At 52.0% G+C, this 230,686-nt stretch carries 176 protein-coding genes, 2 tRNA genes and 4 pseudogenes (2 of these 182 cut by a window edge); 78 read left to right on the forward strand and 104 right to left on the reverse strand.

Annotation, left to right across the window (positions count from 1 at the left end; translation table 11 throughout):
* Together SH580_RS04205 and murJ are read right to left on the reverse strand one after the other, a co-directional pair.
* Positions 1-413 carry the beginning of a TolC family protein gene (locus SH580_RS04205; RefSeq protein WP_319833765.1) on the reverse strand. It extends 1,108 nt beyond the left edge of the window, so only the first 413 of its 1,521 coding nucleotides appear in the window; the start codon lies at positions 411-413; its stop codon lies beyond the left edge, outside the window.
* 118 nt (positions 414-531) lie between these two features.
* Positions 532-2,088: a murein biosynthesis integral membrane protein MurJ gene (gene murJ, locus SH580_RS04210; RefSeq protein ID WP_319833766.1), complete on the reverse strand. Its 1,557-nt coding sequence runs from the start codon at positions 2,086-2,088 to the stop codon at positions 532-534.
* Positions 2,089-2,245: 157 nt separating this feature from the next.
* Here murJ and SH580_RS04215 point away from each other — a divergent pair, with 157 nt between their 5' ends.
* From SH580_RS04215 to dxs, 4 genes are all read left to right on the forward strand, one after another.
* Positions 2,246-3,316, forward strand: coding sequence for a phosphate acyltransferase (locus tag SH580_RS04215; RefSeq protein WP_319833767.1), 1,071 nt, complete (start codon positions 2,246-2,248; stop codon positions 3,314-3,316).
* 78 nt (positions 3,317-3,394) lie between these two features.
* A complete protein-coding gene (locus tag SH580_RS04220; RefSeq protein WP_319833768.1) occupies positions 3,395-4,573 on the forward strand; it encodes a phosphotransacetylase family protein in 1,179 nt (392 codons plus the stop codon).
* An 8-nt stretch (positions 4,574-4,581) separates the two neighbouring features.
* Positions 4,582-4,818, forward strand: coding sequence for an exodeoxyribonuclease VII small subunit (xseB, locus tag SH580_RS04225; RefSeq protein ID WP_319833769.1), 237 nt, complete (start codon positions 4,582-4,584; stop codon positions 4,816-4,818).
* A 7-nt stretch (positions 4,819-4,825) separates the two neighbouring features.
* The gene (gene dxs, locus SH580_RS04230) at positions 4,826-6,730 is read left to right on the forward strand and encodes a 1-deoxy-D-xylulose-5-phosphate synthase (protein WP_319833770.1); all 1,905 of its coding nucleotides are present in this window, start codon (positions 4,826-4,828) and stop codon (positions 6,728-6,730) included.
* A 263-nt stretch (positions 6,731-6,993) separates the two neighbouring features.
* Here dxs and SH580_RS04235 read toward each other — a convergent pair whose 3' ends face one another.
* The gene (locus SH580_RS04235) at positions 6,994-7,560 is read right to left on the reverse strand and encodes an iron-sulfur cluster assembly protein (protein ID WP_319833771.1); all 567 of its coding nucleotides are present in this window, start codon (positions 7,558-7,560) and stop codon (positions 6,994-6,996) included.
* Positions 7,561-7,724: 164 nt separating this feature from the next.
* Between SH580_RS04235 and SH580_RS04240 the strand changes: the two genes are divergently transcribed.
* Positions 7,725-9,002 carry a hypothetical protein gene (locus SH580_RS04240; RefSeq protein ID WP_319833772.1) on the forward strand — a complete coding sequence of 426 codons (1,278 nt, stop codon included), beginning with the start codon at positions 7,725-7,727 and terminating at the stop codon, positions 9,000-9,002.
* A gap of 51 nt (positions 9,003-9,053) precedes the next feature.
* Here SH580_RS04240 and SH580_RS04245 read toward each other — a convergent pair whose 3' ends face one another.
* Together SH580_RS04245 and ppnP are read right to left on the reverse strand one after the other, a co-directional pair.
* On the reverse strand, positions 9,054-9,566 hold the full coding sequence (locus tag SH580_RS04245) for a glycine cleavage system transcriptional repressor (RefSeq protein ID WP_319833773.1): 513 nt from the start codon (positions 9,564-9,566) through the stop codon (positions 9,054-9,056).
* A gap of 113 nt (positions 9,567-9,679) precedes the next feature.
* Positions 9,680-10,000: a pyrimidine/purine nucleoside phosphorylase gene (gene ppnP / locus SH580_RS04250; protein WP_319833774.1), complete on the reverse strand. Its 321-nt coding sequence runs from the start codon at positions 9,998-10,000 to the stop codon at positions 9,680-9,682.
* A 119-nt stretch (positions 10,001-10,119) separates the two neighbouring features.
* Between ppnP and SH580_RS04255 the strand changes: the two genes are divergently transcribed.
* On the forward strand, positions 10,120-10,953 hold the full coding sequence (locus SH580_RS04255) for an NAD(P)-dependent oxidoreductase (protein WP_319833775.1): 834 nt from the start codon (positions 10,120-10,122) through the stop codon (positions 10,951-10,953).
* A 25-nt stretch (positions 10,954-10,978) separates the two neighbouring features.
* Here the strand turns inward: SH580_RS04255 and hrpB are convergent, their stop codons facing one another.
* Positions 10,979-13,534 carry an ATP-dependent helicase HrpB gene (gene hrpB, locus SH580_RS04260; protein WP_319833776.1) on the reverse strand — a complete coding sequence of 852 codons (2,556 nt, stop codon included), beginning with the start codon at positions 13,532-13,534 and terminating at the stop codon, positions 10,979-10,981.
* Positions 13,535-13,605: 71 nt separating this feature from the next.
* Here hrpB and ilvA point away from each other — a divergent pair, with 71 nt between their 5' ends.
* From ilvA to eno, 3 genes are all read left to right on the forward strand, one after another.
* Positions 13,606-15,141: a threonine ammonia-lyase, biosynthetic gene (gene ilvA / locus SH580_RS04265; RefSeq protein WP_319833777.1), complete on the forward strand. Its 1,536-nt coding sequence runs from the start codon at positions 13,606-13,608 to the stop codon at positions 15,139-15,141.
* A gap of 14 nt (positions 15,142-15,155) precedes the next feature.
* On the forward strand, positions 15,156-16,106 hold the full coding sequence (locus SH580_RS04270; protein ID WP_319833778.1) for an AEC family transporter: 951 nt from the start codon (positions 15,156-15,158) through the stop codon (positions 16,104-16,106).
* Positions 16,107-16,332: 226 nt separating this feature from the next.
* Entirely contained in the window at positions 16,333-17,616 is a 1,284-nt protein-coding gene (eno, locus tag SH580_RS04275) for a phosphopyruvate hydratase (protein WP_319833779.1), read from the forward strand.
* A gap of 217 nt (positions 17,617-17,833) precedes the next feature.
* Here the strand turns inward: eno and SH580_RS04280 are convergent, their stop codons facing one another.
* Both SH580_RS04280 and SH580_RS04285 read right to left on the reverse strand, forming a co-directional pair.
* Positions 17,834-18,526: a prepilin-type N-terminal cleavage/methylation domain-containing protein gene (locus tag SH580_RS04280; RefSeq protein WP_319833780.1), complete on the reverse strand. Its 693-nt coding sequence runs from the start codon at positions 18,524-18,526 to the stop codon at positions 17,834-17,836.
* Positions 18,527-18,549: 23 nt separating this feature from the next.
* Positions 18,550-18,801: a hypothetical protein gene (locus SH580_RS04285; RefSeq protein WP_319833781.1), complete on the reverse strand. Its 252-nt coding sequence runs from the start codon at positions 18,799-18,801 to the stop codon at positions 18,550-18,552.
* Positions 18,802-19,386: 585 nt separating this feature from the next.
* Between SH580_RS04285 and SH580_RS04290 the strand changes: the two genes are divergently transcribed.
* Positions 19,387-23,424, forward strand: a complete 4,038-nt coding sequence (locus SH580_RS04290) for a sugar-binding protein (protein WP_319833782.1) — start codon at positions 19,387-19,389, stop codon at positions 23,422-23,424.
* 490 nt (positions 23,425-23,914) lie between these two features.
* On the opposite strand, the gene SH580_RS04295 is transcribed toward SH580_RS04290, so the two are convergent.
* Together SH580_RS04295 and SH580_RS04300 are read right to left on the reverse strand one after the other, a co-directional pair.
* Positions 23,915-24,823: a PEP-CTERM sorting domain-containing protein gene (locus SH580_RS04295; RefSeq protein WP_319833783.1), complete on the reverse strand. Its 909-nt coding sequence runs from the start codon at positions 24,821-24,823 to the stop codon at positions 23,915-23,917.
* The gene (locus tag SH580_RS04300; RefSeq protein ID WP_319833784.1) at positions 24,820-25,854 is read right to left on the reverse strand and encodes a hypothetical protein; all 1,035 of its coding nucleotides are present in this window, start codon (positions 25,852-25,854) and stop codon (positions 24,820-24,822) included. The genes SH580_RS04295 and SH580_RS04300 overlap by 4 nt, the downstream gene beginning before the upstream one ends.
* Before the next feature lie 189 nt (positions 25,855-26,043).
* Here SH580_RS04300 and SH580_RS04305 point away from each other — a divergent pair, with 189 nt between their 5' ends.
* Positions 26,044-27,546 (forward strand): sialate O-acetylesterase, encoded by a 1,503-nt coding sequence (locus SH580_RS04305; RefSeq protein ID WP_319833785.1) that lies wholly within the window; start codon positions 26,044-26,046, stop codon positions 27,544-27,546.
* Between the two features lie 125 nt (positions 27,547-27,671).
* Here the strand turns inward: SH580_RS04305 and SH580_RS04310 are convergent, their stop codons facing one another.
* The 6 genes from SH580_RS04310 to SH580_RS04335 form a co-directional block, all read right to left on the reverse strand.
* Positions 27,672-31,616, reverse strand: coding sequence for a hypothetical protein (locus SH580_RS04310; RefSeq protein WP_319833786.1), 3,945 nt, complete (start codon positions 31,614-31,616; stop codon positions 27,672-27,674).
* A gap of 36 nt (positions 31,617-31,652) precedes the next feature.
* Positions 31,653-32,540, reverse strand: coding sequence for an alpha/beta hydrolase (locus SH580_RS04315; protein ID WP_319833787.1), 888 nt, complete (start codon positions 32,538-32,540; stop codon positions 31,653-31,655).
* Positions 32,541-32,551: 11 nt separating this feature from the next.
* Positions 32,552-33,844, reverse strand: coding sequence for an alpha-L-fucosidase (locus tag SH580_RS04320; RefSeq protein WP_319833788.1), 1,293 nt, complete (start codon positions 33,842-33,844; stop codon positions 32,552-32,554).
* The gene (locus SH580_RS04325) at positions 33,841-35,520 is read right to left on the reverse strand and encodes a glycoside hydrolase family 2 protein (protein ID WP_319833789.1); all 1,680 of its coding nucleotides are present in this window, start codon (positions 35,518-35,520) and stop codon (positions 33,841-33,843) included. The genes SH580_RS04320 and SH580_RS04325 overlap by 4 nt, the downstream gene beginning before the upstream one ends.
* 51 nt (positions 35,521-35,571) lie before the next feature.
* Positions 35,572-36,783, reverse strand: coding sequence for a hypothetical protein (locus SH580_RS04330; RefSeq protein WP_319833790.1), 1,212 nt, complete (start codon positions 36,781-36,783; stop codon positions 35,572-35,574).
* Positions 36,784-37,096: 313 nt separating this feature from the next.
* Complete coding sequence (locus SH580_RS04335) at positions 37,097-37,783, reverse strand: PEP-CTERM sorting domain-containing protein (RefSeq protein WP_319833791.1); 687 nt, start codon at positions 37,781-37,783, stop codon at positions 37,097-37,099.
* Between the two features lie 155 nt (positions 37,784-37,938).
* On the opposite strand from SH580_RS04335, the gene SH580_RS04340 reads away from it, so the two are divergent.
* The 4 genes from SH580_RS04340 to SH580_RS04355 all read left to right on the forward strand — a co-directional run bounded on the left by SH580_RS04340 (position 37,939) and on the right by SH580_RS04355 (position 40,772).
* Entirely contained in the window at positions 37,939-38,985 is a 1,047-nt protein-coding gene (locus SH580_RS04340) for a LacI family DNA-binding transcriptional regulator (protein ID WP_319833792.1), read from the forward strand.
* A gap of 118 nt (positions 38,986-39,103) precedes the next feature.
* Positions 39,104-39,538: a SufE family protein gene (locus tag SH580_RS04345; RefSeq protein WP_319833793.1), complete on the forward strand. Its 435-nt coding sequence runs from the start codon at positions 39,104-39,106 to the stop codon at positions 39,536-39,538.
* 78 nt (positions 39,539-39,616) lie between these two features.
* Positions 39,617-40,321, forward strand: a complete 705-nt coding sequence (locus SH580_RS04350) for a TatD family hydrolase (protein ID WP_319833794.1) — start codon at positions 39,617-39,619, stop codon at positions 40,319-40,321.
* The gene (locus SH580_RS04355; protein ID WP_319833795.1) at positions 40,314-40,772 is read left to right on the forward strand and encodes a DUF983 domain-containing protein; all 459 of its coding nucleotides are present in this window, start codon (positions 40,314-40,316) and stop codon (positions 40,770-40,772) included. Before SH580_RS04350 ends, SH580_RS04355 begins: the two co-directional genes overlap by 8 nt.
* Positions 40,773-40,869: 97 nt before the next feature.
* On the opposite strand, the gene SH580_RS04360 is transcribed toward SH580_RS04355, so the two are convergent.
* Complete coding sequence (locus SH580_RS04360) at positions 40,870-42,123, reverse strand: diaminopimelate decarboxylase (protein ID WP_345786246.1); 1,254 nt, start codon at positions 42,121-42,123, stop codon at positions 40,870-40,872.
* A 77-nt stretch (positions 42,124-42,200) separates the two neighbouring features.
* Positions 42,201-42,569: a hypothetical protein gene (locus tag SH580_RS04365; protein WP_319833797.1), complete on the reverse strand. Its 369-nt coding sequence runs from the start codon at positions 42,567-42,569 to the stop codon at positions 42,201-42,203.
* A gap of 126 nt (positions 42,570-42,695) precedes the next feature.
* On the opposite strand from SH580_RS04365, the gene SH580_RS04370 reads away from it, so the two are divergent.
* The 3 genes from SH580_RS04370 to SH580_RS04380 all read left to right on the forward strand — a co-directional run bounded on the left by SH580_RS04370 (position 42,696) and on the right by SH580_RS04380 (position 46,380).
* Positions 42,696-43,157, forward strand: coding sequence for an NUDIX domain-containing protein (locus SH580_RS04370; protein WP_319833798.1), 462 nt, complete (start codon positions 42,696-42,698; stop codon positions 43,155-43,157).
* 109 nt (positions 43,158-43,266) lie between these two features.
* Positions 43,267-44,520 (forward strand): FtsW/RodA/SpoVE family cell cycle protein, encoded by a 1,254-nt coding sequence (locus SH580_RS04375; protein ID WP_319833799.1) that lies wholly within the window; start codon positions 43,267-43,269, stop codon positions 44,518-44,520.
* Positions 44,521-44,607: 87 nt separating this feature from the next.
* Positions 44,608-46,380, forward strand: coding sequence for an Rne/Rng family ribonuclease (locus SH580_RS04380; protein ID WP_319833800.1), 1,773 nt, complete (start codon positions 44,608-44,610; stop codon positions 46,378-46,380).
* 180 nt (positions 46,381-46,560) lie between these two features.
* Here SH580_RS04380 and SH580_RS04385 read toward each other — a convergent pair whose 3' ends face one another.
* The gene (locus tag SH580_RS04385) at positions 46,561-47,628 is read right to left on the reverse strand and encodes a hypothetical protein (RefSeq protein WP_319833801.1); all 1,068 of its coding nucleotides are present in this window, start codon (positions 47,626-47,628) and stop codon (positions 46,561-46,563) included.
* Positions 47,629-47,634: 6 nt separating this feature from the next.
* On the reverse strand, positions 47,635-49,227 hold the full coding sequence (locus SH580_RS04390; RefSeq protein WP_319833802.1) for a hypothetical protein: 1,593 nt from the start codon (positions 49,225-49,227) through the stop codon (positions 47,635-47,637).
* Positions 49,228-49,371: 144 nt separating this feature from the next.
* Here SH580_RS04390 and SH580_RS04395 point away from each other — a divergent pair, with 144 nt between their 5' ends.
* From SH580_RS04395 to SH580_RS04405, 3 genes are read left to right on the forward strand one after another with little or no spacing between them, the layout of a single operon-like run.
* The gene (locus SH580_RS04395) at positions 49,372-50,547 is read left to right on the forward strand and encodes a glycerate kinase family protein (RefSeq protein WP_319833803.1); all 1,176 of its coding nucleotides are present in this window, start codon (positions 49,372-49,374) and stop codon (positions 50,545-50,547) included.
* A complete protein-coding gene (locus SH580_RS04400) occupies positions 50,531-51,199 on the forward strand; it encodes a DUF2062 domain-containing protein (RefSeq protein WP_319833804.1) in 669 nt (222 codons plus the stop codon). The genes SH580_RS04395 and SH580_RS04400 overlap by 17 nt, the downstream gene beginning before the upstream one ends.
* Positions 51,192-52,433, forward strand: coding sequence for a DUF1343 domain-containing protein (locus tag SH580_RS04405; protein ID WP_319833805.1), 1,242 nt, complete (start codon positions 51,192-51,194; stop codon positions 52,431-52,433). Before SH580_RS04400 ends, SH580_RS04405 begins: the two co-directional genes overlap by 8 nt.
* A 65-nt stretch (positions 52,434-52,498) precedes the next feature.
* On the opposite strand, the gene SH580_RS04410 is transcribed toward SH580_RS04405, so the two are convergent.
* On the reverse strand, positions 52,499-53,458 hold the full coding sequence (locus SH580_RS04410) for a LacI family DNA-binding transcriptional regulator (RefSeq protein ID WP_319833806.1): 960 nt from the start codon (positions 53,456-53,458) through the stop codon (positions 52,499-52,501).
* A 126-nt stretch (positions 53,459-53,584) separates the two neighbouring features.
* On the opposite strand from SH580_RS04410, the gene SH580_RS04415 reads away from it, so the two are divergent.
* From SH580_RS04415 to SH580_RS04425, 3 genes are all read left to right on the forward strand, one after another.
* Positions 53,585-54,319 (forward strand): SDR family oxidoreductase, encoded by a 735-nt coding sequence (locus SH580_RS04415; RefSeq protein WP_319833807.1) that lies wholly within the window; start codon positions 53,585-53,587, stop codon positions 54,317-54,319.
* A gap of 47 nt (positions 54,320-54,366) precedes the next feature.
* Positions 54,367-55,773, forward strand: a complete 1,407-nt coding sequence (locus SH580_RS04420) for an FAD-dependent oxidoreductase (RefSeq protein WP_319833808.1) — start codon at positions 54,367-54,369, stop codon at positions 55,771-55,773.
* Between the two features lie 165 nt (positions 55,774-55,938).
* Positions 55,939-58,077 carry a glycoside hydrolase family 36 protein gene (locus SH580_RS04425; RefSeq protein WP_319833809.1) on the forward strand — a complete coding sequence of 713 codons (2,139 nt, stop codon included), beginning with the start codon at positions 55,939-55,941 and terminating at the stop codon, positions 58,075-58,077.
* Here the strand turns inward: SH580_RS04425 and SH580_RS04430 are convergent.
* Both SH580_RS04430 and SH580_RS04435 read right to left on the reverse strand, forming a co-directional pair.
* Entirely contained in the window at positions 58,074-60,173 is a 2,100-nt protein-coding gene (locus SH580_RS04430; RefSeq protein WP_319833810.1) for an FAD-binding protein, read from the reverse strand. The genes SH580_RS04425 and SH580_RS04430 overlap by 4 nt on opposite strands.
* A 65-nt stretch (positions 60,174-60,238) precedes the next feature.
* Positions 60,239-61,255 carry a hydroxyacid dehydrogenase gene (locus SH580_RS04435; protein WP_319833811.1) on the reverse strand — a complete coding sequence of 339 codons (1,017 nt, stop codon included), beginning with the start codon at positions 61,253-61,255 and terminating at the stop codon, positions 60,239-60,241.
* Positions 61,256-61,381: 126 nt separating this feature from the next.
* Between SH580_RS04435 and SH580_RS04440 the strand changes: the two genes are divergently transcribed.
* From SH580_RS04440 to SH580_RS04470, 7 genes are all read left to right on the forward strand, one after another.
* Positions 61,382-61,918, forward strand: a complete 537-nt coding sequence (locus tag SH580_RS04440; protein WP_319833812.1) for a helix-turn-helix domain-containing protein — start codon at positions 61,382-61,384, stop codon at positions 61,916-61,918.
* A gap of 2 nt (positions 61,919-61,920) precedes the next feature.
* The gene (locus tag SH580_RS04445) at positions 61,921-62,682 is read left to right on the forward strand and encodes a sugar phosphate isomerase/epimerase family protein (protein ID WP_319833813.1); all 762 of its coding nucleotides are present in this window, start codon (positions 61,921-61,923) and stop codon (positions 62,680-62,682) included.
* Between the two features lie 24 nt (positions 62,683-62,706).
* Entirely contained in the window at positions 62,707-63,522 is an 816-nt protein-coding gene (locus SH580_RS04450; protein ID WP_308949814.1) for a sugar phosphate isomerase/epimerase family protein, read from the forward strand.
* 69 nt (positions 63,523-63,591) lie between these two features.
* Complete coding sequence (locus SH580_RS04455; RefSeq protein WP_308949812.1) at positions 63,592-63,960, forward strand: four helix bundle protein; 369 nt, start codon at positions 63,592-63,594, stop codon at positions 63,958-63,960.
* A gap of 99 nt (positions 63,961-64,059) precedes the next feature.
* Complete coding sequence (locus SH580_RS04460) at positions 64,060-65,211, forward strand: Gfo/Idh/MocA family protein (protein WP_308949811.1); 1,152 nt, start codon at positions 64,060-64,062, stop codon at positions 65,209-65,211.
* Between the two features lie 137 nt (positions 65,212-65,348).
* Complete coding sequence (locus tag SH580_RS04465; RefSeq protein ID WP_319833814.1) at positions 65,349-66,131, forward strand: 3-ketoacyl-ACP reductase; 783 nt, start codon at positions 65,349-65,351, stop codon at positions 66,129-66,131.
* 160 nt (positions 66,132-66,291) lie between these two features.
* Positions 66,292-66,759 (forward strand): hypothetical protein, encoded by a 468-nt coding sequence (locus tag SH580_RS04470; RefSeq protein WP_319833815.1) that lies wholly within the window; start codon positions 66,292-66,294, stop codon positions 66,757-66,759.
* Positions 66,760-66,772: 13 nt separating this feature from the next.
* On the opposite strand, the gene dusB is transcribed toward SH580_RS04470, so the two are convergent.
* Genes dusB through SH580_RS04485 form a run of 3 tightly spaced genes read right to left on the reverse strand, consistent with a single transcriptional unit; the run spans position 66,773 to position 68,573 of the window.
* A complete protein-coding gene (dusB, locus tag SH580_RS04475; protein ID WP_319833816.1) occupies positions 66,773-67,762 on the reverse strand; it encodes a tRNA dihydrouridine synthase DusB in 990 nt (329 codons plus the stop codon).
* Positions 67,763-67,768: 6 nt separating this feature from the next.
* Entirely contained in the window at positions 67,769-68,002 is a 234-nt protein-coding gene (locus SH580_RS04480) for a hypothetical protein (RefSeq protein ID WP_319833817.1), read from the reverse strand.
* Between the two features lie 16 nt (positions 68,003-68,018).
* Positions 68,019-68,573: a hypothetical protein gene (locus SH580_RS04485; RefSeq protein ID WP_319833818.1), complete on the reverse strand. Its 555-nt coding sequence runs from the start codon at positions 68,571-68,573 to the stop codon at positions 68,019-68,021.
* Between the two features lie 44 nt (positions 68,574-68,617).
* Here SH580_RS04485 and SH580_RS04490 point away from each other — a divergent pair, with 44 nt between their 5' ends.
* From SH580_RS04490 to SH580_RS04555, 14 genes are all read left to right on the forward strand, one after another.
* Entirely contained in the window at positions 68,618-69,736 is a 1,119-nt protein-coding gene (locus SH580_RS04490) for an ABC transporter substrate-binding protein (protein ID WP_319833819.1), read from the forward strand.
* Position 69,737: 1 nt separating this feature from the next.
* On the forward strand, positions 69,738-73,169 hold the full coding sequence (locus tag SH580_RS04495) for a DEAD/DEAH box helicase (RefSeq protein WP_319833820.1): 3,432 nt from the start codon (positions 69,738-69,740) through the stop codon (positions 73,167-73,169).
* 784 nt (positions 73,170-73,953) lie between these two features.
* A complete protein-coding gene (gene hsdR / locus SH580_RS04500) occupies positions 73,954-76,344 on the forward strand; it encodes an EcoAI/FtnUII family type I restriction enzme subunit R (RefSeq protein ID WP_319833821.1) in 2,391 nt (796 codons plus the stop codon).
* Between the two features lie 117 nt (positions 76,345-76,461).
* Positions 76,462-78,135 carry an RNA-binding domain-containing protein gene (locus tag SH580_RS04505; protein WP_319833822.1) on the forward strand — a complete coding sequence of 558 codons (1,674 nt, stop codon included), beginning with the start codon at positions 76,462-76,464 and terminating at the stop codon, positions 78,133-78,135.
* 227 nt (positions 78,136-78,362) lie between these two features.
* On the forward strand, positions 78,363-79,799 hold the full coding sequence (locus SH580_RS04510; RefSeq protein WP_319833823.1) for a class I SAM-dependent DNA methyltransferase: 1,437 nt from the start codon (positions 78,363-78,365) through the stop codon (positions 79,797-79,799).
* Positions 79,796-81,019, forward strand: a complete 1,224-nt coding sequence (locus SH580_RS04515) for a restriction endonuclease subunit S (protein ID WP_319833824.1) — start codon at positions 79,796-79,798, stop codon at positions 81,017-81,019. The genes SH580_RS04510 and SH580_RS04515 overlap by 4 nt, the downstream gene beginning before the upstream one ends.
* Positions 81,020-81,131: 112 nt before the next feature.
* On the forward strand, positions 81,132-81,629 hold the full coding sequence (locus SH580_RS04520; RefSeq protein WP_319833825.1) for a hypothetical protein: 498 nt from the start codon (positions 81,132-81,134) through the stop codon (positions 81,627-81,629).
* Positions 81,630-81,755: 126 nt separating this feature from the next.
* Positions 81,756-81,974: a DUF6932 family protein gene (locus SH580_RS04525; RefSeq protein WP_319833826.1), complete on the forward strand. Its 219-nt coding sequence runs from the start codon at positions 81,756-81,758 to the stop codon at positions 81,972-81,974.
* A complete protein-coding gene (locus tag SH580_RS04530; protein ID WP_319833827.1) occupies positions 81,971-82,891 on the forward strand; it encodes a hypothetical protein in 921 nt (306 codons plus the stop codon). The genes SH580_RS04525 and SH580_RS04530 overlap by 4 nt, the downstream gene beginning before the upstream one ends.
* Positions 82,892-83,465: 574 nt before the next feature.
* Positions 83,466-84,308, forward strand: a complete 843-nt coding sequence (locus SH580_RS04535; protein ID WP_319833828.1) for a hypothetical protein — start codon at positions 83,466-83,468, stop codon at positions 84,306-84,308.
* A 41-nt stretch (positions 84,309-84,349) separates the two neighbouring features.
* A complete protein-coding gene (locus tag SH580_RS04540) occupies positions 84,350-84,649 on the forward strand; it encodes a nucleotidyltransferase family protein (protein WP_319833829.1) in 300 nt (99 codons plus the stop codon).
* Positions 84,642-85,001 carry a HepT-like ribonuclease domain-containing protein gene (locus SH580_RS04545; RefSeq protein ID WP_319833830.1) on the forward strand — a complete coding sequence of 120 codons (360 nt, stop codon included), beginning with the start codon at positions 84,642-84,644 and terminating at the stop codon, positions 84,999-85,001. Before SH580_RS04540 ends, SH580_RS04545 begins: the two co-directional genes overlap by 8 nt.
* A 12-nt stretch (positions 85,002-85,013) precedes the next feature.
* Positions 85,014-86,069, forward strand: a complete 1,056-nt coding sequence (locus SH580_RS04550) for a FecCD family ABC transporter permease (RefSeq protein WP_319833831.1) — start codon at positions 85,014-85,016, stop codon at positions 86,067-86,069.
* 1 nt (position 86,070) lies between these two features.
* Positions 86,071-87,072 carry an ABC transporter ATP-binding protein gene (locus tag SH580_RS04555; RefSeq protein WP_319833832.1) on the forward strand — a complete coding sequence of 334 codons (1,002 nt, stop codon included), beginning with the start codon at positions 86,071-86,073 and terminating at the stop codon, positions 87,070-87,072.
* A 128-nt stretch (positions 87,073-87,200) separates the two neighbouring features.
* Here the strand turns inward: SH580_RS04555 and rpoC are convergent.
* The 13 genes and pseudogenes from rpoC to trhO form a co-directional block, all read right to left on the reverse strand.
* Positions 87,201-91,447 (reverse strand): annotated as a pseudogene (gene rpoC, locus SH580_RS04565) (DNA-directed RNA polymerase subunit beta').
* 48 nt (positions 91,448-91,495) lie between these two features.
* Positions 91,496-95,281: a DNA-directed RNA polymerase subunit beta gene (gene rpoB / locus SH580_RS04570; RefSeq protein WP_319833835.1), complete on the reverse strand. Its 3,786-nt coding sequence runs from the start codon at positions 95,279-95,281 to the stop codon at positions 91,496-91,498.
* A 166-nt stretch (positions 95,282-95,447) separates the two neighbouring features.
* Entirely contained in the window at positions 95,448-95,828 is a 381-nt protein-coding gene (gene rplL, locus SH580_RS04575) for a 50S ribosomal protein L7/L12 (protein WP_308949783.1), read from the reverse strand.
* Between the two features lie 146 nt (positions 95,829-95,974).
* A complete protein-coding gene (gene rplJ / locus SH580_RS04580) occupies positions 95,975-96,277 on the reverse strand; it encodes a 50S ribosomal protein L10 (RefSeq protein WP_319833836.1) in 303 nt (100 codons plus the stop codon).
* A 13-nt stretch (positions 96,278-96,290) separates the two neighbouring features.
* On the reverse strand, positions 96,291-96,491 hold the full coding sequence (rplJ, locus tag SH580_RS04585; protein WP_319833837.1) for a 50S ribosomal protein L10: 201 nt from the start codon (positions 96,489-96,491) through the stop codon (positions 96,291-96,293).
* A 15-nt stretch (positions 96,492-96,506) separates the two neighbouring features.
* Positions 96,507-97,211 carry a 50S ribosomal protein L1 gene (gene rplA / locus SH580_RS04590; RefSeq protein ID WP_319833838.1) on the reverse strand — a complete coding sequence of 235 codons (705 nt, stop codon included), beginning with the start codon at positions 97,209-97,211 and terminating at the stop codon, positions 96,507-96,509.
* Positions 97,212-97,276: 65 nt separating this feature from the next.
* Positions 97,277-97,702: a 50S ribosomal protein L11 gene (gene rplK / locus SH580_RS04595; protein WP_319833839.1), complete on the reverse strand. Its 426-nt coding sequence runs from the start codon at positions 97,700-97,702 to the stop codon at positions 97,277-97,279.
* Between the two features lie 6 nt (positions 97,703-97,708).
* On the reverse strand, positions 97,709-98,287 hold the full coding sequence (gene nusG / locus SH580_RS04600; RefSeq protein WP_319833840.1) for a transcription termination/antitermination protein NusG: 579 nt from the start codon (positions 98,285-98,287) through the stop codon (positions 97,709-97,711).
* An 85-nt stretch (positions 98,288-98,372) separates the two neighbouring features.
* On the reverse strand, positions 98,373-98,576 hold the full coding sequence (gene secE / locus SH580_RS04605) for a preprotein translocase subunit SecE (protein ID WP_319833841.1): 204 nt from the start codon (positions 98,574-98,576) through the stop codon (positions 98,373-98,375).
* An 11-nt stretch (positions 98,577-98,587) separates the two neighbouring features.
* A tRNA-Trp gene (locus SH580_RS04610) sits at positions 98,588-98,663 on the reverse strand.
* Between the two features lie 94 nt (positions 98,664-98,757).
* On the reverse strand, positions 98,758-99,948 hold the full coding sequence (gene tuf, locus SH580_RS04615; RefSeq protein ID WP_308949775.1) for an elongation factor Tu: 1,191 nt from the start codon (positions 99,946-99,948) through the stop codon (positions 98,758-98,760).
* A 58-nt stretch (positions 99,949-100,006) separates the two neighbouring features.
* Positions 100,007-100,081, reverse strand: a tRNA-Thr gene (locus SH580_RS04620).
* A gap of 234 nt (positions 100,082-100,315) precedes the next feature.
* Positions 100,316-101,152 carry an oxygen-dependent tRNA uridine(34) hydroxylase TrhO gene (gene trhO / locus SH580_RS04625; RefSeq protein ID WP_319833842.1) on the reverse strand — a complete coding sequence of 279 codons (837 nt, stop codon included), beginning with the start codon at positions 101,150-101,152 and terminating at the stop codon, positions 100,316-100,318.
* Positions 101,153-101,248: 96 nt separating this feature from the next.
* Between trhO and SH580_RS04630 the strand changes: the two genes are divergently transcribed.
* Together SH580_RS04630 and SH580_RS04635 are read left to right on the forward strand one after the other, a co-directional pair.
* The gene (locus tag SH580_RS04630; protein ID WP_319833843.1) at positions 101,249-103,426 is read left to right on the forward strand and encodes an ABC transporter substrate-binding protein; all 2,178 of its coding nucleotides are present in this window, start codon (positions 101,249-101,251) and stop codon (positions 103,424-103,426) included.
* Between the two features lie 152 nt (positions 103,427-103,578).
* Entirely contained in the window at positions 103,579-105,207 is a 1,629-nt protein-coding gene (locus tag SH580_RS04635; protein ID WP_319833844.1) for a DEAD/DEAH box helicase, read from the forward strand.
* Positions 105,208-105,239: 32 nt separating this feature from the next.
* Here the strand turns inward: SH580_RS04635 and SH580_RS04640 are convergent, their stop codons facing one another.
* Entirely contained in the window at positions 105,240-106,658 is a 1,419-nt protein-coding gene (locus SH580_RS04640) for an exopolysaccharide biosynthesis polyprenyl glycosylphosphotransferase (RefSeq protein ID WP_319833845.1), read from the reverse strand.
* Positions 106,659-106,802: 144 nt separating this feature from the next.
* On the opposite strand from SH580_RS04640, the gene nusG (SH580_RS04645) reads away from it, so the two are divergent.
* The 3 genes from nusG (SH580_RS04645) to galK all read left to right on the forward strand — a co-directional run bounded on the left by nusG (SH580_RS04645) (position 106,803) and on the right by galK (position 110,245).
* The gene (nusG, locus tag SH580_RS04645; protein WP_319833846.1) at positions 106,803-107,333 is read left to right on the forward strand and encodes a transcription termination/antitermination protein NusG; all 531 of its coding nucleotides are present in this window, start codon (positions 106,803-106,805) and stop codon (positions 107,331-107,333) included.
* 66 nt (positions 107,334-107,399) lie between these two features.
* A complete protein-coding gene (locus tag SH580_RS04650; RefSeq protein WP_319833847.1) occupies positions 107,400-109,067 on the forward strand; it encodes a glutamine--tRNA ligase/YqeY domain fusion protein in 1,668 nt (555 codons plus the stop codon).
* 14 nt (positions 109,068-109,081) lie between these two features.
* Positions 109,082-110,245 carry a galactokinase gene (gene galK, locus SH580_RS04655; protein ID WP_319833848.1) on the forward strand — a complete coding sequence of 388 codons (1,164 nt, stop codon included), beginning with the start codon at positions 109,082-109,084 and terminating at the stop codon, positions 110,243-110,245.
* A gap of 2 nt (positions 110,246-110,247) precedes the next feature.
* Here galK and SH580_RS04660 read toward each other — a convergent pair whose 3' ends face one another.
* Positions 110,248-111,312: a TolB family protein gene (locus tag SH580_RS04660; RefSeq protein ID WP_319833849.1), complete on the reverse strand. Its 1,065-nt coding sequence runs from the start codon at positions 111,310-111,312 to the stop codon at positions 110,248-110,250.
* 135 nt (positions 111,313-111,447) lie between these two features.
* Between SH580_RS04660 and SH580_RS04665 the strand changes: the two genes are divergently transcribed.
* Positions 111,448-113,031 (forward strand): sodium:solute symporter, encoded by a 1,584-nt coding sequence (locus SH580_RS04665; protein ID WP_319833850.1) that lies wholly within the window; start codon positions 111,448-111,450, stop codon positions 113,029-113,031.
* 12 nt (positions 113,032-113,043) lie between these two features.
* On the opposite strand, the gene SH580_RS04670 is transcribed toward SH580_RS04665, so the two are convergent.
* From SH580_RS04670 to SH580_RS04680, 3 genes are all read right to left on the reverse strand, one after another.
* Positions 113,044-114,324 carry an MFS transporter gene (locus tag SH580_RS04670; RefSeq protein WP_319833851.1) on the reverse strand — a complete coding sequence of 427 codons (1,281 nt, stop codon included), beginning with the start codon at positions 114,322-114,324 and terminating at the stop codon, positions 113,044-113,046.
* A 753-nt stretch (positions 114,325-115,077) separates the two neighbouring features.
* Positions 115,078-115,743, reverse strand: coding sequence for a 16S rRNA (guanine(527)-N(7))-methyltransferase RsmG (rsmG, locus tag SH580_RS04675; RefSeq protein WP_319833852.1), 666 nt, complete (start codon positions 115,741-115,743; stop codon positions 115,078-115,080).
* A 76-nt stretch (positions 115,744-115,819) separates the two neighbouring features.
* A complete protein-coding gene (locus SH580_RS04680) occupies positions 115,820-116,542 on the reverse strand; it encodes a DUF6901 family protein (RefSeq protein ID WP_319833853.1) in 723 nt (240 codons plus the stop codon).
* A 65-nt stretch (positions 116,543-116,607) separates the two neighbouring features.
* On the opposite strand from SH580_RS04680, the gene dinB reads away from it, so the two are divergent.
* The 5 genes from dinB to SH580_RS04705 all read left to right on the forward strand — a co-directional run bounded on the left by dinB (position 116,608) and on the right by SH580_RS04705 (position 120,958).
* A complete protein-coding gene (gene dinB, locus SH580_RS04685) occupies positions 116,608-117,657 on the forward strand; it encodes a DNA polymerase IV (RefSeq protein WP_319833854.1) in 1,050 nt (349 codons plus the stop codon).
* Positions 117,658-117,721: 64 nt separating this feature from the next.
* Entirely contained in the window at positions 117,722-118,630 is a 909-nt protein-coding gene (locus SH580_RS04690; protein WP_319833855.1) for a hypothetical protein, read from the forward strand.
* 475 nt (positions 118,631-119,105) lie between these two features.
* Positions 119,106-119,471 (forward strand): DciA family protein, encoded by a 366-nt coding sequence (locus SH580_RS04695; RefSeq protein ID WP_319833856.1) that lies wholly within the window; start codon positions 119,106-119,108, stop codon positions 119,469-119,471.
* 133 nt (positions 119,472-119,604) lie between these two features.
* The gene (locus SH580_RS04700; RefSeq protein ID WP_319833857.1) at positions 119,605-120,399 is read left to right on the forward strand and encodes a thymidylate synthase; all 795 of its coding nucleotides are present in this window, start codon (positions 119,605-119,607) and stop codon (positions 120,397-120,399) included.
* A gap of 97 nt (positions 120,400-120,496) precedes the next feature.
* Positions 120,497-120,958: a dihydrofolate reductase gene (locus SH580_RS04705; RefSeq protein WP_319833858.1), complete on the forward strand. Its 462-nt coding sequence runs from the start codon at positions 120,497-120,499 to the stop codon at positions 120,956-120,958.
* A gap of 118 nt (positions 120,959-121,076) precedes the next feature.
* Here the strand turns inward: SH580_RS04705 and SH580_RS04710 are convergent, their stop codons facing one another.
* Both SH580_RS04710 and SH580_RS04715 read right to left on the reverse strand, forming a co-directional pair.
* Positions 121,077-122,240 carry a right-handed parallel beta-helix repeat-containing protein gene (locus tag SH580_RS04710; RefSeq protein WP_319833859.1) on the reverse strand — a complete coding sequence of 388 codons (1,164 nt, stop codon included), beginning with the start codon at positions 122,238-122,240 and terminating at the stop codon, positions 121,077-121,079.
* Between the two features lie 32 nt (positions 122,241-122,272).
* Positions 122,273-122,464, reverse strand: a complete 192-nt coding sequence (locus SH580_RS04715) for a hypothetical protein (protein WP_319833860.1) — start codon at positions 122,462-122,464, stop codon at positions 122,273-122,275.
* Positions 122,465-122,675: 211 nt separating this feature from the next.
* On the opposite strand from SH580_RS04715, the gene SH580_RS04720 reads away from it, so the two are divergent.
* Genes SH580_RS04720 through SH580_RS04730 form a run of 3 tightly spaced genes read left to right on the forward strand, consistent with a single transcriptional unit; the run spans position 122,676 to position 126,657 of the window.
* Positions 122,676-123,281 (forward strand): hypothetical protein, encoded by a 606-nt coding sequence (locus tag SH580_RS04720; protein ID WP_319833861.1) that lies wholly within the window; start codon positions 122,676-122,678, stop codon positions 123,279-123,281.
* A gap of 56 nt (positions 123,282-123,337) precedes the next feature.
* Complete coding sequence (locus tag SH580_RS04725; RefSeq protein ID WP_319833862.1) at positions 123,338-125,941, forward strand: hypothetical protein; 2,604 nt, start codon at positions 123,338-123,340, stop codon at positions 125,939-125,941.
* A complete protein-coding gene (locus tag SH580_RS04730; protein ID WP_319833863.1) occupies positions 125,938-126,657 on the forward strand; it encodes an ankyrin repeat domain-containing protein in 720 nt (239 codons plus the stop codon). Before SH580_RS04725 ends, SH580_RS04730 begins: the two co-directional genes overlap by 4 nt.
* Before the next feature lie 630 nt (positions 126,658-127,287).
* On the opposite strand, the gene SH580_RS04735 is transcribed toward SH580_RS04730, so the two are convergent.
* The 9 genes from SH580_RS04735 to SH580_RS04775 all read right to left on the reverse strand — a co-directional run bounded on the left by SH580_RS04735 (position 127,288) and on the right by SH580_RS04775 (position 143,179).
* Entirely contained in the window at positions 127,288-128,634 is a 1,347-nt protein-coding gene (locus SH580_RS04735) for a sulfatase family protein (protein ID WP_319833864.1), read from the reverse strand.
* 24 nt (positions 128,635-128,658) lie between these two features.
* The gene (locus tag SH580_RS04740; protein ID WP_319833865.1) at positions 128,659-129,897 is read right to left on the reverse strand and encodes a putative glycoside hydrolase; all 1,239 of its coding nucleotides are present in this window, start codon (positions 129,895-129,897) and stop codon (positions 128,659-128,661) included.
* 7 nt (positions 129,898-129,904) lie between these two features.
* Positions 129,905-131,269 carry a sulfatase family protein gene (locus tag SH580_RS04745; protein ID WP_319833866.1) on the reverse strand — a complete coding sequence of 455 codons (1,365 nt, stop codon included), beginning with the start codon at positions 131,267-131,269 and terminating at the stop codon, positions 129,905-129,907.
* A gap of 30 nt (positions 131,270-131,299) precedes the next feature.
* On the reverse strand, positions 131,300-132,100 hold the full coding sequence (locus SH580_RS04750) for an SGNH/GDSL hydrolase family protein (RefSeq protein ID WP_319833867.1): 801 nt from the start codon (positions 132,098-132,100) through the stop codon (positions 131,300-131,302).
* Between the two features lies 1 nt (position 132,101).
* Positions 132,102-134,942 carry a GH116 family glycosyl-hydrolase gene (locus SH580_RS04755; protein ID WP_319833868.1) on the reverse strand — a complete coding sequence of 947 codons (2,841 nt, stop codon included), beginning with the start codon at positions 134,940-134,942 and terminating at the stop codon, positions 132,102-132,104.
* Positions 134,943-135,199: 257 nt separating this feature from the next.
* On the reverse strand, positions 135,200-137,476 hold the full coding sequence (locus SH580_RS04760; RefSeq protein WP_319833869.1) for a glycoside hydrolase family 31 protein: 2,277 nt from the start codon (positions 137,474-137,476) through the stop codon (positions 135,200-135,202).
* Between the two features lie 88 nt (positions 137,477-137,564).
* Positions 137,565-138,968, reverse strand: coding sequence for an MFS transporter (locus tag SH580_RS04765; protein WP_319833870.1), 1,404 nt, complete (start codon positions 138,966-138,968; stop codon positions 137,565-137,567).
* 272 nt (positions 138,969-139,240) lie between these two features.
* Positions 139,241-142,384 carry a hypothetical protein gene (locus SH580_RS04770; protein ID WP_319833871.1) on the reverse strand — a complete coding sequence of 1,048 codons (3,144 nt, stop codon included), beginning with the start codon at positions 142,382-142,384 and terminating at the stop codon, positions 139,241-139,243.
* Positions 142,385-142,390: 6 nt separating this feature from the next.
* Entirely contained in the window at positions 142,391-143,179 is a 789-nt protein-coding gene (locus tag SH580_RS04775) for a hypothetical protein (RefSeq protein ID WP_319833872.1), read from the reverse strand.
* Between the two features lie 299 nt (positions 143,180-143,478).
* On the opposite strand from SH580_RS04775, the gene SH580_RS04780 reads away from it, so the two are divergent.
* The gene (locus SH580_RS04780; protein WP_319833873.1) at positions 143,479-144,606 is read left to right on the forward strand and encodes a LacI family DNA-binding transcriptional regulator; all 1,128 of its coding nucleotides are present in this window, start codon (positions 143,479-143,481) and stop codon (positions 144,604-144,606) included.
* Positions 144,607-144,679: 73 nt separating this feature from the next.
* Here SH580_RS04780 and SH580_RS04785 read toward each other — a convergent pair whose 3' ends face one another.
* The 4 genes from SH580_RS04785 to SH580_RS04800 all read right to left on the reverse strand — a co-directional run bounded on the left by SH580_RS04785 (position 144,680) and on the right by SH580_RS04800 (position 149,125).
* Entirely contained in the window at positions 144,680-145,474 is a 795-nt protein-coding gene (locus tag SH580_RS04785) for a hypothetical protein (protein ID WP_319833874.1), read from the reverse strand.
* 151 nt (positions 145,475-145,625) lie between these two features.
* The gene (locus SH580_RS04790; RefSeq protein WP_319833875.1) at positions 145,626-146,990 is read right to left on the reverse strand and encodes a sulfatase family protein; all 1,365 of its coding nucleotides are present in this window, start codon (positions 146,988-146,990) and stop codon (positions 145,626-145,628) included.
* A gap of 61 nt (positions 146,991-147,051) precedes the next feature.
* Positions 147,052-147,537: a hypothetical protein gene (locus SH580_RS04795; protein WP_319833876.1), complete on the reverse strand. Its 486-nt coding sequence runs from the start codon at positions 147,535-147,537 to the stop codon at positions 147,052-147,054.
* Between the two features lie 28 nt (positions 147,538-147,565).
* Positions 147,566-149,125, reverse strand: coding sequence for a hypothetical protein (locus SH580_RS04800; RefSeq protein ID WP_319833877.1), 1,560 nt, complete (start codon positions 149,123-149,125; stop codon positions 147,566-147,568).
* Positions 149,126-149,686: 561 nt separating this feature from the next.
* Between SH580_RS04800 and SH580_RS04805 the strand changes: the two genes are divergently transcribed.
* Positions 149,687-151,051: a sulfatase-like hydrolase/transferase gene (locus SH580_RS04805; protein ID WP_319835037.1), complete on the forward strand. Its 1,365-nt coding sequence runs from the start codon at positions 149,687-149,689 to the stop codon at positions 151,049-151,051.
* Between the two features lie 216 nt (positions 151,052-151,267).
* Here SH580_RS04805 and SH580_RS04810 read toward each other — a convergent pair.
* The 20 genes and pseudogenes from SH580_RS04810 to SH580_RS04905 form a co-directional block, all read right to left on the reverse strand.
* Positions 151,268-152,356 (reverse strand): annotated as a pseudogene (locus tag SH580_RS04810) (putative Ig domain-containing protein); the annotation flags it as partial.
* Positions 152,357-152,371: 15 nt separating this feature from the next.
* Positions 152,372-154,681, reverse strand: coding sequence for a right-handed parallel beta-helix repeat-containing protein (locus SH580_RS04815; RefSeq protein WP_319833878.1), 2,310 nt, complete (start codon positions 154,679-154,681; stop codon positions 152,372-152,374).
* Positions 154,682-154,685: 4 nt separating this feature from the next.
* Entirely contained in the window at positions 154,686-156,209 is a 1,524-nt protein-coding gene (locus tag SH580_RS04820; RefSeq protein WP_319833879.1) for a sulfatase family protein, read from the reverse strand.
* 267 nt (positions 156,210-156,476) lie between these two features.
* Entirely contained in the window at positions 156,477-156,962 is a 486-nt protein-coding gene (locus tag SH580_RS04825) for a hypothetical protein (protein ID WP_319833880.1), read from the reverse strand.
* A 1-nt stretch (position 156,963) separates the two neighbouring features.
* Entirely contained in the window at positions 156,964-157,296 is a 333-nt protein-coding gene (locus tag SH580_RS04830; protein WP_319833881.1) for a hypothetical protein, read from the reverse strand.
* A gap of 44 nt (positions 157,297-157,340) precedes the next feature.
* Positions 157,341-157,598 carry an RNA polymerase sigma factor gene (locus SH580_RS04835; RefSeq protein ID WP_319833882.1) on the reverse strand — a complete coding sequence of 86 codons (258 nt, stop codon included), beginning with the start codon at positions 157,596-157,598 and terminating at the stop codon, positions 157,341-157,343.
* 166 nt (positions 157,599-157,764) lie between these two features.
* On the reverse strand, positions 157,765-159,288 hold the full coding sequence (locus SH580_RS04840; RefSeq protein WP_319833883.1) for a hypothetical protein: 1,524 nt from the start codon (positions 159,286-159,288) through the stop codon (positions 157,765-157,767).
* A 130-nt stretch (positions 159,289-159,418) separates the two neighbouring features.
* Complete coding sequence (locus tag SH580_RS04845; protein WP_319833884.1) at positions 159,419-162,835, reverse strand: GH116 family glycosyl hydrolase; 3,417 nt, start codon at positions 162,833-162,835, stop codon at positions 159,419-159,421.
* A 277-nt stretch (positions 162,836-163,112) separates the two neighbouring features.
* Complete coding sequence (locus SH580_RS04850; RefSeq protein WP_319833885.1) at positions 163,113-164,483, reverse strand: sulfatase; 1,371 nt, start codon at positions 164,481-164,483, stop codon at positions 163,113-163,115.
* A gap of 156 nt (positions 164,484-164,639) precedes the next feature.
* Entirely contained in the window at positions 164,640-166,481 is a 1,842-nt protein-coding gene (locus SH580_RS04855; RefSeq protein WP_319833886.1) for an alpha-L-fucosidase, read from the reverse strand.
* A gap of 93 nt (positions 166,482-166,574) precedes the next feature.
* A complete protein-coding gene (locus tag SH580_RS04860) occupies positions 166,575-168,038 on the reverse strand; it encodes a sulfatase family protein (RefSeq protein ID WP_319833887.1) in 1,464 nt (487 codons plus the stop codon).
* 46 nt (positions 168,039-168,084) lie between these two features.
* Positions 168,085-169,095 carry a family 43 glycosylhydrolase gene (locus SH580_RS04865; protein WP_319833888.1) on the reverse strand — a complete coding sequence of 337 codons (1,011 nt, stop codon included), beginning with the start codon at positions 169,093-169,095 and terminating at the stop codon, positions 168,085-168,087.
* A gap of 314 nt (positions 169,096-169,409) precedes the next feature.
* On the reverse strand, positions 169,410-170,213 hold the full coding sequence (locus SH580_RS04870) for a hypothetical protein (RefSeq protein ID WP_319833889.1): 804 nt from the start codon (positions 170,211-170,213) through the stop codon (positions 169,410-169,412).
* Between the two features lie 210 nt (positions 170,214-170,423).
* The gene (locus SH580_RS04875) at positions 170,424-171,419 is read right to left on the reverse strand and encodes a family 43 glycosylhydrolase (RefSeq protein ID WP_319833890.1); all 996 of its coding nucleotides are present in this window, start codon (positions 171,417-171,419) and stop codon (positions 170,424-170,426) included.
* A gap of 89 nt (positions 171,420-171,508) precedes the next feature.
* Positions 171,509-173,050: a sulfatase family protein gene (locus tag SH580_RS04880; protein WP_319833891.1), complete on the reverse strand. Its 1,542-nt coding sequence runs from the start codon at positions 173,048-173,050 to the stop codon at positions 171,509-171,511.
* 4 nt (positions 173,051-173,054) lie between these two features.
* Positions 173,055-174,440: a sulfatase gene (locus SH580_RS04885; RefSeq protein ID WP_319833892.1), complete on the reverse strand. Its 1,386-nt coding sequence runs from the start codon at positions 174,438-174,440 to the stop codon at positions 173,055-173,057.
* Positions 174,441-174,442: 2 nt separating this feature from the next.
* Positions 174,443-175,843, reverse strand: coding sequence for an arylsulfatase (locus SH580_RS04890; RefSeq protein WP_319833893.1), 1,401 nt, complete (start codon positions 175,841-175,843; stop codon positions 174,443-174,445).
* Positions 175,844-175,884: 41 nt separating this feature from the next.
* A complete protein-coding gene (locus SH580_RS04895; protein ID WP_319833894.1) occupies positions 175,885-177,957 on the reverse strand; it encodes a Sip1-related alpha-galactosidase in 2,073 nt (690 codons plus the stop codon).
* A gap of 116 nt (positions 177,958-178,073) precedes the next feature.
* Positions 178,074-180,752 carry a glycoside hydrolase family 95 protein gene (locus SH580_RS04900; RefSeq protein WP_319833895.1) on the reverse strand — a complete coding sequence of 893 codons (2,679 nt, stop codon included), beginning with the start codon at positions 180,750-180,752 and terminating at the stop codon, positions 178,074-178,076.
* Between the two features lie 24 nt (positions 180,753-180,776).
* Positions 180,777-182,147, reverse strand: coding sequence for a sulfatase-like hydrolase/transferase (locus tag SH580_RS04905; RefSeq protein WP_319833896.1), 1,371 nt, complete (start codon positions 182,145-182,147; stop codon positions 180,777-180,779).
* A gap of 624 nt (positions 182,148-182,771) precedes the next feature.
* Here SH580_RS04905 and SH580_RS04910 point away from each other — a divergent pair.
* From SH580_RS04910 to SH580_RS21980, 8 genes and pseudogenes are all read left to right on the forward strand, one after another.
* Positions 182,772-183,989, forward strand: coding sequence for an AAA family ATPase (locus SH580_RS04910; protein WP_319833897.1), 1,218 nt, complete (start codon positions 182,772-182,774; stop codon positions 183,987-183,989).
* Positions 183,990-184,000: 11 nt separating this feature from the next.
* Entirely contained in the window at positions 184,001-184,525 is a 525-nt protein-coding gene (locus SH580_RS04915) for an RloB domain-containing protein (RefSeq protein WP_319833898.1), read from the forward strand.
* A 510-nt stretch (positions 184,526-185,035) separates the two neighbouring features.
* A complete protein-coding gene (locus tag SH580_RS04920) occupies positions 185,036-185,335 on the forward strand; it encodes a hypothetical protein (RefSeq protein ID WP_425607127.1) in 300 nt (99 codons plus the stop codon).
* Between the two features lie 189 nt (positions 185,336-185,524).
* On the forward strand, positions 185,525-185,917 hold the full coding sequence (locus SH580_RS04925; RefSeq protein WP_319833899.1) for a hypothetical protein: 393 nt from the start codon (positions 185,525-185,527) through the stop codon (positions 185,915-185,917).
* Positions 185,904-186,566: a hypothetical protein gene (locus tag SH580_RS04930; protein ID WP_319833900.1), complete on the forward strand. Its 663-nt coding sequence runs from the start codon at positions 185,904-185,906 to the stop codon at positions 186,564-186,566. The genes SH580_RS04925 and SH580_RS04930 overlap by 14 nt, the downstream gene beginning before the upstream one ends.
* The gene (locus SH580_RS04935) at positions 186,560-186,991 is read left to right on the forward strand and encodes a hypothetical protein (protein WP_319833901.1); all 432 of its coding nucleotides are present in this window, start codon (positions 186,560-186,562) and stop codon (positions 186,989-186,991) included. The genes SH580_RS04930 and SH580_RS04935 overlap by 7 nt, the downstream gene beginning before the upstream one ends.
* Before the next feature lie 83 nt (positions 186,992-187,074).
* Positions 187,075-187,572: pseudogene (locus SH580_RS04940) on the forward strand (virulence RhuM family protein); the annotation flags it as partial.
* 185 nt (positions 187,573-187,757) lie between these two features.
* A pseudogene (locus tag SH580_RS21980) lies at positions 187,758-187,883 on the forward strand (type II toxin-antitoxin system HipA family toxin YjjJ); the annotation flags it as partial.
* Positions 187,884-188,327: 444 nt separating this feature from the next.
* Here the strand turns inward: SH580_RS21980 and SH580_RS04950 are convergent.
* The 4 genes from SH580_RS04950 to SH580_RS04965 form a co-directional block, all read right to left on the reverse strand.
* Positions 188,328-189,017 (reverse strand): DUF6515 family protein, encoded by a 690-nt coding sequence (locus SH580_RS04950; protein WP_319833904.1) that lies wholly within the window; start codon positions 189,015-189,017, stop codon positions 188,328-188,330.
* Positions 189,018-189,128: 111 nt separating this feature from the next.
* Positions 189,129-190,250 carry an ATP-binding protein gene (locus SH580_RS04955; RefSeq protein WP_319833905.1) on the reverse strand — a complete coding sequence of 374 codons (1,122 nt, stop codon included), beginning with the start codon at positions 190,248-190,250 and terminating at the stop codon, positions 189,129-189,131.
* On the reverse strand, positions 190,225-190,677 hold the full coding sequence (locus SH580_RS04960; protein WP_319833906.1) for a hypothetical protein: 453 nt from the start codon (positions 190,675-190,677) through the stop codon (positions 190,225-190,227). The genes SH580_RS04955 and SH580_RS04960 overlap by 26 nt, the downstream gene beginning before the upstream one ends.
* A complete protein-coding gene (locus SH580_RS04965) occupies positions 190,674-191,348 on the reverse strand; it encodes a response regulator transcription factor (RefSeq protein ID WP_319833907.1) in 675 nt (224 codons plus the stop codon). Before SH580_RS04965 ends, SH580_RS04960 begins: the two co-directional genes overlap by 4 nt.
* Before the next feature lie 155 nt (positions 191,349-191,503).
* On the opposite strand from SH580_RS04965, the gene SH580_RS04970 reads away from it, so the two are divergent.
* From SH580_RS04970 to SH580_RS04985, 4 genes are all read left to right on the forward strand, one after another.
* Positions 191,504-191,767 (forward strand): EF-hand domain-containing protein, encoded by a 264-nt coding sequence (locus SH580_RS04970; RefSeq protein WP_319833908.1) that lies wholly within the window; start codon positions 191,504-191,506, stop codon positions 191,765-191,767.
* Positions 191,768-191,849: 82 nt separating this feature from the next.
* Positions 191,850-192,062, forward strand: coding sequence for a 4Fe-4S dicluster domain-containing protein (locus tag SH580_RS04975; RefSeq protein ID WP_319833909.1), 213 nt, complete (start codon positions 191,850-191,852; stop codon positions 192,060-192,062).
* A gap of 3 nt (positions 192,063-192,065) precedes the next feature.
* A complete protein-coding gene (locus tag SH580_RS04980) occupies positions 192,066-192,671 on the forward strand; it encodes a ferric reductase-like transmembrane domain-containing protein (protein ID WP_319833910.1) in 606 nt (201 codons plus the stop codon).
* Positions 192,672-192,691: 20 nt separating this feature from the next.
* Positions 192,692-194,440: an FAD-dependent oxidoreductase gene (locus tag SH580_RS04985; RefSeq protein ID WP_319833911.1), complete on the forward strand. Its 1,749-nt coding sequence runs from the start codon at positions 192,692-192,694 to the stop codon at positions 194,438-194,440.
* On the opposite strand, the gene ahpF is transcribed toward SH580_RS04985, so the two are convergent.
* Both ahpF and ahpC read right to left on the reverse strand, forming a co-directional pair.
* Positions 194,437-196,014: an alkyl hydroperoxide reductase subunit F gene (gene ahpF, locus SH580_RS04990; protein ID WP_319833912.1), complete on the reverse strand. Its 1,578-nt coding sequence runs from the start codon at positions 196,012-196,014 to the stop codon at positions 194,437-194,439. The genes SH580_RS04985 and ahpF overlap by 4 nt on opposite strands.
* 252 nt (positions 196,015-196,266) lie before the next feature.
* A complete protein-coding gene (gene ahpC / locus SH580_RS04995; RefSeq protein WP_308948501.1) occupies positions 196,267-196,830 on the reverse strand; it encodes an alkyl hydroperoxide reductase subunit C in 564 nt (187 codons plus the stop codon).
* A 97-nt stretch (positions 196,831-196,927) separates the two neighbouring features.
* On the opposite strand from ahpC, the gene SH580_RS05000 reads away from it, so the two are divergent.
* Positions 196,928-197,818: a LysR family transcriptional regulator gene (locus tag SH580_RS05000; RefSeq protein ID WP_319833913.1), complete on the forward strand. Its 891-nt coding sequence runs from the start codon at positions 196,928-196,930 to the stop codon at positions 197,816-197,818.
* Between the two features lie 135 nt (positions 197,819-197,953).
* Here SH580_RS05000 and SH580_RS05005 read toward each other — a convergent pair whose 3' ends face one another.
* From SH580_RS05005 to SH580_RS05050, 10 genes are all read right to left on the reverse strand, one after another.
* Positions 197,954-200,047, reverse strand: coding sequence for a putative glycoside hydrolase (locus SH580_RS05005; protein ID WP_319833914.1), 2,094 nt, complete (start codon positions 200,045-200,047; stop codon positions 197,954-197,956).
* 127 nt (positions 200,048-200,174) lie between these two features.
* The gene (locus SH580_RS05010) at positions 200,175-202,952 is read right to left on the reverse strand and encodes a right-handed parallel beta-helix repeat-containing protein (protein ID WP_319833915.1); all 2,778 of its coding nucleotides are present in this window, start codon (positions 202,950-202,952) and stop codon (positions 200,175-200,177) included.
* A 47-nt stretch (positions 202,953-202,999) separates the two neighbouring features.
* A complete protein-coding gene (locus tag SH580_RS05015) occupies positions 203,000-204,487 on the reverse strand; it encodes a sulfatase family protein (protein ID WP_319833916.1) in 1,488 nt (495 codons plus the stop codon).
* 16 nt (positions 204,488-204,503) lie between these two features.
* Positions 204,504-205,952 carry an alpha-L-fucosidase gene (locus SH580_RS05020; protein WP_319833917.1) on the reverse strand — a complete coding sequence of 483 codons (1,449 nt, stop codon included), beginning with the start codon at positions 205,950-205,952 and terminating at the stop codon, positions 204,504-204,506.
* A gap of 271 nt (positions 205,953-206,223) precedes the next feature.
* A complete protein-coding gene (locus SH580_RS05025; protein WP_319833918.1) occupies positions 206,224-206,982 on the reverse strand; it encodes a PEP-CTERM sorting domain-containing protein in 759 nt (252 codons plus the stop codon).
* A gap of 387 nt (positions 206,983-207,369) precedes the next feature.
* Positions 207,370-209,436, reverse strand: a complete 2,067-nt coding sequence (locus tag SH580_RS05030) for a serine/threonine-protein kinase (protein ID WP_319833919.1) — start codon at positions 209,434-209,436, stop codon at positions 207,370-207,372.
* The gene (locus SH580_RS05035; protein ID WP_319833920.1) at positions 209,433-210,023 is read right to left on the reverse strand and encodes an RNA polymerase sigma factor; all 591 of its coding nucleotides are present in this window, start codon (positions 210,021-210,023) and stop codon (positions 209,433-209,435) included. The genes SH580_RS05030 and SH580_RS05035 overlap by 4 nt, the downstream gene beginning before the upstream one ends.
* Positions 210,024-210,104: 81 nt before the next feature.
* Positions 210,105-211,520 carry a sulfatase gene (locus SH580_RS05040; RefSeq protein ID WP_319833921.1) on the reverse strand — a complete coding sequence of 472 codons (1,416 nt, stop codon included), beginning with the start codon at positions 211,518-211,520 and terminating at the stop codon, positions 210,105-210,107.
* A 9-nt stretch (positions 211,521-211,529) separates the two neighbouring features.
* Positions 211,530-213,032 (reverse strand): sulfatase, encoded by a 1,503-nt coding sequence (locus SH580_RS05045; RefSeq protein ID WP_319833922.1) that lies wholly within the window; start codon positions 213,030-213,032, stop codon positions 211,530-211,532.
* Positions 213,033-213,056: 24 nt separating this feature from the next.
* Positions 213,057-215,048, reverse strand: a complete 1,992-nt coding sequence (locus tag SH580_RS05050) for a glycoside hydrolase family 97 protein (protein WP_319833923.1) — start codon at positions 215,046-215,048, stop codon at positions 213,057-213,059.
* Positions 215,049-215,192: 144 nt separating this feature from the next.
* On the opposite strand from SH580_RS05050, the gene SH580_RS05055 reads away from it, so the two are divergent.
* Positions 215,193-216,125, forward strand: coding sequence for a helix-turn-helix domain-containing protein (locus SH580_RS05055; protein WP_319833924.1), 933 nt, complete (start codon positions 215,193-215,195; stop codon positions 216,123-216,125).
* 234 nt (positions 216,126-216,359) lie between these two features.
* A complete protein-coding gene (locus SH580_RS05060) occupies positions 216,360-217,631 on the forward strand; it encodes an alkyl sulfatase dimerization domain-containing protein (RefSeq protein ID WP_345786248.1) in 1,272 nt (423 codons plus the stop codon).
* A gap of 111 nt (positions 217,632-217,742) precedes the next feature.
* On the opposite strand, the gene SH580_RS22130 is transcribed toward SH580_RS05060, so the two are convergent.
* Positions 217,743-217,865, reverse strand: a complete 123-nt coding sequence (locus SH580_RS22130; protein ID WP_425607172.1) for an AraC family transcriptional regulator — start codon at positions 217,863-217,865, stop codon at positions 217,743-217,745.
* A gap of 98 nt (positions 217,866-217,963) precedes the next feature.
* Here SH580_RS22130 and SH580_RS05065 point away from each other — a divergent pair, with 98 nt between their 5' ends.
* Together SH580_RS05065 and SH580_RS05070 are read left to right on the forward strand one after the other, a co-directional pair.
* Positions 217,964-218,203 (forward strand): hypothetical protein, encoded by a 240-nt coding sequence (locus tag SH580_RS05065; protein WP_319833926.1) that lies wholly within the window; start codon positions 217,964-217,966, stop codon positions 218,201-218,203.
* A gap of 179 nt (positions 218,204-218,382) precedes the next feature.
* Complete coding sequence (locus tag SH580_RS05070) at positions 218,383-218,583, forward strand: family 1 glycosylhydrolase (RefSeq protein ID WP_319833927.1); 201 nt, start codon at positions 218,383-218,385, stop codon at positions 218,581-218,583.
* A 177-nt stretch (positions 218,584-218,760) separates the two neighbouring features.
* Here SH580_RS05070 and SH580_RS05075 read toward each other — a convergent pair whose 3' ends face one another.
* The 8 genes from SH580_RS05075 to SH580_RS05110 all read right to left on the reverse strand — a co-directional run.
* The gene (locus tag SH580_RS05075; RefSeq protein ID WP_319833928.1) at positions 218,761-220,224 is read right to left on the reverse strand and encodes a sulfatase family protein; all 1,464 of its coding nucleotides are present in this window, start codon (positions 220,222-220,224) and stop codon (positions 218,761-218,763) included.
* Positions 220,225-220,707: 483 nt separating this feature from the next.
* Complete coding sequence (locus tag SH580_RS05080; protein WP_319833929.1) at positions 220,708-221,430, reverse strand: hypothetical protein; 723 nt, start codon at positions 221,428-221,430, stop codon at positions 220,708-220,710.
* Positions 221,431-221,577: 147 nt separating this feature from the next.
* On the reverse strand, positions 221,578-222,318 hold the full coding sequence (locus tag SH580_RS05085; protein ID WP_319833930.1) for a hypothetical protein: 741 nt from the start codon (positions 222,316-222,318) through the stop codon (positions 221,578-221,580).
* Between the two features lie 317 nt (positions 222,319-222,635).
* On the reverse strand, positions 222,636-226,199 hold the full coding sequence (locus SH580_RS05090; protein WP_319833931.1) for a hypothetical protein: 3,564 nt from the start codon (positions 226,197-226,199) through the stop codon (positions 222,636-222,638).
* 132 nt (positions 226,200-226,331) lie between these two features.
* The gene (locus SH580_RS05095) at positions 226,332-227,057 is read right to left on the reverse strand and encodes a hypothetical protein (RefSeq protein WP_319833932.1); all 726 of its coding nucleotides are present in this window, start codon (positions 227,055-227,057) and stop codon (positions 226,332-226,334) included.
* Positions 227,058-227,090: 33 nt separating this feature from the next.
* Complete coding sequence (locus tag SH580_RS05100; RefSeq protein ID WP_319833933.1) at positions 227,091-228,218, reverse strand: sulfatase-like hydrolase/transferase; 1,128 nt, start codon at positions 228,216-228,218, stop codon at positions 227,091-227,093.
* A complete protein-coding gene (locus SH580_RS05105; protein WP_319833934.1) occupies positions 228,122-228,625 on the reverse strand; it encodes a sulfatase-like hydrolase/transferase in 504 nt (167 codons plus the stop codon). The genes SH580_RS05100 and SH580_RS05105 overlap by 97 nt, the downstream gene beginning before the upstream one ends.
* An 88-nt stretch (positions 228,626-228,713) precedes the next feature.
* Positions 228,714-230,686 carry the 3' portion of an alpha-L-fucosidase gene (locus SH580_RS05110; protein ID WP_319833935.1) on the reverse strand. Its footprint extends 421 nt past the window's final position, so only the last 1,973 of its 2,394 coding nucleotides appear in the window; the start codon falls outside the window, past its right edge — the gene reads right to left on this strand; its stop codon occupies positions 228,714-228,716.

The following is a 230,686-nucleotide window of genomic DNA, read 5'->3' on the forward strand; positions in this document are numbered from 1 at the left end:
AACAGCGGTTGACGAATACTCAGCCCCACATCGGCTCCGTAATCGGGATTTAAACCCGTCGAATTGGAAGAACTGCGGCTGAGGTCCGAATCAAGCGTCACCGTTGCCCCGGTAGCTAAGCGTTGATCCACGCCGATGCTAGCGGCACGCGAATCCGTTTCCGAACTGGAACTCAGTGCCGACTGCCCCCGGGCGATCGAGGTATTCGCAAAAAATGAAGGATCGAACTGTGCATCTTCGATCTCGACGGAATCGCGCGCGTTCGCCGGCTCATACGCAGCAATGCGCAAACCTATATTGTGCTCCAAGGCCGAAGCGATGGCCACCTTCAGCGGTAGCTCCGGACTCTCCGCAGACAGAGCTCCCGTAAACAAAACGAGCGGTAACAAATATGAATAAAGTCGGGGTGGCATATGGCTATGTCGCCAAAAAAGGCAAAAGGTTTCAAAACCTCAAACAAATGTTTAATTATTCTGAAATTATCTAAAGCAGTCCCACCAAACACGAAGTAAATTGCAAGCAATCACGTCTCTATGAGGAACGTTTTGGCATAAAACGCTGCAGCATCGCTTTCAGCGCATCCATTTCTTCAAAGCGCAGCACATACAGCAAAGCAAAATACACCGCCACCCCGCCTGGCACGCAGACCACGACGATCAACGCAGCGCTTAATTTCGCTCCCCAATCAAAAGCGGCCAAACAGGGCCAAGCCACCGCACAGGCCACGCCCATGCCGAGCCCTGCCAACAGCACCTTAAACAATGCCGGACGCAAAGCCCTAAAGCTCAGCTCGGAACGCCCGCGGGATAAGGCTCGCCAAAGCAAGACACTCTGGGCCAAGGCCGCGAGTACATTGGCACTCGCCAGTCCAGCCGCGCCCCAAAACTGCATAAGCAGCCAACCGGCAAACAAATTGATAAAAAGGCAATACCCCGCCACCCGCACTGGAGTGCGCATGTCCTTACTCGCATGCAAGCCGCGAGTCGCAAAAGTAGCCGCAGAATAGAGCGGCAAGCCGAGCCCGTAAATCGCCAACAATGGCACCGTCGCGAGCACATCGGCCTGATCAAAAGCGCCCCACAGAAAGAGAAATTCTAGAATCGGCTGCCCCAACACCAGCAAACCGATGCCCGCAGGCAAAGAAATGCCGATCACCAGACGCATTCCTTGCAAGAAGACCGCCGAAAATTGCGCTTCCTCACCGTTGGAAAGCGCTCTTGCCAACAATGGAAAAAATACCGTCGCCACCGCAATGGTGAACACCCCCAAGGGCAACTCCATCAAACGGCTGGAGAGATAGAGCACGGAAACCGCCGATTCATCCAGCGAATAGGCCAACAGGCGCGAAACCAAAATATTTACCTGCAAAATAGCCGCTCCCAGCAGCCCGGGCACAAACAACTGCCAAAGCTCAGCCAGCTCCGCTCCGCCCTGCCGCTGCAGACGCGGACGCCAGCCCTGCCGCATCAAATCCCACGCCGGCACCATCAGCTGTAAGAAACCACCCAACAGCACACCACCACAGAGCCAATACACGATACGCGCCGCCTCCGCATCCAAGTATAAGCCCGCCCCCAGCGCCCCGATCATCGCTAGATTCAACAATATGGGGGTCGCCGCAGACACCGCAAAGCGCCCGACTAAATTTAATCCCGCGGTAATAATCGCCGCCAAACAGATAAACAACATATACGGCAGCAACCACACCGCCAGCCCGGCCCCCGTCACCCAGCGCTCCGGCAGCCAATCACTACCCGCTGCCCACGCCAGAAGCAACATGCCCACAGCGACGATCACCAACAGCGCCAACAAGAGACGAAACAACACTTGATTAAAAAATCGAAACGCACCCGCTCGCCCCTCCCGCTCCAAAACATCCGAAAAGACCGGCACAATCGCAGATGTCAGCGCACCTTCTCCCAATAGACGGCGAAATAAATTGGGAAGGGTAAATGCCAAAATAAATGCGGAGTTCCACAGGCTAGTGCCCAGTGCCGCGAAAATTAAAATATCCCGCAACAGCCCCAGCACACGCGAGCCCACAGTCGAAAGACTGACCACGGCGATATTTTTAAGATTCTTGAGCATTCGGTTTTTATAAGGGCGCGGAATTTGCTTTCTTGCGCACGGATTAGAAACTACAGCGTAAAAAACTTTGGCAATTGTATATTTAATCCTCTTAGTTCTTCGTCTAAAATTTGCTTTCCCCTGAAAGTACCCAATTCACATCCCATATTATTTAATTATGCCACTCATTTCCAAACTGACAGTACGCCTCAAACGTCACCCAAAACGCGTCGTTTTCCCAGAAGGCAGCGACCCACGTATCTTACAAGCGGCCCGCCAATTCGCATCCAATGACCTGGGCATCCCCATTCTGCTGGGCGATCGCGCACAAATTAAGGAGAATGCTGACAAACTAAACGTCAGCCTGGAGCGCATCCGTATCATTGAGCCCCGCCGCAGCGATGAGTGGGACAACTTCACTAAAATGTTTCAAGGTCTGCGCCGCTTCAAGAACCTGAAGGAGAAAGAAATCGAGCAATATCTGGAAGACACCAACTATTTTGCCACCATGATGCTGGCCACCTCTCAGGCCGATGCGATTGTGTCCGGTGCCACCAGCACAGCTTCCAGTGCCCTGCGCCCCCTGCTCCAGATCGTCCCACGCCTGCCCGATGTGTCCACCGTATCTTCACTGAACATCTTCGACCTGGAAGACTTGGAAACTGGCAAGGATCGCGAAATTTTCCTCGCCGACTGCGCGGTGGTGCCCAACCCCACCAGCCAACAACTGGCCGACATCGCCGTCACGACAGCGGCGCTCAGCTATCACCTAACCAACTCCAAGCCCTATGTCGCCCTGCTCAGTTACTCCAGTAAGAGCATCACCAGCAAGAATCCGACAGTCGCCAAAATGAAGGCGGCCACCGAGATGGCGCGTAAAAAGGCACTCGAACTCGGCATTCCCATGGAAATCGATGGCGAACTTCAGGTCGACGCCGCACTGGACCCGATCACAGCCAAGACCAAGAAAATCGAAGGGCCGGTCGCCGGCCATGCCAATGTCCTCATTTTCCCGGACCTACACTCGGCCAATATCGCATCCAAACTACTCGACACACTCACCCGTGCGCGTAATTACGGCCCCATTCTGACCGGCCTGACAAAGCCCGCGGCCGAAATCAGCCGTGGGGCCACCGCGACCGATATCTTCGGCACAGCGGTGATGGTCGCCTCTCAGGCCATCGACCACAAACTGCTCTATCCCACCGACAACAGCGACGACTTGAACGAAGACGTCACGATTCTGTAGTCGTTTCACTCATCCCTCACTGCCAGGCGGTAGACAGCTACACCTAGCATTTTCACACAACAGAATACGAACGATATTATGCCGTCTTCCCATAAACACTTCACCGAGCCTGACGACACGGAAATCTTGACTGCACCGCGCAACAAGACGACCAAGCGAATCTTTATCGCCGCGACTCGTATGAATGATGGGAAGACCACCACCAGTCTGGCACTGTTTGCCGCCTTGCGCAGCATTACCGAGCATGTCGGCTTCATCAAACCCGTCGGCCAGCGCTTCCTACAAGTCGAAGGCCACCAGATCGATGAAGATTCCATCCTGCTCAACCAGATTTTCGATGTAAAAACTCCCATCCATGCGATGAGTCCAATTGTGATTCATCACAGTTTCACTCGTGAGTATCTGGACAATCCCGACGCCAACCACACCGAATTAATCGATAAGATGTGCCGCGCCTTCGACCGTGCCGCCTTCCAGCGCGATTACATCATCATCGAAGGCACGGGCCATGCCGGAGTCGGCTCGGTTTTTAACCTATCTAATGCCGATGTAGCCAAGCGCCTGAATGCAAAGGTCATCATTGTCGCACGTGGCGGCATCGGGCGCCCCATCGACGAAATTGCACTCAACAAAGCCGTCTTCGAAGCCGCGGGCGTACAAATAATCGGAGCCATCATTAATAAGGTCGAACCACGCAAGATCGAGATGGTGGAAAAATACTGCCGTATCGCGCTCGACCGCATGAATATCCCTTTGCTCGGCTGCATTCCCCACGAGTGCATGCTCACCCAGCCCAACTTGCAGCAAGTGGTCGAAGAAACCAAAGGCCGCTGGCTCAATGGAAAATCCAAAGGGGGCAACAACCGCATCTATAAAGTCATCATCGGTGCCATGGCCGCCAAAGGCCTGGTTGAACATCTGGACAAGGGCGTGCTGATTATTACACCCGGCGACCGCGAAGATATCATCCTCTCTGCCATCGCCTCCGATAGCATTGGTGGCATGGGCAGTTCTATTGCTGGCATCATCCTCACCCGCAGTATATTACCACATCCACGCTTGATGGAAATGATCGCCCAAACCTCGATTCCCGTGGTCCTGTGCGCCGAAGACAGTTACAAAGTCGCCTCCCGGGTCAATAATATGACCGTCAAAACCCAACCGAGCGACGACGATAAAATCCCTATCATCAAAGATCTCATCACTAAAAACATCGACCTCGAAGTCATTCAGAACGCCTTTGATTCTCAGGACTAAGAACCGCTATGCCCGCTAAACAAGAAGAACCCACATTCGAGCAATCCGTCGAGCGCCTCGAAGCCTTAATCGAAGCCATGGAAAACGGCGATACACCACTGGCCGAACTGGTTGAGAAATTTGGAGAAGGTTCCAAGCTCCTCCAACAGTGCCAAGCACAGCTCAAAGAGGCCGAACTAAAGATCGAACAGCTCAATATCAAAACTGGTCAACTCGAAGCGTTCGACGACTCCAGCGAAAACTAATTTCCTCATGTCCATACTTGAACGGATACAGTCGCCCGCCGACGTCAAAAAACTCGCCCCGGAAGAACTACCGCAACTCGCCCAAGAGATTCGTGAGCGCATCATTCAAACCACTGCCAAAAACGGTGGCCACGTCGGGCCCAATCTGGGAGTCGTGGAACTCACGATCGGTTTGCACCGCGTATTTAATACGCCCACAGACCGCTTCTGCTTCGACGTCGCCCACCAAGGCTACGTCCACAAACTCTTGACTGGCCGCAACGACGAACGCTTCGACCACATACGCACCAGCGATGGCTACAGTGGCTTCCTCTCACGAGTAGAGAGTGAGCACGACGCCTTTGGTGCTGGCCACGCCGGCACCGCACTTTCCGCCGCACTGGGCATGGCGACTGCACGTGATCAACGTGACAGCGATGAGCATGTGGTCGCTCTCTGCGGTGACGCCGCCTTCACCTGCGGCATTACCATGGAGGCGCTCAATAATGTAGCGACGTCCACCAAGCGACTCATTATCATCCTCAACGATAACAAGTGGTCCATCGCTAAAAATGTAGGTGCCCTGCCCCGCTATTTCAACGAGCTCATAACCAACCCGGTATACAACCGCCTCAACGACGACTTTGAGAGCCTACTGCAAAAAATGCCAGGTGGCGACTCACTCATCAAACTGGGCTCCAAGTGGAAACAAGAGACCAAAGACTTTTTTGTCTCCTCCTCGCTATTTGAAAAATTCGGCATTCGCTACATCGGCCCGATCGATGGACACGACCAAAAACAAGTCGAACACTATCTGGATTTCGCTAAAAATGCGGAGCAACCCGTGCTACTGCACGTACTCACGGAGAAAGGCCGCGGTTACGATGTCGCGATTCAAAACCCGGAGCGTTTTCACGGCGCCAGCCCCTTCGATGTCAAAACGGGCAAAGGCACCCCCTCGGCCCCTGGCACACCACCGAAATATCAAGACGTCATGGGCCACACATTGGTCAAACTGGCCAAAGAAGACGCCAATGTCATCGGTATCACAGCTGCCATGCCAGCGGGCACAGGGCTCAACATCCTTGAGAATGCCCTGCCGAAGCAATTTTTCGATGTCGGTATCGCAGAAGAGCACGCCGTACTCTTCGCAGCAGGCATGGCCACCTCCGGCTTTCACCCGGTCTGTGCGATTTACTCCACCTTCCTACAACGCGCTTACGACCAGATCATCCACGATGTCGCTCTGCAAAACTTACCCGTGCTCTTCTGCATGGACCGTGCAGGACTCTCGCCGAACGACGGAGCCACTCACCACGGCCTCTTTGATCTCTCCTACCTGCGCTGTGTGCCCGAAGTCGTCATCATGGCTCCGGCAAATGAAGACGAACTCGCCGATATGATGGCCACTGGCCTCGCCCATCAAGGAGCCGCTTTTATCCGCTATCCTCGCGGCAATGCAATCGGCACCCCGATCAAAGAGACGCCCGTCCCGCTGGAAATCGGCAAAGCGCAACGCCTGCAAAAAGGCAGCGACATCGACATTTGGGCCATCGGTGCAATGGTGGCCGACGCACAGCAACTCGCAGCTCAATTAAGCGAGCACGGCATCCAAGCGGGCGTCGTCAACACGCGCTTCGTCAAACCACTCGACACCGAGCTACTGGCTGAATCCGCACAGAACACGCGCCTGATTGTAACCATGGAAGATCATGTCATTACCGGTGGTCTGGGCACCGCCGTCATGGAAGCACTCCAGGAAGCTTGCTTGCATAACTGCCCCGTCGAACGCATTGCGTGGCCAGACGCCTTTATCGAGCACGGTAGCTCTGTCGCGCAACTACGCGAAGAAAACGGCCTCAGTCCCAACGCAATACTAGAACGCGTCATGGCCAAATACGCCAAACTACACGCGATACAGGAAGTGCCATAACTTATCCTAAATAAATGAGCTGAACCGTTAATTACGTAAATTTTCGTTAATTACAAAGGCACAAACCACTGCTAGTTATGCGCTTAAGAAACAAGAGGTATTTTAATTAATTCCAATTTTAATTCGCCATTTTGGCGACTGACCATATTAACGTAAATTAATGTAAATTAACGGTTTAAGAAGCCGAGCCTTAGCCGACTGCCGAATTTAGGCTTATTGAAAGTCCGCGCAAGCAACTGGTAACCAACCAGCTGCCGCCCCGCTTACTCGAGTCCCAACTTCTGACGACCGGCTTCAGAGATCATATGTGGCGTCCAGGGCGGATCCCATACGATATCGACCTGTGCACTGGACACAGCCGCCAGCGCTTCGATGTTCTTCTTGGCATCTTCAGCAATCACCGGGCCCATGCCACAGCCCTGCGCGGTCAAAGTCATCTTAACATTAACCTCATGCAGCCCCTCCGTGTCAGGATCGCTAATCTGCAAGTCGTAGATCAATCCCAGATCGACGATGTTGACAGGAATCTCTGGATCAAAACAGCCGCGCATCGCATCCCAGACCAACTCTTCACTAAAAGGCTGATCCTCCGAACTCGACTCGCTCGACTGAACCGTCGCATCGAGTTGTGCCTGCGCTTCCGCCCCCAAAGCGTCCCAGTCGCGGCTCGAAAGACGAAAGAGTCCCGAATCCGTACGTATTGTAACGGTGCCGCCAAGTGCCTGAGAAATCACCGCACGCGTTCCCGCAGCGAGCACTTGAGTCTCTCCCGCAGGAATGATGGTGGCTTCGGTATCGCGAACAAGAGTTAATTCTTCGTTAAACTGCATTTACCCAGAGAACACTACAACCACCGCTCATGTCAATCCACAGCGCAGATTAAAGCCGATATCATTTACAAAGCTAACACCCCGAAAAGTGGAATGTACTTGGCAACACACGATTGGTTTTGAAATACTCCGCGTTTTCATCCCTTTCACACCCCCATATCACAATGCTTCGATCCAAAATAAGATCCTGCGCAACGTTATTACTCATTATTGTTGTTACTATTATCCCGGCATTTTCCAATGCTGCAGGCTCGAACAACAATGAGCCCATTGATTTGGGTATCCTGAAACAGAAAGATACTCTGTTACCATTCATGACTGGGCCGCAGAAAATTCAGTATCTGCAACTAGAACGTATAATCGAATCGGCCCATTCTGATTTAAAAAGTGGGCAGTATCTCGCCAACAGCAAACCCTCCAGCTTAGATCCAAATCGCGATCTCAAACCGCTCATAGAACGGGGTGAACGTATGATTGAGAGCGCGCAGCTAAAAATAGAGGACTCACAAAAGAAATTGGTCGCGCTCCTACAAGTCGTTCAAGATCAGCAATCGCAACAAATGAAAGCGGACCTCACGCGCTTCGACTACGACCTCGAATCGGCCAACTACGACGATGCCATCACCGTATTAAGCAAACGGCTCTTAACCACTTGCTGGGAACTGGGCTATGAAACCCTATTCTTCGATGGTGTCTTCATTCAAGACGGCGAAAGCACCCTCCCCTCCAGCGCCGAACTACGCAATAGCACCTATGATCGACTCATCAAAATCGATGGCACCACATTTAGCGTCACGATTCCCATTGATTTAAAGCTAAAAGCAGATTCCACAGGCAAGGCCGCTCACATTTTTGAATTTGAGAACGCTCCCGTCTTTAAAGACGACCAAAAGGCGCTCTTAGTCATCGAAATGATACACCCCAAGGGCTCCAGTTCCGGTCTTCTGTCACTGCGCGCGATCGATCTCGAAACACAACTGATCGTCACGCATCAACTAATTAAAATTAAGGATTCAGCGGAGAAACTCGGCCTGGTCGCCGAAGGTCTGGAGGATACGATCCCCGATCAACTTAAATTACGTGATCCAGCAAACACCTTAGAAACTCTTTCTAACCTCGGTGATCTTTATACATTTATGATCACATCCGAGTTTGAGACTACGGTTACGCACGAATTACTCACCCACACCCTGTTGAAAAATAAAACTCTGCAGATCACCGATAGTAACTTCATCCTGCGCGCCTATGGAAAATCACTCTCTGCGCCAGAAACTTGGAAGGGTCAAAGCAACGCACAATTAACAATTACAGCCGACGAGCAAACCGGCAATTATCAACTCCGCGCTCAAGCAGATAATAGTGACCGCGTCCTCCCCTGTGGCACTCTGCAACTCAACAACAGTAACGCAACCACGCCCACAGAAGAGATCCCATCGATCTGAAGCATCCCCCTTCCTCGGCTCCCAAAGAAAAAAGTTCAGTCCTGCAGAGGCTCAGTCCAAAATCTGAATATCCACCATTACGTCCTGTGCGATCTGCTCCAGACGCGAACGAATGTCGTCGCGATCGATCTCTGCATGACACGCAAGTCGCGCCTTCGCTTCGAACAGCATACCACCGGAACTGGGCGCACTATACGCACGCGTGCTGAGTTCCTCGACATTCACGCCCGCAAGTGCCAACGCCTTAAAGACATCACGCACAATTCCCGGCTGGTCGCTGCCCACGACTTCAAGATCAAACTGCCGCAAGGGCTCCACTGCCGAGCATGTCGTGCCCGCAGCAATCATCACATCGAGATCGCTGATGGTGCGCAAAGCCACTTCGAGCTCTTGCTGATTCTCGCCCGCGACCGTCACTTCCAAGAGGCCCACAAAGCGGCCAGCCAAATGCGCCATCCGGCAGTGCTCCCAGTTGCCACCATGCGCCGCAATCACATCGGCTAATTTCTCAACAAGACCTGCGCGATCCTGACCACTGATCGTTAGAACTAATACGCCATCCATTACTCAGGCATAGCAGTTCTCCTATAAAGCGCAAGCGTGCAAAATAGTGTATACCGAACACAAAAAAATACGACCACGACAGATGCCCGCAGGCATTCCGATGTGAAGGCACTCTACGAAAGGTAGCTGCAGCAATAGTCAGCACCGCCCTCAGCCACCTTCAGGCTAAACTTCGAATTCCCCGGCACATTGAAAGACTGGCCTTCGCTATAAGTATTCCACTCTTCACTGTCCGCCAGCTTCACATCCATAGAGCCCCCCAGCATTTCCATCAGCTCAGGCGCTTCCGTGCCAAACTCATAGTCGCCCGCTTGCATAAAACCAAGGGTCTTCTTAGAGCCATCGGCAAACTGCACAGTGCGACTGGTAACTTGGCCGCCAAAGTAGACATTGGCCTTCTTAATGATAGTGACGTTTTCGAATGTTTCAGACATGCGCCTACTTCTCCGAATAGGAACGAAGCTGTCGATCAAAATTATTCGTTCATGCCAACTAAACGACACGAAATCCGGAGCTAGTTTGACATCTCTCCGAGAGCGGGAATCCTCGACGCATGAAAGAAACAAAAGTTGCCGTCATCGGTCTGGGTATCATTGGTTCAACTTGGGCGAAGCACTACGCCTCCGATCAAGTTCTAACAGCAAGCTGGAACCGCAGCCCCAAGCCCGAACTAAGCCTCAAGCAAACAGACTTAGCGGGCTGCGCCGCAGCGGCAAAATACCTTCAAATTTGCCTCTACGATGCCGACTCTGTGCGTGGCGTATTACAAGAACTACTGCCCCACCTAAATGCAGAACATGTCGTGCTTCAATCGTCCACGATCGACGGCGAGAGCGCAAGTGAGTTCGCTCAAATGGTGCAAGCCACAGGGGCCCGCTACCTGGAGGCGCCCTTTACTGGTAGCAAGCCAGCTGCCGAGCAACGCAAGACAGTCTTCTTTCTAGGTGGTGACGCAGCCTTAGTCGCCGAAGTGGAGCCACTCTTATCAAAACTCTCCAGTCAACGCTTCCACATTGGCACTCCAGCTCAAGCCACAGCCATCAAACTGGCCATGAACCTGCAGATCGCCAGCATCAGCCAAGCTCTTTGCGAAGCGATCACCCTCACCCGCAGCGCAGATGTCAGCGACGACTGTTTCTTCGAAGTCTTGCGAGCCAACGTATCCTGGTCCGGCCTGGCAGAATTAAAAGAACCCAAGCTGCGCCAAGCCGATTACAGCCCTCAATTCTCGATCAAAAACCTCTTCAAAGACATGCGTCTGGCTCAAAAAACAGCCAAACGTAAGCTACCGCAACTGGAGCGCACCTTGCAAACTCTCGCCGCGGCCGAAGCTTCCGGCTTAGGCGAGGAAGACTTTATTTCTATGATCCGATTGCTTGAAGATTAATCGCTAAGCCCCCAGGCGTGATCCCCTAGCGCCATTCGTGCTTCGGGTAGCGCCCCGCTAACTCCTTACGCACATGCGCATAAGCGCCGGTCCAAAAACCATCGAGATCATCCGTTAAATGTGCAGGCCGCTGGTTGGGTGCCAAAAGTTCGACTAATAACGGCACCTGCCCATTTGCCACGCGTAGCTGACTACCGGGCACGTCATAAAAATCCTGCAGCTTGGACGCAATAAACGCACGCCCATCCGCTTCGTAGCGTATACGCGCAGGCCGTTTCCGACGGGGCAAATCCATCTCAGCGGGCGCATAGGTGTCGATATAATACATCTGCTCCGGGCGAATCCACTCCTGAACAGTCTGGAGCACTGGACGATCTTTTATCTCTTTGTAGCTCAGCGCACCGTGACAGATCTGCTCAATCAAGAGTTGACGCGCTTCCTCATCGATCGGTGCGACCTCCGTCTCCGGACAGTGCCGCGCCACAAAATTCACCCGCTGTATCCAGTTCTCCACCACAGCGTCCCAATTCTTTAAATTCAATTTCCCGGCGACAACCTGCGCCGCCAATAGAGCCGCCGCTTGATCATAGTCCGGCTCACCTTGATCTTTCGACTGAAGCACTAAATCTCGAAAACGACGCTCGCGACGACAGACCACCCGACGCGCCGACTCATCATAACTGGTACTGCTGCCTTCGCCAAAATCTTCCGGAAAAAACTCCTCGAGCCAAGCCGACTCCACAGCCGTGGCCAAGCCTAAGAGAACAGTGACATCGCCACGCAATTCGCGCTCCTCAATTTCGGCCGCCACGAAGAGCTCACTCTCCACCACACTTTCACGGCGCAATTCGCCCGCGCGGCCATGCACCATGCGGCAACGCCGCGTGCCGCGGTCATTTCGTAAAGCTAAATGATCTGAAAAAGCCACCAGCAAGCACTTACAAATTCTCTCTTCAAAATCAGGTAACGCACCCGAGCGCGTATCCAAACCCGCCTTCTCAGCCAGTTTCAAAATTTGCTGCGCCACGGCTCCAGCCTGCCGCGCAGCGCCCCCGTGTATGCCCAATGCACCACATGCATGGACGCTAAACTTAGCAGCTTGCGCCAGTTCCCAAGCTCTCAAATGCACAAAGTAGTCTGACCGCGCATCCGCATGATCCTCGATCTGTCGCAATTGCTCACGCCGCACACGGTCTTCCCGTGATACCCGATAGAAGGGCCGTCCTTGGCTCAGGGCCGCAATTAAAGCCACCTCAGGCAATACCCCCAAACGATCCGCCTCAATCAGCAAACGCGCATAACGAGGATGCAAGGGAAAGCCCGACATCTTCCCTCCCAAGCGGGTAATTGAATTCTCAGAATCCAAGGCCCCTAAATCCTTGAGTAAAATATACGCGCGCTGCAAAGCCTTTGCCTCGGGCGCTTCAAACCACGGAAAACCATCTAAATTCTGAATACCCGCCGCAGCCAACATCAACACCGTTTCGGACAAATCGACCCGCTTCACTTCAGCCTCATCGCGCTCCGCGCGCGCCAAATGCTCCGCCTCGCTCCAAAGCCGCAAACAAACGCCCGGCCCCGTGCGACCCGCACGCCCGGCGCGTTGCTCCGCCGAGGCCCGACTGATCGGCTCGACTAAGATCGAATTGATCCCGCGCCGCGCATCGTAACGCGCGATCCGAGCCAAGCCGCCATCGATCACCACTCGCACACCTTCAATTGTGATCGAAGTTTCCGCCACATTAGTCGAAACAATGATCTTAGGGCGGCCACCACTCGCGACCGCACGATCCTGCGCAGCAGGCGGCAACTCACCATGCAAAGGCAACACTTCGTAGGCACGCGACTCTGGCAAGGCTTCAATCGCCTCGATCGTTTTGCGAATTTCAAAAGAGCCAGGCATAAAGACCAGCACATCGCCGCTCACTTGCCCTGCGATCGATTTTTTAAAGGCCACCGCGGCCCGCTCCCAAACTGGAGGCGCCTGCCGTCCCAGCGCCGCGCCCGTATAGCTCACTTCCACCGGATACATGCGCCCCGTCGCCTCGACGCGCGTGCAGGGTGTCAAAAAGTGCTCTAAAGCATCGATGTCCAAGGTTGCCGACATCACCACCAGCTTCAAATCCGGACGCTGCTCCGCCACCGATCGCAAAGCACAGGCCAGACTTAAATCACTGGTTAAATGACGCTCGTGAAACTCATCAAACACCACGGCTCCCACGCCCTTCAGCGTCGGGTCTTCTAAAATCTGTCGCAATAAAATCGCCTCCGTCACGAAGCGTATGCGTGTGCGCGCGCTCACGACGTTTTCAAACCGAATTTGATAGCCCACCTCTTCACCCAGCTTCACAGCTCGCTCGGAAGCGACACGTTTGGCCAACAAGCGTGCCGCCAAACGGCGTGGTTGCAGCACCACGATCTCCCCCTCGATCCCAGAGCGGTCCAACAGAATCTGCGGCACTTGTGTCGATTTACCTGAGCCCGTCGGCGCGGCCAACACGACGCGCCCCGTCCCCGCGATCCCCGCAAGCAGGTCATCGGCGACATCATAGATAGGAAGATTTGAAGGAGATGATTTCATAAATTTGAACAGCCGAACCAAAACCGCTTTCACAGTTGAGCCTGCAGCTAAAACACTGTCAACTCTAGCTCATGAACAGTGAATCACTACAGCGCAGTCTCCGTCAGGAGATACTTTTTGCACGTCGCCGGATCTATGAGGTCGGCGAAGCAACGCCGCTGCATTCGATTATTTTGGAAGATCCGGAGTTAAAAATCTTCGTCAAACGCGAAGACCTCTCCCCCATTCATGCCTACAAATGGCGCGGAGCCTACAATCGCATGGCACAACTGAGCCCCGATGAACTCGCGGGCGGCGTGGTGACCGCATCTGCTGGCAACCACGCCCAAGGCGTGGCTCTAGCCGCACGCAAGCTAGGCAGCCACGCCATCATCTACATGCCACTCTCCACCCCACGCATGAAGCAAGTCGCGGTGCAACGCCACGGCGGCGACTGCGTGACCATCCGCCTACATGGAGACAGCTACGATAGCGCCAGTGCCGCCGCTCACGAATGCGCCGCCAAGGATGGACTCACTTACATCCACGCCTACGACGATTTAGCTGTCATGGCCGGGCAAGGCACGCTGGCCGACGAAATCGTAATGTCCGGCAAGGGCCCCTTCGATGTCGCCTACCTACAAGTGGGCGGCGGAGGCATGGCTGCCGCCACCGCGACTTGGTTGAAAATGAATTTCCCCGAGATTCGTATCATCGGGGTCGAAGGCGTGCACCAAGCCTCGATGGCGGCCGCCGTGCAAGCCGGTAAGCCTATCGCACTGGATCAAGTCGATGTCTTTTGCGATGGCACCGCCGTGCGTAAAGTCGGCACCCTCACGCACCAAATTTGCTCCGATCTCGTCGACGAGTGGATGACGGTGAGCAACGACGAAGTCTCTGCCGCGATCCAATTTCTCTGGGAACAATTGCGCTGCATTCCCGAACCATCGGGCGCAATGGGAGTCGCCGCCATTCTCAAACACCGCCACCAACTGGCTGGAAAACGCGTGCTCAGCGTGCTCTGCGGAGCAAATATGGACTTCGAACAACTGGCCACCATCGCTCGCCGCGCAGCAGTCGGCGCCGCGCGACGGCGCTACCTGAAAATACAGATCCCCGAAAAGGCAGGAGCCATGTATGGCTTACTTAAATCGCTGCCAGAGACCGTAAATATCGTCGACTTTCAATACGGCAAAACAGACGCTGAAATGGCGGGCCCGGTCATCGGCTTCGATCTATCTCCGATGCAATTTACCGTGCTCACCCAAGCACTCAGCGACGGTGGCTATCTCTACAATGAAGTCACCTCCGAGACCGACGTCGATGTCGCCTTCCGCCTCATTCACTACGAGTCAAAACTACTGCGGCACCCGATCTTTATTACACTCGAGTTCCACGAACGCTCAGGAGCACTCGCCGATTTCCTACGAGCCGTAAGCCCCCACTCGAACCTCGCCTACTTCAACTACGTCTATTCCGGCGAACGAGTCGGCCGCGCACTACTTGGATTTGAATTTGAAACACCTGCAGGCTACGACAACTTCGAGCAAGTACTCCAATCCGCCAAGCACGCCTACCGCGCTTATCAACGCGTATCCGAGAGTTCACTCAAACGAATCCTCGGATAGTGGATACCTAGCTCATGTACGACTCTGGTCTCATCTTTACGGCAATCATGCCGATCTTTTTCATTATTACAGCGGGCTACCTCGCCCGGCGACTCGGTTGGCTCAATGAAGCTGCCGATCGCAGTTTAATGACTGTGGTGGTCAACTTACTCTACCCAGCCTTTATCTTCTCCTTGGTGCTGGGCAACGATGCTCTACGCGATCCCGCTAATATCGTACTGCCCCCACTCATCGGCCTCACCTCCATTGTCGCCGCCTTTGGTAGTATCATGCTGCTGGCTCGCAAACTCAAAATCGGCGACCAACGCGAATGCCGCACCTTCGCATTCAGCACAGGCATCTACAACTACGGCTACTTTCCAATACCAATCGTAGCCCTACTGTTTAACCGTGAAACCACGGGCGTGCTACTCGTCTATAACGTAGGAATCGAAATCGCGATGTGGTCCCTGGGCGTCGGTTACATACTATCCGCCAACGATCCGAAGCCTATTTGGCGACGCCTCCTCAGCGGCCCGGTCATCGCGATCCTCATTGCCGTCCCCTTAAACTGGCTACGCATCGATGAGCAACTACCCAATTTCGCATTCGAATCGATCGATCTACTGGGCAAATGCGCGATCCCGCTGGCATTGTTAATCATCGGAGCCACCTTCGCCGATCTGGCCAAAGGCGTACGCATCTTCGAGCGATTACGCATCCCAGTGATCGCAGTCATCATCCGCCTCGGCATCTTTCCAGTAATTCTAATTTTCTTCGCCTTTCTCTTCCCATTCCCGACGGAACTCAAGGCCGTCATGGTCGTACAAGCCGCCATGCCCTGCGGTGTCTTTCCCATCGTACTCGCACGTCAGTTCGACGGCTCGCCCGAAGTCGCGCTCAAAGTCGTACTCGCCACCACCATCGTCAGCTTCGTCACCATTCCATTGTGGATCACATTCGGCATGCGCTTACTCGACTTGTAAAACTCGGCAACTGTGACAGCACTCCAAATACTAATTCACCAGCAACTCTAGATAAGGACAGCTTATCAATAAGTTTGCTTCTCCTAAATCATAAAGATTACTTATCCACGAATCATTGACAGTTTAAGTAGGAGATGCAAAACAACAGGCTTGTTGTCCAATTATTCGGCTGCGCACGCAGGTGGAGGCAACAATAACATCTCACTTAAAAAGAACCGCTTTTACTATGAGCACTATCATCACAGATATCCGCGCCCGCGAAATCATCGATTCACGTGGCAACCCAACAGTCGAAGTCGACGTCGAACTCGAGTCTGGCATCATCGGCCGCGCTGCCGTTCCCTCTGGAGCCAGCACTGGTGAGCATGAAGCAGTTGAGCTTCGTGACGGCGATAAGAGCCGCTACCTCGGTAAGGGCGTTCTTAAAGCTGTCGACAATGTCGACAATGTCATCGCTCCAGAACTCGTCGGCCTCGACGCTTGTGACCAACTCACAATCGACAAAGCCATGCTGGAGCTCGACGGCACAGCCAACAAGAGCAAGCTCGGCGCCAACGCCATGCTCGGTGTCTCACTCGCAGTCGCTCACGCCGCGGCGGATGCACTCGGTCTGCCTCTTTACAAATACATCGGCGGTCCTAACGCCAAGGTACTTCCCGTGCCTATGATGAACGTCATCAACGGTGGCTCTCACTCCGACGCACCGATCGCGTTCCAAGAGTTCATGATTCGCCCCATCGGCGCGAAGACATTCAGCGAAGCCATCCGCATGGGTGCTGAATGTTTCCACAGCCTCAAGAAGGTGCTCCACGATCGCGGCCTCAGCACAGCTGTGGGTGACGAAGGTGGATTCGCACCAACATTCGAAGGCACTGAAGACGCACTCGACACATTGACTAAGGCAGTCGAAGCCGCTGGTTACAAGGTCGGCAGCGACATCACCTTCGCACTGGACTGTGCATCTTCCGAATTCTTCAGCGATGGCGTCTACGACTACACCAAGTTCGAAGGTGAAGGCGGTGCCAAGCGCAACTCCGAAGAGCAAGCCGCTTACCTCAAGGAGCTCACTGAAAAATACCCCATCGATTCCATCGAAGACGGTTGCGACGAAAACGACTGGGACGGCTGGAAAGCCCTCACAGACGCAATCGGCGACAAGGTGCAGCTTGTTGGTGACGACCTTTTCGTCACCAACGTGAAGTTCCTGCAAAAGGGCATCGATCTTGGCGTCGCCAACTCGATCCTCGTGAAGGTCAACCAAATCGGCACACTCACCGAAACCCTCGAAGCCATCGAGCTCGGCAAGGTCCACGGTTACAACTCCGTGATCTCTCACCGTTCCGGCGAGACCGAAGACACTACAATCGCCGACATCGCCGTCGCAACCAACGCAGGTCAAATCAAGACTGGTTCCATGAGCCGCTCCGACCGTATCGCGAAATACAACCAACTGCTTCGCATCGAAGAAGAACTGGGCGACAACGCGATCTACGCCGGCACACTCAAGTAGTCATTGCGAAAAGATTTAATCAAAAGCCCGACGGTCGAAACCGTCGGGCTTTTTTCTGGGTTCATCCTCGATTCGCGGTAACGAGCGGGGCCAATCTTCTCTCAATCAATGACGCCACCAAGTTAACCTAAATTCGGCAGCCGGCTAAGGCTCGACTTCTTAAACCGTTAACTTACATTAACTTACGTAATTAACGGTTCAGCTCATTTATTTAGGGTTAAGGCTGCGCAGCCCATGGCGAAAGCGTATATGCATTTCCTCCTGTTGGAAAATCCTCAGGAGCCCAGGTCTCGACATGTCCATCCATGAATACCAGGTTGGCCTTCCCATTATGTCGAAAACCGGTCCACCTCGCCCCTTCTGAATTCGGCTGGATCAAGAGCACACACTCAGTCGGCTTCTCTGGATGATAAGAATCTGCCAAAAGAACTGTCTTTGCGGGCTCTGTCAGCATCGCAAAAGTGTAGAGTGGCTTCCCTGCTGTTTCATATCCACTGCGAGAACTATTGATTTGAGCATTCATTCCATAGTGCGTGTTCGCACCAGCTTGAACGACTAGATCCGACTCTGGACAACGGAATACTCCTTGAGGTAACTCGCCGTAGGCCGCAGCACCTCCGGCTTTTGATTCAAGATAAGGCATAATCGCTGTGGGCCACAAATAATATTCGTCAGCGTTCCAGTTCTCAGTATCCGAATCCTGACCAAACGCGGGTGCAATGATGCCATGGTGATCCATCGCATACAGATGAAAGCCCAAATGAATTTGCCGTAAGTTCGAGGCGCATTTGGCTTGTCGCCCCGAACTCAAAGTCGAATGTAGCACCGGAATCAGAATATACATCATAAGAGCGCTGACTGCCATAACAGTCAGCAACTCAACTAATGTAAATCCGCGGCATCGTCTCATATCTTCGTCGAAGCTAATTTCGACTACAAGGCGAAGGAAAACCTACTTATCGCAGCGCCAATGCTGAAGGTAGACACACCGTCTAAGCGAAGATTCAGCGTGCCGCTGGCACCGCCATTATCATTGATCGTGATACTGTTCACGGAGCCATGATCCACCCCGATCCATGTGACCGTATCGGCCGATGAGGCGGAAGCCCAAAGGCTCACGACTGCGAGCAAGCTCGCACGCGTAAAAGTTTTATAGATTGAAGCAGGTATAGTTTTTGTGGTCATGGGGTAGATGACGAATGGAGTGGGTTCGGATCAGCGTGTAAACAAGGTGGGGCATGAATGCGCAGCATCAACTCAAACGCTTTCAAGAAAAGTAATTATTTACACTATAACCTAAGAAAATAATAAATATCGAACACTTGCCACCCATTTTTTACTTTTACAGATAAGCAGCTTCTTTCATAGATAATAGCTACCGTAAAAAGGATCTTCCGGTCGAAAAAAAATGAGAAGATAGAAGAAACTTCAGCAAGCAACAGCTAGACGATTGCACGCAGCGACACATATTACTAATCTAAAACCATACAGCATTATCACCGTAAAGATAAGTCAAAATTTACATCTTGACAGCTACAGGAAAGTTACGTTGTGAGTCCCTATCGCTAAGGTCTAAATCGATAATCAATCTGTCTGTGTGTTGATAAAAAAAACGGACATACGCAGGCCCTGATCTCCCAGAACACTGTATCCATAAATACAGACACTTCAAATACATACAAGTCTGTGAATAGTTATTTGTAGCCCACGTAATTGAGTTTCATTTCCAACATTGCTGTTGGATACACAAGATCAACTAAAGTAATTTTTATGTACATAATCAATCGAAGTATCCTATCGGTATCCATCCTCATAGTTAACTATGCATTCATGCCCCTCGGATATGGCATAGGAACAGGCCACAACGACAATCCTCCCCTGCCTGTCATTGAACCTTATCTCGACAACAACAAAGTAGTTGCGGCCGAGCCAACGCTGAGCACTTATGTGCTGCACAATTATCACGAAGACAACACCAATTCAACCTTCGGTGTTTATCGCGCAGGCAATAAAGAGGTGCGAGTGATGACTCTGAAAAAGCGTCCTTCAGATCTGGGTATTTACATTTTCATTAATGATACCGATGTCGGTTTAATTAAACTTTGGGGAAGTAACGAAAACGGCTCTGGCTACCCCTACCAAAGCATTCCAGGAAAACCTGCGCAGCTTGAGTTCGATGTAGAACAGGGGCTTTCAACATTATCGAAATATTATCTCGATTCAAATGGTGTTGAAAAAGAGTTCACCTGCACACTCTCAATACTCGATGATGGTCGCATTGCGATTGACTATGACGACGCAGCTCCATGGCTACTTCTGGTCGATGAATATCGAGACACAAGCATCGCCTTTGAAGAAGAGACACTCTCCCTAGTTCCTCGATCCGATTTGATCGAAAAGACTCAGGTGGATCATAAGGACAGTCATTCAGGTCAATTTACGTACAATGTCGATGAGCCGACAAAGAGCTACTCGATTGATTTTCAAAACCTATCAGGACGGATTTCTGAACGGGTTGTAGTGAACGCCAAAAGCAAAGCGGAGAGCTACTTCCTCGCCTACCATGCTCAACCCAGTGGAACGAAGAAGCGCATCTATATCGATTTTGGGGAAGTTTCAGCCGATCGCGAAAACGCCCCACCTGCGATAGGCGGCATCGATTTCTGGAAACTGGACGCCATGCACGTGCCGGTATCCCCGACCCGTAACATTATGCCGAACCCAAGTTTCGAACAGGGCTTACGCTATTGGAGCTGGGCCACTTACCGGGGCGCATCCTATAATCCTGCGGACAAAAATCAGACTGAAGTCGTGGACGGCGGTTTATTTGGCTCCAAGGCACTGCTCTTTCGTCAGCCTAAAGGCACCGCCAATAGCACAAGCTTTCCCATGGCTCTGGATCAGGGAGCGATGTATACCTTGAGCTTTTATGCTAAAGCCCAAAAGAATGCAGGGTCCTTCAGCATCTTTCCTATCAATGCGGCCAAAGGTGGCACGATGCCCAATTGGTATCCTAAAGATGCTAGCTACTCCGTAACAAATGAGTGGCAACGTTTTTCAAAAACGTTCATTGCCGATGACAAAGGAATATTTCTCGTGCTTCGTGGTGGCTCTGGAGATGCGATTCTACTAGACGGCTTGCAGCTGGAAAAAGGTGAAGAGCCCAGCGAGTTTGTTAGCGCACCGATCGAGGGGTATTTAACTACATCGAATCCAGACAATGACCTCGTCAAAGGCAGTCCGATTGAGGCGCAGATGCGTCTCACAGGAACGCCTGGCACCAGCGGACAGGTCGTGATCACTGCCAAGAATGCATTCCGCGAGACGGTACACAAAGGCACATACACGATGCATATCGGTGAAGACGGCATTCAAAATATCCCTCTCATTTTTGACGCAAAACGTTTCGGCGAAGGTATCTTTGTTGTCCAAGCAGAATATCAGGTCGGGGAACATCCGCCCTACTATGATTACTATCGTCTCTCCATTATGACGCCGCTGGAGAATACCCATGCAACTAAGAATCTCTTTTCAGCCACGGCCGCAGGGCCAGACTTTTTCCGAATTTGGCGCGCAGAAGACGGTGCACGTAAATACCGGGAATGGGGATTTGGATCTGTCGTAAAGCAAATTCCGATCAAAACAGACAGCAGTGACCCAGCTGAAATAGCTGAGCTTGAAATGATGCAGAAGAACCGAATCCAAAACCTGTTCACTGGTATCTATAAACTAAAGAAGCAATACGGCATGGGCGCCTACTACAAGGACTGGAAGGCAATTACACCGGAAGTCGAAAAGCAGATCGAAGAAGATGCCTATAATATGGTCAAGGGTGCACAGCTGGACACCTATCAATACTTCGGATTCGGTAACGAAGAGGAGCTCGGCTACCTCATCAGTAACAAGCTATTTGATGAATACGTCAAAGCCCAACATGCCACTTACCGTGGCGTGAAACGCGCCAATCCGAATGCCCTGGTCGCTCCCACTTCGGGCCCCTCAGGCTATAACATTTTACGTGGATACGATGAAATGGAAGGCTACCTAAAGGCAGCCGAGAAAGCTGGATTCCGATATGATGCGATCGCCATTCATCCCTACTTAAATGGCAACAAAGGCTGGTTGACCAATAACGACCGTGATACAGAAACGGCACGACTGATCGAGCAGATGAAAAGACATGGCTATGGCAAGGATGTGCCCATTCTCTACAATGAAGGGGGCAACATATGCCACATGAACGTGCCACAATGGGCCACGGAAACTAACGACGGCTATCACAGCGGAAAGCTGTCCTATGACTTCAGTAATAAAGAAATCATGCAGGCAGCGACCTACGCCAGACAGTTCATCATTGATCTAAAATACTGGCCGCAGGTGCAACAGTCCAACATTTGGACCTCCCCCGTTTACTTTGACCAATATCTCACGCCACTATTGCTGGCCAAAGCGGTCAATACTCTGGGCCATCACATGGGCTATGTTGAGTTTCAAGAGGACATCAAGCCGTATGCAGGCATCCGTGGCTATGCCTTCAAGCTCGAAGACGGAAGCGGACTCGCACCGATTTGGTGCGTCGATGCCGCTATAGAACAAGGCTATAAGAAAGGACCGGAAATACGGGTCAAGTTCACTCAGGAGGTCAGCTTTATCGACATGATGGGGAACCAACGAGCCGCCCAGCCAGATCCAGATGGCTATACCACTCTCCCGCTCACTCCAATGCCTCTATTGATCAAAGCCCAAGATGTGGATGCACTCGCCGACTCCCTCTTGCACTGTCAGTTGGCTGATGCCCAAAGTATGATTGCCACCGTGATTGCCCCGGATAATGACGGGAGTCACACGATCACGGTCGAGAACCAGACCAGCCTGCCGCAAGCGGGCAAGATCAAGATCGACGGCCACGAAATCCCCTACGAACTCGCTGGCAATGCAAAGCAAAGCTATCGCGTCGACAACAGTTCTATGGGCAACCAGTCTGGAACGCTCTATGAGTATGCAACGCAGTACTCGATTGTCCCAGAAAAGGGTGATGTGTTTACCAAGGATTGGGAGATGGATTATTTTTATGTCCCCTACTCAGCAACCACACCCGACTGGGACGCCATTCCAGCCATCCCGCTACCATCCAAATATAATCCAATTCGCCTCAAAAGAGTGATCGACGAAGAAACGGGGCGGCAAAGAGACATCAAAGTAAAAACCGATGACAAGGGTGCGCTTGATGTATCAGCAAAATTCAAGATGGCCTGGGATGAAAACCAGCTCTATATCCGGGTCGAAGTCACGGATGATCACTATGTTCGCTACCCTGAAGTCTGGGAGATCGCCACTGCAGCTAAAGCACTATATAAACATGATGGTAGCCTTGAGGTGTATTTTGACTGTGGTGCCAATGGCCGCATCAACTTAAACAATAGTTATGATACTGACGACTACCGCTTTGATTTTTCAGTCAACCCGGATTACCAAAATGGTCGCGGCATGGTCTATCGTTTGCAGCAAGTCGATCATCAACTAGCAGGCGGCGTGGACATGCCCAGCAAAGACGAAGCGGCCGACAATGTAGGCTGTGAGTTTCAATTCACCGAGACCGGCTATACTTACACCCTGACCTTCCAACAGCGCTATATCGAGCCTTTGTGGCTACAAGAAGGCGTGATCGCTGGCTTCAGTCTCTTCGTGCATGATCGTGATAATCCAGACGATCGTCTGGATAGCAAGGGCCTCAGCCTCTCGACGAAAGATGGGGAACACCCACAAGGTCAAGCCAAGCTGTGGCCATTGATGATCCTCAAAAAATAAGCCAGCCCAGCGAAAGTGATCTCAATCTTTTGATAGGTTCTGCAATTCAGAGTATCCGTCCCCCGATAGTTATGACTGAGTCGCTGGCTTAACGACATGCCAGCGATGATTCATCCGCTGCGACTCCAGCACTGGTAGCAACTGACATAAACTAAAGCCCGTCCCAGATCAGTGGCTTTTCTGCCAGTTTCGGGAGAAGGTTTCTGCAAACAACTGAGCTGTCCGATTTTGTTCGCGGCTGTCCTTTAAGCTACAGGAAGTAACACTCCCGAGTGAAATTGAATATCCTTGGAGTGTTTGTTCTGTCGGCGCTCCGAGGGCTTACTCGCGACGACACAGGAGTGCTTTGGGTGGAAGCAGAGCTAAATTCTGCACACACACGTAAAGCTAGCCAGTATGGCCACTTGGCGAAATCAATTAAAGAAAAACAGGGGCATCGCTGTAGACTGGGTAATTGAGTCACGAATGAACATGCCCACGCCCAGAAGAACTAGCGACGGCGACGCATCAATAAAGTCGCAGAAAAGACACCGCAGACCAAGGCAAACATGCTTGGTTCGGGGACGATCGTGTAAGTTAAATCAATCGAGCCTGTGCCGCTGTTAAAGTCCAGCAACCCAGAGTCGATGCCCTCTCCCAGATTTAACACTAAGCCACTGGTCAAACCGCTGCCGACCATCGTGCTCCCCGAATCACTAAAGAACTTGAAAAGACTGACCGTGTATTCACCTGCGCTCTCTGAACCACTCAAGCTCACGTTAATTGTGTTATCAGCCAACACGAGATCGCCGAACTCATAGTTCAAAAAGTGAATCTGGTCGGGCGTGCCACCCGAGGCATCCAACTCGAAGTTGAAAACTGATCCCGAATCCGCAGCCAATACGGTTCCCGTGGTCGCGCCGCCGTCAAATACCAGTGTTCCAATACTGGCTCCGGGCGCGATGACAGAACCGCTCTCGGCAGTCACCGCATTGGCCCCCACCGTGGCAATGGTTCCGAAACCGCCCAGAGTGCTCCCCGACTCAACTGTAAGGGCCCCGAAGCCAGTCCCTGAGCCGCTAGTATTATTCACCAATAAGGTGCTACTGTTCGAGACCGTGGTGCCACCGGCATAAGTATTATCACCTGTGAGGACAACTTTACCGCCACCATCAATCACCACGGTGGCATACTTATCCGTCGGGCCATATTGCTCTTGAATCACGCCACTAAAGGTACTGACACCTCCAGCTTCTGCAGACAAATGCACCGCAGCGACATGAATATTCACGTTACTGCTATTCTCTAAAATAATATCTCCAGAGAACTCAACAGCACCCGTTCCGCTTAGACCAATATAGGATTTTTGACTGATACCAGCTGAGTTAGAATTCGCAGTAACCTTAATATCAGCACTCACATCGTGCGTATCAGTTGCCAATAGGTGACTGCTACGTTCATTAGCAGAGTTTGAATTATTCTCCCCCAGTTTGACATACAGGCCGTTATTCTCTCCGAAGGCATGATCGTTTTCCAGAATGACTTTTGCGCCACGAATGTTAAACGCCCCGTCATTGGCCGATGTCGCGCAAAAGTCTTCGCAGAGGTCAGCCCAGAATTATCCCCCGTAAATCGCAACGGATGCGGCTCACTACCGCCATTATACAAGTCAATTGACTCGCCCAAGTCGCTCGTCGAAGAAATGTTTCCACCAAAAACGATCTCAGCGTTAATATTCGCAGGAAAAGTATAGCGCCCCGTACCAACGTCCTCGAGTATGATATCATTGGCAAGTGTGCCATAACCAGCGTGCGTAAAATAGAATCCCACAGTGGTCGAATTTCGGAGGGTGATCGTCTGACTGCCGAGTGGATTGTTGCCGAGTAAGCCTTGAAAATTAACACTGCCTCCATCTTTAGTGAAAGAGCCACTCCAGCCAGATGTATCCGTCGTTCCAGCCACGATTAAAGTACTATTTCCAGTCATGGTCACATTACCGGTTCCAGTCAAATCACTGGTGAGATAGATACGCCCATTGTTACCAGATCCTGCAGTCGACCATGTCTGATCCGCATCGAGGTCCAGCGTCAGATTGCTACCAAAGGTAGTGGTGCCTGCAGTTTTGTTACTTACTAGCCCAGCCGATCCCAAGGTCAGAATCGAACCGCCTGAAGCGTCAATCGTAATCGTTCCCGCCCCATCGTCCATCGTCAGACCTGAAATCGACCAATTGGCATCCACGGTACTGGTGCCCGTCATCGATCCGTTAAACGTGATATTTTGCGTGCCATCATTGCTAGGCAAGACTGGATCCGTGCTCCAATTGGCGGTATCACTCCAAACACCGCCATCGGTGTCGGTCCATGTGGCATCTGCCAATAAAGATAAGGGTACACCAGCAACTGAAAGTGCTAGCATTGCAGGTAAGGTAATAGGGGGTAAGGATTTCATACGGATAAGTGAATGAATAAGGAAAAGAAGAGAAACTGAGCTTAGCATATTTTTCACAATAACATTGAAATGCAAACATTTAATTCGACTTTGAATTAGGAAGACCAGAATACTTTAGCTAATCACTGAATCATCCCAATAACCCCATTTCAAATGATTGCACTTAGGCATATCTGTTACCTCCTATTCATGCTGGCATTGGCAACTCACGCACTAAGGGCTGAAGTCTCGCTCCCATCGATTTTTACCGACCATATGGTCTTGCAACGCAATTTGGCCAACCCCGTCTGGGGCAAAGCAACTCCTGGTGAGAACGTCAGTGTCCGCATCGATGGGCAGATACATCAAACGCAAGCAGATGCCAATGGAAAATGGACAGTCAAACTAGACCCGATGAACGCGGGAGGACCTTTTACCTTAAACATCGAAGGTAACAATACTGTCACCATTCAAGACGTTTTGATTGGTGAAGTTTGGGTCTGTTCCGGCCAGTCCAATATGGAATGGCCTCTGGGGCGCAGTAACGACAGCCAGCTAGAAGCTAAATCGGCCAACTACCCGAAGATTCGATTTATCACGATTCCACGCAATGGCACGCAGGAACCACAAGATGACTTTGAAGGCGCTTGGGAGATCTGTTCGCCAAAGACAGTCAAAGAGTTCTCCGCGATCGGCTACTATTTCGGATGGCGCCTACTACAAGTTCTGGATGTTCCAATCGGCTTGATTGATAACTCATGGGGCGGCTCCATGATTGAGTCATGGGTTCCACGTGAAGACCTACAAGGTGACCCAGAGCTTGAAGCGGTGCTCACCAAATGGGACAAGCGGATGGAAGGCTATACGGACGAAACCTATCAGCAGGCACTAGCCGACTATGAAGTCGCCAAAGCCGCATTCATCGCTGGCGGAAAAATCGGCAATTGGCCGCACCGCCCCAGCAACCTCGCGCGCGGACAGATGCGCCCTGCCAATATTTACAATGGTGGCGTATATCCAATCATCGGATACGGCATAAAGGGCATGCTCTGGTATCAGGGGGAATCCAACGCGGGCGAGCCTGATCGCTATCTCAAGATCTTCCCTCGCATGCTCAAGACCTACCGAGAACAATGGGATCAAGGTGACTTCCCTTGTTACTGGGTACAACTAGCCGACTATAAAGCGGAACACGACGATCCGAACAAACGGAGCTATTGGGCCGAAATGCGCGAAGTGCAAACAGCCTTCATGGATCGTGTGCCCAATGGTGGGCAAGCCGTCATTATCGACGTGGGCGAAGGCCGCGACATCCACCCTCGCAATAAGCGTGTGCCTGCCGACCGACTCGCCCGCTGGGCACTCGCCAAGCAATATGGCGTCGACCTCGAATATCGCAGCCCGGAATATGAATCGATGGAGATCGTGGACAATAAAGCCATCCTCAGCTTCAAACATGTGAGACAACTCTATACCTTTGATATCAAAGAGCCCATTGGTTTCACAATTGCAGGCGAGGATGGGCAGTTCGTTTGGGCGAAAGCCAAGCTAGTGGGCGCAAAGCAAATTGAAGTGTGGAGCGATGCGGTGCCCCACCCGACCCAAGTGCGCTACGGATGGGCAACGAATCCAAAGGTCAATGTGTACAGCTACAATGGCCTACCGCTGACCCCATTCCGCACGGACACTCCAGCATACCTGCAGGATCAATAAAAGACACTTCCCAGAAACACCGAAGCTTGAAATGGCACCTCTATTGATAGTGGTGAAGCTCGTTCGTATCGATATATAATTTTCTTTGTTCTACTAAAATGACGAGTAGTCGTGTGCGTGAACAGCTATTTAAGAATCATGATCGGCCATAAGTCCGGTCGCTCGTTGCAGGACGTATTATCTTCAATACTAAGTGACAGCCCGCCTTTGAATTGATTCCCCTCCGCCCGATCCTGAAGGAACAGGGCAAAACCGGATCGGGCGCCCGACTCGAGCGAGAGTGGTAAAACATACGTTTGCGGAAAGATAATCACATAGCCGAACTCATTGCCGTTACGATAAAACTGACTAGGGATACCGCCGTTGCGGACATCTTCAGCCTTCGGCATTTCCGTGCCATTCGCAAACTCGGTAAAGACTTCCTGCATGCGGTAAACCGATGCCGTCCCTGATAGAGCCTGGCCGTCCGCCGCATAGAAGTCGTAACGGTAGTCATTATTATCGTAGCCCTCAGACTTCCAAGGTAAACCCGCATCGGCGAAGGTATCGAAATAGACCTCTAAAGCTCCATCATTTCGATACAGCTGACGCTCCCGAGCTGGATTGGCCAACCAGCCCGCTTCATTCACGACGAACTCTGCATCATGACAAGAAACACGCAGATAGATATTGTCCTCGTCCCAAGCCATTTGGTACTGAGCCTTTGGCAGTGATTCGGAATCATCCATTAAGTGCGGCGCATGCACGAAGTAGTTATCCAAGTCGATGTGAGGAATGGTCTCCCACTGTTTATCGCGGTAATCGAGTGGGAGTGGCGCATCCACTTTTGGAATATAAAAATACTCCAAATTCGTTTCTTTCTCTTCGGTATAACCACTCGACAAATCAATCTGAACCGAATGATTCCAACGATGCATTGCGCCGGTGGCATGGTTCAAATCGCCATCAACTAAAATGCTTTTGCTGGCATAAGGACTTAAAGAAAAATCAATCGATTGGTTCGAGCGAGTAATCTGCCCGGCAACAGCTTGATTCGTATTATTCACCAAATCAGCTCCCACACCAGCAAGGTTCGGCAGTATTTTGACTTCGATTAAAGTGCTCGAACCAAGCACGACAGCATCATTCAACAACGTGACCAAGGCGTCCACGGCCCCGTGCTCAGTCTGCAGGTAGAGCGGCGCAGGACTCAGTGGAATTTCAAGCATCTCTCCTTCGCCCACATCCAAAACATTGCCCATCAGGTCGATCACTTTTAGATCCAAGCCCTTCACCTTCAGTTGCAATGATGGACCGTGCTTAAAGCCATTTTCGACTTTATATGAAGGACTCCAAATCGCAGCCGTCCCCTGCCCATTTGCATCCTTAAACACCATCCCCTTGATATCGGAAGTGGGCGCAAAATCTTCGACAAACTCAGGCTCTGGAAACAAGTGCCCGAGGGTGTTGACTGCGCCACAAAACATGAGCGGAGAAAAATAATAATCAATGAACTGACGTGTATTCCAAATGTGCATATTCTCCACTCGTGGCCAATATTTCAAAGCGATCAGATAGAGTCTGGCCGCACGGGCCGCACTTAGGAACTCGTTCCAACTGGAATCATATGTCGGACGCCCACTCAGCGAATACCATTGGTCATATTTCTCCCATTCTGGGACGTAGATGGGGCTACTGGTTGACGTTTCATTGACAAGCAATCGTGTCTTGCCACCCGGTTGATATGTATCGTCCAAATGAATCAGGTCCTGAATCGCCTCGTCGGTTTTATCAAATAGTCCATAAGGGTGAATTGCCAGCCCCTCCCAGGTAACGCCCAGTTTTTGACTGGCCTGCAACAAGCCCTCCATCTGCGGATATCCACGGGTTCGCGAAAATCCAGAGGTACCTCCAAAGGGTATAAAACTAGCCGCGGGGTTCGCCTTTTTCACGCCCCGACGCGCCGCTAGCATCATCTGGGCAAACGTCTCATAATCTCCCTTTTTAACCGTTTTAAATTTAATTTCAGCTTCTTTCGTGTAGGCCCAGATATCGCCGTAGCGGACGGGGTCCACCACCGACTCGTATGAGATATCTTCAATCAACTGGGCTTGTTCCGCACTCATGCGGTCCCACTCATAGGGCTCTTTAGATTGCTTGTAACGATCTCTGCCCAATCGACTGGTGCTACTGATATTAGTCATCCGCCCGAGTTTATATTTCTCGTGAAACTCCGGCCCCATCACATAGGCGAGCGAGTAGATCGAACCGATGCCCCACTTTTGGAAATAGGCCCCTAATTCATTGGCTCGTGTCGTTTTAGCGCCGTCGTATTGAGCGCCAAACAAATCCTTGGTAGGATGTGTATTATCCAAAGCATCGATAATCGAGAAACGATAGTAATCAGAATAATACAATTCGCCCTGCAAAAAGTAATCGGCCTTCAGCACAAAAACACCCTTACCGATCTGGGAAGCTTCAAGAGATAAGGGAAACACTGTGCGCGCGTCAGCCGCCTCCAGATCAAAAGCATGCTGTTGCTCAAAAACGGTGTCGCCATAGTAATCAAGCACCGTTAACGCGACCTCACCGGATGTATGCGCTTCACCTAGAAGCTCAAATTTCAAGTCATAGTCTGTTCCATACTCGAGGGAATTATCAAAATCCGAACTGAGCAATCGGCCCTCTACATCAGGACTCACAAAATCGTGAACCGTCTCCCCTGCTTCCAACTGAAGACCATCTAAATAGAAGCCAGGCGCATTGGCCTGAAGCAGTATTCGAATCGCGGGCAACTCTGCTTTAAAATGAATGACTGAACGCTGCCAAGTATCACTAGCTGGAACCCTTTCCGAAATCACAAAATCACTCCAGCCCTTACCTGGTAAGTTATTAATACTGAAGACGGGCGTCACACTCACCTCAGCTGAACTCCCCTTGTGATAGAAGCTAAGTGTGTATTCCTGCCCTGGAACAGTCGTCACAGGGAAAGTCTCGATGGGCACTGCGCCAAAGGTATTGTTCACCTTTAAACTATGCTGACCGAACAAAGCATCTGGCACGATTTCGTAGCAGCGCGGTGCCTCTGGGTCTTCCTCAAAAAACGGGCCGCCCCCGCGTGCGCGCCAATTCCAATAGCGCAGCCCCTGTTCAAAACTGGGATTGGGCAACAGATTATAAGTCGGCTGCACAGGGACACGCATGCGATCGGACTGCCAGTACATGGCATGTGTCATCGGTGGCACTGCTTCGCTGGTCGGCACTGCAGGAATCTCACCAATATCCAACTCTAGTTCCAAGCTGTTGCCTGTGGATGTTCCCGCAGCAGAGAGCGACATCGTCGAGTTGAGCGGTGCATTCCAAATCGTCTGGAAGGTTCGCACCGAAACCTCAGGAGCAAACGTCACCGTGGCCTCGGCTGTTTCTCCCTCTGGATAGAAGGCAATCTCACCTCCGATGCTATGCTCCAGCTCATTTCGACACCAGGTCAACGCGGCCTGTCCCGCCTTCATCTCCTTCGGAGACTTCAAGGGAATCCAATCGCCATTGATGCTAACATGACTCGTCTCGGTATAATCGAATGACTTTCTGCAAGAGACCGACAGTTGAGCTTCCTGGTCATCAGTTAAATGTGTCCATATAAAACGCACGGTCCCATCAGCCGTATTTTGCAGTACACATTCGACAGTAGGCGCTGCATCTTCCGTTCGTCGCGTCCTCACGACCATAGAATCTCCGTCCTCATCAGCCTCGATAAATCCCGCATCCGCATGGATCTGACTCAAAACCAGCATCGGATGTTCTTTGTCATACTCGTCGTTGTATACGTTAAACTCACAACGTCCTGAGCGCAGCACAACCGTGATTCGCTTGGTCGCGGCAGAGAGCAATAGCACTTCTTCATCACTCAAAGTTTGTCGCTCCGTGGATACCAACGACAGCGTAGCGTCTCCCGCTTGCATCACTTTAAAAGGCGGTGCCACCTGAGGAATGCCACGAGCATCACGTGGCGCAGCGTTTAGCTCTTGTTCCTGACAAGCCAACACAAGCAGGTTAGTTAGCAGGAGTAGAAATATGGAAACTGGCTTCATGACGGGTAGTCTATTAGGCTGGCGAGGGCTATACATTTAGTCCAGTTGTGAGCTAGGGAGAATTGACTCGGCGCACAACCAATCTTGCAGCAAGTCGGGCCAATGATGGACCGGGAGCGTTCGTTGTTTTCTGAAACCGAAACCATGTCCGCCTTCTTTGTATAGATGTAATTCGGCAGGAACATTCGCCTGACGTAAGGCCAAATAAAACCGCACACTGTTCTCGGCTTTGACTGCGGTATCATTGTCGGCCGCAACGATAAATGTAGGCGGTGTTTCAGAATCCACCTGAAGCTCGTTCGACAATAGATCGACAAACTCAGAAGAAGGATTTTTGCCGATCAAATTTTGGCGCGACAAAGAATGGGTAATAGCGCGCTGCATACTAATAACTGGATACAGCAACACCAAGAAATCGGGGCGACTGGAAACACGCGCCACTGGATCTGCGGTGGTCGGATCCGCATCAATAAAATGGGTGGCCGCCGTCGAGGCGAGATGGCCACCCGCCGAACAACCGAGCACTCCTACTTTTGACGGATCCAAATCCCAATTCTCGCTGTTTGAGCGCATGATCTGAAGGGCACGCTGCACATCCTCCATCGGTGCAGGATGCGGATGCCCTTCTGCCGGGATTCTATATTTCAATACAGCCGCGGTGACTCCAATCGAGTTAAACCATTGTGCAATCGATCGCCCCTCATGCCCCATCACCAAATGACGATAACTGCCCCCGGGGCAAATAACGACGGCCGCACCATTGGCCGTTCCCTCTGCGGGAAAAGTCAGCTCCAATGTCGGGACATCGTCCTCAGCCATCCCCTCTGTATTCAGAGCGCCCTCGGGCCACAGTTCAATCGTTTGGGCAGTGAGTGAAAGGCTCATCATCAAACAGCTGGCAATCAATCTTAGTCGGTAATACATGTCGTTTAAGCTTATGCGTTTCGCTTCAACCATGCGGACGTGTCGTCCTCCAACAGCGTCGAGGGAATGTCTTCAAACTCGATCTGTATCACCGAAACATCGGGATGTGGGGGTTGCTCTGGGAGTCCAGTCAACACGAGACGATGATTGCATTCATAGCGTATACCAAGCTGAAGATCGGTTCCCAGTACAGTTGCCGACTTCGCCTTCGTGCCGACGAGAGGCACGACCAATTCCTGGCCGGGCCAACGCGAAGTAAAGAGGTAAGCAGTATTCCCTTGGCGGGTCCAATGCCCGGCCCCGCCTCCCGGCAAGGAGTCATTGGGCAAATCACAACGCTGCGAGCCATAGATGCCCTCGCCATAGCGCTGCAACCAATCTCCCATCGCTTGCAGGCGAGTGGTCTCTTCGGAGCGCAAGGAACCGTCAGGCTGCGGTCCTACATTCAGCAAAAAATTACCTTCTCCCGCGGCAGCTTTAACCAAATTTTGCAGCAATTCTGAAACGCTCTTAAAATCAGTCGTATGCCGAACATAACCCCAGCCAGCGGGATGACAAATTGTCATGCAGGACTCCCAACCACGTCCTGCCTCGGAGGCAGTGACATGTTGCTCGGGCGTATCGAGATCCTCCTGAGTGCCCGCACGATTGTTAATTATAATCTCTGGCTGTAACTCGCGTGCCATGGCATTGAGTTCCACCGAACGCCAAAACTCAGCCTCAGGTATCTCCTTCCTCCGCCCGTGCGAGATCCATCCTCCATCATACCAGAGCATGTCTATTTTCCCATAATTGCTCAGCAACTCCCGGACTTGATCGTGTGTTTGTTGCACCAATGCGGCGGCTGACTCTGGATACTTCTGAGGTTCAAAATAACCAGGAAATCTCCAATCCAGTAATGAGTAATAAATCCCGACTTTAAGACCGGCTTTACGAAAGGCTGTCACAAACTCGGCCACGAAATCGCGCTGCGCCGCGGTCTTGGTGGAGGTAAAATCGGTCACAGCACTGTCGTATAGACAGTAGCCATCATGATGCCGTGCCGTAAAAACGGCATAACGCATGCCCGCATCCACTGCGGTTTGTGCCAGTTTTTCAGCATCCCAGTTAGCCGGATTAAATTGATCGGCCAAGGGTGCGTAGTCCTCAGGCGGAATGCGCTCACGAAACATGACCCACTCGCCACGCTCCAGCAGCGAGTAGAGTCCGAAGTGAATAAACATTCCAAAGCGGGCTTGGTGGAACCAACGCAGCCTTTGTGCGTATTCCGTTTGGGGTTCAGTTTCTAATGGTGCAGATGTCATGAGGTGTATGCGTTGAAAACGTCTCTTACCGCTTGATACGCCAACTTCGGACGGCGGTATTCGTCGAGAGTGCCTTTGTTATTAAATGTGCGCGGACGCTTGATCGATCGTCCCGTGCCATAGGTGCGTGCGTCGCTGAAGTGCCAGAGTGCAATCCCGCTGGAGCGCGGGTGTTCGAGCGCTTCCTGACAAGCGATGCGTAAGTAATTCGCCTGATACGCTTCAGTGTAAAAATCGTGATGCGGTTCGTGCCAGCCGTAGAGGCCTTCAGCCCCGATCTCAGATATGATTACAGGCTTGTCGGCATAGGCATCACTACTGAAGTGATCAAAGCACTTTTGCATATAAGGTGCAATCAAAGCGAGCGGGTCTTCGACATCGTCACAATCATACCAGCCAGGATAAATGTTGATAGCAATCAGGTCGACCAAATCGAAACAAATATCTGTCAGCGCATACATACTAGCGAAAGATACCAAACGCGTGGCATCCAACTGACGGAGCTCGACCGCACTTTCCTCGATGATCGGTCGAGCATAGGGCTGATCACTGCCAGCCTCGTTTAAAAAGCCCCAAATAATCACACAGGGATGATTATAGCTGGCATGCACCATTGCGCGCAGCGACTCCAGATGCTGGGCACGAAAGGTCTCATTAGTCAGCGTGCGCTCGCGTTGGCCCCAGCCCAAGTTCTCTTCCCAGACAAGGAAGCCCAGTTCATCGCATAGATCGAGAAAGCGTTGATCTTGTGGATAATGACTCCCCCGAATAAAATTGCAGCCAAGATCCCGCAGATGCTGGAGATCATTGAGCATTTGTAAGGGCGGCGTGCAGGGGCCAAAATTTGGATGCCACTCGTGGCGATTGTATCCACGCAGTTGTAACTGCTCACCATTCAACCAAAGCGCCCCCTCGCGGGCCTCAATCCAGCGCAAGCCAAAGCGAGCTTGCTGACTTCCCGAAGCATGCGATTCGTCTTTAATCCGCACATGGACGGCGTGTAGTAACGGGCTCTCCGGGGACCAAAGTGAGGGGTTTGGCACGCGCGCGGTCAGCGTGATTTCACCATCAATGATCGTTCCCGTGTAAGACTGTTCGTTGCCATGATCCCATGCAATTAAGAGCGTCATCGAGTCAGAGACAGCGCCTCGCAGCCCGATGTGTAAACTGACTTCGCCATCTCGGTAGCGCTCAGTCGGTGCCACTTTCACCCAATCAATCGAAGGCTTCGTATCAGGAAAAACCTGGAGCATGACAGAACGTAAAATACCACCGTATTGATAAAAATCAAAGTATGGCTCGTGCATAGGCGTGTGTTCGAAATCGAAACGATTGTCTACTAATAGGACTAGTTCGCGTTCGCTGTCATCGCTCGCCTCAAGCTCAAGTCCAAAGGGAGCATAGCCACAGGCATGTTCACGCAAGCAAACTCCGTCCACAAACACGCGGCATCGCATGGAAACAGCGCCAAAGCTCAACTTGGCCGAATGCCCTGCCGGGATCGATAGCCTTCGCCGATAGGCAGCCACTCCTCTTTTACCCGCGAGATCGGGCGTCGCGTCGAAGGCACTCGGCACTCCAGTCTTCGTCCAGTCGCGAAGACTCTCGGGCGCACATGCATCCAGATCCACATCGCCGAGAAAGAGAAAATCCCAGATGCCGTCGAGACAAGACATGGCAGGGGCAGAAAATGTTGGCAGGGGTACCGTTGTGGGCATAAGAATAGTTTAGCAGTTTGCCAACGAGGCAGCCTGATGTAGAGTCGAAGTAGAGGAAACGATTTCGGACACATCGAGAAGATACATTTGGCGACTACCTTCATGAATAGAGTCGATACAAATGTGGCGCCCGTCTCGACTCCAACGTGGGTGAAGATCGCAGCGTATTTGCCAGTCCATCGGAGGCGAATGAAAACGACCAATGTCAATACGTTCGCCACTGGCCCAGTGATAAAGCAGTAAGGTGCGCATATCCTGTTCGTCCGGATAGGTGTCGGTTAAGACCCACTCTTGGTCGGGTGAAAAGGAGCAATGCCCATCACAATCAAACACATCGGTCCCGATAGGCATGACCTCTCCCCCCTCAATGTCGTCGTATAAATAATACCCTAGCCCCGTGCCATGATGGCTGGCCCAAGCGAGAATCTCGTCGCTTCCCTTCCAATCGTAATGCGAGAAATGACGATGATCGCTGATCAGCCGTACATCACTACCATCGATGCCCATAGTCAACAAGCGTGTGATGCCCACTTCTTCACTCAATGCCTGAAAACCTTTATAACGATGGAGCAAAGCGACCCGGTCCCCGGCACGGTTAAACTGCAGGTGATTAAAGCGGTGCATGGTATTGCTAAAATCCGGAGTCCTTCCTAACGCCGCCGCCTGAGCCAGGCTAAAGATCAACTTAGACTCCCCACTTGCGATATCAATTGAGTAAATGCCATCGTCTTCAGGTTCGCCCACACCCTTAGTCGGATCCTTCACGCCTGGATAGCCATAGCCAGGACGCTGATGCTGCAAGCGGGCAAAATTCAAGGAGACCGCATGCGTGCCCTGCGCATTCAAGCCGTAAATCGGCCGATCAATGGCACGCTCCGCACCACTTTGAACATCGAGAATACGCGCCACCCATTGTCCATCGACACGATCATTAAAAATAATAGACGACGCATCTCCTAGCCACTGCAGCATGCAACCTTGCTGCCAATTCCAAGCCCGCGTCTCCGCAATCGGCTTCCAGGCATTGCCCTCATGTAGATCAATTAGGCCAATAGTCGCCACATCATCCGCCCGCGGAGGACGATCCATAAAGTCCGTTTCCATGCCGACGATCCAACGGCTGCTAGCATCCCAGCAACTCTTGTCGTAGTAACCGAAAAAGTGATGCTTTCCTCCTCCGGTTAAGGCAGTCGGCTGAACTATTTCCTGAGTATGTTTCATTATAAATATCGTATCAATTTCCTCGTCGCGTGACTTGATATAGAAAGATAAGCTCTATCGTAAACAAGGTCATCGGAAGCGACGCTCCAGTATTTTGTAAGTACACTTCAGAACACATATGTTTGCTAATTCATTTTCACTTTTACGGATAAGTAATTCCACAATCTATCAGATTGATCGCTCTATAAACAAAGAATCACTCAGGCACCTTGCCAAACGTACACAAAAAGCCGCCGAAATAATTCGGCGGCTGTGCTCTAATCGTTCAAAAAATAACTAACAAAGAATGAGCGCTAATAAGAAGATATAGCGATTAGCACCGACGGCGTCTTTGCATTAGCATACCAGCAACGAGTCCCCCCATCAGGAGCCCATAGTTCGATGGCTCTGGAACGGCGGACAGTTGAACATTATCAATACGAAAAGAAGTGCCACTAACAACCTCTGGAATTAGCCAGGTTAAGGTGACGTCACTTTGATTTTCGATCGCCGCGATACTGGACAAGTCGAACGTCAATTCTTGGAATTGACCGTTTGCCGGGAAGAATCCTCCCGTGAGTCCAGTGCTCACGGCACCTGCGCCAATATCGTAGGTCAGATCGGATAATTGAGTGACGGCACCTGAGCCAGCAGTGCGCACGGCGAAGCGGACAGTCATATCCTCCAGGTTGGTGGCATCGAAATTCAGACTTAATGAAAAGCCAGAACCTACGCCATAAACCAAGCTGTGACCAGGTGTGGCAAAGTTGCCGTTGCCCAGCCAAACCGAATCGTCATAGGCGGTGAAAGACGCTTCGCCTCCGTCACCTGCGGCACCTCCGGTTGGAGAAATGGTCGGAGTTCCGCTAGCGATACCGTCAAATGCAGTGACATCTAACGTAGCAGTACCGTTGCCATCTTCTTGCGATTGAAAGGAGAAAAAAATACTAGATGCCGAGCTTGGAAGTGCGGCAAATAGGGATATTCCAGCGAGGATGGTAGTAATATGTTGTATTTTCATTTAGTAAGGAATCAGTTCAGTGAGAATCGGCAATGGTTAGAGGAATTTTCAAAGCCTATGACAGGCTACACTTTTATACTCGCTTTTTACTAGCAATTATTCACTTATACAGATAAGCGACTTCGCATACATGATGGATAGCCCCCCTCCAAAACATGCCACAGCATAAAATCACTCAGAAAAGCATCGCTCAAAAGCTGGGACTCACGCAGGCAGCGGTATCCCTAGCCCTAAGGGGCGATGCCAGCATACCGGAAGCGACCCGCAAGAAAGTCAGTAAGATGGCAAAAAAGCTGGGCTATGTGCCGGACCCTTATCTCACCGGACTGTCTGCCTATCGTCATCGTAACAAGCCCACTCCGGTCAAAGCCGCCTTGGCCTGGCTATCCAATGACGCGGCGGGTGAGTCTTGGAAACGATCCCCTGCCTTTGTCCAATACCATACGGGGGCACTTCGCCGCGCGCAGGAGCTCGGGTATCACTTGGAAGACCACGCACTTCAAGCCCAGGGAGTGAATATGAAAAACATCGAGCGCGTGCTACTGGCACGTGGTGTGAACGGCATTCTATTGGCCCCGCAGCCTGCGCCCAACATGTCGATCGACTTCACATTCACTAAATTTTCAGCAGTTACCTTTGGCTATACTTTGTGTTCACCACAGTTGCATGTGGTCACGCTCCATCAGTTTCGTGCGATGGAAAAACTATTACGAAAACTCACAGGATTCGGCTACCAGCGGATCGGCCTCGCTCTCTCTTCTGAAAGTGATGGACGGGCGGATTACCACTGGTCAGCGGCCTTCTGGAGGAAGCAACAACATTTCCCCGCTAAACAACAAGTGCCCCTGCACCTACCTCAGCAAATGGAGAAAGAAGGCTTTCTAAAATGGTATGCGCAGCACCGCCCCGAAGTCGTGGTGACCATTCATCCCGAGGTATACGATTGGCTACATCAAGACGGGATCGCCATCCCCGAGGATCTGGGGTTTACCCTCTTAACGGTTCCGGATGATCAACGACAATTCTCCGGAATCTGGGAAAACCCCGCACTCATCGGAGCTAAAGCCGTCGATATTCTGGTCGAGATGATACATCGCGGTGAAACTGGTATTCCTGAGGTGCCGATCTACCACCTGATCGATGGGAATTGGCTCGATGGAGAGACGGTAAAAAACAAAACCAGACGGGTGAAACCTTGCTAAAGATCTGACAAGTCGGTCTGAAAAATTTCGACTCTGATTAAGCCAAGCTAATGTTGACGGCGAACTTAGCTTAAAAGAAACCCATGCATTTTTTTGACTTCTTAATTCATCACTCATAATGCTTAATTCTCCTATGACTTTAGAAGAAAAGAAGAACGCACTGGTCGAAGAGATCACACTTATTCCTGATGCCTATGAGCGCCTCGGCTACATCGTCGATCGCGGCAAAAAGGCTGAGGGGCTGCCCGAGGATCTACGGATCGACAGCTTTAAGATCGAAGGCTGCATGTCACAGCTTTGGGTCGTGCCGGCCTACCAGGATGGCCTTTGCAATTTCCAGTCCGAGTCCGACTCGGCCATCGTGAAAGGAATCGCCAGCCTACTGTGCGACTTTTATAGCGACGCCAAACCAGAGGAAATCGTTCAAACAGATGCCGACTTTTTGGGCGACGTCGGTATCACACAACACCTCTCCCCCAACCGCCGCAACGGTCTCAGCCGAATCGTGGAGTCCATTCAACGATTCGCGCAGTCCTGCCTGGCTGAATCGTAATTCGTCGGGTCTTCACTTGTGAGGCCCCGACGGAGGAGCACCGTAAAAAGCGTCACTGGCTAAGAAGCGATCACTCCCATGCAACTCTACGACGCACATTGCCATCCACAGGCATCCCTCCACAATCCGGTCGTCCTCAATGGAACCTGTCCTGAAGATTGGGCACAAATACTGAAGCTCGCGAATCAAAAGTCACAAATTATTCCCGCAATTGGCCTACATCCGTGGCAAGTGAATGACGCCCCCGACGATTGGCAGGCAAGCTTTCTACAACAGATCGCCGAAGCCAAAGCGGTGGGCGAAATCGGCCTCGATCAATGGATCGACGGCCACCAGCTCGAACGGCAGCAAGCGGCCTTTTGCTGGCAATTGCAGCAAGCCGCACAACGTAATATGCCCGTTTCGATCCACTGTCTCAAAGCAAGCGATCCATTACTCCGCATATTGAAAACACAGTCAGCGCCGAAGCGCGGCATCCACCTTCATGCTTACAGTGGCTCGGCCGAGCAGGTGCGCTCATTTACTGCACTCGGCGCCTATTTCTCATTTCACGCAGGTCAACTTCATCCAAAAGCAAAGAAAGCGCCCGCAGCCGTTCGAGCGGTGCCCTCCGATCGACTCTTGATTGAAAGCGATGCACCCGACACAATCCAAAACACTGTCAGCTATGGCGAGTTTTTGCAACATGGCTATCAACGCGTCGCCGAGCTGCGCGGACTGACCGTGGAAACGCTCGCCGAGCAAGTCGCCGCGAATTTTGCCCGCTATTTTCTAGATGATTGATCACACACTCGCCCCTCTTCCCAAAGTCAGCCACAGCGACATCGTACGCCGCGGCCTGCGATGCCAGTGTCCCAACTGCGGACAATCCAAGCTCTTTCGCTCGTTTCTGAAAATCCATCACCGTTGCCCCTATTGCGGAATGACTTTAGAACGCGGTGATGGCTATTACCTAGGCCCGCTTTGTATCAATTACGGGATCGCAGTCTTCGGCGCAGTAGCGCCACTTTTACTTGCAGGCTTTGCAGGCTGGATACCTTTTATGCCAGCAATGATAGCAGCTGGCATCGCAGCACTACTGCTGCCGCTGCTACTCTACCGGATATCCTGGAGCCTGTGGCTAATGAGCTACTACTTCTGCTTACCGGACGAACTACACGCCAATCGCCCCGAAGACAGCGATGAACTACTATTCGAAGAAGAACATAGGAACGGAATGAACGTCGAACGTTGAACTCCCAACTTCGAATGTTGAATGCACGCACATTGAGTCCAACTCCTTAACCTCGCTTTATTCAACATTGGACGTTCAAAGTTGGACGTTCGACGTTCTACACTTCGTTGGCCCAAATATCTTCTAACTTCTGCCGGCGACGGATTAACTTTGCCGTGCCCTCCTGATCGAGCATCACTTCCGCAGCTTCGGGATACGAATTGTAGTGCTTGGGTGTCATTGCCGAGGCATAGGCTCCCGAGCCATCGATCACACAGTAGTCACCGATCTGAGCCACGGGTAAATTGCGGGTGGCCAGAAGCTCCGGGTCGCCCGGCGCAGGTGTCAAAATATCTCCGGATTCACAGCAGTGCCCCACCACCACGTATTCTTTAGAGCTGGCGGCTTCTTCACTCTGCAAGAGACTGATCGGGTGTTGCGCTCCGTAAATAGACGGACGCAGCAATTCCGTCATGCCAGTGTTGAGCTTGATAAAATCATAGCCCTGCTCGCCGGTAGAGACGACATCTTGCACCTTGGACAGTAAGGCACAGGCATTCCCGACCAAGAAGGTGCCAGGCTCGACTTCGAGGCGAATCTGACGCCCGGTCTCGGCGGCGAACTCCTCAAACTTTTCCTTGATCGGCTGCCCCACCACTTGCAAGTCCGTCGACTTCTCATCCGGCATGCGCCCCACTTTGAAGCCACCTCCGAGATTGAGCGTCACCACATCGGGAAATTGACGCACCATCTCAAAATTCATCTTCGACACCTTGAGCCAAACCTCGGGATCGCTGCCCGAGCCAATATGGGTGTGGATGCGCACCGCGGTGAGCGAATATTTAGCCAATAGCTCTTTGATCTGAGGAATCCACTCGTACCAAATACCAAAGCTAGAAGACGGCCCCCCCACATTGGTGCGATTATTACCGCCCGAGCCAGCGCCGGGGTTGATGCGAATACCGACTTCACCACCGGGCTTGAGTTGACCGAAACGTTCCAATTGAGCGAGCGAGCACGCGTTCAGCTTTATTCCTGCGTCTAAGAGCTCGCCCAAATCCTCTGGCAACTCTTGCGCACTCAGACTGATTTTCTCTGCGGCAATGCCCGCCGCCATCGCACGGAGTACCTCATGCCCCGACGACGCATCAATATGCAGCCCCGCTTGGGCAAAAATCTTCAAGATCGCCGCATTCGGCGAAGCCTTCATCGCGTAACGAGCCGTCAAACCGAAGGCATTGGGAAAAGCAAGCACAGCGGCTGCATTGGCCTCCAATGTCTTTTGATCGTAGACATATACGGGCGTGCCGAAGTTTTGGGCGACTGCATGAGCGCTCGTGTAATCTAGAAAGCGTGGCTGTATTTTCTGCACCATGCGAGAGAGCAAATGCGCTTCATACGCTCAGGCAAGCGCGAAACCGCACGGCTGCAAAACTTCCCCCTGCCCCTTTAAACTTTCGTCCGCGGCTCTGCGCGTTCACAGCCGTAGCTCTCTAACATCTCCGCCACCAATGCCGGTAAGTGCGTCAAATTCGAGCCAGCACCAGCAGCCTCTCCCGCGCAGCACACATAGCCCAGCTCATCTTCAATCGGCATCTCCAGCCCGCGCGTATCTAACCATGCGCGCACGGTGCGCAAGGATTCGACCCATTGTCGCAAGGAAAAGGCGCTGTCATCGCTAGATTCCAGTAACTGTCGCCTCGCTGCAGCATTCTCTGTTCCTGAGAAATTAGCCTCCAAAAAGGAAAGCAACTGCGGAGAATCTCCAAACTGTGCTTTGAAAGCATCACTGCCCATGCTGTCAATAATCTCAACCATAGTCCCGCAGTAGTGGCACATTCCGCAGAAATCGCAAGTAGCACCAGCTATCGCTACACAAATTTCACAGAAACCGTGTTGAGTCTTGCTCCTGTGAGAATCTGCTTTTGGCTGTAAAAGTTTACTATGCGCCATATTCGAACAGCGGCACGAGCCCTCATCATTTTGGATCAAAAAGTCCTCGCCATCAAAATGCGCGACCGGACGGGTGTATTTTACATCCTACCGGGCGGAGGACAGCGCCATGGAGAGACCCTACGCCAAGGACTCGAGCGCGAGTGTCTGGAGGAGATTGGGACCGAAGTCGAAGTCGGCGAATTACTCTACATACGTGAGTATATCGGCAAAAATCACGAATTTCGCAAATCACACCACGCCTTTCACCAAGTTGAACACGTCTTTAGCTGTTCACTGCCCAACCCCGCCGGCATCGGGCCGGGCACCGAACATGATAAAAAGCAGATCGGCGTAGAATGGATCCCGCTCGCAGACTTGCCCCAGCGGCGTTTTCTGCCGGAAGCCATCAAACCATTTTTCAAAGACGGTGGCTTCAAGCCGAACAGCAACTACCTGGGAGATGTGAACTAAAAGCAGTGAGAATTGGCTAGCAGCCACTAGCCCAGACTGCCAGAACAGTCTTATAGTCTCCCAATTCTGAACTCCTAATCCACTATTCTTTTTTTTTGCGCCGCAAAAAATGTCCGTCTATCGCCGTATATTTAGTAAAAAGTATCAGAACCTGATGAATCCGGGGGAACGGTTGCGCTTCGACCTGATCAATCCTCTCTGCATACTGCTACTCTGTGCAATCGGGCTGCTTTTCATCTATTCCGCGCAGATTTCCTACGATGGGGGCCACTGGAAACGGCAGCTATTCTGGATCATTATAGGGCTGGGCACCTATACCGCGATCTCCGCGATTAACTATAAATTGATCCTGCAATACGCCCATTTTATCTACATTGCAGGCATCTTCGGCCTCTTGCTGACCACCAAATTTAGCCCCATCAGCTTTGAAGACATGGGGGCGCGGCGCTGGATCGATCTCGGGGTCACTCGTGTACAACCGACCGAAGGAGCCAAGATCGGCACCCTGATTATGGCAGCCAGTATTTTGGCCCGATCCGAGATCGGCACAGTCAAAGATTCGCTGCTGGTACTAACCAAAATGGCCGGTGTCTTTTTGCTTCCAATGTTGTTGATTTTCCTGCAACCCGATCTAGGTTCCTCGCTTGTCTTTCCACCTATGATTTTCGCTCTGCTATATGTTTCCCGGTTATCCGAGAAATTTTTCCTTAGTGCGTTCGCAGCATTCGCGATCGCACTGGCAGTGTTGGGAGTCGATCTTTACGGTTACAGTCAGCATCTGGAAGCTCAGCGCGAAGCGAAAAATTCTGACGGTACAGAGGTGATTGGCGACTATCAATCGCTACTCCCTATTCGCAATTATCAAAGAAATCGGATCCTCACCTTCGTCGCTCCCGACGTGGTGGACCCGAGTGGCACCGGCGCAAGCTGGAATGCCAATCAAGCAAAAATTTCTGCCGCAACCGGTGGATTGTCGGGCAAAGGCTACCTTAAAGGTACCCAAGCGCAGCTCGGCTATCTCCCTCAAGCGGTGGCACACAACGACTTTATTTTCTCCGTAATCGCGGAGGAAACAGGCTTTCTTGGAAGCGCGTTCGTCGTCGGGCTATTTTGCCTGATGGTCGCCAACGGCATACGTATTGCCGGACTCGCAAGAGATCGATTTGGAATGCAACTGGCCATCGGTGTCAGTATTCTATTCCTCGTCCACTTCTTCATCAACATTGGCATGACTATCGGCATCACCCCGATTACCGGACTCCCGCTTCCGTTTTTAAGTTACGGAGGCTCCTTTGTTTTGAGCTGTTTTATTCTACAAGGTCTTGTGCAAAGTGTATATCGGTATCGAAAGGATTTTTCATGATGCTGATCCACCCACGCACACACAGATTTGAGAGTCAGAACAGTCAAAACTTGGGATCCCCACCTCACCCACGGGAAACCAAGACCAATGAACGACGAATCAACCACTCAAAACACTTCTAATCACGATGCTAAGGGCAACGCCAATAGCGACGATCAATACACCAAAGAGCTCATTTCTGCTCCCAAGGAAAAAAAAGCTGAACGCATCGATACCCGTGCGCTCAAAGACGACGCAGCCAAACGTGAAAAGACCCAACCGCTGATCACTCGCATCGTCAAAGCGATCAAGGCGGAAAAAAAGTCCTACACCGAGCTCATCATCAACTCCGAGCCACTCGAAAAACGTGTCGCCCTACTTCAGGACGGCGTGCTCGAGAAGTTCGAAGTCGAACGTACTGGTGAAGCGCGCGAAGTCGGCGCCATTTTCAAGGGACGCATTCAAAACCTTGAGCCGGGGCTCAAGGCGGCTTTCGTCGATATCGGCGAAGAGAAAAATGCCTTCCTGCACTACTGGGACATCCTGCCAGCCGCCAAGGACAATACCATCGAAGTCGTCCGCGACAATAAATCTGAAAAGCAACGCAAGCGCGAAGCGGAAAAGATCACCGTCAAAGACATCCCACGCCTCTACCCGATCGGCAGCGAGATCGTGCTACAGATCACCAAAGGCCAAATCGGCACTAAAGGACCACGCACCACCACCAATATCGCGCTGCCCGGCCGTTTCCTCGTGCTCATGCCTTACACCGGCACCCTGGGAATCTCCCGTAAGATTGAAGACAAAAAGGAGCGCTCCCGCCTGAAGGGCATCTTGCGCGACCTCACCTTGCCCGAAGGCATGGGCATCATCGTGCGCACCGCTGGCGAAGGTAAAAAGGCCCGCTACTTCATCCGCGACCTCCACATTTTGCTCAAGCGCTGGGAGGTGATCAACCAGCGTATGGAGTCCACCAAGAAGCCAGCCTGCCTCTACGTCGAGCCCGACATCGTCGGCCGCACCGTGCGTGACTTCCTCACCGAAGAAATCGACCGCGTGATGGTCGATAAAAAAGAAGACTACGACACAGTGATGGAAGAAGTCATGAAGATTTCCCCACGCTCCAAGTCGAAGATTCATATCTTCAAGGACGACATTCCCGTCTTTGAGCGCTTCAACATCGAGCGCCAAATCGAGCAAACTTACATGCGTTGCGTCCCGCTACCAGGCGGTGGCGAAATCGTGATCGAAGAGACCGAAGCGCTGATCTCGATCGACGTGAACACCGGCTCACACAAGAATAAGAACAAGGACGGCAAAGACTTCATCCTGCAGGTCAATTTGGAAGCGGCGACCGAGATCTGTCGCCAAGTACGTCTGCGTAACATCGGCGGCCTCATCATCCTCGACTTCATCGACATGAAGGCGAAAAAGGATCGCAACGCGGTGCTCGCACGCATGCGCCGCGAAATGGCCAACGACAAGGCGAAGAACCACATTCTGCCGATCTCCACACTCGGCATCATGCAAATGACGCGTCAGCGCCACTCGGAAAGTCACTCCAGCGGCATCTACACCGACTGCCCGTATTGCCACGGACGCGGCTCGGTCAAGAGCTCCCGCACCATGAGTGTTGAAGTGCAACGCCGCCTAATCAGCGTGATTCGCCACATCCGCGCCCGCGACGGCCACGATAAGGAAATCGCCCTGCGCGTGTTGCTACACCCGACCAACCTTGAGCGCCTACGCCAGGAAGACGAAGACCTGCTGTTGGAGATCGAACAATCCTACGGCGCACGCCTGTCCTTCCGTGCCGACCCAATCTACCATGTCGAGAATTTCAAGATTATCGACATCGAAAGCGGTCAAGAGCAGCGCTAGCGCCTTATTCAGAAAAAAGCTGACATAAGCAAACTTCAGAAGCTCTAACTTATAGACAGAATGGCTGGTAGGGACACCTACCAGCCATTGTTTTTTGGCAAGCCTCCTAAAAAAATGAGTTAAGAAGTTCTCAGAGGGCGAGCCGCCTGCCAAGGGAGTCAATGAATACGCCTTCCAGGATCAAAGCTCAGCCGTGCCCGAGCCATAGGCATGGGCCAGCGCATATCCCTCGCCATCTTCAGACTTACCGGGCCAATTAACTAGATCATGTCCAGCCAAGTTGGCGGCTCTCAACACAACTGCATTGAGAAAACGCTCATAGTAAAATATAGCGAATGGCTCTGCGAGCGGAGAGCGAATAATCGTCGGCGGGTTGATTCGCTCGAGCAAAGGCTGTAAACGAGTCAGCAAATCGACCTCAGCCGGAGTTTCACTGGTAAAAATCCAGCGATTGAGTGGTCGCACTCGATCCGCCTGAAAGGGACCATGCGCATAATCAAAAACATCCCGAATACGTGGGGCCGCACAAAAAACAGTCTCCAGCACTTTGGCGGGTAGATTCTGCGCATAGAGCGAGCTGCTGTTAGTAAAATAAAAGTCGGTCCCAGCCAGCAATTCCGCCGCGCAGCGCTCCAGGCTTGCCACATCTGGCAACTCTGCCGCCCACACTTGGCGCAGCAGCGACTGCATCGGAACCACCGGGCCATGGTGCGAAAGCGACTGTTGGATCTGCCAAGCCGCAAGCAACGCACAAATCGGACCAATCACCCGCGGCAAAATCTCAAATTCATCCTCCATCGGATGCGTCAGGATCATGGCACCTTCCCTCTCCAAGCGCTCTAAGAGAGCCGCGCGATCGACCTTCCCCGCCTGCCTCTGCCCCTCCACTGTGGATGAAGTGACAAGTGTCAAACCTGCAAAATGTTCGCGACCTGCAATAGCAATCTGCGCATTTGGCGAGAGCCCCTGAGTGAAAACGACAAGCTGCTTGGCCGCACAGCCAGCAGGCAGTTCAGCATAGAAAGCTGCGGTGGGTAAAAACTCCGCCTGCACCACTCCAGTGCGATTCAACAGCGACACGAGATACTTCGCAGCAGCCTCCGAACTGCCAATCCCGGTAACGGCGACCTGCTCAATCCCCCCCAAGAGACAATGACCAGGCAATGAGGCATCCCAAGTAAGCTGCAAATACTGCGGCACCTGCTCGATACGCGCTGCGAGAATGTCTAATCCACTAGGTGGCACCATGTTATTCTAAATCTCCGATTCCAAAAAGATCCAATCCACAACATTTAATCCGCTACGATGCAAGGCTTGTGCATATTCGTTCTTTTGAATCAAGCTATTGGGAGAGTTCATCACCATCTGGATGTTAAGACTGGGCAAATGACTCTTCAAAATCTGAAAGACACACTCGTAATCACGCTGATCAAAGGGAACTCCTAATTTACGATACGACTCACGTGTATCGTAACTCGTGTTTTGCTCTAAAAACATTCGGTCGAGTGAAAACGCACCGAAGCCCGCCCCACGTCCGTCTTGGTATACCAGTACCACCGCGCCACTCCCATAGCGCACGATGTGTTGAATCGCACGGTTGTACTTTGCCTTATTATCATCCACCTTCACCGGAAAACGATTTAGAATAGACTCACTTTGAATTCGTACGATCGGCCGGTCATAGGACTTCGGATTCCCGTAAGTGAGCACCACAAAATCATCACCACTCACCACGTCGTAATAAACATGCACTCGAAACCAATAGGGTTCATATAATAAGCGCGCAAAAGGATTCACCTTGGGGTCTTTCCCCATTGCTTCGATGGCTTTGGAATCAATTTTCAAGATCAATCGGTTCCCCCGAATCGATTCAAACTCACGAATCATCGGGCTGCGTCCCATCGTATGCGGCTCCAGATCGGAATCGCCCAACATCTCCCTCACGGCATCATAAGAAATCACCACCTCATCATCCAAAGGGCGAATCGGCAGAAAGTAACTAGCCATATAAATAAAGCGTTCCGCTTGCTTCAAGCGCACCGGCTTAAACGGAATGACTGGCTCCGGTAATTGTATGTCAGCGAGAGGAAGCTCATTCGGGCGGGAAAGCTCATGTCCCGACTCCTGTTTCGATTTCAAATAAAACAAGTTAAAGGGCCCCGGTTCATATTCAATAGCTTCTGTCCGTTCAACCGTTAGACCATTTCTTTGCATGGCTGCAACCTTGTCTGGGTTATTTGTTAGCACCACCCACTTGGCATCGATATTAAGAATGTGTACGATATCTGAAATGTTCAGATATTGACGATAGTCCTTTTTCAATCCGAGCGTCTTGTAGGCATCAAAGGTAGACAGAGTATCCCCACTGGCTTGCACCAGCATCCGGTCGCGCGCTTTTGCAGAATAGCCAACGCCACGTCCCTCCTGTAGTAAATAAAAGAGCACTCCATGCCCATAGCTTGCGATCTTCTCCATCGCACCTTCCAGCTGTTGCACACAGTCACAGTCACAGCCCCCCAGAGTCTCACTGGTCACACAACTGGAGTGCATGCGTGTATAAAGCACTTCGGCGTTGATGATATCACCATAAGTCAGCGCTATGATATAGCCTTTATGAATAATATCTTGAAAAATACAGGCGCAAAAGTCGCCGAAACGTGTCGGCACTTGAGTCTTAGCCAGAAACACCGTGGTGCCGTAGACGGGATGCTTATCCGGTTCATTCTCGCCGATGACAGAAGCATCTACCGAGTAGGCACGCAGCCACTCGGGGAGGTTGTTAATATCAATATGATCCCGCTTGGGAGAAGCCCCAAGCTCGGTGGTAGTCGAAGTAGTTGAACACATAATTTTTTATTGTGTAAATTCATTAGCATGCTTCATGCCAGCTATCATTGGCACGCAGGCTGCACTGTTGAGGCTTAAAATTTCAAATTAATACACGATCAATGTTGGACCTTCAGCCTTCGACGTTCATATTCGACATTATATATGCATATTCTAGCCGCCTTCGATAAGTTCAAAGATTCCATGCCCGCCGATCGAGCTTGTGAAGCCGCCCTGAGCGGAGCACTTACAGCCCTGGGGGATACACACAGCTTCACAGCGGCACCGCTCACTGATGGCGGTGAAGGCTTCTGCCCAATACTGAGCCAATCAGTCGGAGGCTATATGGAATTTCACAAGGTCTGCGGACCGCTGGGCGAAGAAGTGGAAGCTCCGCTAGGCTGGGTCGAGGTGGAAAACATTCCAGAGAGCGCTCGCCAGTTTCTCGGCATTCAAAGTGGCAAGCTAGCCATTATTGAAATGGCTTCGGTCGCCGGACTGGAACAAGTGCCCGCAGCGCAGCGTCACCCGGGGCACTGCACCACACGCGGCGTGGGCGAGCTCATACGTATCGCCGTAGCCGAAGAGGCCAACGCTATTTTACTGGGCATAGGCGGAAGTGCCACCAGCGACCTCGGGCTGGGTGCACTCGAAGCGCTGGGGCTGAACTTCTGTCCCAGCGGGCAAATCACCCCCGCACAATGGGACGCCATCGATACCATTACAGGCAGCATCGAGCTCGATGTGCCCCCCATCTACATTGCCTGCGACGTGGAAAACCCACTGCTCGGCGCACAAGGTGCCGCCGCGGTTTACGGCCCACAGAAAGGTCTCGCGCCCGATGAAATTGATGCCTTTGACGATGCCTCTGCACGTGTCGCCAAGCAATTATGCCATTTTTTTAAACAAGCAGAATCGCGGCTCAAGGTACCTGGCAGCGGTGCTGCGGGCGGGCTGGGCTTCGGACTCAATGTCGCCTTTGAAGCCAGCTATGTGCCAGGCTTTGAACTCGTCACCGCTTGGCTGGATCTCGCGAGTAAGATCAAAAACGCAGACCTGGTGCTCACTGGCGAAGGTAAATTCGACACCAGCTCGCTGGCAGGCAAGGGGCCCTACGCCCTACTCGCCGCTGCCTACTCCAGCGACACTGATGCCATCTTGTTTGCCGGTTGCGCCGAAGACACAGCGGCACAAACAGTACGCGAACGCTTTCCCGGCACTGCCGTATACAGTATCACTCCGGACCACATCCCGCTGGCCCAAGCACTCAAGGCCGCACCACAGCTGTTAATGCAAAAAGTATCCGAAGTATTGCAGAGCCGAAATGTATATGACCGCTGAGGAGTCAGAGCTCAACAAAACACGATGGCGACGCATCCGAAGAGTCAAAAAATGGCTGCGTCCCCTCCCCCGGCGTACCAACATACACCGTTATCCCATTCTAAAATTCTTCTCTGAGTCAGCTCGTAAACGTATTTATATATGGAGCTTTCGAGTCGAGAATGCCGTGCCCGCGATCTACGCCGGCAGCATTCTGACTCTCATGCCACTGTATGGCATACAAGTGCCACTGGCATTCCTGCTTGCGCTTTTACTACGTGCCAATCTGCCAATCCTCGCTGGATTACAAATAGTCTCCAACCCGATTACCGTACTCCCAATCTGGTATGCGGCCTACCAGACAGGTCGCATATTCCTCAGCCTGATCGGGGTAAAAGTGGCCCCACTCAATCACGAAGAGGTGCGGCTCTTACTGGATAACTTCATCCACGGCGCATGGGGCAATAAATTCGATAACATCGCCACCGTATTCGGCGTTACAAACCTCGGTGCTATCATCATTGGCACCTTCTTCGGCTTGATCGGCAGCGTCATTTACCGGATCATCGCCAATCGCACTGCCGCCAGCTACGCATTACTGCGCGCAAAAATTAACGACCGTAAATTGAAGTCAGATTCTCAGACGCCTGCTAAAGATTCTACCAATGATTAAAAAGCTCTGCCTCTTATTACTCCCCTTACTACTCTGGACAGGGCTCGCCCAGGCCGCGCCAATTTACCTGGGCATCGATGTACTCGAACAAAGTGGTTTCCGAGCCATCGCCGGTAAACGCGTGGGACTACTCACCCACCCGGCAGGACTCAACCGCCGCGGCGAGAGCAGTATCGATGTCCTGCGCCGCGCTCCCAATGCCCGACTGGTCGCACTTTTCGGCCCCGAACACGGCATCTATGGCGACGAAAAAGCCAACGTTCCAGTCGACGACAAGATCGACCCGCGCACGGGGCTCCCCGTTTACTCGCTCTACGGCCAATACCGCAAACCCACCGCCAAAATGCTGGCGGGGCTGGATGCCCTGGTCATCGACTTACAGGACGTCGGCGTGCGCTCCTACACCTACGTCAGCTGCATGCGCTACGCCATGGAAGCCTGCTTTGAAAACGGCGTCGAAGTCATTATCCTCGATCGCCCCAACCCTCTCGGTGGCCTCAAAGTCGACGGCCCCCCACTCGACCGTGAATGGCGCAGCTACGTTGGCGCATTTCATGTGCCCTACGTGCACGGCCTCACCATTGCCGAACTCGCACGCATCGCCAAACACTCCCCAGGTTGGATGGAAACACCCAATGCCACACGCGAAAAAGGCAAGCTCAGCATTGTGCCGATGCAAGGCTGGACTCGTGATATGCTGTGGACCCAAACCGGCCTCCGCTGGGTGCCCACCTCGCCCTACATCCCCGACCTCTCCGCAGTGCTGGGCTACGCGATGACTGGTCTGGGAGCACAAGAAGGCGGCTTTAGCCATGGCATAGGGACGCCCTATCCTTTTAGGCTCCTGCGCTTCTCAGGCAAATCACCTGCCGAGCTGAAAGCTGCACTGGAAGCCAAACACATACCAGGCCTGAGCTACCGCATCGTCGACACCCAAAGTGCTGCCGGCGCGCCCCTCACCGGCGTCTATGTCAGTGTCGTCAATTGGAGTCGTGTCCGGCCCACCGAGCTCAGTTTCCACATGATGCAACTCGCGGCCGCATGGTCGGTCAGTAATCCCTTTGCCGCCTCCAAGAACCCCGCACTCTTTAATAAACACGTCGGTAGCACCGCTTGGTGGGACGAAATCAAACAACGTGGCGCCCAAGCCCGCGTCAACGCCTTCGTCAACCAATGGGAAAAGCAAGCTCAGGACTTCCAAGATGAAGCCAAGCGCTTCTGGCTCTACCGCTAGTATCTCAACTGCTCTGCGCAAAAAACAGGTATCATGCTCGTGCCTATCAAAGTAGACTGGCACCACTAGACTGCATCCACCCAGAGGGGCTTAACGATTTGCTCATAAGTATGGCGAGCAATCATCAGGCTGGGCGAGATGACTGCTGTCGCCACTAAGTCGACCGCAATTTCACCCATATGAGATCGACGTTGATCCAAGCCCGCGCTCCGACCGGGCCGCGCATCCAAACTCACAAACGGGACATTGAGATGATCGCCATCACAGTTGCCAATCACTCCATCAATCCCCCGAAATTTCTTCAAGATCTGCGTCCAGTTGGGACTTTCATTCGCTGCTAAGAAACACACAGGAGCCTCCTCGGGCAGCCCCAGTGACTGATATTTCAATCTGAATGCCGCCTCATAACGAATTAAGTTTCGCCGAGTCGGGCGCTCTCGCAATACAAGCAGCGGACGTTCACAGCCCCTCTCCTGAATCGCATCCATAGCCATCATCATTCCACCAAAAGCTTCTGTGCGAACCGTGGACAGGCCATTCATTTCCCCTCCAAAACTAACCATCGCACATGCATCAAACACTTCCGGAAGAGGCTCTGGATGCGTGACGCCAGCCCACACGATTCCTTGAATTCCTCGTGCCCGTATGACGCCGCCCAGTGCCGCCAACGAAGCGTAATCGTCCACATAGAGTTCATTGGCCGAGAACCCGTGATGGCCAGCTCTTGTAGCCAACACTTTCCCCAACTCGCGATCAAATCGATTGCTGGCTCGCTCGCTCTGCCCTCCGAAAATAATAGCCACGTTTACATGCGTCTTCGCAGGTCGCACAGCCCGTCGCTGAGCCATCCATGCAGATACCAAAGGATTCGGCCGGTAACCACCTGCAGCAGCCACTTGCAACACCCGCTCACGTGTTTCTTTCGAAGCCCGGGATTGGCCACGTAAGATCTTTGATACAGTCGTAAAATGCACCCCCGACTCGCAGGCTATCTGCCGGAGGGTCAGACATTTTTTAATACTCATATTGGGCTACTTGTATCCCAACAGCTCGCTTGTTCAATCTCATATAACAAGTAACAATTTCAAACTCACTCGGCATCGAAAAACCGAGCTCACTGCCTCAAACAGAAAACCATACAAACGATTATAATGGATATCCAATTACCCACAGCCATCGTCACTGGAGCCTCTAGCGGCTACGGTGTCGGCATCGCAAAAGTTCTCATTCAACGCGGTCACAATGTTTTTATCACCGCACGCAATGCCGAAAAACTCGAAGCCGTAGCTTCGCAAATTGGTGCCACTGCCATCGTCGCAGACGCCACCAGTGGCAGCGATTGGGACCGTGTGATCGAAACCGTAATGAAAGCGACCGGGCACATCGATGTGCTCATCAACAACGCCGGTGCAGGCGGTAAAATTGCGCCCATCGAAGAACAGACTGATGAGGAGATCACGCAGACTTTAATGCTGAATTTAAACTCGGTGTTCTTCGGTTGCCGACGGGTTGCCCCCATCATGCGTCAAAGCAAGCGCGGCACGATCATCAACATTTCCAGCATCTGTGCTAAATATTCTTGGCCTGGATGGTCCGTCTATTCAGCGGCCAAGGCTGGTATCGAACGCCTCAGCAAAGGACTCTATCTGGAACTGCGCGAAGCGGGCGTGCGTGTCACCTGCCTCACGCCCTCTTGGGGAGACACTGAGTTTAGCCAAAATTCCAATATTGCAGGGCATCCATCACTGAGCCCCGAAATCCGAGCTGCGTGTACCAAGCCAGAGGAATTGGGAGAAATCGTCGCCAACATTGTGACCACCCCACCCAACCTTGAAATCATTGAAATGACAGTCGTACCAAATGTGCAGGAGATCTCCCCGCTCTGAGGGCTCCTCACGCTCCTGCGACGAACTCTCACCGATCTCCACGAATTGTGAAATTTGACCTTATCATCGCAGGCGCGGGCAGTGGTGGGCTGGGCGCCGCCATTACTGCTGGCCGCTTAGGACTACGAGTCGCATTAATCGAAGCAGCCAAGACCTTAGGAGGCAACGCCGCCCGCGGTGGGGTCAATTGCTGGGAGCCCGGCGTCGGCGGCACGGGCCTGCCTTTCGAAATCTATCGCCGACTTAAACAAATCCCCAAAGCCGTAGGCATTTATCGTCATGGTCGCCACCTTTGGCGAGACCCTAGCTTCCCTGGAGGTGAATGCATACTCGATCCCTCTTTGCGCTATACCGATTCTCTGCGTCGTTTTCTCTTAGACGGCGAAGATAAACTGGATATCTGGCATGGCGTCCCCTTTGAGCCGAACGACTACGTAAAGGTGGTGAGTGAACTACTCAATGAAACTCAAAATATAACACTGTTTAGTGGCAGCGCCGTGACGTCGATCACTCAAAACGGACACCGCATCAAAAGTGTCAGTCTGGACGATGGAACCACTCTGACCGCCGACACATTCATAGATGCGACTGCCAGCATTATTCTAGCTCGACTGGCTGGATGCCGAACCAGCCTAGGCCGTGAAAGTAGTCAAACCTATGGAGAGTCCGCGGCGCCTAAACAGGCTGACGACAGCCTGAACGCAGTCACTCAGCTTTACCGGGTCGATCCCCACTCCGGCCAGCCATCGATCGAGCCTTTGCCAGAGGGCATCCCCTCAGAATGTTGGTGGGCACCAAAATTTCCGAGCGCCGTGTTCAACCAATATCCGCGAGGCGGCTGGAACGTAAATATGCTACCGACCATGGAGGCACGTGAATTTTCCAGTCTACGATATGACACCGCTCATAAAGAATGCGCTCGTCGCGTCCACGCGCACTGGCATCACATACAAACAGTTCTACCAGAGATGCAGTCATTTCGGTTGAGTTGGCTCGCCCCAGCCCTCGGTGTTCGCGAAGAACAACGCCTCGTAGGCCGTTACGTGCTCACACAACAAGACCTCGATGACACACTAAAAAAGCAGCCCCACGACAACATCATCTGCATCGCAGATCACTCCAAAGACGTACACGGCGAAGTCCATGTCCACAAAGAACTAAGCTTCCCCTATGGCGTGCCCTATCGCTGCCTACTGCCAAGGGAGTTTGACAACTTACTAGTGGCCTGTCGCGGCGCGAGCTTCTCTGCAATCGCAGCCTCCAGCTGTCGACTCTCTCGAACAATGATGCAACTGGGCCAAGCAGCTGGAACCGCAGCCGCACTCGCAAAAGATCAACAGCTGGATGTTGCGGATGTGGATACCGGTGCACTTCGCACCAGCCTACGCAAACAACACATACAACTGGAGTGGCCCGCCTCGGACAAACTACAACGCTATTTGCAGCGTGAATAGTCATAACTGAACATAGAATCGTTGGCAACAGCCCTTAGCAGATGTAAATAGAGATCAAGGCTACAGCCTAACATTTGACAAATAGCAAATTAATCATCAGCACTGGTCATCTGCCCAATGCGTGCCAGCATACGGACGCTTATAATCTCAATCTCGCTGCTTCAAATGATTAGCTCTCAAATTCTGAACGGTCTGCAAGTCGACCGTGTGACCACTCAATCCGGCAAAACCGAATTGCACCTCTGCCCCACGGCTCTCGCCAACAAACGTATCACACAACGCACGGCAATTACAGCTCGACCAGAATGTAAGAAAGTGACTCCGACCACATCTGTGCCCGATAGCATGGTTCAATTGAAACTAGAGGACGACACTGGATCCGGCGGCTTCATCGCGGGCATGACGATGCAAAACAGCAGCAGTATCAATCACCTCAAGCTAGCTGAAGCACCCGCAGGTGAGGAGTCTAAGATGATCACTATTTTCCAAGACGAGCGCCATCAATTGCAGATAGAGCAACACTTGGAGGCCACCGCCGTCGACGGCACCCTGCGCACTTGGACTACGATCACTAACAATGGCGATCAAGCGGTCTCCTTGGAGTTTATAACTAGTTTCGTACTCTCAGGCATCACACCTTTCTCGCACGATGATGCCCCCGGACGCTTAAAGGTTCACCGTTTCCGATCATGGTGGAGCAACGAAGGACGCCTGTATAGTGAGTCCCTGGAAGACTTGCACCTCGAACGCAGTTGGGGCGGCTTTAACATTGTCTCCGAACGCTTCGGGCAAGTCGGCACCATGCCCGTGCGTAAGTTTTTCCCCTTCATCGCGATTGAAGACAGCGCAACAGGTGTATTCTGGGGAGCTCAGTTGGCACATGCCGGCTCCTGGCAAATGGAAGTGACTCGGCGTGGCGACAATGTCTCCATCTCCGGTGGCCTCGCAGATTACGAATTCGGCCATTGGAAAAAAGCGCTGGCTCCGGGCGAAACATTAACCACCCCCGTGGCTCACCTCGCCTGTGTGCAGGGTGAACTGAGCGATCTGACTGGAAAACTCGTCAAACTGCAAGAGTCGCAACTTCAAAACTTACCGGAGTCCGAAGAATCCTTGCCTGTCATGTTTAATGAATGGTGCACCAACTGGGGCTCTCCTAGTCACGAAAAGACGATGGCACTGGCCAAACGTCTGCTGGGCACTGGCATCCGCTACCTTGTCATCGACGACGGTTGGGCAAAGCGCCCCCCCGAAGCCACCATGCAATCAAATGGCGACTGGCAGGTCGACACAGAGAAATTCCCGCAAGGAATCGGTGCGGTTTGTAAAGAGCTACGTGAGCTAGGCTACATTCCAGGCATCTGGTTTGAATTTGAAGTCTGTAATCCTGGCTCCGAAGCATGGAAGCAATCAGAGCATCACCTTCACCGCAATGGTAAGCCACTGCAAGTCGGCAGTCGTCGCTTCTGGAATTTAAACGATCCTTGGGTGCAGGACTATCTAGGCGAAAAGCTGATCCATTTCCTCAATGACAATCAGCTCGGCTACCTAAAGGTTGACTATAACGATACCATCGGCCTCGGTTGTGACCACCCGGATTCTCTGGGCGAAGGGCTGCGCCAACAAGTCAACGGCATCCACTCCACCTTCAAACGTATCCGCGAATCGGTTACAGACCTTGTCATCGAAAACTGCTCCTCCGGCGGACACCGACTCGAACCTTCAATGATCGGGCTCACCTCAATGAGCTCGTTCTCCGACGCGCACGAGTCTTGGAACATTCCCATTATCGCCCGCCAGTTGCATTACCTGATGCCGCCACGTCAATCACAGATCTGGGCGGTGCTCTATCCCGACGATAGCGAAGAGCGCTTTTACTATTCACTCACTTCAACACTCTATGGCCGCATGTGCCTATCCGGACCGGTTCACGATCTAAGTGACCAGCAAATGGCCATCGTTAAAGATGCGGTTAGCTTCTACCAGCAAGCCGCTTCCATTATCAAGAACGGGCATAGTCGTTTCTTCGGGCCTGGTGCCCACAACTGGAATCATCCCACTGCCTGGCAAGGCCTCTGGCGTGAAAGCGACGACGGCAGCGAAGCTCTGCTACTAATTCATACCTTCGCAGGCCTAGCGAGTGAAGAGCTAGTCATTGAACTGCCAAATAGCGACTGTCGTCATCTCAGCCGCAGTCTAATCGACAGTACCACCCCAGCACCGCAATTGAACGGCCACACCTTGACGCTCCCCAAGGGAGCCGACTTCCGAGGCTACGCTTTTCTACTCAAAAAAACGCGTTAACCTTCCTTGATCAAGTATGGGCCCCAACCTTTCTCGAAGAACTCACGCTTCACTTCAGGCTTGAGATCGACAGGCAGAGCGTGCACCGAAATACCATCGCCCTCACGGCTGACAATCAACTTCTCCTCACGATCTTTGGCCTGTTCCTCCACGAAGCGGAAGCGAGTCAAATCTTCGTGACTGGCATCAGGGCAGCGTGTTCCGTCGCTGGCGCAGATCGCACGCGCACCACGGCTACCACCGCCATTTTGGATATAGTAATCCAGCGCAGTCAACACCGCTTCGGAAACCCAGACCATATGACGCCAGCGAAAAGCTTGCCCCACCAAACTCGCTGAACTGACTTTAAGGCCATTGGCCTCCGCGTCCCTCCGTAGCTGCTGTGCCTCGGACAGCGCGGCTGCTACCTCTTCCTGCGTGCAGATAATACCCGCCGAATCACTCATCCGGGCTTGGACCTCTGTCTTCACGTCTTTAGGCGTACGGCCACCATCATTCGTCACAAAGGCGCTCGCATCCTGGAGTGTCTGTTGAATCTGCTGCGTGATACAATCCTGATCCGGAGCAAACGCTCCCTTATGTAAACGTGAACGTTTGATCGCCACAGCCACACGCTTACCAAAGACCTGGCCGGAGTTGAGCGCCGCCCCGCCGGGGCGTGTCACACCATGGCTGCCAGCGGCTTCACCGATGGCATAGCAGCCTTGCAAGCTGGTTTGTCCCCAGTCATTGATCAAGATGCCTCCATTCATGTGCTGGTTATTCATCGCGAATTCCAAAGGCTCCTGACACAGATCAGTTCCGTGCATTCGATAGAGCTCAATCGCAAGCGGATTCATACGACGAAGACGATCGATCGGCAGATCATAAAGCGCTTCGTTATTTTCGAGATAAGCCCGCACGTCTGGATCGAGATCGTCTAAACTGAAGCACTCCCCCTCATTTACTGGCTCCGGGTTTCGTAGAAAATCAAGGTACACCTTACGTCCAGCCTGACATTCCAAGAATACAGCCAAGTCGAACAAGCTAGAACCATAATCCAGCATCCGAGTGGAGTGGAAAGGCCATTGATAGCCCTTGCGGAAAGTATTCGAAACCATCTCACGCGTGCTCCGATAATAACGCTTCAAAAAGTTGATTTCATTTCCATCCGCATCAACCGAGTATACCCGGGGCATCACTTGCACATAAGTGCCCGATAAATTCCATGGAAAAGTCGTACGTGGAGTTCCAATACCGAACTGACTTTCCGTGACATTACACAACTCAATCCCCGCCTCCAAAGCGAGGCCCAAGCCGCCATGACAATGATGCGGATATACACTATCACGATACAGCTCTCCGGGTCCCCCTGTTGCGATAATCAAATCCTCACATTGAATAAAAATCAGTCCGTAGGCATTACGTGATTCTTCACGGTGTAAGGCCACTACACCACATACGCGTTCCTCACCATCAACGCTCTCTTTGACAATGCGGATGCCGCTGGTGCTAGGCAAAATGCGCACACCGAGTGTCAAAGCTTCTTCAAAGAGCACCTTAACCATCAGCTTCGAAGTGCGCGGCCCACAGCTAGTGGCACGTCCTGCTTCATCATGATCGGTTTGATAACGCAAGATCGCACCTTGATCATCGTGCGGCAATGGTAAGCCCATAAACTGCAAACCGCCCACAGCATCATTCGAACCCACAGCCTCCACATAAGCGGTGGAAAAATCCATTGCCCCTCCTGCACAGAGACTTTGTGCATACTTAATAAAGTTATCGCCCTTATAATCCGTGCTGGCCGTATACAAAGTTTGCTTATCAGACCCCGAGCAAGCCGAGGTGCCCGCAAAGAGCCCGGTCCTGGCCACCAGCACATCCACGCTGCGGCGGTGCAGCTCTACCGTCGCTCGCATGCCCGCAGCACCGCTACCAAGCACCAAAGCTTCACAGCGATACACCGGTATAGATAGCCCGTCGATATCCAAGCATGTATCCGAAGCATCAATACCGCGCACGGCTGGCATATCCACCCGTGTCAAGCGGTCTAAAATTTCTTGTGGAATAGAGGCAATCCCATTAGAGGCAGGAGTTTCAATATCAGTAGTCATTATAGATTTTTTAAGGCAACCGCCTTTGTCTTTTTTAAAACGAAACGTACGACACAGCGAAGCCCTTAGGCCAAACGCTCTGCACTTTCGCGAGTGAGTTGAGTCACCTGCGCTTCACCATTCAAATAGCGACGGCACTCTTCCACCGCCAAAGCCCCCATACGATGACATTCATGCCCTTGAGAGCCAGCAACGTGTGGCGTGATAAATACATTCGGAAGCGCCGTAAGCGGATTAGTATGATAGGTCTTCTCATCTTGTAATAAGTCCAATACGGCAAAGATATCAGGACGTGCTTGCAACACCTCCAGCATGCCAGCCTCATCCACGATGGCTCCACGCGAGGTATTGATAAATGTGCCGCGATCTGGCAACGAACCTAACATCGCTCCAGTAACCAAATTTTCGGTTTGAGGTAACCAGGGCGCATGCAAACTCACAACATCACACATCGGAAACAAATCTTCCAAACGATCAACACGCGTCACTTGTAAAGATTCAAACAAACTCTCGTCCGCGTAGGGATCATAAGCAAACACATCTAGATCAAGGTTAGTTAGACGTTCGCAAACCAACTGCCCAATCGCCCCCAACGAAATTACACCGACCTTTGACCCATGATAAACACCATGTACTTGACGCGTATAATCAGGCGCCAATCCCTCCTTTAGGCGTTGGCAACGCGTCCATGCCCGTTTCAACGCAAAGATAACGGAAGCCATCGTATAATCAGCGACAGGCACCGCATTCGCTTTATACGCACTCGTGAGGGTGATATCACGCTCCCAAAAAGCATCTGTCACAAAGCTGCGCACACTGCCCGCGCCATAAAAAAACGCTTTCAATTTGGGGAGCGCACTGAGGAATACTTCGTCCAAAATCGGTGCGCCCCAACCAGAAAAGATAATCTCAACATCAGAAAACCGCTCCGGATCAGATACAATATCCTCAGCGCTATATATCTGACCGTCATTATCAGTCAACTCTGCAACCTTAGCCAATGCATCTGCATTATAAATAGCCCTAAAGCTACTCTCCGGAATCAAGAAAAGAGAACGGGGTTTATTCGATGTAAGTGCCATAATAATCAGAAATAACTTAAAGTAACAAAATAAAGCAATAGTAGTCGCAATACATAAAGCGCAATATTTAATTCATAAGATAAAAAAGTTGACATATTTTATCACTAAAGCAATAAAAAATCACAAATGAACCCCAACGAACTCACTTTAGATTTCTCAGTGGTACGCGATTTACGCAAACGCGCGGGCATGACATTAGACGATGTCTCCCAAAAATCAGGCGTTTCAATCGCTGGACTCTCCAAGCTGGAAAGAAACCAAAACATGATCGAGTTAGACACGCTCTATCGTCTCGCTCGAGTATTTGGACTCTCCGCCACCGATTTACTCAATCTCGCCGAATCTTGCTCCGCACACTGCAAAACAGCCGAACAATACACATCAGGCCCCTTCAATTTTGAAAAAGTAAGCTTCAAGGGGATCGACTGCTTTCAAGCCACTGCGAAACGCGGCGGCAATCTCTCCAAGCCTGAAGCGCATGGCGATGAATTTGAAATCTGCTGGCTACGCAGTGGTCGCATACGCATCACCTTACCACGCGAGACACATGAACTCTCCCCGGGACAAGCGCTCAAGTTCGACGCAGCCCTAGCTCACAGCTATGAGATCCTCGAAGACAGCGAGGTCACCATCATACACTTGGAAAAGACACACCGTTTTTAATCATGCTCTATTCTGGACTTTGCTCTATCAGCTTCCGCCAACTATCCATCGATGCATTGATCGACCTCTGCGTCAAAGCCAAGATCGACGGGATCGAATGGGGCGGCGACGTACATGTGCCACCGGGCGACATCGAACTCGCTCAATCCGTTAGAACCAAAACCGAAGCGGCGGGGCTCAAACTATGCTCCTATGGCTCCTACTATCGCTGCGATACTGAATCTGGTTCGTTTAGTGATGTCTTAGATACCGCCGACGCACTGGGCACACCAGTCATCCGAGTGTGGGCAGGGCCTAAGGCTTCCGCCGATGCCAGCCCCGATGACCGCGAAGAAGTGGCCGAACATTTGCGTCGCGCCGTGATCGCGGCACGCGAGATGAATATAACCATCGCGCTGGAATACCACGGAGGCACACTCACGGACACACAGGCCTCCGCACACCAGCTCTTAGACGAGGTCAACTTGCCGGATCTAAAACTCTACTGGCAACCACGCGCGGGCGGCAAATTTGCCGAGGACTTACTGGAACTTCAAGCGGCCCTCCCTCATCTCTCACACGTTCACTGCTTCCACTGGGGCCCCGCGGGTTGGCAAGATCGACGTGCCCTACTCGACGGCACCAAAGAATGGCAAGCCTACTTAGCGCCCATTCGACAGCTCGAAGAGGATCGCTACGTCATTCTGGAATTCGCCAAAGACGACTCCACCGAACAATTCTTAGAAGATGCCCAAGTGCTTCGTAGCCTATTAAATAATAACTAAAACACCTCATATTCTGTATCCCATATGAACGATTTATCACGTCTCGCCATTCATACCATGACCACCAAGCCTTGGGACCTACCCACGGCTTGTGCTAAATATGCCGCTGCCGGCGTGCCGGGCGTGGGCCTCTGGCGTCAATGGCTGGATGGTCGCCCGCTGACAGAATCCAAAAAAATGCTGGACGACCATGGCCTTAAAGCAGTGTCGCTGGTACGTAGCGGATTCTATCCGTACTTAAACGCAAGCGAGAAGCAGGCCGCATTCGACGACAACATTAAAGCACTCGACGAGGCCGCCGCCGTCGGCGCCCCACAAGTCGTGCTCGTTTGCGGCGCGAAACCAGAGCTGAGCCTACCCGAAAACCGTCGCCACATCACCGAAGGCATCGCCTCACTAGTCGAGCACGCGAGCAAGGTCGGCGTCAAACTTTCGATCGAACCACTCCACCCCATGTATGCCGACTGTCGCAGCGCGGTGAATACAATCGGCCAGTGCAACGACATGCTCGACCAAATCGGTGATGAGTGGGTCGGCATCGCCGCCGATGTGTATCACATTTGGTGGGACCCCACGCTGGAACAAGAAGTCAAGCGCGCCGGCAAGCGTATCATCGGCTTTCATGTATGCGATTGGATGACACCCACTGCTGACATGCTCAACGATCGCGGCCTCATGGGCGAGGGTTGTATCGACAACCGCGGCATCCGCCAACTGGTCGAAAGCGCCGCCGGCTTTGCCGACTGGATCGAAGTCGAAGTCTTCTCCACCCGCCACTGGGCCACCGATCAGGACGCATATTTAGCTAAAATCATCGAGGCTTACAAGCAACACGTGTAAGGCAAGAATGCCAGTTTTCCCGTTACCAGTTAACTAGTTTTCAGTTCAAAGAAACAATCGCCTAAATCAATGGCTACAATTGAACGATTCGAAGATATACAAGCTTGGCAGAAGGCTCGCGAAGTTGCTGCTGCGATCTACCAACTGTGCAAGACAGGCGAACTAGCCAAAGACTTTGGGTTACGTGATCAAATTCGACGATCTGCCGTTTCCGTGCAGTCCAACATCGCTGAAGGGTTCGGACGCGAAGGCAATAAAGAGTTCATCCGATTCCTAAGAATCGCCAAGGGCTCAAGCACCGAATTTAGATCACAACTCTACAACCTCCTAGACGCGGATTACATCACTCAAATAAAATTCGAAGAACTTTATCAACAGTCAGTCGAGACCGAGAAACTGATTGGTGGATTCATCAATTACCTAGAAAAACACATTTAACTCAAAACTAACTATCCAACTCACGACAACAACCGGTAAACCGACAACTGGAAAACCGACAACCGGTAAACTGGTAAACTGGTAAACTAAAAAAAACCTATGAAAACACATAAAATCGGCATCATCATGAACGGCGTCACAGGACGCATGGGCACTAACCAGCACTTGCTTCGCTCCATCGACGCAATCATTAAACAAGGCGGCGTTAAGATCAGCCCCACTGAGTGCATCATGCCCGATCCTATTTTGGTCGGCCGCAACGAAACAAAGCTGAAGGCTCTGATCGAGCAAACCAGTGTTGAAAAATACACCACAGACCTCGACAGCGTCATGACGGACCCTGCGTATCCGATCTACTTCGACGCGCAAACCACACTGCGCCGTTTCGCAGCCGTCAAAGCGGCCGCCGCTGCGGGTAAGCATGTGTATTGCGAAAAGCCCACCGCGATTAAGACCGAAGATGCGTACGAACTCTATAAGATCTGCCGCGATGCCGGTGTGAAAAATGGCGTGGTGCAAGACAAGCTCTGGTTGCCAGGCATGCAAAAGTTCCAACGCTTGGTGGAGAACGACTTCTTTGGCGAAATCCTTTCTGTGCGCGGTGAGTTTGGCTACTGGGTATTTGAAGGCCACACCATCCCAGCTCAGCGTCCTTCATGGAACTACCGTAAGGAAGATGGCGGCGGTATGATCGTCGACATGCTTTGCCACTGGCGCTACGTGATCGATAACCTCTTCGGCAAAGTGAAAAGCGTGTCCTGCCTCGCAGCCACCCACATCCCTGAGCGTATCGACGAAGAAGGCAAACCTTACAAGTGCACCGCCGATGACTCTGCCTACTCCACTTTCGAATTGGAAAACGGCGTTGTTTGCCACTTCAACTCCTCTTGGAACGTGCGCGTGCGCCGCGACGATTTGCTCACCATGCAAGTCGACGGCACCAAGGGCTCAGCCATCGTCGGCCTGCGCGATGTATGGACTCAGCACTACGGTAACACACCGCGCCCAATCTGGAATCCGGATGTGCCTCAACCAATCGACTTCATGGAAGGCTGGCAGAAGGTGCCGGAGCAAGAAAACTACGATAACGCGTTCAAGATCCAATGGGAACTCTTCCTACGCCACGTCGTGCTGGACGAGCCTTTCCGCTGGGACCTACTCGAAGGTGCCAAGGGCGTGCAACTGGCTGAGCTCGGCATCGAAAGCTCTGAGCAACGTAAGTGGATCGACCTGCCGGAACTAAAGGCCTAATCGCTTCGCTCGAACATCGAACATTGAACGTCCAACTTTGAACATTGAACAATCAGTGAGGTCGTGCGGCGGCCAAACTGATTATTCAAGATGAGGCGTTCGATGCTCAACGTTCCTCTATTGAATTTACACAGACTATGACTACTTCAAACAAACCTGTCGCATTCGTCACGGGGGGCTCGCGTGGCATCGGCTTCGGCTGCGCTTCGCAACTCGCTAAGCTTGGTTTCGACATCGCTATCAATGGCATGCGCGACGAATCGGCACTGGCCGAGCCCATCGCTGCACTGAAAGCACTGGGCGCAGATGTTGTCTATTGCCAAGGCGACATCGGCTCAGCCGATGCCCGCAGCGCCATGCTGGATAAGATCAAAGCACACTTCGGCAAGCTTAACGTGTTGGTCAACAATGCAGGCGTGGCCCCTAAGGAACGCAAGGACATCTTGGAAGCCACCGAAGAGAGCTTCGACTATGTCGTCGGCACCAATGTTAAAGGCCCCTACTTCCTGAGCCAAGCCGCCGCCAATTGGATGATTGAACAAAAAGCCGCCGACACGGAGGGCTTTTACGCCATCATCAATGTCGGCTCCATCTCGGCCACTGTCGTTTCAGTCAACCGCGGTGAATACTGCGTCTCTAAGGCCGGGATCGCAATGATGTCGCAACTCTTTGCGGCACGTCTCGGTGAGTTCGGTATTCCGGTGTATGAGATCCGCCCAGGCGTGATCAAGACCGACATGACCAGCGGCGTCACAGACAAGTATGACGCACTCATCGAAGACGGGCTCTGCGTAACCAAACGCTGGGGCTTCCCGGACGACATCGGTAAAGCAGTGGGCTCCCTGGCATCGGGTGACTTCCCCTATTCGACAGGACAAGTCATCATGGTCGACGGCGGCCTCACCATGCCACGTCTATAAAAACTAGGGCAAGGCCTCAGACACCAGTCAAACAATTCACAAGCCGCCTTCCCTAGCATCGGAAGGCGGCTTTTATTTTTAACAGAAACAACATTCTGCCCGTTTGACATCGATTGTTGGCGTGCCTTTTCCCATCTCCGCCCTTAGAACATCCCCTATCATGCATATCACCCCTGAGATAAAAGCCGAAGCCACCACGATCCTAGAGCTTTGTAAGGGCGACTTAATGGCTGCCCTCAAAGTGGCGGAATCTCAACTCAACATTGTGTACACGCGCGCTCAGGTATTGATGAGCCTCGCAGGTATGGTCGTCACCGTCACAGGATTCTCCGGACGCCTAATCGCCGGCAGCAGCCCAGCCGCACAGCTGTTCATCGTGGCCGGACTTCTAGTATCCCTCAGTAGCGCAGCGTGGGTCTTTCGACGTGTCATGCGCGTGCAATGGATTACCACTCTTGCCAGTCAGGATAAAGAACACGCTCTCGAACAAGCACTGTACCGCCGTAATCGCAAAACGCGCGCTTATACCATCGGCGGCACACTGCTCTTCGTGGGCCTCCTGCTTTACGCCATTTCAATCGCCCTAATGTTAACCGATCCCGTTGCAATTGTGGGCCCCGTGCGATAGGCCCAACAACCCGCTACTCAGACTGCTCGATACGCGCTATGTGCATCTGCGCCACCCGTTCCAGATCTTCGATCTGGTTCACTTGACCGAGGGCACCACGAATCCTGCGCGAGCCCTCCATGCCTTTAGTGAGAGCGATAAACTTAGGACGCATCCAGCGCAAGTCGCTGTGTCGCTGCTCGCGAAAAGGTCGCGCCATAATTTTACGTGTGTAATCAATAATCGTATCCCAACGCTCAGCGATGCTTGGGGGCTCGGGTACCACGCCATGTTTCAAATAGTGCTTAATATCACGAAAGATCCAAGGGTAGCCCAGCGCCGCACGCCCGATCATTAAGCCCGCACAGCGGGTCTGCTCGCGAATGCGGATCACATCTTCAGCACTGCTGATGTTGCCATTGCCAATCACCGGGATCGTCAACTCTTCAGCCACCTCCGCGATCACTGGCCAATTGGCATCGCCACGGTAGCCTTGCACCTTGGTACGCCCGTGGATTGCGAGCGCTTGCGCGCCCTCGCCTTCCACGATGTGCCCGACTTCTTTGGCCACGATCGTATCATCATCCCAGCCGGTACGTATTTTTACCGTTACAGGTGTATCCGGCACGGCTTTCACCACAGCACCCGTCACCTGCCCCAATTTCTTTGGATTGCGCAACATCGATGAGCCCGCATCCATGCAGATCACACGATCCGCCGGACAACCAAAATTTATGTCAATAAAATCGGGCTGCAAGCGCTCTGTTAGCATGCGTGCTGCGGCAGCCATCGACTCCGGATTTGAGCCAAAGATCTGCACGCCCATAGGACGTTGCGCCTCCGTAAAGTCCACCGTCTCCCACAATTTCGGGTCCTCCCGAGTCAAGGCATCTGCCTGCACAAACTCAGTCACCATCACATCCGCGCCCTGCTGCTTGCAGAACTCACGAAAAATGATGTCGGTAAATCGGGCCATCGGCGCGAGATACAACGGAAATTGCCCATTTTGAAACCAAGGAAGCATAATCGTTTAAATTTTGTAGGCCTTCACCAAGGACTTCGCTTTTCGCTTCAAACTCGCGGGGGCCGACTTAGTCGTGGCTAGTTTTTCCAGCGCCTGAATCACGGCCTTGTCTGGCAAGAGATCTAGAATAAATGTTTCCTCTAGTATTTCGCCGAGCCGTTGCAGAGCTTTTTCACGGCTCTTCAGCTCCGCGTCATCTTGGCGAATTTGACTGATTAATATTTTTTCTTCGGCTGTCATACTTAAATCGCAGGCACTATTTTTTGGGAGAACTACGCACACGGTAGCTTCCACTTTCAAATGGAATTTCTTTTTCCCCGCGTGAGCGATTAATGACAAGCGTTAAGGTAAAATAGTAATTACAGAGCACATTACAGAATCGATGCAACACATCGGGAATGTCTACCCCCTCGGTCTCATACAAGCGCACCATCAACCGAATCGCAACCTTCGCCGAAGAACTGGCGGCATTCAACTCGGGCACAGGCGAATGCCCACGCGGCAATATAAATCCCGACAAACAGTCGGCCACTGAATCGCGATGCGCGCCATAACGCTCACGAAGCCAAATTAAATCTTCCTCGCGCAAAGCACACTTACCACGAATCGAACCATTTAGATGGTAAATCATTGGCTGTAATTTTGCCAGCTCTGCAATCAGTTCTGGCAGGTTCTCGGGCATCAGCGAAAGAATACCACCAAGTTGCCGACACATCGCATCCGTATGTATTTCATAATCACACTTAAGTGAACTTTCATAGATAAAGGGATAGCAAACTTCATCGATGTTCTTGCTCAGTTTCGGTTTCATGTCATACAAAATATTTTCAAATTTACTAAAAGACGACCTTGTATATGCAACAGCTTTTGACCACTAGCCTAATATTGCTCTGGAGCATCGCATTCTGTCAGGCAGCGACGCCCACAGCCAGTTCGCTGGCATATGCACAGAATTTCGAACTCGTGGAGCACAGCGGCTATCAACTATTGACGGTCAAAAACCTCTTTCGCAATTCCAGTCGCAGCCATCGCTACGCGCTCGTGCCGCGAGAGGCAGCACTGCCGAAGCAATTACCTCAAGATGCGCTCGTCATTCGCACGCCCGTGCGACGAGTCGTCGTCATGGAGACCGTTTACATCGGCTACTTAGACGCCCTCGACCAACTCGATCGCATCGTGGGTGCCGCCACCGTCGATTTCATCAGTGAGCCTAGCATCCGCGAGCGCACACGTAACGGCTCAATTAAAACCATCCAAATCGGCCAAAGTTTAAACATCGAAAGTCTACTGCTACTACAGCCGGACTTAATCCTGACAAGTATCTCAGGCGATCCAAGCTTTGACGTGCCACCGAAACTCATCCGTTCCGGCCTGCCAGTCGTCATCACAGCCAGCTACATGGAACGCCACCCACTCGCACGCGCGGAATGGATCAAATTCTTGGCACCTTTTTTCGAAGTGTCCGAAAAGGCAAACGAAGTCTTTAAAGCATCCGCCCAGCGCTATGAAGCGCTGCGTGCATCCACTCAAAGCATACAAGAGCGCCCAAGCGTATTTTGCAGCGCCCCCTACTCTGGCACTTGGCACGTAGCGGGCGGCGATAGCTTCACCGCCCGAGCTATTAAAGACGCAGGTGGCCACTACCTCTGGTCCGACAACGACAGCCAAGGAGGCATTCCACTGGACACCGAACGTGTCTTTCTCAAAGCCGCCGAAGCGGACTACTGGATCGACCCCAGCGCGTATCGCAGCTTGGCGGAGCTCTTCGCCGCGGACCCTCGCTTTACCAAATTTCGCGCCACACAGATTGGGCAGGTTTACAACAACACCCGCCAAGTCGGCCCGCACGGCGGCAACAATATTTGGGAGCGCGGGATCGTGCATCCAGAAGAAATACTTGCCGATCTCATCAAGATCTTCCACCCAGAGCGACTGCCCGAACACGAACTGATCTATTACGAAAATTTAAAATAACATGGAGTCTTACCGACCGAACCAAGCTTTCGAATTGCAGTATCCAGAATGGAACGATTGGCATGCGACGACTTTAAAAGAAATTTCCGCCCCCAAAACACTCGAACAGGGATGCATGCTTTTCGTGGATGGTCAGGTGAGCGGTCTAAAACCCCAGCCAGATCAAAAGGGCTTTGAGGCCAGGGTGCGTGCCGACAAAGAATACACACTTACCCTGCAGAGATTGCCCAATAAAAACCCGACTTGGCAGTGTGAATGTAATCGGGGCAATAAAGCGGCACCCTGCGAGCACACAGTCGCGACATTAGCCGCGCTGGCCTACATCTTTCATCAATATAATTTTATAAATCTAAGCCCCATCCAGGCCAATATAGACCTACTCGCTCGAAGCATTGACCTCAGCTCGAAAACCAGCCGGAAGCAACTGACTCGACTTCGCCTCGAGCCCCATAACCAAAAGACCGCCATCGTTCGAGGAAACGCGGCCCTCCCCCAAGAATTATGCTATCAAGTGAACCCTTACTGTCACTTGAACTCAAAAGCGAAAACTTGTCTTCAACTCCCCCCCTACGATGAATGGGGTGCAGTAATCGATCTGCACCGCTATGCCACAGAAAAGCAGATCCAGTTCGAAGCGGAAACGAGCCCCAAGCAGTACATTGAGATTCGACCGCAGATCGGAATTATCCATCCTGAAATCTCCTTCGACTATGCGTCCAAAAAACAATTGGTGATAGTAGACTCTACATTCAAAGAAGAGAAGGCTGATTCAGTCGTCGAATATTTCTCCGATGAAGGCGTGCTCTTGTCCGACGGCACACTCGCGGAAGTCGCCATCGAGGACATTGAATACCTCCTCGACACCTTCGAGCCCGCCACAGACCATTATGAATCCGGGGAAACAGCCGCCATCGGCATTTCCCCAGAAAACTTCAACAGACTCGCCCTCGCACTCGACAGCCAGCAGCGCACAAAGCTAAGAAAGGCTAATTTCGCACGAAATGGAGTTCCCGTTATTCTTGAACCCGGCAATGCTGATAGCACGCCACTCAAACTATCGCTGCGAATTAAGTCCCCCAGTAAGTCCAGGAAGAGTGACTACGCTTACTCTTTGGACGCCACTGTGGATCAGCATTTAGTGGATACCTCCAGCTTCATCTCTGGCTGGTGGGATCTAGCCAATAAAGCCGCAAAGGACGTCCCCCTAATGGGCAGCAATTTACGCATTCGCAAGTTGCTCGAAATTTCAAACAAACTACCGCTGCTCCCGAACACCAAGGAACGCTATGCTTTAATCGATGCGATGCTGGAATGTCCCAGCTTTAAGAAGCCCGAATTCCGCAAGGCTGCCAAACGTTTTTTAAAGTCGATCGAATCCAACTACTGTCGCGGAAATGAGACAATTCCGATGATTTTCAAGAATGGCAGTAAGCGAGGCTCCACCCAATCTCCTTGGCGACAAGTGCAGCTCCCCATGGCTGCCATCCTACAAATCATTACAGAGTTAAATCTGGTTAGCAGCACATACGCTAGCAAGCGAAAGCGTTCGGACAGTAAGCAAGATGAGCTCGCTATCTTACAGCGGCTCGCCTTGGTCTGCGATGCCAACGAGATCGAGCTCTCCGTGGACGGGCAGCCGCTGGAGTCTGTCGCGATCGACATCGACATCGCAGTCATGTCCGATGCCAAACTCGACTGGTTTGAGCTCAAGGCAGAAATTCGTTGCGGCGAAGCGACCATACCACGCGCTCAATGGGAACTGCTGCTGCAAGGGCAACTCTTAATTAAGATCAATGGCCGCACCGTCATTCCGCGGCTCGACAAGGAAGCCGCCGTGCGACAGCTCATCGCCCTGGTCCCCGATCTCGCTAAGGGTTCCAAGCACAAGCATGACGAAGCCATCGGCAGGGCCTCGCGCTTGGACATGCTGCAATGGATCGCCCTCCGGCGCGAAGGTGCCCATGTGCAGCTGCCTCCGGCAGCCGAAACAATCTTCAATGCCTTGCTCACATTCGAAGGCATCCCCAAGCGCCCACTTCCACGCAGCATTCAGGCAAAGCTGCGTGACTACCAAAAGCACGGCTACGATTGGCTGGTATTTCTATACGAGCACCGCTTTGGAGCCTGCTTGGCAGATGACATGGGGCTAGGTAAAACCCTTCAAGCGATCACATTCCTCACTTATGTTAAAAATCACACCAAGACTCGCACACGCTTCCTGGTGGTAGTGCCCCCCAGCCTACTCTTTAACTGGCGCAACGAGTTTGATCAATTTTCCCCGAAAATAAAGATTGCGGAATACGCAGGCACAAAGCGCGACTTCACCAGCTGCAAAAAGGCCGACCTCATTCTAACGACCTACGACATCCTCCGCCGCGACATAAAAATAATTGCAGCGGAGCACTTCGAAGCAGTCGTCTTTGACGAAGCACAAACGCTCAAAAATCACACTTCACGCCGCACTAAAGCCGCCCACCGCTTAAATCGACGCTTCACACTTTGCCTCACAGGCACGCCCATGGAAAATCATCCCGGCGAATTTCACACCATTATGGAACTGGCGCTTCCAGGGCTGATGGGCAGCTACGATGCTTTTCAAAAAGATCTACGCGAAGGCAACCGGACGCCCCTGCGCCGCGCACAGCCCTTCTTGCTGCGACGGACCAAGAGCGCCATCCTCAAAGAGCTACCGCCCAAGCAAGAGACGGATCTCTATCTCGACATGAGCAAAGAGCAAAAAGAGATCTACACCCGCACCGTTGGCGAGGTGCGTGAAGAAGTGCTCTCCGCCTACCAAGAAAAGACCAAATCGCAAGCAGGCATCGTCGCGCTCGCCGCGCTGACTCGCCTACGGCAGACTTGTGTCTCCCCCGAACTGCTGGGTAAGCCCATGAAAAAGCCAGCACCAAAGATCGACTATCTAAACAACAAGTTAGCCGAACTTGTAGACGAAGGACACTCCGCCCTAGTCTTTTCGCAGTTTATCGGCAGCCTCGACTGCATCGAAAACGCCCTCATAGCACAAGGTCTGGCCCCGCTCCGACTCGACGGCTCAACCCCCACCACCAAGCGTACACAGTTGGTCGAAACGTTTCAAAAATCAAAGACGCCACAGGTATTTTTAATCAGCCTCAGAGCTGGAGGCGTCGGACTCAACCTAACGAACGCCAGTTATGTAATACACGTAGATCCTTGGTGGAACCCCGCCGTCGAAAACCAGGCCAGCGATCGTGCCCATCGCATCGGACAAAAGCAGACCGTCTTTATACAACGCCTACTCATGCGCCACACCGTCGAAGAAAAAATCATGGTACTCAAGAAGCGTAAACAAGCACTGTTTGAATCGATCGTAAACGAGGGCAGTTCCGGTAAAAAAGGTCAGGCGCTCATCAGCAAAGAAGACTTCCAGTTTCTACTGTCTGAAGAAACTTAGAGCCATTTGGTAGGCGAACGTGCGAAGATTGAACATCGAACAATCCTAGAAAGTAGTTGAACCGTGATTCAACCTTCATCCGGCAGTCGGCTTAGGATCGATCATTTTAAACCGTTGATTTACATTAATTTGCGCTAATATGACTTGTCGCCAAATTGGCGAATTAAAATTGGAATTAATAAAAGACACCTCTAATTCTTAAGCGCACAACCAGCAGCGGTTGATGTCGTTCTAATTAACGAAAATTAACGTAATTAACGGTTCGACTCATTTTTTTAGGTTTAAGCGCAAATTCAATGTTCGACGTCCCCCGTACCTCCGCTCCAACACAGACTCATTCAAAATTCGATGTTGAACGTTGGACGTTCGACATTCCCCATCCCCCCGTTCCCCCTGTAAATGTCCTAGCTTCCGTAGTGTGCCAGACAGAGCAGTCAGAAGACAGAGGCCAGCTGTGAATATCAATAATTTATCGCACTTCCCGTCTCGTCAAAATGGCGCATGCCGTGATCTTCATAACGAACGGATTCACAGTGCCTGGCCTCTGATTTCTGAATTAAGGATCATGTATCCTTAGAATTGGCATAAATCACTAACGCCGAATATCACTCCTTGGCTCTGCTTTGCTCTTGATGACCTGTTGATATAACGCAACGTAATACGGAATTACGCTTCAGCTAGAAAACAGACGTATCCAAGATAAGACGAAACTGAATGCCTCATCACAATTACAAAGATAACGCCCCAGTCAACTTGCCCTCGACAGACTCACCAAGCTAGCAGCATGAATAAAAAAGACCTAAGTGAACGCGACATCTGCACGAAGTTCATTAATCCCAGTATCAAGAGCGCTGGATGGGACATCGACACACAGGTTCGCGAAGAAGTCGGCTTTACCGATGGTCGCATCTACGTCAGGGGAAAACTTCACACCCGCGGCGCACAGAAACGCGCGGACTACATTCTCTACTACAAGCCCAACATCCCTATCGCCGTCATCGAGGCGAAGGACAATAAACACACCGTCGGCGCGGGCATCCAACAAGCGCTCGACTATGCTGAAACGCTGGAGATTCCCTTCGTCTTCAGTAGCAACGGCGACGGCTTCATCTTTCACGACCGCACCATCACTTCCGGCCAGATCGAATCAGAGCTAGACCTCGATTCATTCCCATCCCCCGAAACCCTTTGGGAGAAATACAAAGCCTACAAAGGCATCTCCGAGGAAGCGGCCTCGATTGTCTCACAAGACTATTTCTCTGACGGCTCAGGCCGCTCCCCCCGCTACTACCAGCAGATCGCCATCAACCGCACCGTCGAAGCCGTTGCGAAGAACGAAGGCGACAACCGCCACATCCTCGTCATGGCGACCGGAACGGGCAAAACCTACGTCGCCTTCCAACTGATCTACCGCCTCTGGAAAAGCGGGATAAAAAAGCGCATTCTTTTCCTGGCCGACCGCACCTCCCTCATTGACCAAACCGTCCGGGGCGACTTCCGCCACTTCAAGGACGCGATGACTGTGATCAAGCACAAGCAGATCGATACCGCCTACAATATCTACCTCGCGCTCTATCAGGGCCTCTCCGACAACAAAAACCCGGACAACGACGCTTACAAACAATTCAGCTCCGACTTCTTCGACCTAGTCATCGTCGACGAGTGCCATCGCGGTAGCGCCCGCGAAGACAGCAAGTGGCGGGAGATTCTCGAATACTTCAAAGGTGCCACTCACATTGGCCTGACCGCTACGCCCAAAGAAACCAAGGTCGTTTCCAGCTCCGAATATTTCGGTGATCCACTCTACACCTACTCGCTCAAGCAAGGCATCGACGACGGATTCCTCGCACCCTACAAAGTGATCAAGGTCACTCTCGACATCGACGCCGAGGGTTGGCGTCCGCCAAAAGGCTTCAAGGATAAGGACGGCCAAGAGGTCGAAGACCGCATTTATAACCGCACCGATTTCGACAAACACATCATCGTCGAAGAACGCCGCCAACTGGTCGCCCAAAAGATCACCGAATTCCTCAAGGGCAGCGATCGCTTCTCCAAAACCATCGTCTTCTGTGTCGATATCGAGCACGCCGAAGGCATGCGCAAGGCACTGGCCAACGCCAACCCCGACCTCGTCTCAGCAAACAGCAAATACGTGATGCAAATCACGGGCGACAACAAGGAAGGGAAGGATCAGCTCGACGCCTTCATCCACCCTGCCGAGACTTACCCTGTCATCGCGACGACCTCCAAGCTCATGACCACGGGTGTCGACGCTCAGACCTGTAAGCTCATCGTGCTCGACTCGAACATCGGCTCCATGACCGAGTTCAAGCAAATCATCGGACGCGGCACCCGCATTAACGAAGACTACGGCAAACACTACTTCACCATCATGGATTTCCGTAGTGTCACCGCGCTCTTCGCCGACAAAGATTTCGACGGCGATCCCGTCCGCGTGAAGGAAGCCGGCGAAAACGACGACATCTCCAGCACCGACGAAGAAAGCGACGATTCCCCGATCACCGACAAACTCACCGGCGACGACATCGAATTCCTAGAACCAGAGACTCCCGATATCACCTTGGACGAAGAAGGAGCCGAATACGGCAAGAAGCGTAAGGTCACGGTCAATGGCGTCGAAGTCACCGTGATCAAAGAGCGCGTTCAATACATGGGGGGCGACGGCAAGATCATCACCGAGAGCTTGCGCGACTACACCCGCAAGAACGTCCGCACCAGCTACAGCTCTCTAGATGCCTTCCTGATGTCCTGGCGCGAAGCCGACAAAAAACGCGCCATCGTCGAGGAGCTCGAACAACATGGCGTCCTCTTCGCCGCCTTGCAGGATGAAGTCGGCTCCGCCTTCGATCCCTTCGACCTCATTTGCCACGTCGCCTTCGAGCAAAAACCACTCACCCGCAAGGAACGCGCCGACAACGTCAAGAAGCGCAACTACTTCACCAAGTATGGCGACCTCGCCCGCACCGTCCTCGATAGCCTGCTCGATAAATACGCCGACGACGGCCTACTCGACCTCGAGAACCCCGCCATCATCACACTCGATCCCATCAAACGCCTCGGCACCGCCCCCGAGATCGTTCGCGCCTTCGGCGGCAAGCCCGCTTACGACGCCGCCATCCGCGAACTCACCAACGAACTCTATCACAGCGCGTAAGCAGAAGTCACTTGACGCACCCTTTAGCCAGATTATGACTTTTCTCATCAACACCTCCCACACCTCTCCACGATGTGCACCCCGGGAGGTTTCTTTTTGCCCGAATTCCAAGAAACAATGAAATCTAAAATGGAACTCACAGAACGACTACACAGGCTCATCTCCGCTTGGGAAAGCGAAGTAGTTGAGTTCAAACAGGCAGATAACAATTTCAAAACATCAGAGTTAGGCCACTACTTCTCGGCCTTAGCCAATGAGGCAAATCTCAGAGGTATTGAATCAGCCTGGCTGGTCTTTGGAGTAAACAATAAAACCAGAACCATCTGCGGAACCAATTACAAACCCAAGCCAGAACATTTGATGGCCCTCAAAAACGATGTTAGAGCAGGCCTCGAGCCTTCGATGACATTTCGCGAGATCCACGAGATTGAACTCCCGGAAGGACGGGTCTTGCTATTTGAGATACCACCCGCACCCGCGGGCATGCCAATCGGATGGAACGGCTTTCGTTATGCCCGCTCAGGTGAAAGTTTGTGCGCCCTCGACATCGAGAAGGAGGATCGCATCCGAGCTCAATCTTCGAAGGAAGAATGGGCCGCTGGCATCGCTTCCAACGCCACGATGAGCGACCTATCGCCCGAAGCATTACAACGTGCACGCCAAATTTTCAGCAAAAATAATACGTCTCGGTTTAGTGAAGAGGAAATCGAGCAATGGCAGGACATTGACTTCCTCCAAAGACTCGGACTGCTTCGTGACAATCAAATCACAAATGCCGCACTACTCTTGTTAGGACGCCCGGAATCCGCAGTCCTGCTCAATCCTCATCCAGCACAAATCACATGGAAACTGGAAAGCACGGAATCAGCCTATCAGCACTACGGACCTCCTTTTTTGCTCAACACGAGCATCATCTATCAGCGCATTCGTAATATAAAGATACGCCTATTACCCGCCAACGAATTGATTGGAGAAGATGTCAGTAAATACGATCAAAAGGTCGTATTGGAAGGTCTCCACAACGCAATCGCTCATCAAGACTACCGCCAAAATGCTCGTGTTATTCTGACCGAATTCACCGATACCCTAAGTATTGAAAACGAAGGAACATTCTACGAAGGCGATCCCAGCCTTTACATCGAAGGGCGCAAGACTCCGCGCCGTTACAGAAATACTTTTCTAGTCAAAGCCATGGCTCAACTGGGAATGATCGATACTATGGGCTACGGAATCCATCGGATGTATCGCAAACAAGCAGCGCGTTCGTTCCCACTGCCGGATTATAATCTTTCCGATAATAATGCCGTGCAACTCACCCTCTACGGCAAGATAGTCGACCCTGCGTATACACGTCTACTCCTACAACACACTGAGATCCCTCTTAATGATGTGATGGCTCTCGACCGCATCCAAAAAGGACTGCCTGCCGATGACCGCATCGTTGCGCGCCTTCGTAAAGCCAAGTGGATCGAAGGCCGTAAACCGAACCTACACATCTCTGCCGAAGTTGCGGCGGCGACCGAAAGCAAAGCGGCTTACATTCGCACCCGTGCACAAGACGACACTTTCTATGAAAAACTGATTATCGATTATTTAAATCAATACAACAGAGCCAGCCGGACTGAAATCGATCAACTACTTCTCAGTAAACTGAGCGACGGACTGACAGAAGCGCAAAAGACAAACAAAGTCCGTAATCTCTTAACTCGCCTACGTATTGAGAAGAAAATACATAATATCGGCTCTCGTGGTAAACCAAGCTGGGCTTTACTAAAAAGTAATGACATTTAGCAAAGAAAACTCGAATTCTAGTAAAGAAAGAGGCGAATACTTATTCACATCTTATTCACTATAAGCCGCTTAAGCTTTACTAACTCATAAAAAAATCGAGTGCGCTATATTCCACATTGGGCCGCTTAAATCTTATTTGCCGTCATTTGCACCGACACCGAAAAAGAGCCAATCTGACACACTTTTCGCGTTAAATTTTCAAACTTCCCACTTCCCACTTCAAAAAAATGCCCAACATCTCATCGATCGTCAAAAACGTCCGCAACATCATGCGGAACGAAGACCAGGGAATCTCTGGCGACGCCCAGCGCCTCGAACAGCTCGGCTGGATGCTCTTCCTCAAAATCCTCGATGAGAAGGATCAGGAGCTCGAACTCATCCGCGAGGACTACAGCTCCGTCATTCCAGAACCATTCCAATGGCGCACCTGGGCCACTGATCCCGAGGGCATCACCGGCGATGAACTGCTGACCTTCATCGACCATCCCACCGACGGCCTGTTTGCCCACTTGAAACAATTGCAGTCGAGTAAAGCACCCAAGCGCGCCGCCATCGTGCGGGAAGTCTTTGATGGTTTGAACAACTACATGAAGTCCGGCTTCGCCATGCGCAAAGTCATCAACCAGCTCAACGGCTTCGACTTCAACAACTCCGAGGACCGCCACATCTTCGGCACCATTTACGAATCCATCCTGATCGAACTGCGCGATGCGGGCAACAAGGGCGAATACTACACGCCCCGCGCCATCACTCAACTGATGACTCAGATGACCGCGCCCAAGCTCGGCGAAAAAGTCCTCGACCCCGCTGCGGGCACGGGCGGCTTCCTCAGCGCCGCCATCGACTATGTCCGCGAGCACGAAGTCCACACCCTCGACGACGAGGCCATTCTTCAAAACACCATCACCGGCTGGGAATACAAGCCCGTCGCCTACGTGCTCGGCCTCACCAACCTCATCCTCCACGGCATCGACGTGCCCGACTACCATTATCAGGACAGCCTCAAGGTAGAATACAACGGCATCGGCCCCAAGCAGCAGGTGAACTGCATCCTCGCCAATCCGCCCTTCGGCGCGGGCATCGCCGACGGCGTCGAGACCAACTTTCCCGCCTCCTTCCGTTGCCGGGAATCCGCCGACCTCTTCGTGATCCTCATGATCCAGCTGCTCAAAACCAATGGTCGCTGCGCCATCGTCCTGCCCGACGGCTGTATCACCGGCGACGGCTACAAAGAGCGCATCCGCGAAAAACTCCTCACCGACTGCAACCTCCACACCATCGTCCGCCTCCCGCAGTCCACCTTCCACCCCGCCACCGTTTCCACCAACCTGCTCTTCTTTACCAAAGGCACCCGAACCAAAGAAATCTGGTATTACGAGCACCGCCTGCCTGCAGGCCAAAAGAGCTACTCAAAAACCAAGGTCATCCAGTTCGACGAATTCGCCCCCATGATCGAATGGTGGGACCAGCGCGTGGAAAACGATGTCGCTTGGAAGGTGAAGGTCGAGGACTTGAAAGACGGCTTTGATCTGGATGTGAAGAATCCAACCAGTGTCGAAGCCGAGCAGCAACTAACGAGCAACGAAGCGATTTCCGCTCTTAGTGAATCATTTGATAAGGCAAAAGAACTGCTTACTAAAATCGAAAAGGCTCTCCAATCGTGAAAACCGTTAAACTATCGACTGTTCTAAAGCACAGATCCGAAAAAATAAAAATTGACGATGCTACAAATTATAAACTCGTCAGAATTCGGCTTCATCGAAAAGGGGTTATGCTTAGGCACAAAAAAAGAGGTGCTGAAATCAGAACTAAGACACAACAGCTTTGCAAAGCAGGTGATTTTATCGTCGCTGAAATGGATGCAAAAGTGGGCGGTTATGGCTTCATTCCGACGTCACTAGAAGGTGCAATCGTAAGTAGCCACTATTACCTCTACGAAGTAAACAAGCAGAAGCTTTTACCATCATTTTTGAACGTCATCTGCCAGGCAGGAATTCTTCAAGAACAGATCGTTGCGAAAGGCTCAACAAACTACGCGTCAGTTCGCGCTCATACAGTATTAGATTGGACGATCCCGCTCCCCAGCCTAGAGGATCAAAAACGCATCGCTCGTCAATTTGATGAAGCCGAAGACGCCAACAAAGACTTAGAGAAAGAAATCGCCCACCAGCAATCCCTGCTCGGCAAGCTCAAGCAAGCCATCCTGCAGGAAGCGATTCAGGGCAAGCTAACGGCGGACTGGCGCGCCGCGAATCAAGACGTCGAACCCGCCAGCGAACTCCTCCAACGCATCCAAGCCGAAAAAGCCCGCCTCATCGCCGACAAGAAAATCCGAAAAGAAAAACCCCTTCCAAAAATCACCCCAAAAGAAATCCCCTTCGAGATTCCGGAGGGATGGGAGTGGTGCAGGTTGGGTGACCTTACCAAGTTTGTAACGAGTGGATCGCGAGGCTGGAAGGCCTACTACGCGAATCAAGGCTCCCTCTTTATCCGAGCTCAGAATATCAAAACCGATCTCTTGGATCTATCGCAGACGGCATTCGTTAAACTCCCCGATAAAATGGAGGGCCAGAGAACTCGCGTTCAACCTGACGACATTTTAGTCACAATCACGGGAGGGAACTGTGGAAAAACCGCGCGAGTCGATCAGCAACTCGATGAAGCATATGTCAGTCAACACATCGCTCTAACTCGACTAATGGAGACAGAACTTTCTGTATGGATACATCGTTGTTTGACCACAGATAGCGGCCCCCGCGGAGTTCTGCTCAGCTATTCAAAGGGGGACAAGCCAGGACTCAACTTACCAAATGTTCGCACCGTCCCTATCCCCCTCCCCCCCTCGCCGAGCAAGCCGCCATCGTCGAACGGGTTGAGGCACTGATGACGAACTGCAAAGCACTGGAAGCTGAGATCGAGCACTCCCGCACCCACGCCGCCGATCTCCTGCAAGCCGTGCTCAAAGAAGCGTTTTCGACTGAAGGATAACACACTCCATGCGCTCAGAAACCCTCACTGCTCAACTCAGAGCAATGCCGGACATCCCGCTCAACGAGCGGACCGCTATACTGAATTACTACGCTCAAACGAAATCAGAGATCTTCAAGTATATACTCACATTTCAAGAGCATATGGAAGCAAGCGACAGCGAAGCGCTCCTAGAATTCACCTTACTGCTAGTTCTCGGATACGAACGTGAAGGCCACGGCCGCCTACTCCCGGCCCGTGCGACAATCCTCACTGTCCACAAAAGCACTTCGATTTTCATGGCACATTTAATCGAGACACCCCCTGGCGAGAAGAACCAAGCAATCGAACGTAAGTTCAAGGAGTCAAAAGAGAAACCACTGCTCAACTATGCGTTCAACGAAATTCTAAACAAAGGCGGGCTAACCACGCTATCTGCAATCAAGCTGCAAACTGCAGTGCTTTCCCTCATTGAAATATTTAGCAAGACAGCTGAGATCATAGAACTTAAACCACTCGACGATTAAAACCAAAGCGACGAGAGCCACCAAAAAAGAGAACATACTCAGAAAGCTGACTCGTAGGATCCTGCCGAACCTAAGCTCCGTGCCTTTGTGCCTCCGTGTGAGATTCCCATTATACTCACGATTTACTTGGGCGATAATACTGCAGTAAAAGCTCGCTTCAAACTGGACCACTACGCCATCGATGCGGGTCACTCGCCTCAGCTCACAGTCGAACAGATTCGCTACTGGCTACAACTCTTCACGCACAACCGAGACGGCGTCTGGAAGGGCATGCTCAAGATTGACTTAAATACTCCTGCAGAGGATAGTGAAGCGAAAGCCCATTTAGAGAACATTGTGCTATGACGACACGACGAACCAGAGATTTCATTAAGACTCAGCTACTTGAGACAGAGCGTCTGATTGAACTCACAGGCGAGCACCCCGTCATGGCCCTAGGACTCTCTCAGCGCAAAGAGGAATTGAATGAAATGCTGCAACAGCTCCCCGTCGGCAACAAAGAGCCGCGCACCGTTCTCTTTTTCTCAGGCGAGCCAGTGGTTGGTTCGACTGGCATCGATGCAAGCTTCGCAGGTCGTATTCTAGCTCCATTCCAAAATATGGTCATGAGCGAACATGCACAACGTTGGCATGGCGCATTGGGCAGTCGTGGACGACGCACGGGGGAAGAAGAATCGCGCCTCATCCTGACAGGATTACCGCGCGGCTCTTTTGGACTAGAACTTTCCAAAGCAAACAACGAGGAACTCTTTGAAGAAGACCAGCTCGCTGACACACTCGCGCACGTCACTCGCTTAGTCGAATCCGCCGGCCGTAGCGATGAAGACTTTGCAGCAGAGCTTGATGACACCGCGCCAAGAGTCATTCAAAGCCTACGAGAATTCCTCAAAGTAGTATCAGAAGGACATGCGGGCTTACGCATGGAGTCTGGCGACTACCGCTGCACCTTAAATCCAGTCGAAGCCTCCGACGCCTATGACCGCGTTAATTCCACCCAGACAAGTGAAACTGTGATTCAAGAACGAGGCGTATTTAAGGGGCTATTACTTGAGTCATGGCGCTTTGATTTTGTAAACGACGCAGGCCACAAAATTTCCGGAAAGCTGGATGACAACCTGTCTAAAGAACAAGCAGTTGAGTTGTTGAAGAATTACACAGAGGAGCATTGTATTGCTGATTTAGTAAAAACGACTGTGTTGTTCAAAAATGGTAAAGTGCGAACATCCTATACGCTTAATGGCTTGAGAACTGCAAACGACTAAATCCCAAAGAGAAGTTTCAAACGCGACAAACTCACAACAATAGATTCGAATTGGATCAAGCGCTTCACCCCACTGCGAACCACAGTCAATGATTCAGCGACAGATACGCATCAATGAATCATCGCTAAATCAGTGCGCATGACAGATCTCAACAAGACCTTAAGCGACTACATTTAAACGAAAAATCATTCGTTGATATCTCAGCTAACTTCTGAAGATTGCTCTAGCCATGTGACGCCAGTCACGTCAACAGTCCACAAGCCCCAAGCGCAGCTGGACCTTGCTAGCGCAAGTTCGCTACGAACCGATTCTCGTGAGTCGCACCCTACAACAGTAGGCCATTCAACATTCGATGTTGGACGTTGAACGTTCGACGTTCCCAAGACCTTGCTAGCGCAAGTTCGCTGGTTCATAGTCTCCAGTAGCGATGTGACGCCAGTCACGTCAGCAGTCGCCGGGTCCTAATCACGGCTGGACCTTGAACGTTCAATCTGTCTCGATTCCATCTGTCGAAACACACGATCATCTGCAACTAATCGCTTCCTTTCTTTTCCGGCACTACATTCAGCAAACAATGCACCCATCCGAAAGATTCCTCGCGCCCCACACCATTCTGACGGGGGTGCCGCTCAAGCAGTTAATCGACGCCAAACTGGTCGACTTAATCGCCGAGTCCTTTGCTGCCGTGGATGCCAGTTTCGACGTCAAAGCTTTTACTCAGACTGCCAGCCACGGACTTGCAGCCCTGGAACTCAAAGACCGCGCGCGCCACATCGCGACGGCGCTGAATCAACAGTTGCCCAAGGACGTTGGCCAAGCCTGTGAAATCGTCATCCAATCCTTCGGCCCGAAATTGGAAGTCACCCAAGACTACGGCTTGGCCCCCTTCTTCTACATGCCGCACTCCGAGTGGATCGGCCGCTACGCAGTTGCCGACTTCGAAAGCGGGATGCGCGCCAACTACGAGCTCACCCAACGCTACACGGCGGAGTTTAGCATTCGCCCTTTCATCATTGAGCATGAGACGGACTGTCTCCAAGCATTGGAGACATGGTGCCAAGATCCAAACCCACATGTGCGACGCCTCGTCAGCGAAGGCACTCGCTCACGTCTACCTTGGGCAATGCGACTGAAGAATATACAAGTCGAACCAACACTCAGTTTGCCACTGCTGGAACAGCTGAAAGATGACCCTGAGCTCTATGTGCGGCGCTCCGTGGCGAACCACTTGGGCGATATTGCAAAAGACCACCTGGAACTGGTATTAGAAACCTGCAGACGCTGGCTCGCAGAGAGCGCTGCCATGAGCGATCGGGCACGCGCAAAGAACCGCCGTTGGGTCATTCGCCATGCTTTGCGCTACCCCGCAAAGAAGGAAAATCAAGATGCTCTAAATATACGGCTAGCCGCTAAATAGTTTGATTGCAGCACCGGGGCTTCTCTGTAAGCTAAAGCATTATGTTGATTGACGACCGCTTTAGAGCCAACGCCCACGACCTGTGCAAGCAGTTTGGAATTAGTCGTTTATGTGTGTTCGGATCGATTGCACGCGGGGAAGAAACGAGTCGCAGTGATATAGATTTCTTAGCGGAATTTGCTGCCCCCTCGCCTGCCACCATGCCCGACAGATACCTAGGTTTTATCGAGGAAGCACAAAAACGATTTAAGCGCCCCGTTCAATTAATGACACCTCGCATGATACGTAACCCGCATCTGAAACGTTCAATTGAGCGAGATCTGACCGTAATTCATGAATGAGACATCACTGACCTATTTCTACGATGCACTCATCGCATCACGGGCGATTCAAACTTTTTGCTCCAAACACAGCTTTGACGATTATTGTTCGAATGATTTGCTCTCTTCAGCGGAAGAAAGAAAATTTGAAATAATTGGTGAGGCACTGAACCAAGTCAAAAGAACAGCTCCGGAAGATCTTTCAGCCATTTCAGATTGGCCTGCAATTATTGGTTTCAGAAATATTTTAGCTCATAACTTACGATCATGTCGAAGAGGCAGTCATTTGGGGTATTGTGCCGCAGCAGATTCCCAAATTCATACTGGAGTTAGAAGGCATCCCAGATATCGAAGGTTAATGCTCACAGCATAGTTTGATTATTTTGTGACAACTGCAAGCAACAGAACCTCTAAACGTGGCGTCTGGCTCTTTCTTATCATCGGGCTAGGCTTATTGATTGTGTCGGCTCTCAGCATTTGCTTGGGCAGTGCGAACTTCTCTTTGGGCGAGGTATTACAGGCCTTGCTCGGCAACGAGAGCGTCAACGCGATACATCGGCAGATCATAGTGGACTTTCGACTGCCGCAAGTGATGACCGCGCTACTCGCAGGTGCGGCCTTGGGCACAGCTGGACTGCTGATGCAGACGGTCTTTCGCAATCCGCTGGCAGATCCCTTTGTGTTGGGTGTCAACTCTGGCGCGAGTCTAGGCGTCGCCGTCGTGCTGCTAATCATAGGTCCCGTTGGCTTAACTTTGACGGATGGCTTAGAGAGCTCGGGGCAGGTGCTTTTGATCCTCGCCTCCAGTGGAGGCGCTGCGGCGACACTCTTTGTCGTGCTGCTGTTGTCGCGACGCGTGGACATTATGTCGGTGCTGATCATTGGACTCATGATTAGCTACACCATTGGCGCACTGGTGAGCATCTTGATGTTCTTCAGCATGGCCGAACGCTTACAGTCTTTTATCAACTGGTCTTTTGGCGACTACGGCAATGTGAGTTGGCCACAAATGAAGTTTTTCGCGCCAGCGATTTTAGCCGGCATTGGCTTAAGCGCGCTCTTCATGAAACCGCTGGATGCGCTACTACTGGGCGAACACTATGCGGAAAGTGTGGGCACGCGCGCGAAACAAGTGCGCTTCTTCGTGCTACTGGGCGCGTCGCTACTCGCAGGCACGGTGACGGGATTTTGCGGACCAATTGGCTTTCTCGGCATCGCAGCGCCTCATTTAAGCCGTTACCTTTTTCAAACGAGTCAGCACCGTGTGCTCATTCCGGCTTCAATCTTAGTGGGCGCCCTACTTTCTGTCTCTGCGGACTTTGTGTCTCGTGGCCCCGGCTTAGACTTAGTGCTGCCGCTGAATGCCATTACTGCGCTGGTGGGCGCCCCCGTCATTATTGCAGCACTGGTCAAACAACGTAAATTGAAGCGACTGTTTTAAGATGGCAAGCGACGCACAACTCACCGCGAATAAATTATGCATCGGCTACCATCATGGCAGCGAAAGCACGATGATCGCTCCAGCACTCGAATGCGCTTTAAATGGGGGCGAATTCGTCTGCCTGCTCGGCCCCAACGGTGCGGGCAAATCAACATTGATACGTACGCTGGCAGGCATGCAGCCTCCTTTGGCGGGCGAACTGAAACTGTCGGGGCAGCCGATAAATAGCATCGCGCCTCGCGAGCGTGCGCGTGCCGTCAGTGTGGTACTCACAGAGACGATGCACACTGGCATGATGGATGTTTACTCGTTGGTCTCATTGGGGCGACACCCCTACTCCGGTTGGTTTGGTGGACTCACAGCACAGGATCACGAACGGATCGAATGGGCCCTTGAGGCCGTGGGTGCCATGGCCTTACGCCATCGACAAGTCGCCGAATTGAGCGACGGTGAGCGGCAAAAAGTATCCATCGCACGTGCCTTGGCGCAAGAAGCCAAGCTGATGCTACTGGACGAGCCGACTGCATTTCTAGACTTGCCACGTCGTGTGGAGCTAATGTCGATACTGCGCAATCTAGCCCAGCGAGAAAACCTGGCCCTACTGCTCTCGACCCACGACTTGGATTTAGCGCTCCGCTTTGCCGATCGCCTGTGGCTGATGACGCCAACGGGGCAATTGATTCAGGGAGCCCCAGAGGCGCTCGCGCTGAATGGGCAATTTGCAGAAGTCTTTGCCAATGACAAGCTCGACTGGGACGCCGCCGCGGGTAGCTTTCGCACACACCCGGTCGCCTGCCTCAAAGTGAAGCTCGACGGCGAAGGACTGGAACGGATATGGACACAGCGCGCATTGGAACGACTCGGCTTCGGCATCGCAAGCGAACACGACACTGCCAGTTTTGCGATCACAGTGGGCTCAGGGCGCTGGAGCGTTGAACACGCCGCAAAACGTGAAGCGTTCGATGGCATCGAAGACTTGATCACATGGATTCGTTCATTCTAGAAAGAGTACGCACCGATACAACGCGGCCGTCTAAAGACGGAACTCCAACCTTTGCTGCGTGGGGCTAAACGCAAAAGAGCCGCCCCTTACAGGGCGGCTCTTTGTAAATGATTTATCGTTGCGTAAGCTTAGCTGGCTTCAGCGTCCGGTGTCTCCGTGGTTTCGACGTCGGATTCAATCGCATCCGCTTCGGGAACGACTGACTCGGCGACCTCAGGAGTGCCTTCTGCATTGAACTCAGGTGTTGGCAAGGCCACACCTTCGATACGTTCAGCGGCCTCTTCGGGGCTGAGTTGCTCCATTCCAGCGCCAAGCGTGTCGATCTTCAAGTTGCGGTAGGCTGGCAGACCTGTGCCGGCAGGAATCAAGTGACCCATGATGACGTTTTCCTTGAAGCCCTTAAGCATGTCGACCTTACCCAATGTAGAGGCGTCGGTGAGCACACGTGTGGTTTCCTGGAAGGATGCCGCAGAGATGAAGGATTCGGTTTCAAGCGATGCCTTGGTAATACCAAGCAGCACTGGCTCACCTTCAGCAGGCATACCACCGGCTTCTTCGATGTGGTCATTGGCAGACATGAACGTAAAGCGGTCCACTTGCTCGCCCCAGAAGAAGTGGAGTCACCTGGATCGGTGATACGGACCTTCTTAAGCATTTGCGAGATGATGACCTCAATGTGCTTGTCGTTAATTTCCACACCTTGCAGACGGTAGACCTTTTGAATCTCGGAGATGAGATAGTCCTGCACCGCGGATGGCCCGAGAATTTCGAGGATCTCGTGCGGATCCGCACCACCTTCAGTCAGGTTCTGGCCCTTTTGGACCAAGTCACCGACTTGAACGACGAGGTGCTTACCATGCGGAATGAGGTGTGCTTCTTCGTCACCAGTCTCTGGATCGGTAACAAGCAGCTTCTTCTTGCCACGAACAGTGCCGTCGAGTGAAACAATACCATCGATCTTCGCCATCTCCGCTGCGTCCTTAGGACGACGTGCTTCGAAGAGCTCAGCAACACGTGGCAGACCACCGGTAATGTCTTGTGTCTTGGACGCTTGACGTGGTGTCTTGGCAAGCATGGTGCCGGGAGCGATTTCGTCGTCGTCATTCACAGCAACCTGTGCTCCCGTAGGAATTGCATAAGTAGCAATGGTCTTACCGGAGTCGTCGACGATGTTGACCGCAGGGTTCAAGTCTTCCTTGTGCTCGATCACCACAGTGGCGATACGACCAGTGGACTCATCGAGCTCGCGCTTAATTGTCACACCGGGGATCATATCAGTAAAGCTGATACGACCTGCCTTCTCGGAGAGAATTGGAATGTTGTGCGGATCCCACATGGAGAGGATTTCGCCCTTCTCAATAGTATCGCCGTCGCCCTTAGTCAGAACGGAGCCCACCACGATCTTGTAGGTTTCGATTTCGCGATCGTCTTCGTCGAGGATTTGCACGGAACCGGTCTTATTAAGAACGATGTTCGCACCATCTGCAGTCTGAACGATACGGAGGCCCTTATAGACGACCTTACCACCTGTGCGGATCTTGATCTCTGGATTCTTAAGCACACCCGACGCAATACCACCGATGTGGAAAGTACGCATGGTCAGCTGAGTGCCAGGCTCACCAATCGACTGGGCAGCGATGATACCAACGGATGAACCACGCTCGACCATAGCCGAGTAAGCGGGATTTATACCGTATTCAAGAGCAGTGATGCCGACCTTCTTACGTGTGGTGAGTGCAGAAAGAACCTTCACGCGCTCCACACCGACGTCTTCGATCTTACGCGCTGCTTCCTCTGTAATCAATTCACCATTCTTAACGAGGAACTCGTCTGGATTGAGTGGATTCTTGATATCGTTGGAAGAGCAACGACCGACGATACGGTCGTAGAGAGATACGATTTCGTCGTCACCTTCGTAGATCGCATATTTCCAGACACCGTCACGGTTGCCATCGTCGAAGTCTTCGATGATGCAGTCCATAGCCACGTCACAGAGCTTACGGGTAAGGTAACCAGCATCCGCAGTCTTCAGCGCGGTATCGGCAAGACCCTTACGAGCACCGTGCGTCGAGATGAAATACTCGAGAACGGAAAGACCTTCACGGAATGAGGAAAGAATCGGACGTTCGATAATTTCACCGGAAGGCTTGGCCATCAAACCACGAGTTCCGCAAAGCTGACGAACCTGTTGCTTATTACCACGAGCACCGGAATCCATCATCAAGTAAACGGGATTCACAGACTCCTTGCCACCATTGGACTTGAGCTCTTCGAATACCGCCTTGGCGATGTCGTCGGTGCAACCAGTCCAGATGTCGATGATCTTGTTGTAACGCTCCCCTTCGGTGATGATACCCTTCTTATACTGACCTTCAACTTCGTCGATCTTCTTACGCGAAGCCTTCACGATGGCAGGCTTGGCTGGTGGAATGATCATGTCGTCGATACCGATGGAAACACCAGCACGCGTCGCGATTTTGAAGCCTGTATCCTTGAGACGGTCAAGTGTGATGACGGTGCGCTCACGGCCAACAGTCTTGTAGGTCTGAAGAATGATATCACCCAATTTGCCTTTGGGCACTGGGAAGTTTACGAAACCAAGCTCGTCGGGCCAGATGGTATTGAAAATCACACGGCCCACAGTGGTGCGGATGATCTTCTTATCTGCGCGTCCGAAGACAGTGCCTTCTTTTTCGAAGTCAGGATTGATATAGTTGATCCAATCGTGAACGTCGAGCGCACCATCTGCAACGGCTGTGTCTAACTCGTCGGCATTGACGACCATAGGTAGACGCACGCCTTCCTTGGGCTTGACCGGTGGGTCCAAGGTAAGGAAGTAAGAGCCCAGAACGATGTCCTGCGACGGAGTCAAAATCGGCTTACCAGAAGATGGTGAGAAGATATTGTGAGTCGCCATCATGAGGGTCTTGGCTTCCAACACTGATTCCAGTGAGAGAGGCACGTGAACCGCCATTTGGTCACCATCGAAGTCAGCATTGTAAGCGGTGCAGACGAGTGGGTGCACACGGATCGCATCACCTTCAATCAACACAGGCTCGAAGGCCTGAATGGAGAGGCGGTGCAATGTAGGCGCACGATTCAAGAGAACCGGGTGACCTGCAGTGACTTCTTCAAGAATGTCCCAAACTTCGGGCGACTGCTTTTCAATCATCTTACGTGCGCCACGAACGGTGTGCACGAAGCCGAGCTCTTTGAGGCGGCGGATAATGAATGGCTCAAAAAGAACGAGTGCCATTTTCTTAGGCAGACCACACTGATTCAGCTTCAGTGATGGACCCGAAACAATCACGGAACGACCGGAGTAGTCGACGCGCTTACCCAGCAAATTCTGACGGAAGCGGCCCTGCTTGCCCTTGAGCATATCAGAGAGTGACTTGAGTGGACGGTTACCAGCACCCGTGACAGCGCGCCCGTGACGACCATTATCGAAGAGCGCATCCACAGCTTCTTGCAGCATGCGCTTCTCATTGTGGATGATCACGTCTGGAGTCTTGAGAGACAACAGGTTCTTGAGACGGTTGTTACGGTTAATGACACGACGATAGAGGTCGTTCAAATCGGAGGTCGCGAAGCGGCCACCTTCAAGCGGCACCAATGGGCGAAGGTCCGGTGGAATGACTGGAAGCACTTCAAGGACCATCCACTCTGGACGTGTGCCCGATTCCATGAAGCCTTGGATCGTCTTGAGACGCTTGGAGATCTTCTTCTTAATTTGCTTCGAGCGAGTGGCGTGCATTTGCTCGTGCAACTCTGTCACTGTAGACTCAAGGTCAACTAGTGCGAGTGCGTCGCGCACTGCTTCCGCCCCCATGCGGGCGACGAAAGAATCTTCGCCATACTCTTCTTGGGCTTGGAGATACTCGCGGTCCGTCAGAAGTTGACGCTCCTCAAGTGGTGTCTTACCTGGATCGATCACGAGATAGTTCTCGTAGTAGATGACACGCTCAAGATTACGTGCAGTGATATCGAGCAGTAAGCCAAGACGGCTCGGCATGCTCTTCAAGAACCAGATGTGAGAGACTGGAACGGCGAGTTCGATGTGTCCCATGCGGTCACGGCGGACGCGGGAGACAGTCACTTCAACACCGCAGCGGTCGCAGATCACACCCTTGTATTTGATACGCTTGTATTTACCACAGGCGCACTCGTAGTCGCGCACAGGACCGAAGATACGTTGGCAGAAAAGACCGCCTGGCTCCGGTTTGAATGTGCGATAGTTAATCGTTTCGGGATTTTTCACCTCACCACGGGACCATTCGCGAATGGCCTCGGGGGCGGCGACTGTAATGCCGACACGGTCGAATGATTTGGTGGCTTCATAGCCTAGGACGTCGCGTGCTACTTCGTTGCTCATTTAGTAAACCTTTTTTGAAATGTTGCGGAAAAAACGATGATGGCGCCCTTAGACGTCGATCGCGGTGTCGAGCTCGAACTTCCCTTCGGTGCCGAGTCGAACATCGAGACAGAGACTTTGGATTTCCTTCATCAAAACGTTGAACGACTGAGGCGTTCCCGCTTGTAGACTGTTGTCACCCTTAACGAGCGATTCGTAGATGCGTGTGCGGCCTGCAACATCGTCGGACTTGACGGTGAGCAGCTCCTGCAGCGTATAAGCAGCGCCATACGCTTCAAGTGCCCAAACTTCCATCTCCCCGAAACGTTGTCCACCATACTGCGCCTTACCACCGAGCGGTTGCTGAGTGATGAGCGAGTAAGGACCAACGGCACGAGCGTGAATCTTAGAAGCCACCAAGTGATTGAGCTTCAACATATACATGTAGCCCACAACGACCTCTTGGTGAAGTGCTTCACCTGTCTGACCGTCGTAAAGAATGCTCTTACCTGTGGAGGGCAGCCCAGCTTCTTCAAGATACTGACGTACCTTAGCTTCAGAGATACCGTCGAACACAGGAGTCGCCACCTTGATGCCGAGCTTCTTACATGCCCAACCGAGGTGTGTCTCCAAGACCTGTCCCACGTTCATACGAGAAGGAACCCCCAGTGGATTCAAGCAGATCTCGATCGGAGTGCCATCGGGAAGGTGTGGCATATCCTCTTCAGGCACCACTTTGGCGACCACACCCTTATTACCGTGACGACCGGCCATCTTATCGCCGACTTGCATCTTACGCTTTTTAGCGATGTAGACTTTCACGCTCTTGACGACACCTTGATCCGCATCTTCGCCGGACTCCACGCCCTCGATTTTGCGCTCACGATCGTAATCGAGCTCGTCGAACTTACCTTGGTAGTTGCTGACGATCTCCATGATCTTGATCTTAACCGGTGAAGGATCGATCTCGATATCTTTGGAGACGGCAGCCAAGCGACGAAGCAAGGTCTTAGTGATCTTGCGATTCGCAGGAATAATGATTTCGCCGGATTCACCGTTCTTCACATCGAGGGGAATCTTTTCACCCAGCAAAATGTTAGAAAGTGCTTCGGTCAGATCTTCGCGCAGCTTATCGCTTTGTGAGCGGTATTCTTCGTTGATCTTCTTCACCTGGCGGCGACGATCGGAAGCAGACATTTGCTCGGGCTCCCCATCGACGCGGGCCGAGACTTTGACGTCCATGATGATACCGCGCACGCCCGAAGGAACGACCAAAGAGGTGTCCTTAACGTCGGCAGCCTTTTCACCGAAAATCGCACGTAGCAATTTTTCTTCCGGAGCGAGCTCTGTTTCAGACTTAGGAGTGATCTTACCGACGAGGATGTCGCCAGGCTTGACCTCTGCCCCGACGCGGATGACACCGTCGTGGTTCAGATCCTTAAGTGCTTCTTCACCGACGTTTGGAATATCGCGAGTGATTTCTTCCGGTCCAAGCTTGGTGTCACGTGCAGTGACTTCGAACTCATCCACGTGGATCGAAGTGAAAATATCATCTTTAACGATCTTCTCAGAGATCAGGATCGCATCCTCGAAGTTGTAACCGTTCCAAGGCATGAAAGCCACCAGGATGTTACGACCAATCGCGAGTTCACCATCTTGAGTCGACGCGCCATCTGCAAGGATGTCGCCTTTCTTCACTGGCTGACCGCGCGAGACGATTGGCTTTTGATTGAAGCATGTGCCCGCATTGGAACGCATGAACTTACGCAAATCGTAGATGTAAATCCCCTTCTTCGGATCTGTTTTAAAATCCTTCGGCTTCGTGGGCAATTCGCCATCAGCAGTCAGTACGATGCGGTTGGCATCGACTTGTGCAATGATGCCATCGATATCGGCGACTTCAACTGTCTTCGAGTCGATCGCAACACGTTCTTCAATGCCCGTGCCCACAAATGGAGACTCGGACTGAAGTAGAGGCACACCTTGACGTTGCATATTCGAGCCCATGAGCGCGCGATTGGCATCATCGTGCTCAAGGAATGGAATCAAGCCAGCAGCAACAGAGATCAGCTGCTTGGGCGAGACGTCCATGTAATGCACTTCTTCTGGAGTGAGTTCCAGCACCTCGTCTTGGTTACGGCAAGTCACGCGACCGACAAGATTGCCCTCTTCATCCAACTCGGAGTTGGCCTGAGCAATCATGTAAGGTTCTTCTTGGTCAGCGTTCAGGTACTCAACATCGTCGAGCACTTTGCCATTCACCACCTTACGATAGGGTGTCTCGATGAAACCAAACTCGTTGATACGCGAGTAGAGTGACAAGGAGTTAATCAGACCGATGTTGGGACCTTCAGGAGTCTCAATCGGGCAGATACGACCGTAGTGTGATGGGTGAACGTCGCGAACTTCGAAACCAGCACGCTCACGATTCAGACCACCGGGTCCGAGTGCAGAGAGACGACGTTTGTGAGTCAGTTCGGCCAATGGATTAATTTGGTCCATGAACTGAGATAGCTGACTGCGGGCGAAGAAATCGCGGATCACAGTGCTCAGCGCCTTCGGGTTGATCAGCTTTTGCGGGCTGATCGAATCGACGCTTTGATCGTAAAGGGTCATGCGCTCTTTAACCAGACGCTCTGTGCGGGCAAGACCGACACGGCATTGATTTGCCAGCAACTCACCTACGGTGCGTACACGACGGCTACCCAAGTGGTCGATATCGTCCAGTGTGCCATCTCCACGCTTGAGGCGGGTCAGGTATTTAGTCGCTTCAACCACATCTTCAGCTCCGATGATACGGAACTCAAGATCGGTATCCATCTTCAACTTTTGGTTGAGCTTGTAGCGACCGACTCGACCGAGGTCATAGCGACGTGGATCTTGGAAAAGACGCTTCAGCAATGCCTTGGCATTGGCCGTTGTGGGTGGCTCACCAGGGCGTAGGCGCTTGTAGATATCCTTGAGCGCTTCTTCTTCATTTTGAGTCGGATCCTTCTTAAGGCAGCGGATGATCGCACCGTCGTCGACCGTAGTATCGATCGCGACGACTTTTTGCAGACCAGCCTTCTCGAAAGAGCGAACGATAGTCTTAGTCAGAGGCTCAAAGGCACGTGCCAACACGATGCCCTTGTCTGCGTCGACGATATCTTCTGTAAGAACCAGGTTGGACACGGAGTCGAGCTTCAAGGCATCGGCGACCGCGATCTCATCCATCTCGTAAAAGAGGTTCAGGATGTCCGCATCGGAACCGTAGCCCATGGCACGGAGCAATGTGGTGAGGAGGAATTTACGACGACGGCGACGGCGGTCGAGGTAAACGTAAAGGAGGTCGTTCTGGTCGAACTGGACTTCAAGCCATGTGCCGCGGTCAGGAATGATACGGAAGGCGTGAAGGATCTTGCCGGAAGTGTGTACGCTTTCTTCAAAAGCGATACCAGGCGAACGGTGAAGTTGGCTAACAATCACGCGCTCGGCGCCATTAATGATGAACGAGCCGCGCTCGGACACCAGGGGTAGCTCCCCCATGTAAATTTCTTCGTCTTTGATGTGGTCTTCTTCCCGCAGGCGAAGCTTCACATAAAGCGATACAGAATAAGTGACGCCTTCGCGGATGGCCTCGATCTCTGTTTCACGAGGCGGTGTGACGCTGTAGCTGACATATTCAAGATGGCAGCGGCTGTCGTAACTTTCGATCGGGAAGACTTCTGAGAAAACAGCTTCGAGGCCGACGGTCTTCCGTTGGCTGGGAGCCGAGTCCATTTGTAAGAATTCCTTGTAGGAATCGACCTGATTTTCAATCAGATTGGGTGGCTGGATAACTTCCTTGAGTTGACCGAAATTTAAGCGCTTTGACATAATGGATGTCCCGAGTGACGGTGTATAATGAGTGTGTTCTGAGAGGTTGCTGAGTGAGACTCAGCGGAAAAGCAAAAAACAGCTAGGCGCGACTCACCCGATTTGGGTGAGCCCACCTAACTGTGAAATTTTTGTAACTATTGAATATAATTCGGAATTCCCGTGATTACTTCAATTCGACTTCAGCGCCGGCAGCTTCGAGCTTCTTCTTGATCTCTTCAGCTTCGTCCTTTGTGCAACCTTCCTTGATTGGCTTAGGTGCACCTTCGACGAGGTCCTTAGCTTCCTTCAGGCCAAGACCTGTGATAGCGCGAACTTCCTTAATCGAAGCGATCTTGTTAGAGCCAGCAGCCTTGAAGATGACGTCAAATTCGTCTTTTTCTTCTACAGCTTCCGCAGCAGCAGCAGGTCCAGCTGCAGCAACAGCTACAGGAGCTGCAGCGCTTACGCCCCACTTCTCTTCGAGTTCTTTAACGAGATCAGCAACTTCGAGCACTGTTTGTGCGGAGAGCCATTCGACGACTTGTTCTTTAGTGATATCTGCCATGATGTTTTACCTTTCAATGGTTAGCACCCCGAGAGTCGGAGTATTTAAAGGGAGAATCCCTCTAACCTTATTTTTATATGGTTGTTTTTGTGAATTAGGCCGCCACTCCAAAATAGAGTGACGGCCTAAAAATTTGTTGATTACGATTACTCGCCGTTTTCTTTGCGAACCTTGGCTTGCAAGACGTTGACGAGGCCCTGTGGCACAGCGTTGATGACGCGGACGAATCCAGTCGCAGGCTGAGTGAGCAGGCCGAGAAGCTGCGCACGAAGCACTTCCAAACCTGGTAGTTTTGCGAGGGCTTCGATCTCTTCCTTCGTGAGCGCACGCTCATTCAGGATACCAGCCTTCATTTCGACTTTGTCCTTCTTCTTGAAGAACTCACCGATAATTTTCGCAACACCGGATGGATTATCACCACCAACGACGATCGCGGTCTGTCCATTCAAGTATTCACCTAGATCAGGAAGATCCTGTGCCTGCAGCAACACCGAAAATACTGTTCTTGATGACGTGAAACTCTGCATCGAACTCAGAAAGCTGAGCGCGAAGTTCAGCGATTTCATCAACAGTGATGCGTTCGTAGTTCGTAAGATATACGTAATCGGACTTGTTGAGGTGATTACTCACCTCTTCAACGAGATATTGTTTTTCTGGTCTCATGTTATGTGTCCCTCCTTAAGCTTTGTTGTATTCAGCAACGTCGACAGCAAGTCCGGGGCTCATTGTAGAGCTCAAAGCAAGGCTCTTAATGTATTTGCCTGAAGTTGCTTTCGGACGAGCTTCGATCAGTGCCTTGACTGCGGCATCCGCATTTTCAGCGATTTGCTCAGGAGTGAAGGAACGCTTGCCAACGACGACGGCGACATTCGCAGTCTTGTCCATCTTAAATTCGACACGACCCGCTTTGACTTGCTTAATACCTTCAGCAATATCATCGGTCACTGTGCCAGACTTAGGATTGGGCATGAGGCCGCGGGGACCCAGCACGCGAGCAACCTTACGGACGCTTTTCATCGCACTGGTAGTAGAAATTGCGACATCGAAATCGATCCAACCACCGGTAACTTTCTCGATCAATTCATCGAGACCTGCTTCGTCAGCGCCAGCCGCGAGAGCTTCTTCGGGGTTTTCGGTGAAGACGATCACACGCACAGTCTTACCGCTACCGTGAGGAAGCTGGAGAGTGCCGCGAACCATCTGATCACTCTTGCGAGGATCGACCGCGAGGTGGGCGTAAATTTCGACAGTTTCGTCGAACTTCGCCTTAGGTAGTTTGTTTAGTAACGCAGACGCTTCTTCGACCGAGTAAGTCTTCGTAAGGTCAGCCATTTCGACTGCACTACGATAGCGTTTGCTTCCCTTAATTTGCTGGGTTGCCATTGTTATATCTCTTTTGTGGTTAAACCGATCACCAGCGCGGTGATCGCGTAAATTGTTTCCCGGACTTATCCGACGACTTCAAGCCCCATGGAGCGAGCTGTGCCAGCGATGATGCTGAAAGCAGCTTCTTCGTCCTTAGCGTTCAGGTCAGCCTTCTTGATTTCGCAGATTTCGAGCACTTGTGCACGAGTGACTTGGCCGACCTTATCTTTATTAGGCACACCAGATCCTTTTGCGATGCCCGCAGCCTTCTTTAAAAGAACTGCAGCAGGGGGCGATTTGAGGATGAAGCTGAAAGAACGGTCTGCGTAGACAGTAATCACGCAAGGCAAAATCATGCCCGCTTGATCCTTAGTCTTGGCATTGAATTCCTTACAGAACCCCATGATGTTAACACCTTGAGCACCAAGAGCGGGTCCAACGGGAGGGGCTGGATTTGCGGCGCCTGCTGGCAGTTGGAGACGGATTTGTCCTGTGATTTTCTTAGACATGTCGGATTAGCTTTCTTCTGTTCTCTGGACTTGCCAGTATTCAAGTTCAACAGGCGTGAAACGCCCGAAAATAGATACGGAAACCTTAAGTTTGCCCCGGTCTGGGTCGATTTCCTCAATTTTGCCAACGAGGTTCGCAAACGGACCGTCGTTAACTTTGACCATTTCACCGATATCGTATTCGATCTTCGGCTTTTCTTTACCTTCGGCATCTTCCACCTGGCTGAGGATGCGATCAATTTCGCTCTTCTTCAACGGCGTCGGATGGTCGCCTCCGACAAAATTAATGACACCGTGCCCCTCGCGCACAAAATACCAAGGCTTTTGCAACAATTTGCCATCGTCATCGTAGAGGCGCATGTTGACGAAAATGTAACCAGGATAAAACTTACGAGTCTTGGTGGTTTTCTTACCGCTTTTAACCTCTGTTACAGTTTCGGTAGGCATCAGCACGTCAAACACGTACTCCTCCATCTCTTCAACAGCGATGAACTTATCGAGATATTTCTTAGCCTTGCCCTCTTGATTAGAAAGCGTCTGAACGGCATACCAGCGAGGGCCTGTGATAGAAGAGGAATCTGACATTATAGAGTCTAAGACGGGAAGATGAAGCCGCGGACGGCAGAGTAACTTAAAGTGTGAGTCGAAGCGAGCGCTCGTGGGCTCCAGCTTAGCGCACCCAAGAGGTGAGCAATTCGACACCATTCATGAGCGAGAAGTCGATCAGTGCGACGTAAGATCCAAGAATGACAGTGGCAATCAACACGACAAAGGTCGAATCGCGCAGCTCGATTTTGGAAGGCCACGAGGCCTTCTTCAGCTCTGTCAAAGTCTCCTTATAGAAGAGACGGATGCTTGTGAATGGATTTTTCATGAAATTAAAAATGGCAGGAGAGGAGGGACTCGAACCCACAACTTACGGTTTTGGAGACCGTTGCTCTACCAATTGAACTACTCTCCTGTAATATGTCTGTCTGTATTCTACAAAATAACAGTGAAGCCGAGGGCCCATGCAGAGCCCTCGGCAAAAACTGGAACTTTAAAAGCGAAGCGATCTACTTGATCACTTCAGCGATACGGCCAGCACCAATGGTGCGACCACCTTCGCGGATAGCGAAACGCTGTCCGGCTTCCATAGCGATCTTCTTGCCGAGTTCGATTTCGACAGTAAGGTTATCGCCAGGCATAACCATCTCAACACCCTCTGGGCATTTGATGATACCAGTGACGTCAGCTGTGCCGAAGAAGAACTGCGGACGATAGCCATCGAAGAAAGGAGTGTGACGACCACCTTCATCCTTAGAAAGGACGTAAAGCTCAGCCTTCGCAGTCGTGTGAGGAGTGATCGAACCAGGCTTAGCGATCACTTGGCCACGCTCGATAGCGTCCTTGTCGATACCACGAAGAAGGATACCAACATTGTCGCCGGCCATACCTTGATCGAGTTGCTTACGGAACATTTCAACACCAGTAACAGTTGTCTTCTGAGTGTCGCCCATACCGACGATTTCGATTTCTTCGCCAACCTTCACAACACCACGCTCGATACGGCCAGTTGCTACTGTGCCACGACCTGTGATGGAGAAAACGTCTTCAACAGACATAAGGAGAGGCTTGTCGATTTCGCGAGCAGGCTCAGCGATGTCGTTGTCGATCGCATCCATAAGCGCTGTGATTGCATCTGCACCGCCTGGCTTGTCTTCAAGAGCAGCTGTTGCAGAACCACGAACGATTGTGATGTCATCGCCAGGATACTCATACTTGGAAAGAAGATCACGAACTTCCATCTCAACAAGCTCAAGAAGCTCCTCGTCGTCAAGAAGGTCAACTTTGTTGAGCCATACAACGATTGTTGGAACACCAACCTGACGAGCCAAAAGGATGTGCTCGCGAGTTTGTGGCATAGGGCCATCCGCAGCGGAAACAACAAGGATCGCACCGTCCATCTGAGCGGCACCAGTAATCATGTTCTTAACGAAGTCAGCGTGACCTGGGCAGTCAACGTGTGCATAGTGGCGAGTAGGAGTTTCATACTCAACGTGTGCCACAGCGATAGTCACTGTCTTAGTAGCGTCACGAACAGTACCACCCTTAGCAATATCAGCATAAGACTTGAATTGAGCCAAGCCCTTGTCTGCTTGAACCTTCAGGATCGCAGTAGTTGTAGTTGTCTTGCCATGGTCAATGTGACCGATAGTGCCGACATTGACGTGTGGTTTTGTTCTTTCGAATGTTTCCTTAGCCATGATTGATGTTATTTAGTGTTGAGAGATTGTTTAGTTGAATTGTTTGTTAATTCCGAAATGGAGCCCTCGAGCGGGATTGAACCGCCGACCTCATCCTTACCAAGGATGCGCTCTACCACTGAGCTACAAGGGCACATCGCAAATGATGATTTAGATTGTAAAGAGCCGGTGATCCAACACGCAGATGGGTTGAATTTTGGAAAGCCCGCGAAAGTGCCCCTCGCTCCCTACTCAGTCAACACTTATTTCAAAAAAATAAACTTGGTAAAAAAGACACTGTTAAAGCGGGCTAGAGACGAAAAACAGCGAATAAATCCACTCGGTGCCCGCAGTAAATTACGACGCTTCTTCAAAACTGCAATCCAAGTCAGACAGTATACGGCTTCTTAAAGATTGCACCACTGCGACGACGCTCGGCGATTTTCTCAATTTCGTCCTCAGTCATGCGCTTGGGGTGACTGGTTTCAGGATCGATCTTCCATTTCGCCGGCTTCAAATCATGGTCCACCGCGACCCGGTAATCGAACACAAAACAATCCCCCTCCCACAAGCTCTGATCCTTGGGCATTTCCTCCAAATAGCGCAAAATCCCTCCCTTGAGGTGATACACCTCATCAAAGCCCTTCTTCTTCAAATAGGCAGTGGAGCGCTCACAGCGGATCCCCCCGGTGCAATACATCGCAATCTTCTTCCCCTTCTGCGAGGCGAGATGTTCATCCACGAATTTTGCAAATTCCGTAAAATCTCCTGTCTTGGGGTTGATCGCCCCCTTAAACTGCCCCACTTCGACCTCATAATCATTGCGCGTATCAATAGTGATGACGTCCGGATCTGCAATTAACTCGTTCCACTCCTCAGGCTCCAAATAGGTTCCCACAACTTCACGTGGATCCGCCCCCTCCTGCCGAAAGGTTACAATCTCTGGCTTCTTCTTAACCTTAAACTTAGGAAATGGATTAAAATCCGCATACGAATACTTCACATCCATGGTTTCAAAACGTGGATCTGACTTCAAAAGCTCAATCGTCGCATCAATCGCATCGTGCGAGCCTGCACAGGTAGAATTCACCCCTTCAGGCGCAAAGATCAGCGTGCCCCGCAAGCCAACTCGCAAGCCATGCTCAACCATACGCTCAGCCCACGCATCGCGATCTGGCAAATCAGTGAAATGATAGAAGGCTGCTATTTTCCATGAATCAGACATTTGAGTGGCATAGTATCCCATGGGCGAAGAAATCAAGGGCAAATCGCATCGATTCTTTACATAGATATAACACGTAGCAGACTGAAAGCAGATCTAATGAAAGCAATTAGCAGCATCTCTGTCATCATTTCGCTCGTTCTCTGTACGGCAAGCCTGAGCCATGCGCAAGAAACAGTCAGACTCCAATTGAAATGGCTGCACCAGTTTCAGTTTGCCGGCTACTACGCTGCGATCGAACAAGGCTACTACGCGGCCGAAGGCCTGAAAGTCGAACTACTCGAAGCCAGCACCTCGAAGCCCCCCACCCAAGTCGTCCTAGATGGTGAAGCTGACTTTGGCATTTCAGGCGCAGACCTACTCTTACTCCACGCCGCGGGTGAGCAGATCAAAGCACTGGCCGCCATCTACCAACACTCGCCCAGTATTTTTGCGTCGATTAAACACGACGACATTCAAAACATCCACGACTTAGCCAACAAACGTATCGTGTTGGAACCAGGATCTGCCGACCTGCTGGCGATGCTCAAAGCAGAGCAGCTCGAACTCAGTTCAATCCAATTCCTAGAACACCAATTCACCCCGGAGCCCCTATATCGAGGCGAAGCCGATGCTATCTCGGCTTACATCACCGACGAACCTTTCACCATTCGACAACGCGGCCAACAACCAGTCACCTTCAGCCCTCGCAGCACTGGCATCGATTTCTACAGCGACATTCTCTTCACGACCCAAGACTACCTGGACAAGCATCCAAAGACCGTCGCGGCCTTCAAGCGAGCCAGTCTGCAAGGCTGGCGCTACGCGCTCGACCACCCACAGGAAACCATCGACCTGATCCTGGAAAAATATCCGACCATCAAAAGCCGCGCAGCGCTGGAATACGAAGCGAAGCGATCCGTAGAACTGATACGCCCGGGCATCATAGAAATTGGTTATATGCATTTAGGCCGCTGGAAACACATCGCAGAGACCTTCCAAAGCGTAGGAATGCTCGACACGATACCCGACCTGGAAGCGATGCTTTACAAAGACTCACTCCGCTTCAGCGAGCGTTACCCCTTAAAACTCATTGCGATTTACCTCATTAGCATCCTCACACTCAGCTTGATCGCTTGGAAGGAGTGGAACGGCCGGCGTCGACTGGAAAACGAAATCAATCGCCGCAAACTCAGCGACAAGCTACTCACAGAAAGAGAAAATGCCTACCAAGCTCTCTACGAAGGCGCCCCACTCGCCTTCATCGTTTGGGACAACCAGCTCGTCATCAGCCACTGGAACCAAGCAGCCGAGCAACTGTTCGGCTGGAGTGCTGAAGAAGCAATTGGTCAATCCGCCATGGATCTCATCGTCCCCCAAAGCGCCCTGCCTGCCATCAACCAAGGCGTCGAAAAACTGGAGTCCAACAGCCCCCATACCCAAATCAACGAGAATGTAACCAAAGACGGACAACCACTCTGGTGCCGTTGGCACAATGTGCCACGTAAAAACCGCGATGGTGTCATAACCGAATTCCACTCGATCGCCTCCGATGTCACCCATGAGATCGAACGAGTGACGCAACTGGAGATGGACTGCCAAAACGCCCACAGCGAAAACCAGGCCAAAGACCTACTACTCGCACGCACCAGCCACGAAATTCGCAACCCGCTGAATGCGATCATGGGCTTCACCCAATTAATCTTAAGCGATTCCAAAGACGACGACACCAAAGACATGGCCCAAACAATCCTCGAAGGTGCCGAGGGCATGCTGCGCATACTCAACGACCTGCTGGATACTGCAAAAATAGACGCCGGCAAAATGAACGTCAATTGGGCCATGATCGACCTGGAAGCCATCATTCGAAGAGAAACAAAACTTTTCAGCCAACTAATCGAGAACCAAGGCCTCAGCTGTCAGGTAATCATCGACTGCGCCGTCACTAAAATCCAATCCGACCAACGCTGCATCCAACAAATACTTAGCAATTTAATCAACAACGCCCGCAAATTCACGCAAGAAGGAGGCATTGAGATACGACTGAGCGAAAAAAATGCCAGACAGCTGAGCATACAAGTGAAGGATACCGGAGTAGGCATGAACCCGCAAACACTGGAACGTGTCTTTGAGCCATTTACTCAAGCCTCCGATGCCACTAACCAGCACTTCGGCGGCACCGGGCTGGGCTTGTCACTCACCAAAAAACTCACCGAGTTGATCGGAGGGCACATATACGCAGAAAGCGAACTAGGCGTCGGCAGCACCTTTACATTATTACTGCCCAAGCAGCGATAAGTCCATTCAGCATTTTTTAATCCTTGTCATATCTGATTGAACTGTCAAAGCCCTGCGCCTCACTAAAAGGAAAGCCTGAATCAACAGGACATTTCCAAAAACGAGCTCAAGTATCGGTATCTTCCCGGTCAACGGGCATTTATACAGATATTATGGACATAAAATTTACTGATCTCGGCCTGCGCGCTGAACTTATCGAAGGTATTCAACGCCTCGGCTTTGAATCTCCCTCACCGATTCAAGCACAAACCATCCCAGTCGCTCTGGAAGGCCACGACATCGTCGGTCTCTCACAAACAGGCTCGGGTAAAACTGCGGCCTTCGGACTCCCCGCCCTCAACTTAATCGATATCAACCGCGACGAAACTCAGGTGCTCGTGCTCTGCCCGACTCGCGAGCTCGCCGTTCAGGTCTGTGAAGAAATCCACCGCTTGGCTGCGGCCCTCAAGGGCCTGGTCGCCGTGCCCGTCTACGGAGGGGCTCCACTCGACCGTCAAATGCGCGCACTACGTAAAGGGGCTCATATCGTCGTCGGCACCCCCGGCCGCGTGATGGACCACCTTCGCCGCAAGACTTTGCGCACTGATGCCATCCGCCTTTGTATTCTCGACGAGGCCGACCGCATGCTCGACATGGGCTTCCGCGAAGACATGGAGATCATCCTCGGCGACATGCCAGAAGATCGCCAGACTCTGTTCTTCTCTGCCACAATGAATCGCGCCGTCGAAGGTCTGATCAAAACATTCAGCCACAAGGCCAAGCAAATTTCGATCGAACGCAAATCGCTGACAGTTGATACCATTGAGCAAACCTACTACGAAGTTCGTAATCGCTCAAAGATTGAAGTGCTTTGCCGCCTGCTGGACTTGGAAACAAACCCACGCGGCATCGTGTTTTGCAATACCAAGCAAATGGTAGAAGACGCCACAGAGGCACTGACTGCACGCGGCTACGTAGCCGACCGTATCCACGGCGACATCACACAAGCGAATCGCGAACGCGTCATCAAGCGCTTTAAGGATGGTTCCGTCGAGCTACTCGTCGCCACCGATGTGGCCGCACGTGGTCTCGACATCGACGACGTCGATATCGTATTCAACTACGACCTGCCCCACGACCCCGAAGACTATGTCCACCGCATCGGCCGTACCGGTCGCGCCGGACGCTCGGGTAAATCCGTCACTTTCGTTTACGGCCGCGACATCTACCGCCTCGAAACCATCGAACGCTACACACGCCAAGTCGTGCGTCGCATGCCGATCCCAAGTCTCGAAGACGTCGAAGGCCGCAAAGCCGACAAAGTATTCAACCAAGTCCGTGAGACACTCGAAGGCGGCAAGTTTAAGCGCCACGATGATCTCGTCGACCGCCTACTGGACGCCGGCCACACTCCGACCGATATTGCCAGCGCTCTCTTCGACCTACTCGGCAACGATGAAGGACGCGAGGGAGAAAAGATCGCCGAAGATAACGAAGCCTTCGATCCCAACCCACAGCGCAAAGGCGGTGGCGGTAAAAAAGGCGGCTACAAAGGTGGTGCAGGCGGCGGCTATAAGGGCGGCTACAAAAAGAAACACGGCGGTGGCAGCTACCAAAAGCGCAGCAACGACGGCGCAGGCGATGGCAAATGGAACGACGGCGGCAAACACAAACGCCCGTTCAAAACCAAAAGTAAAATAGCCGGAGGTAAATTCAAGAAAAGCGAAGGCAGCGCCCGCCCCAACAGCCCAAGTGGGGGCGGAGATAAAACGCCAGCCCGTCGCTTCAAGCGCCCAGACTAGTCGTAATACGTCGTAATACCATCGGAACAGGTCTAGTAGGCAGACTTTGGTGGCTTGATCATATGCACCACCGTCTTGATCACAATCCAGAGATCTAGCCAAAAGGACCAATTCCGAATGTATTGCAGATCGTAGCGCACCCGCTCCTCGATCAGCGAGAGCTCGGTCACCTCCCCGCGAAAGCCCTTACATTGCGCGAGGCCGGTAATACCCGGCTTCACGAAATGTCGGGTACGATAAATGTTTACCTGCTGGCTAAACTCATCGTCATGCTGGATCAAATGCGGGCGAGGTCCGATTGCGCTCATAGTGCCCATCAGCACGTTTAAAAACTGTGGAAACTCGTCGAGACTACTCTTACGCAGGAACTCCCCAAAAGCATAGATGCGATCATCGCCCTTCTTTGCCTGCTCTCCCTCACGCGAGCGGTCACTTCCTAAGTCATGCATGGTTCGAAACTTTAAGATCTGAAACCTACGGCCACCTTGTCCCGAGCGCTCTTGCTTAAAAAACAACGCCCCGGGCGACTGCTTCAACTGCATCAGCTTCACCATCAAGCAAAGCCAGGGTATGACAAAAACCACTACAGGCAAAGAGATACAAATATCTAAGACGCGCTTAATCACGCGATTCAGTGGATTCTCCAACGGCTCCTCTTGTAAACTAAAAAAGGTGTGCCCACCTTGGCTGACAGGAATTAACTCCTTATCAAAGTATTCTTCCCAAGGATTATAGATTAAAATCCGACAGCCCGTCTGCTCACAAATCTCAACGACCGAGTCCACCCACCAGTCCGAGTCACGCGTCTCAAGCAGCACCACCTGGTTGACCTTATAGGCCTCAATAATGAGCGACATGTCCATAAACTCCCCTAGAATCGGCATTCTCAACTTTAAGTCCGTCGACATTTCGTAAGTAATCAAACCGATGATATCGATGCCATAAAAGGGCTGATACTTCGCCCAGGCCTCAAGGTGGCGCGCCGACTTCTCACTACCGAGAAAAACCGTGCGCACTGAATGATTACCACGAAAAGCAAAACTAGCAATCCAGTCTGGAATATAACGATTCAGCGGCACAGCAGTCAGCCAATACATCATCAAAAACGAAGCAATGAGCGTGCGGCTAATCGCTTTATCCCGCGTAGTAAACACCACAGCAAAAAGCATCAAAGCCAAGATCATGGTTTGATAATTCGTCTTCCGAATCGCCCCGACCCAACGGAAAGAGTTCAAATCATTATCCTCAATACGATCTTCCTTGAAGCGGGCGGAAAACACACCCGCGATGAATACAGCCAATATATAAAGCGGTAAATTCACCTCAGATGAATCGATCAGCTCCAATACATAAACGGCAAACATCAAGGCGACACTAAACAGCAACAACATGAACAGCGCGACAAACCCATGACTTAAGAGCCTTAATCCCTGTGTTCGATTAGTAATCATTATGCAGCATAGTGAATCAATAGAAAGCACTCATGAAAAGAGAATCAACTCAAGCAAACAAATAAGCTTCCTATTACCAGAATCTCCCGCTTTTTACCGTTGAAACTCATGATCGTCCACCTAGTTTCCTGCCACCGATCAACTATGTCAGACAATCCCTCACAAGCCCCCAAAGAATGGTTCTGCCTGCGTACGCAGACCAAACGTGAACATATCGCCGCGGCCATCTTGGATCGATTGGATGCCGTCGAGGTTTTTTGCCCTAGAGTCAGCCAAGTAAAAAAGACACGCAACGGCAAGAAACGCTTCGTCGAAGCGATGTTTCCCGGCTACATATTTGCCAAGTTCAACTACCACGCACACTCACGCCAAGTCGTACACAGCCAGGGCATCACCCAAATGGTGGAGCTGGGAGAGCGCCGAGTCATCCCGGAGCATATCATTCGGGACCTCAAAGCGAGTGTACCAGAAGGCATTATCGAAGCGCCCGACCTAAGTATCGAACCCGGCGCAGAGATCGAGGTCGTCACGGGCTCGTTAAAAGGCATCAACGGTAAGGTGCTGGCACAACTCCCCGCAAAAAACCGCATCCAAGTCTTACTCGAATTTCTGGGCCGGGAAATTACCGTAGAAGTCAATCCCGACGACATTCTGCTCGCTCGGGACAATGATTAAAACATATGCCTCTGCGTCACTTTTTGACTGGCAGAGTCGACTACGCTGCGTTTGTCTTAGCCGCTTATGTCCGACGACACTACAGAGACTCCAACTGATTTTATCCGCCAAATGGTGGCCGCTGATGTGGCTGCTGGTAAACATGATGGACGCGTGCAGACGCGCTTCCCTCCCGAACCGAATGGCTACCTTCAAATCGGCCACGCCAAAGCCATCTGCCTGAACTTCGAAATCGCCAAGGAATTCGGAGGACTCTGCAACCTTCGCTTCGACGACACAAACCCGGAGAAGGAAAGTGATGAATTTGTGCAAGCCATCCAAGAGGACATCAAGTGGCTAGGCTACGACTGGGCAAAGATCTGCTTTGCCAGCGATTATTTCGAGCAACTGTTTCAATGGGCATGCCAACTGATCGAATCCGGCGACGCCTATGTCGATGAGCTCAGCTTCGAGCAAATGCGCGAGTTGCGAGGCTCGATCACCGAACCCGGCAAACCCAGCCCCTACCGCGAACGCCCGGTAGAAGAAAGCCTCGACTTATTCCAGCGCATGCGCGCAGGCGAGTTCGATGACGGAGCCAAAGTGCTGCGCGCGAAGATCGACATGGCCCATCCCAACATGAACATGCGTGACCCAGTAATGTATCGCATCAAGCGCATGCACCACCACCGCGTAGGCAACGCTTGGCCCATCTACCCAAGCTATGATTTCACGCATGGGCAAAGCGATTCACTCGAAAAGGTCACCCACTCGCTCTGCTCCCTGGAATTCGAAGACCACCGCCCACTCTACGATTGGTTTATCCAAAAACTCGGGATCTTCCCCTCTAAACAAACCGAATTCGCCCGCCTGAACCTGACCTACACCGTCGTGAGTAAGCGCAAACTCCGCACTCTCGTCGAAGAAGGCCACGTCGACAGCTGGAACGACCCTCGCATGCCCACCCTCTCCGGGATGCGGCGCCGCGGCTATCCACCCGCGGCCATCCGAAATTTCTGCCAGACCGTCGGCATAACCAAGACGCCTTCCACCAGCGACGTCGCCCTACTTGAGCACGCCGTGCGCCAAGAGCTCAATCGAACCGCGTGTCGCCGGATGGCCGTGATCGATCCACTGGAAATTGAGCTAAGCAACTGGCCGGAAGACCAAGTCGTCGAAGTCGATGGGATCAACAATCCTGAAGATCCAAGCGCCGGCACCCGTAAGATCCCCTTTAGCAAGCGCCTCTACATTGAGCAGGACGACTTCAAAGAGGTGGCCAATAAAAAATTCTTCCGCTTAAAGAAAGGCGGCGAAGTTCGCCTGCGCGGCGCCTATATCATTAAATGTGATGATTGTGAGAAAGACGCCGAGGGCAACATCACCAAGCTGCTCTGTTCCGTCGATCTCGACACCCTGAACAAAAACCCTGAAGACCGTAAGGTGAAGGGCGTGATTCATTGGGTCAGCGCCGAGCACGCAGTTAAAGCTAAAGTGCGTCTCTTTGATCGCCTCTTCTCAGTAGAAAAGCCTGAAGCCGATAAAGAGCGTGACTTCACGGAATTCGTCAACCCCGACTCGCTGACAGAAACCACAGCGCTCTGTGAACCTAGTCTGGCGGAGTTACCGCTTGGCGAGACCTGCCAATTCGAGCGCATCGGCTACTTCTGCCTCGATCATCAACTCAGCCAAGCGGACGCACTAGTCTTCAACCGCACCGTTGCCCTGCGCGACTCTTGGGCGAATAAATCCTAAACCCTAGCATCGATATGAAGCTCATCGACAATCTGTCCACGCAACTCTTCCAGCGACACTTCTCTGGCCAACCCAGCCACTCCGCATTCGCCCCCGGACGAATCGAGTTTATCGGTAACCACACGGATTATAATGGAGGCCTGGTCATGGGGGCCGCTGTCACCGAGGGGATTACAATCGCAGTCAGCCTGCGTGAGGATGCTCAAATACACATTGTTAGCGACGCGGGTGACTTAGTGGAACTGCCACTGGGCAACTATCAGCCACTCACTGGAGTGGACTCATGGACGAACTACCCCATCGGCGTGACCAAGGTCATGACCGAACTCGGTATGCGCACGCCAACAGGCTACAACATGGCAGTCACCAGCACCTTGCCGGCTGGCGCCGGCATGAGCAGCAGTGCCGCCTTCGAGCTCGCCACAGCCAAGGCACTCGCCGCGCTCTACGGCTTCGAAACCGACACTGCCGGCTTTGCACGAATCGGCCGCAAAGCCGAAAACGAATTCGTCGGCATGCCCTGCGGCATACTCGACCAGGGTGTCTCCGCCTTTGGTCAAGCGGACCACTTGGTCAAGATCGACTGCGCCACAGAAAGCTTTGCCACCGAGCCCATGCCACAAGGCGCACACTTCTGGATATTTAATTCCAACAAGAAGCACGCACTCGTGGATTCCGCCTACGCCGACCGCCATCGCGAATGCCACGAGGCACTGGCACAGCTGCAAGCCGATTATCCCGAAGCACAGAATCTATCTCAGATCACAGAAGCCCAACTCGAAAGCTCCAAAGATAAACTCGATGAGCTACTGTATCGACGCGCCGCCCACATCGTGGGAGAGAACGCACGCGTACAAGCGGTCGAGGCAGCGCTTTCACAAAACGACTTAGCCGCAGTGGGTGCCGCACTCAACGCATCTCACGAAAGCTCACGAGTAAACTTCGAAAATAGCATTGAAGAGTTGGACACACTAGTCGAACTGCTAAAGCAGCAACCCACTGTTTTTGGGGCTCGCCTCACCGGTGGTGGATTCGGAGGCGCCGTCATGGCTCTCACCAATGCCGACTTCGGTCAAACACACGCCGACCAGATCGCGACTGCCTTCGAAGCAAAGCACCAGCTAGAGCCCTCCATTTTCCACACCCGTGCGGGCGATGGAGCAAAACTGCTCGACTAGCATCACTCAGCCCAACACAGCTGGCTCGCATAGCCTGAACGGCTCCAATAGACCTTGCGCTCTAAATCGAGCACGAGCAACTGGTGCTGGTGCGCATACACACGCTCACGAGCACCAGTGGCACTCCCCTTTTGGCTGACACCGCGCAGCACCTTTTCCGTCAACGAAGTGGCCAGATAACGACCATCCCGCGATAAGCAAACAGGGCGCGCATGCCAAAACTCAGGATGCCTCTGATTCGGGAGAGCTAGAATTTCTCGCGTCGCATCCTTGGCGTAATCGTAATAGTGCACATCGGCACTGCTCTCACGGTACCAGATGCCCTGACCGTCTGGCGACCACACGGGATAGCGACCATTACGTGTGAGCCGTCGGCACAGGTTACGCTCTAAATCCCAAAGGTGTAAACCGTCCCCACCGATCACGACTTGCGCCGCTCCCAATGGATGGAAGGCAGCGCCCTCTCCGCCCACGTCCACACCATGCGGTAAGCTCAATCTGCGCTCCCCCTTCAATCCTACCAGGTATATCCCCTCAGCCCCTGAAAAAATAAACTCTCCCCGCCGACGACTAAATGCCAGCGGTTTATACGCATCACGGCAGATCGGCCGCAGCCGTAATTGATCGGCCCCGAGTTCCAAACTGAACAAGCGATGTTCGATCACCACGCGATCCTCCGCCGGTCGATCCGCCGCATGCAAGCCCAGCAACTGCCCAGAGTGCCCCTGTGCCGAAGCAATCCACTCCAACATCCACAGCGCCCATTGATTCAACGGTAAATCGATTAAAGGATAAGATTCCTCACGCGCGACAGAGAACGCACGCAGCTGACTAAAATCACGCCCGCGAAAGCCCGCAGCACAGACGTAGCGAAAAGCCAAGCGTCGCACAGGATCATACGCGATCGGGCATTCGACAGGGCCCACGGCCCCGTAGTCGTGCTTCATTCCTAAGTCTGCAGTCAATAGACGCAGCCGCCCATTTTCCTCCGCAAGCAAATCGGGCACATGTGCGCTGGGAGCGCTCTCGCGCCAAGCTGCTGTGATATCTATTTTAAGGGCACTCATTCGAATACGTGCCAGCCTAAAAACGAACGACGCGCATGCAAGCAGTAGTCTGAATACAACCTCCACCATCTCTAATTATAACAACGCTAGATAAGCTCACTGCGCTAGATTTGCACCGTATGTTACACTCGAAGAATGCCCATAGAATACAGCTTAGCACCGCTCGATCTCGCCCTGATCGGTCTCTATGCGATCGTCGTATTATGGATCGGCTGGCGCCTCGCAGGAAAACACCACTCCGCTGAAGACTATTTCCTAGCCGGGCGCGGCATGGTCTGGCCATTGATCGGCATCTCGCTCTTTGCTTCTAATATTTCGTCCACCACACTGATCGGACTCGCAGGCGATGCCTATCACACAGGCATCTCTGTCTTTAACTACGAGTGGATGGCTTCCGCAGTCTTGGTCTTCTTCGCCATCTTCATCCTCCCATTTGTGCTGCGCGCTCAGGTATTTACCCTGCCGGAATTCTTAGAACGCCGCTACGATGGACGCATTCGCAGCTACTTTTCTGCACTCACCTTGTTTCTAAATATCATCGTAGATACCGCAGGCAGCCTCTTCGCAGGCGGCCTGCTACTGCAACTGGTCTTTCCCCAGTTGGACATGGGCCTAACGATTGCGATCCTCGCCATCGCGGCGGGCCTCTACACCATCGCCGGTGGCCTGGCAGCCGTCATCTACACCGACGTCATTCAAACTGTCTTACTACTGATCGGCGCCTTGGTGATTACGGTGGTGGCCTTCGACAAGGTCGGCGGCTGGAGCGGCATGACCGCCGACCTCGACCCCTCGCGGCTCAGTCTGATCCGCCCGCTTGACGATCCTGGCGTGCCATGGCTGGGATTGATAACAGGCGTGCCGCTACTCGGATTCTACTTTTGGTGCGCCAACCAATTTATGTTACAGCGGGTCTTAAGCGCAAAAAGCGTCCATCACGGCCGCTGGGGCGTGCTACTCGCCGCAGCGCTCAAATTGCCCGTGCTCTTTATCATGGTGCTGCCTGGCACCATGGCCATCCACCTCTATCCCGACCTCGCACGTCCAGACCTGGTCTACCCCACCCTGATGTTTGATCTATTGCCGACAGGATTGCTGGGCTTAGTCATGGCTGGCTTTATTGCTGCACTGATGTCGCAGATCGATTCCACACTCAATGCAGCATCCACCCTAGTCACGATGGACTTTGTGCACAAACGCCGCCCTGAATTAAGTAGTGCCACACTCATGAAAGTGGGCCGTTGGGTCACAGGTATCTTTATGATTCTGGCCGCACTCTGGGCACCACAAATCGAAAATTTCGCCTCTCTCTTCAAATACTTGCAGATGGTGCTGTCCTACACCGTGCCGCCAATCTGCGCGATTTATTTAGTCGGCGCATTCTGGAAAGGGGCCAATGCACAAGGAGCATGGTGGGCTGTCATTTGTGGCACCGCCACAGGCGCACTACTTTTCGTGGCCAACGAGATCGTAGGCCTGACGGATCTACACTTTCTCTACGTAGGTCCGCTCTTGTTTGCCGTTTCTGTGATCACTCTCTGCCTCACCAGCCGCAAAGAACAAGCACCACGCGACGAGCAAATTGCACTCGTTTGGACGCCCGCCTTCTATCAGCAAGAGACCCTCGAGTTAAAGGAGCTCCCGATCTGGCAAAACTACCGCCTATGGTCCCTGCTCCTACTCATTGCAACCGGCGTGCTGGTCGCCTGCTTCGCCTAATCGTGGATCGGCTCAGCTTCCTTCTTTTTCGCTACGTGGAAATGGCGCAAACCAAGCCGCAAAGAAGGATGGAATCGTGGCAAACATGACGATGACGAAGAACGTCAAATAGCCGTATTTATCGGATAAATACCCACTCACCGCAATCGTGGGCCAAAGCACCAGATTCATCAACGCCGTGCAGAAAGCATAATGCGTCATGTGGTATTTCCCAGGACTGATCTGCTGCATCATGTAGAGCATATTGGCCACAAAGCCGAAGCTATAGAAAAACTTCTCAATCACCACCATCATAGTCACCGTCATCAGTGAAATCTGCACATCCGGCGAGGCCACGTAGGCCAAATACACATAGGTCAAATTGGGCACATTTAAACAGATCGCCATCGTGAAGAGCGTCTTCTTCAAGCCATAGCGAGAAATAAAGAGGCCACCCAGCAGACCACCACTCAGCGCCATGATAATACTCAAGCCCCCGTCGATAATACTCTTCTCCACCAAGGTCAGTCCGACGCCGCCCTCCGCCAGCGGCGCTTGTAGAAATAGATGTCCCACCCCCAGCAGCAAGCCCTCGCCGCTGCGAAACAAAAAGACAAAGGCCAACATCCCCCAGATCTGCGGCTTCCTAAAGAAATCAGCCCAGGCATCAAAAAATGTCGAGTAGATCTGTTTGAAATTCTCCGGCCGCTGCGCCACCTCGCCTTGCGGCAAAAAGAACATGTGATAGCCCGCCAGCGCGGCCATCACCGCCGCGGCAACCATCCACGCAATCGTCCACGAAGATGACTCCGATTGCCCGAAATAGGCAGCCACCAATAGGATCACCGTCGAAGAAAAAAAGCGCCCCACATTCCAAAACATCCCCTGAATACCGACAAACTTAGCCTGCGAACTCTTATCCAAAGTCGTGATATACGTGCCATCCATGCAGATGTCATGCGTGGCCGAGGCGAAGGCCATCAGCCACAGGATACCGATCGAAACGGTAAAGTAGCTCGGCAATTGCAGACAGAAAGCCAAGGCGGCCAACAATCCCACCATGCTGAACTCCATCACCACCACGATCCACTTTTTGGTCTTAAACATCTCCAGGAAAGCGGCCCACAGCGGCTTTAAGGACCACACCAACGTGATATTTCCCACCCACAAGGTGATGTCCGTATTATCGTGGCCGAGATATTTAAACATCGTAGCTGCCACCCAAGTAATCATTACGTAAGGCAGCCCCTCGGCAAAATATCCGGTTGGCACCCACGACCAAGGATTACGTTTGGAAGCAGTAGTTTGACTCATAGGCAATCAGTAGTAAGAAGAACACACAGCTTGATGGAGCCGCCAAGCGACGAGCAAGCATTTTAATAAAACACCTCCGCCCCTCCAACAAACAAGACGCCGCTAGCGCGACATCGCTACAACATTCATGGCCTATTGCTGATCGGCCCCGTAGCGACGCGATGCCAATCGCGTCTCCGCCCCACAAACAAGACGCCGCTCGCGCGGCATCGCTACAACATTCGTGGCCTATTGCTGATCGGCCCCGTAGCGACGCGATGCCAATCGCGTCTCCGCCAACAAACAAGACGCCGCTAGCGCGGCATCACTACAACATTCATGGCCTATTGCTGATCGGCCCCGTAGCGACGCGATGCCAATCGCGTCTCCGCCCCACAAACAAGACGACGCTCGCGCGACATCGCTACAACATTCATGGCCTATTGCTGATCGGCCCTGTAGCGACGCGATGCCAATCGCGTCTCCGCCCCGCAAACAAGACGACGCTAGCGCGACATCGCTACAACATTCATGGCCTATTGCTTATCGGCCCCGTAGCGACGCGATGCCAATCGCGTCTCCGCCCCGCAAACAAGACGCCGCTAGCGCGATGCGCTATGGCGATAGCGGAAAGCCGCAGCGCATAAGTATCGTTTTCGCCAAGCAGGGAGACTTCAAGTTCAGCGATACCTAGGGCCCCAGTCACGCCCTCCGCGGGGTGCCCATCGCGCAGGCCGAGCAAGTCTCACAAGGCTCCATCGATCTGATCGAGTTTTAGCTCTCTGCCTTTTTCGGCTTCTTCGCACGAGGCACGTCGCGGGCATCGAAGTGCAAGATGTATTTTTGCTCGAAGTAAGGATCACTGAATGTCTCTTCCAAATTGATTGTTTTACGCGGACGTATGCCCAGCGCTGACAACTCATCGTCCAACTCCCCGCCCTTCCAGTAAAGCACTCCATTCGGAATCGAGTTACGCTCACCGCGGCGAACATTCCCTTTAATCCAACTAAAATATTCCGGCAGATTTTTCACAGCGCGACCGGTCACGAAATCGAACTGCTTCTTGACCTCTTCGGCTCGACATTGACGTGCTTCCACATTTTTTAAGCCGAGCTTGTCGATCAGGTCTTGAACTACGGTAATCTTTTTACCGATCGAATCGATCAATGTGAAATGCGCCTGCGGATAGCAGATCGCCATAATAATACCTGGAAACCCACCACCAGTGCCCACGTCCATGATACGAGTGCCTGACATCAGCTTCAGGTGATTGGTAATCGCGAGACAATGCGAAAGGTGATGTGGCTCCAACTGATCGATGTCTTTTCGCGAGATGAGATTAATCTTCCCGTTCCACTCACGCAAGAGCACGGCCCACGCTTCCAGCACCGGCCAGGTCTCTTCACTTACATTGGGAAATTGTTGTTTGATCGCTTCCATATTCTATTTCTTTAATTCGGAACTGCTAACTTTCGCGGCTTCGCTTTTTCTGCAGCTAAATGACTCTCCAATGCCATCAACTTTGGTCATTATTTAAGTAGTCATCAAAGAGCCCTTCAATTTCTTCAAGCATGCTTTCTGAAATCGAGAAATCAATTTCTTGCGCAAAGCAGTCCAGGCTCGTGATCGCATTAGTGGTGGCTTCACTGATACTCTCGTTGTGCAAGCGCTTAGCAAAATCGATATTCAGTCGATTAATATTACGATAGATTTCTTTTAACCCCTCAAAATCCCAATCCGCTTCGCCTCCCTTTTTATGACGGAAATACTGGGCCAGTGCATACATCGAAAGTGCCCGATAAACAGTTTCCTCCGTATCGGCAAATGGCAGGTGAAAGCGCGCCATCGGACGTAACTTATCCAGAACAGGACATCCACTGGTCACCATGTAGATGCCGATCAGCGAACTAATCGCCGGAAACAAGGCCGTCTTTCCTCCTTTCGTCACCCTCTGCGGCGTCTCGACTTCGACGATTGCCGTTTCGACCGACTTAAAGTCCTGAAAAAATTCAACAATCTCGACAATATTAACCGCAACCGGACAGCGGGGATGCTCTACAGAATTCAATGGGCACTGCCGACACTGCTTATACTTCAGTCGCGTCCACTCAGGGTACACATCCCGCTCAGGCGTCAAAATTGAGCAATTTTTCCGATCCAATTGCACCAAAAACTCCTTTTCCAATCCATCTGGGAACTGAAAGCGATAGGTTAAGGAAAAGGCACCGGATTGAATCATAGCGAAACTTCGTCATATGCACATTGAAAAGTCAAAGCCGCGCTCAAATAATCGTCATATTCATAATGAAAACCAATCGCCGCATCATACACATCGACATGGACTGCTTCTACGCAGCTGTCGAAATGCGCGAACACCCGCAATTCGCCCACCGACCGCTGGCAGTTGGCGGCGCATCAGGTCGTGGTGTATTGACCACCTGCAACTATCCCGCCCGTGCTTACGGCGTGCGCTCGGCCATGCCAGTCTTCAAAGCACGTGAGCTCTGCCCACAACTCATCATCCTCCCCGTGCGCTTTGAGCTCTACCGCGCCGCCTCTAAGAAGGTACGCGAAATCTTTACACGCTACACCGACTTAATCGAACCACTCTCACTCGACGAGGCCTATCTGGATGTCAGCCACCTACGTCGCCCTGGCGCCGAAATCGCCGCAGAAATCCGGGCGACCATACTAGCGGAAACCGGGCTGACCGCTTCTGCAGGAATTGGTCCTAATAAACTCATCGCCAAAGTCGCCAGCGATTGGAACAAGCCTAACGGACAGTGCATCGTCGCCCCCTCGAAAGTCGACTTATTCATGCGCGAACTCCCCGTGCGGCGAATCTGGGGCGTGGGCCCCAAAAGTGCCACACGACTCAGCGAGAATGGCATCGAAACCTGCGCGCAACTACAACTCAAAGACAAAACCTGGCTCGCTCAAGAATTTGGCAGCTTCGGTCTAGAGCTCTACAAACTTTGCAGAGGTATCGACGAACGCCCGGTGCAAGCCAACCGCATCCGTAAAAGTCTGAGTAACGAACGCACCTTTTCAAAAAATTTGGAAAGCTTGGAGGCCTGCCAGCAGGCACTCATCCGACAACACGACGAAATGATCGAAGATCTCAGGCAAAGTGCACCCGACCGAAAGATTGCAAAACTACTGGTCAAACTAAAGTTCAGCGATTTTCGACGCACCACCGCAGAGATGCCCGGACAAAAGCCCGACCTCAAACACTACCAGCAACTACTGCGCGAAGCATGGGGCCGCAGCGGAGAACCTGTACGCCTACTCGGCATTGGTGTGCGCTTTGCTGAAAGTGAAGGCAGCAGCGAACAACTGGAACTCGCACTGTAAACTAGCGTAGACCATACGCTTAAACATTGAAACCAGCCGCGTTCATCACCTAACATTCAGCTCAATGAGCAGCGAACCTCCCCCGTTACCCAAATACAAACTAGCCAAACGAAGCATCGAAAGTGAAAAAACGCCTGCTCCCAGCTCCACAGCGAATGCGAGCTCTCCAGAGATAGAGCCCAAACGGCCACTGCAATTGCGCCCACCCACTCAGCCAGGAATCAAAAAAGATTCAATGCTCAGCACTGCCGACATGCTGGAAGACGCCTACGGCGCAGAAAAACGCACCCGCAAGCGTAAAAATACCATCGAAAAGATCAAAGCCTGCGGCTTAACACTCTGCGTCATCGTCCTATTCTTCGTTGGTACCCTCGCGCACGCACACATCTACATGAAATTACCCCGCCTAGAACCTCTCAACTGGTATCTAGCTTTTTTACTGGGCTCCAGCTTCGCAGCCTGGCTCTGCCTGAAATCAATTCATTTTATAGAAAAAAGAGAACGCTCCCTCGCGATCACCGGGCTCCTACTCACTTGCACCGTCACCTACTGGAACAGCTATGTTCTGGACTATGCCATTCGTGGCGAAAGCGTCAGCCCCAGTAATGCCCTATGGGTCCCTAAGGATGTCAACGACCTGGCAATTATCACCGAACTCAATGCACTACGCGGCGTCAGCAAAACAGCGTCTGCCTACACCGAACTGCCCAGTCAGGCCTACTACAATGCCTTCAACGCCCTAGACCGTAAACATTGGCGCCCTCTATTTCACCAATTCCTGAGCCCCGATGAATTAGAACAGGTCAATCATGTTAATGTGAACGATTATATTCGAGTCGTCGTCGAACGCATGCGCGCACACCGCGCCACAGTGTGGACCCAATACAAAGAGCAGCAACAACAGGCCAGCATCGGATGGCAGCTACAACAAGCACGCTTAAAGCCCTACACTTGGGTCCTGCGTCACCTGTAACAGCACACAAAAAAACCGACAAAAGATAATGTCGGTTATGAAAAGCTATAAACAAAATGGCGCAGTCCCTACCCCTAAGGACTGCGCCAACCATTGTCTACTTTATGTCCTCCGGAGAGGACTTATTCTGTTACCCCAAACTCCCTTGCGGGAGAAAAGTTGATGGACGGAATAGATCACACAGATTCCGCCGCTGCAAGTTTTATTTGAATCATTTTTGATTTTTCTTATTTTGCTTATAATAAGAATTAGACTCGCTTATTGGATTAATAAAGATTGCATCGCAGAAAGTGGCGCGAGGGATACCCCTAAACCCCGCGCCACACTATTTTCTGCTTTGTCTTATTACCCCAACTCCCATACACGGGAGAAATAGAAATATTGGAAAGAACTGATATAGACATTACCATCTATCGTGCCAACTTACCGTAGAGCTTAAAAATTGCTCTTTTTTCTACTAAAATAGCCAAGCATCGTGAAATTTTCCAAAAACATCGAAGACATCATCGCCGACTTCCGAGGTCTCCCTCACACGGTGACTACGTCCGCGCGGCGCGAGCCTAAGCCTCTAGACAGCATTATGGTGCTCCTGCAGGAAAAGTATAAACTGGAAAAACCCAGCCCCGAACGCACTTTAGTCGAAAACTGGGAAAAAATCTTTGGGCCCAGCCTATGCGAACGCTGCCACCCCGTGCGCATCAAAGACGAGCGCACCCTCATCATTTCAGTCACAAATCAGACACTGCGCTCCGAACTTCAATTTATGAAACGCTCCTTCTTGAAAAAAATTCAAGCACTCGAACACTGCAGCGACATTAAAGATCTGGTGATACGAAGCTGAAGCGCTCCCAGCCCACAGCCCACAGGCCGCCCCCTATATGCGAGGACGGCGGCGTTTTTGCGAGGACGCGGCGTTTTTGAAAACTTTGAGGTTTGAAACGCGGGGATCATGCCGCAAAGCTGCCTCCACAATTATGAAAAGCTACCTTGATCTTCTTCGCACTGTCCTAGAGACGGGCACTTACCGCGACGACCGCACTGGCACAGGCACCTACTCGATCTTCGGGGCCCAAGCACGCTTTTCGCTCGATGCCGGGTTTCCACTGCTCACCACAAAAAAGCTACACCTACGCTCCATCATCCATGAGCTACTGTGGTTTCTTCAAGGCAACACCAACATCAGCTACTTAAAAGAAAACAAAGTGCGCATTTGGGATGAATGGGCCGACGCAGACGGCAATCTCGGCCGCGTCTATGGCGCACAATGGCGCGACTGGGCCGGCCCCGATGGCGAACGCGTCGATCAACTGGCCGAAGTCATCGACTCACTCAGAAACAATCCCGACAGTCGACGCCACATGGTCTGCGCTTGGAATCCAGGCGAGATCAAGCACATGGCCCTGCCCCCCTGCCACGCGCTGTTCCAATTCTACGTCGCCAACGGCGAGCTCAGCTGCCAGCTCTACCAACGCAGCGCCGACATCTTCCTAGGCGTGCCCTTCAACATCGCCTCCTACGCACTACTCACCCAAATGGTGGCACAAGTTTGCGGACTCAAAGCTAAAGAGTTTGTCCACACCTTTGGCGACTTGCACCTCTACTCGAATCACCTGGAGCAAGCGAAAGAACAACTCTCCCGCGAACCACGTGCATTGCCACAAATGAAAATCAACCCGGCGATCAAGGAAATCGATGACTTCAAATTCGAAGACTTTGAATTGGTGAACTACAATCCACATCCCACAATCAAAGCGCCGATTGCGGTCTAGCGACCGCAAGCGGTAGTTCCCCAGTTTTCAATTCTCTAGTTCCTAGTTCAGAGACACTAAAAAACTGGTAAACTGAAAACTGGTAAACTGAAAACAGATGAATACTTACAAAGCAATCGCCGCCATGTCTGAGAATCGCGTCATCGGGCACGCGGGTAAGATCCCCTGGCATTTGCCGGCAGATTTCAAATGGTTCAAGCAAACAACCATCGGCGGCATCTTGATCATGGGACGCAAGACCTACGAGTCGATCGGACGCCCCCTACCGGGCCGCGACACCTACGTCCTCAGTCGCAGCCCTCAGCACATTCCGGGCGTACAACTCTTCCACGACCTCACAGAACTTGAAGAGCTTCAAACCGATAAGACCATCTGGATCGCCGGTGGTGGCGAAATATACACACAGATGCTCGCTAAATGCAGCGAGCTTTACCTGACACGCGTGCACCGCACAGTGGAAGGCGATGCCTTTTTCCCTGAGTTCGAAGATCAATTCACCTTCGAGTCCACGATCGATCAGAATAAAGATTTCAGCATCGAACGCTGGGTTAAGAAATAGTCGAGTGTTTCAACTGCATGGACTAATCTGGTCCCTCCCATAAAGAAAATCGACAATATCACCCAACGCACAAATCAATGATAGCATAAGGTCTTCAAAATAAATTGTCGCGGAAGGATCAATCCACGGTCGCATTCAACGCACGGGCTTTCTGTTTTTCCGCTCGCTCGCGCTCGGTTTCTTCAATCTTTCGGGCTTTCTCCCGTTCCCATGCCTCCCGTGAAATCACATCAATCCCGCCACGTCGGCGAAACTTCAGCTCGCTGACATTGCCATGGGCAATGAGTCTCTGCGTGCCGTTGTCCGAATAAACCAAGCCGGCCGCGTGCACACCGAAACCATAGCCCTGAAACCCCGTGAAGGTGTTGTAAGCGATGACCTGCTTGAGCGGTTCCGGAAGCCCCTGGGTATTGACATAATAACCGCCGACATCGTGTGAGGCCAAATAGGCGAGATCCATGACCAGATTAAAACGCACATCCGATTCCCAACCAAAACGACCGACACCAAAGCCCCGCTGCCCACCATCGATTCCCGAGTTGCCAACCCGGCGAATCACATTGCGCAACACATGATTCCGTAGCCCCCAGACCTGGACGCCTGCGGTCCGGCGCCCCAGCCAACCGATGTCTTCAATCAAACACTGCTCGAGAATGTTGTCCGAACCTTCCATTCGAACTCCACCACCCCAGCTGTGCGCGATCCGATTGCGCCAGAGGCGATTCCCCTGCCCCGAAACATAGACCCCGCAGGAGGCATCCACCCGACCACCGTAATCGGTTGCCATAAAAGCCGTCCAGGGCGAGGGATAAAGCACTTCGCAGTCGCGCACTTCGCAGCCGACCGCATCATCCATCCGGATGGAGGCCGCCTTGAAATGCAGCCCTTCGACCACGACATTTTTACGTTCCCGCAGATCCAGACCCCACAAGCGATGCCGCAGTTCGATGGCAGACGCGCCCACGGCACCGGGCACATACAGATACAGCCGCTTTTGTTCCGGGTCCCAGAACCACTCTTCAGGCGCATCGAGCGCCGCCAGGCAATTGATAATGTAGCCCTTTCCCGCCCCCATCCGCGTGGTATTCTGCTTGTTCCAGGGACGATGACCAAAGGCAAAAACTTTCACGACCTCACCTTCGGTCGATAGGATGCGACCGGTGCATGCGGTAAAAGGATTCCGACCGTGCATGCCCGAATAAACAGCGCCGGCGAAGTAATTGTCCGGATAGTCCTCCAAGGCCGCGATTTTAACAATGCTCTGATCCGGCTCGGGCGGCATGATAATCTCCGTCGGCAGGTAGTTTTCCTTGTCTAAGACAGCAGCGTTGCCTCTTCGCCCATATCGGGGAAGCGGGCCAGCTTCATGCGCTTGCCGTCGACGAAGACTTGCCAAACTTTTTGCGGCGCAGGAATCGTTTGAATGTTCTCCTTGAAATCATCCCACGGCTCGGCAACCAGATCGCAGCCATTCATCGCAGCAAGCGAATGAAGGCCCCACAACATACCTGCATTTTCGAAAACGCGCTATCACTGAAACACGTGATAAGATTCAATTATTGAAACTAGGTATCAAGCTGAAGCCGCCCGAAAAGCCGAACGCATCGCCGAACTCGAAAAAGCCACCGTCAAATCCGAAGGCCGCACCACGCTCGCAAACGGGCAAGAAGTCATCATCCGCGAAGTCGAACCACCGCCAAACGTAGGGGCGTCACTCGTGACGCCCGCCGCAGCAAAGCCCGAACCTTCAGGCAATCCACAAGCACTCGACCTTTCGCAACTCAGCCCCGAGCAACTCGCTCACTACGAAGCATGGCAAGCTCGCTCTCACAAAGAGCAACAAGTCATCATGCTCTCGGCCACTGTTTACGAGCACGCAGTCACCCGCCTAAGCTGGCGCTTTGCCGACGGAAGCGAACCCTCAGAATACATCGCATTTACGAACGCAGATTTCAATCTATTACGCGGCACCCACGCGCTCAGCACCGACTCGCACGATTTCACCTTTTTCATGGGGATTGGCGACGCTTCCAGCGAGGACAACCCTTACAGCAACAAAACCGTACCCGACCTATCTAATTTTTCCAACCAGCGCAGCGAGTATCTCGTGATTCAAGGCGCCCCCGAACACGAAGCCGCGTTCGCTGGCATCGAAGCGCTGCTGGCGCACTATGACACCAATTTAGCCGAGCTAAAAATCAAACAGCAACGACGCGAAGCACTCACGGCGGCCAAGCAACGCTATGATGCCAAGCATCCACAGACAGAGCCCGAGCCCTTCATCATGGAGTTCTGGGTACCCGAGAAATCGGCTAAACCGTAGCGGGGTTGATTTATCGCCCCATCCGATCGCAGTAACCGATTCCGATTAAAAATAAGATGCATACCACGCCCAAGTCTTGCGCACAGCAAAGCGTCGCTATCTTCGCTTACATCGCTGCGGCCGGTATGCTCTCCGCGACAGTCGCCCCAGAAAGCGAACTTGAGGCGACCAAGCCCACAGTGCAAATAACAAAAGTGGACGGTACTCACCTGCGCATCGACTGGTCAGCGCACCCGCATGTCTACTACTTCGTCGAAGGTTCCAACGACTTGATCAACTGGATTCCTGTAAAACTGTTCAAAGACAACGTGGGGATCGGCAGTTTAACGCATGGGATAACCGTGAGAAATCCGAAGGAGTTTCAACGCCTCAGCCTCGACCACGACGTCAGTTACACCGCGACTACAGGCGGACTCAACTTAGCCGAAGCCTACGCCGCCGGCACCGACCCAAACCAGATCGATAGCGATGGCGACGGCGAATCCGACTCGGTCGAAATCGCCAACGGCACCGACCCAAACTACGATGAGACCCGCGACGATCCTAATGGTGACTACGATGAAGATGGTTTGACCAACGCCGAGGAACATACCATTGAAACTTTTCCCAAGGACGCGGATAGCGACGACGACAATGTCATCGACGGCGAAGATGGCTGGCCGCATTGCAAAGATCTAGCACCGGCGCGACTGGCAAAACCTAGTTACGTTGTAATTCCGATCCATGAAGGTTCATCATCGACGCGTCTCTATTTCGGAGAGATTAACAACAACACGCATGCCTTGTTCGCAACCAGTGAAGACGGAGCAAGTGCACATTATTATTTCAATTGGAGCGAAAGTGAATCGCAGCTGTTGCCAGAAATAACAAATTCCGCAGAATATTCTTACTATGGCGACTACTTCGGCTTAACCGATCAAAATTACTTTTTGCGAGATGGCGTAGTGAACTCCCCTCCAGATGGCGACTATCCCTTGCCAGCACTCTTCCTTGATGGAGATCTTCAATTTGAAATCAGTAGCTTGGTAGAATTCCCGCCGTTGGACGATCGAGATCCTCAAGAAGCATATGCCTATGTAAATTTAGTTCTGCCGAATGGTAGAATCCGAGGAATACAAGATGATTGGTATGATGGCCCCGCTGAAGCGGCAATCGAGTGGGATACCACCGGGGAGCCGTTCGCCATGCCTAATAGTTTCGATTTTGCGACTGAGTATGCTGTTTATGCGTACGCAGTGAACTCTCAGGGAGTCGGACTAGCCCATGCAGAAGGTCAGAATGCGATCACACTCGAAGTATGGGATAATTATTTCGGAGTATGGAAGGCCACAGACGACAGTTTTATCACCTTAAAGACCGTCCCCGCAAATGAGTGGTGGAATTACGAAGATTTTCCGGAAGATTCACGCATTAACAACAAGAATACGATCACGACCCAAGGTAGTTATGGCACTCGTCTATGGGTAGATAAGCGAGCGGGGATTCGCAATGATCAATCCGTCAATGCCAACCTGACGATTTCTGACTTGGAAGTGATTGACTGGGAGGCGAATTGGGGCGATGCTCCACCCATTAACCTCAACATCGACATGCGTGGTTTTGATACAACAAGGATATGGCAAAACGCCCAGTGGCTGGAGGTAGAGGAACTTATACCATCAGCAATGGAGCCGAATCCTCAATGGTCAAACATACAGATATACGACATGAACGACCACGGAAACTGTATAGCCCAAGCAACCAATACGGACGGCAAGCAATGTGTCGTGCTGCTACTCAAGATGGACGTGGAGTATAAGTTTGGAGACGAAACTGAATGGCAACCTCTTGATCAAGAAGACATCCAGAGAATACCCCTTGATAAGATTTCAAAGTTCAGAATTAGCGGCTTAGACTCACTTCCACAGAGTGTGCAGGATTCGATAACTTGGGAGGGGACGTTTGGGGAAGAGAAGTCTGGCCTTGAGGTAGAGTTTGATCAGACACCTGTTGTTGCTGGCAGCGATGGAGATACTAAAGAACTCGAAGTGACACTGAATGAATTTAGATTATTCCTTAAAGAGTTTTTAGTCTATGATTACGTCTTAGGAATACATTCAAACACTGCTCCTGGTCATCCTGATTATGATTCTGGTCATGCTTGGATATCGCTATCGAAAATTAGTTTTGAAAACGGTGCTCTTAACATTTGGGACATGAACACTTACGGATTGTATCCTGATTTTCATTCATCGACACCTGAGGATCCTGGTAATTTAAACTCCGATGTTCGTCTCAATATAGAGGGATCTTCATCTGGCGGGTATGATCGCTATTATCTACTGTCGCCATCGGAAAAGGACAGGTTGTTAGAATTTGTTGAGCAAACGAAAACATGGAGTCCCTTATATAACTGCACAGATTTTGCCACAGAAGCAGTAGACTATGCTGTAGGAGAGAGCATTGATCCTCACGAACCCATTGAGATACTTGGATACAATCTGTCGTTTGCTACACCAAGGACGCTATCAGCAGAATTAGGGAGCTTTGACACGACTACGCTCGAGGATCCGGATAAAGGGGGAGAGGAAGCAAACTCGATTCCTGGAGCAGGTAGTTTTGGAGGCTCTAGCTTCACTGATAACTATGAAGATTACATCATCGACAGCTTGAATCTATGAAACGGCTACACTTCTTAACTATCCATCTCTTTTTCTGTTTTGTCGCATCGTTTGCGTTTGGCCAAACTGACTCAATTTTTGATTCAATTAAGGAGGGAAGGCTCAGTGAGGTAGTTTCGTTTTTAAGCGAAGGCGGAGATGTTAACGCTCGATCTTCAAGTGGAACTCTGTTAATGCAAGCGGCTCGTTACCAACAAGTCGAAATAGTGAACCTTTTGCTGAGTGAAGGAGCAGATGTAAGTCTTCGTGGTAGCTCTGGTTTTAATGTGATGGAACAACTCAATAGTTACATCAATCGTTCTGGGGTTAATCGCGAGCGAATGATTAAGAGTTTGCGAAGAATGGGACATAGTGAAGATTTTATAAAAAAGCAGTCTGAACAATACGTGATCGCTGAATTTTCTGGTAGTGATCGCGACTTAGAGCGTTGGACAGAAATACGTGATCTAATTCAGAATTTGAAGGTTGATCCTACCCTCTCAGAGACTTCCTCCAAACCTCCAATTGCTGAAACTTCCGCACGCGCACCCGTCGCCACAGTCGAGGCAATAGAGGAACTTCCAACGGTGGAATCCGAAGTTAAAGAACTCACCGAGATTATACCTGTTGAAGTGTCTGAAGAAACTTCCGAGCAATCCTCAAACTGGTGGCTGTGGTTGGTCGGTTTACTGGTTGTCGTTGGTGGTATTGGCCTGGTGGTTCGTCTCAAGAGCTAGTCATCCGTCTTCGCTAAAGCTACGCCGTGACAAAAGATGCCGTTCGCTCCGTCCTCCGAGATCGAATCTCGATCCTTCGTCCTACGCTTCGGCAACTCGCTGCCGCGTAATATGAGCTGCCTTCGATATCTTAACCGTTTCTCCGATCAACTTGGCAACGCCGCCCCGGGCAATCCACGATCTACGGTTGCAATCAACCGTCCCACCGCAGCCCCGCCTGAGGAGCCCCCGTTTTGCAGGTGAGGCCGTCCCCCGATTCACTTCGTTCATTCCCCTACGGCGGGGCTTCCAGCTTACCGCCCTAGCGACCTTATGCCTAGTTTCCACTACTTTTGTGCGTCTAGCGCCCAGCGGGCACCCTCGATCCTCTCACCCTCCGCTTCGCTTCGGGCACAATTACATCGCTAACCCACAACTAATCATAGAAAAATACAGGCATCTTTAACTGATGGATGTATCTTGGCTTCAAGGTGACTGGCGTTGAATTAAGTCCCCAGTAAAGAAGAATCCGAGGCTCTGCTCAGGCACACCTGATCAATTGAATCAAATTGAGATACTGTCGTCGAGAGAAGAACAAGCGAACAACACGGCAGAACCATGGACAGGAGTGTCCATGCTCCTTTTCCGACTCTAAGAACGTGGTGGCAGCAGACTTTGTGGATTCATATCGCTGCCTTCGACATCGACATCGCCGAGCTCGGCACGGACTTCGTCTGCTTTTTTGAGTAAGGCGTCCAACACTTCGGGATAGTCGGCCGCCACATTGTGCGTCTCACCGATGTCCGCATCGAGATTGAACAACTTCGGTTCCTTGAGCACTTGCTTGGCCATCAAGCGGCCTCCCCAGAAGGGCATATCGGATCGTTCGCGGGGCAAATGCAGCTTCCACTTGCCCTGACGAATGCATTGTAAGTTGCGGCCGTTATAATAATAAAAATAGGCATGCGGGCTTTCCGTGCTGTGCCCGGTCAGAATGTCGGCGATGTTCCGGCCGTCGATCACACGATCCGTGGGCAGCGCCACTCCCGCAAGCTCACAGAACAGCGGAAAGAAATCCATACTGCCAACCATTGTATCGGACACCGTGCCGGCGGGTATCCGCCCCGGCCAGCGAAAGATGCCCGGCACACGATGCCCGCCCTCCATGGTAATGTATTTACTGCCCGCCAATGGGCCGGTCGATCCACGGGCGGCCGCGCCATTGTCCGAAGTAAAGACCACCAGGGTATTGTCATCGATCCCGTTGTCTTTGAGCGCCTGCAGAATACGTCCGGTGCTATCGTCCAGTTCCAGGATACAATCCGCATAAACGCCCAGCTTGGATTGCTTCTTAAAACGTGGATGCGGCGCCAAGGGCAAATGTGGAATGTGGTGCGCGAGGTAGAGCATGAAAGGCCCGTCTTTTTCACGCTCGATGAACTTGATCGCCTCCTTGGTGTAGATTTGAGTGAGCTGACTGAAATCGGTCGGATCCATGATCACTTCGTCGCGGCCACGTGTCAGAACTTTCTTCTCCATCATCAGAGACTCATCGAAGCCTGCGTCCAGTGGATGCGCACCGTCGAGATGCGCCCCCAGGTGCCACTTCCCGATCAAACTGGTGGTATAGCCAGCCTCTTTCAAAAGTTCGGGAAAGGTGATCTCCTTGGGGTCGAGTCCTTGAAACACCGGGTTGCCGTTACGCATCGGATAGCGCCCGGTCAGCAAGGACGCCCGTGAGGGTCCGCAGACATTGGCGGGAATCAGAAAATCGGTAAAGCGCATGCCCTCCTCTGCCAGACGGTCGATGTTGGGCGACTTCACTTTCTTACCGCCATAGCAAGTAAGGTCACCGTAGCCCAGATCATCCGCAAACAGGACGATGATGTTGGGCTTCGATCCGCTGACAAGGGGTGACGGACTCTGTGCCGTCGCCAGTGAAGTCAGCAAGCCCCCAAGTAGGATAAGGGCGAGCCTCTGTAGTTTAGATAGCTTCATAATCATTGTGAACAGTCCGAAAGGCTAGCGTTTGAGAAACTCACAGCTTCCATTCCCCAGATCGAGTATCACTTCGACGTGTTCAAACTTCCTGCGCCAGACGTCGCCCCTTCGCTTTCCATCTTCCAGAGGCGCTCCCAGGGGCATCGTCCACTCTGGAAAGGGCTGCACATTTTTAAACAAATCCGTGCCGGCATGATTGGCCAAAGGCTCGACAGCATATTTAAAATACGAGTGCTCCCCCGCTGCGATGAGAAAGATCGCGAGTTTGAAGTCAAAATAAGCATAAATCTCCGCCAATTCGTTCTGTTCTTTAGGCTTCAGCTTGTTCCAAAATTCGGGCATCGCCGCACGCGCTTTCTCCTGCTTTTGCGCGAGCGAAAGCTCTGGCACCGGCGTGGGCTTGCGATCACTCATGGTTAAGCGAATCATCTTCCCGGCTTTTACCGCTTCTTGTATATACGCAATACCCTTGTGTGCATTCTTCACGTAGCCGCCCCCCATACGCTCAAAAGATTCGATATAAGCGCAATGGATATAGTCATTCACATACTGCATGTTGCCGCCCGGCCGATTCACTCGCAGGAAATTTCCGGTCAAAACCACTTCATCCGCAAACTCGTCCCGACAGGCAGCCAGCAAGGGCTTCAGACCTTGATCCCGATAATCCTTAGCGACCAACTCTCCTTTAAAATTAACACGCTTCCCCCCTCGCCGACCGCAATCGAGTGCCTTGACCAGTGCATCTATAAAGAAGCTTTGCCCTTCTCCATTCTGGATCTGCTTCCGCGCCTGACTCATCCACCAATCGCGCATCCCGGGTTCCAATAGATTATAATAAGGGCAATCGCCCCCCACGACCGGCGTTCCATCCGCATGATACAGATAGTGCTCCGGATGGGTCGCAAAATGCCCTTTTTTTAGATTCATGCTGCCGTAATCCTTTTCCAGATTCATGTAGCCCACACCATATAAACGGTCGGGGTATCTGGCCGTAAACTTCTCCAATGAGCCTGAAACACCAATCACCTTTGAAGCCTGACAGATGATATCGATTTCGCGGTCGGTAAATTCGCCACGCTTTCGAAGATATAGCCAACGCTGTGGGGTCTCCCAGGAATAAGGTGAGATCTTCTCCAAATGCTTTGGCAAATAACTCATCATCTCTTCCGGCGTCATCGCGAACGCATTGGAGCTCAGTAGGAACGATGCAAGGAAGCAGAGCGCACCTGCCATCATGAATCTAAGATCGCTGGTTTTCATAGCGCATCTATCTTCGTGAGTTTTCACCGATCACATCGTGGGTGCCGATATCCCGTTTGGCGAAGTCGAGCTGCTGGAGTAAGCGATCCACGACTTCGGGGTGCTGTTTGGCCACGTTGGTGGTCTCGCCAATGTCGTCCTTGAGGTTATAGAGCGTGAGCTCTGTGATATAAGTGCGGTCCTGGGGCGGCACGTGACTTTGCCATTCTTCGCCTTCCCGGGTCTTGTCCAATTCCGTATGCGGCAGATGCAGCTTCCAATCCCCCACCCGCACCGCACGCAAGGCTCGGTGTTGGTAGTAGAAGAACGGGCGATTCAGTTCCTGCTGTTGACCATGAAAGATGCCGGAGATGTCGATGCCATCAATCACACGGTCGGTCGGCACTTTCGCCCCGGCGAGCTGGGCGATGCTGGGAAAGAGATCGATCATCGCCGTCACCAGGTCGCTGCTCGTGCCGGCCGGCACCTTCCCTGGCGCACGAATGATAAAGGGCACGCGCAGGCCGCCTTCGTAAGTGCTGGTCTTGGCACTACGCAGCGGTTCGGCATGGCCGCTATCCTTGCCCCGAATCCACCAGGGGCCGTTGTCGCTGGTGAAGATGACATAGGTGTTTTCATCGAGGCCGAGCTCCTTAACTTTATCCAGCAATCGGCCGGTGTGAAAATCGATCTCTTCGATCACATCGCCGTAGAGGCCCGCGTTCGATTTACCCTTAAACGCTTTCGTAGTCACCAGAGGCGTGTGCGGCATCGGATGCGCGAGGTAGAAGAAGAAAGGCTCGTCTTTGTTCGTTTCAATAAACTCGATGGCTTTGTTGGTAAAAAGCTCTGTCGGCGAAGGTCGGTTGGCATGTTTCATCGCAACTTTCTGCCCGGAATAGAGTGGCTTGCATTTACTGTTCTGCCCCCAGAGAGTGACCTCAAAGCCCTGATTGTGTGGCCCGAACTCGGGTCTGAAAGTCAACTGACCACGCCCGGAGAGATCCCATTTCCCGGCCATGCCGGTTTTGTAACCGGCATCTTTTAAAATTTCTGCCAGCGTGACTTCATTGAGCGACATAGCCGGGTGCACCATCAGGCCGTCGTCATGCGCGCCTCTTTCGACTCGCATGGGATAAGATCCCGTCATCAGCGAAGCTCTGGCAGGGCCGCACACGGTTTGCGCGTAAAAACTGGTCAACTTCATCCCCTCATCCGCCATGCGATCAATGCGTGGCGTGCGAATATTGGGAGAGCCGTAGCAACCGAGGTCTTGATAGCCCTGATCATCAGTCAGAATGATGATGAAGTTGGGCCGCTGCGCAGCAGACGCGGTAAAGCCGATGCTGCTGGCAGCACAGAAGAGTAATGCAATCCATTTGTTCATTTTCATAAGGGCTTGTATTCTTTGGGCGTGGAAAATTCAGGGGAGGACCGCCTCGATCTTTTCTGCCACCGCATCCGCCAATAGCGCCTGTCCCGTTGGGTTAAAATGCACGTTATGCGGAAGTTGTATCGTATCCAGCTTTCCCAAACAAAGCGTGTAGAGCTCGTTCACTGAAACCGCCTGTTCCTGCATAATTTCGAGTGCAATGGAATTATAGAGCTCCACATCTTCAGGCAGGCGCGCGGGTCCATCCGGCCCTTCAGGATAAGGCGTGGTGGTCGCAAAAATCAACTGAGCCCCGGTGGCTTTCAGCTTGGTGACAAGCTCGACCAGTTGCTTCTCGTATTGGTCCGGTTCAGCTTGGCGAGGGTCGTCAAACGACTCGGAGTTCTTACCGGTCTTTGGGTCAACGTGTTTTAAATCATGTAAACCCCAGTTGAAGTGTATCACATCCCACTTCCGTCCCTGTAACCAGCGGTCGATATGTCTCACTCCATTGGTGGTGCCCTGACAGTTCTCGGGCTTCCTGCCTCGCGCCGCATAGGGACGGAAGACATTGGCCTTCCCCTCTAATTGTGAACGCACCTGGAGCGTATAACTGATCGAAATTGAATCTCCAAGAATAAGCACATTAGGCAGCTCCGGATTGGGCGTCGTTTTCCAGCTCGCCTTCGTAGTTTTCTTTTCCAAATCCGAACCTGCTTCCGGATGATAAGTGGGCACATCCAAACGGCTGCGCGTGTCGCCATTCGAGAGTGGCGCTGCAACTGTTTTTGCGCTCAAGACAGCACCGAAGAGCATCAATGCCCCAATTTTTAGATAGTTTGTTATTTTCATCTTATACGAATTGAATCTTTAATTTCTGCCCCGCCTTCAGGCTCAGCCCATTTTCAAAGTTAAGCATATAGCGTTCAGCCTCTTGTTGGAACTCCGCAGCGATCGACTTGCCGTCGAGCTCGACCTTAGCTCCGCTGGCTATTGAACCTGCGATCGGCGCGAAGGCCAATGTGTTTAAGCGCAATTGACCATGACGCAGTTCCAGTATTTCCAACTGCTGATCCTGCACGAGCTTTTGCGAGAACGTCCCCCAGCCTTCGGCTGTGGTGAAGGGCGCTTTGAAATCCTTAGGCTGAATGCGTGGGGCAAAGGCCAAGTAGCCCTGGGGCCCGTGATACTCGAAACCGCAGGCCGCAAGGAAGACACCATAGCTGGCCATCGAGCGCGCGTAGTGGTCGCCGCATTCGATTTCGTTGTATGGATTCCGCTTGGCCGCGCCGTAGCGCTCGTGCACGGCTTTGATGATGGCGAGTCCTTTTTCGACCAGCTCGGAATCCGGCTCGCCTTCGTAAAGCATGTGCGCGGCGACCTGATATTCGAAGCCGTTCATACACTCATTGAAGTAGCCGCCCACGCTGGTGAAGCGGTCGGGGTTTTCTTTGGAACGCAGTTTATTACCGGGGATCGCTTCCTTGGCGCCGCCCTTGGGCCAAGTCGTCATGAGCAAGCCCGCTTCGCCGGGCATGGCATACCAACGGAAAGCGGCTTCGATTTCGCGGTGGTCGAGCGCATACTGCCCGGCGTCCGGCGCGAAGTTGTATTTCCAAATGCTGTTCAGCGCGGAGACGGTTTCTTGCTTTGGAATGATGCGCCCCAGCCCTACTTGATGCGCCCAAGCCTGCCCGATCACTTGATCGATATGACAGCCCTTGTTACTATTGAGTGCTTTCTTCCCTGTCGGCTTGTGGATAAAATATTCACCGTCGAAAACTTCCGCCACAATGTTCTTATAGCCGCGGTCCAGCAGTGTGCGGCAACGTTTGGCGAAGTCAGCATCCCCCACTTCGAGTGCCATCGCCTCCGCCGCCGCCAAGGCACCGAGGTAGAGACTACTCAACCAACCCATCGGTCCATACCAGGCGGCATCGAGCGTGTGTGGCTGTGCACCTTCCCACAGGCCGTTGTCATCCGCGTCTTTACTGATGAGGAACTCAGTGGCTTGCTTCACGTTCGGCCACATGCGACGCAGGAAGGCATCGTCCGCCGACATCTGATGCTCCCGATAGACGCGCATGATACTGCCCGCCTGCCCATCGAGCGCTTCTTTGCCGCCCTTCTGATGATACTCGCCACGGTCCTTGATCATGCCGCTATCCGCGTCCATGCCGATCTCGTTGTCAAAATCGACCTTTTCACGGAAGGCGCGCTCCACCTCAGGAAAGATGCGTCCCAAGGCCTGCGAATAATACCAGACGTGCGTGCAGGTGCCTGGACAGCACTCGACGCCCTCCCAGCCGTAAGGACGGCCATTTTCAAAATAATGAAAGGTCTGCGTGGCGATACAGTCGAGTCCGATAAAGCTGCGGTCGAGCAGCCAGTATGGCAGCGTGCTGTCATACCAAGTTTGATTCCAGGCAAGCGTGCTTTCGAGGATGCGTTTATTATCGCTAGCCAAATATTCAGCAACCGCTTCAGCCGAGTCGAAATAATTGCTATATAAGCGCTTTCTGCCACGGAAGATATGACGCGAATCCTGACGGCTCCCCTTCAACGGTTCGGCATCCATCTCGGCATAGTTGGGGAAGAACCAAGTGATGGCAAAATCAACCGTCCTGGACTCGCCAGGCGCGAGTTCAAAATGGGCAAACAGTCCACCTGCCAGAGGATCATTGAGCGCTTTGCTGGCTGACGCACCCGCCTGCATTCCGGATGCCTGATCGACAAATGCCGCAGGCTCTACGCTGCCGTCGAGCGAAGTGACTGCTTTAACGCTCAGGCCAGCTTCCTGCGGATTCTGCAACAACGACAAGCTCATCGAGCCGTAGCCGTGCTTCGCCTCTAGCCCGGCACCTTCGATGCTGCTCAGGATGCTGGCGCGATTCTGCGACTGCACATAGGTGTTACGACGCTCCCCCTGCGCGTCTTTCGGCAGGTAGGGGCAAACCGTATTCTGCAGCCATCCACCTAGATCTACCTCGACAGATTGATCGGAGGGATTCGTCACCGTGTAGCGCATCACCGTCGCTGGAATGGCTGAGTCCTTCGCATTGAGCGGAATGAAAGGGCTGAAAGCTTCGAGCTGCACTGTGACCGGGCAGTCCGCATCCGCATAGCTGACCTTGCCGACCGGATACTCGCCACGAAATTGCACATCCGGAAAGCCCTGACGATCCAGCGTCTTCGTGCCCGCCTGGGTGCGGATCAAAAATCCCTGCGTCAGCTCGACGCCATTTTGCACACTATAAGGGTCACCCTGTGCGACCGGCTCGGCATAGTGCCCGCCCATGGGAAAGGCTAGAATCTTATTGCCCGGATTCGGCACGCGGTAGTAGTTACTCTTGAAAATATCCCAGAGCCACAGCTTGCCGTCACCACCGAGGTAAAGCTGACCACAGCCCATGCCACCAATCGGCATACCGACATACTTGAGCTCGCCCCCTTTGAAGACCTCAGCCACGCCGCGCTGAGTCAAGGAGGCCAACCACTGCGCGGATAACTTCTTATCGAATGGTATCAGATGCTTGGATAGATCCGATTTCGAAAAGGGGCCTGCCATGACAGGAAAACCGGAAAAAGACAGCCCCGCAGCGGAGAGCGCACCCGCCTTGAGGAAGCGACGTCGCGACACATCAGCCCGGAGGACTGAATCCTTGTTCGTGGCGATAGGTTTATCCTTTACCATGCTTTATTATAACATGATAGAGCCTCTAGCATACCACGTAGAAACATGATACGCTTCACCAAAACCTACGATACAGCTTGCTTAGTCCATTCTCCATTCGGGTCGGAATCTACACAGCACCTGTCTGGGCGCACTCAATTCAAATATACACACTCCAATGGATTCACGTGGTGATCAAACTCAATCCTATCGTAAGATAGTCATTTTCTCTAGATTCAAACAAGAATAGAACGTCAGTTATCAAGTATACTAAATCATTATTCTATCCCACTGATGGCTAAAAGACTCTCGACGAATCCTGAGTAAGTCTCATCAAAACAAAGATGTTTAACTTTCTTTAAATCCATTTCCGCAGTGGATTGCACGATCTCAGGATAGACCGCGATTTTCGCGGATTTTTTAACATATACTGGGATACGGGAAACTGGCATCCGAATTTGTTTTAACCAAATCTCGCCCGTGAGTGTTTCACCTGTCCAAAAATCAACCCATTCACCCTTCGGCAAATAAACGTCGCGAATACCTTCGTCATTAGCAATTGGAGCGATCAATAGGTCGTCACCAAAGTAATATTGATCGTTTATATGCCAGCACATGGGGTCCTCTTCATGGTGCAGAATTAAGCTGCGCATCAAAGGCAGGCCAGTTTCGCTGGCGACTTTCGATTGCTCAAGAATATATGGAATAAGCATATAGCGTAGATTCAACCAACTGCGGACATCATCTTCTACCGTTGGGTAGTGCCATGGCTCTCGTGGCCATTGACCATGGTAACGCATATGAGACTCAAAGACACCAAACTGCGTCCAGCGTAGATACATCAGGTCAGAAGGCTTGGATTTGAAAGCAACTGGATAACCATAAAATCCTGGAAGGTCGCAACTCCAATAAGCAAATCCGCTGAGCCCCACGTTGAGCGCTCCTTTCAGTGTTGAAAGCATACCATTCCAGCTGCATTGTGTATCCCCCCCCCAGTGTACGGGATTGCGTTGCGACCCAGCCCAGCCAGCACGTGCCCAAATCAACCCTGTACCGGTTTTCTCTTTGGTCACATCCGCTGCTGCCTGCTGGTAAAGCATTCCGTAAATATTATGAAGCCGATCATAATCCATCTGATAGTCGGCCAAAGTAATATCTTCACCGAAGTCCGTCTTGATAGCCGCCACTCCCATATCAAACAAATCAGACAACATATCCTGATACCATTTGACTGCAGCCGGATTGGAAAAATCAATGTGCCCAGCGTTCATACCAGTGCCCCAATCACTGCCAGTAAAATCCCCATCAGCCTTACTTTCACCTAAGTATCCCAGCTCAACAGCTTCTGCCGCCCGACTGCTCGTGCGTCGGATATAGGGCGTTTGCCAAAGCGTTAGTTTATAATTCTGTTCCCCCAGTTCTTCTATGAATTTTCTAGGGTCTGGAAAACGCGAGCCAAATTTCCAGTCACAGATCCAATCCTCTTCAAACCACGCGGTATCAACATGCAGCACATCAGCTGGATGTTTACGTTCCCTCAATTTACGAGCGACTTCACGCACTTCTTCAGCTGAGTAGTAAGTAACCCGAGCCATCCACATGCCATAGGACCACAGCGGTAGCTCCGGCACAAACCCCGTCAGACGGCAATAGTTCTTTAAAATTTCAGCAATCGAACTGCCACCGACGACAAATAAATCGATCACAGGCTCCTCAATCATTGCACTAACAGAGTTGGAGGACACAGCAGCCATCGAGAGGCGGGTATTGTATGAAGTATGGATGAAAATCGCATAGCCCCGACTAGATATATACATCGGAACATTCTTATAGGTGCGGCGAGAATTAGTGCCAATACCATCTGTATTCTCAACTTGAATGACTTGCCCTCGCAAATCCAGATTGCAAAAGCGCTCCCCCGTGCCGACAAATTTTTCCAACTGATCACAATAAACTGAGAAGAAGGATCGCTTTGCTTGACCGCCTCCTTCGATGTATCCCATGCCAAGCGACTCGATCACCGAGGAATTAAATGCATCCATATTGACAAACTGCACTTTTGTATCGGGATTAGGATATACAGATAGCTGGGGTTGATCTGGAAACACAAAATTCTTATCATCACGCCAAGCTTCGACCACCGCGGGTGTATGATCGACCTCAACATAACAACGTTCCTTCGCTCCCAGAACTTTCCATCCATTCGCTTGCTTCTCCACATTCAGAGGCACAGGTGTCAACTCCGGATCGATCGATAAGATCGGCCCGGAGTCGCTCATCAAACTGCCATCAAAGGCACACCTCATACGAATGATCTGATCGCTGTAGGCTTTAACCTCAAACAAATGCTCCGCCTTCTGGGCAGTCTTGGCAGCAGGCTGGTATTCTGAAAATTTTGGCATCTCAACCAATGATTCAAAGGCAAAGTTCAACTGCACTTTGCCCTCGCACTGTTTGGCCTCGTTTAAGTGCCCACCGACATATACGACGTTGTTCTTGGATTCTGGAGTATCCAGATCCAGCATATCACCTGGATAGTAATTAGTTTGTTTCATATCTCTGAGTATTAAAGATTAGCGGCAATTAAATTGCCGTGTTATATCCTATTCTATAAATCCAGCGCTTAGATCACGCGGTTATAAATCAGACGGCATTTCTACGCTCTTCGAGAGTATCGCGGATTTCCTGCATCTTTTCTTTGGTCAATGCGAATTTCACTAGGCAATAGAAACTCAAAGAATAGAAAAGAAACGGCAGCAGAATCATCAGTATTCGCATCAACAGGAAGGTGTTCTCTGGCTGGTCGCCGCGCAGTTCTTGATCAAACCCGGTAATATTAAGAATGACACCCGAGCATACCATTGCAATAGCGACAGTGACTTTAACTAACCAACCGCCCAAAGCGCTATAGGTTCCCTCACGGCGAAGCCCATTCTTATATTCATCGTAATCCGGATAATCTGATTGCAAAGAGCTATATAGCATCCAGAACCCAGCTGTGATTGGCCCCATGTAGAATCCACTAACAAAGATCAGATAAGGATAATTGGGATTGTATAGAAACCACTTGGCCAAGACACCGACGATAGTGATGCCGAGCAAAACCATAATGACCTTACGCTTATCGTAATTCATAAAATAGCGAACGAGCAGAAATATGGTTAAAAGCTCCATCAACTTCAGCAAAGTCATGTTGAGCGCCGAAAACATCGCCCCCTTCACGAGGTTGCCTTCGAAAACATAGAAAATTTCAACGTACTGAGCGAGAAAACCAACAATGTTATTGCCGAAAACGATCCCCAGACCGATGCCTTTCATCAGGAGGAAGTTTCGGTCGCACAAAAATTCTTTGAAAGATTTGAAAATTGAGACTTTCTCCTGCTTCACCGCTAATTTACGATAGCGTTCTTGCGGCACGACTCCGGAAAATACTCCGAAAATAATCATGAACAAGGCAATCACCACAGCAAGCACTCGCATAGATGCCTCTGGCGACTCAAACCAACCCATTTGAGTCAGCGAAAAGGTCCATCCATAAACTATAAAAATAAACACGTTGGCAACCGAGCAGGCTGCTCGAACACGCGAACGTTCAGAGTAATCGGGTGTCAATTCTACAGATAATGTATTATAAGGCACCGAGACTACAGTGAAACAGGCATAGAAAAGCAAACACGCGCCAAAAAAGTAACCAGACTTCTGAAAATCGCTCCAATTTGGATCCATCCACCAGATAAGTGGAAAAACTAAGCCAGTTAGAACAGAACCTATGATGATATAAGGTTTTCGCCGACCATAGTTCAATCGACTATTATCCGAAACCCGGCCCATAATCGGATCCAACAAGCCGTCCCATATCCGCATTACGGCCAAAATCAGCCCAATGACAGCGGGGTCCATCCCATAGATGATGTTAAGCACCGGCTTACCAATAATCTGTAGACCATTGGCGCCCATCGCCACGCATACAATGCCACCACCAAATGCTGCTTTTGCCGCCAGACTTACTTTATCAACATCTTTGGTTAAATTCTGATTTTTGCTCATGGATAAGGAGTTTCGACTCCTCGGCGTTCAAACAGATTGAATGCGAAGGAAGTGCTTAGGGATAATCGAGGGATATTTTTTTTATTCTACTTCAGTTTATTCACCTGTTTGGGGCGTATATTCTTTTTCATTACATTTAAATAAATACCCCACATTCGACTAAACTAACTGCGAAAAATAGGAGCTCAAGCTAGGCATCAGCGAATGTTAGTTTACGTAAAATAATCAACATAGCCGATGATAACGACTATTGGAAACCGGCAGCACTCCGCCTAATGACTAGAAGCAATCCAACGAAAATCGACGACCTTAAAGCGGCGACCAAAGCCTAATGAAGATGGATTCGCGACAGCATCCTCAACATTGAGTGTCTCTGGAAGTCGTACAAGAGTCGCTTCACATTGAACGCTCAAACGCTCGCCACCGATCGTTGTTTCTCCATAAGAGCGAACTTTGAATGTGTCCGACCGAACATTAACATAAGGTGCTAAACTAGTCATAATATCAGCCTGCGTAAGATATGCACTAGCATTCACATCTATCGGGCTAATTTCCACTCCAGTCTCTGACCACGATTCATTCAAAGCCTCTCCAGAAACGACTGTATTGGCAATCGCCTGCTCGATCAAACTCTTCGTCCCTGGCTCAATTTTGTCGGTGAGAAAGCTTTCAAGTGAAAGGTAGGGCTTCGCCCTCTGCCGGATTAAGGCAACAATTTCATTTGCAAGAGCATCAACCTGCTCATCACTTAAACTACGAATTCCACGTTGATACACTTTAGAATTTTCCCGAATAGGAAGGTCGGAATCCACAACTTCATAACTTCGCTGTGCATTCTGACCAAAACGAGCAAATGTGTTTCTTAAATCGATTGTTGCTGGCTCGATTGCTTCATCATTGCGGTTCCTGTTATAATAAGACCAGTTTTGAACCTTATTACGACTGAGTATCGCTTTCCATGCTTCAACAGATGTTGAATTAATGTTAAAGCCACCTTGAAGCATAAAGTGCTGGGCGAAATCATCCGGAGCAGCGTCATATAACTCCCGCAAGGATCGACCGTCCAATGCAGAACCGGTTAAGCGTAGATAGGGATTTGGGAAACGTGTCTCACTGCCTAAAGTCACTTCAGTATCCAAATCACTCGAACTTAAACCGGACAAATAATGGCGATCAAACCAGGCATTGTAGCTGTCCAGACTAGCACTCCCATCAACGCCGATGCTCGTATCAGGCACCCAACTATTTCCGATGGAAAATGGAGGTGAGTCTTTAATATAAAGGTGCTGAAAACTACCTAACGACACGAGGGGGTCCACTGGAACTTCAAAAAGAGGAACATCGTTACTGATGTCCATATCGGGTAAAACTTCCAGCCCATCGCTGGAAGGGTTCAACGCATAAAGGAAAGTTTCATTGCCAGATGCTGTGGCTTCTGAAACTCGACCTCCGCGACGCTCAAGTAGATTTCCATCCTGGGTCAGTGTTATCGTGGCATAGTTGTAATCAGAAGGCGTATCGCCCAATACACCAAATTCAAATATTTCCGGTAAGGCGGAAGAACGAATATCTGAACCAAGCAACCAATCTGCATGGCCGTTGCCCGGCTCCTTTAAGATAAAATGGTAACCGAAATTAGGCTTAAGTTGAAACGGATTGTGCTCCCTGACGTTAACAGCTTGGAATTCTGGTGAAATATAAGTCGCCAAAAAGAATTCCTGCCCATCGGAATCTTTAAAATATAAATCAACTTCGATGGGCGAACTTGAACTGGCCTGCATTGTTAGCAGCTCTCCTTGCCTAGTCTCACTAAAGGTCTCCTTCCGGGGAATTTGATAAGTAGTAAGATGCCTCAGCATTAAACTTCCATCTAAAAACGATTGAGCACCGTCTGAAAGAATTTCATCTTTGTGATGCAGTGTGCTCGTAAAGGTCTCCTTTAGCGCAGTATTTGAGTTCAACACGACACCGTTTGTCCCATTATCACAGACTAGTCCCGCCCAATTCACGATTTGCCCCGAACGCCAACTAGACTCTGCTTCAAGCGTATTACTATACGGGAGCGAAACAACGAATGCTCCATCTGCATCCGAGGGAGCAGCCAATAAATCCTGCAGTGAAACAACCGCATCAGAATAAGTAGAATACTCGATACCCGTATCTGGATCTAAATACTTGATGCTTAACTCTGGCAGATTTCTAATTTTTAAAGTAAATCCTCCAGAACTTCCAGGTTCTTCGACCTCCATATCTAAATTATACGGGTTCCAGAGCTCACAAGCAAACGCAACGCGCATCTGCAAATCGTCCGCGAATCCAGTCGGACTCATTGGATCGACACGTCCACTCTCAGTACTACTGTTATTATTCAACCTGAAATTAAACAACAACATGAACTCGGACAAAACCGGCGCGAACATAAAGTTCGGCGTCTTCGAATTAGGCTCCCGCACCACGGGTGGTATAATACGAGACCGTGGCCTGAGAGCTGACAAGACATTCGAACTCAGCGCTTCATTGGCATTCAAATAAGCACTTATAGGGACAGTCAGATTTTGATCCAGCGTCAGATCCGTTCGGAGCGTGCGCCCATCGCTGTCAGGATGAGTCGTAGTCAATGTCTGCAAATTAAGTGTCGTAACATCATGAAAACGCTCACTCAATTGAACCGAATCTAGCTCAAAAATGTTAGAAAAATCTTCGATTGAGCTGAATTTTGAAAAAACGGAATAAGCCGAACTTTCGTCTCCTAAATCAAAAAAGTCCTGATTAAAAATACGATCTGCACCCGTTTGAGCATTCAGATATTGTTGAGTGCGGCGGGCTTGGTCAGCGACCACATAATGACTTCCCAAATTAATGTCGGGCGACAATACCTCGTAAAGAGCCAGACTTTCTTTAATTCCTTCGTCAGCAATATAATAAGCATACGCACTCTGAGTAGCTTCAGTAGCCAGAGATGCAATTGTAACTTTGTTAACTACAACCTCCTCCAAAGGATTAGAAACAGATTCTGGACCAACCAGAGTGACGGCATTATTAAGCGCCACATCGGGACTCATGTTTTCACCAGAGACCAGCCACTCTTGAATCGTGCCATCGGGAGCCCAAACTCCCGTCCAGTATTGATTGTTCTCAGCACCAGTTATATCAGCCCGAGCGGTAATCACCCGATCGCCACCCACTGTCCTTTGTAAATCTCCTATTGCCAGGTATAGTCCGAGCAATGCGTTTTGCTCGGTATGCATGCGCTGCAAAGAGGCCTGCGACACCGAAGATTCAACACGAAGCAAAGTGGAAACACTTAGTAAAAGCAACAATACAAAGGCCATCAAAGCCAAGGCAAGAATCAAAGCAAATCCATCGCATGAATTCTTAACGGGCATAAATGTCGGATTATTGACGTGCTGATTCATATATAGCTATTGCTGGGACGATGCTTCTTGCCTCGCTGAAGCTTTTTTCACCACGTCCACCAGCATTTTAGGCTGAATTCTAAAATCATTCGGCTCTGAAGAGGGAAATAAAAGCATTAGGTAGCGAGAATCATCCTCTATACGAATATTTAGATTAAACAGTATTTCATAACTCTGTTCTACCTTTCTAAAGAATTTCACTTGTATACTTGAAGTCTCCGAATCGCCATAAAGCTGTGACAAACCTGGGGCCACTTTAACCCGCTTCCCAGACATCCAAACATCATATTCGAAACGTGTAAAATTAAGAAAACGTAGATGCCCCGCTGGCAAATCCTTGTTCGCATCACTCAGTACGTGAGTGTAATATTTAAGCTCTCGGTTGCTCCCTTCATCATAGCTTGGATTGCGAGACAAGAAAACTAAAACACGCTTGCTATGATTTGCTTCAATACGAAATGCAGCCACAAGCTGCAAGCCGGCATCCGTTTGCTCAAAAACAGGTATTAATGCTGGCCCTTTGTATTTTACATACCTAGAGCGCGAACTCGGGTACAAACGTATATTTAAAGGATTACCAGTGCTTGCAAGCGATTGTAAACTGACACCCACTTCAACTAAAGACGCCTGTTGAAATATAATAAAATTCGGGTCCGCATTATGCCCAAAAAAGCTGATCTGACTTTCAACCGGCTGAATGTCATCCGCACTTAAGACCTCATCCGGACCCCGCGCAGACAGATGCAAAGTGCGCAGCGACAGAATCACTATACACATGCGTAGAATGATGTGCATGGGGGCAAACTTAAAACAAACACTCATAATGCTAATGACCAATCGTCTCAGACGCTGAAAAGAGAAAATGCCATATTGGACATTAAAAAAGGGGATTCTTTAGTATCGGCCACTCTAAAGTTTGAGCAAGCAGGATAGTTGTCAGCGTTACTTTACGTATAATTTTGCTTTTGTTTTTCGCAACAACTCGGTAAAGATACTCTATTGTGTTTCAGTAATATTTTATATTGCTCCAGCAATTCAATAAGCTCTGTTAAAGACTTTAAACAACAGCCCCCCCTAATACTTGCATCACTACGATGTCACAAAAACGCATTACACTGAGAGATATAGCCGAACGCACGAACGTTTCCCGCATGACGGTTTCTTTGGCCCTTCGTGACGATCCACATGTGTCGAAAGCCACTCGTGACCACATACAAAACGTCGCAAAGGAACTGGGCTACGTGCCCGACGCAAAACTGTCTCAATTAATGTCGAAAGTAGCCACTTCCTATACATCTGAAGTAAAGCTCGGAGAGTTAGCATTCATCACAAGTTTTGATACTGAGAACGACTGGAAAAGCGAAACACGCCTCATTTATAAGGCATACAAAGGAGCACTTAGGCAAGCATCTCAAATGGGTTATACCGTCACCCCCTACTGGGCACTCAGTCGAAAGCACCGCGGAGAAGGTTTGAACCAGATTCTTTTAGCCCGTGGTATCGAAGGCATCATCATCCCCCCGCTCGGGCTAGATCTGATCAAATCAGGAAAAATAGAAATCAAATTGGATTGGAGCAAGTATTGTATCGTCCAAGTAGGTTCCACCATGGTCGACATGCCCGTCCACACCATTCGACACAATCATTTTGAAGGAATGTGCCTGTGCCTCGAAAACCTGGAAGCACTAGGATACGGGCGTATCGGCTTGGTGTTGTCGAATACATCAAATTTACGCTCCTATCAACGCTGGTCGGCTGCCTACTTACAGTGGCGCGCATTGCGTGGACATAACAGAAGCACACTGCCCTGTTTTAATTTTGATAACTCGATTAATCCGACTGCTTTATCTATTTGGATCACGCAACATAAAATAGATGCCATCATCGGAACGAGTCACCATCCACTCCAAGCACTGAAACAACTCGAAATCAAAGTGCCCGAAGAACTTGGACTCGCGTTACTTGATGTCGCCTATGAGAACGATCCTATCAGTGGGATCGATCAGCTCCCGGAAGCTATTGGCGCCGCTGCCGTCGACAACTTGGTACTCGCGATAAAAAAAGGATCTAAAGGCATCCCAGAAATCGCAAAACAAATTTCAATAGCGGGCCGATGGGTAAAAGGTGAAACGACGAAATCGGTTCGAAAAAAGAGGACTGCGGCGAATCGGTCTATTCTGGAAGCCGACTTATTCAAGGAATTTGACTGCAAGAACGATTGAATCGAACCAACATAATAAAAAAAACCGCTGCAAAACAGATGCAGCGGTTTTCGTCGTCAAACAATTAGCTAAATTATACGCGTCGCTTCAAAACGAAGCAAAATGATAACAAGCCAAAGAGAAGTCCAAAGCTTGAAGCCTCGGGAACGACAGTATACTTAAAATCATTAACATCTAACCTAAAGTTTCCTTCTCCAGCTGTCGTCGAAAGATCGAAGTAATACCCAACGCCTTGAATATCAGTCATCGCCACAGAAGAAAATGAACCAAAGCTATAAGTATCATCCGTGCTCATCGTAGCCCAAGTTTCAGTGCTCAGGTCACTGATGGTAAAACTGCCTGAAGTATTGGTCGTTGATGTATTTGAAACATAATAGGTTCCCCCATTGTTGACGACAAACCGTATTTCACTGCTAGCGCCTGCGGTGGTTACTGTAGTAATATCCAAACTCATGGAGTCACCTGCACTCATTGACAAGGTCCCAGTATCATAGCCATTCAAGAAGTCCGCTTGGTTCCAAATGAATGCGCCTTCAGCTGTAGCAGCGCCTGTATGTCTGATCTGGACTCTGAGTTCCTCACTGGCAACTCGTATTTGAAAGTCATTACTAAGTGCACCCGCCCATGTCATCTGGACACCACCCGATACAGCTTTATTACTTTCACCAGGCACCAGCGATGGATCTTCGATCAAATAATCCGTGGTAAAATTCCAGGTGGAACCAGAGGCGGTTGTCGAATCAGCGGCTTCGCCACTAGACGAATCAATAGAAGTAAAGTCAACAACCGTCGTTTGGGCGGTCGCTGATAACGCTAAACCTGCGAGCAAATGGGCCACAATTAAGTTTTTGAAATGATGGGTATTCATGTAATTTATTGGGTTATTGGTGTAGGAAAAATACAACACTGCAAATTATCTGCAGGCTATCGCCTATTGCAAATAGAACTTCGCAGAACTAATTTTTACGTAAAAACAACATTAGATTAGGCACGATAAGGATTGAAAAGCTCGAATGCTTTTAACGCGCATTCTGCAAAAAATTATCTGGAAGGATCTCGTTGCCATTTTTGTCAAACATCGGCCCCTTGGGTGACACATTGGTGATAGGCCAGGTTTTGAAATGCTCGGACGGTGGGACGGGGCCATTGAGCAAAGGGTCATTCGTCCGCTCCATCCAGCGATCCAGACGAGCACGCATCTGATCGAGCACTTCCGCATAAGCCGTTTTGTCTGCGAGGTTGTTGTATTCCTGCGGATCCAACAATAAGTCGTAAAGCTGCTCGACATCGGGTTCCAACTCTCCCCACCCGCCATCGAGCATTAGGAACTTGCCGGGGCCGTCGTCGCAGTTCGGACGCACCTCCTTAGTATATTCCTGATCGAAACGACGTATATATTTCCAGCGTTTCGTCCGTACGGACCGTTTGGGCTCATAGGCGGCGTGGTAGGTGACTTCCGCAAAAAGTTCTTCGTTCACTTCCACTGCCTCGCCCTGAATCAACGGCATAATCGAAGTGCCCTGCAACCAATCCGGCTTTTCGATCTCAAGCAGTTCACAGATCGTAGGGAAGAGGTCAATGTGCGAGATCATACCGTCGATCACACGACCACCTTCGAAACCGCCAGGACCGCGCATAATCAATAGCACGCCAGTCCCATGGTCAGTCAACTTACACTTCATTTTTGGCATCGCCAGCCCATGGTCAGTGGTACAGATCACCAGCGTGTTCTCGGCCTGCCCATTGGCCTCCAGAGCGTCTAGCACGCGGCCGACACTGGTATCCCACGTGCGAGCTGAGGTTTTGTAAGCAGCCATATCTTCACGATTTTCCGGAGAATCAATCAGTGTGGGCGGCACCAAGGTATACTTAGGATCGTCGCGCTCATCGATCTCAGTTGGAAATGGCCGATGCGTGTCGAAGTAACCAACGGAAAGAAAGAATGGCTGCTCATGTTCGCGGCCCAGGTACTCCAAAGCTGCATTGGTAATATCGTCTGCCTTTTTAGAGTCGGTTGCTAAAACTTCGGAGTAGCCGATCTCTTCAACTGAGGATGCGGGTCGAGCGGCAATATGCTGGATACCACTCAAGGCAGATACATAGCCAGCCTTGTGAAGGGTGTGAATAATATGCTGCTTGTAATCATTCAAGCGCCAACCGAAGTGAGCCAAGCCCATCATACCATTAGAATGCGGACACATACCAGTCAGTAGCGCCGCACGACTGGCAGAACACACAGGAGCCGCATCAAACGCCTTACGGAACATAATCCCCTCCTCTGCCAATTGCTGTAAGCGCGGCGTATCCACTGCATAACCGTATGGTTGAATATGCCGACCGGTATCATGTGAGTGAATGTAAACAATGTTGAATTTATTTTTCATATTATATTTCGTTACGTTTTATAGGTTATTGATTGTAAATGTTCCGTCTGTCGCAAGTGCCTCAGGGGTTGATGATCAACTTTGCGCTATCTGAGTCATTTTGTACATCCCCGAGCATACAGCTACTAAACTGAGTGTTGTTGACTTCCACATGTCCGGGCGTATCGGGTCCAATATGCAAGCCTGACAAGGCAGCCCCCGTCACCGTGCAATCAGTGATCACGCAACTCATTTCCAGACCGCCCTGTCCCCTTTCATCGATCTTATTATAAATCTGTATCGCCGCATACGGCGAAGCGAAGATATTACAATCCGCAATTTCAATCGATTCAACTGGATGGCCATGCGCCTCCACCTGAATCGCTCCATTATATGCACCGTGTTTGTCCGACCCACAACGCAGGAGGCTGACCCCGTCCAGACGGTTAACTCCGCTAAACGGCATCGTATGTGCGATGTAAATCTGAGTGGTAATTCTGACACCGGAATGACGGATTGCATCTACACCGACACAATCTTTCAGCAAATTGTTTTCGCCGCCTGCCATCAGGTAACAATTCCCATTCCACGGTACTTCAACAGGTACAATTTCGAATCACACTGTCACGGGTAGGCCGCTCACTTTTTTCACTTTTTGTAGACCAGAATATAAGCGCATCATCACCTGTTCCACGGGTATGCACATTCTCAATCAAGGCATTGCGATGCCCGCCACGCAGATTGATTCCTCCAGCAAATGTGCTGCGAATACGACTGTTGCGAACGGTGAAATTACGGCTGTCAGGATCATAAATACTAAGCACCAAACCACACCGTGTGATATAGAGATTTGAAAAACCTGAATCTTGTCCCGTGCGGCCGAAAAACAACATGGCCGAGCGACGTGATTCCCCCTGCCAGTCAATGGCCAGATCCGACACCTGCCAGCGCGTACCACATTGAAACGCGATGCCATTGCCGCGCAGTTCGCTATGCCACGCACCAGCCCCCTTAAGATGAATATCTGAGAGCGGGAAGCGCTGATATAAAGTCTGATCCGGATTCCCTGGAACATCTTCCGGAATGGGTTCTTTCGGAAAGAAATCAAAGATCCCAGCAGGCACCCAAACTCCAGCAGCTCCCATATCTGCGGCTTGACTCAAACTTTGAGACAGAGCTTCACTGTCATCCTTGCCGTCATTAGCAACAGCACCAAAATCAGTGATCGAAAGAAAACCCTCTGGCCGCTCACCAATCGCTGGAATTTTTTCCAATTCAATCATATCAATCATATAGAAGGCAGCATCATCCGTATTTTCACGACGTAGCTCGACGATGTCACCCGCTAGGATTGGCTGCTTCAATCTGAAGCGCTGGGTATCGAAATGCTTTCGTGGCGTTCCATTATTCGGATCATCCGTCCAGAAACGTGAGGCTGAATGCCCCTCGCCATAGATCCAGGCATGCCTTGAAGTCAGCGCAAGACACTCACTTTTTTCATCGTTTATATAAAGGCTAAGTGTCGCATCCATGCCCCCCCCTTTAGGCGCATCTGGAATGCTGTAGCGCAGTTCCAACCCGTCGGCGTCCGCCTCCGCAATCCAACTCACCCTGTCCCCGGTTTGCTCCAATTTAACACCCATACGCCCGACTGCTTCGCTCGCAGGATCCTGTAACTCAGTCGATGGCCCAATCAACACGCCCTGAAAGTCACCGTGCTCCGCCTGATACTCCGTCCAAGTAATTTTAGCACCACGGCCCTTCAAATCAACAGGAGCAGCGACAGGCTCAATTCGCCACAAGTCAGTCCCATACGCTTTAAGCGTGCCCTCTTTTCCCTTCAATGTCCGATACAATTGATCTGCAGTTGAAGTCACAGTCCAATCTTCTGCAACAGACGACATTGAGCCGTTCCCTGTCGAAGCGAGATACTTTGCACAATCTCCACTCTGAATACGTAAGCTTCCGTCTGCTTGCGGCTCAAGTAACCATGAGAAAGAAGGATCGGTCAGGCAGAACTCAGCTGCCAGAGCCAGCTGACCTTCTTTTGAATAAAGGTACTCACCAGAGCTAACATGTCGTAAAGCCCAATGCCCCGCAAATGCGGGGAAAGAAAACAGAGCAAACAAAAACAGTAATATCAGATTCTTTCTCAAATTATATCCTACTAAAGTTAAGGGGTAAATCTACTGCAGATCTCAAAATAAAAGGGCCGCAATGACTGCTAATCATGGAACTTCCCCTGACTAGCATTGATACTGAGTCCACTACACTACGCAGCCCTATGATCAAAACAAGGGGCTTTAGTTAGAAAGGAACTTTACGTATAAATCAACACATCCCTCAGCGCAGTCCCCCTCCCTCTTCAACAATCATCCATCCGCACGCACAGTAAGCAAGCTTTGCCAATTCGACGAGTGATCTTAATCTAGTTACTGATCCCCTGATACCAAGTCTCTGGTTATACGTAAAATCATATCTCAAGCATGCTGACTTGTTTTTATAAAGATATGAGCTTTTGTATGAGTGCAGCCTCTTACTGCTTTTGAAACAAAGTATGATTGTTACCTTATTGTCCACTCCTGCACGTTCCGAAAAAGGCCAGGAATATAGAATCATGCACTTACCGTTTATATATAATCCCATAGGAACTGAACCTTATGCTAAAGAATAAAAAATTGTTTGTCATACTGATCTGCTTTATCTGCTGCCTATCCATGCAGGCAAAATCGACTGCGCCCAACTTTCTCGTAATCTTGACAGATGATCAAAGTTGGGTCGGCACATCGACTCTAATGGACCCATCGAATTCCGATTCGAAAAGTGATTACTATCAGACACCCCATATGGATCGCCTACTAAATAATGGCATGCGTTTTTCACGCGGCTACACTTCAACCTATTGCGTACCATCACGACGTGCACTCCAAAGTGGGCAAACAAGTGCCCGCCATTGGTATAACAATGCGCCGCAAAAAAAATGGACAGTCGATTATCTAAAACAGATGAGCATCCCAAAGCTGCTAAAATCAATCGATCCTAATTACAAAACAGCCCACTTAGGTAAATGGCACCTTCACGCCGACAAACCAGAGCCAGAGTTAATGGGCTATGATCTCAGCGACGGCTACACCACAAATGATGAAGGACACGCGCCTTCTACATTAAAAACCCCCATAGGCATCCCAGGCATTGTAGATGATCCGAAAATGATTTTCGACCTCAGCCGCCGCGGTTGCAAATTCATGCAACAGCAGGTTGCCGAAGGCAATCCCTTCTACTTACAGATCTCCGAGTATGCGGTTCATTTGAAAATCGAATATCGCCAATCCGTTAACGATGCGATCAAGAATTCAAAACTCGGTGCTAAACATACTATACCTGAGTTTCGCTCCATGATCGAAGATATGGACCGGGGTATTGGAATCGTTCTAGACGAAATAGAACGCCTAGGCATTGAAGATAACACCTATATCATTTTCCTTAGCGATAACGGTGGACGTAAATCAATACCAATCAACGGACAAAATGCATTATTCAGTCCGGCAGGCCTGAGCAGAAATGCTCCCCTTGCCCAGGCCAAGCACGAGGTTTACGAAGGTGGTATCCGTGTGCCTTTTTGTATCACGGGTCCTGGCATCGAAGCAGGAGCCGTGAGCAATGTGCCCGTTTCAATCGTCGACATCCTACCAACTATCGCCGACTTGGCTGGCTTTCAAGGGGACTTGGGCCCCAACATTGATGGTGGTTCTTTTGCACCATTAGCAAAACAAATGTCTGAGCGAGTAGATCGCCCAAATCCCTTCATTGTCGTCCACGCCAAACGTGGCACCCCTCGAAATACAACCGTAAAGAATAGCAAAAGATACGTAATGCAAAGTTGCCTAATCCAAGGAGACGATAAGTTGATCAAATTCTGGGATAAGAATGGAACTGAAGATATTATAGAACTCTATGATCTTTCGACAGATATCGGGGAGGAGCAGAATTTGGCTGTAGCTCATCCTGAAAAAGCAGCTCAACTCGAGCAGTTACTCGACAACTACCTCACTCAAGCAGATGCAAAAACCAGAAGCATGTAGGACTAAGCTGTGCAACTCAAACAGTTCGCTAGGCAAGTCACTCTATCACGAACTCATTCACCCTGATTCACGACGACACGGAAAAAAGTCCGGTCAAGTGGTTCACTGGAGCTAATACTCACTCGAGTTTCCTGCTCAGTCGACGTCACCACTTTCGAAACAACGGGGCCGCCGAGTGGACCATCGAGGCCATCACAGAGATACCAATCAAGCAGATTAGGCGACCACTGATGTGCCCAAAAAATCACTCGGACGGTATTCATTCTTTGGATGCACTAAACTTAGATTGGACGAATCGACTAGAATCTCCAAGCCTTGGTTAAACTCAGTAGGACTCGTGCCGAACCATGCTTCGAGCGCATTTGACAAGCCGTCATTATCGAGCGAATCGGCCTCTGGCATCGCAGGCTCCCCCATCAAACCATACCCGGATGCCCACATTGCAAAACTCGAAGCCGTCGTATGATCCGGCAGCTGCAATAAGCGAACCTGCTGGATTGATTTTCCGACTGAACTATCGCGCGCATGGACCACAAACTGATAGGCGAAGCTTTGCAAATCTATCGAAGCAATCGAGCCCGACACAACTGGACCGCCATCATAAGAATACGTCCAGCGGGCACCTCCGCTTTCGTTGGGCTTCATCGTCATCACCCATGTGTGCTCTCCAGGCTCTGTCGCGAAATTGCTTTCCAAATTGAGCGCCGATGGACTGTCGCCAAGAGCATCATAGATCAAGAGTCCGGTTGGCGCAGACGACGTCCCGGACGCCAGGTTCATACCAATCCCGTAGGTATTTGAGCCTTCAGATAGAAGCGCGTTGTTTTGGCTGGGCGTGTAATTGGCAATCAATCCAAATGAAAACTGATTGTTCGCACTGACAGCTAGGCTTGTGAGATTGTATGTGACTTCCAACCTGAAACCTTCGGACAAATCAAAACTGTTCAGACTGTATGCACTCGCACGGTTGCCGCCACTGCCGTCACTGCCATACACAAGCCCGCCGCTATTCTCTCGCCAGTAATCGCCGGAATCCGTACCCGAATTCCCCATGCCCCCACCTGTATCCGGATTTGTGGAGAGCGCTCCGTCGGCAAAGTAATCTTCGTAGAGTAAAGATGCCGCCGACCATACCTGTATCTGATAAGTTGCGGAATCGGACGCACCCATCGCATCTTCAACGAATACTGAGAACGCATGTGCGCCCAGATCATCGGAGCCCGGATGGCCGCTAAGTGTTCCATCGGCAGCTACCGTCAGCCACTCTGGCCCGGATCGTTTTGAAAAGGTCAAAGTATCGCCGAAGTCCGGATCCGTCGCCTAAACGCTTCCGGCAAAAACGTGGTCTTCAACCGCGACCAGTTCGCCCAAAGAACTCGACTCTAAAACGGGTGCATCGTTCACGTGATACTCAATAACAATGCGCCATTCATCACTCAAAAGAGTCGTCGAACGCTGAATCTCAAATAGGTAGTCCCGAGTGCCATCTCCATTGTCAGTACTTGTATAAGCATAATCATATGCTCCCATATCTGAGCCTTCAATGCCCCCCAATGGCGTGACCTCACCTTGGAAATATCTATAAATAGCAAGTGACACATCACCCGGCACGCGATTCAAGCGAACTGGAATCACTCCCATGCCTCCACCAACGACGGAGAAGTCGGCAAAGACTTCACCCGCGGCGGCGTTGATCTCTATCGGATCGGTCGGCTTTTCTGAGAGCAACTCCCCCACTGCAGCCGTGATCTCAGCATTTACCCAGGAGCCTGCATTCCAAATCGGTTGCCCGCTTTCATAACAACCGCGATCCGGCGCAGTCCCCGCAAAGCCGTCCGTATAGGGAGACAATTCGATGCCTCCATCCACTGCGGTCGTATAGCTGGGCTTGATCCGGTAATCGCCCTTTGCCTGATCCATAAACTGCGAATTCGGCACATTGGTGGTATTGTGCGACACCACGCCGAACTCGCCGTCGTTTATAATCTTTTTGTTGCCCAGATTATTATGGACTCGCTGCCCCTCCAGCCCACTGCGTTGGTGGACGATCGCATTGTCGGGATACAATACGGTGTTATTAAAAACGATATTCCGCGATCCATTAAAACGAATGCCCATCCACGCATCTGGAACCACCATGAGGTTGTGGTGAACAAACATATCGTCGGTTCCATTATCCCCATAGAAGCCATAAGGCATATTGGTGGTGTTGTCTTTGACCACATTATAGGCGAACTCTGTGCCGTTAGAACTCCGCCCCTGATGATTCACGTAAAAGGCACCCGTATCATGCAGTAAAAGAGCAGCCTTCTCGATGATATTGTGCCGCACCGTTAACTGGCTGGAAATGTAGCCGCCAAGCGTGCGATTGCCCCCGTCAATCCCCGACTGCGCACAGCGTCGCACGGTGTTGTGCAAAACTTTCGCACGCGTGCCAAATGCCTGAATCGGTTGCTGGCGGCGCATCATCCAGTCACAATCCTCCACCAGTGAGCCTTGGATCGTATTGTCCGTACCACGAAGACGAATGCCGCTGCCCCAGCTCTTTTCAATCCAGCAGTTCTCCACCAGATTGTTGCTGCCCGACACATACACTCCAGTCGAGCCATCTTCCTTGGCTCCATAATCCTGCCCCCAATATAGGTCGTCGATCCCCTTGTGGTAGTAATCCGACCACGGTGCCGGATACTCGACGTGGCACTCGCGCAGGACGCAATTTTGCGAAGCATCCATGATCACTGAGGAAGCAAAAAAGTGCAGCCCTTCGAGGGTGATACCGCTGCGCTGACTTAAGTCCGCCCCCCAAATTCGCGTGCGCACATCCACCGCGGTGCTAGCAAGATCCACCCCCGCGGGTGGATACAAGTAGAAGGTGCCGTCATCCGCGCTATACCACTCAGAGGGTACATCCAAAGCGCGCAGGTGGTTAATGATGTATCCCTTGCCATCCCCGACCTGCGTCACGGCTTCAGGATTATAGCGCCAATAGTAGCTGAGGTCATTGCAGGTAAGCGTCCGACCGGAGGATGCGGTGATTTTGCCAACTGCCGCAGTGAACACATTCGTGCCATTCAGTCCTGTATAATAACCGCCCACCCATGTATCCGCACCATCGTCCGGAAGGTTGGCGCTTGTATCAAATCTTACCTGTGCAATGCCCGTGCCCTCATCGACGCCGCCTAAGGTAAATGTGCCCGCCATATCGCCCTTGTTGAGCATGTTTCCATCCTCGTTCGGGAAGCGCGCCAGGTGCATGCGATCCTCACCGATGAATACCTGCAGCACGCGGCCACTGGTCGTAGTGGTCTTGATATTCGCATCGTGCACGGCATCCGACCAGGCCCCCTGCAAGACATCACAGCCTGAAATCACGACCTCCTCACCTGCATAGGCCTGAATGGTCAGATGGTCGACCAAGGGGACAATCACCTCTCGATACACACCTTCGCGAATGTAAACCGTCTCACCGGGAGCACAGTGCTCCATGGCCTTCGCGATTGTTTTAAACGGCTGGTCGATTGCTCCGCTACCGCTCGTATCGTCACCTGCTGAATCAGAAACATAAACCTGCGCGGTGGCTGAAAGTGACAGCCACAGACCGATGCTACAAACGCTGTATAATCTTTTCACCCTGCTATTTCTGATGGGATTGATAGGCCTTCAATTCGGCAGCCAACTGTTGCACCACTTCGGGATACTGGCTGTAAACATTGGTGGTCTGATTGACGTCCGCTTCCAGATCGTAGAGCTGAGCCCGTGGCGCGCTCTTCTTGAGCTTTCCATTCTTAATGTCGCTATTGGGCGTGCCGGCCAGTCGAGTTGCAGCGATGTTGGTCGCGAAGCCCCCATCGCCGCGCGCGGGAATATACATCCACTTGCCCTTGCGCAGCGCCATGTGGCTGGGCTGGTTCGGTGTGACGACCATTTCCGTGCGCAGCGGCTGCTCTGGTTCACCGACTAGCGCCGGTAATAGATTGATGCTGTCCTGTTGCTCTTCAGCACTGAGCTCACGGCCAGCAATCGCCGCAAAGGTGGCCAACAGATCGACATTGCTCAGCAATTGATCCGACTCGCTGCCCGCCGCGATTTTGCCCGGCCACCAGGCGATAAAAGGCACGCGATGCCCGCCCTCCCAGACGCCGAACTTGGAACCAAGCAAATCGCCATTGATCTGATGTCCCAACTTAGCGGCAGCCTTGCCACCGGTGTTGAACATACCACCGTTGTCGCTGGTAAAAATGATTAATGTATTGTCCGCCTCCCCGATAGCTTCGAGGCTTTGACGCAGTTCCCCCACGATCCAGTCGAGCTCATGGGCGAAATCGCCATACAGGCCCGCTTGGCTGGTGCCTTGAAAACGCTCGGCTGGCGTGAAGGGGTGATGCACCTGCGTGGCGGCGAAGTAGACGAAAAATGGTTTTTCGTCCCGGGTCTCGATCCAGTCGGTGGCTTTCTCGGCCAGCTTGGTGCCGACTTCGTAATCATCAAACAACTCGTAGGCTTTGGTCTGTCCTTTATAAAAATTCGGTGTGCGATGCCCCGCTGCTTTGGGCAGTTTCGACAGAGGGTGCGCCCCCGGCCCTTGGCGACCGACATTGATCAGCGGATCCTCCGGATCGCTGCCATAGAAATGGTCATTTTCCACATAGGCATAGGGCGGCGCACTATTCACCACTGGCATGCCGAAATAATAATCAAAGCCGAGATCCTGCGGCCCCGGCCGCAGCGGCTCCTGCCAATCGTTCTCCCCCTCCTTGAAGCCGAGGTGCCATTTACCGAAGGCAGCCGTGTCATAGCCCTGACGTTTGAACACATCCGCGATGGTCAGCATATCGGTATCAATCAGCAGCGGCGTCTCCAAGCCCGTGGGCTTCCAGATCCCCTTGCCGTCATTCGCACGGAAGGGATACTGCCCCGTCAGCAAGCCATAGCGCGAAGGCGTGCAGACCGCCGAAGACGAATGCGCATCGCTGAACTTCCTGCCCTCCTCTGCCAGTTGATCGATATGAGGGGTCTGGATCTTGGTCGCACCATAACAACTCAGGTCACCATAGCCGAGGTCATCGGCAAAAATCAGGACGACATTGGGCTGTTTGGCAGTGGCCGTGCCAACAATCAGCAGAACCAGTAAAAATGGAAATCGCGTGAGCTTCATCATTTCTTATACGAATTCAAAGTAGTCGTTCTTTAAGCATCCGGGGCAGCAGGTCCTGATGAACGAAAGGTATGATAAAAGGGTTAAAAATCGGGGGCATAGTCAAGCGAGGTGGCCAGCGTACAGCTTGTGACAGACTGTTTCAGCTTAGCCTTTCAGAATTTGGCAGTATAACCGAATAGCAGTGCGAGCGCTATCACTTATATAGGTGATTCTCGGAGTGCCTAAAAATTGAGATGAGTGTAATTCATTCAGAGCAATCGCTGCCGATCACTCCACATCCACTGTGCTAATTCTCCAAAACGCTTGTTCCTCATCTGACTCAAGGTAGACATCATATAGAGAGGCAGGCAAAAAAGGAATCGTGTCGACTACGGTCCAGCCATCGCTGTCAGCTAAATCCGAGCTCTTTTCAATTTGATAGCTCAAGCCGGGAACGCCGCTGAATTGCAGCCTGGCAATGCCTTCCGCCCAGGCTGCATCCGATTGAATACCTAAGGCCAGATCACCGCTTTCGACACTGCTTTCACGCTCAAATTGTATCGACACATTGAGCGCCACTTCATCGCCCACACTTCCGCCGTGACTACCAACCACAAAACTGAGCGTATCTCCGGCGGCGACTTTGAGAGCAGTGAGAGCGAAGCTGCCGTCGGTCTCTGTCAGACGACCGGCCGAACCTGTCGCGCTAAAGAGTTCGCTTGCATTATGGAAGACCTGCACCGTCACGGAATCATCGCTGGTGCCGCCCACCAAGTCACGGAAGCTCCCGAGATCGTTGCACGGGGCTGACCGAAAATGACGTCGTGGTCTTCGATCGTATAAAAAAAACTGAGGTGGTTTGCACCTCACGGATGAAATCGATCGCGTGCTTCGGACTAAAGACACCGTCCCGGATCTTAGCGTAAGCCACCTCCCGTGCACAATGCGTGTCCGTCACTTTATAGACTTCCTTGATCGCCCCGGCATCAATCAACTCATGCCCGACATAACGTTCCTCGGAAAGCAAGTCAGAGAGATTCAGCTCCGCATCGTAGAACTGAACCAAGCGCGCTCGCTTAGACTGCGAGTGATCGGTGGATTCATCCATTGTGGTTTACTCCAAATCCTCTCGAATGCGCTTTATCTCTACGATTAAGCGGTATTCCGAATAATTTGATATAGCCAGCTGCGAAACTTGCCCCGATTCGGCTGATAATCAAAGCTTGGCAATTGCTTCCACAGTTTGAGTAAAATCTCCTGGCCAAGATCCTTGGCTTCGTCCCGGCCAATCCCCACTCGTAACAAAACCGCATCAATATACCCCTCGTAAGCCTCAACGAAAGATGTCCAAGCATGCCCATTTTTCGGGTCTTTGACTCGTTGTATCAGGGTGTAGCGTGTCGATTCCATCTAAAGCTAGGGGCATTTATAGGGTTCAACGAAAGCATCGGCGAGGGCACAGTAAATCTCAAGTTCTTTCAGATATAGAATGCTTCTTAAAATGCTGCAAGGATGCCCCCTTTCCTCAGATAAAAAAACGCCGACGCACCATCATTGATAAAAAAAGAACGACATATTACTCCGCCACCGACAACACTCGGTAGAACTGAGAATTACCAGTGGGTTCAACAAACATTTTATAGCTGTCACGCTCGTCATCAAAAAACGAACTGGAGGTATTCACATCTAACCACGAATTCGGGTCGGACAAATCAGTGGTGCTTTGAAGCGTCTGAGAAAGCACATTCTCGGCAGGCGCCGCCCACTCTAATACATATGCGGATCGAATCTCAATCGCAGCCACCTCCGTGACAAACACACTCGGCAAAGCGCTCTTCGAATATCCCGTTAAAAACATAGACGCTGCCTTTTCGGATGCCAGCACCACAGGCTGCCCATCCGCACCGAAGCCTAAATCCGTCGCTCGAAAATAGTCGCCAGAAGTGTTCTCAGCAACCAAAGACTCCGTCCAGACTCCAGCAGAAGATTCACTGACGAATAATTGGCTACCGTCGCCCGAAATATAGGACACGGCATAGTCGATGCCGCTGGTACTGGATGCATCGTTCTGCGCCAGAGCCACCGAGGCGAAATTACTGACCTGAGACAACACGATCTGGAACTGCCATGGAGCCGCGTCGGAACTAGCCTTGCTCGCAATGCAAACCAAGTTCCGAACAGGATCGGCGTAGGCAAGGCACAGACCGGAACTGTTCGCATTATGTAAATCCAAATGACAGATTTTGATTAGAGTATCACTGATGATCACGTCACTAAAATCCAAGCTCCCCGCATCCATACGTTGATAGATCAATTGGGCCGAAGTCTCATCTAATAGCGTGTTGTTGTTCAAATCTTCGCCATCATCCAACTGCTGATTAAAATTAACATCTTCCGAAAAAGTTGAGTAGACTAGATGACTGGTATCATTCGTCCCTGCTGCAATTGAAACGGAACAAACCGGCCCATCTGAAACCTTGATGGATGTCAGTGACGTTTGATCATAGTAATACAACCACAATTCATAGTTCGCGCGAATCACAGCCACATGCACCCCGCCGTTGTCATCGATCGCGACAGCTCCAGACATTTTCTGAATCGGTAAAGTCAGCCGCGTGTTCGCCGCTTGTTCCAATGTATCCACATAGAGCAAATTTTCGCGCCAGTATGCAAGCGACAATACCCCATCCAAGCGGTCCGCAAAATGTGGCTGATCGGTGTTCTCCGCAAGATCAGTCACAGCTTCGACCGACCAAGCCCCTGAGTTTGTAGCGACTCCCAGACGATGGTCCTGCCCGAGTATCGGAAGTCCAGTAGTCGTATCTATTTCTGGAGGTTCAGCCATAGCGGACATTTCCAACCAAACGTAATGAAAGCCATCGTCATTGATACGCACGCTAGGAGCAAAATTCAAAGGAATGCTAGGCACTAGATCGCCGAATTCATCGAGAACAGGTGTCCCGTTTGCATCAAAAATAGGGGAAGTAGCCGCCAAGTAAGTCTTTGACCAAGTCGTGGCATGCAGATGACTGCCCGTTGCACAGGCAAGGACCAGCATTGCGAGACGACGAAGGGTAAATAAGCCAGCAGGTAATATCATAGATCTAACAAGATCTGATCGCTCATCGAAGACTTGGCAAGCTAACGTGCTAAATGGGTAAATAAACTCACTCTACCTCCTCTAATCCCCCTCTGACTAGGACTGAGCCGAGAGGGTGAGTAAAGAACGCTTATACTAAACTCACTTGAATATCGAGCACTTCACCGGCCTTGAGCACGATGGCACTTTGGAAGGCCAAGCGTAAATCGCTGCCGTTGCTCTCAAGCTTGGCAGGCAGGGTACGAGCGCCCAGCTTCACTTGCGCGGACTTGGCTTGCTGGCCCTCGCCAGCATTCAGAATCACATTCCTCAGGCTGACTTCGCCCTCGGAGACATTGAGCGTGGCTTTCAGTTCGCTGGTGCTGCGCTGCTGCGAGTAGAGGCCGTAAGCTTCGGCTGCGGTGAAGAAGCTCTTGTGATCCTCCGGAGTGAGCACGGGGCGGAAGGCGATTTCCCCCTTCGGCCCATCGTAATGGAAGCCCTGCAGTGCGAGCAGCGCGGACCAGACACTGAGTGAACGTCCGTAGAACTTACCACACTCATCGTCGCCAAATGGATTGCCAGAGTAGCCCCAGGGGCCGTTGCGGACATTGGACACACCCTTGGTGCGCAGGCGTCCATTGTAGCGGTCGTAGATGACCTTCATCACCATGAGGCCTTCCTTAAGTAAACCGTTTTGAATCATAGCGACAGCGGCGCTGTATTCGAAACCGGTCATCACCTCGTCGCCATATTTCATACCGGGAATCGGCTGTGGATTCTTCGGCCAGGTGATCATCTTCATGCCACCATCGGTGACTTCACAGTATTGACGCGGCTTGAGCGAGTGCCCGTGAAAATCGGTCAGGAAGTTGTATTTGAGCAAGGATTCCATCGCCTGACGCGAACGCTCCTTGGGATAGCAACGGTCGATCTCGACTTGATCGGCCCACCATTCACCGAGGATCTGGTCGATATGGCAACCGTCGAGATAGTCCTGGCTACGCTTCTTGCCGGGTTCCTGGATGTAATATTCGCCATTCCAGAGACGCTTGTTTTGCAGCTGCTTGCCGGATTCACGGATCTTACGGTATTCAGCTGCGACTGCGCGATCGCCGACGATGTCGGCCATGCGCGCTGCGGCTTCGAGCGCTGCCAGATACATGCTGCCGATCCAGGAGGAGCAACCGGAGAAGTCACCATCCAGCGTGTTGTGCTGCGTGGTCTCCATAAAGCCGTCGCGACTCGGATTCCAGTAGTCGATACTCCAGTCCATGCCCTTCTTGACCTTGGGCCATACCGATTGAAGCCAGCTGTCGTCCTTGGAGCAAAGATGCTCGCGATAGGTATTTAAAATCGTGCCGTAAAAACCATCAGCCGCCCCCACCTTGTTGGTATGGCGATAGGGAGTGACGCCTTTCTCGGTTTGACGCTCATAGTCCTGATCACGCATGAGACGCCCCATCTCCGGCAACAGGCGCGCGTGTGCTTGCGCATAGTGATAGACGTGGGTGCAATTACCCGCACAGCAACCATCGTCCTCATTACAACCTTCCCACATGCCCAAATAGCCGTTCTTGGCCCACCAGAAAGTTTGGCTGCGTAAGACGGCCAACTGTGAACTCATGCGGTCCAGCAACCAGACTGGCAGCGTGGACGCATACAAGGTTTTGTGAAACAGACGCGTGCGCGCAGTGAGGTCTTCAATGTTGTCCTGCATGTAAGCCGCGACACCCATGGCATCGGACCACCAGTTGGTATAGTTGTGACCTTGCCCGCTCCAGCCAACACTGTTTGAACGCCCCTCGCCCTCCAGAGCGATCATCTTGCCGGAGCCATGCTTATTGTTTTGAAAATACCAGGTCAGCACAAAGGTGACTGACATCGTCTCACCGGGCGCCAGTTCGATCGGCGCGGAGAGCGCGCCGTTAACGGATTGTCCGTCGGGCGACACCTTCGACTTCGCAGCACCATCAAGCGAGCCGGAAGTGACCAAATCACGCTGCAGGGATTGTGAAACGTCCCACTCCGCCGTGCCCGAAGCACCCGCAGCTAGAGTCATCAGCACCATGTCCGCGCTATCGTTGCCCGAACGTGTCATGTGCAGCAAGGTAGTCTCGCCCTGCTTCAGGACTTCGTTCTGATTGCTGCCATATTTGTAATCTCCCTTGCCCTTGCCTTCATTATAACCGAGGGCATTCTTCTGCGCCGCCAGAACGTCGGCCTTCACCTTCGAATTCGAGGTGTTCTTCGCCGTGACCGTGTAAATGGCACAAGGGATGGCACAGCCCTTCAGATTCATGGGAATGAAGGGATTGAAAACTTCCAACTCGACCTCCACCGGAAGTGCCGGCTCTTCAAACTTGTATTGTCCAAATGGATACTCACCAATGAACTTCAAAGACTTCATCGGCGCAAAAGCACCGGCGGCTTTGGTCTGCAAAGCACGCACGAGCGGCTGACCGCCCGCGGCTTGGGCACGCACCGCAAGAAAGCTATCTTCCACCCGATGTTCTTCGTAGTTGCAGCCGATTTGCCAAATGGCGGGCTCGGCATTGCCATTAAATTGAATCGCGCCGGCACCAATGCCACCGACCATAAAGTTAATCGCTTCGAGGCGCTCGCCCTCGTAGAGAGTCGACTCACCGTGCTGCACTAAGCCGGGATCATTCAAAATCGCCTGAGCCTTGGCGTCGCGCAGCGCATCACGCTTGGCCTCGACCGCAGACACGATCGCTCCCGTCTCTTTTAAATGCTTCTGCCACTTCGGACCTGCGACTGCGAGGTGCGCCTGAATTTCCGGAGCGGTCAGGCCACGGGCATAACACGCCACTTCGTCGATCGAAATATGCGTCGAGCCCCAACCATTGTTCACCGGCGTGCTGCCCAGCGTCATGGTGGTTTTCTTGGGCCCCTTACGCGTATATTCATACGCACCGCCGACGAGGCTGCATTCGTAGCCATCAATGTAGGCACGCACATCCAGGTCAAAACTGGTCAGGGCAAAGTGATACCAGCGCCCCACTTCGATCGGCTGATCCGTCGGCAGGTTGATCTCCGTCACGACCATGCCATTATTATTCTGATAAAGCAGCCCCGAGAGGTCATGCTTCACCCCGATCACGAAAAGCGCGGCCTTGCCATTGCTCTGCGCAATGATGACGGGATTACCCTCGCCACTGGGCTTCGCATCGACTCGAAAGAAGAGCTCCAGGGTAGTGGCGCGGCCTTTCAATTTGTCGGCACCCGGCACCAAAATCGGAGCATTCGGCTCCAGGCTGATCGCCTTGCCATCCATCGCACCACTAGTAAACGCAGTGGCTCCGCTCGCCTTTGCTTGCGACTTCCCCAACACATCGACCAGATCGCCATCGAAACGCCAGTAACCACGCAGGGCGCGATCTTGTCGCAGCATCTGCGCATAGGACTCACGACTACCTGCGGCCATAAGCGGCCCCGCCATCATACCAGCGGCAAAGGTACCTGCGGCCACTAAGAACCGGCGACGTGAAATATCTAGTGAAAAGTTGGACGAGGACGAAAAAGACTTAAGCTTTGATTGGGTCATAGGGATATTCAATTTAGGGCGTTAAAAATAGGCTCTACGTCAAATACTACTTAGAAGGCGGCTAGCTGTATATCACGTATACTAACTATTTGGCAGTCTGAAACAGAAGTTGGTCAATGTATGCTGAATTTGGAGAGCAATGCTCCATCAATGCCGCAGGAACGTCTAAACACTTCGAGCTATCGGCGGTTGCGACGGAGCGAAGCCTCCAGCTTTTTACCGTATATCTTCTTAAGCCCGCGCCATTCCGCTTCGACTCGTTCTTAAGATAATTATCTTAAATGCCATCCGATTGAGGCATTTTAGCATCTACTTGAGTCAGCCAACCGTTGAGGCGTTTACGCAGACGCTCAGCCAGTTCGGGTTGATCCGACAGCACATTATTCGTCTCCATCGGATCGTCTTTGACATTAAAAAGCGCATCAGGAATGGTGCCGAGGCCCGCATACAGTTTCCACTTACCTTCAACTAAGATGGAACTGCCCATGTAATATTTCACATCTGGACGATTGTGTGGATAGTGCCAATAGAGCGCATCACGCTCCAATTCGCCCCCTTCAAATAGAGGCTTCAAATCGAGGCCTTCTAGCTGAGTGATCGCTTGTGTAGAGCCGCCTGCTGCGTGCACAAAGGTTGGAAAAAAGTCCATCGTGGTCACTGGGGTGTCCGTTGTGCTGCCCCCGGCAATGACACCAGGCCAACTGACCGCCATCGGCACCCGAATACCACCTTCCAACAAAGATCCCTTCTTGTCATTCAACCAGGAGGTAGGCTTCCAACCTCCATTATCCGAGTAGAAAACAATCATCGTATTATCCCGGGTTCCGGTCGCCTCCAGCGCATCGAGCACCTTACCGATCGCATGATCCATACTCTCCAGCATTGCCAGATACGCATTGCCCCCATTCCTTTTGACTAAATCCCTCGGTGCCTTGATCGGGGTATGTAAGGAATAGAACCAGAGCGATAAATGAAAAGGCTGATCCTGGTTGGCTTCAATGAATGAGACAGCCTCATCACCCAAGCGATCCGTTAGATACTCCCCCTTTTTACGATTTTCGATCGTGCCATTTTTGTAGGGGTCGAACCACGACTTCGGTTGCCCATAGGCACATCCACCGATGTTTGTATCGAAGCCATAATGTTCAGGGTGATAGCGACTATCGACGATGCCATCCTTGGTGCCATGTGAGCCCTCCCCAGCCAGGTGCCACTTACCAATAAAACTGGTTGCATAGCCAAGCTTCTTCAACTCACGCGCATAGCTCGGCAAATCCAAAGGGAGATGCTTCACGAATTCTGCATCCCGCGGGCCGCCATCAGGTGCGGGACGCTCGTTACCTGCTCTACCTGGTATATGCGTCGTCAGTCCAATCTGAGCGGGCGACATCCCAGTGATGCAGGCCGCACGAGTCGGTGAGCAAACCGTGGCTGCTGCATAAGCCTGATTAAATACCATCCCGGTATCCGCAAGACGCTCCAAATTAGGCGTATGCATTTCCGGGTGGCTACCATCAAAGTCCACCCATCCCGGCCCTAAATCATCGGCCATGATGAATACGATGTTCGGCTGCTTGGCCGCACTAAGAAATGAACTACAGCCGACTCCCAGCCATGCAATCACTTGAATAAGATTCTTCGCTTTCAAAATGTAAGTAGAGGTTAAATGGTATCACAGAGTCGAACATGCCGACTCAATCATGCACCACTATACAGCAAATCGAGCATGCTCGTCTATCACTTGAATAAGCCATACAAAGCCACCCCGCAAAGCTGGATATACGGGATATTACAATCAGAAAGATCAACGATACGGCTCAATGCGAATTCCTTTTAAGCCGATCCCTTCTCCTTTAAGAAGACGCGGGGTGACCTGCAATTGATTGAGACCAGCATTCGGTATATTGAGCACTCCCAAGGTCACGCTCAAATTACGGTAACGCGGCGGGCCTGGCTGAAATGATTTCGTTGAATCGAAACCTGACTCAAAGGTCACGAATGTAATACTCTCGTCACCACAGGACAATACCCACTCGGAGCCAGCCGCGTCATTCTCGCTGGAATATTCGATACTCACCAAATAGTCGCCTGCTTCGAGGACATTGATATCCCAGGTCGCTACGGCATCTTCAGAGCCCCATCGACCGATGAAATAATCATGTTTCCACTCACCGAATTTCTCCATCCAACGATAATCACTGTGCTTGCACCCCTCGGTCGTCGCCATCTCAGCCAAAAGCGTCACAGGAGTGAGCCCATCGATTTGAGTCGCCGGATTGGTGACTTGCGCGGGCTGATCCAGAATCAGTTTTACGACTGAAATCAATGGCAGATCGCGACCGACCTTAGAGCCAAGGTTCAACTCCAAGATTGAGCCATCTTGTGTAAAATCGACTGCGGAAGCATCCCGTAGCAGCGAAGCTTGCACCACCTTTGCGCCGAGGTCCGCGATGCGCAGGACGCCCGCTTGAGGCCATTCGAAAACGTGCAAATAAAGTTCCTGCCCTTTGGTGGTGATATCTCCCCAGCTAAAACCCTGGTCGAATGGAGAAGCATCCGCCCCGTAGATCGCTTCACCATGTGCACGTATCCATTCGCCTGATTTCGTCAAACTTTCCACTGCTTGCTCGGGAAGTGAACCATCTCCCTTGGGCCCAACATTCAGCATATAAGAACCGCCGCGCGCAACGACTCGCACCAGTCGCTCGCAGATCGCCTTGGGCGATTTCCAATTCTGATCGTACCAGGCATATGACCAGGAATCGTTGGTAGTGTCCACCGTCTCCCAAGCGTCCACTTTCGGACGCACAATCGGGATTTGCATATCCCCCAGCGAAACATAATCACCATAACCACCGCCAATACGACTGTTGATTAAACAGTCCGGCTGTAAGCCCTGAACCAAATCCACCAAGCGGGCGCTATACTCCTTTGGCATGTTCCCCGGGGTATCAAACCATATCAGCGCAATGGGACCATAATTAGTGAGCAGTTCAGCCACCTGCGGCATCACCTTCTGCTCGAAGTAAATATTAAAATCATCCGGCGTATAACCTTTCGGACGCTCTCCTTTGTAATTACCACCATAAGGCTCGGTCCAATCCTGGTTCTGTGAATAATAAAAGCCAAGACGCATCCCTTCCGCCTGACAGGCGTCAGCGAGCTCTTTCATTAAATCACGATCGTAAGGGGTGGCCTTAGTGATTGTGAAATCGCTGACCTGCGAGTCAAACATCGCAAAGCCTTCATGATGCTTAGCGGTGATCACAATCGTTTTCATCCCCGCGGCTTTGGCCAGTTTGACTAGGCCCACGGCATCAAATTGGTCCGGGTTAAAATTCTTGGCGTAGTCCTTATATTCCTGCACGGGAATCTCTGCCATGTGCATAATCCACTCTCCGATGCCATAATAAGTCTTACCATTCCAAACTCCCGCCATTTGCGAATACAGGCCCCAATGGATAAACATGGCATATTTATCTTCTGTGAACCATTTTAGGCTGGGGTGAGTGGCTTGAATTGAGAGTTTTTCTTCGCCCCACATTTCGTCCATACCCTGCTCTTTTTCAACAGCCGAGAGCGTGGATGCATTCAATAGCAGAGCCATCAGCAGTGCGCTCAAGCGAAGGTAAAACGTATCTTTCATTATAGGTATCATTAGCAGATTAACAAGAATCCGCTAAGCATACATCAATTCCCGCAAGGCACCTATAGCGCATTTAGGGGATAAAAGGCGTTTTTAGCGACCGCTTTTCCAAAGCTGGATCTGCTTCACATCATTCTTCGCAGTAGAACCTTCGGTGCTGCGTCCATGACTCACATCCGCTTCTAACTGTGCGAGCAAACGCTGAACCACTTCGGGCTGCGACTCATAGAGATTGGTGGTTTCACCGGGATCGTTCGCCAGGTCATAGAGTTGTGCGACGGGCGCACGGGAGCGCTTGGCCTGATCTTCCTTGGGACTGGTCCAACCACCCGATCCTCTCGCCAGCAAGAGCTTCCACTTCCCCATGCGATATCCAAAGTGCCCACTGATCGAATGATGAATCACGCCCTCGCGTGTGGATACAATCGGCTCCCCCTTTAGAGCGGGCAAAAAGCTGACGCTGTCCTCCGCGCCATCTGATGGAAGTTTTGTATCCAAAATGTCCGCACAGCTCGCAAAGAAGTCGGTCAGGCAGAGCAATTGATCCGAACGGCTCCCCGCTTGAACGACCTCCGGCCAACGCACAATGAACGGCACGCGATGCCCGCCCTCCCAGAGGTCAGCCTTCGAGCCGCGAAACTCCGCGCTCACCTGGTGCCCCTGTTGGGCCAGTGCAGGAATATTCGCCGCTTTGGAGCAGCCATTATCACTACTAAAAACCACCAAGGTATTGTCGGTCAGACCGTTGCGGTCGAGCGCGGCCAGGATTTCACCGAATCCGGCATCGGTCTGCATGACAAAATCCGCGTAGTCACCGAGCCCGCTTTTCCCTTTCCAGGCCTCGGTCGGCACAATCGGCGTGTGAGGGGAACCGTAGGGCACATAGAGAAAGAAGGGTTGCCCGTCATCGTCCTGAGCGCGTGCATCGATGTATTCGACAGCTTTTTGGGTGAGACGCGGCAACATGTGAATTTCATCTTCATGTGCAATGACAGTGTCGTTCTCAATCACTCCCTTCATATCGCCGGCATGATGGAAACCATGATAGTAATCAAAACCGCGATCCACCGGGCCATCCGGAATGGTACTGCCGACCGGTGCCAGGGTATGGCGCCCCTTGCGCTGGATGGGCTTCTGCGTTTCGGGGTCCAGATAGAGGAAGTTCAAGTGCCATTTGCCAACCATGGCCGTATGATAGCCCTGCGCTTTCAAGAAGCTGGCCACGGTCGGGCGCTCTGGAGCAATCAAGCAGGGCTCAAAGCCTTGAACCACTCCTCGCTGTAAGCTGGTGCGCCAACTGTAGCGTCCGGTCAACAAACCGTAGCGCGTGGGCGTGCAGACGGAAGAGCCAGAGTGTGCATCGGTGAAAATCATCCCCTCACGTCCGAGACGGTCAATTGAAGGCGTCGGAATTTTCCCGTGTTCAGGGTTGAGGATCTGCACGTCTCCATAGCCCAAGTCGTCGCAAAGCACAAAGACGATATTTGGTTGAGCCGCCCCCGATAAGTTCGCAACAACCGTTAAGCATAGAATAGAAATGAGGCACTTGAATCGCATGATTTATTTGAAATGCAGACTGACTTGATCGAGGATGGGCTTAGTTTTACTGGGAGCTTTGCACAACCTGCTTCATGGTGCCATCCGCATTAAATGTGACCGGATCAAAACAGATGGAGCGGTTCGTAACCTTTCCTCCGGACAGATCCGCGTTGTGATAAAACAAATACCACTGACCTTTATAGGCCACAACGGATCCGTGCGTGGTGAGAGAACTGGTCTTGTCCAAGAGGATGCCTTTGTGCTCCCACGGGCCCATCGGATGCTCGCTCATGGCATAGCGCATCTGATGCCCACGCGGCGTATTATCGGGATAAATCATGTAGTAGATCCCCTCGCGCTTAAACACAAATGCACCTTCGCGGAAATCCTCGAGCCCATGCATGCGCATGGAGGGCCCTTCGACTTCCACCATGTTCGCTTTCAACTTGGCAACCAGTGGCTCTCCAAATCCCCCGTAGTAAAGGTAGGCCTGACCATCCTCGTCAATGAAGACGCAAGGATCAATATGGGGTTCCAGCCCCTCGATGTATCCTTGCACCTTAAAACCGGAAGCTGGGCTTTGACTGGTGGCGATGCCAATTTTCCAGCTGTCCCGCGCATTCGGCCCGGTCGGGTGTGGGAAATAAAAATAATAGGTCCCCTCTTTATACGCACAATCAGGTGCCCACATATAGCCTCCGCCCTTTCGGCCCCAGTCCACATCACGGGAATGCAGAATCTCTCCATGATCCGTCCAGTGGACCATGTCATCGGTCGAAAAGACATGATAGCCATCCATCTTTTGATAGCCCCGACCACCCGCCACATCGGTGGAAGGATACACATACAATCGCCCATCCTCCCAAACATGTGCCGAAGGATCAGCCGTATACATGTGCCGAATGAATGGATTTGCGGCCCGCGGCGCACTGAGTCCGCTAGCCGCACTAGCCGCGCTAGCCGCAGTAGCCGCGCTAGCCGCAGTAGCCGCACTGGTGACCGCCAATTGCCCGAACGTGGACAGCGCCAGTAATCCACTGACAGAAAGCAGAGCGAGGGTATTGAGTCGAGACATAGTCGTGCGGTCGAGGGATATTGCAAGTAACAGAACTGCCGAAGCGACGGGAACTGAAAGATACAGAATACCAGATAATCACGGTTTCAACATCACGTGAATACGCCACCTCTCAGCGACAGCAGTCGACGTCACAACGTGCAGATACGCTCTTGAGGCGGCTGATCCTAAACAACACAAAAAATCCGGCGCTCACAATGGAACGCCGGATTCAATTAAAAATGAAAGCATGAGCTGTATTGACCGCAACATGCCCACTGATGTTGCCAATTAACGACGACGCATAATGACCGCAGTCAATGCAAGCATACCTCCTAGAAGTGCGTAGGTGCCAGGCTCGGGATCAAAACCAGATCAATGCCAGTCGCAGTATAAACCACATCAGCAGTCAAGCTGCCGAAGCCGGAAATACTCTCAGCAAATTCCGTCGCATCTGCGAGGTCGCTATACGAAAATAAACTAATGGTTCCCGCACCGCCGGTATAGGACGAGCCATCAATGACAAGGCCCGCTCCGGAAACAATCGTCATGGTAGTAATACTATCAATCGTATCGACCCCCGTCATGCCCAACGTGAAACCGAAAGTAGAAAAGGCATTGGCATTCAGTGCTCCAGCCACCTCGACGGATGCCGTATCTCCTTCAATCGCAAAAGTAGACGCGGCCAACGTGCCCACGGAGATGCCATCGGTAGTCAAACTCCCTCCGGAAATGGTATAAGAAGCTGAATCACTACCCACCATAAACAGGCTATCGTCGACGTCGACACTGCCTCCAATCTGATACACAGTGCCTGAACCCGCAGCACCCATATTTATATTTCCTGACACATTCAAACTAGCGCCTGAAAGGATATTCAAAATGTGCCCGCCTCGAATTTGAAGTCCTGCCTTAACGGCTCCATTCAATGAGCCCGCATCACCGGACAGGTTTGTAGTGCTGTCACCATTATCCCCTTGCAAAATTGTATTCGTTCCGCCTCCGGCGTTCCAATTGCTCGCATTCAACCAATCGTTATCCACAGGATTCGCTTTCCAATCATCGGAAGCGTGCGAGTTAGACAAGGAAGCCAGCAAGCCAAAGGCTGCCAGCGAAGAGAGCATACTAATAGTATTCATAAATTTATATAGAGTGATTAAAGGGCGAGCGAATTATCAATTCTAACTATACAAAAATGATAGCAGGATGAACATCCGAAGGTCATTACGTATACGCATGATTTCCCGGATCCTTCACTCGTGGGATGTGTCACCCCGGACTCAGCAGTGATCACTGCGCTCACAATGCATGTGCCCAAGTTCAGTGGCATGCCCCTGCGAAGCTCTATGCTATTTCGCTCGTCTTTTCTTCGGAGCGCCCACTGCCACGCCTTCGTCTAAGGTATAAACTACTGGCTCGATCGTTCCGTCCGAACGAAATGTGATAGGCTCGAAACAAACAGAACGTCGGCAATGACTCCCCTCGTTCACATCCCCCCGATGGTAAAAGAGATACCACTGCCTCTCAAACTCAATCACAGAGGTATGGTTCGGTGAATAAGGCGAGTTGGGCGCAAGCTCACCGATCAATTCAGCATATTGCGGCAAGGGGGAATCCGACATCCAATATTTCGTCACCCGCCCCACGCGTGCACTGAAGTAATATTTCCCATCGCGCTTAAACACGTGAACGGCTTCATTGACTTCTTCTTTGCTCAAGCGCACCCAGGGGCCGTCGAGCTCTACCATGTTGTCCTTCAGCTTGGCACCCATGATGTGTCTGCCGGGCTCACCGATATCGTGCCAGTGATCATTGCCGTAGATGTAGGCTTGGCCGTCGTCATCGACAAAGACCGTGGGGTCAAAAATCCGGGTGATTGGCTGACTGGTCGCCGCTTCCCAGGGGCCGATCGGCGAACGGCTTTTCGCAACCCCAATCTCATTCACGTTTCCGGGAAAATACCAATAGAACCAGCCATCTTTATAGGCCGCATCCGGGGCATTCATATTCGACCGAAAGTGCTCAAAGCCCGGATCGAGTTGCGGGTCCAAGACCACGCCGTGATTGACCCAGTGCTTCATGTCGGAACTCTCCAGAATCACATAATCCTTCATCGACTCGTAATTCTTCGCGTCAGGCTGGTCATGCGAGCAATAGACATACACCTTGCCATCAAACACTTCGGCTGCGGGGTCCGCCGCATAGGCGAAACCGGGATCCGTCTTTCTTAAAATGGGATTTCCCGCCCACAAGCCAGCGGTGCATACACTAAACAGGCTGAGTGCCAACAGTCGGCTGAATCGACGTTTGCGCATCATTTTTTCAATATAGATTAAGCCGTTCATTTATGTTTATGGAGAATCAAAATATGGATCCTTTCCTGCCGTCAGAGCTCAGCCTAAATATAAAGTCAGATCGATCAATTCGACTGCGTCTACTGCCGAAGCCCATCGGCCGCCATCAGCTCCTGCAGTTGCAGGGCCATGGCCCGCGCCTTCTCCGGATGAGTGCTCACCAGGTTATTTTGCTCTGAAGGATCGTCTGCCAAGTTATATAAGCGCTCCGGTTCCGCCGGGCCGACCCAGGATTTCGCCGTTGCTGTAATATACTTCCATTGTCCGACACGCAAAGCACGCGCATCGTTCGGAGCCTCCTCCAGCATGAAGGGCAAGCCCTGCGTATCCTTGCCCAGAAATGCATCCAGTGTATTACGGCTGTCAGGCGCGGCATCTTCCGCAAGATCCAGTCCGAGCAGCGCAGCGAAGGAGGCGATTAAGTCGATTTGGTTGACTAAGGCATCGGAGCTGCCGGGCTGAATCCGGGCGGGCCAGCGCACGATGAATGGCACGCGCGTGCCACCTTCATAGATCTGATACTTACCACCACGATAGACCCCGGATCCATCATGCCCACGGTCCAACTCGCCCAGCGATTTATTAATTCGAGTCCCGTCGGCATAGCCGTCATCGTAGACGGGACCGTTATCGCTGGAGAAAATTACAATCGTGTTTTCGCTCAGGCCATGCGCTTCCAAGGCTTTCATGATCTCCCCAGTGGTCCAATCAAACTGCACCATCGCATCACCACGATAGCCAAGCTCCGTCTTGCCCTGAAAACGGGGATGCGGCGCACGGGGCACATGAACATCCTGCGATGCAAAATAGAGAAAGAAGGGCTGATCCTTGTGCGCGGCTATGTATTGTTTGGCCTGATCCACAAAGACATCAGCCATGGTTTCATCATCCCAGAGTGCTGCTTTTCCGCCCGCCATAAAGCCGATGCGCCCGATACCGTTGATCACGGAGTTGTTATGGCCATGTGTGCTGCGGTAATAAGTCATCGCGGCCTTGTCCTTTCTTCCGTCCGGATAGCGAGTGCTCCCCGGACGGTTCACTTCTCGTGGCGATTTGCCCACATAGAGTGGATTCTCGGGATCCAGATTGAGCACGTAATGCCCGTCCAAATACACACAGGGCACACGGTCATTGGTCGACGGCAGTAGGAAGGAATGATCGAATCCGAGCTCTAAAGGGCCCGGCTTGACTGCTCCATTCCAATCCACGGGTGTCCCCTCCGCACCAATCCCCAGGTGCCACTTTCCGATGACCGCCGTCTCATAGCCGGCTTGCTTAAATAGCTTCGGCAGCGTCAAAATATCCGTAGGAATACTGAGTGGCGCATTGGGCGGAAGAATCGCGACACCATGACGAAAGCCATGAACTCCCGTGAGCAAGGAGTAGCGTGAGGGCGTGCAAGTGGCCGCCGCGCAGTGACCATCGGTAAAGCGTAAGCCCTCCTGCGCGAGCTGATCGATGTTGGGCGTAGGAATCATGGTGGAACCATAGGCGCCCACATCGCCATAACCGACATCGTCGCCATAAATGATCACGACATTGGGCGGCTGATTCGACGCGGCTGTAAGCCAAACAGATGAGCCGAAGAGGCAAGTGATCAAAATGCACACGTATTTATTCATAGGACTATTCGGCTTTGTATTTAGGATTCATTTCAGTCGGCACGGGGGCTCCGGTTTGCGCACGCCACTCTTTGAGCAGTGCATGCAGCCGAGCCGCCTGCTCCGGATACTTTGTTGCCAGATTGGAACGCTCGCCGACATCCGCTTCCAAATCATAGAGCTCCAAGCGGCCATCTTCAAAATACTCATGCAGCTTCCACTTCCCCATACGCACAACGGATCCCGGTCGTGTGCGAAAGAGCGGATCGTGGGCATCGTCATTGTTGGAATATTTTTGCAAATAAATCGGAAAATGCCAAAACAGCGCACGCTTCGGAAAGCCTTCTTTTTGATCGAGCAAGGGCCATAGACTCTGGCCGTCCAATTGCTTGCCTGACGGAACGGGTAAGCCGGCGGCTTCCAGGAAGGTGGGATAAAAATCGATGCCGCTCACCGGCACCTCGCAGATCGAATTTGCTTCGATTCGGCCCTTCCAACTCACAACGACTGGCACCCGTATGCCGCCTTCAAAATACGAGCCTTTGCCCGAGCGATAGGGTTCTTGGCTGGAGAATTTATAGACACCGCCGTTATCCGAACTAAAGACGATCAAGGTGTGTTCGCGCAATCCGAGTGCATCCAGCGCATCCAGAATTCGGCCGATGCCCGCGTCCATCTTTTCCACCATCGATGCATAGGTTGCGTTGAGGCCGGTGTCCGCATACGAGTCGGTCAGTTCCTTCACGGGCTGAAGCGGTGTGTGCACCGAGTAAAAAGCCATGTGCATGAAGAAGGGCGCATTCCCCTGTTCGCGCATAAATCGGATGGCTTGATCCGCATAGATATCCACGCGATGGGTTCCTTTGGGATACGCTTGATCGTAGCGCTTCATGGAGCCCTGCTTAAAAGGCACAAAATATCCGCCTGCTGGGGTGCCGGTATCATCGCCTCCGATATTGATGTCGATCCCCTGTTCGAGCGGATCTTTGCCAACATGCCACTTGCCTAAGTGGATCGTCTTATAACCAGCCGCCTTCAAGGCCGCTGGTAGCGTCAAGTTGTCCGAGGCCAAGTGCAGTGTATTGGGTATCGGGATGAGTTTGCGATCTTTCGCATTCCCACGCTCCGAACTATTGACCGTATACACTCCATGGCGCGGTCCGGTCTGACCACTCAACACACAGGCGCGACTCGGCGCACAATTTGCCGCCGGCGCATAGCCCTCGGTAAAAAGCATCCCTTCCGAACGCAGCCGATCGATATTCGGTGTTTTGTATTTGGAATTATTAAAACCGACATCCATCACGCCGAGATCATCGGCATTGATATAGAGTATATTCGGCAAGCCCTCCGCCTGTGAAAACGATGCCAGTGCCAACAGAAATACGATATAAGCGCACAGAATCTTCATACTTATGTATCCAGCCCTTTACTACGGAACTGCTCACTGGGCACTCGGGCATCTTCGATCAACTTCAGCATTTCAGACAGCTTCTCAGGATGCGATTTGGACAAATCATTGCGCTCAGCCATATCCTCGGCGAGGTTGTAGAGTTCGGTTTTGAGGGTCTTCGGTGTATTCAGATTGTATTGGACGAGTTTCCAATCGCCCTGCTGGAGTGCACGACGACCGCCCTTCTCATGAAACTCCCAGTAGAGATAATCATGCTTCGGCTGCTCTTTTCCAAGCAATGTGGCGGCATAGGACACACCTTGAATGTCCTCGGGTGCTGCTTGGCCCGTGAGCTCACAGACTGTGGGTAAGAAATCCCAGAACGCCGATGCGTGATCGCTTTGCTCTCCCCCCTCCATCACAGCTGGCCAGGAAGCCACAAAGGGCACACGGATGCCGCCCTCATACATGTCACGTTTGCCGCCACGCAGTGGCCCCGCAGAATTCAGCATCTTAGGCAACTTGCCTCCCTCGAAGGCGGGACCATTGTCACTGGTGAAGACGATGAGCGTATTGTCCAGCAACTGCTGTTCTTCAAGCTGCGACACAATCGAACCGACCGCAGTATCCATAATCGTGATCATCGCGATGTAATTGGCCAGGACTTCGTCGGTATGACTGTAGTGCCTGGCTTTGTTATAGACCACTTCCTCTTTCACAAAAGGCCGCGCGGCCGCACGTTCGGCTTCGGGCGCGATAATCGAAGCATGTGGCATGGGATAGGACAGGATCATAAAAAACGGTGTTTCTGCAGATTGATTCGCGAGATAGCCAAGCGCCTCCTCCGTATACAGATGGCCGTCGTAATGGGTGCCGCTATGCAACTGGTTCTCCGGAAAATCAATCCGCTCGGTGTTGCGATAGACAAATTTAGGATAACGGTAGTGCCCATCACGGTGATCTGTGGTGCCATAGAAATAATCGAAGCCACTCTGCAGCACGACTTCGGGCGTTTGCGTATTTCCCGTCACGCAGGACTTGCCGATCATCGCGGTGTGATAGCCTGCGGCCTTCGCCACTTCGGCGACCGTCACTTCCTCCTCACGAATCGTATGCGGTCCATTGCCCCGCACCGTTGCATGGCCCCCATCCTTTCCAGTCATCAAGGAGCAACGCGAGGGTGAACAGACTGTGGCGCCGGAGTAATGCCGTGTGAATTGCAGCCCGGACTCCGCCAATTTATCAATATTTGGCGTGGTGAAGTGTTCCTGCCCATAACAGGACAAATCACCATAGCCCAAGTCGTCGGCGATGATGAAGATGATGTTCGGCTTCGGCGCGACCTCTGGCTGCGAAGCCAGGGATTGGCTCAACACACAGCCGGCACCGATGAGGGTGGAGATGATTTGTTTGAGTCTCATACTTACTTATCTTTGAAGCGCCCTGTTCACACAACGCATATTCATCGACGCACGGTGATCTCACGCGCGCCGCTAGCGACGGGAAGCTTCGCGAGGTAAAGGCCGTTCCCGAGTGGCTCAAAGGAGGCGCCCGCCAGTGTGGGTGCGCCCTGCTCGCTCCAAATTAAGAGCGGACCGGACTCCTGAAGCGTGAAGCGAATCTCTGTATCCGATACAGACTGCACATCCACCGCAGCCGCTGGCAGATACTTGTCGGCCCGGCCGATGACGGCCCAGCCCCGGGTCTTTGGATAGAGCAAAAACAACTTGGCATCGAAGTTCGGAACCTCCGTCGAATAAGCATCGCCCAGCTCGGACACGGTCTGCGTTTCACGGTCATAGACCAGCAAGCCTTCCGCCGGGGCGGCCCATGGTGAAGCGTTGGCAAGCAGTTCGCCCGCATGGCTGTAGTCTTTGGCAGTGAAACCACTGCTAAGTGTCTTGCCGCTCTCGGTGAAGTTGAACAAGGCGATCGCGGCGACACCGTTTTCCATCGGAGCCACCACACGGAAGACATTGTCGTCGCGGAAGGGATGGATGAAAAAGCTTTCCGACAGCAGTGTCGCCGGCGCAGCGGTGCGCAGCAGCTTGCCGTCTTCGTAGGCAAAGGGGATCAAGACCTCTGGCTGAATTTTAGAAGGCTCGTCGGAGATGTAAACCGGCCCCCCGGAAATCGCGCGGGCGATCGCCATCGGCTTCACATCGCGCTCATCGTGGGTGTGGAACATATCGAGGTCGCCCCAAACGGTCTGCGACATCCATAGATGATTGGCAAAGCTCTGGTAAGTGTTGCTCTTGTTCTTGTCCTTATCCTTCTGGTTGTAATCCGGACTGGAGCGTGTCAGCGCGCTGTATTTAGTCTGCAGCGAATTGATGTTTGGCTGCGCAATACAGTTCAGCAGCGGAATGCCCATGGCATGCGTGGCATTTTCCAAGGCTTCGTTGTTTTGACGCATGGCTTGCACCGGATCAGCAGTCCCGATGTAGTGCTCAAAAGTGCGGAAGTGAAAATCGACCTTAATGAAATCGAAGCCATTGTCCTTGGTGTCGCCCACCATCTTATCGTAAAACGCTTGCGACGCCTCCGCGGTATTGTCGGGCAATACCATGCGCGGATTCTTCATCTTTGTAAGGTGTGGCTTCAAATCGTCCATCGTATGGTTGGCCGCGACGCCATTCATATAGCCACCGAAGTTCCGCCAAATGCCCATCCACTTGATTTTGTTCGCATCCTTCAAGGCAGCAATCGGCCCCCAGCCATTCGGGAACTTCTTGGGATCGACGCCGAAGCTTTTCAGCATTCGCTTCTGCTCATCCAAATACCCGTCGTCCACCATCACCCAGCGAATCGGCGCACCGCTCGCCTCGATGGTGTGAAAGGCATCCGTGATGATTGCCTCCGAGATCTTCGTCTTGTAGTGCTCCCAGGAACACCAGCCCAAATAGCCGTAAGGCTCCATGGGATAATCCTTCGAGGCACGTGGCTGAGCGGCCACATAGCCGGATGCAAAGACCTGCTCCCAAACCGCTTGCGTGGCCGCATAGGGTGAACTGCCATAGGCCCAGCAGAGCAACGGGATCTCACCATCGATCGCCCGACTGCCAAAGTTGCCGGACTTCAACAACAGTTTCTCGTCTTCGACAAAGAACTGCCCGTAGCTTTTCACGGAGCTCATCGGCAACAGAGCCAGATAGCGCTGTCCGGAAAGCTGCAAGAGTATGAACTGCCCTTCCTGCAGATGATTGTGCGCCTTGCGAGTCTTGGAGGGCTGGTAATTTTGCAGGCTCGCCATTGAGTCAAAGGCCACCGCTTCCACGCGATTGCCACGCGCGATGCTTCCGCCCGGGCCACCGCGTCGGGTGAAGGGACGATAGTAGGCGCCCTGTTCAAACGGGGGCAGCACCACTTCCCGACTCAACACAAAGCCGGCATCATCGGGCTTTGCGGCATCGAGTGTCTCCGTAATCATTCCAGTCGAGTCACCGGACAAGAGGATGGGTTCGGCATGCAAGCAAGTCGCCAGCAAGGCAAGCGCCAGTAGGCGACTAGAACGAAGTAATTGTTTGGGGTGCATCAGTCGGGTTCAGCTGGGGTTCATATTCAGACAGTTCGATGGCACAAGGAAGACCGCCAGGTGAACCGTCCACATCATCTGCTGTTTCAATCGCATCGTTTCGATCGGCCTTGAAATCAGGGCATAAGACAAACTGCCGTCGCGCCCTTTCGGCTTTCACGTCCGTCCGCGCGCACCGCAGTGACTTTAAAGGTCATCTGTTCGATTTCTTTTAAGTCTGCAGCCCGATAGACGAAATCCGTGCCCGTAAGCTCCGAGGCGACCAATACATAGTCCGGCGCATTGCCGACCGCACGATAGAGCTGATACGAAGTGGCATCCGGGCTGGCGGACCAGCTGAGCTCGACCTGATCCACCGAGTTACGGACCAGGTTCAAGTCGGCAGGCGCCGCCACTGCCTGGTATTCCGGGATCTCGGTCAGCACATAGCGTGTCCCCTTGCGGGTCTCGATCCGGATTTGGTCCCGACCGCTTGCGACAAAGTTCACAGACTGGCCCGCCGCGGTTTGAATCACCGCACGGGCGACATTAGGATATCTTAGATCCAGCGTGCCGCCGGACTTGGAGAGCACTTCGATCTGAGTGGCCTGAGCATTCGTCCACTGCGCAGAGACTTCAAAATTACCGCGAGCCAGCAGTCCACTGAAGCTGCCGTTTGGCCAGACTTTAGGCAGAGCAGGCAAAGGCGAGACCACGTAGTCCTGACTTTGCAAGAGCAGCTCCGTCACCCCGGCCGTGGCACCGTAGTTGCCATCGGCCTGAAAGAGCGGCCCGCCGCGGTGGTCGTTAAATAGGTTATGCAAAAAGTTGCCTGCCAACAAATCACGATAGAAAAGATAGGCTTCATCACCATCGTGCACGCGGGCCCAGAAAGCGATCCGCTCGGCACGGGCCCATCCGATATGGGATTTGCGGGTGCGCAGGGTGAGCGTCTTTTCAACGGCATCCTGCCAGGCGGGGGTGGTGTCATTGATTAATTGCCCCGGATAGGAGCCCAAAAGCATGGAGGTGTGACGGTGATGAGGATCGATGCTCGCTTTGCCATTGTTCCCCTTAAAGTCACAGTAGAACTCCTCCTGACGGAACTCTTTGATTTGCCCCGATTTTCCGACCTGAATCGGATCCAACTGCGGCAGCTGCTGCGCATACAGTTCCAGTCGACTATCCGAGCGTCCCAAGACCTCCGCCGCTTTCAAGGTGTTGTGATGATTCTCGTAGAACATCTGCTGGTCGAAGGTCGTGCCGATGGTATCCCGGATCTTTTGCTCCGGCGAGGACGACGGTTTTGCCAGCAAAGCTCCGTCAATTTCCTGAACAAAGCGAGAAACAAAATTGGCCTGCTCATACATGACCGGATAGACGGTTTCCGCCAGCAGGGATTCATCGCGTGTGAAATCATAATAGTCCCAGAACATTTGAGCGATCCATGATCCAGTGCCAAATCCGGCGATGGATGATTTGCCCGGGACGTTGTAAGGGTTCGCCCAGAACGGACCGGACCAACCGTTGTCGCCATCCGGATCCAGCTGCGATGGATTGTATTTCTTGATATACTGTGTGGCATAGGCTTCCTGCTGCGGCTGGAAGGCCTTGAAAAAGTCGGCGTAAGATTTAAAGAGCTCTGGCAAATTGGCCGAAAAAACCGGCGCATAGGCCATCTGCACATTGGTATCATGCAAATACTGAGAGGCCCAAGGTGGCTTCTCGTAAACGTTCCAGATCCCTTGCAGATTGGGTGGCAGCGTGCCGGGTCTGGAAGAACAGATCAGCATGTAACGTCCAAACTGAAAGGCCAACTCCTCCAGATAAAGACTGTAGCGACCGTCTGGATACGCATCGACCAATTTGTCGGTAGTGATCGACGGCACGGCGGCACCGAAGTCGAGATCGGCACGGTTAAAAAGCGCTTCATAATCCGCCTGATGCTTGGCCAGTAATTCGTCGTAAGACTTCGCAGAGGCGGCGGCCATGTAGCCCGTCACCTTGGCATGCGGGCTGGGAAAGCCTTCGAGTTTCTTGGCAGGCTCCGCAGTGAGGAAGACCTTGGGATCCAGCTCATAATTGGTGCCCACCGCGATCAAAATGACCGCACTGTCGGCATCCGTGACCTGCAATGTGCCCTCGCCGGCTTGCATGCGGCCGCCTTCGGGAATCACTTTGAACTGACCTTCAAACTGTATCTGGTAGTGCGTCATCACACCGGAGAGCGTGATCGTATCGCCCTTGGCCTGAACTGTGCCGCGCTTGGCCTCGCCAAGAAAAGGAATGGTCGGGCGCAAGGTAAAAGACAAGCTGCCCGCCTTCGATGCGCGCAGACGGATCGCCATCACTTTGTCCGGATAGCTGGTAAAATACTCGCGGCTATACTCGACACCGTCCTGCGCATAGCGCACGCGAGCCACCGCTTCGTTCAGGTCCAGCTCCCGCTGATAGTGACTGACTTCCTTGTGATCGAAATCAATGTAAACCTCGGCAAAATTGTTCAGGCCTCTGCGCCGAAAGCCCCCCGGGCCTCCGCCGTCGTACAAACTGTTTTCCGTGATCTGGATACGCTCCTTCTCAATACCGCCGAAGAGGTTAATCCCCATGTAGCCATTGCCCATCGGCATCGAAGCGTTGGCCCAACCGAGTTCGCTGTCCGGTGCGGGCGCATCATACCAAAGCCGCAACGGCTTCGCCGAGCGGTCTTCGATTCGATCCGGCTGTGGTGTCGCAGCGGCCGCTGCATCGGTCATAGGCAGAACCGTAAGCGCGGATACGGCCCAAAGAGTCGTCGTTAGTTTTCTGATATTCATCCTATTTCTATATTCCCTACTGCTTTAGTAGCTCAGTTTGCCCCCGTCCTTCGGGCGCTGTTTTTCACTTTCCCACCACTCGCGGGGGCCTTCGGCTTCGATTCCGGCCCAGAGCTGGAGCAATGCCTGCTTCATCGCCTCAGTCTTCTCCGGCATCTTGGCTGCGAGGTCATTCGCCTCCTGGCGGTCTGCGACGATGTTATAAAGCTGGAACTTGGTCAGAGTCTCATCCCCGATCAACTTCCAATCACCGATACGCATAGCCACGCGATCTTCCGGACCGGAGACGTGTGTGCGCCAGAACATCGGCACTTCCCGCTCGACTGACTTCCCCGCAAAGGCCGGCACCATGCTGACGCCATCGATCACACGATCCTCCGGCAGCGGAATCCCGCAAATATCCAAGACCGTCGCAAAAATGTCCGAACCGATCACCGGCGTATCACTCACGCTGCCCGCTTCGATATGTCCCGGCCAGCGTGCCACACCGGGCACGCGGATGCCGCCCTCATAGTTGTTGCGCTTGCGCCCACGCAGCTCACCGGTCGAGCCCCCCTTAATGCCTCCCTTGCCCTCAGGACCGTTGTCAGAGGAAAAAATCAACAAGGTGTTCTCAGCCACCCCCTGCGCTTCCAGCGCATCCATCACCATGCCCAAGGCATAATCGAGCTGAGTAATATTGCCCATGTATTCGCTATTCCGATGCCCCTCGTAGAGCGACTCAAAACGGTCGTCCGTCCCGATCGGATGGTGCGGCTCATGCACCCACACTGAAAGCGCAAATGGCTTACTGGGGTCACGCAACTCGGCCAACCAATGCGCTGCTTCCGCTGCCACGAAAGGCGCGGAAAAACCTTCGACCTGGCCGATCTCCTCACCATTGCGCACGAAATTCACCGGATTTTTGTGGCTCGGGGCGGCGTTGTTATGCGTGGACATCCAATAGTCATAGCCGTGGTCATTCGGCTGCGGGTAGTCAGGATTGTTAAACATCTGACGCGAGTTCAGGTGCCACTTGCCTACGTGACAGGTCTCATAACCCGCCGCTTGCAGCAGTTCCGGATAGGTGATCTCACTTTCGCGCAACTGTGTCGGCCCATTGCCCGACACATGACGCCACACCCCATTGCGATACGGCGTGCGCCCCGTCAAAATCGCCGAACGCGAAGGCGAGCACACCCCGGCCGCCGAATAGGCCTGGGTAAACTTGACGCCCTGCGCCGCCAGCTTTTCCATATTGGGCGTCTGAATCAGCTCGTTGCCATTGATAGAAGTGTCTCCCCAGCCCATATCATCGGCCAAGAAGACCACGACATTCGGGCGATCTTCGATCGCTTGAGTCGTGAGCAAAAAACTACTCGAAAGTAGAACAAGAAAAAGCAGGGATATTTTCATAGGATATAGCAGAGCTCTAACATACTAAATCTCATCAAGACCGTCTATCACCTATATAAGTGATAATTACCACTTAAGCTCCCACGCGCGAGCGATAACCAAGAAAAACAGAGAACTTGCGGGCAATAAATGAAGATCAAGATCAAGCCAATCAAAGCGAAGGCTGAGCAACCCAGCGGCTCATCCTAGGGGCGTCACTTGCTGCGGCCTGCATAGCTGAAAGCGACGCATGGGTGACGACCGCCGAGCCATAGCCCATAACCATCAAACTGCGGTCTTCACAAGTGAAGCCCCTACAATCCAAAAACAGACCTTCCCTCTGAAAACTCATGAATCAAACCGGTTAGAGCAATCCTCGGAAGTTTGCTGAGATATTAACGCATGATTTTTCGTTTAAATGTAGCGGACTCGCGAAGCGATTTCGAGTTGCGGCAGCGCTACAACCGTCGGTCGAAACGGCTTCGCCGATCCGCTACATCAGCAGAGTTTTTATCAGCTTTTTTCTGAATATGGCTCTAAACAGGCACTCTCATCAAGACTAAAACGCTTGTTCAAATTAGTTCCCGCCCTCTAAAACGCCCATTAAAACTTGAAATCGTCAAAAATATGTCGATCATGCGACTTATGATCCATTCACTGGCCATACAGAACTTCTCTTCTTTCCACGAGCCGACCCTAGTGGAGTTCACTGCGGGTATAAAAGCAGGTGATCGCGATATCTTTTTGGAATCCACTCAACCGGGTGTATCGGTCAATTCAGTTACTGGGATCTTTGGCCCCAATGCCTCCGGCAAAACCAATCTGCTCAAAGCCATCGCCTTTCTGCGCTATTTCATAGTAGACTCCGCGTCGGAGAAGCCCGATGCGAAAATAGCAGTTGAAGCCTTCCACTTTGTCGAGGGTGCTGCAGAGCGTCACGAGCCAATTCTCTTCCGGCTTGAATTTGAGTATGAAACGAAGCTTTACCGCTATGAAGTCGAGTTTGACCATCAACGTGTTCAATTTGAAGCTCTTTACCGCAAGGATCAACGCTTCCGCTATCTCTTCGAGCGGTCATGGAATATGGTTGAATGTGATTACGATCTGAAAGCTCAGGACATCGGCCCCACCAAACAAATCGCTCAGCGGGAAAATGCATCCTTTATCGCATCGGCCGTCCTCCAAGAGCATGCCTTTGCCAAATATATCTCTGGATATTTCAAGACCTGCTACGTCAATGTTCACATTCTCGGACGGATGACGACCCATGATCCTGAATTCATGAATGTCTTGGGCGCATCAGATTATTTTTCGGAACATCAAGATTACCTAGCCGATGCAATTAAGCATATCGCGCATGCAGACACAGGGATCTCTAGCATCGACCTCGACCCGATCAAGCGGATGGACCCACAAGGCAAGGAACAGGAAGTATTGTTCCCAATGGCTCGGCACACTGTAGCAGGCGTTGATTATAAACGTCCCCTCTTGGCTGAATCCCGCGGCACTCAAGCGCTCTTCGTCCTCCTGCGCTATATTCTCCCCGTGCTCGAAACAGGCGGGGTCGCCGTGATCGACGAGTTTGAAACGGGCCTGCACTCACACGTGGTCAAATACGTCGTCGAACTCTTTTACTCCAAGACGACCAATCCCAAGGCTGCGCAGCTGATTGCCAACTTCCACACGGATTACCTACTACAGTCCACCTTGGAGAAATACCAGATCGTCTTCACCGAGAAGAACCCCGCGACTCAATCCACCGAAGCTTGGCGTCTAGACAAGGTAAAAGGAGCCGCCCGTAATACCAACAATCACTATGCTAAATACCACGCGGGTGCGTATGGTGGCATTCCTAACCTCTAAGATCAGGAACGATGGCACGCAGCAACCCTTGGAAGCAGAAGCCCCGCCACACTCGGCACACCACATTGATCGTTGTTGAGGGCGATACCGAGTATGCTTTTATCCAATATCTAAAGGGACTCTGTGGACGAAACTGCGGCACCCGCGTAACAATTGAAAACGCTCACGGAGGCGGCGGAGACTCCGTCTTAAAAAAAGCAATCCAGCTATGCCCGCCTTATGATGTTTGTCTCTGCCTGTATGACACCGACCGTATGCCGACCGTCAAAGGTCACATCAATAAGGCGAAACGCTTGGCTATCATTGAAATTCAATCCGTCCCTTGCATCGAAGCACTGTTGCTTAAAATCCTAGAAAAACACGTGCCAGAAGAGACCGCCCAATGTAAACGTACCATGCAGCGTATTGTAGGCGAGAATAAGCTCACCACTAGCGTCACCTTCCAGCAATACTTCCCCCTCGATCTGTTGGAACAACAGCGCAGCAGCATCCAAGCGCTCGATCAATTGTTTCAATACATCAACCCCAAGGGCTAACGACACACGATGATAACAGTAGTCTCAGACAACACAGTACAACAATGCTTGTAGTTTCCAGCGCACCGCTCAGAGTCGACGTCAACACACGCGCCGTGCCACTTGTCCGTCAGGGGAATGCACATCAAGGGCGCGTCTTTTTTTACTCGGATTGTCGCGGATGTTCCGCATACGACTTTTGCTTTACGTCCAAACAAAAGCCCCCGCCTCTGAGAAGTCAGCGGATCACGGCCACATCCCTCTGACTTGTCTTTAATTTTCACATATTTTATGTATTTTCATTCTTCATAACTAAAAATGCATAAATTAATCCCACGCTTGCTATGCGCTGACCTCTGACCTCTGACCTCTGACCTCTGACCTCTGAATCATAGATAATCGTTTCAGTATCGTTTCAAAATAAGCTTAAAATTCTCACTAAGTTACTGATTAAGAAACGCATAAGATTAAATAAGATCGTTTCACGTCTAGCAAAAAAAAGTTTTAGGCGAACTCATCGCCAATACTGATATGCACTGGGGCAACCTCAGCTTTTTCCTTCCGGAACAAAGCCCCTACCCGCTCGCGCCCGTTTACGACATGCTCCCCATGCGCTTCCGCCCCAGCAGCACCGGCGAAGTCATCGAACGCACTTTCGAGCCCACTCTCCCGAACCCTGAAGACCAAGCCGCCTGGCTCGAAATGCACCCACACGCAGTCAAGTTCTGGCAACGCATCACCGAGCACGATAACGCCTCCAGCGAATTCCAAAAAATCGCCCAGCAAGCCATCCAATCGCTGCAGAATATTTACAAAATCGCCACCTCCTAATATTCAAAGTTCGATGTTCGACGTTCGATTGAGCTAAAAGATGAGTTGAACCGTGTATTACGGTAATTATATAGAACACAAAGCACTGAACATACCCTCACCGAAGAAAATCAAACCTTGACTTGAAATACGCAAACTGAAATGGCATCATATGATACCAAAATCAACCAAGGCGTATTATGAAGCAAAATGCACACACGACAGAAACCCAGCCGGAAAGAACTCCACCAGCGTCTCAGCGAAGCCGCTGCGGCGATGGAATCGGGGCGGCGTGCCATTGCCGATAGTCGCCATGATCGACGTAAAACTGCCATCGCACTCCAAGCTTTCGACCTCGACGAGGCAGGCTTCTGGCAATTGATCTACGAGTGCATACAGATCGCTCTAGAAGATCCCAAGGGTTGCTACCGACAGCCCTTTCCCGCAAAATCCACCAAGTCCAAAGAGGCTAAAAATCTCTACATGTGGGCTTTTTCCGTATTTCACGATGAACGCGAATTACAGATCTATTTTAAGTTTTGCTTAAAGAAACAAGCCGACGGCTTGCATTATTTACATATCAGCTGCCATGAAAGCAACTAAGACACGTTTCAAACAACTCCCTCGCGTCAAGCAAGTGCTACCTTCGCAATGCTTGAGCTGCGACAGCGAAATTGGCTATACACCACGTGAAACTACACAAGACATCGAGTTTCGCGGCGAACTGTTTCCGATCACCTACACACACTTGGCCTGCCCAGAATGCGGCGAAGCGATCTTGAGTGACGAGCAAATCGTCGCTCAACTCAAAAGCTTAGTGGCCGCGTATCAACAGAAACACGGCCTATTGACTGCCGAGGAAATGATCCAGCGCCGTCAAGCGCTCGGCTTCAAAAGCCAGCGCCAGCTGCTGGATGCCGCGCCTGAAATTAAGCCAGCCACCTTGAAGCGTCTCGAAGCAGGCCAGCGGGTGCAAGACGCCAGCACCGATCTCGCGTTCCGTTCCGTGCTCCAGCACCTGGAGATCGTAAAGCGCAAACAACGCATGCAGGCATTGAAACTATCTGAGCCCACAGTGATGCGCACGGAAACTAGCAATATCATACACCATTCGCATTGGGATGCTGGCCATCTCCTAAAAGTAGCCAGCCTCACTGTAGCCTGCGTGCTGCCCCTCGCCGCTCAAAACAAACACACGCGTAAACAAACCACCTCTAAATCACCGACTGTGGTGAACTACTCATCATGCTAAGCCCAATCCAACTCAAGAAGCACGATTTCGCTGAAATTAGTATCGTAGCGAACCCGGAGGTTGATGACAGCAAAGCATCCGATGTCACTTGCGCATGCCGCCATCAATTTGGAGCCGGCCCTAACGACGACAAGCAGTTGACCTGGATGGCTCGCTTACGCTTAGAGCTTCTCAAGCCCGAGGAGTCCGATACAGTATGTCTCTACACTGGCGCCATTGAAGTTTTCGGCGAATTCGAGATCCACCCCGACCTCCCCGAGAACGAACGTGCCAAGCACATACATATTAGTGGCGGAGCAATGCTCTATAGTGCGATACGCGAAATGGCCACCCTACTCACCGCCCGCAGCATCCACGGCGTCATTGAGCTACCTAGCATTGATCCTAGAGTCTTTCTGCCCAAACAGCCTGAATCTAGCACATGACTTGGTCGTAAGGGATCGTAAAACTATCAAGCCCTAGTCATACTAATCCCGCCAAATGAAGCCACCAGGCGCTCCTGAGACCGATGCCTAAGATAAAGTCGAAATCTCTTAAAGAAGCCTCCATCACCCGCTCTTCAGCGGTGGAATACCTGACGTTTGTAACCGCAACGGGTCAGGGCGGCGTAGAAGCTATCTATGCGGACGAGGATGTTTGGCTGAGCCAGAAAATGATGGGCGTGCTCTACGACGTGAACGTGAGGACCATCAACGAGCACCTGAAGAAGATCTTCGCCGACAACGAGCTAACAGAAGGTTCAGTTATCCGGAAATTCCGGATAACTGCCACCGATGGCAAAACCTACAATACCCAACACTATAACCTCAGCGCGATCATCGCCGTCGGCTACAAGGTCAACTCAGAGCGCGCCGTGCAATTCCGTAAGTGGGCGACGACTGTTGTTAAAGAATACACGGTCAAAGGCTACGCGATGGACGACGAACGTCTCAAGGAGGGCGGCACGGTTCTCACTAAAAAATATTTTGAAGAGCAACTCCAGCGCGTCCGTGAAGTCCGCCTGAGCATTCAACAGTAGCGGGAGCATCTTGCTCCCGACTCGAGCAAATCGATGAGCTATCAGCCCTCGCCCGCCTCAAACTATCGTTTCAGTATCGTTTCAAAATAAACTTTAAATTCTCACTAAGTTACTAATTAAGAGAGGCATAAGGTTTAATAAGATCGTTTCACGTCTGGCAAAAAAAAGTTCCAGGCGAGCTCATCGCCAATACTGATATGCACTGGGGCAACCTCAGCTTTTTCCTTCCGGAACAAAGCCCCTACCCGCTCGCGCCTGTTAACGACATGCTGCCCATGCGTTTCCGCCCCAGCAGCACCGAACCCCCAGACATCAGTTCCGACTTCAAGACCATCGCCAACGAAGCCATCCAATCGCTGCAGAATATTTACAAAATCGCACCCTCCTAATATTCAAAGTTCGACGTTCGACGTTCGACGTTCTCCCACCATGTCCAGAACCTTCGATATCGTCGCTGAGCTGGCCGGCCTCAAAGGGCTACGCTAGCCCCCAAGGGCATATTAAAGCACCCTATAGGCGAGAAAAGAGAGCCAAGACCGACTAGGACTTCACAAACTACAAAATTCTAATTTTCCCCAGCCTCCCCAGCTCTAGCGCAGCGGTTGTAAAAAAATCCATTCGTTACGGCATGGTGCTAAAGCGGCACGCGAGTAACTTTCCTTTTTCAAGCTTCTCCCATGACCGACAACAGCATCGTCCAGATCATCCTTCAAATTTATCTCAGACCAGGAGAGACACGCTGCTTATTTCGCGCTCTCCCAAGGCGCCTCGACCACTTTGTAGCCGTCTGGCGTTTTTCGAAACAGGATGCCATCGACATCCAAGTATTCAATATCCTGATACCAGATGGAGGTCGCATCTTCCGGCAATGATTTCGTCAAAGCTCCGATCGGCTGTTCCACCCAGACCAAGCCCTCGGGCGTATTCTTAAAAAATGCGCCTTCACGTATCAAAAGCTCCTGCTCGCCCTGCCAGACAGACAACTCTACAGTGCCAGGCACCGGCACGGCTGAATTGACTACCACAGGCCCATTTTGCACCACAACGGGTGCTTCGACCACGATATACCCATTCGGTGCCTTCCGGTAATATACATCGCCATGGCAGTAATACGTATAGCCGTTAATGACCCGACGTGAATGCCCCGGTGGCAATGAGTGGACCACGGCGCCGCGCGGTGCTTTAGTCACCACATAACCGTGCTTCGTGTGCTTGTAAAAGACACCACTACGGTAACGGAAACTAAACCCACCCACCTTCACTTCGACCGCTCCCGCAGGTGGCTGAATGCCAATAAAAGCTCCAATGCTAGGGCCATGCGAAGCATGCTTGGCTGGCGCGGGAGACGGCGGCTTTGCGGCAAGAATCGTCGTTGAGATGGGGGCAAGGATTAAGCTGAGTAAGAGGGCTTTCTGAACGTTTTTATGTTTCATCTTTTGTATCGTTTAAACAGTCCGGAATTGGACCGTTCACTATGAGATAGCTTCAGCATTAGATTTGTTGCATTACGATTTTGCCATAAAACACCCCATCTGCTCTAAAGATCAGCTCTGCGGGAGACTTAGTGTAAACGAAATCATCCCCTCGCGATAAGGGTTCAGCACTAAATCGCCTCCGTGCGCACGGGCGATCTCCCGAGCCATACTTAGCCCGAGCCCTGAACCCGCAGTCGTGCGCGATTGATCGACTCGATGAAAACGCTCAAAAACCTGCTCTCGATCCACATCGGGAATATCACTCGCACTGTTCTCAATCGTAAACCGCACAACAGCAGCATCCGACTTGAGTGAGAGCCGGACAAGCCCATCTGCCTGCGTGTACTTGGCCGCATTCGATGTCATATTGCGCAAAGCTTGATGCAACAGCGCCTGATCTGCTGCAATCACCACCTCATCTACAGCCCGTAACTCGACCGTCAACTGTGGTGCCATAATCTCCAGGTCTTCCACCGAAGCATGGATCAATTCTGTAAAATTGACAGTTTCCCGATTCAGTTTCAAGCGCCCTTCGTCGGCATGCGCCAAAAGTAAAAGTTTCTGTACCACCGCTTTAAGGTTACTCAACTCCCCCAGCAACATGCTGTAGCGCTGCTGCTCAAGCGACCCGGTCTCAGATGCTTGAATCGCATTATCCAACTCCCCTTGTAAGATCGTGAGCGGAGTTTGTAGTTCATGCGCCGCGTCGGCGCTGAAGCGCACCGCTTGGCGATAACTCTTCTCCAAACGGTCCAGCATGTCGTTGCAGACCCGCACCAGTCGCTCCAGCTCCGCATCATGCCCCACCATCGGAATACGCCGATCCAAGCCCTTTGCGGTAATGCCTTCGGCCGTGTCGGCAATCACAGCCACCGGACGCATCGCGCGCCCAGCCAAAAACCAACCAGCTAGCGCGAGTAAAATCAATCCAACCGGCACCGCGATAAAGAAGGCTGCTTGAAAGCCCTTGATGTCGTGGTAAAAAACCTCCATGTCCATCGCCATCACAAGGAGCATCGACTTGTATTGGTAAATCCCCACTCGCCAACTACCATCAGCGGCCTCTAAGGTCTGAAAAACAACCTCCCCCATTATGGGTGGCCCCTTCGGCCGGCGTGGCGGCACGGCGCCTTGCTTCACCGCTTCCGCCATAGTGATGACACTGTCACCATTCAGGTCCAATAGGTACAAAGTCCCCCGCGGCCCCATCAAATTCATCTAGAGTCACATGACCATCTTTGTTGCGATCCAGGCGATTAATCAGCGGCACCTCAAAATCCTCACGCCTGGCTTCGGGCTTTAAACTAACAGCAAGCCCCTTCAACTCAGTTGGAGCATTTTCGGAAAAAAAACGAGCCTCCCCCACCACACAAAATGCGATCCGTGACCTCGCCTGGTCCCCGTAAATAAAGTCCAGCGACTTCTGAAAATTCTCCCAATAATCGTGTGGTCGTGGTCCGCGCAAGGACGATTCTGCTAAGGTACGGATTTCCTGATCCATTCGGTCGATCCCGGCCCTATAATTAAAGGCGAAGAATAATGTCCCGAATGCGGTCAACAAAGTGCCGGAGATCGCCAATGACAACAGCGCGATCTTTAGTTTGAATGAAAGTTTCATGTGAGCATACGAAAACGGTACCCCACTCCACGCACGCTTTCGATAAATGATTCACTGTCGGGTGGGTCGATCTTACTGCGCACACGGCGCACATACACATCCACCACATTCGTCTGCGGATCGAAGTCATAGCCCCAAACATTTTCGAGCAACTGAGTCCGCGAATAAACACGCCCCGGTGAGCGCATCAACAATTCAAGCAAATTAAACTCACGACTGGTCAACTCCAACTTCTCCTCGCCCCGCCGCACTTCACGCGTGATCAAATTCAGCATTAGCTCGCCCTGATGCATCACGCTCAATGGCTCCCCGCTGATACGACGACTCACAGCTATGATCCGCGCGATCAACTCCTCCATGTAAAATGGCTTGGGCAAATAATCATCAGCCCCGAGATTCAAACCTTCCACCCGCTCATTCAATCCGCTTCGGGCCGTCAACAAGATCACTGGCACAGTGTTTTTGGCTTCGCGCAAACCACGCAGAATACTCAATCCATCTCGCCCCGGCAACATAATGTCCAAAAGTATAATATCGTAAGCCTCCGATGAAGCCAAATCGTAGCCCGCATCGCCATCGTGACGTACGTCCACGACATAGCACTGCTCCTTGAGCCCCTTCTGAATGAAAGAGGCGATCTTACGATCATCTTCAACTACCAAGATTTTCATTCGCCCAGTTTGCACTGAATAAAGAAGCCATGCGATTCATTAATCATTACAATAGCTTCATTTTTCTACATCTCTAACTGTCATTTTTCTATGCTCTAATACGAACATCAGCCAGTGCACAACGCACTGAGCCGAAAATCACCTAAAGGAAGCAAATGAATCACAAATACCTTGTAATACTTCTTCTCACAGCAGGTATCTCCGTAACAGCTTGCGCCAAAAACCCAGGCCCAGACGGCAAGCGCCCCAAACCACCGACTCCTGAAGAGTTCATCCAAAAGCTCGATAAAGATGGCGACGGAAAAGTCTCCCAGGAAGAATTCGACGGACCCGACGAACATTTCACGCAAAGTGATACAAACAACGACGGCTACATAAGCTTGGATGAAGTGCCCTCAGGCCCTCCTCCTCGCAAGTAAAACAAAAAAGTCCGCTCGGGAGACGGTAGAGGGAATATCTCCCGGGCGGACCCATTTTTAATATATAAGAGGAACTCGTATTATGGGAATCGAACGAATCGACGGCTGCATCGGCTGTGAATCTTGCGTCCTCGCCTGTCCGACCGATGTCTTACGTATAAACGAGAAAACGAAAAAGGCCGAAATACGCTACCAGCAAGACTGCCAAGTCTGCTACCTGTGCCAGCAATACTGCCCGGTCGATGCGATCACAATCACGGCTGGAAGAGTCATTCCTGCCATAACCGCTTGGTAAATCATGAACCGTTGGCTTTTCATCGTCTGCTATAGCCTGCTCTTCGTCGGCGCTCCGATCTTTCTCGCGCTCACCCAGGGCATCCCCAGCCAATCAAATTTTCAGCTCGCGGTGCTGCTCGTGAGCGTGGGCGCCTTCGGACTCACGCTCGGCCTCTTCTGGCTAACGCGCCTCCTGCCCAAAGACAGCGTCAAAATGCGTTTGGGCAAAATGATGTCCTGGCACAAGTATCTGGGCTATGCCGTTTGTATCATTTTTATGATACATCCCATACTGATCATCGCACGACGCTTCTGGGTGGTAGAATCCAACCCGATCCATAATTTAAAGCTGATGCTGACCGCGCCGCTGGTTTGGCCGGGCATGGCGGCCTGGCTCTTGCTCATGCTGATTATGGGATTTGCCTTAGCTAGAAAGCGTTTCTCGGCAAAGACCTTCCGCAATCTTCACGGCTGGCTGTCCATCGCCTTCCTGATCTTCGCGGCATGGCATGTCATATCCATCGGTCGCCATAGCGATCTGATTCTGGCCGCCTTTTGGGGCCTCTTGGCGGCTGCCGCGATCGTCGGCTACTTCAACCGAGCACTTCTAAAAAAACGAACCTCATGAGCACACCTCCAAAATTCAAAATGAACCGTCGACACTTTCTAGGTGCAGCGGGAGGCACCTGTGCGGTGCTCGGAGCCGCGTACTTTTGGGGTAAGGACTCCGCCGAACAGAGCCCTTCCCATCCGCCGCACATGCAAACCAGCAAGAAGCCCAAGAACGCCAGCGAAGGCAGCATCCGGGAGTGCTTCACCGAGGTGCTGGTCGTGGGCGGCGGCATGGCGGGCGTCTTTGCCGCCGTCAAAGCGCACGACCACGGTGCCAAAGTAATTCTAGTCGACAAGGGCGCCGTCGGTCGATCCGGGCAGACGCCTTTCGCCCGCGGCATCTTTCGCTACGATGAGCAGAAAACCGGCCTATCGAAGGAGGCCTACCTGCAAAAGACCGCCGAAGCAGCCGAATACATCAACAACCCGGCTTACACACGACTCATGCTCGACCGCGGACCGGATTGTATCGACGAATTGACGACATGGGGCTTCTTCGACGAAGCCTGCTACGCCAAAGCCATGACCAAGCCGCTGGCAGACCGCGGCATTCAGGTCATACAACGGGTCACCTTAACTAACCTATTGGAAGATCAGGGCCGCGTGGTCGGTGCCATGGGCATGTTCATCGACAATAACGAATCTCTGGTCGTCCACGCACGCAGTGTGATCCTCTGCACGGGTGCGGGTGGTTTCAAACCGGCTGGCTGGCAAATCTCTTCACTCACACACGACGGCGATGCCATGGCCTACCGCATCGGCGCGGAAATCACCGGCAAGGAATGGGTCGACGGACACGGCATGCGCAACAACGGCCTGGAAGGCCTCAGTAGCGTGCTCTCGTTTTCGTCAATTTCCCCCATGCTCGGCGTCGAGGAAAACATCGAAGTCAGCAAAAACGGCCCGATGACCGAGATGCGCATGGGGCCACCGCCCGGAGCCAAGCACGCCGACGGCGCCGGTCCTGGCGGGCCTCCGAGTGGCGGCAAGGAGGGCCCTCAATTAGCCGGTGGCCCCAACGACTCCAAAGGTCCCGGCGGGGGCCCTCCAGGTGGAGGTCCTCCCGGGGGCATAGGCGGCCCACCTCCGGGCATGCAAATGTGCGGGGGCGCATCGGCGGGCATGTCGCAACACAAGGGCGAAGGTCTCTTCCCCGCCGACGATCGCTGCGCATCCAATATTCCCGGACTCTATGCCGCCGGCGATTCGTTGGGCTCGATGCAGAGCGGGGGCATCTACACCCAAGTCGGCTCCTCCTTGGTCGGCTCGGCCGCGCAAGGCTGTGTGGCCGGACAGGCCGCAGCCGAATACGTGAAACAGGTGCAAGATTACACCACCCCGATGAGCACGCTCAAGCAGATCAACACCCGGATCTACGCGCCCTATTTGCGCGAGCGGGGCTTCTCACCCGACTGGGTCACCCACACCTTGCAGGGAATCATGATCCCCAATTTCATACTCTACGTCAAAAGCGAAGAACGCCTCCAGGCCGCCCTCACCTATGTGGAATACCTGCGCGATCACCAGCTGCCGCTCCTCATGGCTGACGATCTGCACGAGCTGCGTAAATGCCATGAAACCGCCAACATGGTGCTCAACGCCGAGATGAAACTACGCACCTCACTCATGCGCAAAGAATCACGTGGCAGTCACTACCGCGAAGACTATCCCGAGCGTAACGACCGGGACTGGCTCTGCTGGATCAAGATCCGTCAGTCACAAGACGGCGCCATGGAACTGCTCAAGCATCCAATCCCGCCTATACACTCAGTAAAAAGCGCTTAGGCGCTGGTTTGCTTATGTGTTAACAGGTATTCAAAAGCAGCGAGGCCGGCTTTAGCGCCTTCTCCCATAGAGATGATGATTTGCTTATAAGGCGTATCCGTCACATCCCCACAGGCAAAGATCCCTTCGACACTGGTCTGACACTTGGGAGACACTACAATCTCACCGCGAGGGTTCACATCGACCAGATCGCCTACAAATTGACTATTGGGAGCGAGGCCGATCTGCACAAAGACACCATCGGTGGCTTGAGTGACTTTCTCGCCGCTCTCGCGCATCTCAAGCTCAAGCGCCGTCACACCAGCCTCATTGGCGATCACTTCTTGCACCGCCGCCGAGAGAATGACCTTTGCATTTTTAGTGCTCTGTAGCTTATCGACCAAAACCTTGTCGGCTTTGAGCGAGTCCATAAATTCCACCACTGTCACCGACTTGGTGATGGCCGCCAGATCCAGCGCGGCTTCCACCCCGGAGTTGCCCCCACCGACCACGACGACATCTTTGCCCTTAAAGTAAGGTCCGTCACAGTGCGGGCAATAGGCCACGCCCTTACCCACGTTTTCGACCTCGCCAGGCACGCCGAGTTTACGCCACTGAGCACCGGTCGCGATGACCACGGTGCGCGCCTGCAACACCTCGCCTGTGCTCAAGGTCAACAGTTTCAAATCTGAATCCGGCTTGGCCTCGATCGACTTCACGCGAATACTGTCGCGCAATGCGATTGGATAATCGCCCAAGTGCTTGCGAATGTTATGCGTCAACTGGGTGCCGGTAATCTCGCTGATCGAGGTTACGTTTTCAATGCCGACCGTATCACTCACCTGCCCGCCAAACTTCTCAGCGATCGTCGCGACTTCGAGTCCTTTGCGTGCCAGGTAGATGGATGCGGTCGCCGCTGCCGGGCCACCGCCCACGACGACGCTGTCGTAAACCTTGTCGTCCTGCACGGCCGCACTGCTGCTGACATTAAATTGCTGCGTGATCTTCTCGATGATCTGCGCCGCACTAATCTGCCCACTGGAAAATGGTTTTTTGTTCACGAAGACCGTGGGCACCCCCTGAACCTTGCGTTCATTCGCCAGATTCTGGTGCAGCGCACCATCGATCATTTCGTTGGTAATGCGTGGGTTCAACAGCGCCAACTGATTGAGCGTTTGCACCACATCGGGACATACGTGACAGTCCAACGAGATGAAGGTCTCAAACATTAAGTCTTCGTTGATCGCTTTGATCTGTGCTTGTAAGCCCGCATCCAGCTTGATTTCAGAGCCGCCCGCTTGCAGCAGAGCCAATACGAAGCTGTTAAACTCATGCCCTCCCGGCACACCGGAAAAAAGCACGCCGGTGGACTGATCATCGACCACCAGCTCAAAAGTCAGCCCCTCACGCACGGCGACAGTCGTGTCTTCGACTTCGCTGAAGCTAATCATGGATGAAACCGATGCCACTCCTTGCAACATGGCAATGAGCTCCGCACGCTTGGCATGAGCGCCCGCATGCAGGCGTAGTTCAACGCGACGCGTCATATTCTTAGTGTATTCGGTGAGAGCCTGAAGAAGATTCTTGTCTAACATTTTAAAAAGTCGTTAGCCGAGGCAGATCAAACTCTCCACGGCATGATAATTGTATCGAAAAATAAACGCTATGAGCAGTCTCGATCGACTCGCAACTATAGCTTAAATCGTCGCGCGGGCCTCGAATCATTTACGAGGCGGCGGACACGGCTTCAGTGCACCGGGTGCACTGATAAAAATTGAAGTAATAAAAAAAACGGGGCCCGGCCCTCCGGGCCCCGGAAAATATGCATCTGCGATGTAAAAGATCGCTTAGATCTTGCCGACGAGGTCGAGCGAAGGCTTGAGTGTTTCTTCACCCGGCTGCCACTTAGCAGGGCATACTTGGCCATCATTGTTGGCCACGTATTGAGCCGCTTGCACCTTGCGTACAAGGTCTGCAGCCGAACGGCCGATACCGAGATCGTGCACTTCGACGATCTTGATCTTACCTTCGGGATCTGCCACGAAAGTGCCGCGCAGCGCGAGGCCTTCTTCTTCAATCATCACGTCAAAACCACGTGTGATTTGACCTGTGGGGTCACCGATCATTGGGAAGTTGATCTTCTTGATTGTGTCCGAAGCATCGTGCCATGCCTTGTGTGTGAAGTGTGTGTCAGTGGAGACCGAGTAAACTTCGACACCCAGCTCTTGCAGCTGTGCATAGTGATCCGCCAAGTCGCCTAGCTCTGTAGGGCAGACAAATGTAAAGTCCGCAGGATAGAAGAAGAAAACAGACCACTTGCCCTTCACGTCTTCAGTAGAGACGGGCTTGAACTCACCATTGTGGTAAGCCTGTGCGTTAAATTCTGGAATAAGTTCGTTTATTTTAGACATAATTTAATTAGATTGAGGTTTAACTCGATGCGCAGAATAACAGATAAAGTTTGATAGTTGAAAGATATCTAATCTATACCTTTGATAGTTTTTAACTATGGAAATCCAACAGATTCGTTACTTTCTCGCAGTGGCCGAGTTACGCAATTTTACCCGTGCAGCGGAGCGCTGTCATGTGGCACAACCTTCGCTCAGTCAGCAAATCAAAAAGCTGGAGCAGGAATTGGGCGGCGCTCTCTTTCACCGCATGGGCCGGCGCATTTTGCTCACCGAGCAAGGCGAACTCCTAGAATCCAAAGCTAAAACCATCCTTTTAGAGCACGAAAATGCGATTCAACAGGTGAGCGACTCCTTTCAATGCAGTCGCACCGTTACCTTAGGGGCGATTATGACAATTGCCCCCTATCTAGTTCCCGCGCTGCTACACAAGTTGACTGAGAGCGAATGCAGTTCACTACGGATTGAGGAAAATTTCACAGAAACCTTGATCGAAAAAGTGCGTCGCGGTCGGCTGGACTTCGCCATCATGTCTTCTCCGCTCAAGGAGCCCGACCTGCTGGTGCAAGTGCTGGGGCACGAACGCTTTCTCGCGGTGATGCCCAAGGAGCACCCGCTCAATTTGAGGCCCGGCAAAGTCACACTGGACGAACTCGTTCGCGAGCCCTTTCTTGAACTCAATAACATCCACTGCGCTGGCAAACAAATCCATGAAATCTGCCGTCTCAGTTCCGGTAAGCGCAACACCGTGTTTCTAAGTTCCCAGATCGAAACCATCCGTCGTCTCGTGCTGGAAGGCAAAGGTGTCACCATTCTACCCCAAATGTCGCTCCACGGACACGACGATATGGGTATCAAAGAAATCGAGGGGATGACGCTCGAACGCGAGATCACCCTAGTGCAACACCCCGACCGCTACCTCTCCAAGTCCGCGCAAGAGCTCAAAGATAAGCTCAAGGCCTTCACACAGCAGTATTTGCAAGCCGTGTAATCCGACAAGTTGCATTCCAAGGGATAACAAGAAATGAACCTCTTCAACGGCATCGGCGCCCCCTAGGGGCGTCACTTATGACTGTCCCATTAACGCAAATTCACGTAATTAACGGTTCCACTCGTTTCTTGAGGACTATTCTTCGTCCGAATCATCCAAGTCGTGTTTGCGGGTATTGGAGGTTTCGATCTGAGCGAACCCACTGATGCGCACTTCGGCTAAGGCATCGTCCTGAGAGGCGATGGCCATGCCCATCTCAATCTTCTCATCCATGGGCAAGTCCACTTCACCGATGGGGGTCCAATTGCTTTCGTCGGATGAACAGTAGCCGAGAAAGCGGTCGCCTTGTCGCACTAGCATGGCGAAGCGTTTCTGCGGGGCATCGACCGAGCCGAGGCCGACGACGTTCGCGCCTTTGCCGGGGCGATAGACCATGTGCATGCGGCCCGCGGGATCGCGCAGGACAGCGACCATGGTGTCGTCCGCGGCTAATGAGGCGCGATACATGACACCGGCCTTGGCATTGGCACCCGAGTTAACAAAAGTATCGACGGAAGCCTTCACGCCACCGTCGCCATAATGAGCGTCGGATAGATAAAAGAATTGGTCCGCTGCACCGCCGATGAATCCGCTGCCTTCCAGTTTATAGATATCCACCGTGCTAGAGAGGCCGCTGCCAGCAAGTGGCGGCGCGCCGATGTTGTTTTTCCAAAGTATGCGCGTGTCCGCTCCGGGGTTCAGGTTCAGGTAAACATCACAGTGCTCAAAACTGCGGACATAGACGTAATTGTCCCGCATGTAGGGACCGAGCGGTTTGCCCAAGGGACGTTGTAATTGGTCGGCATAGCTGGCCTCCCACTTCCACATGGGCTCGGTGGCATCGACGGTGGCCTGAACGTAAAAGTAGGCATACGCCTCGGCGTAAATCAGATAGATCGCAAGACGGCTATCCAAGGAGTCTTCCAACTGGCGCGGATTGGACACACGTTTTGCCGGCATGCGGAGAATCTGCATTTTCTGATTCAGCCCGGTCTCGCGGGCGATCGCGATGGTCTCGGCAATCACATCCGGGTTCCCGCCACCGGTCCAGCCCTCCCGGTAGGTGCCGTCGACATAGCCGATGCGTTGCCGCGCATCGGAGTTGTTATTCATGACCAGCTTATCGACCGGGGTCGCTTGATACAGGGCATCGAGCATATAGATCGGCACGCCTGCCTTATCGACAAAGGTGCCATCGATCGCGGGGTCGCTGATCATTTTCTCGGCGCAGCCCACCCACCACTTGAGGAAGTCGGGATTGTCCCGCACATAGGTGGGCAGCCGTCCGCGGATGACAAAGTCGGGGTCGATCCACTCATCCCGGTGCCGGGTGATCGTGTCGTCGATGCCGTAGTGCCCGAAAAAGATGCGTGAGTTCCAATAGAAGAGCACCTTGATGTCCGGATTGATGGCTTTAAGGCGGGCCGCCGTATCCTTCATGCCTACGCTCGTATTACCAAAGCCTGCGCCGTTGGCCTTTTCCAAAACCACCAGATCATAATTCTCCGCGATGGCCCGGATCTCCTGATCCGTGTAAGGCTTGCTCTTCCGGATGAGCATGCCGCGTGGCACTTTGTCCCAACTAAACTTTGGAAAGTGTTTCAACTTCGCATCCGAACTGGGCTCGTAGGGCGTCGGCCCCATGTTATGCCCATTGCGCAGGTCGGAAAAAGGATGTTCGGGGTCCTCGATGCGCAGGGTCGGATCGCGCAAGACGAGCGATCCTTGAATCTCAAAATAGCCCTTGGGTGGCCGCCGGTCGTTCAATTTTCTCGGCGTCACTTTGGAGAAGGCACTTTCCAGCACCAGGCCGGCTCGCTCCGGCGTGAGTCCATTGACGGTAATCGACTGCAGTCTCGGCTCGGAAGATGCAGGATCCATCGCCAGCGTGAATTGCAACTGGTCCGCCTCCGGCCCATCGATCAGCTGATTCCCGGTCCAAGTGATCCGATAGACACGGGTCGAGCCCTCATCGCCCCGCTGACAGGAAAGCCGAGGTGAGCCCAGATTTTCGCTGCGATAACCATTCGCGAGAATCAGCTCTGTTTCGCTGCCGGAATCGCTCCCTGCGCCCGGACGCACGGTAATCCAGAAATGACTGTTACGCCCCGACGAATCGACCGCAGCCAGCACCTGAATGCTACAACAAAGCAAGAACCAAACGGTTACAAGGCGATAAAAGTCATACATACGGCGTGTGCGATCACATAAATTCTGATGAACTCACAGTATACTTAAAAGCAACCAACAGCACTATAGCTGAAATACATGATATTAAACTGCAAGTCTCGCGGCGAAAGATTGCACTTGCTCCCGCTCACTCGACGAAAATGCGATAAAACAGCGAACCACCCTCTGTATCCGCAGAAAACTGCTCAAGTCCCCCACTGCCAGGCATGTCGACGAATGCAGGATTCGCCACCTCGGTCCAACTCTCAGGCAGCAAGTTTGCCGAAGATTGGATGGAATAATTCCGATCGCGCTGAGTTTTCCAAGAGAACGAGAAGCGATTTCCTGTTGCGGCGCATGCGAGCACTTTCAGCGCACTGTTGCTGTCGCGAGGATTGGTGCTGGCTTGATATTCCTCCCACGCCATCGCTCCATCATGATCGTCATCGCTGAGATCCTGCGTTTCGTAATCCGACGCAATCCAGTCAGTCGTATCGTATTGTTGATCCAACCATGCATATGGCGTGCCATGAGCAGTCACAAGACTCGATGCGACACTGTCACTTTCGACGCTAAGATAATCGAGGTCGAAGAATCCGGTTTTAAATGTGTTCGCAAATTCCAAGGTCGTGAGAGGATCGGTCGGCTCAAAAAACAGGCTCTCGCCCAGAACCAACTCATCATCGATCCACACACTGAAAGCTTGTTTTCTGACATCGGCTTCGATGCGGAATGTATACCATGTGCCGCTGGTATAACTAGCAATGTCGGTGAAGCTGCCGTTCTGGTAAAAATACCGCAGCTTGCCGTTGCCTGAAAATCCGACATAGCAGGCTTTATGCCCCGCGGCATCAGTCAGTTTAAAGAACATGCTATTACTCGTTTGCCCCGCCTTCATACGAAAGCTGCAAGCGACCACCCCAGCCTGTGCCTCAATGGATCGACTCATCGAGGCACCCAAACTATTACTAGAATCACTGTCTCTGAGCCGCACACTGTAACTCCCGTTTCCTGGAACGGCGACCACCCCAATCGATGACGCAGCACTGACGCTGTAAGTATAACCAACAGCTTGCTCGCCCACGTCGAGTGAGTCGAATGTGTCATCAAACAAGACTCCTAGATCGGGGACTGCGCCCGTATATGCCTCAGCGGGCTCTAGGTCGCGACCGATGGCACCGCCGCGCCAAAACTTTTTGATATCAATGTATTCGGCGCGAATGCCTGACTCATCTTTGATGCTTTGATCCTGAGAAGTATTATCAATCAAAGTGTGGTTGTATCCTTTCACTTTAATATCCCCGTCCACGACAGTACCGCTCTCATTCGTGGCATGGATGTTCATAAACACATTTGAACTGACCGTCGTATTTTCCGAATTATCATCAAGATAGATGCCATGACTATAGCGCTCCGGCCCCGTATCCCACCAACTCCGTGGAGTGATGTTATAAATCCAATTTTGACTATACAGCGCACCGCTCTGATCGCTCTTCGTATGTATAGCACCACTGTCACGCGCGAGAAGCGAGTTGTCATGCATTCGATTGTGCGTCACCACAGCTTGCTTGGTGGCTACGGTGTCATAGGTGGCTCCCCAGCCGATATTCATGCCGAGTCCATTGATGTGTGAAAACTCGTTATGAGTGATCGTGATCTGATCCGGCCAAAAGGCAAACAGTCCGGTCCCCCCAAAGTAGAGAGTGCCGATACGGAAGAAATAGTTGGAGTCGAAAGTATCCTGTGTAGAAAGGTCATCGCCAGTGGCCCAACGATAGTTGTCCATATCATAAATGATCGCGGATTCAGCAATTTCTGAAAACACATTGCCGACCACCGTATTGTTGGATGTGCCCGTATCAAAGCCCATTGCGGCAGCTCCCATCTTGGTGAATGCACAGCGTTCGATACGGACATTATTGATCCGCTTAAAATACGTCGCGACCGGCACGACATTAAACTGCTTCGTCGACCACTGCTCAGTCTCGTCATCGTAGGTGGCCAGCACTTGCATACTGCCTTGGCGTTGCACCATGCCTTGGCTCATCGGCTCCAACCACGCGGCATGTTCAAAGGTCAGACCAAAGAAGGTGATATTTTCAGCGTCTTCGACATGCAGCAGTTGTTCCAATTGGGGCGCATACACATGCGCAGTCGCCATGTCCTGATCGGCCATCGGCATGTAGTAAACGGTGTCCGTATCCAGGTCCAGAAACCACTCCCCCGGTGTATCCAAAAATTCGATATGGTTTTCAAAATAATAGGAAGGCGTGCCATCCAACGGCCCCTCCAGCCAGCCCCAATAAGCGGCACGCTCGGGATACATAGGAGTGACCACAGCTTTATCATTGACGATTTCGAAGCTCTCAATCCTCAAACGGCATGAGGTAAAAGAGCTGGCGATCACCATTTGCACTCGGTTGAGATGGCTCCAGTCTTCGATCTCACTCGCATTAATCCGGATCTGCTGATTCGCGTCGTAATTACTAAGGATCTTGTAAGGCGAACCGTCATTCGGATGCCGCGCGCGCTGTGCCGGCTGGCTGTTCACCGACAACTGATTAAAAGCCATGGAATCGGCACTTGCCGCATAGATCCCGCCACCGACATCCGTCCATCCACTGATCGGTTGACCGCCGGTGATGATGGGTTCTTCTTGCGGGTAATTCCTATAGACCACTCGATACCCGTTCGTCCCCGAATCCCGCTCATCCAGCATCAGGGTGTCACGCAACGAATACACACCGCCGCGTAAATAAACGACGATGTCCCCCGTCATGTTGCTGTTAATCGAGCGAACCGTGTCTCGTGCCTGTTCTATCGTTTGAAAAGGAGAACCGAGGGTCCCCGCACCGAGATCTGAGCCTAAGTCAGGATCGACATAGTAGACTGCTTGGTTACCCGCCTGCGCTAGGCTGGTGACCACAATCGCTATAGCGAGACATACACTACGAACAGAGCAGCGATGCCGGATCATTTCACTCCTCTTCGAAGATTGATCTTATCAACATCGTTTGCCTGCTTCGGCCCCGCTGTGCTACGACCGCGCTGCACATCGGACTGCAACTGAGCGACCAAGCGCTCGAACAGCTCCGGCTGACTGTGATAGAGATTGTTCTGCTCCTCTGGGTCGGCCTCCATATCGTAAAGCTGCGCGGGCGCATTGACGGCCATTTGTTCCTTGGTCCATCCACCGGATGCTTGAGTTAAGAGGATCTTCCACTTGCCCGAACGATAGGCGAACTGACCACTCACAGAGTGATGCACGATCCCTTTACGCTCAGAGACGATTGGCTCCCCTTTCAGTGCGGGCGCGAAGCTGACACTGTCCTCGCCTGCATTGTCGGGCAATTGGGCACCAGTCAAATCGGCAGCGGTCGCCATCAGGTCGGTCAGGCAAATGATCTCGTCGCTGGTCGAGCCAGCTTCCACAGCTGCGGGCCAGCGCACGATGAAGGGCACACGATGCCCGCCGTCCCAAATGTCGGATTTTGAACCACGGAAGTTTGCGTTTGGATAGTGGCCCTGTGCTTTTAAGGCATCGATGTCGGCCACCTTGGAACAGCCGTTATCGCTGGTCACAATAATGATGGTGTTCTCAGCCAGCCCTGCCGCATCGACAGCGTTGGTGATTTGCGCAACAATCGCGTCGGTCTGTATCACAAAATCGCCATAGCTCCCGAGCTCACTCTTTCCCTGCCACTTTTTGGAGGGAATGATCGGTGCATGCGGTGAGGTGAGCGGGATATACACGAAGAAGGGCTGATCCTTACTTTGCTCAGCGATGAACTCGGCGGACTTATTGCCAATCGTATCCAGCACGTCCACAGCCTCGAAATCGGCATGTGCCGGTCCTTTACGGTGGAAGGCTTTGACCGTGGTGCACTCACCGACGAAACGGTCGTTTTCAATCCAGATGTAAGGTGGCATATCGAGCGAAGCAGCGATGCCATACCAAGAATCAAAGCCAAGATCGAATGGTCCCCCCTCAATGCGAGCGCTCCAATCGACCCCATCCACCGGAGCGGCCTTGCCTCTCGTGGGCGTGCCGTCCGGCTTGCGAATCCCTAGGCCCAGGTGCCATTTACCAATCATGGCCGTCTTGTAGCCTTGTGCTTTCAGCAGAGCAGGCACCGTTAAACGATCCGGTGCAATAAGCGGCTGATCGAATCCAAACAATACCCCACTTTGTAAACGGGAGCGCCAGTTGTAGCGCCCCGTCATCACGCCGTAGCGCGTGGGCGTGCAGACCGACGAACTGGTATGCGCATCGGTAAACACCATGCCCTCTGCTGCGAGGCGATCCATCCCCGGCGTAGGAATTTTGCCATGCTCGGGATTCAAGGCCTGCACATCGCCATAGCCGAGATCATCGGCCAGGATGTAAATGATATTGGGCTTGTCTGCAGCATGGGCCGCCACAGTCGCCAACATGGAAAAGGCTAGGAGTAGGCATTTCATAGTATCTTTCTATGGATTAGTGGCGTGCGCCTTTGACCGCTTGCAGTAATTTAGTTTTTCCAGCGTGGGCATTGTTTTTGATCTCCGTATGACGCTTACTGCGTGTGGTATACCAATGATACTTCCCTTCCGAATCTGCGTCCGCAACAATCGGGGCCTCATATTCCACGGCAATGACCGTGTTTCTGAAATCTGGCGCTTCAGCCGGCACTTCAATTTTTGTCAGGTGCCCATTGGCATCGTAAGTCACTGGAAGCGCTTTGCGCTCCGCATCTGCGAGGAAGTAAGCCTTCGCGGGCTTGCCCACGATACCGTTGAACTCAATGCCTTCCGGCTTCCACTCCAAAACGTGCAGGTAGAGCGTCTGCCCCTTCTGCGTCATCGCGCCCCACCAGAAGTCGTAGTCGACGGGTGACGCAGTGGTGCCGTAGATCGATTCACCGTTCACTTCCATCCACTTGCCCGCAGCCAACAAGCGCTCGGTTTCTTCCGGGAGAATGTTACCCTTGGGATCCGGCCCCACGTTTAAGAGCAAATTCACTCCACGGGCGGCACAGAGTGCGAGGAACTCGACAATGTCCTTCTCACTTTTCCAGGCGTCGTCGGTGCGATCGTAGCCCCAGTTGTGACGCATAGTCATGCAAGTTTCGGAATCAACCGTCATGCGCTCGGCGGGAAGCAAACGATCTGGCAGCGAATTGAAGTCAGCGTATTTTTGTTGGTCCACTGGCACCTTGCGACTGTAGAGGCGACTGCAGATGACAGAGTCCGGCTGAAGCTCACGCACCCGCGCGCCTTGTGCATCGGCTTCGACGACATTGTTGCCACCAACGTCGAACCACAACACGGCCATGTCGCCGTAGTTCGAGAGCAGTTCGTCCAAATTCTTTTCAACCAGAGCGAGATACTCATCGTTGGTCAGCGTCCCGGGATTTCCCTTGCCCCGTGAGCGATGATACCAGTCTTTGAACTGGGAATAATAGACCCCAAATTTGATGCCCTGCTTCGCGCACTCCTCGGAAAGTTCCTTAATGATGTCGCGCTTAAACGGCGTGGCATCCATCACGTTGTAATCCGTCGCATCGGTATCGAACAGACAGAAACCATCATGGTGCTTGGAAGTGATGACCATGTATTTCATGCCCGCTTCCTTGGCCAGAGAGACCCACTCTTTCGCATCGAAATCGGTCGGGTTGAATTGCGGCGCCAAGGTCTCACGGTATTCCTTGCCCGGAATTTTCGCGCTATTCATCAGCCATTCCGCACTGGCACCGCCCTGTTCTTTGCCGTAATCCTTGCCCTTCCATTCACCACCGGCGATGGAATACAGCCCCCAGTGGATAAACATACCGTAGCGCGCTTCGCGCCACCACTCCATGTGAGAATCGTCAGTTTGGTCTGCAGGCGAGGAGATAGTTGAGAGCGCTAGAAACGCGAGTAATAATAGTGAGGTTCCTTTTTTCATATCAATAAATAATGATTATAAATGGATGGGAGGATTGGGTAGTCAGCGCGAATTGGGCTGAAGAACAGAGAGGGGATTTTTAACCGTTCGTTCGGCTGAAAACACTCGAATCCGAGCCGCGATAAGTTTCTATATTAATAATAACACAAGGGGCTCAGAACCCGATATCACGTAAACAAACTAAAATTCGACTCTAAGAAGAAATATTCGCTAAAAAGCCTCCAAGTCTCGTAGCGACTTGGAGGCTTGAGAAAAAACAAACAGCGACGAATTAAGCTTCTCGACGACGAAGCATAACATAGCTCAAGCCAAGCATGCCAGCGAGCAGGGCATAGCTGCTAGGCTCGGGAATCACAGTGAAGCTGTAATCCAGATACCGGACGCCCCAGCTATTTGACCCAGGGTTGGCAGAAGAAACGATGAGTGTGGTTTCAGAAAGACCAGCGTAGTTAGTGGAAGTACCGGTATAGTTCTCAACCAATCCTGTGCCAGTTCCCACGACACTCAAAGCTTCACTAGCGCCGGACGACTGCGCCGTAAAATCACTGAAACCATCAAAGGTCCCAGTATAACCAGCGACATCGACTGAAATATTTTCGACAGTGAAGATTAACGTTTCACCGCTAGCCATATTGTTTCCTACACCGAACAGATCCCAAGTTCCACTAACAGCTTCACCCACATCGGCATCGCTACCGTCAAGTGCGACTTCGCCACTGGTGCCAGTCCCATATGAAATTAGTGATGAGCTGACGGTGTTTCCAGACATGCCCGATACCCGGACGGTATAAGACAGCGTGTCGTTGGAGAAATCCCCGTCATAATCCGCACCAGTGTAGCTGATATTTATTAGGTAATCGCCACCTGTGAGCGATCTCACCACAGTCAAGTCGGCCTTAGATCCGCCAACGTTTAAGTTGTTGGCGCCAGTCCCACTTGAATTATCCAGGTCAGCAAACGAAATGGTCGCCGCCTGTGCAGCACCTGCCAGCAGCATGCCTGCGCTTAGAGTCAGTAGTGTTCTTTTCATATTATGTGTATGTATTGTAATTATGGGTTAGTTGGATATTGCATAGGATCGTTCGAACATCGCATTCATCACGCTCTATTCATTTCCATTCACTTATTCGCACGAAAGCAGCGGGTTGGGACAGCGGATCGCTTTTTTTTCAAAAAAAGAAAAAAAAGCTAGAGTTTACAGCGGCATGGCCACATCTCTGAGCAGACGTGGCGTCGGCGCTTGCCCCTGGCCTCAGTAATGGAGGCGGCGCGCTGCCCCCCAGCACGATTGGCAGCACAAGTCCGAGGCCTCCATCAGCGAATGGACGCGCGCGTAAGACCCCGCACCGGCATCCGGCGAGCGGATAAGATGCCCTTTGGGTACACGCCACGTTCCTGCCAGTAATTACCGCCTCCCCTACTTTTGATAGACCACTTTGAATGCCTCGTTGGCTTGGATCAGTCGACGCAACTGAGTTTCGGGAAACTGCTCGGGGCGACAGACAATAGTCTTCAGTGCCGGTAAAGAGACTGCCTTATTTAGAACCGCCTCTTGGCACTGGCTCAGATCCAGTGACTCGATCAATAGACCATTTAAATCAGACAATGGAAACCGCCCGTCAAAATCCAGCGTCAAAGAACTAAAGGTTAAAAAGCGCAAGAGACCGCCCCCATACTGACCATTGAGCCGCAGTAGCTGATCGGACCAAAGCGAGAGCGACGAAGATTCGGTATCCAGCGAGAGCGTCAAATGATCTGGTCCACCGTATCGATATTGCAAATACGCTTCAACGACAGCCTCATACCCTTCCCGTCTCTTTCGAGTGACCACATCATAAGCCAATACCCGCTCAAAATATGCACCCAAGCGATTATCGATCTGTCTAGCCTGTTCAAAAAAGTCTACCAATTGTGAGATGGAGGGACGTTTTTTATCTGAAAAGTTAAAGTCCGGAAATGCTTGGGCAAAGAGTATATATTTACCATAGGGGGCGACCGTGCGCACCTCGTTACGACGCTTTAACGCCGCGGTATAATTCAGCTCAACACAATCTGTGGCATAATGTTGGGCATGCGCTTCAATACAGTCAGGATCCTGCTGAAGCGCAGTATTCACCATGAATCGAGTTCGGCGTACTGTGGCGACGGGACGGTCAAAGATGGCTAAGTTTCTCAATTCACGCGCCGAAAGCGCAAGCTGTTTGGCCAGTTCCTGCTTCGCTAGCTGAGCTTGCTCCACGAAAGAGCCATACTCCGAGTCGAGCGTTTCCACTTCAGAAGAAAGCTGCTCAGCACGCCCTCGTTCCGCCGCAATGGCCAACTTATGCCGCGCAATACCTTGAACAAAAAGCACACTCGTCACCCCGATCACTAACAATGCGACCACAACAATAGCGACAGGCACTCGGTTACGAGCGACAAACAATCGAGCTTCACGGAAAAAACCAGGCTGTTCGGCAAGAGTGGCAAAACCAGCCAGGTAGTTCTGAATGTCCTGCTGCAATTCACTGACCGACTGATAGCGCTGAGCAGGGTCCTTCGCAGTCGCCTTCAACACAACGGCTTCCAAGCCTGCTGGAATGCTGCGCTCAGGAAACTCCAAGCGAAGCGAGGGCACTTGAGTTTCGACGGTTTTAGCTAGAACGATTTCGCGCTCCCCGATAAAGGGCGGCTGCCCTGTGAGCATACAATGCAGCAAGCAGCCCAAGGCATATACATCCGTGCGATGGTCTTTAGGCAAGCCAGCAACCACCTGCTCCGGTGCCATGTAGCCGGGGCTCCCTTTGATCTGCCCGGTCAACGTCATGTCGCCCCAAATGTGAACCGGTGGTTCAGCTCCATCCTCCTCAAATTCCGCCTCTTCCAGGAGTTTCCCCAGCCCCCAGTCACATACCAACACTTCACCGAAATCATCGACCTGAATATTATCGGGCTTTAAATCCAGATGTAAAACGCCTCGGGAATGCGCATAGGCGATAGCATCGCAGACCTTCCCCAAAATCTGTAGCTGCGTATGTAAATGACTGCTCCCCGTGCCCTGAATCGTATCCGCAAACGTCGTCTTGCCCTTCAAGTCCATAGTGAAGAACGGCCGCCCGTCATCCCAAACGCCCATATTTTGCACCTTAATAATATTAGGATGCGTGAGCGTCGCGACTAACCGAGCCTCGCGGATGAACAAATCATAAAAGTCCGGTCCGCGATCGGGACGTAGGCGCGCCATGGCCACCCAACGACGTAGATGTTCATCATAAATACGATAGACTTCTTTAACGGAGCCCTCTCCAATCAGTGACTCATCGCGGTAACGAACCTCGACTGCGGCTAATTCCGAATAGGCCGGACACAAGCCCTCCAGTCCGTGCAGCTCTAAATCGTGCGCCTCACTGAAAATGGCACTCAAGCGCTGATCCGGAACATAGTTGTCCGAAAAATCCGTCTCCCCGCCCGAAGCTGGCTTGCGCTTTTTATCTTCCGAACTCACGGCTCCAATTCCTCCGTCAGCGATCGAACTTCTAAGAGCAAACGTTGTTTCACACGTTTACGCAGCGTATAGACCGAAGACACAGTCAATCCTGTCGCCTCGGAAATCTCTGCCGCAGTAAAGCCATCCAGCCCCATTTCGAAAGCCTGAATCGCCTGACCTTTAAATACCTTACGCACACGAGCCATTGCCTGATTCGCCAGATAGGTCGTCCATTCACGCTCGATCCACTGCCCCACCTCGGCAGGCTGCTCTAGTTCTTTGAGCGAATCATCCTCCAGCGTGCAATCGCTGGTCGGTCGTGACTGCTGCTTACGAAAATAAGAAACTGCGGTGTTACGAATCACAGTGCTCAACCAGTGACGAAAACTGGACTTCGCCCGGTCGTAGCTTTTCAAACTTCGGGTCAAGCCAATAAGAACCTGCTGCGTGACATCCGGCAAGTCATTGTCAGAAACGCCGATTTCACGTAGGATATAACGTATAAAACGCTCATAATTCGCAAACAACCGCTCCCATGCCGCGTCATCGCTCGTATCACACGCACGATGAATGAGGGTATAGCTGGTCTTAGGATAATCGGACATGAATCAATGCGAGGTTCAGAAAACAAGCCACAACTATCAAACATGCCTCTCGACCACTCAATAGGCAAGACGCTTCCCCCGTTACCTCGTGGTCTCCAGCCATCGATCCAAGGCTTTCTCCAGCGCCTTCACTTTCTCGGGATACTGTTTGGCCAAATTCGTCTGCTCGCCTAGATCATTCGCGAGATTGTAGAGCTCCGTGGGCTCGTCGCTCTGAAAGCGGATCAGCTTCCAGTCCCCGCTCAGGATTGCGTCGGAAGGCTGATGCCCGCTGCCATGCACATGCGGATAAGTCCACATGAGTGCTCGATCTTCTGTCGCCTCGCCCAGCTCCCCATGCAAGAGCGGCAGCAAAGACTGCCCATCCAAATGTTGCTCGGGCTGGAGCGGTAGTCCGGCCAATTCCAACAGGGTCGGATACATATCCATAGTGATGATTTTGGCTTCACTGGTGGCAGGCTGAATGTGGCCCTGCCAGCTGATAATTGTCGGAATACGAATGCCTCCCTCATAAGTCCAGGCCTTGCCAGAACGCAGGGGCGCGTTACTGGTCGGGCTCACCATACGCTTACGATGCGCAAGCCCGCCATTGTCCGAAGTAAAGAGAATGATCGTATTTTCCAGAAGCCCTTTGGCCTCCAAATGCTCGATCACACGGCCAATATTCCAGTCCAAATTCTCCATCATGGCAGCATAAGCCGGATCCCCCTGCTGCCCTCTAGCAAGCGTATTGTATTTCTCCTCTATCATCTGAGGCGCCCCCTCGCCCAGCATCACGCGCTGCTTAGCTTCATATTTTTTGACGAGAGGCTCCGGCGCTTGTATGGGCGTGTGCACGGCATAATGCGACAGGCATAAGAAGAACGGCTGGTCCTGCGACCCCGCGCCGACGGCTGTGCTGCTTTGATCGATAAACTCGATTGCTTTGTCAGTCAGTGCATCGGTCAAGTAGTCTCCCGGCTTGTAGCCCTTCAGGTCCGGCACATTTGAGGGACGCCGCCCTTTTCCGAATGGATAGAAAAACGAGGCGGGCTGCCCGGCTCGATTCACTGCCGCAGTGTATGCAAATCCCTGATACTTCGGCTGCACCGCATCTGTCTTCCCCAAGTGCCACTTCCCAATATAGCCGGTGCGGTAGCCTGCTTCTTGAAAGGCTTCTCCAATGGTGAACTCCGACAGGTCCAAACTCGGGCTATCCCCGCTAATCCACTGAGTAATCCCGACTCGCTGCGGGGCCTTGCCCGTCATCAATGCTGCCCGCGTCGGCGAACACACCGGATTGGCGGCATAGGATCGTTTAAAATTCACGCCCTCCGCCGCCAAGGCGTCAATATGCGGCGTCTCATGAAAGCTCGATCCATTCACCCCGATGTCGGTCCAGCCGAGGTCATCAATAAAAAAGATCAAGACATTGGGCGCGGTCGCCTGCGCAGAAAGCGCACTGCCGAGCAGCAGCAAAATTGAAAGAATGCGAGTTTGAAAGGAACGAGGGATCATCTTTTTATTCTAATTTTCGAGCACCGAGCTGGGCGGTAGCGGCACATCGTTTTGTATTCTCCAGGCCACCAGTTCACCGAGTAGTTGCTGTGCTTTCTCGGGATGACTCTTGGCCAAGTCCCGGCTCTCTTTGAGGTCCGCCTCGGTGTCATACAACTCGATGCGGCCATCCTTGAGATACTGGATCAGCTTCCACTTGCCCTTGCGAATGATCGAACACGGGGGATCTTTATAAGTGCTGGCGATGTGCCAAAAGAGCGGACGTTCCGCGAGCGCTTGCCCGCGCATCAAAGGCAGCCAGCTGTCCCCATCCAAGGTGCCAGTGTAATCATCGACCCCGGCCAACTCGATGAAGGTGGGAAACAGGTCGAGGCCTTGCACCGGCGTCGCATCACGCCGGGCCTGAACGACTCCGGGCCAATTCACCAGCGCGGGCACCCGTAAGCCGCCGTCGTAAATATTGCCCTTGGCCCCACGTAAATTCTGGTTGCTGCTTTGCATGCCGTTGAAGCCGTTGTCGGAGGTAAAAACAATCACCGTGTTTTCCCGCAGCCCGGCCTGATCGAGATAGTCCAGGATGCGTTGCACATTGTCGTCGATCGACTTAATCATGGTTGCATAGGCGGCCACTTCGCGTTTCTTTTTCTTTGGTCCCATCCCCTGCCCCGTGTCGGGATCGCCGGCTTTTTCCATAAAGTGAGCCATGAGCGCTTCGCTGCGTGGCACCGAAGGGCGGTGCGGGGCATAGAAGTGCAGATTCACAAAGAATGGCTCGTCTTGATGACGCTGCATAAAGTCAATCGCGTCGTCGGTCAGGCGGTCGGTCAGCCAGGCATCGTCTGCTTTGTCTGCAATAAATGGATTCTTAAACGGTGCCACATAGCCACCGCCGGGCGCGTTGTAGCCTTTAGCATAGCCCCGGGCCGGATCGCCCCACCAAGTGCCGCCGACATTCTCGTGGAAGCCGCGGCCAATGGGATAATATTTCTGAATTTCGGGGGTCTGGTGTTTCGCCAACCAGCTCAAGTCACCGTTCCCCGGCTGGCCTAACTTCTTATCAAAAGGATAGCCGGTTTCGCCTTCCGGGTTCGGACCGACGATGTGCCACTTACCAAGATGAATCAGTTTATAACCGGCCTCGCGTAGTGGCTGAGAAAATACCGGGTGTTCTTCCCCCACCGTCCATTTGGAAAAGATATTATCACGACTATTGCCCTTCTCCAAAACCGGCACCGTGTAACAATCCGTGCGAAAGGACTGCTGCCCGGTTAAAATCGCCGCCCGTGAGGGCGAGCAGGTCGGATACATAAATGCATTTTCCAGCACCAGACTGTCCGCCGCCAATGTGTCCAAGCTCGGGGTCTCCATATACTGACTCCCCATAAAGCCCACATCCTGCCAGCCGAGGTCATCGGCTAAAATGAAGATAATGTTCGGCTGCTTGGCAGCAAAGGCTGAAGCAGCAACTAGCAGGCTCGCAAGAAGCGAGAGCGCGTTTCGAATGGGGTTCATGGTCGAAGCAAAGAGTGGCAGTGATTATTGGGGGCGAATCCACATGCAGTGGCCACCGCCGGGTGCGATGTGAGCAGCAATGGTGTCGCCCTGCTTCACCGTCATCTTACGAATTTGATACAGCTCGCGCTTGGTCTCAACGGGGTCAAAAGCGATCTTCTTCTTTCTGGCATCCGCTTGATTCCAGCCTCCGGGAAAAGCGTAATGGCTCTCAGCCGTGTCTTCATACAAAGTAATATCGTAGCTCACTCCCGGGCTGAGGAAATCGAGGCTCAAGTCCATCTCACGGCCGGACTCATCCGCCACCGCAGCCACCATCCAAGTATCACCGGAGCGACGGGCCATGGTCAGGTGCTTTCCGATCTCCATTTCAAGCACCTGGGTCTCGTCCCAAGTCATCGGGAGTTGCTTGATAAACTCAAAGAGGTCCATCTTGCGATTATAGGCGTCCGGCATATCGGGCAGCGTCAAAATACCGCTGTAGAAGATCAGACACTGAGCCACTTGCGACACCACGGTGCTGGGGATCTGCTTATGCACCTTGTCGCGTGCAATGGACTGATCCATATCGAAGAGTCCACAACTGCGGTCCACTGGGCCGCCAAGATTGTGCACCACGGGAAAAACAGAAAGCTCGGAAGGCGTCGCCGGCACACGATTGGCCGCATCCAGCATGCTGTTGACATACTCGTTGGACATGTAATGCGGGTAAGTGCGCGTCAGGCCGGTGGGCTTGTTCGGCTCGTGCAGATTATACATGATTTCGTATTCCGCACACTTCTCCAGCACCTTTACGCTGAAGGCATTTTTGGTCTGATTGCCACCACCGAGGAAGCCGTGCTTGATCCCAACAATCCCCCACTGCTGGTATTGAGCAAAGGTGCGGTCCATATCGAAATTCTTGAGCGCTTTGTCATTAATATAGAGCCAAATACCCACGCCCTTCTCTTTGGCATAACTGGCAACTTTCGGCATATCGACTTCGTGTTCATAGGTAGCGGGGTCCGACTTTGGGTCGCGCTCGGGGCCATACCATTCCGCATCGATGATCAGGAAGGGCAAACCGTTTTCATGGGCAAAATCAATGTAGCGGATGTAGCTCTCGGTGTTGATTCCATACACGAAACCATCGTCCGCCACGCCGCCATGATTGCGCCAATCCCAGAGACTCACACCGGTTTTTATCCAACTGGTATCCGCCAGTTTGTTTGGCTCATTTAAATTTAAAATCATCGAAGACACCACCAAGTCCCCGGGCTTTGCAGCAATCAATACCGTGCGCCAGGGGCTGACCGACGCAGCAGCGTCACGCATCGAACCGTTGTAGCGCAGTGTACGATCATCCTTGGCAATCGAAAGGTTAGCGTCGGAAGAATTCACGACTGCTGCCTCATGTAGCGAGATATAAACGTCCTCAGCCAGTCGCGCGGTGAACGGCGTGCGGCAAAACTTACCCAGCTTCCCGAAAGGCACCGCATTAAAGAGCGTAGTCGAGGTTTTGGCATACCAAGCGACTGGCGCTTGAGCCAGCACAGAGACCTCGGACAGTTCCCGTTGCCAGTTTACATTGCTCAGCCCCAACTGTTCCGGAAACACATAGCGAAAAGCGATCCCGTCGTCATAGGCACGCAAGATCACCTGCATCGTGCGCTTCGGCGCGTCGACTTCGCGCAGGTGCAGCGTCAACTCATTGTAATGGTCGCGATACTCATTGAATTGCCCCCAGACCGGCTGCCAAGTGCTATCGTGCGTGCGGGTTTCAGTATCGGTCAGCTCCAGGCTTCCGGAAAAGGCGCCTCCCGCCAGCTCCACACCTAAGCGCGATTTAGCAATGACCGGCTGCCCCTTGAAAGCGACCGAATAAGCCACTTGCCCATCGGCCGAGTGCGTCCTTAGCTGGATACTCTCATCCGGCGAAGAAATAGACGCCGCAGTCGCAGCAAGGAGAGGGCAAAGAAAAGCAGCGCTTAAGATTTGGATAAAACGATTATAATTCATAGGGATATATGCTTTCATAATATAGTTAACTGAACCGTTTGCGTCTATCACTTGTATAAGTGATAAATATACGAACCAACGCCTACGCGAAACATTTGATCGCGCCTCCACCGACACAAAGCAGACTTTCAGAGACATTCCTACACGAATATCCCGCCCAAGATGAAAACCGGCAAAGACATACCCGCTCACATCTACTCTCAAACATCTGAAAGTATCCGGCAGGCTTTTGGAAAGCCGTTTCAGTCGCTCGGTCCGCAATTCCCCTTTCTGCTGCTTCGTTTCGAACAGACGGATTCCGATTCGCAGGCGGAGTATGCGCACCGCCATGATTATTACGAATTGCTTTACATCGAGGAGGGCCAAGGCCAGCACTTCATCGACTTCGAAAGCTATCCGGTTCAAGCCAACACTTTTTATTTCCTATCGAAAGATCAGGTCCACTTCTGGGAGCTGACGCGCCCGCTGAGAGGCTACGCCCTACTCTTTCCAGAAGACTTTCTATCCTTCCCACTCTCCGATGTGGTCCGCAGCCATGACTCCGGCTTCTTTCACAAGGTCGCCCAAGCGCCCTATTTAAATCTCGATGACACGTCCGCCCGAGACATCACCGCGTTACTCAAAGGAATGGAGGAGGAGTTCTATGATGAGCATGCCCAAAGCCTGACGGCCCTGCGGGCATATTTTCATATCCTGCTGACCAAACTCGGCCGTTTGCATGCGGCCATCCACACGGATTCCGACAACTCGCACCACTCCTCCATCGTGAAGCAGTTCGAGCAACTGGTCGCCCAACATTATCGGACCGAGCATTCGGTCAAGGACTACGCCAAGCGGCTCGGAGTCAGTAGCAGCCATTTGCGCGACACAGTCAAAGCCGTCACCGGACAGGCCCCTGGTCACATCATCCGCCAAAGACTGGCCCTTGAAGCCAAACGCAGGCTCGCCCATGAAGATGCCACCATTGCGGAGATCGGCTATCGCCTGAACTTCGAGGATGCCTCCTACTTTGCCAGATTCTTCAAGCGCGAAACCGGCCTCAGCCCTCAGGCATTTCGTCAACAATTTCTCGAAAAATACCACGTTTCCGACTAAATTAGTCGAATTCCCAAGAGTCACCCGCGAAAAATACCAGACTATCCACGTCGAGTCTCTTCACAAGTTTCCCCTTTTGGGTTAAGGTATGGGCTCACAACGACCCACACCAAGCCAAACCAGGAAACCATCATGAAGACTGTAAAACTCACCCACGCACTACTCGCCGCGACCTGCCTCAGCGCCGGAGCGATCTACGCGGACACACAAGTCGAGCCGGAACACGCCTTGCACATGCTCCACACGCAGGACGCTCAGTTCGAGAAGCAGATCATACAAGTCGCCGACAACGTCTACACCGCAGTCGGCTATCACGGGGCCAATACCTCCATGATCGTCGGCAACGACGGCGTGATCATCGTCGACACCCTGATGTCACCCACCAGCGCGGCGGAAGCCATGCAAGCCTTTCGCAAATACAGCGACAAGCCGGTCAAAGCCATTCTCTACACGCACAGTCACAGCGACCACATCGGCGGGGCCAACGGCTTCGTCGGCGACACCATGCCAGCCATCTATGCCACCGAAAGCTTCGGTTCGGCTGAAGGGGTCAATCAAGTCGTCGACCCCGTGAAGATGAAGCGAAACATTCGCCAATTCGGTCGGGATCTCACCGGGGAGGAAGTGACCAACCGCGGCGTCGCTCCGGCCAACACCACCGACCACGATCGCATGCAAGGCTTTTTGCCACCCACCATCCGTATCGAACAGGATGGCTACCAGGCGACCATTGCAGGCATCGAGCTGGAGTTCTACTTCGCCCCCGGCGAGACCGACGACGCCATGTTCATCTGGCTCCCCAAAGAGAAGGTGCTGTTCACCGGCGATAATTTCTACAGCTCCTTTCCCAACTTGTATGCCATCCGTGGCACCGCCTACCGCGACGTGCTCAAATGGTCCGAAAGCGTCGCCAAAATGGCCGCCTTCGAGCCAGACTACGTTGTGCCGGGACACACCATGCCCATCCTCGACAAGGCCATCGCCACGACCGCGCTCAGCCACTACAGCGAAGCAATCCGTAGCATCTACGATCAAACCGTCGATGGAATCAATGCCGGCAAGAGCCCCGAGCTGATCGCCCACGAAGTCCACCTGCCCGACCACTTGCAGGACAAGCCTTACCTAATCGAATTCTACGGCACCGTGCCACATGCGGTCCGCGCCATCTATGTCGGACTCTTGGGATGGTTCGACGGCAATCCCACCACTTTGAATCCACTAGAGCCCAAGGTCCAAGCAGAGAAGATCGCTCAACTCGCAGGCGGCACCGAAGCGCTCATCAAACAAATGAACGCAGCCTTGGAAGCCGAAGACTACCAATGGGCCCTCGAGCTCGCCGATCATGTTAAATGGCTCCCAGACGCCGACCGCTCACAGGCTCGCCAAGTCAAGATCCAAGCCCTCCGCGCCCTCGCCGCCAGAGAATACAACGCGCCGAATCGTAACTACTACCTAAGCTACGCCAACGAACTTGAATCCGGCAAACTCAGCACAATATGGTTCTAAGCGATGAGATAAAATGAGCAAGACGCCCTAAAATCCGAGCGACCAAAGGACTACAACAAACCTGTGCTTGCTCCAGCAAGAGGGCAGTTCCGTCTCGAATGAATAATTGCTTCAGGCATTCAATCCTTTGGGCGCCATGTGCTGACTGCGCCACTGACCGGGTGGCACGCCGGTCGCCGTAGTAAACACTCGGTAAAAGTAACGCACATCCTCGTAGCCAACATGCGCGGCGATGCTCTATCAAAACGAAAACAAATACGAACAAGAGATGCTCGAGCGTTTGCGGCATCCCCCCCTGACATCTCCTGGCTCGCCGCCGTCATCTGTGCCATGTGGAACGAGCCGCAGGCCGAAACGCGCTGCTACAGGCGATCCATACCAAGGAAACGGGCATCGAAGCACCTGCGCTGTCACGCGGCTCCTTCAATCAACACATCGACGTGCCCAACTACTTTCCCGAGATGAATCAAGCCATCGTCGACGCCTACGATGCAGGAAAGCTCTTTTCAGAAAACGCCACCCCCTGGGCCATGCCCGCGCAGTCAATTGATCTGACAAGCCTTCAAACATGAAAGAAGGCACTCGACCACAATAGAATCTGAAAAAAGTAGTCAAAGCAGGCTTGAAGGAATCACAGTCCACCACACCCAGATCCTCCGGGATACGCATACCGATGCGATGCGCATATTGATAGATGGCAGCCGCGTTCCAGGGCGGCGTCGATGTGCAAGGCTATTTCCTCTGATCCTTCATGGACAACTTCGAATGGGGCGAAGGCTACGGTATCCGTTTTGGCATTACCCACATGGACTACCAGACACTGAAACGAACTCCGAAATTAAGTGCCTATTGGTATTTTAAAGTCATCAGTCAAAATGCACTCTATCCAAGCCCGGCAGATGATCTAAAATCCAATTACCAGCAGAACGCTCTGCAAGCGTCCGTTTCTTAGGCTCGAACCGGATTCAGGCGTAAGTTGAGTTCAGAGCTTGAAAGCAACAGGAGGGCGAACGTCTCCGTGAGCCGCGAGACGGCGTGACACGCATCCTTCTCGCTAATCCAAGAAAATTGCATAAAAATACTCTCCAGTACCCAAGCCTAACTGAGTCCAAACTTTTGTTCCGAAGAATTATCCCCTTTGAATTTCTTCCAACAACTGAGTCAAACGTTCCACGACTTCAGGGTATTGATCATAAACATTGTTCGATTCAGAAATGTCCTGCTCAAGATCGTATAATTGAATTTTGGGTAGCTTCTCGATGCCGGGCTTGGGCGGCCCCATACTCCCGGCCCCTGCGCCTAAAATCAACTTCCACTTTCCTTGTCGGATGGCAAAGAGACCATCAAATGAATGATGCACCGTAGACTCACGCAGAGCCTGATTCGTGGTCTGCCCCAGCATGGCGGGTAAAACATTGACACTATCTTCACCGGCTCCGACTGGCAACGGTTGACCTATAATCGCCGCGCAAGTGGCGAGCAGATCGGTCAGACAGGTGGTCTCGTCAGATTGGCTACCGGCCGCCACGACGCCAGGCCAACGCAACAAATAAGGCACCCGGTGGCCTCCTTCATGAATGTCTCCTTTTTTCCCACGATAGATATAACTGGATTGGTGCCCTTTGACCTGATGCGGTTTATAGTTCACAGGAAGCAGCGAACCATTATCCGAGGTAAAAATGACAATGGTATCATCCGATAAACCGCTTGCTTCCAAAGCCTCAAAAATGGCACCGACGGCGGCGTCCGTTTGTAGACAAAAGTCTGCATACGGACTTAAATCGCTCTGCCCCTGAAACGCTTCGGAAGGAACGATTGGTTGGTGCGGCGAAGTCAGCGGTAAATATAGAAAAAACGGCTGATCCTTCGTCTGCTGGTGAATGTACTCGACTGATTTATCGACGATCATTGGCAGCGCATCCACCGCTTCAAAGTCCTCGTGCGCAATCCCTGCCTTACTCTTTCGTCCTCGGGTATCGAAATTCTTAGTTGTGGTGCATTCTCCCACAAAGCGATCATCTTCAATATAGATGTAAGGGTCCATATTGAGGGAAGCGGATATACCGAAGAAATGATCAAAGCCATTATCAACAGGACCATTCTCGATCACTCCATTCCAATCTGTATTCTTCGCTGAAGCTGGTTTTCCATCTGTGCTGGGGAAATCCATCCCGATGTGCCACTTACCGATGCAGGCCGTGCGGTAGCCGTTCGACCTCAAATAGGAGGCCACGGTCACACGGTCATTTTCGATAAGGTGTGGGTCATAACCATACAAGACCCCAGACTTCAGTCGCGTGCGCCAAGAGTAGCGCCCTGTTAGAATGCCATACCGGGTCGGCGTACAGACAGCGGATCCACTATGCGCATCGGTGAAATGCATGCCCTCCGCAGCCAAACGATCAATATTCGGAGTCTGAATTTTCGAATCGGGATTGAGCGCACTCACATCTCCATAGCCCATATCATCCGCCAGAATGTAGACGATATTCGGGCTCGTTTTCGCATGTAAGGAAACTGCCATGCAGCACAGCATAGCTGCGAGCCCTCGTGAGCGCCATGGCTTCATCCAGTCACATAGTGTATTTTTCATGATCATTGCTTCCAAATTAATTTTCATTGATTGACCGTCGCGAATTCGCCCAATGGACGCTCCATTTTAGCGAATGATGGTTCCAGCAATTCGGCACAGGCCATGGCCTGTGCCGAATTGCAAGGCTGGGATCAGTAGTGAAAAGTAGCGGGGCATATTCAATGGTATTTCCATACATATTAACTCCAACCCAAGACTATATCTTACGCTATTTCTTCAAAAAAGAACTGCGATTTTCATCCATCACTAGAGCAATCTTCAGAAGTTTGCTGAGATATGAACGGATGATTATTCGTTTAAGTGTAGCGGACTCGCAACGTGTCCGGGCGTAGCTTTAGCGAAGACTGAAGCGATTTCGAGTTGCGGCAGTGCTACACCCGTCAGTCTAAACGACTTCGCCGATCCGCTACACTCGCAAAAACAAACTTGGGCAGCACACCACGAACCACACCGATGTCGACTGCCTTACCATCCAGGTATCACCTACGAGTGCTTCCTACGATTGCACATCACGAAAAGCAGTGCACACGATGCTGCCAGCAAACTGAAAGTCTGAGGCTCAGGAATCGAGCGCACTTGCACCGCGTTGACGTGCCAATTCGAATCTACGTCAAAAGTAAATGATTGAGTGGCGGCATCGGCCGTAAAGGTGCCAATCACATATTGACCAAGCCCCCCAGCCGTATCGCGGTCAGTATAGAGCATAGAAACACCCTCCGCACCCGCGATAGTCAGCGCGTTTCCCTCTTTGCCACTACGCGCATCTTGCGCCCAAATTTGAATTTGATATTCTTGATTGATACTCAGCCCACCAATAGTAAACGCCTCTGCGGTGCTCCCCGAATCGTCCCACAGGCCAGACCCCAACAAATTTTGATAATTGGGCGACAGGGCATTAAAGGGCGAAACGTCCTCAGCATAAGCCGCATCAGCATTCTTAGTGACATCATAGCTCAATGCCGCACCGTAAGTATCGGAATCCCTCATATTCGCATTATTACCTCCGCCGGCAAACGTCACGTCGTTGACGACAATTGAAGCAAAACCCGTATTAAAGCTAGCAGCTACGACTAGCGAGCCATCGGTCGACACATCGGAATCTCCGGTAATATTCGTGGCGCTCCCCCAAGTGATCTCGGCGGCATGAGACCAAGAAGCAAGTAGGACGGGTGCTAGACTTAGAAACGGGAGTATTTTCTTATTCATTAGACTGGGATTATTTTGTGTTAGATAAAGACGAGTGTTCTCAACTAATTAACTCCCAAGCTGAGCAAAATCTGACGATAAAACGCAAAAAAAAGCCCCGGAAGAACCGGGGCTTTTGAAAAAACTAAAAAGCTATAACCAATCGACTTAAGCACGACGGCGCGTCACTACGCAAGCCAGCGCCAGCACTCCGGCAATTGCCGCGTAAGCAGATGGCTCAGGGACGGCGCGCAACTGCATCGCATTGACGTGCCAGGTCGTATCAAAAACAAAATCAAATGATTGAGTGTCCGCATCGGCCGTAAAGGTACCAATCACATATTGACCAAGCCCCCCTGCCGAGTTGCTGTTAGTGTAATCCAGGGTAACACCGCCTATACCAGCAATAGTGAGCGCCCCCCCATCCTTGCCATTGCGCGCATCCTGCGCCCAAATTTGAATCTGGTATTCCTGACCATCTTCCAATTCATTGCCCGTCCCACCGAAAGTAAACGTCTTAGTCTGTAAATCCACCTCCGGATCCGTGCCAGTCTCCCACAGGCCAGACTCCAGCAAGTCTTGATAATTCCCGGAGAGGTTACCAAAAGGTGTAGATGTACTTCCAAATGCCGTATTATGACTATTACCGGAACTATAATTCAATGCCGTCCCGTAAGTACTGGAATTGCGAAGATTCGCAAGCGTCCCTCCCCCGGTAAATGTCACGCCGTTGACGTCGATTGAAGAAATAGCCTGATTAAAGCTTGCTGCGACAACGAGCGTGCCGTCGGTCGAGACATCGGAATCTCCGGAAACAGTCGTGGCGCTGCCCCAAGTAATCGTAGCAGCGTGCGACCATGATAAAAGCACAAAAGGTGCAACGGATAGAAGCGGTAGTATTTTATTCATATGGACTGGTTTTGGGTTTTTTAGGTTAAAACAAATATGCTCAACTAATTAACTCCTAAACTGATCGAAATCTGACGAAAAAAATAAAAAAAACATATTTTTTTTTGATGATCGCATGGTTTGTGGGGTTTAAGTGGAGTAGGCAGCATCATCGTATTTGGGAGTCATGAACGCAAGCCATCACACACGGAAATAAAGTTTACGTAACCATAATATTGATAAGCTTTGATTCCACGTAGATCTCAGGAAAGAAGTAGCGGGTTAAATTTCAGGTAAATCCATGGTGAAGATAAATTTACAGAACGGGGGCCAGATCGCTATATTTCATCCTCGCTCAACCAACGAAGTGAGGTGATGACAAATCGGCGTCCGAAGCGCGCATTATCCGCCGTCAAGGTAGCAGTGCGCTCTTCGGCTTCATTTTGTTCGGGCCGTATATAAGAGGGCAAACGCTGCACAGTCGCCTCCAAATAAGCGCGAGCTCCAATGCTGCCATCGACTGCGCTGCCACTGTCCCCGTAGGATCGAATTTTAAAAGTATCGGAGCGGACGGCCATGCGGTGGCCCAACTTAGCCAAAATGAGACCTTGCGTCAGATAGCCGGCATTGCCCGCCGCAGCGTGTCCGAGCAGCGACTCCTTACCTGGTATTTCCACGCTGGAATGTGAGCCATCATAATCCGCCAAAGTCACGCTATAATCATCAAAACCTCGGCTACCAGCAGCATCAAAGTCTCCTTGAATACCGGAAAGGTCGACGGCCGCTTGCAAGGCTCCGGTCGCGCGCTCGGTCTTGAGCACGCTGGAAGTTTCGATTTCAAGTGAAGCATCTTCCTTTGCGGATCGATAATCGATATGGTCCGGCACACGATTCACAAAATGGCTCATCGAAACGAAGGGGCCACGCTTCTTAACTTGATCAACCATGGCGACAGCCAGAGCTTCCAATTCTGCCTCGCTCAATCCCAGAAAACCGTCAAAGACGCCCTCCTGCTCCGAATAATTATTCGTAGCACCGCCCCTTTGAGGCCCCAACGGGCGTGCTGATGCTAAGAAAGCAGTTTGAGGGTGCATGCTATCTTCACTCCCATCAGAGCGGATCACAGACTCGGACAAGCCACTGGCCAAGAAAGCCTGCCATGCAGCAACGGAGGTGGAATTGACGTTAAACACCCCTTCGACCAACAAATTCGTGGCCGAGGATTCGTAAGCAAAAGCATCCAACTCTGAATCCAACTGTAAGCGGTCTTGGCTGAGCAATGAACTGCCGTCGCTGGTATAATTCGACATAAAAAAGGCATCCCATAGCACATCATTCAGCAAATACGACATATCATAGTAAGCCAAGGTATCCCCGCTCGCATTAATTGAAGTTGCCAGTTGATCGAGCCCCATCGCCGGAGGCGCATAGGAACTTCCAATCACATGTGTGGGGCTAGTGCCTTCTGCAAAATTTAGACTTCTTTCGATCAAATCCGCCGCCAAGTCATCCCGACCGTCTCGATCATAGTCGATCGGCTGGCTCAAAAATGCATCTCGAAAAACGCCCAAGCCCACAAATGCGTCGCGAGGTTTGGACACTGATTGAAGCACCCAGCGCCCACTGGATGTGGAGAATCCATTGGAAAATCCGACCGGAAACTCCGGCACTCCCTCATCGTATAGATCCGAACTATACAGGGGATCGGAAAGCGTATTACCATTGATCGTCGCGTCAGGGGGCTCTTGCAGCTCCAAATAGGCTCCCTCGCTAATCAGATATGCATTCCAATCACCATTGGTATCCATATAGCGTGGCAGGCTCACGCGTTGAGCCAACGGTGAAAAGTCAGTCACCACTCGGCGCTTGGCCGCATACGCAGTGCTCGCATAATTCTCCAAAGATTTGAGATACAAACCATGGCCATGCGTTGGAAAGCCGCGCATGGTGCCGTCGCCACCAGGCGCGAACGGAGCGTCCCCCGCACGGGTTAAGTTCGCCAGGTTTCTCACATCATGCACGCTCAAGGCGACCGAACCGGCACCTGGATTCCCCCAAAATCCAACTCCGGACGCGGAACCAAAATGCGACTCATCGGCATATCCGGGTGACTGATCACGCACTTTATAGTGACCATGTGCCAACTTAGAACCGCCGCCAGCCCAAAGAGGCGCAGCCAAGGCTGCCTCCAGCGTCTCCCCCTGCCCCAAAACGAACTGTGCCGCACCGCTCACCGTTTGAAGCAGCCCGACACCTAAAATGCGGGAGGGGTCGACGGGATCTCCACTACCACCGACTGGATCTGTATTGTTAATGGCAATCGGAAAATCCTGATAAAAATAGGCTCCGTAACGAAATCCGGGCCGCATGACATTGCGCACAGGATCCGACCACGAGTTGGGAAACACCAGAGCATCTACCGCCACGGGTGAGAAAACGATCGCCTGCCCCGGCTCAAGGGAGATGCCCTCGCCATCCGCGCCCTCAAGTAGGAAACTCAATGGACGCATCGGATGATCAAAGCCAACAGTCGTATTCGGGGCCCCCGCCCCCGAAATCGTTCCACTCTTGATTTGGCCTTCCGTAAAAAACGCAATATTCTCCACAGTGCTTACGTTTGGATCGGGGTCGCTGTCGTAATCCACCCAGACTCCGGGAGATCGATCATATCGAAAATCCTCAAATGCCTCCGTCGCAGGGTCGGCAAAACGATCATAGCCACTCACCACGTAGCGCCCGGCAGCCAGCGTAACATCGGTAGGATTCCATAACACCACAACCGGCATCACACAGTAGCGGGGGGTCAAATCATCCTTGAGATAAAGGTGATAATGCATTTGCCACTGAGCCACCACCGGCCGCACCCCGGAAACATAGGACGTATGTGGGCTAACATTCTTGCTGCTGCTAAGCTCTCCGGAAGTCGTCGCGTCTTGAAAAAAAGAACGCATCTGCGCCCAGAGCGGACCACCGGGGTCGCCATGCAACAATGATGCTTGCTGCGACGAATGCGTGAACGGAGGAAACATCTGATCGTCATATGGCCCAACACCCCATTCATCCAAGAGTTTCTGAAATTCAGCATCATCACTGAACGCCGCCGTCAGATCGCGCTTCAAACCACCGGCACGCACATCACTCATCACTCCCAGACTCGAAAGAGTCAGATCGTGAAAATAGCGTCGGGCAAATGCACCATTATCCGCATGACCATAGCTGCTGCTGAGCAGAACACTCAAAGAATCATCGCTAGCGAGTTGCGCCCGAATTACCTTGGCTGCTTCGATTTGCGACTCAGTCAAAGAATCCAGCAATGGGGAACCGACATCCGGAGCCGCAAGCACTTCAAGCCCCGCCCCGGTGGGGTTCAACACCTGTAGATTATGATACGTCGTGCCAGTAGAACGCTGACTGCGAACGGAGGCTTTCATCCCCTCGTCGGCGACATACCATGCGTAGTGCCCAAGCCCGTAATTGTTGGCATCTATCGGACGGGAATTGAGGACAACTGCCCCATCTGAATCCGATGCCGAATGCCCGGAGTAAAGTACCACAGCATCGGAGGATGAAAGCGAAAAATTAGACGGAAAGTCAGACGCATCCGCCCCCGCCTCACTGACCAGCCATTGAACCGCAGCTCCACTTTTGATCGCAGCCGGATTGACGCGAGGATCGACATCACCGAAATCCGCAGGATCCGTCGACCAAACACCAGTCAACATTCTACTGGCTTCCGGCACGCTGTCCAGATCAGCACGCGCAGTCACCCGCTGATCGGCACCGAGACTGGCCTGCAACTTCCCTAGAGCCATATGTAGCCCCAAAAGGGCATTCTGCTGAGCCCGATTACGTTCACTCACCAATTGAGTCGCTTTGGATTCGACACGAATCAGTGTCGCCATCGATAAAAGCAAGAGAACAACAAAACCCATCAAGCCCAATGCGAGAACGAGGGCAAAGCCCCCGCTCCGCAGTCGCTCATCACGCCCTGGGCTAGTAGAACTTGAAGTGGGTAGAGTCAATTTTAGAAGAATTTAGAGGGGGTAGAACTCGCGACGCCAGGCGCCTTTTCTGGAAAGCGAATTGTAGAGAAATACCAAGCTGCGCGAATCCTGATGAAAAGTCCACGTCCGCTTGTAGTCGAGATTCTCTGGACTCGCTTCGGATCCACTAAAGATCGAAACCTGCACATAGCGACCGTCATAGAGTTCATCCAAGGAGAAGTCAGCTGAATCCAGTGGTTTCAAAGAATAAAGCTTTTGGTTCATGCGCAGTGTGATGGTCTCTGTACTAAGATTATAGACCCGGGTCATTCGAGCTGGCAGACTATGCTCGCTGACATCTAAAGAGATCGCACGAAAACGATTTGTAGCCTCGTCCCACAGCACGATGATTTCAGCACGCTGCGCCCCTGCTGGAATGTCGACTTGTAGGATCGGCTCATACACGGGCTTCCCCTGCTCATCGAGTCCTGTTTTATCGTAGAAAACAATCGGCGACTGGCCACGATACTCAAACGAAGAACTGGTTTTCCCCTTTAGGATGCGTACCTTCTTCATCGTCGAGCGGTCTCCCCCCTCATAGTAAAGCGTCTTCACTGAAATAGCCGTGTTTGTATTCGATGCTCCAGCTTGCTCATGCAACTGCTTGTGCCAGGATCGAATCCGCAAGTCGACGATGAGCGTATCACCAGACTCTGCCGCGAGCAGTAGGACTGAGCTCATCAGCATGAGCATTGGCAGTATACATATATTTTTCATTAGATTATTATTCAGCGCAAAACAGTGCAGTTTTTAGCCGTCATCATCCTCCAGTTTAGCTGCGCGATCCTCGTTTACGGGCAAATCACGATTCAGCTTTGTATACAATGCAATCAGTTCTTTCTTCTTATCCGGCATCTCAGTAGACAAGTCATGATACTCCGAGATATCTTCTTGAACATTATAAAGTGCGCCTGCGTCGAGCCAAGGCTCAGCTTTGGCTCCTAATTGCGTCAAATCCTTGGGCCGGGCAGCATAATCGATCCACTTGTAGTCACCGACGCGTATGGCATTGGCGTTCCGCACCTGTCGGCGAAAAAACAAAACCTCATGAGGATTGCCTTCTTTATCCCCGGTCAAATACGGCATCAAATTAACGCCGTCGATGATGCGATCCCTAGGAACCTCTGCCCCAGCCAATGCAACTGTAGTGGTAAAAATATCCATCGAGCTAACGACGTCTTTCGTATTCACCAAACCCTGAGGCAACACTCCAGGCCAGCTCATCACATAAGGCACACGCACGCCGCCTTCATATTCAGAGCCTTTACCAGAGCGCAAAGGCAAATTGACCCCACCGAGATCATTCGGACGCGCCAAGGCAGCACCGTTATCACTCAAATAAAAGACCAAGGTATCTTCGCGCAGACCTTCCCGGTCCAGTGTCTCCATAATTTCACCGACCCCGTCATCTGCCGCGAGTAGCATGGAAAGATAGGTCAGCCGCAGCAATTCCTGGTCTAAGTCTTTTCCTTTGAATTTACCGAAATCAAAAGCGGGTGCATGATAATAAGGCTGCTGCTTTTTGAGAGTCGTATGCGTGAGCATGCGCTCATAGGCTCCCTGATACTGAGGCGCGTGCTCGACGATACGTTTGACCAGTGGCTCATAAGTCCGGAACGGACTGTGCGGCGCGTTGTATGCGACATACAGAAAGAATGGTTGATCTTTATTGCGCCGAATAAAGGAGACGGCTTCATCGGTATACGCATCTGTAAGGTAGCGCCCGTAATCCCGTGGACTGGCCTCTCCACTTTTCCAGGATGGCGGATCTTCAGTGCGAGTCATGAGGTAATCTTTCTCGGCGGCAAGATCCCCCCAATAGTAATCAAATCCACGTGCGATCGGACGACGCTCTTCTTTTTTGAGCCCAAGTGCCACTTCCCCACGGCACCCGTGACATACCCACTGCCCTTGATCGCTGCGGGAATAATGATTTCCGAGAGCGGCGGCCCAGTGTCGCCGTCATCCATATTTTTGTTGCCCTCCATACCGAAGCGGCTGGAGCTGCGCCCCGTTAAAAGCGAAGCACGTGAGGGTCCGCAAGTGGAGAACGCCACATATCCGTTCCGGAACGCGACACCTTCACTGGCAAGGCGATCGATGCTAGGTGTCAACGCCTCCTCCGACCTGGGAAACCCTTGAAAGCCCGCATCGGCATACCCTTGATCATCCGTAAGAATGACGATGATATTCGGCCGCTGACACTCAGAGTCGGATGCAGCACTTAAAAAGACTGCGCCAAGCATCTGCAGGCCTAAGATCAGCACGGCACGATAGTGAGTCATAACAGGGGTAGCTAAAGAGGAATACAGAGTCACTTAGAAATATAGGGGGTGACATGAATCACCCCCTTTAAATGATTGGAAACGAGACTTACTCGGCGGGATTCAAAAACACATGGTGTAGGTTCATGACGCCAGAACCCGGCACGCTTTTCGGATCTACAAGCATCGTGTAGCTTCCTGCTTTCGCAAAGTGCATCGTTCCGACTTTTTCAGAGGCAAAATCATTCCATGTTCCGGTATCCCCCACGGTGAAGGTCAGTTTCTGATCTCCGGCACGAAGCTCGACCGAACTCCCCTTGTTACCTGCCGGGCAGGCATAGGCGATTCCGACCTCGTAGTCACCGGGCTGTTTGACCTGGAAGGTCCACTCCAGTCGCTCACCGACTTGTTTCCAGCGTGTGATGTATTCATCGAAGCCTTGCTTGCGATAGACTGCATTCGAACCGCTCAAATCAGCTGCTTCGGCTTTTAGTTCGATCGCGCCCTCAGTCGGCTTGAAGTCGCCTGTAATTTTCATCTCAAGCAACATCAGCTCTGTGGGCTCAACCATGACCGCCTCGGAAGCATCCTTTGCTGGCACCAAAAATATAGCGCGCGGGCGGAACAACTCTTCTTTGGGAGTGGCACCATCGGCTGAGGCGATTTTGAGATCGTAAACTCCGGGCGTCAGCGTCACGACACCAACCTTATCGCTCGCGGGGAACGTGGTATTGGGACTCTCAAATCCCATGCGCAAACTTTCCTCGGTGGCATATTTGGGATCGCTGTTACCAAAGCGTGTTGTCTCTTGGATAAATTTCGCGGTGCCGACAGTCACTTCGTATTTATTGTCAAAGGGACGCCCCGGTCCCTTGCGGTTACCATAGACGAGATAGATTTCATAGCTTCCAGTTTCAGCCGCACGCACACGCCAGGAAACGGCATCTTCGGCGCTGACCCAATTGCGCAGATAGGCATCTTCACCACGGCCGACGCCTGCTTTGAGGTCTCCGAAAATACTTGCCCCATCATAAACGTGCAGGCGGTTCTCTTCTTCAGGTTCAATGAGTCGGACACCGTCGCTCTTTGGCTTGGTAACGCATGTCAACTGGATCACACTGTCAACAGGATGCGGCGGCTGCGATGGCACCTCTACCGTCACAATGGTGTCGCTGGTACGCGTCACCTTCAAAGGCTGATTACCTTTCATTAAAGTTGCGGATTGCACATCAGTCAAAAGACCTCCGACCCGCAGTTTTCCATCTTTGGGCCAATCGAGCACGTGTAGATACAAATTATCCCCCTCCGCACTAATGACACCCCAGTTCTGGAAGGGCAAAGGCGATTTGCCTGCACCGTGAATGGAGGCCTCCTGCCCTTCGATCCACTCGGCAATGGCGTCAAAGGTCTCGATATCTTTCTCGACCCAAGTGCCGTCCGGTTTGGGCCCGACATTAATCATCATGTTGCCACCACGTGCCACCACGTTTGCAGTCATACGAATGAGGTGCTCTGGAGAACGGCGATGGTGCTCGTCGTTTTTATGATAGCCCCACGAATGCAAGGTCGATTGAATCGCTTCCCAGTAACGCTCGTCGCGCGGGGGGAAGGCAGTCGGGTTGTCAGGTCCACCGCCGTAATCGCCGTAACCACGTCCGATACGATAGCTCACCACCGTCTCGGGCTTAATTTCGCGCACCGCTTTCAGAATGTGTGCGAGGTACCCTGCGGGCAACCAGCCGGGAGTATCAAACCAGATCATCTCCGCATTATAGTCCACTAGCAGCTCACGTAACTGAGGGATGCATTTTTGGTTAATATATTCCTTAACTCTCTCCCTGTGAGCGTCGCCCTCTTCTCCTTTCTTGTTATACCAATCGCGCTCCTCATCTGTTGGATGAAAAGGATGCTCCCAGGTAAAACGAAAATTACCCGGCTCATACCAGTCCTGGGCATGCGAATAATAAACACCGAACTTGAGACCGTGCTTCGCACACGCATCGGTTAGTTCACGCAGAGGATCGCGCTCCCAGCCGGCCGTGTCCTCGATATCAAAGTCACTGTATTTTGAAGGATAAATCG

The organism is Coraliomargarita algicola, from assembly GCF_033878955.1.
Lineage (GTDB): Bacteria > Verrucomicrobiota > Verrucomicrobiia > Opitutales > Coraliomargaritaceae > Thalassobacterium > Thalassobacterium algicola.

Coding starts and splice junctions, on each gene's coding strand:
- SH580_RS04865 (WP_319833888.1), bottom strand. CDS start 169,095: ATGTCTCGACTCAATACCCTCGCTCTGCTTTCTGTCAGTGGATTACTG.
- SH580_RS04270 (WP_319833778.1), top strand. CDS start 15,156: ATGTACGACTCTGGTCTCATCTTTACGGCAATCATGCCGATCTTTTTC.
- SH580_RS04690 (WP_319833855.1), top strand. CDS start 117,722: ATGAGCAGCGAACCTCCCCCGTTACCCAAATACAAACTAGCCAAACGA.
- SH580_RS04340 (WP_319833792.1), top strand. CDS start 37,939: ATGCCACAGCATAAAATCACTCAGAAAAGCATCGCTCAAAAGCTGGGA.
- SH580_RS04435 (WP_319833811.1), bottom strand. CDS start 61,255: ATGGCACTTACATCGAATAAACCCCGTTCTCTTTTCTTGATTCCGGAG.
- SH580_RS04665 (WP_319833850.1), top strand. CDS start 111,448: ATGCCCATAGAATACAGCTTAGCACCGCTCGATCTCGCCCTGATCGGT.
- SH580_RS05015 (WP_319833916.1), bottom strand. CDS start 204,487: ATGAAATGCCTACTCCTAGCCTTTTCCATGTTGGCGACTGTGGCGGCC.
- SH580_RS04975 (WP_319833909.1), top strand. CDS start 191,850: ATGGGAATCGAACGAATCGACGGCTGCATCGGCTGTGAATCTTGCGTC.
- dusB (WP_319833816.1), bottom strand. CDS start 67,762: ATGCTTCCTTGGTTTCAAAATGGGCAATTTCCGTTGTATCTCGCGCCG.
- SH580_RS04345 (WP_319833793.1), top strand. CDS start 39,104: ATGCTTAATTCTCCTATGACTTTAGAAGAAAAGAAGAACGCACTGGTC.
- SH580_RS04920 (WP_425607127.1), top strand. CDS start 185,036: ATGCACTGGGGCAACCTCAGCTTTTTCCTTCCGGAACAAAGCCCCTAC.
- SH580_RS04745 (WP_319833866.1), bottom strand. CDS start 131,269: ATGAAAATGAACAAATGGATTGCATTACTCTTCTGTGCTGCCAGCAGC.
- SH580_RS04635 (WP_319833844.1), top strand. CDS start 103,579: ATGGACATAAAATTTACTGATCTCGGCCTGCGCGCTGAACTTATCGAA.
- SH580_RS04445 (WP_319833813.1), top strand. CDS start 61,921: ATGCTCTATTCTGGACTTTGCTCTATCAGCTTCCGCCAACTATCCATC.
- SH580_RS04305 (WP_319833785.1), top strand. CDS start 26,044: ATGCTGGCATTGGCAACTCACGCACTAAGGGCTGAAGTCTCGCTCCCA.
- rsmG (WP_319833852.1), bottom strand. CDS start 115,743: ATGGAAGCGATCAAACAACAATTTCCCAATGTAAGTGAAGAGACCTGG.
- ilvA (WP_319833777.1), top strand. CDS start 13,606: ATGAACAGTGAATCACTACAGCGCAGTCTCCGTCAGGAGATACTTTTT.
- SH580_RS04535 (WP_319833828.1), top strand. CDS start 83,466: ATGCACCCATCCGAAAGATTCCTCGCGCCCCACACCATTCTGACGGGG.
- galK (WP_319833848.1), top strand. CDS start 109,082: ATGAAGCTCATCGACAATCTGTCCACGCAACTCTTCCAGCGACACTTC.
- SH580_RS04820 (WP_319833879.1), bottom strand. CDS start 156,209: ATGATGAAGCTCACGCGATTTCCATTTTTACTGGTTCTGCTGATTGTT.
- hsdR (WP_319833821.1), top strand. CDS start 73,954: ATGAATAAAAAAGACCTAAGTGAACGCGACATCTGCACGAAGTTCATT.
- SH580_RS04790 (WP_319833875.1), bottom strand. CDS start 146,990: ATGAAAAATAAATTCAACATTGTTTACATTCACTCACATGATACCGGT.
- SH580_RS05035 (WP_319833920.1), bottom strand. CDS start 210,023: ATGTCCGATTATCCTAAGACCAGCTATACCCTCATTCATCGTGCGTGT.
- murJ (WP_319833766.1), bottom strand. CDS start 2,088: ATGCTCAAGAATCTTAAAAATATCGCCGTGGTCAGTCTTTCGACTGTG.
- SH580_RS04370 (WP_319833798.1), top strand. CDS start 42,696: ATGCGCCATATTCGAACAGCGGCACGAGCCCTCATCATTTTGGATCAA.
- SH580_RS05000 (WP_319833913.1), top strand. CDS start 196,928: ATGGAAATCCAACAGATTCGTTACTTTCTCGCAGTGGCCGAGTTACGC.
- SH580_RS04555 (WP_319833832.1), top strand. CDS start 86,071: ATGGCAAGCGACGCACAACTCACCGCGAATAAATTATGCATCGGCTAC.
- secE (WP_319833841.1), bottom strand. CDS start 98,576: ATGAAAAATCCATTCACAAGCATCCGTCTCTTCTATAAGGAGACTTTG.
- SH580_RS04290 (WP_319833782.1), top strand. CDS start 19,387: ATGTACATAATCAATCGAAGTATCCTATCGGTATCCATCCTCATAGTT.
- SH580_RS05060 (WP_345786248.1), top strand. CDS start 216,360: ATGCTCCACACGCAGGACGCTCAGTTCGAGAAGCAGATCATACAAGTC.
- SH580_RS04670 (WP_319833851.1), bottom strand. CDS start 114,324: ATGAGTCAAACTACTGCTTCCAAACGTAATCCTTGGTCGTGGGTGCCA.
- SH580_RS04440 (WP_319833812.1), top strand. CDS start 61,382: ATGAACCCCAACGAACTCACTTTAGATTTCTCAGTGGTACGCGATTTA.
- SH580_RS04750 (WP_319833867.1), bottom strand. CDS start 132,100: ATGAAAATAACAAACTATCTAAAAATTGGGGCATTGATGCTCTTCGGT.
- SH580_RS04680 (WP_319833853.1), bottom strand. CDS start 116,542: ATGATTCAATCCGGTGCCTTTTCCTTAACCTATCGCTTTCAGTTCCCA.
- SH580_RS04455 (WP_308949812.1), top strand. CDS start 63,592: ATGGCTACAATTGAACGATTCGAAGATATACAAGCTTGGCAGAAGGCT.
- SH580_RS05005 (WP_319833914.1), bottom strand. CDS start 200,047: ATGTATGACTTTTATCGCCTTGTAACCGTTTGGTTCTTGCTTTGTTGT.
- SH580_RS05020 (WP_319833917.1), bottom strand. CDS start 205,952: ATGAAAAAAGGAACCTCACTATTATTACTCGCGTTTCTAGCGCTCTCA.
- SH580_RS04545 (WP_319833830.1), top strand. CDS start 84,642: ATGAATGAGACATCACTGACCTATTTCTACGATGCACTCATCGCATCA.
- SH580_RS05045 (WP_319833922.1), bottom strand. CDS start 213,032: ATGAACCCCATTCGAAACGCGCTCTCGCTTCTTGCGAGCCTGCTAGTT.
- SH580_RS04935 (WP_319833901.1), top strand. CDS start 186,560: ATGCTAAGCCCAATCCAACTCAAGAAGCACGATTTCGCTGAAATTAGT.
- SH580_RS04740 (WP_319833865.1), bottom strand. CDS start 129,897: ATGAAAACCAGCGATCTTAGATTCATGATGGCAGGTGCGCTCTGCTTC.
- SH580_RS04900 (WP_319833895.1), bottom strand. CDS start 180,752: ATGAATATCAGAAAACTAACGACGACTCTTTGGGCCGTATCCGCGCTT.
- SH580_RS04860 (WP_319833887.1), bottom strand. CDS start 168,038: ATGCGATTCAAGTGCCTCATTTCTATTCTATGCTTAACGGTTGTTGCG.
- SH580_RS04700 (WP_319833857.1), top strand. CDS start 119,605: ATGAAAAGCTACCTTGATCTTCTTCGCACTGTCCTAGAGACGGGCACT.
- SH580_RS04355 (WP_319833795.1), top strand. CDS start 40,314: ATGATTGATCACACACTCGCCCCTCTTCCCAAAGTCAGCCACAGCGAC.
- SH580_RS04640 (WP_319833845.1), bottom strand. CDS start 106,658: ATGATTACTAATCGAACACAGGGATTAAGGCTCTTAAGTCATGGGTTT.
- SH580_RS04315 (WP_319833787.1), bottom strand. CDS start 32,540: ATGTATTACCGACTAAGATTGATTGCCAGCTGTTTGATGATGAGCCTT.
- SH580_RS05050 (WP_319833923.1), bottom strand. CDS start 215,048: ATGAAAGCATATATCCCTATGAATTATAATCGTTTTATCCAAATCTTA.
- SH580_RS04765 (WP_319833870.1), bottom strand. CDS start 138,968: ATGAGCAAAAATCAGAATTTAACCAAAGATGTTGATAAAGTAAGTCTG.
- SH580_RS04280 (WP_319833780.1), bottom strand. CDS start 18,526: ATGAGACGATGCCGCGGATTTACATTAGTTGAGTTGCTGACTGTTATG.
- SH580_RS04460 (WP_308949811.1), top strand. CDS start 64,060: ATGAAAACACATAAAATCGGCATCATCATGAACGGCGTCACAGGACGC.
- hrpB (WP_319833776.1), bottom strand. CDS start 13,534: ATGAAATCATCTCCTTCAAATCTTCCTATCTATGATGTCGCCGATGAC.
- SH580_RS04365 (WP_319833797.1), bottom strand. CDS start 42,569: ATGGTTGAGATTATTGACAGCATGGGCAGTGATGCTTTCAAAGCACAG.
- SH580_RS04755 (WP_319833868.1), bottom strand. CDS start 134,942: ATGGTAAAGGATAAACCTATCGCCACGAACAAGGATTCAGTCCTCCGG.
- SH580_RS04485 (WP_319833818.1), bottom strand. CDS start 68,573: ATGAAACCGAAACTGAGCAAGAACATCGATGAAGTTTGCTATCCCTTT.
- SH580_RS05055 (WP_319833924.1), top strand. CDS start 215,193: ATGAAAACCGGCAAAGACATACCCGCTCACATCTACTCTCAAACATCT.
- ppnP (WP_319833774.1), bottom strand. CDS start 10,000: ATGTCTGAAACATTCGAAAACGTCACTATCATTAAGAAGGCCAATGTC.
- SH580_RS04405 (WP_319833805.1), top strand. CDS start 51,192: ATGATTAAAAAGCTCTGCCTCTTATTACTCCCCTTACTACTCTGGACA.
- rplL (WP_308949783.1), bottom strand. CDS start 95,828: ATGGCAGATATCACTAAAGAACAAGTCGTCGAATGGCTCTCCGCACAA.
- SH580_RS04470 (WP_319833815.1), top strand. CDS start 66,292: ATGCATATCACCCCTGAGATAAAAGCCGAAGCCACCACGATCCTAGAG.
- SH580_RS04540 (WP_319833829.1), top strand. CDS start 84,350: ATGTTGATTGACGACCGCTTTAGAGCCAACGCCCACGACCTGTGCAAG.
- SH580_RS04520 (WP_319833825.1), top strand. CDS start 81,132: ATGCGCTCAGAAACCCTCACTGCTCAACTCAGAGCAATGCCGGACATC.
- SH580_RS04310 (WP_319833786.1), bottom strand. CDS start 31,616: ATGAAGCCAGTTTCCATATTTCTACTCCTGCTAACTAACCTGCTTGTG.
- SH580_RS04630 (WP_319833843.1), top strand. CDS start 101,249: ATGAAAGCAATTAGCAGCATCTCTGTCATCATTTCGCTCGTTCTCTGT.
- SH580_RS04885 (WP_319833892.1), bottom strand. CDS start 174,440: ATGAAGATTCTGTGCGCTTATATCGTATTTCTGTTGGCACTGGCATCG.
- dxs (WP_319833770.1), top strand. CDS start 4,826: ATGTCCATACTTGAACGGATACAGTCGCCCGCCGACGTCAAAAAACTC.
- SH580_RS05090 (WP_319833931.1), bottom strand. CDS start 226,199: ATGGCGACACTGATTCGTGTCGAATCCAAAGCGACTCAATTGGTGAGT.
- SH580_RS04255 (WP_319833775.1), top strand. CDS start 10,120: ATGAAAGAAACAAAAGTTGCCGTCATCGGTCTGGGTATCATTGGTTCA.
- SH580_RS04930 (WP_319833900.1), top strand. CDS start 185,904: ATGAAAGCAACTAAGACACGTTTCAAACAACTCCCTCGCGTCAAGCAA.
- rpoB (WP_319833835.1), bottom strand. CDS start 95,281: ATGTCAAAGCGCTTAAATTTCGGTCAACTCAAGGAAGTTATCCAGCCA.
- SH580_RS05070 (WP_319833927.1), top strand. CDS start 218,383: ATGGACAACTTCGAATGGGGCGAAGGCTACGGTATCCGTTTTGGCATT.
- nusG (WP_319833846.1), top strand. CDS start 106,803: ATGTCAGACAATCCCTCACAAGCCCCCAAAGAATGGTTCTGCCTGCGT.
- SH580_RS04400 (WP_319833804.1), top strand. CDS start 50,531: ATGTATATGACCGCTGAGGAGTCAGAGCTCAACAAAACACGATGGCGA.
- rplA (WP_319833838.1), bottom strand. CDS start 97,211: ATGGCAACCCAGCAAATTAAGGGAAGCAAACGCTATCGTAGTGCAGTC.
- SH580_RS04415 (WP_319833807.1), top strand. CDS start 53,585: ATGGATATCCAATTACCCACAGCCATCGTCACTGGAGCCTCTAGCGGC.
- SH580_RS04915 (WP_319833898.1), top strand. CDS start 184,001: ATGGCACGCAGCAACCCTTGGAAGCAGAAGCCCCGCCACACTCGGCAC.
- ahpF (WP_319833912.1), bottom strand. CDS start 196,014: ATGTTAGACAAGAATCTTCTTCAGGCTCTCACCGAATACACTAAGAAT.
- SH580_RS04510 (WP_319833823.1), top strand. CDS start 78,363: ATGCCCAACATCTCATCGATCGTCAAAAACGTCCGCAACATCATGCGG.
- SH580_RS04870 (WP_319833889.1), bottom strand. CDS start 170,213: ATGAATACTATTAGTATGCTCTCTTCGCTGGCAGCCTTTGGCTTGCTG.
- SH580_RS04285 (WP_319833781.1), bottom strand. CDS start 18,801: ATGACCACAAAAACTATACCTGCTTCAATCTATAAAACTTTTACGCGT.
- SH580_RS04895 (WP_319833894.1), bottom strand. CDS start 177,957: ATGCACCCCAAACAATTACTTCGTTCTAGTCGCCTACTGGCGCTTGCC.
- SH580_RS05105 (WP_319833934.1), bottom strand. CDS start 228,625: ATGACTCACTATCGTGCCGTGCTGATCTTAGGCCTGCAGATGCTTGGC.
- SH580_RS04350 (WP_319833794.1), top strand. CDS start 39,617: ATGCAACTCTACGACGCACATTGCCATCCACAGGCATCCCTCCACAAT.
- SH580_RS05040 (WP_319833921.1), bottom strand. CDS start 211,520: ATGATCCCTCGTTCCTTTCAAACTCGCATTCTTTCAATTTTGCTGCTG.
- SH580_RS04650 (WP_319833847.1), top strand. CDS start 107,400: ATGTCCGACGACACTACAGAGACTCCAACTGATTTTATCCGCCAAATG.
- ahpC (WP_308948501.1), bottom strand. CDS start 196,830: ATGTCTAAAATAAACGAACTTATTCCAGAATTTAACGCACAGGCTTAC.
- SH580_RS05025 (WP_319833918.1), bottom strand. CDS start 206,982: ATGAAAAGAACACTACTGACTCTAAGCGCAGGCATGCTGCTGGCAGGT.
- SH580_RS04215 (WP_319833767.1), top strand. CDS start 2,246: ATGCCACTCATTTCCAAACTGACAGTACGCCTCAAACGTCACCCAAAA.
- SH580_RS04835 (WP_319833882.1), bottom strand. CDS start 157,598: ATGGAATCGACACGCTACACCCTGATACAACGAGTCAAAGACCCGAAA.
- SH580_RS04710 (WP_319833859.1), bottom strand. CDS start 122,240: ATGCCGCCCGAGCCGGATCAGAGCATTGTTAAAATCGCGGCCTTGGAG.
- SH580_RS04845 (WP_319833884.1), bottom strand. CDS start 162,835: ATGACCCAATCAAAGCTTAAGTCTTTTTCGTCCTCGTCCAACTTTTCA.
- SH580_RS04375 (WP_319833799.1), top strand. CDS start 43,267: ATGTCCGTCTATCGCCGTATATTTAGTAAAAAGTATCAGAACCTGATG.
- SH580_RS04970 (WP_319833908.1), top strand. CDS start 191,504: ATGAATCACAAATACCTTGTAATACTTCTTCTCACAGCAGGTATCTCC.
- SH580_RS04780 (WP_319833873.1), top strand. CDS start 143,479: ATGTCACAAAAACGCATTACACTGAGAGATATAGCCGAACGCACGAAC.
- SH580_RS04335 (WP_319833791.1), bottom strand. CDS start 37,783: ATGAAAATACAACATATTACTACCATCCTCGCTGGAATATCCCTATTT.
- SH580_RS04395 (WP_319833803.1), top strand. CDS start 49,372: ATGCATATTCTAGCCGCCTTCGATAAGTTCAAAGATTCCATGCCCGCC.
- xseB (WP_319833769.1), top strand. CDS start 4,582: ATGCCCGCTAAACAAGAAGAACCCACATTCGAGCAATCCGTCGAGCGC.
- SH580_RS04385 (WP_319833801.1), bottom strand. CDS start 47,628: ATGGTGCCACCTAGTGGATTAGACATTCTCGCAGCGCGTATCGAGCAG.
- SH580_RS04805 (WP_319835037.1), top strand. CDS start 149,687: ATGCAGGCAAAATCGACTGCGCCCAACTTTCTCGTAATCTTGACAGAT.
- SH580_RS04840 (WP_319833883.1), bottom strand. CDS start 159,288: ATGATATTACCTGCTGGCTTATTTACCCTTCGTCGTCTCGCAATGCTG.
- SH580_RS04390 (WP_319833802.1), bottom strand. CDS start 49,227: ATGTGTTCAACTACTTCGACTACCACCGAGCTTGGGGCTTCTCCCAAG.
- SH580_RS04240 (WP_319833772.1), top strand. CDS start 7,725: ATGCTTCGATCCAAAATAAGATCCTGCGCAACGTTATTACTCATTATT.
- SH580_RS04235 (WP_319833771.1), bottom strand. CDS start 7,560: ATGCAGTTTAACGAAGAATTAACTCTTGTTCGCGATACCGAAGCCACC.
- SH580_RS04325 (WP_319833789.1), bottom strand. CDS start 35,520: ATGTCTTGTCTCGACGGCATCTGGGATTTTCTCTTTCTCGGCGATGTG.
- SH580_RS05085 (WP_319833930.1), bottom strand. CDS start 222,318: ATGAATAAAATACTACCGCTTCTATCCGTTGCACCTTTTGTGCTTTTA.
- SH580_RS04985 (WP_319833911.1), top strand. CDS start 192,692: ATGAACCGTCGACACTTTCTAGGTGCAGCGGGAGGCACCTGTGCGGTG.
- SH580_RS04910 (WP_319833897.1), top strand. CDS start 182,772: ATGATCCATTCACTGGCCATACAGAACTTCTCTTCTTTCCACGAGCCG.
- SH580_RS04735 (WP_319833864.1), bottom strand. CDS start 128,634: ATGAAGCTATCTAAACTACAGAGGCTCGCCCTTATCCTACTTGGGGGC.
- SH580_RS04760 (WP_319833869.1), bottom strand. CDS start 137,476: ATGAAACAAACTAATTACTATCCAGGTGATATGCTGGATCTGGATACT.
- SH580_RS04300 (WP_319833784.1), bottom strand. CDS start 25,854: ATGAAATCCTTACCCCCTATTACCTTACCTGCAATGCTAGCACTTTCA.
- SH580_RS04775 (WP_319833872.1), bottom strand. CDS start 143,179: ATGCACATCATTCTACGCATGTGTATAGTGATTCTGTCGCTGCGCACT.
- nusG (WP_319833840.1), bottom strand. CDS start 98,287: ATGTCAGATTCCTCTTCTATCACAGGCCCTCGCTGGTATGCCGTTCAG.
- SH580_RS04730 (WP_319833863.1), top strand. CDS start 125,938: ATGAAACGGCTACACTTCTTAACTATCCATCTCTTTTTCTGTTTTGTC.
- trhO (WP_319833842.1), bottom strand. CDS start 101,152: ATGTCTGATTCATGGAAAATAGCAGCCTTCTATCATTTCACTGATTTG.
- eno (WP_319833779.1), top strand. CDS start 16,333: ATGAGCACTATCATCACAGATATCCGCGCCCGCGAAATCATCGATTCA.
- SH580_RS04980 (WP_319833910.1), top strand. CDS start 192,066: ATGAACCGTTGGCTTTTCATCGTCTGCTATAGCCTGCTCTTCGTCGGC.
- SH580_RS04770 (WP_319833871.1), bottom strand. CDS start 142,384: ATGAATCAGCACGTCAATAATCCGACATTTATGCCCGTTAAGAATTCA.
- SH580_RS04965 (WP_319833907.1), bottom strand. CDS start 191,348: ATGAAAATCTTGGTAGTTGAAGATGATCGTAAGATCGCCTCTTTCATT.
- SH580_RS04245 (WP_319833773.1), bottom strand. CDS start 9,566: ATGGATGGCGTATTAGTTCTAACGATCAGTGGTCAGGATCGCGCAGGT.
- SH580_RS04960 (WP_319833906.1), bottom strand. CDS start 190,677: ATGAAACTTTCATTCAAACTAAAGATCGCGCTGTTGTCATTGGCGATC.
- rplJ (WP_319833837.1), bottom strand. CDS start 96,491: ATGAGACCAGAAAAACAATATCTCGTTGAAGAGGTGAGTAATCACCTC.
- tuf (WP_308949775.1), bottom strand. CDS start 99,948: ATGGCTAAGGAAACATTCGAAAGAACAAAACCACACGTCAATGTCGGC.
- SH580_RS04905 (WP_319833896.1), bottom strand. CDS start 182,147: ATGAAAATATCCCTGCTTTTTCTTGTTCTACTTTCGAGTAGTTTTTTG.
- SH580_RS04830 (WP_319833881.1), bottom strand. CDS start 157,296: ATGGATGAATCCACCGATCACTCGCAGTCTAAGCGAGCGCGCTTGGTT.
- SH580_RS04450 (WP_308949814.1), top strand. CDS start 62,707: ATGAACGATTTATCACGTCTCGCCATTCATACCATGACCACCAAGCCT.
- SH580_RS04925 (WP_319833899.1), top strand. CDS start 185,525: ATGCACACACGACAGAAACCCAGCCGGAAAGAACTCCACCAGCGTCTC.
- SH580_RS05075 (WP_319833928.1), bottom strand. CDS start 220,224: ATGAAAAATACACTATGTGACTGGATGAAGCCATGGCGCTCACGAGGG.
- SH580_RS04490 (WP_319833819.1), top strand. CDS start 68,618: ATGCAACAGCTTTTGACCACTAGCCTAATATTGCTCTGGAGCATCGCA.
- SH580_RS04330 (WP_319833790.1), bottom strand. CDS start 36,783: ATGAAACATACTCAGGAAATAGTTCAGCCGACTGCCTTAACCGGAGGA.
- SH580_RS05095 (WP_319833932.1), bottom strand. CDS start 227,057: ATGAAAAATATATGTATACTGCCAATGCTCATGCTGATGAGCTCAGTC.
- rplK (WP_319833839.1), bottom strand. CDS start 97,702: ATGTCTAAGAAAATCACAGGACAAATCCGTCTCCAACTGCCAGCAGGC.
- SH580_RS04410 (WP_319833806.1), bottom strand. CDS start 53,458: ATGAGTATTAAAAAATGTCTGACCCTCCGGCAGATAGCCTGCGAGTCG.
- SH580_RS04430 (WP_319833810.1), bottom strand. CDS start 60,173: ATGACTACTGATATTGAAACTCCTGCCTCTAATGGGATTGCCTCTATT.
- dinB (WP_319833854.1), top strand. CDS start 116,608: ATGAAAACCAATCGCCGCATCATACACATCGACATGGACTGCTTCTAC.
- SH580_RS04855 (WP_319833886.1), bottom strand. CDS start 166,481: ATGAAAGATACGTTTTACCTTCGCTTGAGCGCACTGCTGATGGCTCTG.
- SH580_RS04320 (WP_319833788.1), bottom strand. CDS start 33,844: ATGACATCTGCACCATTAGAAACTGAACCCCAAACGGAATACGCACAA.
- SH580_RS04495 (WP_319833820.1), top strand. CDS start 69,738: ATGGAGTCTTACCGACCGAACCAAGCTTTCGAATTGCAGTATCCAGAA.
- SH580_RS04480 (WP_319833817.1), bottom strand. CDS start 68,002: ATGACAGCCGAAGAAAAAATATTAATCAGTCAAATTCGCCAAGATGAC.
- SH580_RS05080 (WP_319833929.1), bottom strand. CDS start 221,430: ATGAATAAGAAAATACTCCCGTTTCTAAGTCTAGCACCCGTCCTACTT.
- SH580_RS04725 (WP_319833862.1), top strand. CDS start 123,338: ATGCATACCACGCCCAAGTCTTGCGCACAGCAAAGCGTCGCTATCTTC.
- SH580_RS04785 (WP_319833874.1), bottom strand. CDS start 145,474: ATGAATACCCATCATTTCAAAAACTTAATTGTGGCCCATTTGCTCGCA.
- SH580_RS04660 (WP_319833849.1), bottom strand. CDS start 111,312: ATGAGTGCCCTTAAAATAGATATCACAGCAGCTTGGCGCGAGAGCGCT.
- SH580_RS04715 (WP_319833860.1), bottom strand. CDS start 122,464: ATGTTGTGGGGCCTTCATTCGCTTGCTGCGATGAATGGCTGCGATCTG.
- SH580_RS04380 (WP_319833800.1), top strand. CDS start 44,608: ATGAACGACGAATCAACCACTCAAAACACTTCTAATCACGATGCTAAG.
- SH580_RS04425 (WP_319833809.1), top strand. CDS start 55,939: ATGATTAGCTCTCAAATTCTGAACGGTCTGCAAGTCGACCGTGTGACC.
- SH580_RS04880 (WP_319833891.1), bottom strand. CDS start 173,050: ATGAATAAATACGTGTGCATTTTGATCACTTGCCTCTTCGGCTCATCT.
- SH580_RS04875 (WP_319833890.1), bottom strand. CDS start 171,419: ATGAACGGCTTAATCTATATTGAAAAAATGATGCGCAAACGTCGATTC.
- SH580_RS04890 (WP_319833893.1), bottom strand. CDS start 175,843: ATGAGACTCAAACAAATCATCTCCACCCTCATCGGTGCCGGCTGTGTG.
- SH580_RS04530 (WP_319833827.1), top strand. CDS start 81,971: ATGACGACACGACGAACCAGAGATTTCATTAAGACTCAGCTACTTGAG.
- SH580_RS04705 (WP_319833858.1), top strand. CDS start 120,497: ATGAATACTTACAAAGCAATCGCCGCCATGTCTGAGAATCGCGTCATC.
- SH580_RS04465 (WP_319833814.1), top strand. CDS start 65,349: ATGACTACTTCAAACAAACCTGTCGCATTCGTCACGGGGGGCTCGCGT.
- SH580_RS04950 (WP_319833904.1), bottom strand. CDS start 189,017: ATGAAACATAAAAACGTTCAGAAAGCCCTCTTACTCAGCTTAATCCTT.
- SH580_RS04220 (WP_319833768.1), top strand. CDS start 3,395: ATGCCGTCTTCCCATAAACACTTCACCGAGCCTGACGACACGGAAATC.
- SH580_RS04795 (WP_319833876.1), bottom strand. CDS start 147,537: ATGGCAGGCGGCGAAAACAATTTGCTGAAAGATTGTGTCGGTGTAGAT.
- SH580_RS04505 (WP_319833822.1), top strand. CDS start 76,462: ATGAAATCTAAAATGGAACTCACAGAACGACTACACAGGCTCATCTCC.